General features: G+C 43.2%; 216 protein-coding genes, 3 tRNA genes and 1 riboswitch. Of the genes, 143 read left to right on the plus strand and 76 right to left on the minus strand.

What is annotated here, in order from left to right; all coding sequences use genetic code 11:
- Positions 1-24: 24 nt before the first annotated feature.
- The 11 genes from LKO26_RS00385 to LKO26_RS00435 form a co-directional block, all read right to left on the minus strand.
- On the minus strand, positions 25-300 hold the full coding sequence (locus LKO26_RS00385; RefSeq protein ID WP_227585816.1) for a hypothetical protein: 276 nt from the start codon (positions 298-300) through the stop codon (positions 25-27).
- Between the two features lie 126 nt (positions 301-426).
- A complete protein-coding gene (locus LKO26_RS00390; protein WP_227585817.1) occupies positions 427-1,107 on the minus strand; it encodes a carbonic anhydrase in 681 nt (226 codons plus the stop codon).
- A 9-nt stretch (positions 1,108-1,116) separates the two neighbouring features.
- Complete coding sequence (locus LKO26_RS00395) at positions 1,117-1,671, minus strand: serine acetyltransferase (RefSeq protein WP_227585818.1); 555 nt, start codon at positions 1,669-1,671, stop codon at positions 1,117-1,119.
- 53 nt (positions 1,672-1,724) lie between these two features.
- The gene (locus LKO26_RS00400; protein ID WP_227585819.1) at positions 1,725-2,879 is read right to left on the minus strand and encodes a glycosyltransferase; all 1,155 of its coding nucleotides are present in this window, start codon (positions 2,877-2,879) and stop codon (positions 1,725-1,727) included.
- Positions 2,879-3,442: an acyltransferase gene (locus tag LKO26_RS00405; RefSeq protein ID WP_227585820.1), complete on the minus strand. Its 564-nt coding sequence runs from the start codon at positions 3,440-3,442 to the stop codon at positions 2,879-2,881. Before LKO26_RS00405 ends, LKO26_RS00400 begins: the two co-directional genes overlap by 1 nt.
- Positions 3,439-4,617: a glycosyltransferase gene (locus LKO26_RS00410; RefSeq protein ID WP_227585821.1), complete on the minus strand. Its 1,179-nt coding sequence runs from the start codon at positions 4,615-4,617 to the stop codon at positions 3,439-3,441. The genes LKO26_RS00405 and LKO26_RS00410 overlap by 4 nt, the downstream gene beginning before the upstream one ends.
- Positions 4,618-5,649, minus strand: a complete 1,032-nt coding sequence (locus LKO26_RS00415; protein ID WP_227585822.1) for a glycosyltransferase family 2 protein — start codon at positions 5,647-5,649, stop codon at positions 4,618-4,620.
- Positions 5,646-6,455 carry a glycosyltransferase family 2 protein gene (locus LKO26_RS00420; RefSeq protein WP_227585823.1) on the minus strand — a complete coding sequence of 270 codons (810 nt, stop codon included), beginning with the start codon at positions 6,453-6,455 and terminating at the stop codon, positions 5,646-5,648. Before LKO26_RS00420 ends, LKO26_RS00415 begins: the two co-directional genes overlap by 4 nt.
- Positions 6,455-7,345, minus strand: coding sequence for a glycosyltransferase family A protein (locus tag LKO26_RS00425; protein WP_227585824.1), 891 nt, complete (start codon positions 7,343-7,345; stop codon positions 6,455-6,457). The genes LKO26_RS00420 and LKO26_RS00425 overlap by 1 nt, the downstream gene beginning before the upstream one ends.
- The gene (locus LKO26_RS00430) at positions 7,332-8,531 is read right to left on the minus strand and encodes a polysaccharide pyruvyl transferase family protein (RefSeq protein WP_227585825.1); all 1,200 of its coding nucleotides are present in this window, start codon (positions 8,529-8,531) and stop codon (positions 7,332-7,334) included. Before LKO26_RS00430 ends, LKO26_RS00425 begins: the two co-directional genes overlap by 14 nt.
- Before the next feature lie 20 nt (positions 8,532-8,551).
- Entirely contained in the window at positions 8,552-9,118 is a 567-nt protein-coding gene (locus LKO26_RS00435) for an acyltransferase (protein ID WP_227585826.1), read from the minus strand.
- Between the two features lie 63 nt (positions 9,119-9,181).
- Here LKO26_RS00435 and LKO26_RS00440 point away from each other — a divergent pair, with 63 nt between their 5' ends.
- Both LKO26_RS00440 and LKO26_RS00445 read left to right on the plus strand, forming a co-directional pair.
- A complete protein-coding gene (locus LKO26_RS00440; protein ID WP_227585827.1) occupies positions 9,182-9,955 on the plus strand; it encodes an O-methyltransferase in 774 nt (257 codons plus the stop codon).
- A gap of 1 nt (position 9,956) precedes the next feature.
- The gene (locus LKO26_RS00445; RefSeq protein ID WP_227585828.1) at positions 9,957-10,958 is read left to right on the plus strand and encodes a glycosyltransferase family 2 protein; all 1,002 of its coding nucleotides are present in this window, start codon (positions 9,957-9,959) and stop codon (positions 10,956-10,958) included.
- On the opposite strand, the gene LKO26_RS00450 is transcribed toward LKO26_RS00445, so the two are convergent.
- Genes LKO26_RS00450 through LKO26_RS00490 form a run of 9 tightly spaced genes read right to left on the minus strand, consistent with a single transcriptional unit; the run spans position 10,955 to position 20,106 of the window.
- On the minus strand, positions 10,955-11,644 hold the full coding sequence (locus LKO26_RS00450) for an NAD-dependent epimerase/dehydratase family protein (protein WP_227585829.1): 690 nt from the start codon (positions 11,642-11,644) through the stop codon (positions 10,955-10,957). The genes LKO26_RS00445 and LKO26_RS00450 overlap by 4 nt on opposite strands.
- Entirely contained in the window at positions 11,641-12,693 is a 1,053-nt protein-coding gene (wecB, locus tag LKO26_RS00455) for a non-hydrolyzing UDP-N-acetylglucosamine 2-epimerase (RefSeq protein WP_227585830.1), read from the minus strand. Before wecB ends, LKO26_RS00450 begins: the two co-directional genes overlap by 4 nt.
- Positions 12,690-13,481 (minus strand): glycosyltransferase family 32 protein, encoded by a 792-nt coding sequence (locus LKO26_RS00460; protein WP_227585831.1) that lies wholly within the window; start codon positions 13,479-13,481, stop codon positions 12,690-12,692. Before LKO26_RS00460 ends, wecB begins: the two co-directional genes overlap by 4 nt.
- Positions 13,478-14,371, minus strand: a complete 894-nt coding sequence (locus LKO26_RS00465; protein ID WP_227585832.1) for a polysaccharide pyruvyl transferase family protein — start codon at positions 14,369-14,371, stop codon at positions 13,478-13,480. Before LKO26_RS00465 ends, LKO26_RS00460 begins: the two co-directional genes overlap by 4 nt.
- A 5-nt stretch (positions 14,372-14,376) precedes the next feature.
- Positions 14,377-16,143: an ABC transporter ATP-binding protein gene (locus LKO26_RS00470; RefSeq protein WP_227585833.1), complete on the minus strand. Its 1,767-nt coding sequence runs from the start codon at positions 16,141-16,143 to the stop codon at positions 14,377-14,379.
- A gap of 22 nt (positions 16,144-16,165) precedes the next feature.
- Positions 16,166-17,026, minus strand: a complete 861-nt coding sequence (gene rfbA / locus LKO26_RS00475) for a glucose-1-phosphate thymidylyltransferase RfbA (protein ID WP_227585834.1) — start codon at positions 17,024-17,026, stop codon at positions 16,166-16,168.
- Between the two features lie 12 nt (positions 17,027-17,038).
- Positions 17,039-18,130, minus strand: coding sequence for a dTDP-glucose 4,6-dehydratase (rfbB, locus tag LKO26_RS00480; protein ID WP_227585835.1), 1,092 nt, complete (start codon positions 18,128-18,130; stop codon positions 17,039-17,041).
- Between the two features lie 56 nt (positions 18,131-18,186).
- Positions 18,187-18,762 (minus strand): hypothetical protein, encoded by a 576-nt coding sequence (locus LKO26_RS00485; RefSeq protein ID WP_227585836.1) that lies wholly within the window; start codon positions 18,760-18,762, stop codon positions 18,187-18,189.
- Positions 18,763-18,792: 30 nt separating this feature from the next.
- Positions 18,793-20,106: a UDP-glucose dehydrogenase family protein gene (locus tag LKO26_RS00490; RefSeq protein WP_227585837.1), complete on the minus strand. Its 1,314-nt coding sequence runs from the start codon at positions 20,104-20,106 to the stop codon at positions 18,793-18,795.
- 331 nt (positions 20,107-20,437) lie between these two features.
- Here LKO26_RS00490 and rimP point away from each other — a divergent pair, with 331 nt between their 5' ends.
- The 13 genes from rimP to pckA all read left to right on the plus strand — a co-directional run bounded on the left by rimP (position 20,438) and on the right by pckA (position 41,412).
- Positions 20,438-20,905: a ribosome assembly cofactor RimP gene (gene rimP / locus LKO26_RS00495; protein WP_227585838.1), complete on the plus strand. Its 468-nt coding sequence runs from the start codon at positions 20,438-20,440 to the stop codon at positions 20,903-20,905.
- Positions 20,906-20,970: 65 nt separating this feature from the next.
- Positions 20,971-22,206 (plus strand): transcription termination factor NusA, encoded by a 1,236-nt coding sequence (gene nusA / locus LKO26_RS00500; protein ID WP_227585839.1) that lies wholly within the window; start codon positions 20,971-20,973, stop codon positions 22,204-22,206.
- A gap of 60 nt (positions 22,207-22,266) precedes the next feature.
- The gene (infB, locus tag LKO26_RS00505) at positions 22,267-25,086 is read left to right on the plus strand and encodes a translation initiation factor IF-2 (RefSeq protein ID WP_227585840.1); all 2,820 of its coding nucleotides are present in this window, start codon (positions 22,267-22,269) and stop codon (positions 25,084-25,086) included.
- Positions 25,087-25,223: 137 nt separating this feature from the next.
- Positions 25,224-27,149, plus strand: coding sequence for a S8 family serine peptidase (locus tag LKO26_RS00510; RefSeq protein ID WP_227585841.1), 1,926 nt, complete (start codon positions 25,224-25,226; stop codon positions 27,147-27,149).
- Positions 27,150-27,265: 116 nt separating this feature from the next.
- On the plus strand, positions 27,266-30,157 hold the full coding sequence (locus LKO26_RS00515) for a SusC/RagA family TonB-linked outer membrane protein (protein ID WP_227585842.1): 2,892 nt from the start codon (positions 27,266-27,268) through the stop codon (positions 30,155-30,157).
- A 26-nt stretch (positions 30,158-30,183) separates the two neighbouring features.
- Positions 30,184-31,671 (plus strand): RagB/SusD family nutrient uptake outer membrane protein, encoded by a 1,488-nt coding sequence (locus tag LKO26_RS00520; protein ID WP_227585843.1) that lies wholly within the window; start codon positions 30,184-30,186, stop codon positions 31,669-31,671.
- Between the two features lie 21 nt (positions 31,672-31,692).
- A complete protein-coding gene (locus tag LKO26_RS00525) occupies positions 31,693-32,496 on the plus strand; it encodes a hypothetical protein (protein WP_227585844.1) in 804 nt (267 codons plus the stop codon).
- 78 nt (positions 32,497-32,574) lie between these two features.
- A complete protein-coding gene (locus LKO26_RS00530; protein WP_227585845.1) occupies positions 32,575-34,509 on the plus strand; it encodes a putative porin in 1,935 nt (644 codons plus the stop codon).
- 9 nt (positions 34,510-34,518) lie between these two features.
- The gene (gene bshC / locus LKO26_RS00535) at positions 34,519-36,099 is read left to right on the plus strand and encodes a bacillithiol biosynthesis cysteine-adding enzyme BshC (protein ID WP_227585846.1); all 1,581 of its coding nucleotides are present in this window, start codon (positions 34,519-34,521) and stop codon (positions 36,097-36,099) included.
- A gap of 38 nt (positions 36,100-36,137) precedes the next feature.
- Positions 36,138-37,811 carry a LysM peptidoglycan-binding domain-containing protein gene (locus LKO26_RS00540; RefSeq protein WP_227585847.1) on the plus strand — a complete coding sequence of 558 codons (1,674 nt, stop codon included), beginning with the start codon at positions 36,138-36,140 and terminating at the stop codon, positions 37,809-37,811.
- Positions 37,812-37,907: 96 nt separating this feature from the next.
- Positions 37,908-38,774, plus strand: a complete 867-nt coding sequence (gene fabD, locus LKO26_RS00545; protein ID WP_227585848.1) for an ACP S-malonyltransferase — start codon at positions 37,908-37,910, stop codon at positions 38,772-38,774.
- A 12-nt stretch (positions 38,775-38,786) separates the two neighbouring features.
- Positions 38,787-39,710, plus strand: coding sequence for a GYDIA family GHMP kinase (locus tag LKO26_RS00550; protein ID WP_227585849.1), 924 nt, complete (start codon positions 38,787-38,789; stop codon positions 39,708-39,710).
- A gap of 97 nt (positions 39,711-39,807) precedes the next feature.
- Positions 39,808-41,412, plus strand: a complete 1,605-nt coding sequence (gene pckA, locus LKO26_RS00555; RefSeq protein ID WP_227585850.1) for a phosphoenolpyruvate carboxykinase (ATP) — start codon at positions 39,808-39,810, stop codon at positions 41,410-41,412.
- A gap of 144 nt (positions 41,413-41,556) precedes the next feature.
- Here pckA and LKO26_RS00560 read toward each other — a convergent pair whose 3' ends face one another.
- The 3 genes from LKO26_RS00560 to LKO26_RS00570 form a co-directional block, all read right to left on the minus strand.
- Positions 41,557-44,238 (minus strand): cation-translocating P-type ATPase, encoded by a 2,682-nt coding sequence (locus tag LKO26_RS00560; RefSeq protein WP_227585851.1) that lies wholly within the window; start codon positions 44,236-44,238, stop codon positions 41,557-41,559.
- Positions 44,239-44,398: 160 nt separating this feature from the next.
- Entirely contained in the window at positions 44,399-44,875 is a 477-nt protein-coding gene (locus LKO26_RS00565; protein WP_227585852.1) for a hypothetical protein, read from the minus strand.
- Between the two features lie 66 nt (positions 44,876-44,941).
- Positions 44,942-45,346 (minus strand): type II 3-dehydroquinate dehydratase, encoded by a 405-nt coding sequence (locus tag LKO26_RS00570; RefSeq protein WP_227585853.1) that lies wholly within the window; start codon positions 45,344-45,346, stop codon positions 44,942-44,944.
- Between the two features lie 110 nt (positions 45,347-45,456).
- On the opposite strand from LKO26_RS00570, the gene LKO26_RS00575 reads away from it, so the two are divergent.
- The 3 genes from LKO26_RS00575 to LKO26_RS00585 are packed head-to-tail and all read left to right on the plus strand — an operon-like array spanning position 45,457 to position 53,701.
- Complete coding sequence (locus LKO26_RS00575) at positions 45,457-50,454, plus strand: translocation/assembly module TamB domain-containing protein (protein WP_227585854.1); 4,998 nt, start codon at positions 45,457-45,459, stop codon at positions 50,452-50,454.
- The gene (locus LKO26_RS00580; RefSeq protein WP_227585855.1) at positions 50,454-52,766 is read left to right on the plus strand and encodes a BamA/TamA family outer membrane protein; all 2,313 of its coding nucleotides are present in this window, start codon (positions 50,454-50,456) and stop codon (positions 52,764-52,766) included. The genes LKO26_RS00575 and LKO26_RS00580 overlap by 1 nt, the downstream gene beginning before the upstream one ends.
- Positions 52,767-52,777: 11 nt before the next feature.
- On the plus strand, positions 52,778-53,701 hold the full coding sequence (locus tag LKO26_RS00585; RefSeq protein WP_227586026.1) for a YihY/virulence factor BrkB family protein: 924 nt from the start codon (positions 52,778-52,780) through the stop codon (positions 53,699-53,701).
- 114 nt (positions 53,702-53,815) lie between these two features.
- Here the strand turns inward: LKO26_RS00585 and LKO26_RS00590 are convergent.
- The 5 genes from LKO26_RS00590 to LKO26_RS00610 form a co-directional block, all read right to left on the minus strand.
- Positions 53,816-53,887, minus strand: a tRNA-Glu gene (locus LKO26_RS00590).
- Between the two features lie 14 nt (positions 53,888-53,901).
- The gene (gene rpsT / locus LKO26_RS00595; RefSeq protein WP_227585856.1) at positions 53,902-54,156 is read right to left on the minus strand and encodes a 30S ribosomal protein S20; all 255 of its coding nucleotides are present in this window, start codon (positions 54,154-54,156) and stop codon (positions 53,902-53,904) included.
- Between the two features lie 89 nt (positions 54,157-54,245).
- Positions 54,246-54,317, minus strand: a tRNA-Glu gene (locus LKO26_RS00600).
- Complete coding sequence (locus LKO26_RS00605; RefSeq protein WP_227585857.1) at positions 54,303-54,548, minus strand: GIY-YIG nuclease family protein; 246 nt, start codon at positions 54,546-54,548, stop codon at positions 54,303-54,305. The genes LKO26_RS00600 and LKO26_RS00605 overlap by 15 nt, the downstream gene beginning before the upstream one ends.
- A 184-nt stretch (positions 54,549-54,732) precedes the next feature.
- On the minus strand, positions 54,733-55,965 hold the full coding sequence (locus LKO26_RS00610; protein WP_227586027.1) for an N-acetylmuramoyl-L-alanine amidase: 1,233 nt from the start codon (positions 55,963-55,965) through the stop codon (positions 54,733-54,735).
- A 90-nt stretch (positions 55,966-56,055) separates the two neighbouring features.
- On the opposite strand from LKO26_RS00610, the gene LKO26_RS00615 reads away from it, so the two are divergent.
- From LKO26_RS00615 to LKO26_RS00625, 3 genes are all read left to right on the plus strand, one after another.
- A complete protein-coding gene (locus LKO26_RS00615) occupies positions 56,056-58,656 on the plus strand; it encodes a putative LPS assembly protein LptD (RefSeq protein WP_227586028.1) in 2,601 nt (866 codons plus the stop codon).
- A gap of 113 nt (positions 58,657-58,769) precedes the next feature.
- The gene (locus tag LKO26_RS00620; protein ID WP_227585858.1) at positions 58,770-59,150 is read left to right on the plus strand and encodes a RidA family protein; all 381 of its coding nucleotides are present in this window, start codon (positions 58,770-58,772) and stop codon (positions 59,148-59,150) included.
- Positions 59,150-59,626, plus strand: a complete 477-nt coding sequence (locus LKO26_RS00625) for a hypothetical protein (RefSeq protein WP_227585859.1) — start codon at positions 59,150-59,152, stop codon at positions 59,624-59,626. The genes LKO26_RS00620 and LKO26_RS00625 overlap by 1 nt, the downstream gene beginning before the upstream one ends.
- Before the next feature lie 73 nt (positions 59,627-59,699).
- On the opposite strand, the gene LKO26_RS00630 is transcribed toward LKO26_RS00625, so the two are convergent.
- The gene (locus tag LKO26_RS00630; RefSeq protein ID WP_227585860.1) at positions 59,700-61,217 is read right to left on the minus strand and encodes a trypsin-like peptidase domain-containing protein; all 1,518 of its coding nucleotides are present in this window, start codon (positions 61,215-61,217) and stop codon (positions 59,700-59,702) included.
- Between the two features lie 240 nt (positions 61,218-61,457).
- Here LKO26_RS00630 and LKO26_RS00635 point away from each other — a divergent pair, with 240 nt between their 5' ends.
- The 3 genes from LKO26_RS00635 to LKO26_RS00645 all read left to right on the plus strand — a co-directional run bounded on the left by LKO26_RS00635 (position 61,458) and on the right by LKO26_RS00645 (position 63,571).
- A complete protein-coding gene (locus LKO26_RS00635) occupies positions 61,458-62,705 on the plus strand; it encodes a peptidase U32 family protein (protein WP_227585861.1) in 1,248 nt (415 codons plus the stop codon).
- On the plus strand, positions 62,705-62,935 hold the full coding sequence (locus LKO26_RS00640; RefSeq protein ID WP_227585862.1) for a ferredoxin: 231 nt from the start codon (positions 62,705-62,707) through the stop codon (positions 62,933-62,935). The genes LKO26_RS00635 and LKO26_RS00640 overlap by 1 nt, the downstream gene beginning before the upstream one ends.
- Before the next feature lie 63 nt (positions 62,936-62,998).
- Positions 62,999-63,571 (plus strand): 5-formyltetrahydrofolate cyclo-ligase, encoded by a 573-nt coding sequence (locus tag LKO26_RS00645; RefSeq protein ID WP_227585863.1) that lies wholly within the window; start codon positions 62,999-63,001, stop codon positions 63,569-63,571.
- Here the strand turns inward: LKO26_RS00645 and LKO26_RS00650 are convergent.
- Both LKO26_RS00650 and LKO26_RS00655 read right to left on the minus strand, forming a co-directional pair.
- On the minus strand, positions 63,523-64,101 hold the full coding sequence (locus LKO26_RS00650; RefSeq protein WP_227585864.1) for a hypothetical protein: 579 nt from the start codon (positions 64,099-64,101) through the stop codon (positions 63,523-63,525). The genes LKO26_RS00645 and LKO26_RS00650 overlap by 49 nt on opposite strands.
- On the minus strand, positions 64,085-65,266 hold the full coding sequence (locus LKO26_RS00655) for a hypothetical protein (protein ID WP_227585865.1): 1,182 nt from the start codon (positions 65,264-65,266) through the stop codon (positions 64,085-64,087). The genes LKO26_RS00650 and LKO26_RS00655 overlap by 17 nt, the downstream gene beginning before the upstream one ends.
- 180 nt (positions 65,267-65,446) lie before the next feature.
- Between LKO26_RS00655 and LKO26_RS00660 the strand changes: the two genes are divergently transcribed.
- Positions 65,447-65,773, plus strand: a complete 327-nt coding sequence (locus tag LKO26_RS00660) for a hypothetical protein (RefSeq protein ID WP_227585866.1) — start codon at positions 65,447-65,449, stop codon at positions 65,771-65,773.
- A gap of 121 nt (positions 65,774-65,894) precedes the next feature.
- Positions 65,895-66,116, plus strand: coding sequence for a hypothetical protein (locus tag LKO26_RS00665; RefSeq protein WP_227585867.1), 222 nt, complete (start codon positions 65,895-65,897; stop codon positions 66,114-66,116).
- A gap of 71 nt (positions 66,117-66,187) precedes the next feature.
- On the opposite strand, the gene LKO26_RS00670 is transcribed toward LKO26_RS00665, so the two are convergent.
- From LKO26_RS00670 to LKO26_RS00695, 6 genes are all read right to left on the minus strand, one after another.
- Positions 66,188-66,952: a TrmH family RNA methyltransferase gene (locus LKO26_RS00670; RefSeq protein ID WP_227585868.1), complete on the minus strand. Its 765-nt coding sequence runs from the start codon at positions 66,950-66,952 to the stop codon at positions 66,188-66,190.
- Positions 66,949-68,457, minus strand: a complete 1,509-nt coding sequence (rmuC, locus tag LKO26_RS00675; protein ID WP_227585869.1) for a DNA recombination protein RmuC — start codon at positions 68,455-68,457, stop codon at positions 66,949-66,951. Before rmuC ends, LKO26_RS00670 begins: the two co-directional genes overlap by 4 nt.
- 111 nt (positions 68,458-68,568) lie before the next feature.
- Positions 68,569-69,324 (minus strand): DUF5995 family protein, encoded by a 756-nt coding sequence (locus LKO26_RS00680; RefSeq protein WP_227585870.1) that lies wholly within the window; start codon positions 69,322-69,324, stop codon positions 68,569-68,571.
- Between the two features lie 96 nt (positions 69,325-69,420).
- Positions 69,421-69,945: a YciI family protein gene (locus LKO26_RS00685; RefSeq protein ID WP_227585871.1), complete on the minus strand. Its 525-nt coding sequence runs from the start codon at positions 69,943-69,945 to the stop codon at positions 69,421-69,423.
- Positions 69,946-69,956: 11 nt separating this feature from the next.
- Positions 69,957-71,135: a nicotinate phosphoribosyltransferase gene (pncB, locus tag LKO26_RS00690; protein ID WP_227585872.1), complete on the minus strand. Its 1,179-nt coding sequence runs from the start codon at positions 71,133-71,135 to the stop codon at positions 69,957-69,959.
- Positions 71,136-71,223: 88 nt separating this feature from the next.
- On the minus strand, positions 71,224-71,700 hold the full coding sequence (locus LKO26_RS00695) for a Dps family protein (RefSeq protein ID WP_227585873.1): 477 nt from the start codon (positions 71,698-71,700) through the stop codon (positions 71,224-71,226).
- Between the two features lie 275 nt (positions 71,701-71,975).
- On the opposite strand from LKO26_RS00695, the gene rpsL reads away from it, so the two are divergent.
- The 37 genes from rpsL to rplQ all read left to right on the plus strand — a co-directional run bounded on the left by rpsL (position 71,976) and on the right by rplQ (position 94,364).
- Positions 71,976-72,383, plus strand: coding sequence for a 30S ribosomal protein S12 (rpsL, locus tag LKO26_RS00700; protein ID WP_227585874.1), 408 nt, complete (start codon positions 71,976-71,978; stop codon positions 72,381-72,383).
- 25 nt (positions 72,384-72,408) lie between these two features.
- The gene (gene rpsG, locus LKO26_RS00705; protein WP_227585875.1) at positions 72,409-72,885 is read left to right on the plus strand and encodes a 30S ribosomal protein S7; all 477 of its coding nucleotides are present in this window, start codon (positions 72,409-72,411) and stop codon (positions 72,883-72,885) included.
- A 6-nt stretch (positions 72,886-72,891) separates the two neighbouring features.
- Positions 72,892-75,009 (plus strand): elongation factor G, encoded by a 2,118-nt coding sequence (gene fusA / locus LKO26_RS00710; protein WP_227585876.1) that lies wholly within the window; start codon positions 72,892-72,894, stop codon positions 75,007-75,009.
- Positions 75,010-75,028: 19 nt separating this feature from the next.
- The gene (gene rpsJ / locus LKO26_RS00715; RefSeq protein WP_002661363.1) at positions 75,029-75,334 is read left to right on the plus strand and encodes a 30S ribosomal protein S10; all 306 of its coding nucleotides are present in this window, start codon (positions 75,029-75,031) and stop codon (positions 75,332-75,334) included.
- 158 nt (positions 75,335-75,492) lie between these two features.
- Positions 75,493-75,786 (plus strand): hypothetical protein, encoded by a 294-nt coding sequence (locus LKO26_RS00720; protein WP_227585877.1) that lies wholly within the window; start codon positions 75,493-75,495, stop codon positions 75,784-75,786.
- Between the two features lie 38 nt (positions 75,787-75,824).
- Positions 75,825-76,595: a GLPGLI family protein gene (locus LKO26_RS00725; RefSeq protein WP_227585878.1), complete on the plus strand. Its 771-nt coding sequence runs from the start codon at positions 75,825-75,827 to the stop codon at positions 76,593-76,595.
- 82 nt (positions 76,596-76,677) lie between these two features.
- Positions 76,678-76,905: a hypothetical protein gene (locus LKO26_RS00730; protein ID WP_227585879.1), complete on the plus strand. Its 228-nt coding sequence runs from the start codon at positions 76,678-76,680 to the stop codon at positions 76,903-76,905.
- A 230-nt stretch (positions 76,906-77,135) separates the two neighbouring features.
- A complete protein-coding gene (locus tag LKO26_RS00735) occupies positions 77,136-79,334 on the plus strand; it encodes a TonB-dependent siderophore receptor (protein WP_227585880.1) in 2,199 nt (732 codons plus the stop codon).
- Positions 79,335-79,450: 116 nt separating this feature from the next.
- Positions 79,451-79,777, plus strand: coding sequence for a hypothetical protein (locus LKO26_RS00740; RefSeq protein WP_227585881.1), 327 nt, complete (start codon positions 79,451-79,453; stop codon positions 79,775-79,777).
- A 557-nt stretch (positions 79,778-80,334) separates the two neighbouring features.
- Positions 80,335-80,958 (plus strand): 50S ribosomal protein L3, encoded by a 624-nt coding sequence (rplC, locus tag LKO26_RS00745; RefSeq protein WP_227585882.1) that lies wholly within the window; start codon positions 80,335-80,337, stop codon positions 80,956-80,958.
- On the plus strand, positions 80,949-81,578 hold the full coding sequence (rplD, locus tag LKO26_RS00750; protein WP_227585883.1) for a 50S ribosomal protein L4: 630 nt from the start codon (positions 80,949-80,951) through the stop codon (positions 81,576-81,578). The genes rplC and rplD overlap by 10 nt, the downstream gene beginning before the upstream one ends.
- 3 nt (positions 81,579-81,581) lie before the next feature.
- On the plus strand, positions 81,582-81,869 hold the full coding sequence (gene rplW, locus LKO26_RS00755) for a 50S ribosomal protein L23 (protein ID WP_227585884.1): 288 nt from the start codon (positions 81,582-81,584) through the stop codon (positions 81,867-81,869).
- A gap of 33 nt (positions 81,870-81,902) precedes the next feature.
- Positions 81,903-82,724: a 50S ribosomal protein L2 gene (rplB, locus tag LKO26_RS00760; protein ID WP_227585885.1), complete on the plus strand. Its 822-nt coding sequence runs from the start codon at positions 81,903-81,905 to the stop codon at positions 82,722-82,724.
- 2 nt (positions 82,725-82,726) lie between these two features.
- Positions 82,727-83,005, plus strand: coding sequence for a 30S ribosomal protein S19 (gene rpsS / locus LKO26_RS00765; protein ID WP_227585886.1), 279 nt, complete (start codon positions 82,727-82,729; stop codon positions 83,003-83,005).
- Between the two features lie 2 nt (positions 83,006-83,007).
- Positions 83,008-83,409: a 50S ribosomal protein L22 gene (gene rplV / locus LKO26_RS00770; protein ID WP_227585887.1), complete on the plus strand. Its 402-nt coding sequence runs from the start codon at positions 83,008-83,010 to the stop codon at positions 83,407-83,409.
- Positions 83,410-83,417: 8 nt separating this feature from the next.
- Positions 83,418-84,155: a 30S ribosomal protein S3 gene (gene rpsC / locus LKO26_RS00775; RefSeq protein ID WP_227585888.1), complete on the plus strand. Its 738-nt coding sequence runs from the start codon at positions 83,418-83,420 to the stop codon at positions 84,153-84,155.
- A 94-nt stretch (positions 84,156-84,249) separates the two neighbouring features.
- Positions 84,250-84,675 carry a 50S ribosomal protein L16 gene (gene rplP, locus LKO26_RS00780; RefSeq protein ID WP_227585889.1) on the plus strand — a complete coding sequence of 142 codons (426 nt, stop codon included), beginning with the start codon at positions 84,250-84,252 and terminating at the stop codon, positions 84,673-84,675.
- A gap of 11 nt (positions 84,676-84,686) precedes the next feature.
- The gene (gene rpmC, locus LKO26_RS00785; RefSeq protein WP_227585890.1) at positions 84,687-84,875 is read left to right on the plus strand and encodes a 50S ribosomal protein L29; all 189 of its coding nucleotides are present in this window, start codon (positions 84,687-84,689) and stop codon (positions 84,873-84,875) included.
- Between the two features lie 11 nt (positions 84,876-84,886).
- Complete coding sequence (gene rpsQ / locus LKO26_RS00790) at positions 84,887-85,141, plus strand: 30S ribosomal protein S17 (RefSeq protein ID WP_227585891.1); 255 nt, start codon at positions 84,887-84,889, stop codon at positions 85,139-85,141.
- Positions 85,141-85,509 carry a 50S ribosomal protein L14 gene (gene rplN / locus LKO26_RS00795; protein ID WP_181886911.1) on the plus strand — a complete coding sequence of 123 codons (369 nt, stop codon included), beginning with the start codon at positions 85,141-85,143 and terminating at the stop codon, positions 85,507-85,509. The genes rpsQ and rplN overlap by 1 nt, the downstream gene beginning before the upstream one ends.
- A 72-nt stretch (positions 85,510-85,581) precedes the next feature.
- Positions 85,582-85,902, plus strand: coding sequence for a 50S ribosomal protein L24 (gene rplX / locus LKO26_RS00800; protein ID WP_227585892.1), 321 nt, complete (start codon positions 85,582-85,584; stop codon positions 85,900-85,902).
- A gap of 10 nt (positions 85,903-85,912) precedes the next feature.
- Positions 85,913-86,464 (plus strand): 50S ribosomal protein L5, encoded by a 552-nt coding sequence (gene rplE, locus LKO26_RS00805; RefSeq protein WP_227585893.1) that lies wholly within the window; start codon positions 85,913-85,915, stop codon positions 86,462-86,464.
- A gap of 3 nt (positions 86,465-86,467) precedes the next feature.
- Complete coding sequence (gene rpsN / locus LKO26_RS00810; RefSeq protein ID WP_227585894.1) at positions 86,468-86,737, plus strand: 30S ribosomal protein S14; 270 nt, start codon at positions 86,468-86,470, stop codon at positions 86,735-86,737.
- A gap of 153 nt (positions 86,738-86,890) precedes the next feature.
- Positions 86,891-87,289 (plus strand): 30S ribosomal protein S8, encoded by a 399-nt coding sequence (gene rpsH, locus LKO26_RS00815; RefSeq protein WP_227585895.1) that lies wholly within the window; start codon positions 86,891-86,893, stop codon positions 87,287-87,289.
- An 18-nt stretch (positions 87,290-87,307) separates the two neighbouring features.
- A complete protein-coding gene (gene rplF / locus LKO26_RS00820; protein ID WP_227585896.1) occupies positions 87,308-87,853 on the plus strand; it encodes a 50S ribosomal protein L6 in 546 nt (181 codons plus the stop codon).
- An 18-nt stretch (positions 87,854-87,871) separates the two neighbouring features.
- Positions 87,872-88,219 carry a 50S ribosomal protein L18 gene (gene rplR, locus LKO26_RS00825; protein WP_227585897.1) on the plus strand — a complete coding sequence of 116 codons (348 nt, stop codon included), beginning with the start codon at positions 87,872-87,874 and terminating at the stop codon, positions 88,217-88,219.
- Positions 88,220-88,238: 19 nt separating this feature from the next.
- On the plus strand, positions 88,239-88,763 hold the full coding sequence (rpsE, locus tag LKO26_RS00830; protein ID WP_227585898.1) for a 30S ribosomal protein S5: 525 nt from the start codon (positions 88,239-88,241) through the stop codon (positions 88,761-88,763).
- A 15-nt stretch (positions 88,764-88,778) separates the two neighbouring features.
- Entirely contained in the window at positions 88,779-88,955 is a 177-nt protein-coding gene (gene rpmD, locus LKO26_RS00835) for a 50S ribosomal protein L30 (protein WP_227585899.1), read from the plus strand.
- 84 nt (positions 88,956-89,039) lie between these two features.
- Positions 89,040-89,489, plus strand: coding sequence for a 50S ribosomal protein L15 (gene rplO / locus LKO26_RS00840; protein ID WP_227585900.1), 450 nt, complete (start codon positions 89,040-89,042; stop codon positions 89,487-89,489).
- A gap of 8 nt (positions 89,490-89,497) precedes the next feature.
- Positions 89,498-90,877, plus strand: coding sequence for a preprotein translocase subunit SecY (gene secY / locus LKO26_RS00845; RefSeq protein WP_227585901.1), 1,380 nt, complete (start codon positions 89,498-89,500; stop codon positions 90,875-90,877).
- A gap of 8 nt (positions 90,878-90,885) precedes the next feature.
- Complete coding sequence (infA, locus tag LKO26_RS00850) at positions 90,886-91,101, plus strand: translation initiation factor IF-1 (RefSeq protein WP_089793277.1); 216 nt, start codon at positions 90,886-90,888, stop codon at positions 91,099-91,101.
- Between the two features lie 163 nt (positions 91,102-91,264).
- Positions 91,265-91,381 (plus strand): 50S ribosomal protein L36, encoded by a 117-nt coding sequence (gene rpmJ / locus LKO26_RS00855; RefSeq protein WP_007839480.1) that lies wholly within the window; start codon positions 91,265-91,267, stop codon positions 91,379-91,381.
- Between the two features lie 9 nt (positions 91,382-91,390).
- Complete coding sequence (rpsM, locus tag LKO26_RS00860; protein ID WP_227585902.1) at positions 91,391-91,768, plus strand: 30S ribosomal protein S13; 378 nt, start codon at positions 91,391-91,393, stop codon at positions 91,766-91,768.
- An 11-nt stretch (positions 91,769-91,779) separates the two neighbouring features.
- On the plus strand, positions 91,780-92,169 hold the full coding sequence (gene rpsK / locus LKO26_RS00865; RefSeq protein ID WP_227585903.1) for a 30S ribosomal protein S11: 390 nt from the start codon (positions 91,780-91,782) through the stop codon (positions 92,167-92,169).
- A gap of 28 nt (positions 92,170-92,197) precedes the next feature.
- Complete coding sequence (gene rpsD, locus LKO26_RS00870; RefSeq protein ID WP_227585904.1) at positions 92,198-92,806, plus strand: 30S ribosomal protein S4; 609 nt, start codon at positions 92,198-92,200, stop codon at positions 92,804-92,806.
- 34 nt (positions 92,807-92,840) lie between these two features.
- Entirely contained in the window at positions 92,841-93,836 is a 996-nt protein-coding gene (locus tag LKO26_RS00875) for a DNA-directed RNA polymerase subunit alpha (RefSeq protein WP_227585905.1), read from the plus strand.
- A gap of 6 nt (positions 93,837-93,842) precedes the next feature.
- Positions 93,843-94,364: a 50S ribosomal protein L17 gene (gene rplQ / locus LKO26_RS00880; protein WP_227585906.1), complete on the plus strand. Its 522-nt coding sequence runs from the start codon at positions 93,843-93,845 to the stop codon at positions 94,362-94,364.
- 72 nt (positions 94,365-94,436) lie between these two features.
- Here the strand turns inward: rplQ and LKO26_RS00885 are convergent, their stop codons facing one another.
- Positions 94,437-94,805 carry a hypothetical protein gene (locus LKO26_RS00885; protein WP_227585907.1) on the minus strand — a complete coding sequence of 123 codons (369 nt, stop codon included), beginning with the start codon at positions 94,803-94,805 and terminating at the stop codon, positions 94,437-94,439.
- Between the two features lie 165 nt (positions 94,806-94,970).
- Between LKO26_RS00885 and eno the strand changes: the two genes are divergently transcribed.
- The 7 genes from eno (at position 94,971) to LKO26_RS00920 (ending at position 101,847) form a co-directional block, all read left to right on the plus strand.
- Complete coding sequence (gene eno, locus LKO26_RS00890) at positions 94,971-96,263, plus strand: phosphopyruvate hydratase (RefSeq protein WP_227585908.1); 1,293 nt, start codon at positions 94,971-94,973, stop codon at positions 96,261-96,263.
- Positions 96,264-96,358: 95 nt separating this feature from the next.
- On the plus strand, positions 96,359-97,645 hold the full coding sequence (locus LKO26_RS00895; RefSeq protein ID WP_227585909.1) for a citrate synthase: 1,287 nt from the start codon (positions 96,359-96,361) through the stop codon (positions 97,643-97,645).
- Positions 97,646-97,910: 265 nt separating this feature from the next.
- Complete coding sequence (locus tag LKO26_RS00900) at positions 97,911-98,903, plus strand: RHS repeat-associated core domain-containing protein (RefSeq protein ID WP_262907389.1); 993 nt, start codon at positions 97,911-97,913, stop codon at positions 98,901-98,903.
- Positions 98,903-99,493, plus strand: a complete 591-nt coding sequence (locus LKO26_RS00905; protein WP_227585911.1) for a hypothetical protein — start codon at positions 98,903-98,905, stop codon at positions 99,491-99,493. Before LKO26_RS00900 ends, LKO26_RS00905 begins: the two co-directional genes overlap by 1 nt.
- Before the next feature lie 287 nt (positions 99,494-99,780).
- A complete protein-coding gene (locus LKO26_RS00910; RefSeq protein WP_227585912.1) occupies positions 99,781-101,037 on the plus strand; it encodes an RHS repeat domain-containing protein in 1,257 nt (418 codons plus the stop codon).
- A gap of 5 nt (positions 101,038-101,042) precedes the next feature.
- The gene (locus LKO26_RS00915) at positions 101,043-101,564 is read left to right on the plus strand and encodes a hypothetical protein (protein ID WP_227585913.1); all 522 of its coding nucleotides are present in this window, start codon (positions 101,043-101,045) and stop codon (positions 101,562-101,564) included.
- Between the two features lie 43 nt (positions 101,565-101,607).
- Positions 101,608-101,847, plus strand: coding sequence for a hypothetical protein (locus LKO26_RS00920; protein ID WP_227585914.1), 240 nt, complete (start codon positions 101,608-101,610; stop codon positions 101,845-101,847).
- Between the two features lie 63 nt (positions 101,848-101,910).
- Here the strand turns inward: LKO26_RS00920 and LKO26_RS00925 are convergent, their stop codons facing one another.
- On the minus strand, positions 101,911-102,273 hold the full coding sequence (locus LKO26_RS00925) for a DUF2200 domain-containing protein (protein WP_227585915.1): 363 nt from the start codon (positions 102,271-102,273) through the stop codon (positions 101,911-101,913).
- A 6-nt stretch (positions 102,274-102,279) separates the two neighbouring features.
- On the minus strand, positions 102,280-102,672 hold the full coding sequence (locus LKO26_RS00930; protein WP_227585916.1) for a DUF1801 domain-containing protein: 393 nt from the start codon (positions 102,670-102,672) through the stop codon (positions 102,280-102,282).
- Between the two features lie 176 nt (positions 102,673-102,848).
- Here LKO26_RS00930 and LKO26_RS00935 point away from each other — a divergent pair, with 176 nt between their 5' ends.
- Entirely contained in the window at positions 102,849-103,763 is a 915-nt protein-coding gene (locus tag LKO26_RS00935; RefSeq protein ID WP_227585917.1) for a dimethylarginine dimethylaminohydrolase family protein, read from the plus strand.
- On the opposite strand, the gene LKO26_RS00940 is transcribed toward LKO26_RS00935, so the two are convergent.
- A complete protein-coding gene (locus LKO26_RS00940; RefSeq protein WP_227585918.1) occupies positions 103,764-104,495 on the minus strand; it encodes a copper homeostasis protein CutC in 732 nt (243 codons plus the stop codon).
- Positions 104,496-104,643: 148 nt separating this feature from the next.
- Between LKO26_RS00940 and ctlX the strand changes: the two genes are divergently transcribed.
- Complete coding sequence (gene ctlX / locus LKO26_RS00945; protein WP_227585919.1) at positions 104,644-105,573, plus strand: citrulline utilization hydrolase CtlX; 930 nt, start codon at positions 104,644-104,646, stop codon at positions 105,571-105,573.
- Positions 105,574-105,674: 101 nt separating this feature from the next.
- Here the strand turns inward: ctlX and LKO26_RS00950 are convergent, their stop codons facing one another.
- The 5 genes from LKO26_RS00950 to LKO26_RS00970 all read right to left on the minus strand — a co-directional run bounded on the left by LKO26_RS00950 (position 105,675) and on the right by LKO26_RS00970 (position 112,616).
- Positions 105,675-107,900 (minus strand): outer membrane beta-barrel family protein, encoded by a 2,226-nt coding sequence (locus tag LKO26_RS00950; protein WP_227585920.1) that lies wholly within the window; start codon positions 107,898-107,900, stop codon positions 105,675-105,677.
- A 302-nt stretch (positions 107,901-108,202) separates the two neighbouring features.
- Complete coding sequence (locus LKO26_RS00955; protein ID WP_227585921.1) at positions 108,203-108,541, minus strand: DUF3817 domain-containing protein; 339 nt, start codon at positions 108,539-108,541, stop codon at positions 108,203-108,205.
- Complete coding sequence (gene nadD / locus LKO26_RS00960; RefSeq protein WP_227585922.1) at positions 108,538-109,128, minus strand: nicotinate (nicotinamide) nucleotide adenylyltransferase; 591 nt, start codon at positions 109,126-109,128, stop codon at positions 108,538-108,540. The genes LKO26_RS00955 and nadD overlap by 4 nt, the downstream gene beginning before the upstream one ends.
- Entirely contained in the window at positions 109,125-110,855 is a 1,731-nt protein-coding gene (recJ, locus tag LKO26_RS00965; RefSeq protein WP_227585923.1) for a single-stranded-DNA-specific exonuclease RecJ, read from the minus strand. The genes nadD and recJ overlap by 4 nt, the downstream gene beginning before the upstream one ends.
- 138 nt (positions 110,856-110,993) lie before the next feature.
- A complete protein-coding gene (locus LKO26_RS00970; RefSeq protein ID WP_227585924.1) occupies positions 110,994-112,616 on the minus strand; it encodes an ABC-F family ATP-binding cassette domain-containing protein in 1,623 nt (540 codons plus the stop codon).
- Between the two features lie 184 nt (positions 112,617-112,800).
- Between LKO26_RS00970 and smpB the strand changes: the two genes are divergently transcribed.
- The 3 genes from smpB (at position 112,801) to LKO26_RS00985 (ending at position 115,581) form a co-directional block, all read left to right on the plus strand.
- The gene (gene smpB, locus LKO26_RS00975; RefSeq protein ID WP_227585925.1) at positions 112,801-113,259 is read left to right on the plus strand and encodes an SsrA-binding protein SmpB; all 459 of its coding nucleotides are present in this window, start codon (positions 112,801-112,803) and stop codon (positions 113,257-113,259) included.
- Positions 113,260-113,337: 78 nt separating this feature from the next.
- Entirely contained in the window at positions 113,338-114,747 is a 1,410-nt protein-coding gene (locus LKO26_RS00980; RefSeq protein ID WP_227585926.1) for an OmpA family protein, read from the plus strand.
- Between the two features lie 93 nt (positions 114,748-114,840).
- Complete coding sequence (locus tag LKO26_RS00985) at positions 114,841-115,581, plus strand: YebC/PmpR family DNA-binding transcriptional regulator (RefSeq protein WP_227585927.1); 741 nt, start codon at positions 114,841-114,843, stop codon at positions 115,579-115,581.
- A 51-nt stretch (positions 115,582-115,632) separates the two neighbouring features.
- Here LKO26_RS00985 and LKO26_RS00990 read toward each other — a convergent pair whose 3' ends face one another.
- Positions 115,633-115,923, minus strand: a complete 291-nt coding sequence (locus LKO26_RS00990; protein ID WP_227585928.1) for a GNAT family N-acetyltransferase — start codon at positions 115,921-115,923, stop codon at positions 115,633-115,635.
- Positions 115,924-115,965: 42 nt separating this feature from the next.
- On the minus strand, positions 115,966-116,718 hold the full coding sequence (locus LKO26_RS00995; RefSeq protein ID WP_227585929.1) for an RDD family protein: 753 nt from the start codon (positions 116,716-116,718) through the stop codon (positions 115,966-115,968).
- A 21-nt stretch (positions 116,719-116,739) separates the two neighbouring features.
- Between LKO26_RS00995 and LKO26_RS01000 the strand changes: the two genes are divergently transcribed.
- Genes LKO26_RS01000 through LKO26_RS01025 form a run of 6 tightly spaced genes read left to right on the plus strand, consistent with a single transcriptional unit; the run spans position 116,740 to position 123,006 of the window.
- The gene (locus LKO26_RS01000; protein WP_227585930.1) at positions 116,740-117,744 is read left to right on the plus strand and encodes a stage II sporulation protein M; all 1,005 of its coding nucleotides are present in this window, start codon (positions 116,740-116,742) and stop codon (positions 117,742-117,744) included.
- Positions 117,704-118,669, plus strand: a complete 966-nt coding sequence (locus tag LKO26_RS01005) for a DUF4013 domain-containing protein (protein ID WP_227585931.1) — start codon at positions 117,704-117,706, stop codon at positions 118,667-118,669. Before LKO26_RS01000 ends, LKO26_RS01005 begins: the two co-directional genes overlap by 41 nt.
- Positions 118,659-119,444: a DUF4129 domain-containing protein gene (locus tag LKO26_RS01010; RefSeq protein WP_227585932.1), complete on the plus strand. Its 786-nt coding sequence runs from the start codon at positions 118,659-118,661 to the stop codon at positions 119,442-119,444. Before LKO26_RS01005 ends, LKO26_RS01010 begins: the two co-directional genes overlap by 11 nt.
- Before the next feature lie 14 nt (positions 119,445-119,458).
- Positions 119,459-120,616, plus strand: a complete 1,158-nt coding sequence (locus LKO26_RS01015) for a DUF4350 domain-containing protein (protein ID WP_227585933.1) — start codon at positions 119,459-119,461, stop codon at positions 120,614-120,616.
- Positions 120,617-120,653: 37 nt separating this feature from the next.
- On the plus strand, positions 120,654-121,658 hold the full coding sequence (locus LKO26_RS01020) for an AAA family ATPase (RefSeq protein WP_227585934.1): 1,005 nt from the start codon (positions 120,654-120,656) through the stop codon (positions 121,656-121,658).
- 25 nt (positions 121,659-121,683) lie between these two features.
- Positions 121,684-123,006 carry a DUF58 domain-containing protein gene (locus LKO26_RS01025; RefSeq protein ID WP_227585935.1) on the plus strand — a complete coding sequence of 441 codons (1,323 nt, stop codon included), beginning with the start codon at positions 121,684-121,686 and terminating at the stop codon, positions 123,004-123,006.
- A gap of 8 nt (positions 123,007-123,014) precedes the next feature.
- Here LKO26_RS01025 and LKO26_RS01030 read toward each other — a convergent pair whose 3' ends face one another.
- Positions 123,015-123,260, minus strand: coding sequence for a hypothetical protein (locus tag LKO26_RS01030; protein ID WP_227585936.1), 246 nt, complete (start codon positions 123,258-123,260; stop codon positions 123,015-123,017).
- Between the two features lie 252 nt (positions 123,261-123,512).
- Between LKO26_RS01030 and LKO26_RS01035 the strand changes: the two genes are divergently transcribed.
- Together LKO26_RS01035 and LKO26_RS01040 are read left to right on the plus strand one after the other, a co-directional pair.
- Complete coding sequence (locus LKO26_RS01035; protein ID WP_227585937.1) at positions 123,513-123,680, plus strand: hypothetical protein; 168 nt, start codon at positions 123,513-123,515, stop codon at positions 123,678-123,680.
- 127 nt (positions 123,681-123,807) lie between these two features.
- Positions 123,808-124,233, plus strand: coding sequence for an OsmC family protein (locus LKO26_RS01040; protein ID WP_227585938.1), 426 nt, complete (start codon positions 123,808-123,810; stop codon positions 124,231-124,233).
- Positions 124,234-124,267: 34 nt separating this feature from the next.
- Here LKO26_RS01040 and LKO26_RS01045 read toward each other — a convergent pair whose 3' ends face one another.
- Complete coding sequence (locus tag LKO26_RS01045; RefSeq protein ID WP_227585939.1) at positions 124,268-126,883, minus strand: MGH1-like glycoside hydrolase domain-containing protein; 2,616 nt, start codon at positions 126,881-126,883, stop codon at positions 124,268-124,270.
- 124 nt (positions 126,884-127,007) lie between these two features.
- Positions 127,008-127,112, plus strand: a riboswitch (SAM riboswitch).
- A 264-nt stretch (positions 127,113-127,376) separates the two neighbouring features.
- Here LKO26_RS01045 and LKO26_RS01050 point away from each other — a divergent pair.
- From LKO26_RS01050 to metF, 4 genes are all read left to right on the plus strand, one after another.
- Positions 127,377-128,396 (plus strand): homocysteine S-methyltransferase family protein, encoded by a 1,020-nt coding sequence (locus LKO26_RS01050; protein ID WP_227585940.1) that lies wholly within the window; start codon positions 127,377-127,379, stop codon positions 128,394-128,396.
- A 47-nt stretch (positions 128,397-128,443) separates the two neighbouring features.
- On the plus strand, positions 128,444-129,547 hold the full coding sequence (locus LKO26_RS01055; RefSeq protein ID WP_227585941.1) for a fatty acid desaturase family protein: 1,104 nt from the start codon (positions 128,444-128,446) through the stop codon (positions 129,545-129,547).
- Between the two features lie 63 nt (positions 129,548-129,610).
- Positions 129,611-132,274, plus strand: a complete 2,664-nt coding sequence (gene metH / locus LKO26_RS01060; protein ID WP_227585942.1) for a methionine synthase — start codon at positions 129,611-129,613, stop codon at positions 132,272-132,274.
- 39 nt (positions 132,275-132,313) lie between these two features.
- Entirely contained in the window at positions 132,314-133,270 is a 957-nt protein-coding gene (metF, locus tag LKO26_RS01065; protein ID WP_227585943.1) for a methylenetetrahydrofolate reductase [NAD(P)H], read from the plus strand.
- 26 nt (positions 133,271-133,296) lie between these two features.
- Here the strand turns inward: metF and LKO26_RS01070 are convergent, their stop codons facing one another.
- Both LKO26_RS01070 and LKO26_RS01075 read right to left on the minus strand, forming a co-directional pair.
- On the minus strand, positions 133,297-133,944 hold the full coding sequence (locus tag LKO26_RS01070; RefSeq protein ID WP_227585944.1) for a hypothetical protein: 648 nt from the start codon (positions 133,942-133,944) through the stop codon (positions 133,297-133,299).
- Positions 133,945-134,007: 63 nt separating this feature from the next.
- Entirely contained in the window at positions 134,008-135,183 is a 1,176-nt protein-coding gene (locus LKO26_RS01075) for a hypothetical protein (RefSeq protein WP_227585945.1), read from the minus strand.
- Positions 135,184-135,381: 198 nt separating this feature from the next.
- On the opposite strand from LKO26_RS01075, the gene folE reads away from it, so the two are divergent.
- The 10 genes from folE to LKO26_RS01125 all read left to right on the plus strand — a co-directional run bounded on the left by folE (position 135,382) and on the right by LKO26_RS01125 (position 149,180).
- Entirely contained in the window at positions 135,382-136,047 is a 666-nt protein-coding gene (gene folE, locus LKO26_RS01080) for a GTP cyclohydrolase I FolE (protein WP_227585946.1), read from the plus strand.
- 55 nt (positions 136,048-136,102) lie between these two features.
- Positions 136,103-137,566, plus strand: a complete 1,464-nt coding sequence (cysS, locus tag LKO26_RS01085; RefSeq protein WP_227585947.1) for a cysteine--tRNA ligase — start codon at positions 136,103-136,105, stop codon at positions 137,564-137,566.
- Between the two features lie 155 nt (positions 137,567-137,721).
- Positions 137,722-138,876: a T9SS type A sorting domain-containing protein gene (locus LKO26_RS01090; protein WP_227585948.1), complete on the plus strand. Its 1,155-nt coding sequence runs from the start codon at positions 137,722-137,724 to the stop codon at positions 138,874-138,876.
- A 327-nt stretch (positions 138,877-139,203) separates the two neighbouring features.
- The gene (locus LKO26_RS01095) at positions 139,204-141,855 is read left to right on the plus strand and encodes a 4-alpha-glucanotransferase (protein ID WP_227585949.1); all 2,652 of its coding nucleotides are present in this window, start codon (positions 139,204-139,206) and stop codon (positions 141,853-141,855) included.
- Between the two features lie 200 nt (positions 141,856-142,055).
- Positions 142,056-143,042 carry a hypothetical protein gene (locus LKO26_RS01100; RefSeq protein WP_227585950.1) on the plus strand — a complete coding sequence of 329 codons (987 nt, stop codon included), beginning with the start codon at positions 142,056-142,058 and terminating at the stop codon, positions 143,040-143,042.
- Positions 143,043-143,173: 131 nt separating this feature from the next.
- Positions 143,174-144,163, plus strand: a complete 990-nt coding sequence (locus LKO26_RS01105; protein WP_227585951.1) for a glycosyltransferase family protein — start codon at positions 143,174-143,176, stop codon at positions 144,161-144,163.
- An 81-nt stretch (positions 144,164-144,244) separates the two neighbouring features.
- Positions 144,245-144,712: a hypothetical protein gene (locus LKO26_RS01110; RefSeq protein ID WP_227585952.1), complete on the plus strand. Its 468-nt coding sequence runs from the start codon at positions 144,245-144,247 to the stop codon at positions 144,710-144,712.
- Positions 144,713-144,827: 115 nt separating this feature from the next.
- Complete coding sequence (locus LKO26_RS01115; RefSeq protein ID WP_227585953.1) at positions 144,828-145,337, plus strand: ferritin; 510 nt, start codon at positions 144,828-144,830, stop codon at positions 145,335-145,337.
- Positions 145,338-145,359: 22 nt separating this feature from the next.
- Entirely contained in the window at positions 145,360-147,246 is a 1,887-nt protein-coding gene (locus LKO26_RS01120) for a DUF3857 domain-containing protein (protein WP_227585954.1), read from the plus strand.
- A 2-nt stretch (positions 147,247-147,248) separates the two neighbouring features.
- A complete protein-coding gene (locus tag LKO26_RS01125) occupies positions 147,249-149,180 on the plus strand; it encodes a DUF3857 domain-containing protein (protein ID WP_227585955.1) in 1,932 nt (643 codons plus the stop codon).
- 33 nt (positions 149,181-149,213) lie between these two features.
- Here LKO26_RS01125 and LKO26_RS01130 read toward each other — a convergent pair whose 3' ends face one another.
- The 6 genes from LKO26_RS01130 to LKO26_RS01155 all read right to left on the minus strand — a co-directional run bounded on the left by LKO26_RS01130 (position 149,214) and on the right by LKO26_RS01155 (position 157,442).
- Entirely contained in the window at positions 149,214-152,345 is a 3,132-nt protein-coding gene (locus tag LKO26_RS01130) for a UvrD-helicase domain-containing protein (RefSeq protein WP_227585956.1), read from the minus strand.
- Between the two features lie 97 nt (positions 152,346-152,442).
- Positions 152,443-152,964 (minus strand): GNAT family N-acetyltransferase, encoded by a 522-nt coding sequence (locus LKO26_RS01135; RefSeq protein ID WP_227585957.1) that lies wholly within the window; start codon positions 152,962-152,964, stop codon positions 152,443-152,445.
- Positions 152,965-153,008: 44 nt separating this feature from the next.
- On the minus strand, positions 153,009-153,245 hold the full coding sequence (locus LKO26_RS01140; protein WP_227585958.1) for a PspC domain-containing protein: 237 nt from the start codon (positions 153,243-153,245) through the stop codon (positions 153,009-153,011).
- A 7-nt stretch (positions 153,246-153,252) separates the two neighbouring features.
- Positions 153,253-154,518 carry a DUF2851 family protein gene (locus tag LKO26_RS01145; protein WP_227585959.1) on the minus strand — a complete coding sequence of 422 codons (1,266 nt, stop codon included), beginning with the start codon at positions 154,516-154,518 and terminating at the stop codon, positions 153,253-153,255.
- 72 nt (positions 154,519-154,590) lie between these two features.
- On the minus strand, positions 154,591-155,724 hold the full coding sequence (bshA, locus tag LKO26_RS01150; RefSeq protein WP_227585960.1) for an N-acetyl-alpha-D-glucosaminyl L-malate synthase BshA: 1,134 nt from the start codon (positions 155,722-155,724) through the stop codon (positions 154,591-154,593).
- 11 nt (positions 155,725-155,735) lie between these two features.
- Entirely contained in the window at positions 155,736-157,442 is a 1,707-nt protein-coding gene (locus LKO26_RS01155) for a glycoside hydrolase family 3 protein (protein ID WP_227585961.1), read from the minus strand.
- Between the two features lie 113 nt (positions 157,443-157,555).
- On the opposite strand from LKO26_RS01155, the gene LKO26_RS01160 reads away from it, so the two are divergent.
- Both LKO26_RS01160 and deoD read left to right on the plus strand, forming a co-directional pair.
- Positions 157,556-158,059 (plus strand): hypothetical protein, encoded by a 504-nt coding sequence (locus tag LKO26_RS01160; RefSeq protein ID WP_227585962.1) that lies wholly within the window; start codon positions 157,556-157,558, stop codon positions 158,057-158,059.
- A gap of 133 nt (positions 158,060-158,192) precedes the next feature.
- The gene (gene deoD / locus LKO26_RS01165; protein WP_227585963.1) at positions 158,193-158,900 is read left to right on the plus strand and encodes a purine-nucleoside phosphorylase; all 708 of its coding nucleotides are present in this window, start codon (positions 158,193-158,195) and stop codon (positions 158,898-158,900) included.
- Between the two features lie 5 nt (positions 158,901-158,905).
- Here the strand turns inward: deoD and ribA are convergent, their stop codons facing one another.
- The 9 genes from ribA to LKO26_RS01210 all read right to left on the minus strand — a co-directional run bounded on the left by ribA (position 158,906) and on the right by LKO26_RS01210 (position 166,208).
- The gene (ribA, locus tag LKO26_RS01170) at positions 158,906-159,493 is read right to left on the minus strand and encodes a GTP cyclohydrolase II (protein ID WP_227585964.1); all 588 of its coding nucleotides are present in this window, start codon (positions 159,491-159,493) and stop codon (positions 158,906-158,908) included.
- 25 nt (positions 159,494-159,518) lie between these two features.
- On the minus strand, positions 159,519-159,965 hold the full coding sequence (locus LKO26_RS01175) for a hypothetical protein (RefSeq protein WP_227585965.1): 447 nt from the start codon (positions 159,963-159,965) through the stop codon (positions 159,519-159,521).
- The gene (locus LKO26_RS01180; RefSeq protein ID WP_227585966.1) at positions 159,962-160,573 is read right to left on the minus strand and encodes a DUF4254 domain-containing protein; all 612 of its coding nucleotides are present in this window, start codon (positions 160,571-160,573) and stop codon (positions 159,962-159,964) included. Before LKO26_RS01180 ends, LKO26_RS01175 begins: the two co-directional genes overlap by 4 nt.
- 12 nt (positions 160,574-160,585) lie before the next feature.
- A complete protein-coding gene (locus LKO26_RS01185) occupies positions 160,586-160,771 on the minus strand; it encodes a twin-arginine translocase TatA/TatE family subunit (RefSeq protein WP_227585967.1) in 186 nt (61 codons plus the stop codon).
- A 28-nt stretch (positions 160,772-160,799) separates the two neighbouring features.
- On the minus strand, positions 160,800-162,383 hold the full coding sequence (locus LKO26_RS01190; protein ID WP_227585968.1) for a murein hydrolase activator EnvC family protein: 1,584 nt from the start codon (positions 162,381-162,383) through the stop codon (positions 160,800-160,802).
- Positions 162,383-163,210 carry a DUF4292 domain-containing protein gene (locus tag LKO26_RS01195; protein WP_227585969.1) on the minus strand — a complete coding sequence of 276 codons (828 nt, stop codon included), beginning with the start codon at positions 163,208-163,210 and terminating at the stop codon, positions 162,383-162,385. The genes LKO26_RS01190 and LKO26_RS01195 overlap by 1 nt, the downstream gene beginning before the upstream one ends.
- 101 nt (positions 163,211-163,311) lie before the next feature.
- The gene (locus LKO26_RS01200) at positions 163,312-164,331 is read right to left on the minus strand and encodes a sugar phosphate nucleotidyltransferase (RefSeq protein ID WP_227585970.1); all 1,020 of its coding nucleotides are present in this window, start codon (positions 164,329-164,331) and stop codon (positions 163,312-163,314) included.
- Between the two features lie 27 nt (positions 164,332-164,358).
- A complete protein-coding gene (gene dut / locus LKO26_RS01205; RefSeq protein ID WP_227585971.1) occupies positions 164,359-164,790 on the minus strand; it encodes a dUTP diphosphatase in 432 nt (143 codons plus the stop codon).
- Positions 164,787-166,208 (minus strand): lipopolysaccharide biosynthesis protein, encoded by a 1,422-nt coding sequence (locus tag LKO26_RS01210; protein WP_227585972.1) that lies wholly within the window; start codon positions 166,206-166,208, stop codon positions 164,787-164,789. The genes dut and LKO26_RS01210 overlap by 4 nt, the downstream gene beginning before the upstream one ends.
- Before the next feature lie 114 nt (positions 166,209-166,322).
- On the opposite strand from LKO26_RS01210, the gene LKO26_RS01215 reads away from it, so the two are divergent.
- The 8 genes from LKO26_RS01215 (at position 166,323) to LKO26_RS01250 (ending at position 175,576) form a co-directional block, all read left to right on the plus strand.
- The gene (locus LKO26_RS01215; RefSeq protein ID WP_227585973.1) at positions 166,323-167,657 is read left to right on the plus strand and encodes a dihydroorotase; all 1,335 of its coding nucleotides are present in this window, start codon (positions 166,323-166,325) and stop codon (positions 167,655-167,657) included.
- Between the two features lie 107 nt (positions 167,658-167,764).
- Entirely contained in the window at positions 167,765-170,689 is a 2,925-nt protein-coding gene (locus tag LKO26_RS01220) for a M16 family metallopeptidase (RefSeq protein ID WP_227585974.1), read from the plus strand.
- Positions 170,690-170,846: 157 nt separating this feature from the next.
- On the plus strand, positions 170,847-171,725 hold the full coding sequence (locus LKO26_RS01225; protein ID WP_227585975.1) for an SDR family oxidoreductase: 879 nt from the start codon (positions 170,847-170,849) through the stop codon (positions 171,723-171,725).
- A 191-nt stretch (positions 171,726-171,916) separates the two neighbouring features.
- Positions 171,917-172,819 (plus strand): DUF2589 domain-containing protein, encoded by a 903-nt coding sequence (locus tag LKO26_RS01230; RefSeq protein ID WP_227585976.1) that lies wholly within the window; start codon positions 171,917-171,919, stop codon positions 172,817-172,819.
- 11 nt (positions 172,820-172,830) lie between these two features.
- Positions 172,831-173,523 (plus strand): hypothetical protein, encoded by a 693-nt coding sequence (locus LKO26_RS01235; protein WP_227585977.1) that lies wholly within the window; start codon positions 172,831-172,833, stop codon positions 173,521-173,523.
- A complete protein-coding gene (locus tag LKO26_RS01240) occupies positions 173,523-174,101 on the plus strand; it encodes a hypothetical protein (RefSeq protein ID WP_227585978.1) in 579 nt (192 codons plus the stop codon). Before LKO26_RS01235 ends, LKO26_RS01240 begins: the two co-directional genes overlap by 1 nt.
- Before the next feature lie 12 nt (positions 174,102-174,113).
- Complete coding sequence (locus tag LKO26_RS01245; protein WP_227585979.1) at positions 174,114-175,370, plus strand: S8 family peptidase; 1,257 nt, start codon at positions 174,114-174,116, stop codon at positions 175,368-175,370.
- A gap of 2 nt (positions 175,371-175,372) precedes the next feature.
- Positions 175,373-175,576 carry a hypothetical protein gene (locus tag LKO26_RS01250; RefSeq protein WP_227585980.1) on the plus strand — a complete coding sequence of 68 codons (204 nt, stop codon included), beginning with the start codon at positions 175,373-175,375 and terminating at the stop codon, positions 175,574-175,576.
- 498 nt (positions 175,577-176,074) lie between these two features.
- Here LKO26_RS01250 and clpB read toward each other — a convergent pair whose 3' ends face one another.
- Positions 176,075-178,678 (minus strand): ATP-dependent chaperone ClpB, encoded by a 2,604-nt coding sequence (clpB, locus tag LKO26_RS01255; RefSeq protein WP_227585981.1) that lies wholly within the window; start codon positions 178,676-178,678, stop codon positions 176,075-176,077.
- Positions 178,679-178,956: 278 nt separating this feature from the next.
- Between clpB and LKO26_RS01260 the strand changes: the two genes are divergently transcribed.
- The 15 genes from LKO26_RS01260 to LKO26_RS01330 all read left to right on the plus strand — a co-directional run bounded on the left by LKO26_RS01260 (position 178,957) and on the right by LKO26_RS01330 (position 191,207).
- Positions 178,957-180,045 carry an FAD-binding oxidoreductase gene (locus LKO26_RS01260; RefSeq protein ID WP_227585982.1) on the plus strand — a complete coding sequence of 363 codons (1,089 nt, stop codon included), beginning with the start codon at positions 178,957-178,959 and terminating at the stop codon, positions 180,043-180,045.
- Positions 180,046-180,076: 31 nt separating this feature from the next.
- Positions 180,077-180,325 carry a hypothetical protein gene (locus LKO26_RS01265; protein ID WP_227585983.1) on the plus strand — a complete coding sequence of 83 codons (249 nt, stop codon included), beginning with the start codon at positions 180,077-180,079 and terminating at the stop codon, positions 180,323-180,325.
- 57 nt (positions 180,326-180,382) lie between these two features.
- On the plus strand, positions 180,383-181,318 hold the full coding sequence (gene paaA, locus LKO26_RS01270) for a 1,2-phenylacetyl-CoA epoxidase subunit PaaA (protein ID WP_227585984.1): 936 nt from the start codon (positions 180,383-180,385) through the stop codon (positions 181,316-181,318).
- Positions 181,315-181,683, plus strand: a complete 369-nt coding sequence (locus LKO26_RS01275; protein WP_227585985.1) for a 2-dehydro-3-deoxyphosphooctonate aldolase — start codon at positions 181,315-181,317, stop codon at positions 181,681-181,683. Before paaA ends, LKO26_RS01275 begins: the two co-directional genes overlap by 4 nt.
- 48 nt (positions 181,684-181,731) lie before the next feature.
- On the plus strand, positions 181,732-182,013 hold the full coding sequence (gene paaB / locus LKO26_RS01280; RefSeq protein ID WP_227585986.1) for a 1,2-phenylacetyl-CoA epoxidase subunit PaaB: 282 nt from the start codon (positions 181,732-181,734) through the stop codon (positions 182,011-182,013).
- A gap of 60 nt (positions 182,014-182,073) precedes the next feature.
- On the plus strand, positions 182,074-182,814 hold the full coding sequence (paaC, locus tag LKO26_RS01285) for a 1,2-phenylacetyl-CoA epoxidase subunit PaaC (RefSeq protein ID WP_227585987.1): 741 nt from the start codon (positions 182,074-182,076) through the stop codon (positions 182,812-182,814).
- A 22-nt stretch (positions 182,815-182,836) separates the two neighbouring features.
- A complete protein-coding gene (paaD, locus tag LKO26_RS01290) occupies positions 182,837-183,298 on the plus strand; it encodes a 1,2-phenylacetyl-CoA epoxidase subunit PaaD (RefSeq protein WP_227585988.1) in 462 nt (153 codons plus the stop codon).
- 31 nt (positions 183,299-183,329) lie between these two features.
- Positions 183,330-184,130, plus strand: a complete 801-nt coding sequence (locus tag LKO26_RS01295) for an enoyl-CoA hydratase/isomerase family protein (RefSeq protein ID WP_227586029.1) — start codon at positions 183,330-183,332, stop codon at positions 184,128-184,130.
- 129 nt (positions 184,131-184,259) lie between these two features.
- Positions 184,260-185,066: an enoyl-CoA hydratase/isomerase family protein gene (locus tag LKO26_RS01300; RefSeq protein WP_227585989.1), complete on the plus strand. Its 807-nt coding sequence runs from the start codon at positions 184,260-184,262 to the stop codon at positions 185,064-185,066.
- A gap of 70 nt (positions 185,067-185,136) precedes the next feature.
- Complete coding sequence (locus tag LKO26_RS01305; protein ID WP_227585990.1) at positions 185,137-186,270, plus strand: 3-hydroxyacyl-CoA dehydrogenase NAD-binding domain-containing protein; 1,134 nt, start codon at positions 185,137-185,139, stop codon at positions 186,268-186,270.
- Positions 186,271-186,306: 36 nt separating this feature from the next.
- Positions 186,307-186,720, plus strand: a complete 414-nt coding sequence (locus LKO26_RS01310; RefSeq protein WP_227585991.1) for a hotdog fold thioesterase — start codon at positions 186,307-186,309, stop codon at positions 186,718-186,720.
- 12 nt (positions 186,721-186,732) lie between these two features.
- Positions 186,733-187,170, plus strand: a complete 438-nt coding sequence (locus tag LKO26_RS01315; protein ID WP_227585992.1) for a hypothetical protein — start codon at positions 186,733-186,735, stop codon at positions 187,168-187,170.
- A 36-nt stretch (positions 187,171-187,206) separates the two neighbouring features.
- Positions 187,207-189,711: a phenylacetic acid degradation bifunctional protein PaaZ gene (paaZ, locus tag LKO26_RS01320; RefSeq protein ID WP_227585993.1), complete on the plus strand. Its 2,505-nt coding sequence runs from the start codon at positions 187,207-187,209 to the stop codon at positions 189,709-189,711.
- Between the two features lie 22 nt (positions 189,712-189,733).
- Positions 189,734-190,417: an SMUG2 DNA glycosylase family protein gene (locus LKO26_RS01325; RefSeq protein ID WP_227585994.1), complete on the plus strand. Its 684-nt coding sequence runs from the start codon at positions 189,734-189,736 to the stop codon at positions 190,415-190,417.
- A 25-nt stretch (positions 190,418-190,442) separates the two neighbouring features.
- Positions 190,443-191,207, plus strand: coding sequence for an enoyl-CoA hydratase/isomerase family protein (locus LKO26_RS01330; protein ID WP_227585995.1), 765 nt, complete (start codon positions 190,443-190,445; stop codon positions 191,205-191,207).
- A gap of 35 nt (positions 191,208-191,242) precedes the next feature.
- Here LKO26_RS01330 and LKO26_RS01335 read toward each other — a convergent pair whose 3' ends face one another.
- Entirely contained in the window at positions 191,243-191,812 is a 570-nt protein-coding gene (locus LKO26_RS01335) for a GNAT family N-acetyltransferase (RefSeq protein WP_227585996.1), read from the minus strand.
- Between the two features lies 1 nt (position 191,813).
- Entirely contained in the window at positions 191,814-193,415 is a 1,602-nt protein-coding gene (locus tag LKO26_RS01340; RefSeq protein ID WP_227585997.1) for a class I SAM-dependent methyltransferase, read from the minus strand.
- 97 nt (positions 193,416-193,512) lie between these two features.
- Between LKO26_RS01340 and LKO26_RS01345 the strand changes: the two genes are divergently transcribed.
- The 7 genes from LKO26_RS01345 to LKO26_RS01375 all read left to right on the plus strand — a co-directional run bounded on the left by LKO26_RS01345 (position 193,513) and on the right by LKO26_RS01375 (position 196,973).
- Entirely contained in the window at positions 193,513-194,130 is a 618-nt protein-coding gene (locus tag LKO26_RS01345; protein WP_227585998.1) for a hypothetical protein, read from the plus strand.
- A gap of 206 nt (positions 194,131-194,336) precedes the next feature.
- Positions 194,337-194,627, plus strand: coding sequence for a winged helix-turn-helix domain-containing protein (locus tag LKO26_RS01350; protein WP_227585999.1), 291 nt, complete (start codon positions 194,337-194,339; stop codon positions 194,625-194,627).
- A 66-nt stretch (positions 194,628-194,693) separates the two neighbouring features.
- On the plus strand, positions 194,694-194,981 hold the full coding sequence (locus LKO26_RS01355; protein ID WP_227586000.1) for a hypothetical protein: 288 nt from the start codon (positions 194,694-194,696) through the stop codon (positions 194,979-194,981).
- 73 nt (positions 194,982-195,054) lie between these two features.
- On the plus strand, positions 195,055-195,354 hold the full coding sequence (locus LKO26_RS01360; protein WP_227586001.1) for a hypothetical protein: 300 nt from the start codon (positions 195,055-195,057) through the stop codon (positions 195,352-195,354).
- Between the two features lies 1 nt (position 195,355).
- Positions 195,356-195,841 (plus strand): ubiquinone biosynthesis protein COQ4, encoded by a 486-nt coding sequence (locus tag LKO26_RS01365; protein WP_227586002.1) that lies wholly within the window; start codon positions 195,356-195,358, stop codon positions 195,839-195,841.
- Between the two features lie 55 nt (positions 195,842-195,896).
- On the plus strand, positions 195,897-196,394 hold the full coding sequence (locus tag LKO26_RS01370) for a hypothetical protein (protein ID WP_227586003.1): 498 nt from the start codon (positions 195,897-195,899) through the stop codon (positions 196,392-196,394).
- A 66-nt stretch (positions 196,395-196,460) separates the two neighbouring features.
- Positions 196,461-196,973: a hypothetical protein gene (locus LKO26_RS01375; protein ID WP_227586004.1), complete on the plus strand. Its 513-nt coding sequence runs from the start codon at positions 196,461-196,463 to the stop codon at positions 196,971-196,973.
- Between the two features lie 43 nt (positions 196,974-197,016).
- Here the strand turns inward: LKO26_RS01375 and dtd are convergent, their stop codons facing one another.
- Together dtd and LKO26_RS01385 are read right to left on the minus strand one after the other, a co-directional pair.
- Positions 197,017-197,466 carry a D-aminoacyl-tRNA deacylase gene (gene dtd / locus LKO26_RS01380; protein ID WP_227586005.1) on the minus strand — a complete coding sequence of 150 codons (450 nt, stop codon included), beginning with the start codon at positions 197,464-197,466 and terminating at the stop codon, positions 197,017-197,019.
- Positions 197,467-197,476: 10 nt separating this feature from the next.
- Positions 197,477-197,926 (minus strand): hypothetical protein, encoded by a 450-nt coding sequence (locus tag LKO26_RS01385; protein WP_227586006.1) that lies wholly within the window; start codon positions 197,924-197,926, stop codon positions 197,477-197,479.
- 110 nt (positions 197,927-198,036) lie between these two features.
- Between LKO26_RS01385 and greA the strand changes: the two genes are divergently transcribed.
- The 7 genes from greA (at position 198,037) to LKO26_RS01420 (ending at position 203,672) form a co-directional block, all read left to right on the plus strand.
- Complete coding sequence (gene greA, locus LKO26_RS01390; RefSeq protein WP_227586007.1) at positions 198,037-198,507, plus strand: transcription elongation factor GreA; 471 nt, start codon at positions 198,037-198,039, stop codon at positions 198,505-198,507.
- A gap of 54 nt (positions 198,508-198,561) precedes the next feature.
- On the plus strand, positions 198,562-198,951 hold the full coding sequence (locus LKO26_RS01395) for an HIT family protein (RefSeq protein ID WP_227586008.1): 390 nt from the start codon (positions 198,562-198,564) through the stop codon (positions 198,949-198,951).
- An 86-nt stretch (positions 198,952-199,037) separates the two neighbouring features.
- A complete protein-coding gene (gene clpX, locus LKO26_RS01400; RefSeq protein ID WP_227586009.1) occupies positions 199,038-200,198 on the plus strand; it encodes an ATP-dependent Clp protease ATP-binding subunit ClpX in 1,161 nt (386 codons plus the stop codon).
- Positions 200,199-200,288: 90 nt separating this feature from the next.
- Positions 200,289-201,938 (plus strand): T9SS type A sorting domain-containing protein, encoded by a 1,650-nt coding sequence (locus LKO26_RS12745; protein WP_227586010.1) that lies wholly within the window; start codon positions 200,289-200,291, stop codon positions 201,936-201,938.
- A 10-nt stretch (positions 201,939-201,948) separates the two neighbouring features.
- Positions 201,949-202,203 (plus strand): hypothetical protein, encoded by a 255-nt coding sequence (locus tag LKO26_RS01410; RefSeq protein WP_227586011.1) that lies wholly within the window; start codon positions 201,949-201,951, stop codon positions 202,201-202,203.
- A gap of 64 nt (positions 202,204-202,267) precedes the next feature.
- Positions 202,268-203,554 (plus strand): peroxiredoxin family protein, encoded by a 1,287-nt coding sequence (locus tag LKO26_RS01415; protein WP_227586012.1) that lies wholly within the window; start codon positions 202,268-202,270, stop codon positions 203,552-203,554.
- Positions 203,555-203,598: 44 nt separating this feature from the next.
- Positions 203,599-203,672, plus strand: a tRNA-Met gene (locus LKO26_RS01420).
- Between the two features lie 483 nt (positions 203,673-204,155).
- Here LKO26_RS01420 and LKO26_RS01425 read toward each other — a convergent pair.
- Genes LKO26_RS01425 through LKO26_RS01440 form a run of 4 tightly spaced genes read right to left on the minus strand, consistent with a single transcriptional unit; the run spans position 204,156 to position 208,069 of the window.
- The gene (locus LKO26_RS01425; RefSeq protein WP_227586013.1) at positions 204,156-205,151 is read right to left on the minus strand and encodes a DUF3810 domain-containing protein; all 996 of its coding nucleotides are present in this window, start codon (positions 205,149-205,151) and stop codon (positions 204,156-204,158) included.
- Positions 205,152-205,209: 58 nt separating this feature from the next.
- A complete protein-coding gene (locus LKO26_RS01430; RefSeq protein ID WP_227586014.1) occupies positions 205,210-206,814 on the minus strand; it encodes an MFS transporter in 1,605 nt (534 codons plus the stop codon).
- 34 nt (positions 206,815-206,848) lie between these two features.
- Positions 206,849-207,580, minus strand: coding sequence for a lysophospholipid acyltransferase family protein (locus tag LKO26_RS01435; protein WP_227586015.1), 732 nt, complete (start codon positions 207,578-207,580; stop codon positions 206,849-206,851).
- Between the two features lie 30 nt (positions 207,581-207,610).
- Positions 207,611-208,069, minus strand: coding sequence for a GtrA family protein (locus tag LKO26_RS01440; protein ID WP_227586016.1), 459 nt, complete (start codon positions 208,067-208,069; stop codon positions 207,611-207,613).
- Between the two features lie 210 nt (positions 208,070-208,279).
- Between LKO26_RS01440 and LKO26_RS01445 the strand changes: the two genes are divergently transcribed.
- The 7 genes from LKO26_RS01445 (at position 208,280) to LKO26_RS01475 (ending at position 220,653) form a co-directional block, all read left to right on the plus strand.
- Entirely contained in the window at positions 208,280-208,534 is a 255-nt protein-coding gene (locus LKO26_RS01445) for a hypothetical protein (protein ID WP_227586017.1), read from the plus strand.
- 230 nt (positions 208,535-208,764) lie between these two features.
- Complete coding sequence (locus LKO26_RS01450; protein WP_227586018.1) at positions 208,765-209,628, plus strand: BadF/BadG/BcrA/BcrD ATPase family protein; 864 nt, start codon at positions 208,765-208,767, stop codon at positions 209,626-209,628.
- 22 nt (positions 209,629-209,650) lie between these two features.
- Positions 209,651-211,939, plus strand: a complete 2,289-nt coding sequence (locus LKO26_RS01455) for an NADP-dependent malic enzyme (protein WP_227586019.1) — start codon at positions 209,651-209,653, stop codon at positions 211,937-211,939.
- 216 nt (positions 211,940-212,155) lie between these two features.
- Complete coding sequence (ruvA, locus tag LKO26_RS01460; RefSeq protein WP_227586020.1) at positions 212,156-212,740, plus strand: Holliday junction branch migration protein RuvA; 585 nt, start codon at positions 212,156-212,158, stop codon at positions 212,738-212,740.
- A gap of 4 nt (positions 212,741-212,744) precedes the next feature.
- Positions 212,745-219,782, plus strand: a complete 7,038-nt coding sequence (gene sprA / locus LKO26_RS01465) for a cell surface protein SprA (protein WP_410681399.1) — start codon at positions 212,745-212,747, stop codon at positions 219,780-219,782.
- Between the two features lie 141 nt (positions 219,783-219,923).
- The gene (gene gcvH / locus LKO26_RS01470) at positions 219,924-220,301 is read left to right on the plus strand and encodes a glycine cleavage system protein GcvH (protein WP_227586021.1); all 378 of its coding nucleotides are present in this window, start codon (positions 219,924-219,926) and stop codon (positions 220,299-220,301) included.
- Between the two features lie 55 nt (positions 220,302-220,356).
- Positions 220,357-220,653, plus strand: coding sequence for a VanZ family protein (locus LKO26_RS01475; protein WP_227586022.1), 297 nt, complete (start codon positions 220,357-220,359; stop codon positions 220,651-220,653).
- Positions 220,654-221,608 lie beyond the last annotated feature (955 nt).

Below are 221,608 nucleotides of genomic sequence, written 5' to 3' on the forward strand. Positions count from 1 at the left end.
GCATCTTTGATGTCAGTCAAAAAATTAAGCTTCGGGTGGTGGCGATATAATCGCGAAATGAGGCGATTTTAAAGTTAAATCGTCCTGAGAATAAAATGCTTTGTTCCGGGAATCCGGTAAGAAAAATTTTAGAAAATCGTGGATGTTTATCGTATCGGGTAGCGTTTTCTCCGAAAATGTAATCCCGGAGTGATGGTTTTCTTCTTCAGAAAGGACGATATTGGTCTGTGGCAAATCCACATCAAATGCCAGCGCAATCGTAGGTGCAGCCAGAAAATTGACGAATATACTAAGAACCATTATGTTCCAAAAAACCTTCACAAATTTTGATTTTGAGATGCAAATATAATTACATCAGATAAATTTGACAAGTAGATTATAGATTTCGTCTAAACATTAACATTATTTAATATTCACAATCTATAATTATAGCAGATTCTTATTTTTCTTGCGGCTCATCACCCAGGAAGAGTTGGTCAGGTCATACAGCTTTTGAATATCTGAAAGTGTTTCTTCAAAATCAATATCCAGATCTTTAAGACCACCGGTCTTCATATCAAATACCCAGCCGTGCACGATGGGGTAGTCATCTACAATATAGCGTTCCTGTACACAGGCCATTTTGATGATGTTAATGCATTGTTCCTGTACATTCAGTTCCACCAGGCGGTTATACCGTGCTTGCTCGTCTTCTATGGCGTCCAGCTCTTTCTGATGAATGCGGTACACATCACGGATCAGCCTGAGCCACGGATTCAGTAATCCCAGATCTTCAGGAGTCATCGCCGCCTTTACACCGCCACAACCGTAGTGGCCGCAAACAATGATGTGTTTCACTTTCAGATGCTCTACGGCATACTGAATTACTGCGGTAGAGTTCATATCCAGCGTGTTCACCATATTGGCAATGTTTCTGTGCACAAAGAGTTCTCCGGGTTTCAGACCCAGGAGTTCTTCTGCAGTAACCCGACTGTCTGAGCATCCGATATACAAAAATTCCGGATGCTGGCCTGCCGCAAGTTTATTAAAAAATTCCTTGTCCTGTGCCAGTTTTTCCTGAATCCACTTTTTATTGTTTTCAAAAATTGTTTCGTAGGATTTGCTCATATAGCGAAGTTAAACTTTATTATTGATGTAGCCTTCGGTAGCGTTTTCGTAAGGCGTTATTTTTGCCGGATTGCCTATGACCAGTGAGTTGGGTGGCACGTCGAAATTCACATAGGCATTGGGCGCAATCAGGACATTATCGCCAATGGTAATGTTACCCACTACCACAGCATTGGGGCCAATCCATACCTCATCTCCTATACGCGGAACGCCTTCTTTTTTGCCACGGTTGGCCTGGGCTATGGTCACGCCCTGCGCAATATTGCAGTTTTTCCCGATGACCGCTTTCGGATTGATGACCAGGGTTCCCCAGTGTCCCAGGTAGAGTCCCGGACCGATTTGTGTTTCCGGGTAAATCTGAAATCCATATTTAATCTGATGGTGCCGCAAGACCCAGCGCCAGAACACGCCCCGCACGGATTTTTTGGGGAATTGCTGTGCTTTGCGCAGAATATAAATGAAATGCAGGTTCGGATTCACACATTTAGCCCAGATTTCCTGCACAGAAAGCCATTTTCCGCTTTCTCTGTAAAAATCTTTCTGGATGATTGTTTTCCCGGACATACAGCAAAGATAAGTTACAAAGCCAGAAAACAAAATAATTGCAGTAAGAACTTTTACAATTTGTCAATAATTTCTGAAATGCCCGCAACAGAATTTTCAAGGTTAAACGGCATCTGGTAGGTGCTGAGCGCATGCAGATACAGCTCAAAATCTTCGGGTGCAGTCAGTGCTTTTTTCATTCCGCGGTATATTCCGGGATCAGAATTTTCTGTGATCAGTCCCAGTGCCCCGTCCTGAAGCATCTCGCGCACGCCCGATACATCGGTTGCAATGATTTTTTTATGTAAAGTGAGTGCCTCAAATAAAACAGTGGGAAATCCTTCATATCGGGAACTCAGCACGAAGTAATCTGCGGCTTTCAGATACGGGTACGGATTTTCTGTATAACCGGTCATCGTGGCTGTTTCTTCTACTCCCAGATCAGAGATGAGGTTTTGGATGGTTTTGAAGTCGTAGCCGTCCCCTACAATCAGCAGGCGGTGTTTGTGCCCCTCATGCAGGAGTCTTTGGTGCGCCTTCAGCAGACGGTCATAGCCTTTCTGCGGGAAAACAGTTCCTATCGCCACAAACAACGGGACGTCTTTTTCTAGCGGTGCAGGTAAGGGAAGTTCAGACTTTTGTAGAATTTCGGCGGTGTCTATAGGGTTATAAATCCGGACGATTTTGCTACCCTCGTCGGTATTTCGGGCCAGGTTCTCAAAATCCTGCTGAATATGGTCAGAGATGACCATAATCTTATCAAAACCGAAAAATTTCCGTATTTCTTCATCAGTGTAATGGTGAAAATGGGTTTTTCTGAGGTCGTTATGAATCCAGACCAGCTTCCTGGAGGATCGCAGGGGCGAATTCAGTATTTCATCCCGCATGCCATGAATAGCCGCTATTTCCACATCGTATTTTTTACCTTTCAGAATCCCCGAATACAGCAGTTCCGGAAATACGCGCAGCAATTTCTGATAGAGGACACGGAAGGCTTTGCGGGGCAAATCCTGCAGCCTGTTGGTGGTAATCATCTCACCTTTATGAAGATAGATGACACGAATCCATTCCGGAACTTCGGAGAGGTATTTCCCGGAGTACAAATTTAGCAGAAGATCTACTTCATACCGGTCCGCAGGCAGATTTTTGAGGAAAGTAATCAGTACTTTTTCAGCACCGCCATGACGCAGTGAACCGATTCTGATCAGTATTTTTTTCTTTCCGGCCATTATTTTTTTACAGGTTTATAGATGTGCGGCAGATTTTTGCTGATGTACGCATCCAGCAGAGTGCGGTCTTTTTCCAGCTCACGGGGGTACAGCACATTGTTTTGAAGGGCTTTGTCCCCATATTCCTCTATGGTGCAAATGAATTTGGCTGGAATTCCGGCATAGACGGTATTGTCCGGCATGGTAGTCGTCAGTACGGAGCCGGTGCCCAGAATACAGTTATTGCCCATTTGTGAGCCGGGCAAAAAGGTGCAGTTGTTTCCCACAAAGCAGTTGCTGCCCAGTTTAATGCGCCCGAAGTTGCGAGCATCAGCATATTTCTCCATGTTACGTATGGTGTACATGGCTCCGTCATGGGTAATGAATGTGCATCCGGCAGTGATTTTAGTGCGGTCACCAATTTCAATAAGGTATGGCTCGGAGCCGAACGCAGGCGCTTCTATAAAGACGACATCTTTGCCCACCTTCATGCCTCTGTGTCTGCATACTTCAATATAGGCTTTGTCATAGCAGGTTTTCCACAGGGTCTGTAGTTTTACGATAATCCGGTACAGCAATATCATTTTGTTTTTTGTGCTAAGTTAATGATGATATTTTCAATGGTATCAAAAATAATCTGATTGTCAAACTGTTTTTCAGAGTCCAATAATTCATGACGGAGATCGGCGATGAGTGCCTTATTCACCAGGAATTCTTTCATTGCGTCGTAGATGGCCTCTGTTTCAAAAGGGATGAGCCAGCCATTCTTTTTGTGGGTAATCAACTCCGGAATGCCGCCCACTTCGGTGGCAATCATCGGCACCTGAAGAATCAGGGCTTCTGCTACAATGAGCGGCCAGCCTTCAGATTCAGACGGTAGTATGAAAAAGTCTGCATTTTTCACGTAAGGGTATGGATTATTCATAGAACCTGCCAAAATGAAACTGCTCTGCACTCCAAGATTCCGGGTCTGATTTTCCAGATTTTGTTTTTCCTCGCCGTCACCGATGACGTATACGGTATGCGGATATCCGTCTTTCAGCAGGCGTGCATGAGCTTCCATCAGCAGATGATGTCCTTTGCGGGTGTGCAGGCGGCCTACAGTGACAAAAACGGGCCTTTTGCCGTTGAAATCAGGAATGAATTCCTGCGATTTTTGTCTGAGTTCATCAACCGGTATCGCATTTCTGATGACTTTGTTGGGAGGTAACTGAACATCCGGATAGGTTTGTACAAAAATATCCCGGGCCTGCTGCGAGCCCCACAGAAAGTAATCAAACTGAACAATCTGCTTCAGTAAAAGCGGAACTGCTGGTTGCAGTTTAGGATAGGTGATGTCCGAGTGAAACCAGCCTATTTTTGCTGATTTCTTGTTGGCCGAGTTCAGTACATCGCCGAAAGCAGAGTAGGTGCACGCAATTTCCACATCCGCATCATTATGAATCACAAAACGATCTGCCAGAACAGGAAACATGCGAAACAGTTTGAGTCTGACGGCTCTTGCGGCCAACTGTATTGTGCGGATGACCGTGTTTTCCGAGAAATCTTCTTTTCCTTTGGCTAAAACATGCAGCGGTATGTGTGCCGGAATCTCATGTCGCAGTTCTCCCTGAAACAGATTCAGCGCCACGCGGAGGTCAAACTTATTGCGGTTCAGGTGGTTCAGCATACTCAGCATCACCTTTTCCACTCCGCCCATTTCCATGGAGCGATGCCGGAACAGTACTTGTATTTTTCTGTGGGTATTTTTCATCATCATTTAATCTGTCTTTGCACCGATATTTCTGTATTGTTCTCTGAATTTTCCGGCCCACTTTTTCCATTCACCGGCCTGTGCATCGGGATGTCCGGTCTCATCCAGAAAAGATTGAATATAGCTTTCGGAGAAATCCTGCGGATAATTTTCCATAGCAGCCAGTTTGTCTTGCAGCCAGGCTTCATTCAGAATGAAGTTCATCCGGTTCACATCCAGCCGGTTGCCGTATTCGTGGTAGGAGCCCGTGGCAGAAGACTGAAAAGTGGTTTTCATGGCTTCGGTGGAAAGCCGGGTAGCAAAATTCGGATTTTGGCGGTGATTCCGGTAATACACCGCAGCGTTTATGAGCTGTTTCTTTTCATCCACCTGCCCGTTCATATCGTTCCAGATGCTCAGCCAGTAATCTTTGCGGTACATACCCATCAGAATGGAGTTGAGAGCCCAGTATTTCCGGCGGCTCTCATGATCTGCCAGTCCCAGTTTATACAGAATGCTGAACAATTTGAACCGGTTATGAAAATAGGCGTTCATCAGAAAGGGCGGCGCCAGAAAAATTTGCCTTGGCCGGGCAGCGTTAATCCGGGGATTGATGCTGGTGATTTCTAAGTGTTTGTCATCTTTTTCATTGCCCAGCCAGCCCAGTTTCAGCAGGGCGATCTGGTGGGTTTTACAGTCTTCAAGCAATTCATCCAGCATCAGAGGGCGGGTAAACCATACGTCGTCTTCGGTCATGATGAAATACTCTGAGGCGTTTCTGGCCGCTTCAATCCACAGATTTGTGGGGATGCTGTACCCGTTAATCTGTGTTCCAGACCGAAGGTTTTCGGTAATAGCAACCTGCTTGTTCGTATGGTGTGCCGACTTCAGAATGGTGATGTTCGGGTGTTTTTTACTGATTTTATCCAGATAGTGCTGCGGAGTACCATCGTCCAGAACTGTGATGCGGTAATTACCGGAGATGTTCCGGGAGATGCTCTGTAGGCATCTGTCCAGGTAATAGGGACGGTTAAAGGATTTAATCAGGATATCAGTCATGACAGTTTTCGGAGGATTTTACTGAAAAATGTATTTTGTTTCTGGATGATGTAATGCTGAAGACTGGATATCTCCGCAATTTTCTTTCCATAAATGGTGTCTAAATTTCTGCGTAGCAGGGTGTCCCGAAGTACACGATCCCAGTTCTGATTCAACTTTTCTTTTTTATTACTTTGTTGTGAGACTCCTTTTTCGTGAAGGCGATACAGGTAGAGCGGTTGCTCTATGAACAGAAAATTTCCGGTTTCGTACATTTTCAGGTATAAATCCTGATCCACGGCAGAGCTGAGTTCCGGATTGATGCCTTCAGTGCGTTTATAGTCTTTGATGCGAAAAACGAATAAATGCGCCACTTCAAAATTAAGGTTGAAAAACAAGGGTTTGCCATTCTTAATTCTGCGGGTTTTGTCAAAAACCTTTCCGGGTTGTAGTTTTTCACGGCAAAGGTATAGTTGGCTGTACGCTGCCACTGCATTTTTGTCAGCATTTAGTGCATTCACCATTGTTTGTACAGCGTCTGGCGTCAGTGCATCATCGGGATCTACAAAAGCGGCCATCTCCCCCTGGGCCGCGGCGGCACATCGATGTTTGGTATAGCCTACTCCTTTGTTTTCCTCATTGTAAAACAGTCTGATTCTGGAATCCTGATCTGCCAGTGCCTGCAGTTTTTCCTGCGAACCATCGGTAGAACAGTCGTCTACCAGCACGATTTCTATGTGTGCATAGGTCTGTTCCCGGATGCTTTTGTAGCATTCCAGGAAGTAATCAAAATTGTTATAATGAGCGATGAGAATGGAGAACAGCATTATTTTAATTTTTTGAGCAGGTATTTAATTGTTTCGTAGAATCCTCCATACTTAAAATAAAGTAATATCACAGAATTTTTCAGTTCATTCTTTTTTAACGAGTAAAACGAGTAAACCTTCAAGAACTTGAGATTTTGGCTGCTGGAGAAGATGTTGCTGTATTCATTAAGAATATCCCGGTAACATAATTCCATAGCCATTCTTTTGAAGATGTTTACATCTGGCCGCCATGAAAGTTGACTGTCATTTCGCCGGATCGCAACAAATGCTGAATTAATGCCCATGACCGAACCTGCATCTGTAAAATCCAGGTACATCATGAATGGCACACGCCAAGCCAGAGGATAAGGTCTGAATCCCTTTCTCTCGTATACTTCTCGAGTAAAAACATTTTCTGAAATCGATAAAAAACGTTTGTGAATCTCATCTTCCCAAACGTAATCTTTTCCGAGGTAGAGATTTGGTTGTTCCAGTTCTGTTAATGTTTTACCATCTTCAGAAACACGTCTCATTTTGAATCGTAGTAAACTAATATTATTGTTTTCTGCGATTTCCATATTTTTATAGAACTCCTCCACAAAATTGTTACTCAAGTAGTCGTCATCTGCCAGTATCATGAGCCATTTCTCATTTTCAGAAAGTTCTATGCAGCGGTTCCACTGTTCTACCAGTTTCCCTTTTCCGCCCAGATTTTCCGGAAATTTTTTATAAACCAAATTTTTATTTTGGTTGTAATTTTTTATAAGTTCCTCGGGATTTGCCTCACTTCCGTCATTTCCGATATAGACTTTAAAATTCTGATTCGTCTGAACGGACAAACTCCTGAGGGTATCTTCAAAAAATTCGCTTTTGAAAAATGGAATGATGATGGCAAGTTTATCCTCTTTCATTTTTTAGGATGGTATTAGATATTCGCTGGAGAGATTGATAGTACAAATCCTTCTGGACTTCTGTCTTTTGACGAATCTTGTTTCCCAAAAAAGAATTTGATAAGTGAGCCTCTGCCTGATTTTTAAAATCATCTACATCCTGAATTTCCATTAATTCCGGAGGAGCCCAGCATTCCAGGTAATATTTCAGTTTTATTTGTTTTTTGTTTAATGCTATATAGGGCAGTCCGTAACTCATTGCAGTAATTACCCCATGTAGACTGTTCCCGATATAGAGTTGCGCATAAGCAATCAAAGCCATTATGCTTTCAAGGGAAATGTGATCAATAAAAATGGCATATTCCTTTATTTTTTGATAAATCATTTTTAGCGGAATATGGTCTTCGTGACCTTTTGCAGTGCCTATCGGACATAAAATTACTTTCATTCCGGTAGTTTCAGCAATGTTTTTAAGTTGAAGTGCTATTTCGTCAAGTTTATTGTCACTTTTATATTTGGATATTTGGAAAAATATATATTTTGTCTGTAAAATATTTCTAATTGTTACCGGAATTTTGGATGATGTCAGAAAATCATCCTTTGGGTAGATGTCTTCCATAATGATTGCGGAATCTGGAACCAGGAACACCTCGTGATTCTGCAGTTTTTCTGATGTAAACTGAGCCGATGCCTTCTCTCTGAAAGAAATGTAATCTGCTTTTTTGAGTCGGTTTAATTTTTCTGAAGGCAAATTATATCCACCGCCCACCAAATTATAAATAACTTGAAAATCGTTTTGAAAATCAGATTTATTAATGAGAAAAGGATTATCTGAAACGCCACCAAGAAATGATCTCACCCATAGACTTTTCTTGAAGAAAAACGGGATTCTGGGGTGGCGGAATAGTTTAAAATAAAGCGGATTGATAAATGAATAAAGGCCATTCCAGTCTGCGCGGAGACATTCGCCGCCTGCAACAATTATTGCATCTGTTTTTCCCTGGTTCAAATCTTTTTTTAGTCTTTTGTAAGAAAAAACATTAAAACCGCCTTCATCAGAAAAATCAGCCTTAACCAATCCGTATTTTTGGAAACGGAAAGTGCCCGGTGATGTTTTATTCAGGCCGTATTCAAGCATGATTGCAAAGAGCAAATCACCATAATTGAAGCGGTCCTGGGGAGCAAATATAGCTATACTTTTGTGCATAATTTACATCTATAATATTACTAGATATTGAAGATTTTCTGTTGCTGATCATTTAAAACAATAGAATTGGCCGGTACGTCTTTATGAATCACACAGCCGGCACCCAAAATGACATTATCGCCGATGGTGACGCCTTTCAGGATGATACAGTTGGCACCGGTCCATACATTATTGCCTAGTTTCACAGGTGAAGTATTGAATGCGGTTTTGGAAACCGAAAATGGTTCTTTGGTGTACTGATGATTATGGTCAAAAATTTTCAGTCCCTCTCCCAGAATACAGTTTTCGCCAATTTCCACTTTTTCCAGACAGGCGATGGTGGCTCTGGTGATGTACGTGTCATTACCAATCACCAGCCGGCCCGATTTTTTGACCGCAATATTATTAGATTCATTGATGGTGACTCCTTCTGCAATATGAATTTCGGCTTCTGAGGAAATATCCAGAAAGTTATTATTGCCTAGTTTAAAACTCGGGTGCACGTTGCTGGCAGGGTTGCTGCGGAACAACTGTAAATTCCGGTTCCGCAAATATCTGTTTTGCAGTGCTTGCAGGTGGATGAAGAATGCGGTCAATAAAGAATTCATCAAATGGTAGTTTTAGCAAAAGTATTAAAATTTTCTTTATTTTTGCCCTTAAAACGAGCACGAATGAGCGAATTATCCTCCATTGCGAGAACCTTTGCGGCCTACCTTATCCGCCCGCATCTGTACCCTGAACTGGGCAGAAAAATTTACAAGAATATATTTGACCGGAAGTCGGCCTTTAAAGGTAAAGAGGATGCCGAAGGTTGGTGCAGAAATCTGGCAGTTTCACAGCAGGATGCCGTGAAATCACTGGGCTTTGAAAATTTCGCACCGCTCACGTCCCTTTATCCGGAAGCCTTTGCTTTTGCCAATGAGGCAGAACAGAATTGTCCGGTAAAAATGGGTGGAGCAGGTGCTCTGGATCTGATTTATTACCTGGCAGAATTTACCCGCGCGCAAAATGTTCTGGAAACTGGAGTGGCCTACGGGTGGAGTTCGCTGGCAGCATTGCTCTCACTGAAGAACCGTGGCGGCACCCTGTACAGCAGTGATATGCCTTACCTGGGCAAGGATAATGACCGCTATGTGGGTTGCGTAGTGCCACAGGAGCTGAAACCATACTGGAAATTATACCATTATGCGGACCGTGAATCTTTACCGAAGATTTTCGGTGAGTGTGACTCCTTTGATTTTATTCATTATGACAGTGACAAGTCTTACAAAGGGAGAATGTGGGCATACCCCGTTTTGTGGGAACGGTTGCGCAAAGGCGGCGTGCTGATGAGTGATGATGTAGGAGATAATGCCGCATTCATGGACTATTGTGTACAGCAAGGTCATCAACCGGTCATTGTTGAGTTCGATGGTAAATATGCAGGTTATATCATAAAGCAGTAAAATGGACAATCCTCTGGTCAGCATCAATATTCCCGTTTACAAATGTGAAAACTACATCATCCGGTGTCTGGAATCGGTGAAAGCGCAGACCTATCCCCACCTTGAAACCATTCTGGTGAATGATGCCACGCCGGATGACAGCGTAGCATTAATAGAGCGCTTTATGGAAGAAAATCCGCAGCTGAACATGCGTATCTTTCATCTGGATAAAAACAGGGGTTTGTCTGTAGTGCGCAACCGCGGAATAGAGGAGTCCGACGGCAAATACATCTATATGCTGGACAGCGATGACTACATTACCCCCGACTGTATTGAAAAACTTGTGGCCAATTCTGAGCTGCACCAATGTGAAATTTCGGTGGCAGAAACCATTTGCGAACAGTCTGAAACCGGCGAGCGAATGTTTTTGTTTAAAGTTAAATCTGCCGAAAAAGTGTTGAAAGGCAATGCCCTGATTTTTGAACGGTTTGTAAAAGGCGACTGGCCGGTGATTGGTCCCAATAAACTCTACCTCCGGGAGTTCATTAACCGCAACAAACTGCGTTTTGTTCCGGGGTTGTATTCACAGGACGAACTGTGGGCTTTTCATTGTGCCGAAAAACTCAGTTCCATCAGTTTTATTGATAATGTCTCCTACATTTATTATCTGCACGGGAAATCTACCATTTTCAATAAAAAGAAGATCAATTTCGAGAATCACCAGACCATTGTGGAGTGGTTTAGCCGGTCCTTCCATACCGCGACAGACCCGGAGCGCAGAAAGTGGATCCGCAAAAAAATTGTGAATTTCAAAGATCTTACGCTCACCATGCAGTGGCGCAGCATGCGGGAAGATGGGGCGTACTGGAAACAAAATTACCGGCGGCTGAAAAAAGCACCCTCGCTCATCCTGGCAGATTATCTTTCTTCAGATTTCAGTGCCAGAGAAAAGAAGGCCAATATTTACTATAATTTACCTGTGGAATTAGGCTATCGCCTGTTTAAAAAGCGGTATGACGGTTAGCCGTTTTCCTTTACCAGATAATACTTTGCAATCAGCATAGACAGGTATTCCATTTTTTCGGTTTCTTTGAAATAAGATTCAATTCCGCGGATGTCTATGGAATAGGATTCCCCTTCGCTCACATAATTTTTTTGTGCCGGCATGCCGAAATGCCGTTCCAGCACCGTCACGATTTCGTGAATGCCAAAATTGGTCTTGTAGGCAAGATTATAAATTTTATTCAGCTCACTTTGATTTTCAAGCAGATTCATGGTCAGCGTGCTCACGTCTTCCACATCTATAAGATTGCGGGATGCTTTCTGATGAATGGTCAGCGGCAGATTATTGCGGATGGCCGAGGCCAGATAATTCATCAGCAGATTGGGGTTTCCGCCAAAACCAACGGCATTGCTTACCCGTACAATCAGAAATTTACGGGCGGTCTGGCGGATGATTTCCTCCATGTGGAGCTTGTGCAACACATAAGGGCTGTCATGCTTGGAAGAATCATAAATACTGCAAGTGCTGAAATATACAAAAGTTTTACCCGGATGTGCATGCAGGGTATGCTGCACCAGATTTTTCTCGCGGAGAAACTGTGCCGGATCGGTTTCCGAAGAGTTGGATACTCCCGAAGCAAAAAATATGACCTCTGCAAGGTCTTTCTCTGCAAAAGCAGATGCGATGAGTCCGTTCCCAACAATCATAATCTTTCCAGTATTTTTTTCGCCGCCATGCCGTCGCCGAATGGGTTAATGAATGAATGAGTGCCGGTGTGCAGTTCCTTATAGAATTCCGTCTTTATTTTTTCTTTGTCTGCACCTGCCAGCACACCGCAGCCACAGTCCAGCACTTCCGGTCTTTCGGTTTCGCTGCGCAGAATAATTACTCTTTTCTGCAGCGTAGGCGCTTCTTCCTGTATGCCGCCGGAATCCGAGATGATGACCAGCGAGCGGGCCATCAGTTTCACCGCTTCTATATAATTGAGCGGTTCAATGAAGTGAATGTTTGCCGGAATGTCTTCGCGGAATGTTTTAAAGATAAATTCCCGGGTTTGTGGATTCGGGTGGAGACTCCAGTGGAAGGTGATGTCGGGATTTTCTGCAGCCAGTTCGCGAATGGCCTCACAGATGGCGGTCATGTTTTCATTGAGGTTTTCCCGGCGGTGGGCCGTAATGAATACCTCGGAACCTTTTTCCGGCTGAATTTTTTCTTTTTCCAGGACGTATTTCAGAAGGTCAATGATGGTATTGCCCGTAACCGGAATGAGTTCTTCGGAAACGCCTTCTTTCAGCAGGTTTTCTTTTGCCAAAAGGGTAGGTGCGAAGTTCAGATTTGCAGTGAGTGAAACCACGCGGCGGTTGTATTCCTCCGGAAAGGGAAAGCGGATATCGTCTGTACGCAAGCCGGCCTCTATGTGGTAAAACTTTCTTTTTTCCAGAAACGCCACCATGGCAGAAGCCATCACGGTGAACGTATCTCCCTGTGCAATTATTTTTTCAATTTTTTCTGCTTTTACCACCTCTGCTACGGCATCAATCAATCTGGCGAGCAGGTTGGCGTTCGAGTATTGCGGCGACTGGCATTTCAGTTTGTAATCCGGGGAAAAGCCGAATAACGCTTCCATTTCCGTCAGCATACCGGTATGCTGACCGGTATTGATGGTAATGAAGGGACGGTTTCTTTTTTTGGCTTCCAGAATTACAGGATAAACCTTCAGAAACTCCGGACGCGTTCCGTAAATTATGGCAATCATTGTGTTTTTTTAAATATTTTTTTCCATACATATTGCAAAATCATTCTGAGCGGAATTTGCTTCAGAATGGCCTCTGCTTCTATCATTTTCATGTTTTGAATGACGTTGTGAACCTCTGTTTTTCCGTTTTGTATTTCAGCAAACTCTTTCATTTTATAGTAGGCATGTACATAATCCTTGAAGGGATTCGGAGTGTTCCTTTCGTGCCAGGTTCCTACAAAATGGTGGGTGGCGTAATTTTTTGGTAAATCTAAACAAAAATAGGTAGACGGGTAAATGACGATGCCGTCTTTTCCTTCCTGATATTCATCGCGCTGCGGATTGATGCCATATTCTGAAACCAGTAAGTCTGAGACAAAAACGGTATTGGTAGTTAAATCAAAACTCTGTTTTTCGTTATAAAATTCCAGTACCCGTTTTGGCCATGGATGTCCTTTTTCTGTGGCCCATAGGGCGGTGAAGGGCGAGCCTTTGATTTCAAATCCTGAGAAGGCACGGTGCTGCAAAAATTCGTCCAGTGGAAATTTCACTTCCACGTCTATGTCCATATAAATCCCACCCTGTTCAAATAGCGCAAGGGCGCGGGCATAATCAGAAACGAAAGCCCATTTTTTCTTTTCGGCAGCTAATTTTACGTAGGTACAGCAATTGATATCAAAATTAGATTCATTCCATTCGATAATCTCATAGTCCGGGAGGTTTTTCTTCCAGCTGTCCAGGCAAATATAAAATGACTCGGGCTTGGCATTGCCTCCAAACCAGCAGTAATGTATTTTTTTTGGGATCATGGTTGTTTAGCTTCAGTAAAAGGACAGACACTTAATAATTTATCCAAATCGATTTTGGGTGATTTCCATGTTGTTTTTAACTCTTCTGCTTTTTCAAGCAATTCTAAATCGGTGAATGAATAAGGTTCGATTATTTCTTTTCCTACAGATAAATAATAATCATGAAAAGTAAATCTCTTTAAATCTTTACGATCAAATTCAACCCAAGAGTTTGGAATTCCATAGGCATCAGATATAATTATTCCATGTAAGGAACTAGAAAAGATAAATTCACATGAATTGATACTATCAATAAAATAATTCCAGGTTTTAAAATTTTGAATATCAATAATCAAAATATCATCCCTTTTTTCTAAATCTTTTAGAATAGCACTCGATTTGTCTTTAAAATGAGGAATTATTCCAATTTTATATTTTTTCTCAATCTGAGGTTTGTAATATCTTGGAAACAGCAAAGCAGGATCACCATAAATTTCAGGACAATCAATATTTCTATCCAAAAAATATTGCCTTGTTAAAGGACCTCTTACCGCATGAATTTTCCTAGGAAGGATTATTTCACCATTATAAAGTATTTCATCTTCTGGCCGTTGAACTCCAGCTCCCCAAATAATTGAATCAGGTTTTGTGAGCCATGTAATTATACTTCCAACACATAAATAATTGGGTCTTTTGAATATATTAAACGTATAATTTTCTTGAAGAAATTTAGCTTTAGGATTGATTAACTCCGCAATTACAATGCTTGCATCATCTCCCCAATTATGAAATACAGGCGATACAGATGATGATAATATTTTCACATTTGAACTGAAAATTTCCTTTGGTAGATTTTTAAGTTTTTTAATCAAAATCCTTCCATTGATTTTTTTTTGTACATTTTTGTCCATGAAAATCATAGTTCTTGCAGTTCAACCATCTTCTTAAATTTTAAAGAATTTTGACATAATTCTTCATAACTTCCAGAATCTTCAATTTCACCTTCATTTAAAAGATAAATTTTATCTACATTTTTTATCGTTGAAATACGATGTGCAATGATAAGTATAGTGAATTTACCTTGAAGAATATCAATACTATCTTTAATGTTCTTCTCTGTTTCAGAATCCAAAGCAGATGTAGCTTCATCCATAATCAGAAGTTGACATTCTTTATACAATTCTCTTGCAATAGAAACGCGTTGCTTTTGACCACCAGAAATCAAAACTCCATTATTACCCAATTGCGTATCTTCTCCAAATTCTAAAATTTGATAAAATTTCATCAAATCTACTTGCTTCATTGCTTTTTTAAATTTCTCCAGGTTTTCTGGTGTTTTCTGGTCCCATAAAGTAATATTGTTGAATAATGTATCATCAAAAATTACGGGCTCTTGGGTGATGTAACCCACATTTTTACGATAAGAATTAAGATTGGAATGGTAAACAGATGTATTTTCATTAATTAAATTTCCAGAATGAGGAATTTGTAAACCACAAATAACATTGGCCAAAGTAGTCTTACCTGCTCCACTTTGACCTACAAATGCAATAGAAATTTTTTCAGGTATTGTGAGATTGATATTTTTTAAAATAGGTCGATTCCCAAATGTAATACAAAGATTTTCTACTTTTAAATTCCCAATTTTTTCATGAAAAATATCCGATTTATTTTCTCGATTTGCTCTAAATTCAATCAATAAACTTTCAATAGACTCAATTCCTGCAGAAGATTTTAAAAACGAATTCCATGTGGCTTGTAGTGTGATTAAAAACCCCAATGATTTATAAAATAATAATAAACTCACTAAAATAGATCCAAAATCACTTTTAACAAATTCCAGCTGGATATATAAAACTAAGGCAATAATACCTATTACTAAAGGCTCACGTAAACTTTCACCAATGGAACTAATCCTTGTAATTCGATAGTTCATCTTTTCAGATGTTAGAATATCGCTCTTAAGTTTTTCTTTAAAAATTTCTAATTTATTCGTCGCTTTTAAATACTTGAAATTGGCAACAGTTTGGATTATTTTCCCATTATAATCATGTCCGATATTGGATATATTACGTGCAATTTCTTTCGTCTTTTTATTGATGAATTTATATAAAAAATTGGTTAACAATGCACCAATTGCCACCATGATAGAAAACTTCCAATTGGAAATGGTTGCCATTATCAAATAGGTAAGCAACATTACCGTATTTTGGATTGATGTAAAATACGAATTCATGGCACCCATGAATTTTCCAGTCTCAGCAACTAAATTATTTTGAGTTTTACCCGCATTCATTTTAGTAAAACCTTCATACGAAATTTCAGATAACCCATTCACCAATTGATACCTGATTTTAGTTTGAGCAATCAGCAATGTTTCATTTAAATAATTTGCTTTGATATAATAGAATAATGCTTTTACGCAAAACAAACCAATCATGAAAAATAAAACAACTTTTAAATTTAACTCCCATCCCATATCTGAAATAGAGTCCACTAAAAATTGTAGTTTTCCCATCGATTCGTTTTCTATTGGTGAATCTACTACCAATGCAATCAATGGAATAAACATGGCCAAACCAAGGCTATCAAATAAACCAACTAAGAAATTAAGAAATATGTACACATAACTTCTATATCCAGTAAATGATTGAAAGTATTTGAAATACCCTATAATTGACATATTTTGATAATTGAATTTCATTTTATTCAATCAATCTTTTCAAATACTCCCCATAGCCACTCTTGCCGTATTTCCGGGCAGACTCCAGCAGTTGTTCTTTGTTGATGAATCCCTTTTTGTAAGCAATTTCCTCAATGCAGGAAATTTTGAAACCCTGTCTTTTTTCCAGGACCTTCACAAATTCTGAGGCTTCATGCAGGGAGTCGAAAGTTCCGGTATCCAGCCAGGCCGTTCCGCGGGACATCACGCCTACTTCCAGCGCTCCTTTTTCCAGATAAATCTTATTGATGTCGGTAATTTCCAGTTCACCGCGTGGCGAAGGTTTCAGGTTTTTGGCATATTCCACTACAGAATTGTCATAGAAATATAAACCCGGTACTGCAAAGTTGGATTTCGGGTTTTCAGGTTTTTCCTCAATGGAGATTGCTTTAAGGTGGTCATCAAATTCCACTACGCCGTAGCGCTCCGGATCGGAAACCTGATAGGCAAATACGCAGCCGCCCTTTACATTGGTTTTGCTTTCCAGTAACCCCGGGAGGCCTGCACCATAGAAAATGTTATCGCCCAATACCAAAGCCACGGAATCATCTCCAATGAATTCTTCGCCCAGAATAAAGGCCTGTGCCAGTCCGTCCGGGCTGGGCTGTATCTTGTACTGAATGTGGCAGCCAATGGACGAGCCGTCGCCCAGAAGTTTAATGAATCCTTCCTGATCGTGCGGCGTGGTGATAATCAGAATATCTTTAATCCCTGCCAGCAGCAAAGTAGAAAGCGGATAGTAAATCATGGGTTTGTCATACACGGGCATCAGTTGCTTGCTTACAGCAATGGTGAGCGGGTAAAGTCTGGTGCCGGAGCCCCCGGCGAGGATAATTCCTTTCATTGGTCTTCAGATTTAATTCGGGTCATTTTTGTATTGTGAAGCGTAATACTCCTGGTAGCTGCCGCTGGTTACATGTTCCAGCCATTCCTGGTTGTTCAGGAACCAGTCTATGGTTTCAGACAAGCCTTCTTCGAAGGTTACGCTTGGTTTCCATCCCAGATCATCCGCCAGTTTGGTGGCGTCTATAGCGTAGCGCTTGTCGTGTCCGGGGCGGTCTTTTACAAAGGTGATGAGTTTTTCTGAATGGCCTGCGGGCTTGCCGGTTTTCTCATCTACCTGCCGAATGAGTTCCTTAACCAGGTTGATGTTCTGCCATTCGTTCCAGCCACCGATGTTGTAGGTTTCACCGGTACGGGCCTGGTGGAAAATCTGGTAAATAGCTTTCGCATGATCTATCACGTACAGCCAGTCCCGGGTATATTTTCCGTCGCCATAAATGGGCAGTGGCTTTTCATTCAGAATATTGTGGATGCATAGCGGAATCAATTTTTCCGGGAAGTGGTTAGGACCGTAATTATTAGAGCAATTAGAGATAATAAAAGGCATGCCATATGTATTTCCGTAGGCTCTTACCAGATGGTCTGATGCCGCTTTACTTGCAGAATACGGTGATTTGGGGTCATATGGCGTTTCTTCTGTGAAAAATCCGGTTTCTCCCAGCGCTCCGTAAACTTCATCCGTAGACACATGATAGAACAAGTTTGTACGCTTTCCATCCGGAAAATTACCGTGCGTGTGTTCCGTATTCAGAGTCCAGAAATCCCTACAAAGGTTCAAAAGATTGGCCGTTCCGTTTACATTCGTGTTGATGAAAGCGTTCGGGTCTGTAATGCTGCGGTCCACATGGCTTTCTGCAGCCAGGTGAATCACCGCATCGGGATGATACTTCTCAAAAACCGCCTTCAGTTCTTCGGGTTTTGTGATGTCGGCCTTCTCGAAGATATAATTGGGTTCCTGCTCTATGTCTTTCAGGTTTTCCAGATTTCCGGCGTAGGTGAGGGCATCCAGATTGATGATATGGGTATCCGGCATGTTTTTCACAAATTCCCGCACCACGTGCGATCCTATGAAACCGGCGCCTCCTGTAATGATGATGTTTTTCATTTTGCTATTTTATTTTTGCGAGCATTAATTTTTGTATTGCTCAAGTTTTGGTGTTTTTATGGTTTCAGATGTAAGACGATGGATTGTGCCAGGGACAGCGGAATTGCTTCTGCACCTCCTTCATGAACAAGGAAAACGACATCTTTGGTTTTGCCTTTCATCTTGCCTGTTTTCTTTTCATCGCCTGCAAACTCTACCGTCACATTCTCGTTAATCAAAATATCCTGCTTCGTAAGCTCACCATATTTCTTGGCTGCCATAAAGAGGTAGAGCAGAAACAAAATTGCCAGGGATATGTTGCGCAGCGGCTGGTACCATTTCTGAGAACCGAGTCCGAAGTTCATTTTGTTGTAAGACTTCGGGAAATAGCGCTGGTAGGCACGGTCTGATTTGAATATAATATAGGTAAGAAGCAGTGAAATCAGTGTGAAAAGCAGAATTTTGTAATCGGCGAAAGGTGCAATCAGAAAATCAAAAACATCAGCATAATCAAAAATGTTGATGCCGAAAACATCATATTTCCGATAGGTGAAAAGCATGCCTATGCCAATGGCAGCAACGTATGAAAGTGCCAGAATCGTTTGTGATTCCTGCAGGAGTTTGATGTAGGGAGACTTTGCTTTGTTTTCCATTTCTGAACTAATGTTGCTTCTCTTGCGCCTCTATCGGGCCAGTACGGTACGTCTGCCGATGGACTTATAATGAAATCCGTGTTGTTCGGCTCTTTCCAGCGGGAACATATTCCGTCCGTCAAAAATTACTTTATGTTTCAATTTTTCTGCCATAAGGCTGAAGTTGGGGTTTTTAAACTCCGGCCACTCGGTGGCAATCAGCAGGCAGTCCGCATCCTCCAGTGCCGTGTACATATCCGGCGCATAGCTGATCTGATCTCCCAGCACTTTACGAACGTTTTCTTCGGCTATGCTGTCGTAGGCGGTAATTTCAGCACCTTTTTCCAGCAGTATTTTAATGTTGTCCAGGGATGATGCTTCGCGTATATCGTCTGTGTTGGCTTTGAAGGCAAGGCCCCAGAGCGCAATTTTTCTTCCCTGTAAAGAGCCAAAGTGCTTTTCTATATCATGGGTCAGAATGACTTTTTGTTCAGTATTTACATGCTCGGTAGCCTGCAGAATCCGGAAATCAAAATCTTCCTGTTTGCCACTGTTAATTAGTGCTTTTACATCCTTGGGAAAGCAGCTGCCTCCATAACCAATGCCCGGGAAGAGAAAGCGGTGTCCTATGCGGTCATCACTGCCCATGCCCAGGCGTACCATATCTACATCTGCGCCCACTTTTTCACAATAGTTGGCAATTTCATTCATGAAGGTAATCTTTACCGCCAGAAATGAGTTTGCTGCATATTTGGTGAGTTCAGAAGATTTTTCGTCCATGAAAATAATCGGTACGCCGGTATTGGTAAACGGCTGGTAGATTTTAGCCATAATTGTTCTGGCTTTTTCAGAATTGGTGCCCACCACCACACGCGCCGGATTCATAGAGTCTTCCACCGCAAAACCTTCGCGCAGAAACTCGGGGTTGGAAACCACGTCAAAAGGGATGTCTGTTTTAGCAGAAATTACTTCCCGCACGCGGTCTGCTGTCCCTACCGGTACTGTAGATTTATTGACAATGACTTTATAGTGGGTGAGTAATGAACCTATTTCGTTGGCCACGCCCAGTACATAGGACAGATCTGCGCTGCCGTCTTCACCCGGTGGCGTAGGCAGGGCCAGATAGATCACATCACTTTTGCTCAGCGCTTCTTCCAGGCTGGTGGTGAAGAAAAGTCTGCCGGCCTGTATATTCCGCAGGAACATTTCTTCCAGTCCGGGTTCATAAATGGGAACAATTCCGTTTTTCATTCCCTCTACTTTGTTTTCGTCAATGTCTACACAATATACAGAATTGCCCAGTTCTGCCAGCGTGGTGCCGGTAACCAGTCCTACATATCCGGTTCCTACAATTGTTATATTCAAAATTCGCGTTTTAAAAATTACCGCACAAAAATAATCAAATTTAAGTGAAGTCATCAGGTATTTGATATGAAACACGGTCTTTTAAGATTTTATAATAGTGATGTAGTGCTGGTAAGAATGTGCAGAAGAAGCATTTCGTTTGAAAATGAACTACGGTAACAGAATGAAGAGGAGGAATTTTCTGTAAATGCTTGATGCTGTGCTGTAACTTGCCGACGTCTGATTTTGCTCAATAAAAAAAAATCCATATATTTGCAGTCGAATAACGGAAAAATGGGAAGGCTTCGCAAGAAAGCCTTTTTTTGTACCAATATCCGTTCACAGATAAAAAATGAGTTTTAGAGAAGATATCGAACGTTTAATAAACGGTTTTTTAGAAGAGCGTCAGGATCTGTTTCTGATCGATCTGAAAATATCTGCCGCAGATGATGTGACCGTAATTCTGGACGGAGATCAGGGGGTAACCCTGCAGGATTGTCTGGATGCCAGCCGTGCCATAGAATTCAATATGGACCGGGATGAGCATGATTTCTCGTTGCAGGTAATGAGTGCCGGATTGAGTGAGCCGCTGAACTCTGAAAGACAATTCAGAAAAAATCTGAACAGAGATCTGGAAATCACGCTTCAGGACGGGACAAGTGTAGAAGGAGAATTGTCTGCCGTGCACGGAAACGGTATTGTGCTCATGATGCGCTACCGGAAACCAAAAGAAATCGGCAAAGGTAAGGTAGATGTGGAAGAGGAAAGAGAAATCCTCTATGCGGATATAAAGAAAGCATTGGTAGCAATAAAATTTTAACAATATGATGGAAGCAGGGACAAACTGGTCCGCAGTGCTTCATCTTTTATTACATAGATATAATTATGAACAGTTTAGCGTTAATAGAAGCGTTTGGCGATTTTAAAGACGAAAAAAGCATCAGTAAAATCGATTTAATGGCCATTATCGAGGATTCACTGAAAACACTTCTTAGAAAAAGATATGATTCTGATGATCACTTTGATGTGATTGTGAATCCGGATAAAGGTGACTTCCAGATTTTTCTGAATAAAATCATCGTAGAAGATGATATGTCCGAAGATGATGATCTGGAAATTGAAATTACAGAAGCTAAGAAAATAGATCCTACCTTTGAAGTGGGAGAAGATTATACGGTAGAAATTCCGATTGCAGAGCTGGGCCGCAGAAATATTCTGACCCTGAAGCAAATCCTGGCCACCAAATTGCAGGAGCATAACAACGCACTGCTGTATGAGCAGTTCCGCGACAGAATCGGGGAAATTGTAGTAGGAGAGGTGCATCACATCCGCAAGCAGCATGCTATTTTACTGGATGATGAGGATAATGAATTTATTTTGCCGAAAGAAAATCAGATCCCGTCAGATTTCTTTAAAAAAGGCGAAAGCATACGGGCCATTATAGATAGTGTGGATTTTAAAGGATCCAAGCCTCAGATTATTGTATCCAGAACATCACCCAGATTTCTGGAGAAATTGCTGGAGCTGGAAATTCCGGAAATTCAGGACGGAACCATCATGCTGAAAAAAGTAGTGAGAATACCCGGCGAGAAGGCTAAAATTGCCGTAGATGCATATGATGACAGAATAGATCCTGTAGGTGCTTGTGTGGGCGTGAAGGGATCCAGAATTCACGGCGTGGTGCGTGAGCTGAAAAATGAAAATATAGATGTAATTCAGTGGTCCAAGAATCCTGAAATTCTGGTGAAAAGAGCGCTGGGGAATATTACCGTAAATAAAATAGATATCAACCCCGAGGAAGGGTACGCCATGGTTTATACACCGGTTGAGGAAATTTCAAAAGTAATTGGTAAACAGGGACAGAACATCCGTCTGGCTTCATGGCTTACCGGTTATGAAATAGACGTGTACCGGGAAACCAGCGAAGATGATGATGTAGAACTGGATGAATTTAATGATGAAATCAGTGAGTGGATTATTCAGGAATTCAAAAAAGTTGGACTTAATACAGCGCGCAGTGTATTGGATAAAGATACCGAAGCGCTGGTACACCTTGTAGATTTGGAAGAAGAACAAATTGACGAAGTAAAGCAAATTCTGAGAGAAGAACTGGAATCATAAACACCCGGAATCCAATTCATCAGTAACAGAACAATAAAATTTATAATAGTAAATATTTGCATGCCAAAAATTAGATTAAATAAAGCGTTAAAGGAATTCAATATATCCATGTCCAGACTTGTAGAGTTTCTGCAGGGAGAGGGCTTCACGGTTGATGAAAATCCGAACGCTCCTCTGGAAGCAGCAGCGTATGATGCACTGAAAGCTGAATTTGCCAAAGACAGCGAGCAGCGTAAGGCATCCCATGAAGTCGTAATGTCTAAAATCCCGGAGGAAAAACTGGTGATAGAAGAAAAAGCTCCGGAAGTGATTAAAGCCAGAGCCTCTCTGCGCCCGGAAACAAAAATTTTAGGTAAAATAGATCTGGAACCTAAAACGCCGGAAACTCCAAAACCAGAACCGGTGGCCGATGAGCCCAAAAAAGAACCCGAAGTGAAATCTGTGCCGGAACCCGAAGCAGATAAACACGGAATTAAAATTCTGGATAAAATAGACCTTTCGCAAATAGAAAGCAATAAACCCAGATCCAAAAAAACACAGGAGAAAAAAGTGGAAAAAACTCCACCAGTACCGGAGCCGGTAAAGGAAACACCGCCCGCTCCTGCAACAGTGCAGAAAACGGCAGAAGCAGAAAAACCTGCAGCTCCACAGAAACCTGCAGAAGAAGCACCTGCCGTACCAGAAAAACATGAAACTGTATATCAAAAACTGGATGGTCCCAAAATTCTGAAAGAGAAAATAGACCTTTCGCAGTTTAATAAACCCAAATCTGCCGGAGGCAACGCTGCCAAGAAAAAGAGAAAGCGTATAGAAAAACCAAATCCTCAGGGCGGAAATGCTCAGGGACAAGGGGGAAATCAGGGCAACAGACCGCAGGGCGGACAAGGGAACCGCAACCAGGGCAACAGACCCGGACAGCAGGGTGGCCGTGGCGGATCCCGCCGGGGTGCAGACCGCGTGATGCCGGTAGAACTTACCGATGAGCAGGTTAAAAATCAAATTAAAGAAACCCTGGAAAAACTGACCAACAAAGGAGGCAGAAACAAAGGGGCTAAATACAGAAAAGAGAAAAGAGTCTTCCGCCGTGAGCAGGATGAACTGCAGCAGGAACTGGATGCAGCCGACAGAACACTGAAGGTGACAGAATTTATTACCGTAGGCGAACTGGCTTCATTAATGAACGCAAGTCCTACCGAAGTTATCTCTGCATGTTTCTCCCTGGGCGTAATGGTAACCATGAACCAGCGTCTGGAAGCAGATACCCTGCTTCTGGTAGCAGACGAGTTCGGGTACAAAATTGAATTCTCAGATGCGGACCTGGAAGAATCCATTACCGAAGAAGAAGTGGACAGCCCGGAAGATCTAGAGCCAAGAGCACCTATTGTTACGGTGATGGGACACGTAGATCACGGTAAAACTTCCTTGCTGGATTATGTAAGAAAAACCAATGTAATTGCCGGTGAATCCGGGGGGATTACCCAGCATATTGGTGCCTATAACGTGAAACTGGAAAACGGCCAGAGAATTACCTTCCTGGATACGCCGGGTCACGAAGCCTTTACGGCTATGCGTGCCAGAGGTGCACAGATTACAGACATCGTCATCATTGTAATTGCAGCAGATGATGATGTGATGCCGCAGACTAAAGAAGCCATCTCTCACGCACAGGCAGCAGGAGTACCTATGATCATTGCCATCAATAAAGTAGATAAGCCCAATTCCAATCCGGACAAAATCCGTGAGCAGCTTTCTGCCATGAATATTCTGGTAGAAGAATGGGGCGGAAACGTTCAGTCGCAGGAAATATCCGCAAAATTTGGTAATAATATGGATCTGTTGCTGGAGAAAGTATTGCTTCAGGCAGAAATTCTGGAACTGACCGCAAATCCGGATAAAAATGCACAGGGTGTGGTCATTGAAGCATCCCTGGATAAAGGCCGCGGATACGTAACCACCATGCTGGTACAGACCGGAACCCTGAAAGTGGGAGATTACGTGCTGGCCGGTAAAAACCATGGTAAAGTAAAAGCCATGCTGGATGAAAGAGGGAAAAATATGCAGCAGGCAGGACCTTCTATTCCGGTTACCATTCTGGGTCTGGACGGTGCGCCTACCGCTGGTGATAAATTCAGAGTTTTCGAAGACGAAAGAGAAGCGAAAACCATAGCAACTAAAAGAGAACAACTGCAGCGCGAGCAGTCTATCCGTACCAAGAAGCACCTTACTCTGGACGAACTGGGCCGCCGTATTGCACTGGGCGATTTCAAGGAACTGAACATCATCCTGAAAGGAGATGTAGATGGCTCTGTTGAAGCCTTGTCAGATCAGCTTCAGGGACTTTCTACCGAGGAAATCAGCGTGAACATCATCCACAAAGGTGTCGGTCAGATTACCGAGTCAGACGTGTTGCTGGCAGCAGCCTCAGATGCCATTATGATTGGTTTCAACGTGAGAGCGGGTGCCAATGCCAAGGATCTTGCAGATAAAGAGGAAATAGAAATCAGAACCTATTCCGTAATCTATGCCGCGATCGATGAGGTGAAGGAAGCCATGGAAGGCATGCTTTCTCCGGAAATCAAGGAGCAGGTTATCGGAAATGTGGAAATACGCGAGGTATTCAAAATTTCTAAGGTGGGATCTATTGCCGGATGTATGGTATTGTCCGGAAAGGTGACCAGAAATTCCAAAATCAGATTGCTGAGAGACGGCATTGTGAAGTTTGACGGTGAACTGGAAAGTCTGAAACGTTTCAAGGACGATGTGAAAGAAGTCACCAAAGGCTACGAGTGCGGACTGAACATCAAGGGATATAACGATATAGAAGTCGGAGATATACTGGAAGTTTACGAAGAAGTTGCCGTGAAGAAAAAACTGAAGTAGAAACAACCTTAAATTATACCTTTAGAAGCCTGCAGGAATGCAGGCTTTTATTAAATATAAATAAATGATGCTTATGTTGTAATTTTTATTAAATTTGCGCACAGCTATTATTAATATCATAAACTTAAAATTTGCTAATGAAAAATAAACATTTGCTCATTGCATTACTGGCTTTACCGGGACTTGCAATGGCTCAGACAGATGAAGAAAAGATTAAAATTGCTTCCCATTCCAATAAGGAAGCAAATGCAAAGTTAGCTATAGAACTGCGTCAGGAAGAAGATCAGCGTATTGCACGTCTCAATGCTTTTTTGGCTGCAAATCCTAATGTCAATCCGGTTATCAAAGATGATGAATCCGGAAAGGTGGAATTAATGGACGTACTCCCGAACGGAGAATTTGTATATGCCAAGACATATAATGATGGTTCAGCAACTACTGCCCGTGCCAAGGCACTCTATAACGGAGGTAGTTTAGGAATCAATATCCAGGGTCAGGGAATGACCGTTGGGGTATGGGATGGAGGCAGTGTGAGAGATACTCACCAGGAATTCATGGTAAATGGTGTGAGTAAGATTCAGAACATGGACAGCAGCAGCCCATTTCATTATCATGCAACCCACGTAACCGGCACCATTGCTGCACAGGGGCTTAATACACCAGCACGAGGTTTGGCTTTTAATTCTTCTATTAAAGCATATGACTGGAGTGGTGACATTAATGAAATGAATACCGAAGCCGGAAATGGTTTGCTTTTGTCCAATCATTCTTACGGGATAGGATCTTTGGGGTCTATTTGGTTCTATGGTGCCTATGACAGCCGGGCCAGAAATATGGATGTGATTACCTATAATAATCCTTATTATCTTCCTGTGGTTTCTGCCGGAAATGACAGAAATGAGACCTCTCCTCCAGGATCCACGCAGCTAAGCAATAAGTTTGGGTATGATATGATTTTCGGACATGGCAATGCAAAGAATGTGGTGACTGTGGGAGCGGTTAATCAGGTCAATAATTATACCGGACCCACTAGTGTGACCATGTCTTCCTTCAGCAGCTGGGGACCGTCAGATGATGGCCGGATCAAACCAGACATCACGACGAAAGGGGTTGCTGTTTATTCTACTCTGGAAACCGCTGATAATGTGTATGCCTCTATGCCGGGGACCTCTATGGCCTCGCCCGGTATTACCGGTGTGCTGACCTTGTTGCAGCAATATCATAATCAATTATATGGTAGTTTTATGAGAGCCGCCACTACCAAAGGTTTGCTGCTGCATACCGCAGATGAAGCTGGGTACAACCCGGGTCCGGATTATGAATATGGATGGGGCCTTGTAAATGCTACCAGAGCAGCTGAAGTAATCCGTGATAAAAACCTTTCAGCAAACGGAAGTATTATTGAAGAAACTACTCTTGCAGCAGGAGCGACTTATACCAAAAATATCATAGCTTCCGGTACTACTCCGCTTCAGGTTTCTATTTCATGGACAGATCCAGCGCCTGCCGCAAGCCTTGTGAATAGCGGAACAGTGGACCCTACTACCAATTATCTTGTGAATGATCTTGATGTAAAGGTGACCGCAGCTAACGGTACCATTTATTATCCATGGAAACTGGACGGGATGGCGAATTTTGGATTTTTTAATCCTGCTACCAGAAATTCTGCGAACAATGTGGATAATTTTGAACGTGTAGATATTGAAAATCCTTCTGGACAGTATACCATTACCGTTACGCACAAAGGTACGCTTACCAACGGGCCTCAGCATTTTACATTAATTGCCAGTTCAGACGGCCTCAGCCAGCTGAGTGTTCGTGATGTTTCACCTAAGCAGAATCTGCTGGATATTTATCCGAATCCGGCTACGGATTTTGTAAATGTTAAAAATGGTGTGGATGGTTCCAGAGTCTCTGTTCTGGATATGGCAGGAAGAATCATTAAGCAGCATACACTGAAAGAAGGAAGAATAGATGTAAGTGGTCTGGAAACTGGAAATTATTTACTGATATATAAGGGGAAAGATGATGTGGATGCGAGTTTTAAATTTACTAAGAAGTAAAGCTTTAACCTCCAAAATGATAATTATTTAAGTAAAGTCTAATAATAAAATAAATGTTTGCGTATGTTAAATATTATTAACATATTTGCAAAAATTAAATATTAAAATTTGTTAATATGAATGTTAAATTACGAGTATTAAGCACAGGAGCACTGTTCTTTATGGGTGCATCTGTATTCGCTCAAAACACCACTGTTGATACTGCTAAAGTTGCAGAAATTGAAGAGGTGGTGGTTTTGGGGTATAGTAGAACAGCTACTAAACCGAAGGATGTAACTGCTTCTACTACAGTTACTGCAGAAAAATTTGAAAACCGTCCGACGACCTCTTTCCTTAATTCACTGCAGGGAGAGGCTCCGGGTTTAACGGTGAACTCTACTTCCGGATCTCCAGGGTCCGGTAAAATCGACATGATTTTACGGGGGGTAGGTTCATTCAGTGCAGGTACTGAGCCATTGTATGTTATTGATGGTGTGGTTTCCAACTCCACTCAATTCAGAAACCTGAATGATGCGGACATTGAATCTGCATCTGTACTTCGTGATGCTGCTGCAACCGCTATCTACGGAAACAGATCTGCAAACGGGGTAATTGTAATTACAACAAAAAGAGGTAGATATAATTCCCCACTGAGACTTAGCTATAATGCGACTACAGGTGTGAATTTCCTTCCCATTACAAAATATGACATGATGAATGCTCAGGAAGCGTTGAAACTTGAGCAAATGTATGGTAGTGGGATGGGTGCAGGCATGACCGACGATCAGATTGCCAACTACCAGACCAATACAGACTGGAGAAAAGTGTTCTTTAACCCGGGAATTACTCAGAGACATGACCTTTCTGCCAGAGTAGGGGGTGAGAACATTAACCTTTATTCCTCTCTTGGCTATATGGATGTGGAGGGTATCGTACCTACCTCAGATTTCAAGAGATTTACATTCAGAAATAATGTGAACGGTAAATCTGCAAATAACAGATTTAATTACGGTATGCAAACAGCATTGTCTTATTCAAAAAGACATCAGCTGGATGAAGAAACCAATACAAATATCAGCAACAACTCAATCCAGAACCCGCTGCATGGTGCTACCGGGGGGATGCCTTACCTTGCTTCAGGGCAATTCATAAACGGTCAGCATCTTTATAATACCATCGGTCAGGATTTCACTGGTGGAAAAAATATTTATGTTCTGGAAGATATTCTTAAGGGAACTCTTCCAAATGAAAGAACAGAAACTGGGATTCTGGCAAACCTGAACTTGTCTTATAAAATTACGGACAACTTTACCATCGGTAATAAAACCGGTCTTGATTACAAGCATTACGAAACCAATTTTGCGCGGGCACCATGGAGTTACCTGGCAATAGTGGTGGCTGCAGGGCAAGCAACTTCTTTTGTTCCAAATCCATATGGCGGTATCGAGGATTTTGCAAAAACCAACGAGTTTAACTTCCAGAATACTTTCAATGTACTCTATAATAAATCTGTAGGAAATCATACTTTTGATGCCGGAGTATATTTTGATTATGTAAAAGCTCACCAAAACTCAACATCTCAGAGAAGAACAGGTCTTAATCCTCTGAACTGGGTGTTTGGTGCAGGTACCGGTTATGTATCGCCTGCATATTTCAACTCAACAGGTGCATCTCCTGTAACATATTATGTGCCTACTGCCGGTGCAAGTGAGGTAAATGTAGGTACTCTGGCATATTTTGGAACTTTGGATTATGACTATGCAGACAAGTATGGTTTCAGTGGGGTAATCAGAAGGGATGCTACGTATAGATTTATTGATGAAAACAGATGGGGAACTTTCTGGTCTGTAGCAGGTCGTTGGAATATTGACAAAGAAAATTTCATGGCAGATTCCGGATTTGATATGCTGAAACTGAGAGCCTCTTACGGTATCACTGGTAACCAAAATATCATTGCTGGATCTCTGGGTTCCAATCCACTCTTTATTTCTCCAAACTTGGTTAGAGAAGTTTATGTAACCGGAACGGGGTATGACAACATCGCCGGTGCACTTGGATTTGGAGGCTTAACAAACCCATTGGTACAGTGGGAGGAATTTGCTTCTACCAACATCGGTCTTGATGTGAAAATGCTGAACAATAAACTGGATATGCGTTTTGATGTGTATGACAAGACTACAGATAAAGTTTATAACTCTGTAAATCTCTCTGCCGCTACAGGTTCTTATGCGATTGCCGGTAATAACGGTAAGATTCAGAACCGTGGTGTTGAAGCCATGATCAGATACGATGTTTGGAGAGGTAACGAAGGTAAATTCTCCTTGTACGCCAATACTTCTTATAACAAGAGTAAAATTATTTCACTTCTGGAAGATCAGACTTCAGGATCCATCAGAAACGTACAGGGTGGTCAGATGTATGAATGGTATTTCGCTCCGTATCTGGGTGTGAACCCGGATAATGGTAACCTTCTATTTGAAGATATCAACGGTAACGTGACTGAAAACCTTACCGATGCAGATATGAGAGCTACGGGTAAAAATATGTTCCCGAAATGGTCCGGTGGTTTCGGATTCAATGCTGAATTCAAAAGATTCTTCCTGGATACACACTTCTCCTACCAACAAGGAGCGTGGAAGTTTGACAATGCTATGGCCTGGGTATATGCACCTGCGTCAATCGGTGAGTGGAACCAGTCTGTAGACATGCTTGATGCATGGACACCAACCAATACCGGAGGTTCTATGCCGTCTCTGTTCGCAAACAACTACTCTTCCGAAGATTATTCTGACAGATGGCTGAAGGATGCTTCTTTCCTGAAATTAAAGAATGTTTCCCTGGGGTATAACGTACCTACGGAAATGCTGAGAAATACAGTAATCAAAGGACTGAAAATATTTGTTGCCGGTGAAAATCTTGTGACTTGGTCCAAGTGGCAAGGATATGACCCGGAACCAAACTTCTCTTACTCACTGTCAGTGTATCCAAACATGAGAACGTTCAGTTTTGGTGCAAATATTGATTTTTAATAATAAGTTACTTTAAATTAAATAGAATGAAAAAAATAAAGTTATTTTTATATGTCGCCGTTGCGTCTCTTTCAATTTTATCTTGTAGAGATGCGATTGAGATTGTGCAGCCTGGTGAAATCACAGAAGAGGTGGCAATCCAGACAGTTGCTGATTTAGAGTCATTTCTGGTCGGTAACGTATACGGTGCGGTAGATACTTCAAGTGAAATTCAGTTGGGGTCTATTTTTACTGACGAAACTGCTCTTACTTCCGTAAACCCGGGTCATTATTTTAATGATTACAGATACGGATTGATGACCAATAACGGAAATGTAGCTTCTACATGGTTGAATCATTACAGAGCCATCAACAGAGTAAACAGATTGCTGAAATCTGCCGAAAGAATTACTCCGGCTAACGCTACTGAGCAAGCTGAGTATAATTCAATCCTGGCAGAAGCAAGAACCATTCGTGCGTTCTCTTATCTGCAACTTCAGTCATACTTTACCACAAATTTAAGAGATGATAATGCTCTTGGGGTAATGTTACTTGATGGTGTTCCGGAAATTGATGAGAACCTGCCAAGAGTAAGCAACGCTCAGATTTGGGCTCATATTGAAGATGATTTGAACTATGCGGAAGCAAACCTTCTTCCGTTGACAGATTACAAATTTGTAACGCCTCAGTTGGTTGATGCCATCAGAGCAAGAATGTATACGTACAGAGGAAATTATACGCTGGCTAAGCAATATGCGCAGCAAGTAATCAATAACAGCCCTGCGCTCACGATTGCTACTCCTTATCAGCAGGCTACATTCCAGAACAACCCTTCATCTAACCCGTACAAAAGAATGTGGCAGGATGTAGGACAAGGGGAAATCATTTTCGCACTGAGCCGTCCTTCAGTAGGACCTGGTGGAAATATTGCCTCTAACTGGACTACCAATACCACGAATCTTACTGGTACACCACTTTTAGGAATGAGCTATAATCTGTTTACCCTGTTAAGTGAGCCAAATGATGTGAGACTTCCAAGTTTTGTTGATCCTACTACTTATGATGCTTCAAACACTACAGATATTATCGTGATTGATAAGTATCCGGGTAAAGGAAATACACCGCTTAAAAACGACATCAAAGTATTCAGAGTTTCTGAAATGTATCTGATTCTTGCTGAAGCTGCAGTATATGAAAATCAGTTAGCAATTGCTGCCGATTATATTCAGCAGGTAAGAAACGCCAGAAGATATAGTGGTACCGCTCCGCTTCCTTCATATGCAAATCAGCAGGCGGGTTATCAGGACGTACTTAAAGAAAGAAGAGTTGAACTTTGCTTTGAAGGCCACAGATATGTGGATCTGAGAAGATTGGGGGCTATTGCCGGTGTTTCCAATGACAGAAATGCTGATGATGACTACTTCAACCCGAATACACCGCTGACTTTGAGTATTACTGATCACAGATGGACTTTCCCGATTCCGAATGCGGAAAAATTAGGTAATCCTAACATCCAACAGAATCCAGGTTATTAATTATTAGTAAAATTTAATATAATGAAAAAATTATCATATTTATTTAGCATGTTGATGGTTGCTCTCGCTCTTGTAGCTTGTAGAGAAAACCATACTGAGCCCGGTTACAGTGATGCACCACTGCTTCACTTCCAAAAGGCAGGAGCAGATGTAGCTGCTACAGATGTGGGCTATACTGACCATATTGTAGATTTCGGAACAATTGCGCCAGTAAATGGTACAGCTTCTGTAAACCTTGTGAAAATTGAAGGTGATGCGGTAGAAGGTGTAGATTATGAAATCCTTAATGGAGGTGTAGCACAAGTAGCTGCTGGTGCTATGAATGGAGAATTCGTAGTAAGAGTTTACGGTGCAGGTTTATCACCGGACATTGCCAAAACTTTAGTTTTCGGTCTTCAGTCATCTGCAGTTGGAAACGCAGTGTATAACCAGCAGTATAGCATCAGTATGAAGATGAAGTGTCCGCTTCCGGCTAACTTCCCGCTGGATTACAACGTATCCGTATATGCATTTAATGAGTTTGCACCTGCTCACGTTCAGACGTTGACGCCTGTTGCAGGAACAGACAATCAGTTCACAGTTGTTTCCTCTTGGGGACCCGACTTCGTAGCATGGGCTACCGGAGACGCTGGTTATGCTGGCCAGTATCTGTATCCGGGAACCATTACCATTAACTGTGGAGATGTACTGTTTACGACTTCTGCAGGTTATGGTTCTAATACCGTTGGAACTTACGATGCGGCTACCGGTGTAATCCAATTTGATTTGGAGCAGTCACTGTTTACTACTGCATTTACTACTACTGTAACAATGACTCCGCAATAATGAGTTCATTATCATAGTTAAAGGCCGCATTTTTATGCGGTCTTTTTTTTTCTTACTTTTGCTCTCATAACCATCACTATGAGGTATTTACTTCTGATTTTTTTAGGTCTCGGAAATCTGGTCACTGCACAGGTTGTCAACAAGACCGATTCTAACCGGGTGAAGCCCGCAGATTCTGTTGTTATTGACAAAGGAACCAGAGACTCACTCACTATTTTTAAACCTACCATCTACGATTATCAATCTTTCACTCAGTTTTCTGAACCGCAGATTATCGATACCGTGCTCAGCGCAGAAAAGACCCACGTTTTCACCCAGTGGAATAACAGGGATAATTTTGGACGTATTTCGTTTGCCAACATAGGTGCCGGCTTTAATCCTCTGGTATATGAGGTAAATACGGAACAAAATCTTGCCCTGCTGCCTGAGAACAAGTCCTTTGGCTTTCTGGGAATAAAAGACATCCGCTATTATGATGTGAAAACGCCTACTACGACCTTCATTTATCACAACGCTTTCCGGAATGGGGCGGCTCTCAATACCACCTATACGCAGAACATCGGAAAGACCTTTAACTTCGCCATCGATTATATGGGGTTACGCTCACAGGGTTTCTACAGTGATATGCTTGCCGCGAATAATAACACACTATTCTCAGCCCATTTCAAATCCCGGAATGAAAAATACCAGGCTTTTGCGCATTTCATCCATCAGAATGTCAACAATCAGGAGAATGGGGGACTGGCCAACGACGAACTCTATATTACCGGCGCTCCGGCTTATGATAACCGGGTGAATGCAGAGATGAATCTCAGAGGGTCCAGTTCGGTTTTTTCTGCACGCAGATATTATTTCAGTCATCAGTTTTCACCATTTGATCCGGAAAAGTTTCCGTTCAGATTGCAGCATACGATTTTTCATCAGGGAAACAAATACAGGTACGGAGACTCTTCGCTGCAGGATTTTTATATGATCAATCAGGATGATGCAATTCCCGGATTTCCTACATCCACCGGTAAATATTCCAAGAATCTCAGCAACACCATCAGCGCCGTTTTTGATCATGAACACTTCAAACTGGATGCCGGATTACGGTATCAGTTGCTGAAAATCGGAGTCGTGGAACCGGTAACTCTTGAATCTCTCCATGTGCCTGCAGAAGTGAAGGAAGGCCGGCTGGGAGCAGTGGCGAATTTATCTGTTAAACTTTTGGATAAAATTGCCCTGGATTCCCATCTGGAATTTTCGCGGGGCGAAAAATTCGGAAATTATTTGCGGACTCAGAATCTCTTGCATTTTGAGCCGGTTCCGGGTTATTTTGTTGATGCAAAAGTAAATTTTCAGTCTGCCACACCGTCATTCAACTATCATCTGAACAGCTCGGTGTATAAGCGTTTTAATTATTTTGTAGACGATTTTAAGAATCAGAACATCCTGGAAATTGGCGGTAAAATGAATCTGAAGTGGTTCGACAGTCAGGTCTTTGTGAATTATTTCCGTATTGATAACTATACGGGATTCAGCGCGGATTATACGCCGGTTCAAAGTTCAGAGTCGGTTAATATTTCACAGATCGGTGGAGAGGCTACTTTTACCTATAAAAAGTTCCATCTGAACAGCCGGTTGCATTTTCAGAATACCCTATCCGGGAAAGAATATTTCCCTGCACCTGCATTTGTGGGTCGTGCCAATCTGTATTACCAGACGAAAGCTTTCAAGAATGCCGCAGAAATTCAGGGTGGAGTTAAAACGTATTTCTTCTCAGAGTTTGACAGCCGCCATTATTCACCGGTGCTGAATGAGTTTGTTTTGCCGGGATCTGATGTCTTTCGCATTGGTGGCCAGCCCGTTTTTGATGCCTATGTCAATTTAAAAGTAAAGCGGATGTTCTTTTTTATAGAAGGACAACACCTGAACACCACCATTAAAAATAATACCATGTACACGGCACCGCATTATCCGTTTTACGATTTTCGCCTCAATATCGGGATCGTGTGGTACATCATCAGTTAATTTTTTGCTTTGAAACTACATCAAAAAATACCATTTATAGAAATAGACAGCATTCCGGATCTCATCAAAGATTTTCTGAGTGGTAATCTGAAAGGTGCTGAGGCTACGGCCCCCCTGCTGCATAATTATGAAGCGAAAATCAGGCAGAAACAAACTTCTTATGCTGATGAAAGCCGTAAGGTTCTAGCCACTGTTCTGGAAAAACAGATGAAGAACTTGTCCGGAAGCCAAAGCGCGAATATGGTGCTGATGAAGGAAAACACCACGTTTACCGTCACCACCGGCCATCAGCTGAATCTGTTTACCGGACCGGTGTTTTTTGTCTATAAGATCTTGCAGACCATCAAAACGGCGTCGTATCTGAAAGACCATTTTCCGGAGTTAAATTTCGTTCCGGTTTTCTGGATGGCCACAGAAGATCATGATTTTGAGGAAATCAATTTTTTCCGGACCATGGATCAGCATTATTTTTTCAATGCAGCGTCCGGTGGAGCGGTGGGAAGAATCAAGGTGCAGGATACCGCTTTCATTTCGCAGTTTGAAAGTGAATTTAAAGACTCCGTTTTCGGTACTGAGCTTATTTTAATGCTCAAGGAATCTTATCAACCGGGCAAAACCCTTGCGGAGGCTACCAGAATATTGGTCAATAGACTTTTCGCAGATTATGGACTTTTGATTTTGGATGGAGACGATCCGGCATTGAAGAAACTGATGATTCCCCGATTTGAAGAAGAGCTTTTTCAGCAGAAACTTTTTCAGGAAAGCAAATGTCAGGTGGATTTCCTGACCGAAAAATATGGAAAAGTGCAGGTGAATCCCCGCGAAATAAACCTTTTCTACCTTACCGCAACCCGGAACAGGATAGAAGCAACAGTTGGCGGATTCCGGATTGTGGACACTGATATACAATTCTCTGTGCAGGAAATGCGTGAAGAACTGTACAGATTCCCTGAAAAGTTCAGTCCCAATGCCTTGCTGCGTCCGGTTTATCAGGAGACAGTACTTCCCAATCTTGCCTATATAGGTGGAAATGCCGAAATCATGTACTGGCTGGAGCTTAAAGATTATTTTACTGCGGTTGAACTGCCTTGTCCTGTATTGGTTCCTCGCAATTCCATGCTGTTTCTTTCTCAAAAAACATTGACAAAAATTTCTAAACGAAATCTTTCGGTAAAGGATTTTTTTATGGATTTTAACCAGGTGACCGCAGCATTGCTGATGGAAAACAATGCAATTCTGGAATTACTGAACCGGAAAGAGCGTGCTTTGACCGAATCCTTTGATGATATTAAGAATATAGCGGGCAAAACCGACCAAAGCTTCGGAAACCTGGTGCAGGCAGAAGAAGCACGTCAACTGAAATCCTACCGGCGGATGAAAAAAAGGTTGCTGAGGGCGGAGCGCATTAAACATTACGAAATGTTGGAGCAGCTCCACCAGTTATACCTGCAGGTGCATCCGGGGCAGACCTGGCAGGAACGGAAGTGGAATTTCAGTGTATTTTATGCAGATGAAGGTCATGCATGGCTTGATACTTGTTTAAGGGAAATGGATGTTTCCCGTTCTGAACTGATTGTGATGAAGTTTTAACCGGAAAGCGTTAATTTTGTAAAGAATTTATTGATAAAATGATAAAGAAAATTTTTTTAACTTCCATGTTATTGCTTTGCGCGGGATCTGGCTTTGCGCAGAATCAGACGCATACCGTAGCCAAAGGTGAAACCGTATACAGTCTGGCCAGAAAGTATGGCATGTCTGTAAATGATTTCTACCGCTTGAATCCTTCCGTGAAAGATCAGCTGGCTATCGGGCAGAAGGTTAAGGTTATGAAAGGGGGTGCTGCTGTGCCAAAGAATGATGCGGTAGGGTATATAGAGGTTCAGCCGAAACAAACCATCTATGGAATTACCCGGCAATACCATATTACGGAGGCGCAGTTGCGTGCTCTGAATCCGGATCTGGGACATTCATTGCAAACCGGTGAGCGTCTGGCGCTTCCGGCAGCAAACCTGCAGAAGTATGCCGATAAAAGTACGGTACCGTATTCCGCTCCTTCCGAACCGGCCAAAGTTGCTGTCCCTGCAGTTTCCTCTAATACCTATAACACTTCGGGAATTTCATCCGATAATTTTGTGACCTATACGGTACAAAAAGGAGATACCACCTTTGGGATCATCAATAAATTCGGCATTTCTTTGGAAGAACTGATCCAGCTGAACCCGGATTTGTCCCGGGGATTGCAACCCGGCATGGTGCTTAAGGTGAAGAAAGCAGACAAGGCCTACGTGAAGAAAGCGGGAGATGTATTGAATGTGGTGCTGATGTTGCCGTTCGGTTATGACAGTAACGACAGTAAATACCGCGCAATGTCCCTGGATTTTCTTGCCGGAGCCAAACTGGCCATTGAACGCAATGCAAAAAAAGGTCAGAAGCTCGATATTAAAGTAGTGGATGCCGGCAATGAAGCCAGTTTCAAAAATTCGCTTACACAGATCAATAAAGACAATACTGATTTGATTATAGGCCCTTTCTTTAAGTCCAGCGTGCTGGAAGTTCTGGACTATGTGAAAGACAGCAAAATTCCGGTGGTAGCACCTTTTGCCAATTCTGATGATCTGTATGGTTTCAGCAACCTGATAATTGTGGAAACCAATGAGCAAACCTACGCAGACCGCATCATTCAGGAAGTAAAAAGTGTGTACAGCGATCAGAAAATATATATAGTGGGTGAGAAGGGGAAAAACCTGCCCGGTTATTTGGCCGGTGGCCTGCAGAAAGCCCTCAGAAATCCCAACGTGGTGGTGGTAAATTCTGCCGCAGAAATTCAGGCGGATACCAATATGATGACCGGTCAGAAGATTCCGGTGATTGCGATTCTGGCCAGCGATCAGGATGCCACAGGACAGAAGTTCGGAGAGAAAATGATTGATTTGTCCCAGGGAACTGCCGGCATGAAAGCCTTCAGCATGTATTATGTGCCTATGTTCGAAAAGTATGTAGACGAACTCAGCCAGGCAAGTCTGGTGTACATTATGGACCGGAAAATCAATACCGACGGAACTTTTGAAAAAGAAATTCTTGCAGAATTTAATCAGAAATATTGCAAGAGCCCCGGTAAATACCAAGTAGTAGGATTTGATGTGATGAATGACATGCTGATGCGTGAAAATAACCGCGGCGAAATCTTCAGCCAGATGGGCCGGTCACAGACCCAGTTGGCTACAAAATTCGAATTTGAAAGAATACAGCGAAACGGCGCTTACGTCAATACCGGATACCGCGTGGTAAGGCTGGTTCCGTAATTTTTGATAAATATCATGTATAACGGCATTTAAATTTAACGTTTCTATGCAGTTAATTTTATGTAAATTTGTCGGATTAAATTGTAAAATTAATTAATGAAAGCACTTGTATTTCCTGGGCAGGGTTCACAGTTTGTGGGGATGGGAAAGGAATTGTATGATTCCCGAAAAGATATAAAAGACCTGATGGAATCTGCTAATGATGTTCTTGGTTTCGATATTCTGTCGATCATGTTTAATGGTACAGATGAGGATCTTAAGAAAACTGAAATCACGCAGCCTGCCATTTTTATTCATTCGCTGGCTTCCTTAAAAGTAGCCGATACCTTCGGTGCCGATATGGTGGCCGGGCATTCACTGGGAGAATTTTCTGCACTGGTGGCCAATGGCGTACTGTCTTTTCAGGATGGTCTGAAACTGGTCTCCGAAAGAGCAAAAGCCATGCAGGATGCGTGTGATGCTAATCCGAGTTCCATGGCAGCAATTCTGGGACTGGAAGATGAAATCGTAGAAGAAATCTGCGCAGGAATATCCGGAATTGTGGTGCCTGCCAATTATAACTGTCCCGGCCAACTGGTCATCTCCGGTGAAACTTCCGCAGTAGAGGAGGCCTGCGAAAAACTCAAAACCGCCGGAGCAAAAAGAGCATTGATGCTGCCGGTAAACGGTGCGTTCCACTCACCGCTCATGCAGCCCGCACAGGACAGACTGGCCGCTGCTATAGAAAATACCAAATTCAGAAACTCTACCATGCCGGTATATCAGAATATCACCACCACAGCAGTGTCTGACCCGGAGGAAATCAAGAAAAATCTGATTCTGCAACTTACAGGTCCGGTGAAATGGACGCAGAGTGTACAGAATATGATAAAAGACGGAGCCTTGAAATTCGTGGAAGTTGGCCCCGGCAAAACCCTTCAGGGACTGATTAAGAAAATTAATTCAGAAGCTGTTTTTTCTTAAAATACAATCATAATGGGTAGCATTTTTTCTCCGGGAAAATTATTGCTTACTTCAGAATACTTCGTCCTGGACGGTGCTCTTGCCCTGGCGGTTCCTACGATACCGGGGCAGGAGTTTTTTTTTGAAGAATCAGCAGACGGCTGCTCCCGTGTGAACTGGGAAGCATACCACATGGGGAAACTATGGCTGAAAGCAGTGCTCCGGTATGATGACTGGCAGATTCTGGAAACCAATCTCCCAGCTGCCGCTGACTTTGTTTTAAAAGTATTGCAGAGCATTCAGGAAATGGCTCCTGATAAATTTACCGGCAAGATTTCCTATGATTTCAGCACCAATCTTCAGTTTCCGGCAGATTTTGGACTGGGCAGCAGCTCTACGCTGATGAATAATCTGGCACAGTGGGCAGCAATTGATCCGTATGTGCTGAATGAAAAATGCCTGGGTGGAAGTGGCTATGATATTGCGGTAGCTGCAGAACAGTCGGCAATACTATATAAAACACAGCCGGAAAGGTCCATAGAAAAAGTGCAGTTTGAACCGCCTTTTGCCGATGATTTGCTGTTGGTTCATCTGAATCAGAAACAGAACAGCCGTGAGGGCATCAGCCTCTACCGCTCCCGTGAAAAATTAGCTGTACTGATTGACGAATTCTCGGAATTAACCACAAAAATTTACCATTCCCGAAATATTGAGCATTTCTCAGATAATATGATTCAGCATGAACGGATGGTCTCGGATTTTATAGGGATTCCCACCGTGAAAGAGCGTTTGTTTACGGATTATGACGGATTCATAAAAAGTTTGGGTGCCTGGGGTGGTGATTTTGTACTGGCTGCAAAAAATGAAATGAGCCATGATTACTTTAAGGATCGGGGTTTCAATCGCGTCTACAGGTGGAAGGATCTGGTTTCCAGCTCGGAGAAAAATCCGGACTGAAAGGTCTGCTGATCTATATCATTTCAATAAATTTGAATAAGATGATTATATTTACTTAAATTTGGAAAAATTCAATTCGAAATAATCTTTTAAACACATGAAAAACAACAAAATTATCGAGCAACTGAATGATCTTGGGATTACAGGATATGAAGAAGTGGTGTACAATCCATCTTATGAGCAGTTGTTTCAAGACGAAAACGCAGGCACAAACGAAGGATTTGAAAAAGCCGTTCTTACAGAATCCGGTGCCATGGCCGTAGAAACAGGTGTTTTTACCGGAAGATCTCCAAAAGACCGATATATTGTTAAGGATGAAGTCTCCGCAGATACCATTCACTGGGATGGAAAAGTAAACCTGCCTACTTCTCCCGAAATTTTTGCAAGTTGCAAAGATCTTGTAGTCAAAGGATTATCAAAAGCCAAAAAAATCTATGTAGTAGATACATTTTGCGGAACCAACCCGGATACCCGCCTGAAGGTTCGCTTCATTATGGAAGTGGCATGGCAGGCCCATTTCGTGACCAATATGTTCATCCGTCCTTCCAATTATGAACTGGAAAACTACGGTGCACCGGATTTTCTGGTCATCAACGGATCCAAAACAACAAATCCGAACTGGCAGGAACAAGGCCTGAACTCCGAAAACTTCATTATGTTCAACCTGACCGAGAAAATTCAGATCATCGGCGGTACCTGGTATGGTGGTGAAATGAAAAAAGGAATGTTCTCTATTATGAATTATTACCTGCCCCTCAGAGGAATTGCTTCCATGCACTGCTCTGCCAATGTAGGTGAAGAAGGAGATGTTGCGTTGTTCTTCGGATTGTCCGGAACCGGAAAAACAACCCTTTCTGCTGATCCGAAGCGTTACCTGATCGGTGATGACGAGCATGGATGGGATCATAACGGGGTATTCAATTTCGAAGGAGGTTGCTATGCAAAAGTGATTGACCTTTCTGAAGAGAAAGAACCGGACATCTTTGCAGCCATTCGCCGCGATGCCTTGCTGGAAAATGTTGTGGTAGATGAAAACGGAAAAATTGATTATACAGATGGTTCCATTACCGAGAATACCCGTGTATCTTACCCTATTTATCACATCAATAAAATTGTACTGCCTTCTAAAGCCGGACATGCTAAAAAAGTAGTGTACCTTTCTGCAGATGCATTCGGGGTATTGCCTCCGGTGTCTGTTTTAACAGATGAGCAGGCTCAGTATCACTTCCTTTGCGGTTATACATCTAAACTGGCCGGTACAGAAAGAGGAATTACAGAACCACAACCTTCTTTCTCACCAGCCTTTGGTGAAGCATTCCTTTCGCTGCATCCTACCATGTATTCCAAAACACTGATTGGAAAAATGCAGGAGCACGGTGCCAAAGCATATCTGGTAAATACCGGATGGAACGGAACCGGAAAGAGAATCTCTCTGAAAGATACCCGTGCCATTATTGATGCTATTATAGACGGATCCATTGAGAACGCTTCGAAGACTGTAATCCCGGTGATGAACCTGGAAATTCCTACTGCACTTCCTCATGTATCTGAAGGCATCCTGGATCCCAGAGATACGTACGAAAATGCAGCGCAATGGGAAGAAAAAGCAAGAGACCTTGCAGCCCGTTATATCAAAAACTTCGAGCAGTATACCGATACTGAAGAAGGGGCTAAACTGGTACCTGCCGGACCTCAATTGTAAGAATTATTTCATATACATCAACTCCCCGGAAATTTTTCCGGGGAGTTTTTTTGTGCGCTGATTGTAGCTTCCAGAAAGTTCTTATTTTCCTCTGAAAATTATATGACCCTTTCCGAATCAGTAGGATAAAAACCGCTCATTAATCTATGCGTTACCGATTCTGTGTTTCTGGCCCGTAAAGATTTTCAGAATTTCATTGGCTGCCAGTGGAATCAGACCCAGTCCCAATACCATCAGCCAGTCATTAAGGTTCAGATACTGCAACTTGAAGGCTTCTTTCATGAACGGAATATACAGTACCATCAATTGAATAACTAATCCGAAGATCACTGCGCCTACCAGATATTTATTGCTGAAAACACCAACTTTGAAAATGGACTTATACTCGCTTCTCAGCGCAAATGAATAAAACAACTGACAGGTTATAATGGTGAGAAACGCCAGCGTTCGGGCATATTCATGGACTTCCTCAGGTATGTCAGCAGCGAAAGCGGAAAAACCCCGGAGATGATAGCCCAAAAGGAAAGCAACCATTGTAAGTGCAGAAATTAAAAATCCGGCCAGGATGATGCGGCGTCCGGCACCGTGCGAGAAAAAATTCTCATTGAGTGTTCGGGGTTTTTCTTTCATAATGTCTTTATCCCCGGGATCCATACCCAGTGCCACCGCCGGCAGCGTATCGGTTACCAGATTGATCCAGAGCAGCTGGGTAGCACTCAGCGGTACCGGTAAGCCCCCCAGAATCGCCGCGAGCATGACCAGTACTTCGCCCACGTTGCAGGCAAGCAGAAAAACCACTGCTTTTTTAATGTTATTATAGATATTGCGTCCCTGTTCTACCGCTGTAATGATGGTGGAAAAATTATCATCGGCCAGAATCATATCCGATGCATTTTTTGCGGCATCGGTTCCCGTAATTCCCATGGCAACACCTATATCGGCGGCATTGAGTGATGGTGCATCGTTCACGCCGTCACCCGTCATGGAGACTATATTGCCCCGTGATTTCAGGGCTTTGATGATTTTTACTTTATGCTCCGGTGAAACCCTGGCAAAAACCCTGTATCCGGATATGGATTTCTCCAGTTCGGTACGGGACATCCGGGAGAGGTTGCCGCCCGTGGTGGCCTGGGATATATCCGTGGCAATGCCCAGATCACGGGCTATGGCAAAGGCGGTATTTTTGTGATCTCCTGTAATCATCACGGTGGTGATGCCGGCTTGCTGCGCCAGCGCAATGGATTCCTTTACCTCATCCCTCGGCGGATCCATCATTCCCGTAATGCCGATAATCACCAGATCTTTTTCAAAATCTGCATGTGCAATGCTGCTGTCCACTTCTTTGTAAGCCACCGCAAGGGTACGCAGAGCTTTATCCGACATGGATTCGGCAGCTTTTCGGAGTTGTGAAATATGGTCATCCGTCACCGGTTGTTTTTGTCCATTGAGTATAATTCCGGAAGCGTGCTTCATGATGCTGCCCAGTGCTCCTTTCACGTAAATCAGATGCTTGCCCTCCTTTTCATGTAGGGTAGACATCATTTTTCGGTCAGAATCGAATGCTAATTCGTCTTTTCGGGGCTGAGCGGCATGCAATTCGTTCCGGTCTATTCCCAAATCATCTGCCAGTTGCAGCAATGCGATTTCTGTGGGATCGCCGGTACTCTCGCCATCCTCCAGCGTAGCATCACTAGCCAGAACCATGGCTTCTGCCAATAATATTCCCTCATCAGAAATTGCCTGGTCCAAACTTTTAACACCGTCTGTAAAAGTGAATATTTCGTTGACCGTCATTTTATTTTGTGTCAGGGTACCTGTTTTGTCGGAACAAACAATATTGACCGAGCCCAGGGTTTCCACCGCCGGCAGTTTTTTGATGATGGCTTTCTTTTTGGCCATCCGGGTAACTCCTATAGACAGTACCACGGCTACGATGGCTGCCAGACCTTCCGGAATGGCTGCTACGGCTAGCGATACGGAAGTCAGGAACATTTCAGCGAGATTGCGTCCCTGAAAGTAAGAGAGCACAAATATCACCACGCAGATGACTATTGCCCCTATACCCAGCATCTTACCAAGCCTGTCCAAGCGCAGTTCCAACGGTGTACGGGTTTCCTGATCCTGCGAAAGCAGATGGGCAATATGACCCACTTCGGTGTTTTTTCCCGTACCGGTTACCACGCCTGTGCCGCGTCCATACGTGATGAGTGTGCCCATAAATGCCAGATTTTTGCGGTCGCCCAGTGCAATATATTCTTCGGAAAAAATATATTCGGCATCTTTCTCTACGGCTACAGATTCACCGGTAAGTGCAGATTCATCTATTTTCAGATTGGCACTTTCTATCAGTCTTAAGTCAGCAGGGATATAGCGGCCGGCATCCAGCAGTACAATATCTCCGGGAACCAGGTCTTCGGAGTTTAACTCCCGGGTGTGTCCGTCCCGCCGCACAACGGCCTTTGGAGCTGCCATGTCCCGGAGGGCATCTATGGCATTACCGGCCTTTACTTCCTGAATGACGCCTAATGCGGCATTAATGAAAATTACGGTACTGATGATAATTCCGTCTGTGTATTCGCCCATGAGCATCGTGATGATGACGGCGCCCATCAGCACATAGATAAGGGCATTGTTCAGTTGGGCAAGAAAAATCCTGAAAATGGATTTCCGTTTCTGCTCCTGCAGTTTGTTGGGGCCATATTCCGAAATCCTGGCTGCAACTTCATTTTCTTTTAAGCCTGTTTCGGGGTTTACTTCCTTTTCTTTAAGGATCTGATCTGCCGTTTGCGCGTAGTACAATGGTCCTTGAGTCTTCGGTTCATTCATAGACTGAGCTTGTCGGGTTCAATCTATAAAGTTAGGAATTAAAGAATTGCCAATGGAAATTTTGATATTAAATTTTTGTGATACCATGTTGGATACCGGCCATCAGGTCATCAATTTATTATTTGATGCCGGATGGATGAAAAGGGAAAATCAGGGATTTTTAATATACCGGGCAATCCTGAACGTTCAGGCCGGGCAGGGTGATGACTTCATGATCTGCATGTATCGTAAACTCTGCAAATTTTCCATAGATGCAGTCGCCGGATGATTCGCTGAATTCGCCGTTGCGGGCTTTGATTTCCACTCCGCTGCCTGAGAGCGTATAATGATTGTCTGTGAAATCCATGCGCGTGAGCAGATACTCTTTGTCGCCTACGGTAATTTTTCCCTGCTGGGTATGGTAATCAAAATAAAACAATGCCTGGTCGCGGATCTTAAAAACTGCACGGCCCTGCTCCGGAGCAATGTCCTGTACTGTGATGCCGGAAATTGCCGCGGAATCAGAAGCAGCAGCTTGCATGCTGTCTTCCGTCACCATCAGACTGTCTGTGGTGGCGGTGTCAGAAATTTCAGTTTTTTCTTTGGTACAGGAAAATAAAATTGCAAAAAGTGCCAAAAGCACCACATAATTTTTCATAATATAATGTTTAGACCGATGGGTTCAAGGTACCTCATCAGCAATAATTATTCCGCAGTGATTCTGCTAGAAACTCATGAGAGCCAGCGCATAACCTTTCAGTCCGAAACCGCTCAGCACTCCGTCAGTAAACGGTGCGGTAACAGACTTCTGCCGGAACAGTTCTCTCTGGTAAATATGGGAAATGTGTACTTCTATTTTGGGTGTCCTGATGTTTTTCAGACAATCTGCAATGGCATATGAATAATGGGTGTACGCACCGGGATTGATGACCAGTGCCTCATAATCATTCTGCTGAAGCCGGTCAATGATGTCCCCTTCACTGTTGTACTGCGCATACAGGATTTCATGCTGCGGAAAAGTTTGTTGCAAGTCTTTCAGACAGTCCTCCATAGAGATGTGTCCGTATATCTCGGGTTCACGGGTTCCCAGCAGGTTCAGATTGGGACCGTTCAGAATCAGAATTTTCATTGAATCACTGTTTAATAGCTGTAAAAGTAACGATTCTGTAAGTTATAAAACAAATCATATAATGGCGTCGGAGGTTGATTTGATAATTTTGTAAGGTAATCAGATTACCTGTGAAATTCCCTGCAAAAAAAATATTTAAATGGACCGGCATTGTCATCGGCAGCCTTTTGCTGCTGATTGTTTTACTGATTTTAAGTCTCAGGCTTCCTGCAGTGCAAAATTACGTGAAAGGACACCTGGTAACGTATCTGGAAAGTAAAATCAAAACTGAAGTCGCTCTCGAAAAAGTGTATGTGGGTTTTCCGAATAGTCTGATTATGGAAAACCTTTACCTGAAAGGTCAGCACACAGATACGCTACTGTATGTACGCAATTTTGATGTTGGCCTGAATATTCCTCAACTCCTGCGCAATAAAGCAGATCTCACTTCCATAGACCTGAACGGCGTCCGGGCAAAGGTAGTCCGAAACCGGGACGGCGGGTTTAATTTTGATTATATCATTGATGCATTTGCCACCGATGAGCAGGAAGAGAGCCCTTCCAAACCATTCATCATTTCCCTGGATAAAATAAAACTGCAGGATATCGGTGTTTCTTTCACCGACCTGCAGGCGCACAATGATCTCCGTTTTTATTTTAAATCATTTGATACCCGGGTCAAAACTTTTGACCTCGAACAGAATCAATATGCACTGAACCAAATCAATATGGATGGTCTGAATCTTCGTCTGAAGCAGAATTTACTGGAGGAAGTGGCAGCGGAAGTAGAGGAGACGGTGGATTCCCTGAATCAGAAAAAACCCATGCAACTGACGCTGCAAGGTATTAAATTTACCAATTTCAATGTGGACTACGGAGATGAAAATACCATGACTTTTGCAGCTATACAATTCCGGGAACTCAGCAGCAAAATCAAGGCGCTGGATTTGGAAAAAAATCGTTTTGAAATAGACCGGATTTTGCTGAAAGGTGCTGATATTAATGCCCGGTTGCATCTGGCTCCGGACAATGAACAACCGGAATCTCCAGGAGCTGCATCTGCCGAAAATCCCCTTGCATTAATCCTGAATCGTGCACAACTGCAGGATGTACAGGTGAAATACAGCAATACTGCGACAGCCCGTGCCGGAAACGGCGTGGATTTTAATCATCTTGATTTCCGGAAACTTGATGTAGATCTGTCAGACTTCAGAATGGAAAACGGAACGTTTGCAGGCAAGGTAAAAAGTGCAGTCATCAACGAGCGCAGCGGACTGGACATCCGGAAATTCAGTACGGACTTTCAGTATGGAGAAAAACAGGCATTTCTGAAAGATCTTTATCTGGAAACTTCACGTACGGTGCTTCGGGATGAGGTGGTCCTGAATTATAACTCGCCTGAGCAACTCACGGCTAATCCCGGTTCGGTGCAAGTCAGTGCCAACATCCGCCGGTCAAAAATTGGTTTTGCAGATATCCTCACCTTTGTTCCTTCTCTCCGGAATACTGCACCCTTTAACCAATACCCAAATGCTGTTCTGAATGCAGATTTACGGGCCAGAGGAACTTTAAACAACATGCTGATTCAGAATCTGGAATTGTCTGGTCTGGATAAAGCTAGAATCAACCTCGCCGGTACACTGAAAAATGCCATGCAGCCGGAACGTTTGTATTATGACGTCAACATCCGTGAATTTTCTTCTGAAGCGCGCACGGTGAACAACCTGCTGCCACCGGGAACCATTCCTCCTGATATTCAGCTGCCTTCCTTTTTTACGCTGAAAGGAACCGCAAAAGGCACCACGCAAGATGTGAATACACGGCTGACTCTTACCTCCACGTTTGGGAATGCGGCGATTAATGCCCTGGTCAATATGCAGCAGAAGAATGCAGAAACATTCGACGTGAAAGCGAACCTGCAACACCTGCAACTTGGAAAAATAATCAGAAATAATGAATTAGGTGCCATCACGGGACAGATTGTTGCAAAAGGCCGTAGTTTTGACCCCGAAATAATGACGGCTGCCGTGGCAGGAAATATTCAGTCACTCACATTCCGAAATTATACCTACCGGAATATGGATTTGCAGGGAAAAATCAACCGGGGTGCCTACGAAATTTTGCTGAATTCCAAAGATCCGAATGTACAACTTACCCTGGCGGCCTCCGGGGTGTATGATGAGCATAATCCTGCGGTGAAGGTCAATGGTGATATTACAAAACTGGATGTACATACGCTCGGTTTTTATGAGGACCCGATGATTCTGGCCGGAAAAATAGACGGCGACTTCCGCAGTCTGGATCCTGATGCTTTGAACGGATATTTACTGCTTCAGAACTTTGCCATTTCAGATACCAAAGAAGTCTTTCCCATTCAGGAAATAAGGCTGGATGCAGTATCATCAGACAGCATCAATCAGATCAGACTGGCATCTCAGGTGGCAGACCTGGATGTAACCGGAAAATATAAACTCACCCAGATTGCCGGCGCTCTTCAGCAAACCATTAACCGGTATTATACGATCCAGGATTCCAAAACACAGGTAAAGACCGATCCGGGACAATATCTTTCGTTTAATGCCAAAGTGAAAAACGATGACCTGATCCGGAAATTTCTGCCCGATCTGAAATCTTTTGAGCCCATTACCGTTACCGGTAATTTCAATGCCGATACCGGCGCTCTGAATGTGGAGGGTCAGATTCCGCAGGTGACTTATGGCGCAAACAGTATTGCAGATGGAGTTTTGATGGTGAATAATGTCAATGAAACGCTGCAGTATGACCTGAGCGTGGCGGCGGTACAAAGTGAAAGTTTTGCACTGAACAAAGTAAGCGTGAGCGGAGATGTGGCAGATGATGTGGTGAATTACCGCATTACCACACAAGATGAAAAAGAGGAAATCCGGTTTCTGATCGCAGGAAATCTGCAGTCCATGGGAGATGTTACCCGGCTGTCACTGAATCCCGATGGTCTGAAACTTAATTATACCGACTGGGCAGTAGATCCGGAAAATCAGATACAGTTCGGGAGTCGTGGCATTCTGGCCCGTGATTTTATGGTTTCTAATGGTCCCAGCCGTATTGCGGTACAGTCTGAAACTGCAACTCCGGGAAGCCCTTTGAATATTACTCTGCAGGATTTTAAAATAGAAACCCTTACGGAAATTATCAAAAAAGATACGTTGCTTGCCCGCGGGAATATTAATGGTACCGCACAATTGCGGAATCTGCAGCAGGATATGACCTTTACTTCTGATCTCGATATTTCTGATTTGTATTTCTACGAAAATCCGGTAGGTAATCTGGATGTACAGGTAAGTCAGAATACTGCCCAACTGCTTAATGCAGATATAACCCTCAGTGGTTATGATAATGATATGACTGTTCAGGGCACTTACCACACCGGAGCGGGCCGCTTCAACCTGAATCTGGATATGAACCGGCTACAGATGGCAAGCGTACAGGGTTTTACCATGGGTCAGCTGGTCAATTCCGAAGGCTATCTTTCCGGCAACCTTAGCATTACCGGGACTGCAGACGAACCACAAATCCGGGGCGGAGTCAGATTCAACCAGGCGGGTCTGGAAATAACCCAGACGGGAAGTGTCTTTAGGGATTTAAATGATGAAATCCGTTTTACAAACCGTGGTTTAAACTTTAACCGGTTTACACTTCATGATACCGAAGGTAATTCTCTGATTATTGATGGCGATGTGATGACGCAGAATTACCGGGACTTTACTTTTGGATTTTCTGTAAATGCAGACGACTTTAAAGTGGTAAACTCCGAAAAAGCCGGAGATAAAATTATGTACGGCGTTTTGGCTGTAGATGCAGGTCTTCAGGTGAGCGGAAATCTGGATCTGCCGGTGGTAGACGGAAGACTTTCTGTGACCGACCAGACCAATTTTACGTTCGTGCTGCCACAATCTTCGCCGACCATGCAGGACCGGCAGGGAATCGTAGAATTCATTGACCAGGATCAGGTGGTACTGCAGCAGACTGTGAAGACGGATTCCATAGATGCGCAGTCCAGCATACGGGGCATGAATGTGAGCGTCAATATAGAAGTGGATCCGGACGCGAAACTTTCATTAATCATTGATAAAGCCAACGGCGATTTTGTGGAGCTTCAGGGAGAGGCAGACCTTACCGGCGGCATAGACCCGTCGGGTAAAACAACCCTCGTAGGCGTGTATGAGGTTCATGAAGGAGCCTATGAAATGTCCGTAAGTTTACTGAAAAGAAGATTTGACATAGAGAAAGGAAGTACCATTACCTGGACCGGTGAACCTACCACCGCAAATCTGGATATTACCGCCGTTTACAAGACCGAAGCACCGCCCATAGATCTGGTAGAGCAGCAAATTGCAGGCATGTCTAATGCGGAGGTTAATGCGTACAAGCAAAGAATTCCTTTCAATACGTTACTGCAGATGAAAGGCGAACTTCTGAAGCCGGAAATTACTTTTGATATCACTACCGATGAAGAACTGACCTCGGTTTCCACTACCGTTCAGGATAATGTGAAAGCCAAACTGGAGATGCTGAGAAGAGAACCCTCCGAAATGAACAAGCAGGTATTTGCTCTGTTGTTGCTGAACCGTTTCATTGGCGAAAATCCGTTTCAGAGTGAAGCGGGCATCTCAGCGGGAACCCTGGCCAGGCAGAGTGTGAGCAAAATTCTCTCACAACAGCTCAATAATCTGGCTTCTGACCTCATAGAAGGAGTAGATTTGAACTTCGATCTGGAATCTACAGAAGATTACAGTATGGGCGAAAGAAATGAGCGTACAGATCTGAATGTGGGAGTAAGCAAACGCTTGCTGAATGACCGCCTGAAAGTAAGTGTGGGCAGTAACTTCGGGTTAGAAGGCAGTGCCCGGCAGAATGAGGAGATGACCAATATCGCCGGAGATGTGGCCATTGATTACAGTCTCTCCAGAGACGGCAGATACATGCTGAGGGCATATCGCAAGAATGAATATCAGGTAGCCCTGCAAGGTCAGATTGTAGAAACCGGAGTCGGATTCATCATCACGCTGGATTATAACAAGTTCCGTGAGATATTTGAGCGGTCCGGGCGGAACAAGAACAGAAAAAACAATAATCAAGCAGAAAGTAGATAATGAATATATATGGTAAATATGGAACGTATATCCTGGCAGTTGCTGTTTTCTTTGCAGTGGCTTCGTGCAGCAACACCCGTTTTCTGAAGGATAACGAAAAACTCTATACAGGTGCAGAAGTCAAGATTGAAAACGATACCTTGCCGAAAAAAAGTAAATCTGAACTGAAATCTGGTCTGGAAGATCATCTTACCCCAAAGCCCAATTCATCGTTTCTGGGTCTGAGGCCAAGACTCTATATGTATAACATAACCAAAGAGCCCAAAAAAGAAACCGGTTTCCGCCACTGGCTGAAATACAGAATAGGAGAGGAGCCGGTACTGATGGAAGATGTGGACATGGAATTCAACCGGGAAATTCTGGAAAATTATTCGGAAAACAAAGGTTATTTCAATGCGCGTGCCCGGTATGATTCTATAGAGAAAAATAAGAAAGTCCGGGTAGATTATACCGTTCGTCCCGGTGCCCGGTACTATATCAGCAAAGTAACATTTCCCGGGGATACCGGCATTGCCAATCAGCGGATTCAGGAAATTAAGGATGAAACTCTACTGAAAACAGGAAAACCTTTTGACCTGGATGTCATCAAAGCAGAGCGGGAACGCATAGACAATTATATGAAAGACCATGGATTCTATTATTTCCATCCGGATAATATCATTGTTCAGGCAGACAGTACCGTCACCCGCAATCACGAGGTTGAAATGTTCGTGAAACTGAAGGACAATACTCCCGAACTGGCCACCAAACCTTTTACCATAGATAAGGTAGTAGTTTTCCCCGATTATAATATTCAGGATGTACGCCGGGGTTTGTATGGTATTCCCATGAGCACAGACACCGTTACAGCCTATAATGATATGTATATTATAGATCCCCAAAATAAGTTCAAGCCGCGGGTGTTTGACCGGGCCATGTATTTTAAAACCGGAGATTTATACAACCGTAAAGATCATAATCTTACGCTGAACCGCCTTATCAGTCTGGGAGTTTTCAAGTTTGTGAAGAACGATTTTGTAATTTCAGATTCTGCTAACCACAAATTTGATGTGTATTACCAGCTCACGCCCCGGGCGTTTCAGAGTCTGAGGCTGGAAACCATGGCAAGGAGCAACTCTGCCAATTATGTGGGCAGCGAGGTGAATCTGAACTGGACCCACCGTAATGTTTTCCGCGGTGCCGAACAGCTGAAAGCTTCTGTGTATGGTGCGTTTGATGTACAGGTGGGTGGCCCGAAAGAGGCCAATAATATTTTCCGTGCCGGGAGCCGCATAGAGCTGAGCGTGCCCAGAATCATTGCGCCGTTCCGGTTCCATTCTTCCAGCGCTTTCGTCCCCAGAACCAATATGAGCATCGGTTATGAATTTCAGAACCGTACAGAATATTATATGCTGAATAACTTCAATGCGTCTTTCGGCTATCTCTGGAAGGAAAATGCAAGAAAAGAGCATGACCTGAAGATTTTTGATGCTACCCTGGTTTCACCGGCACACGTTACCCCACGGTTCGACTCTCTGGCTGCCGGCAATCCCTATCTGAAACGGGTGGTAGAAAAGCAGCTGATCTTCGGGCCAACTTACAGTTATACCTATACCAACACCATGCTTCCGAAGACCAACACTATTTACTATAAAGGATCGTTGGATTTATCTGGAAACCTCACCGGACTGCTTACCGGAGCCAATGTGAAAAAAGGCAATCAGAAATATATCTTTGATATTCCCTTCAGTCAGTATGCGAAAATGGAGCACGATTTCCGTTTTTATCATAAAGTGGGTGAAGAAAGTGTACTGGCGGCCCGTGCCATTGCAGGAGTCGCTTATCCTTATGGCAATTCGGAGCATATCCCTTTCTCCAGGCAGTTTTTTGTGGGAGGCAGCAACAGTATCCGGGCATTCCGTGCGAGGGCTTTGGGTCCGGGAAGCTATAATCCGGAGACCACTTCCATATTTTTTGACCAGTCCGGAGACATAAAACTGGAGGTTAATGCGGAGTACCGGGCAAATCTGTATAAGTTTCTGAATGTGGGTATTTTTGCGGATGCCGGAAATGTGTGGCTGGTCAATGAAGACCCTGCGCGCCCCGGCGGAAAATTTTCCGGTGATTTTCTGAATGAAATTGCTGTGGGAGCCGGCCTCGGACTGCGGCTGGATTTTTCAATCCTGGTGCTGAGATTAGATCTGGCCATGCCGCTTCGTGTGCCCTATATGAATGAGGGCGAACGCTGGGTATTTGATAAAATTGATTTTGGAAATCCCACATGGCGCAAAGATAATCTGATATTGAACATTGCCATCGGATATCCTTTTTAAATACTGTGATGATGAAGAGAGACTGGAAATTTTACCGGGATGTTTTAAAAGAGACCTTCAAGGAATGGAATGCTTCTCCGGCAGCCAAATATTCCGCCAGTCTGGCGTATTACGCTATTTTTTCCATTCCCGGCCTGCTGATCATCATCATCTGGATTGCCGGAAACTTCTTCGGCGAGGAGGCTATCCGTGGCGAAATCAGCCGTCAGATCAGCGAAATGATGGGTCGTGAGGTTTCAAAAAGTATAGAAGACATGATTGCCGGAGCGCTGATTGATAAGAAAAATGTCTTCATGAAAACCGTGGGGGTCTTCTCACTTGTATTTGGGGCTACCACCTTGTTCTTTCAGCTTCAGCAGTCCCTCAATGAACTTTGGGATGTACAGGCGGCGCCCAAAAAGGCCGTTCTGAAATTTCTGGTAGACCGGGCCAATTCCCTCAGCATGATTTTAATTGTGGGTTTTCTGCTCATGATTACCATGGTGCTTTCCTCACTCATTAGTTTTCTGAATAATTTCATAACCCAACATTTCGGTTTTGAAACTTACCTGTTAATGGAATCGGTTAATTTTGGCGTTGGTTTCGGCGTGATTATGCTGCTGTTTGCCATGATTTTTAAAATCCTTCCGGATGTGGAAATCAGGTGGCGGTCGGTATGGACTGGTGCATTTCTGACCACACTGTTGTTTACCATCGGGAAATTCCTGCTAAGCCTGTATTTTCAAAACTTCAAACCTGCGTCAGTTTTTGGAAGTGCCGGCACGGTTATTCTGATTATGATGTGGATCAATTATTCCTGTATGCTGCTGTTTTTCGGGGCAGAATTTACCAAAGTATATTCCTACAAACGCGGATTTGTAATCAGGCCTTCCCGACATGCCAAATGGTCTGCCGATAAATTATACCGGGATTTGCAAAAAGAAGAGCAGGTTTAGATGACAGGCGGATAACACGGAGCTGGTTTGTCCCGTACGTTCAACTGCACACATGCGTCGGTCTTTTTCCAGGTAATAAAAACAAAAAAACCAAAACTTGCGTTTTGGTTTTCGTAGCCCGTAGGGGAATCGAACCCCTCTTACCAGAATGAAAATCTGAGGTCCTAACCGATAGACGAACGGGCCGGACTCTTTATGAATTAAGCCAGTTTGTTAACGTGCTTAGTTAATTTGCTTTTAATGTTGGCTGCTTTGTTTTTGTGGATGATGTTTTTCTTAGCCAGTTTATCCACCAAAGAGATTACTTTCGGAAGTTGCTCTGCAGCTGCAGTCTTGTCTTCCTCGCTTCTTAACACTTTAATTGCCGTTCTGGCAGTCTTATGATAATATCTGTTACGAAGTCTCTTCGCAGCATTTTGTCTGATTCTCTTTAAAGCTGATTTATGATTTGCCATAATTGTTTCTCAATTGTGGGTGCAAAGATATACTTTATTTTTAAACCCGCAAAATATTTTATTAAAATTTTTATTTTTTTCTAAACTTGTAGCCTATAGGGGAATCGAACCCCTGTTGCAAGAATGAAAATCTTGAGTCCTAACCACTAGACGAATAGGCCGTTATTTTTCAAAAACTTTAAACCGTCGCTGCTTTTTAGAAACTTTTCTCTCTTTCTAGCAGAACTCCAGTCTTTATGAGTTTCTGTGTAGACAATTTCCCATGGAATATGTCCTTTTGTATATCTGTTTTTTCCTCCGTTATGCTCCTTCAGTCTTCTTTCTGCATCCTTCGCCATTCCCGTATACCTTGCTCCGTCTTTCGTACTCTTCAAAACATAAACAGTAATCATTTTGCATTCATTTTTTGCTTTTAAATGCGAATCTCTGTTGCAAGAATCCTGCCTGGCGGTAGACAGGCCTGCCTGGCGGTAGACAGGGAAAATCTTGAGTCCTAACCACTAGACGAATAGGCCGTCTTTTTTTTCGGACTGCAAAATTAAACATTTAAAATGATTTTCAAAATCTTTTGCTGAACTATTTATTCAGCTTTTGAATAACCGAATTTTTGATGCCTTTTTCTTCAAGCGATTTCTGTAATTTCACGATGGCTTCTAGCGTTTTCTCGCTTCCGTAGGTGTAATAGAATACGCCATTAGCCTTTTCCCGCTTCACATCTTTCAGGTTCTTTAGAATGTACGAATCTGACGGCAAACGGTCTTTCCCTACATACACTTCCAGGGTATAGGAACCGGATCTCAGGGTCTGGAACGGAACAAATCCTACAGAAGTGGCATTTCTGAAGCCGGCATCTCTTGCCGTTTTCAGGTTGGCATCCCGCACGCTGGCCAGATTGGTCACTGCATAGTAATATTTATAAAGCCCGTTTTCTTTGATGGGTAAAATGTAGTTCAGGCCTTTAAAGGCAGGATCACCGTAATTATATTTAATGGGCGTGCTCATCAGCAGGATACGGAAGTCATTCTTAAGCGGCATCTCTTTCTTTTCCTGTTTTTTCCTGGGCTCTTCGGCAGCAGCCACCAGATTTTTGGAAGCATATTTCAATACCGCATTGTAGATCTGAGTGGCGGTCTTCCGCTGGCCTTCATCACTGCTCAGGAAAACAGCATCTTCATAATTGTTTACAAAGCCTGTTTCTATCAGTACAGACGGCATGGCACTCATCCGCAGGATATGAAGGTTGGCCTGCTTTACCCCGCGGGAGAAGCGGCCTCCTTTTTCAAAATTTTCTTCGATAAAACTTCCGATATGCAGGCTTCTCTCAAGATATTTTCCCTGTTGAATTTTCAGTGCGATCAGGGATTCGGGAGAAGAGGGGTCATAGGATGCAAAAACTTCACGGTCTTTGGCGTCCAGATAGATAACATCATTTTCTTTTTTGGCCACCTCCAGATTTTCACGGTTCTGATTGGGCCCCTGTACGAAGGTTTCCGTGCCTCTGGCGGTAGCACTCTTGCTGGCCGAGGAGTTCACGTGAATGGACATAAACAGGTCTGCCTTGCTCCTGTTGGCAAGATTGGTCCGCTCGGTCAGAGAAGGGTACATATCTGTTTTCCGGGTATAAATGACGCGGAAGTTTTTGTTTTCTTCCAGCATTTTGCCCAGTTTCAGCACAATGTTCAGCGTGATGTCTTTTTCTTGCGGTGTTCCGAAATCATAATTGCGGGTAGCACCCACGTCATGCCCGCCATGTCCCGCATCCAGTACAATGGTGAATTTTTTCTGAGCAGAACTCACAAAAAATATCATTAAAAAACAGATCACAAAATATTTTTTGAAACAAAATTTCGTTATCATCATCAATTCTTAAAAATTATTTTAATTTTGGCTTCTGAAATCATTAAATTTAGCAGCATCAAAAGCGCCTCCAAAAATATATTACATATTTTAATTATCCTAATTTTTAACAGTTTTTTAGCAAAGTTGAGCGCTCAAAATTCGTCTGAAAATAAGATAGTTAATGATACGGTACGCAAAACAGATACCATTAAACTTCCGGCAGAGCAACTGGCTGATATTGTGCGGACTAAAGCGGATAGTGAACGCAACGATTTTCAGCATAAAATGACCTACCTGAATAAGCAGGCACAGGTGAAATATCAGGATATGCAGATTGATGCAGATTATATCCGGATAGACTGGAAGAAAAATGAAATCTATGCCCGCGGTGAAATAGATTCTACAGGAAAAGTCATTGCTCCGGCCATCGCGACCCAGGGTGGCAAGCAATATGAATACAATGATTTTGTGTACAACTACAAAACCCGCCAGGCCATTGCCTATAACGCCCGAACCGAAGAGAATGAGGGGGTGATTGTAGCTCAGAAAACCAAGAAGTATAACGATTCTGTGTTTTTTATGCGCAGAGGACTCTTTACTACAGATGAATATTTTCTGCAGAAGAAAGATACACTGGCAGATTACCACTTGCTGGCATCCCATATTAAGCTCGTTAAAGGTAAAGAAAAGTCATCCATTGTTACGGGCCCCGTGCAGATGTACATTGAGCAGGTGCCTACACCGCTCATTATGCCATTTGCTATTTTGCCGTTTTCGGACAAGCGTTCTGCGGGAATTCTGATTCCGAGTTTTGGCGAACGACAGGATGTAGGCTTTTTTCTGAACAGCCTGGGGTATTACCAACCCATCGGCGAGCATTTTGATGTAAAACTTCTCATTGATTTTTATACCAAAGGTAGCTGGAACCTTCGGCCGGAAACCAATTATATCAAACGATACCGCTATACCGGGAACTTTTCTGCAGATATAGGCTCCACCGTACGCGGAATTAAAGGTCTGGATGATTACAGTAAAATCAATACCTACCGTATTGCATGGCGCCATTCTCAGGATTCCAAAGCGAACCCGTTGCTCAATTTCAGCGCTTCTGTAGATCTGGTGAGTTCCAAATTCTATAACAATACTATTAACAATAATTACATCTTTAACCAGAATGTACTCAATACACAACAGAATTCTACCATCAGCATTACCAAGCGATTCCTGAATCTGCCCGTCACCCTTACCGGAACCACATCTTATTCTCAGAACTTTTCTACCGGCCTGGGAGACCTGCGCTTACCGCAACTAAATGTGGCGGTGAACCAGTTTTACCTTTTTAAACCAAAAACAGGAGTGCGGGAAGGGCTTCTGGAAAATATAACCGTGAACACCGGACTGAACTTTACCAATTTCGTGAATACCGGAGAGGGCGAAATGTTTACCAGTGCCATGTGGGAAAAAATGCAGACCGGACTCCGCAATAATATCGGACTGGGAACCAATACCACCATCGCCAAATATTTTACCTTCTCACTGGGAGCCAATATTGACAATGCCCTTACCACCAAAACACTGAACAAACAGTACAATCCCGTGACCAATATGGTGGATAATGAACTTGAAAAGCGCATCAGCGGTTATTCCATGTTCAGCACTACCGCCAGCCTGCAGACCACCCTGTACGGAACCAAAATATTTAAGGCCGGCTCTGCCATTCAGGGAATTCGTCATATGCTGATGCCCAGTATCGGATTCAGCTACCGGCCGGATTTCGGCAATCCTGATTTCGGATATTTCAGAAACTATTACGATGCCTCCGGAACATTGATCCCTTATTCTATATTTGAAGGAGGAATTATCGGTTCGCCCACATCGGGAATGGAAGGTTCGCTAAATTTCAGTATTGGCAATAATATTGAAATGAAAGTACGGTCTAAAAAAGATTCTACTGGCGTGAAGAAAATTAAAATTTTTGAAGCCCTGAATATTACCGGTGGTTATAATTTTGCAGCCAAAGACCACCCCTGGTCCACGTTTTCCGTAAATGGTCAGTCTTCATTGTTTGAAGGAAAACTGAGCCTGAACAGCAGTCTGCTGATCGATCCCTATGAAAACATCTTTCTGGAAGAAGAAAACCGGATGTTCAGAACAGAAAATTTCGGGAAGTTCAACATACAGTCCTTCAATCTTCAGCTTTCTTACCCGCTGAGTGAGGAGCTTTTCGGTGAGAAAGAAGAACTGGCAGAAAAGTATAAGATGAAAGGTGAGATCAGAAACGAGAATTATTTCTTTGATGATGATCACTACGCGCGCTTCCATCAGCCATGGTCGCTGAATGTCAATGCCAATTACGGCTATACCCGCGGTGGGTCCATGTTTGGCAGATCGGTAGCTTCTGTGGGTCTGGACGGCAGCATACAGCTTACTCCATACTGGAATATCAACGGATCCACGCACTATGATTTCATTACCAAAGATCTGGCCTATACACGTCTCGGGTTTTCACGGGATCAGCGGAGTTTTACCATTAATTTCAACTGGGTGCCCTTCGGGCAGTACAAGGTTTATGATTTCTTTATCGGCATCAAAGCTAATATCCTGAGTGACGCACTGAAATACAAAGACCGCAGTTTTACACAGCCTAATGCGCCGTTTTAAGGGATAGCGGTTGACCCCGGACCGTACTGCTCACAAAGATCACCAACTATCCGCACATAGGGTCGGCTTGATGATTCTGAATTTAGTTTTATATTTGCACAAACATTTTTTTTATGAAGAAAGTAATATCTACCGCACATGCACCTGCAGCCATCGGACCTTACGCACAAGCCAATATGGCGGGCGGTATTCTGTATATCTCCGGTCAAATTCCTGTAGATCCGGCCACCGGAAATCTGGCGGAGGGTATAGAAAAAGAAACCCACCAGGTAATGAAAAACCTGCAGGCCATCCTTACAGAAGCCGGCCTGACTTTCAACCATGTGGTGAAAGCGACCATTTTCCTTAAAAATATGGATGATTTTGCGGTGGTTAATGAAATTTACGCGTCTTATCTGGATGCAGCACACTACCCGGCAAGAGAAACGGTTCAGGTGTCGTGCCTGCCCAAGAATGTGGATGTTGAAATTTCAATGATTGCGCATCAGGATTAATGAATTTTTTGCGAAATACTTTTGCGGTTCTGGTAGGACTCGCAGTTGCACTGCTTTTAATCACTCTGGGAATCAGATCTAATCCTAGATGGATTACCTTTGAGGATTTTGCTCCTTTCGAACGCTGGCAGAGTTTTCTGAAATCGGTACAGCATGATGATGGTTTTTTTGCTTTTCTCCTGCTTTTTACCGGCATCGGTTCCATAGTAGGGGGCGTGGTGACCGCCATTATTGTGAAGTACGGAAAAGTAGCCTATGCGATTCTCATCGGTTTTGTACTGCTGTTTTGTGCGGTTATGGATGTGGTCATCTTTCCGTACCATCCCACGTTCTACAAGATCTGCATCTTTCTTACTTTTTTCCCGTTCTCATGGATTGGAGGGAAAATTGTGGAAGTTATTTATGAAAGAAAAAAAAGAAGACAGCGGAAAGCAGCAAAACTGGCGGCCGGAAACGGGGATCGCCTTTCTTCCTAGAGTTCGCTTCGTCATAAAAATGCGCCTCAGATTCTGAGACGCATTTTTTTATGGTTATAGAAAAATCCCGGGTTTAGTTCGGCATGGTAAAGCCGCGGGTGTAGATCCGTCCGGATTCATCCACGAATTTTACCTGTACATTTCCCTTGTGGTTTTTCAGGATGTTTTCTACTTCTTTCTCAGAATTCACGGGTTTGCCGTTTATTTCTATTACGATGTAATTGTCTACAATGCCTATTTTGGCCATTTCGCCACCTACTGCCACGTTCTTGGTCACCACGCCGCTGTTCAGTCCATAGTCTCTTTTGAAACGGTCATTCAGGGGTTCGAATTCGGCTCCTATTTTTTCCGAAACGCTCAGGTCAGCTTTGCTGCGCACGGTGGTATTTCCTTTCTGGTCTTTCAGAGTTACTCTGGCTGTATTTTCTTTGCCGTTTCTCAGGTAAGTCACCATCACCTGATCGCCAGGTCTTTTGCTTCCTACAGAGAGGGATAAATCTGCAAAATCTTTAATAGTGGTCTGGTCTATTTTGGTAATGATGTCTCCGGTACGCAGCCCTGCATCCTCAGCGCCACTTTTTTCGGTCACGTCTGTCACATATACGCCGGCTCCGGATTTTAGTTTGGTGTTGTTGCGGGAGTTGTACTGAGCAATTTGCTGATCATTGGATAAGTCCAGTGAGTTTACGCCCAGGAATCCGCGCTGTACCAGTCCGAATTTCTTGATGTCTTCCACAATTTTCTTGGCAAGGTTAGCAGGTACCGCAAATCCGTATCCCTGATAGTACCCGTTCGTAGAGGAAATAGCAGAGTTAATGCCGATGAGGTCGCCATTGGTATTTACCAGTGCACCTCCGGAGTTTCCGGGGTTAATGGCCGCATCGGTCTGGATGAAACTTTCAATTGGATTGGTTGCATTTCCCTGACTGCCCAGAATACCGATTCCACGGCCTTTAGCAGAAATAATCCCTGCGGTCACGGTAGAGTTCAGTCCTAATGGGTTTCCTACCGCCAGCACCCATTGTCCGACTTCCACATTATCCGAGTTGGCGAAGTTCAGGTATGGCAATCCTTTCTCTTCAATTTTCAATAACGAAATATCAGTGTTGGGGTCGGTTCCCACCAGTGTGGCAATATAGCTTTTCTTATTGCTGAGCACTACTTCCAGTTTATTGGCACCGGCCACCACGTGGTTGTTGGAAATGATATAGCCGTCCGGAGAGATGATTACACCGGAACCCATTCCGGATGGAATGTTATCGGGTCTCTGCTGGTTTCGCTGGCTGCGGTTTGGCTGTCCGAAAAACCATTCGAATATATCCTGTTCCGTACTTCTCCCGGACGTTCTGTTTGAATAGTTTTTAATGGTTACTACTGCCGGTACGGTCATTTTGGAGGCTTGTACGAAATCATCGCCCAGTGCGGCCTGGTTAAAGCCGGCAAATGAAACATTGCTCTTGGCATTTGTAAAATATGAGGTTTGGTCTGTGGTTTCTCTGTTTTCAAAATAATGAATAGCCCCGAAGGTGGTTGCCCCAGACATTACACCAACTACTGCAAATGGCAGTATTTTTTTAAAAATATCTTTCATAGTCTAATATTATTTGCTTTCTGTTACACAAATTCTATGCTATATCAGTCAGAGAAATTTCCTGCTTGTTTCAGTTTTAACGTAAATTTAACAGCTTTTCGCTTATTTTAAAGGTTACGACAGACATTTTGGTACTGCGCATACGGGTCATTGTTTTTATCAATCATGAAATTTATGTCATTTTGGCATAAGTATCAAATTTTAAATACCTTATCTTTGCAAAAATTTTCAGAATAAGCAATGACGAAAAGCGGAAAAATAGAATTAATGGCACCTGCAGGGGACTTTAGCGCACTGCAGGCCGCATTGGATAATGGCGCAGACTCGGTATATTTCGGGGTCGAACAACTGAATATGCGTGCACGTGCCACCATGAATTTTACTATAGATGATCTTCCGGAGATTTCCAGAAGATGCAAAGAGAAGGGGGTGCGCACCTACCTTACGCTCAATACCATTATTTATGATCATGATTTATCGATTATAAAAACCCTGCTGGATCAGGCAAAAGCGGCAGACCTTACCGCCGTAATCGCGATGGATCAGGCGGTGATTGCCTATGCACGTCAGATCGGGATGGAAGTTCATATTTCTACCCAGATTAATATTACCAATATAGAAACTGTGAAGTTTTACGCACTGTTTGCAGATACCATGGTCATGTCCAGAGAATTGTCCATTACGCAGATTAAAAAAATCTGTGATCAGATTGAAAAAGAGCAGGTAAAAGGTCCGGCCGGTAATCTGGTAGAAGTGGAAATCTTTGGTCATGGGGCTTTGTGCATGGCGGTTTCCGGTAAATGTTATCTGAGTCTGCATTCGCATAATTCATCTGCCAACAGAGGAGCGTGTAAGCAAAACTGCCGCAAAAAATATACGGTGATAGATCAGGAAACCGGGTTTGAAATAGAGCTGGACAATGAATACATGATGTCTCCGAAAGACCTATGCACCATCGGATTCCTGGATCAGATTGTGGATGCAGGGGTGAAGGTGCTGAAGATTGAGGGCCGCGGACGTGCACCGGAGTATGTGGCTACCGTAACAAAATGTTACCGTGAAGCCATTGATGCAATAGATGAAGGTACTTTCTCTCAGGAAAAAGTGGATGCGTGGATGAAACAGCTGGAAACGGTGTACAACAGAGGTTTCTGGGATGGTTATTACCTGGGTCAGGAACTGGGCGAATGGTCAGATAATTCAGGATCCAGTGCAACACAAAAGAAAGTATACATCGGTAAGGGACGCCATTTCTATCCGAAATCCAATGTGGCAGAATTCCTGATTGAAGCCTATGATCTGGCTGTCGGAGATAAAGTTCTGATTCAGGGACCTACTACCGGCTCTCAGGAAATGATTCTGGAATCCATGCAGGTAGATACCAAACCTGAAGCGGAAAAAGCTACAAAGTCTGACGTCATTACCTTCAAAACGGATTTCCGGGTTCGTCCGTCAGATAAATTATATAAAATTGTTGCGAATAACTAATGGTCATTGTCACGCTTCAACGGGATAAATGCATCGGGTGTAACTACTGTGCTGAATTTGCACCGGAGTTTTTCCGGATGTCTAAAAAAGACGGAAAGTCGGTACTGCTGAAAACCACAGACAAGAAAGGGTTTTATACCCTGAAGACGCCCAATCATGAGGCTTTTGAGCCTTGTGAGAAAGCGGCCAAGGCCTGTCCGGTGAAGATTATTTCGGTGAAGGAAACCTGATTGTAAAATATTTTTCAATATGCATAGCGCTCTGATCGAGCGCTATTTTTTGTACATTTGAGTATGAAAAAATCGGAACTGCGGAAATTATACCTCCAAAAACGCAAGCAGCTGACCAGAGACGAGGTACGGCAAGAGTCAGTAAAAATATACCACCGCTTCATGGCGCAGTTTCAGCCCAAAGCAGGACAGAAAGTTCACATATTTCTTTCGATTGCGAAATTTAATGAGGTGGACACAGGGTTTTTCATCCGTTATTTTCTGGAGAATGACATCCGGATATTCCTGCCTAAGATGATTGGCGACAAAATCATTGCAGCAGAGTATACCCGGGACACGAAAATGGAAGTGAACAGCTGGGGAATTGCAGAACCGGCTTCTGATGAAGACAGCGGAATTACCAATTATGATTTTATCATCACGCCATTATTGTACTGTGACCCGAATGGCAACCGGGTAGGGTACGGCAAAGGCTATTACGACGGATTTTTTGCATCTGTAAATCAGGAATGTCCCAAAATAGGCGTGGGATTTTTTGCGCCTGATGTGCAGATTGAAGATGTTTCAGAATCAGATGTCGCGCTGGATTATCTTGTGACTCCTGATGAAATCGTGTCGTTCAAAGGTTTTTCGTAAAAATTCAGAAAGAAAAATTTAAACTCTTTTTTAAACTGAATTTCTGCCGGAACCAGGATATACTGTGCCTCACGGTCAAATTTGCCCAGGCTTTGGTTTGCCTGGTTGAAGTATTCTACCTGAAATTTGGCATAATTTAAAGTATCCTCCTTATAATAGCGATCCAGTACTTCAAAGGAATTAATCCGGGAATTTTTTACCTTAAGGCTGTCCAGTTCTGTAAACAATGATTTCACCGTAGTGGAATCCGGTTTATAAAAATAGCCCAGGATCTGGTTATACATGGCCGCATCTATTTCAGTGTCCTTGTTTCCGGAGTTGTAAAGAATAGATAATTCCAGCACTTCACGCACTTTCTGGCGCGTAATTTTGTTAATGGACTGCAGGGTATCCATCTTTGCAGACGGGTAACTGGTGGTGTTACTGTTGTATTTTACCTGCTCCAGAGAGAGGTTTTCCTGCTCTTTTTTGCACCCCGTAAACAGTGCAAGCATAAGCCCGAAAAGCAGTAATTTATTGATTCTCTTCATCTTCGTTGATTTTGAATTTAATGGACACAATTTTTCCTTTCTCGCGCTTCATTTCAATCACCGAAAGATTACGCAGGGAAGTTGTGGGAGTTGTGACCAGGGTTATATATTTTTGTTTATCCAGCGTTTCTATGCCGTACAGGTCACTGTCATAAACCTGATAAATCACTGCATCATCACTGATGCGGTTTTCCAGCTCCCGTCTTTTTTGTTTAATAAGGCTGGTGGCCTCCGACGGGTCGCCGGAGATGTCTTTTTTGGAGAAGTAATACACCGCCATTTTATAATCATCCGGTTTCAGTTCTATGTTTTCTTCCCGTGGAGCGGTTTCCAGATTACGGTTGATTTCCAGATTTTCGTAGAATGGCGAACTGATCTCCATATGCAAGGCCTGATCTTTGGTGGTATATTGAAAGCATTCGCCCGGTTTCAGCCGGTACAGAATAGGGGATTCATTTTCCTTGATGACCTTAATCTCGATCGTGTTCTGGATAGGCGTATTACGGTCTGCATCTGCAAAACAATAGGTGAAAGTGGTGCTGAACAGCTGATCTCCGAAACCCAGGAGTGTGGCCAGCAATCCCAGGACGATGGTGGCTCCTCCGAGTATATATCTTTTTACAGATTTGCGTATTGGTTTTTGCTCCGTGGTGTCATAGGTGTCAAAAACTTCGTCACTTTTAATAACTTGTTGATTTTCAGATGTTGATTTTTGTAAAATCGTTTTTTCAGGACTTTTTGATGCTGTTTTTTCACGATTTTCCGGTTTTATGGTATCTGCTTCGGCCACAAGTTCTGCCGGCTCATCTTCGGGGTTGGCAACCTCGCTTTTCGGCGGTTCATTTTCCAGTTCTTCCAGAATTTCATTCTCAAAAAGATGCTTCTTTTTAAAGTCATACCATGACACGTAACCCGCATAAACACTAAGAATATTCAGCATGTCAATTCTGGGAGTCTTACTTACGGGTGATGTTTTGAAATAGGTATAAAAGGATTTTTCACTGATGTTTCCTTTGCTGATTTTCCGGAGGTCCTCCTGGAAGTAGGTAATATCAATCCCTTTCCATTTCGAAATATCTTCGCTGGAAGGGGTGTTGTTTTTTAAAAACTGAGCCTGAACTTCGTTTTTAAGCTGCTCAAAGTGCAATATGTCTAAATTTGACAAATCTTCTGTTTTTAGTTTAATTACCTGATAATCAGTAGTGGTTTTTTGTAAAAACGGTTTACAAATATATTACAATTAATTTTCTGAAACAAATTTATTTCCTGCAATACCTTTGTACTGTTCAAATAGATGAACCGAAGCAAATTTAAGAAAACCAAAACAACAAAATTATTATTTATTATGAAAAAATCAATGATCGTAGCAGGTATGGCTGCACTGGCTCTGGTAGCATGTAAAAAAACTGAAACCGTAGAAACTGAAAACGCATTCGAAGACGTAGTAGATTCTGCTGCTATCGTGGCCGATTCTGCTGCCAATGTTATCGATTCTGCTGCTACAGTAACTGTAGACGCTGCTGCCGATGCGGCTGCTGCCACTACTGCTGCTGGTGCAAACGCCGCTCAGAATGCTGCTGAAGGTGCTGCCGATGCTGCTACAGAAGCTGCAAACGCTGCTGCTGGTGCTGCGAAAGATGCAAAAGAAGCGGTGAAAGACGCAGTGAAGTAATTCATGTGAAAATATTGTGCGGGAATGCGAATTTTATTTGCACATGTGAATTAAAAACGTATTTTTGCACGCGAAAAATTAAAACGTAAAGATTTAACAATTTAAATAAATTAGAAACATTATGAAAAAGTCATTATTTGTAGCTGGTATCGCAGCTCTTGCTCTTGTAGCTTGTAAAAAAACTGAAACTGTAGAAACTGATGCTACTTTAGACTCTGCTGCTATCGAAACTGTAGATTCTGCTGTTATCGTTGCTGATTCTGCTGCTATCGTTGCTGATTCTGCTGCTGCTGTAGCTGAAGATGCTGCTGCTACTGTTGATTCTGCTGCTTCTGCTCAGTAATCAATTTACACAGATAAAAAAGACCGCTTCTCCCAGAGAGGCGGTTTTTTTATGCCTGATCCGCTGATTCGTCAGGGATTTTTCTGCCGTAAAATTTCGTAGCAGGTAATGGCCACTGCATTGCTCAGGTTCAGAGAGTCTATGGTGCCCGACATGGGAATCAGGGTGTTGATGCCTTTTCCTGACCAAAAAGCGGATAACCCCGAATGTTCTGTACCGAATAAAACAGCAGAGCGCCTGGTGAGATTCCGGTCCTGCAGTCTTCCTGACTCATCACTCATCATCGTGGTGAAGATTTGAAAATCATTTTCCTGTAAGAAATCATACACCTCTTCATTGGTGCTTTGATAAATATTCATCCCAAAAAGGCACCCCACACTGGAACGGATCACGTTTGGATTGTAGAAATCTACTTTTCCTTCGGTCACAATCAGGCTGTCAATGCCAAAAGCTTCGCAACTCCGAAGTATGGCTCCCAGATTTCCCGGTTTTTCCATTCCTTCCACAATGATTACAGCTGAATCTTTCTGAGGCCGTAAATCTGTCAGGGTTGCTGTCTTTTCGTCATAAATTCCGATAATCCCTTCTGTTTTGCCCCGGTAAGCGAGTTTTTCGTAAATTTTATCGCTTACGTAATTGATTTTTCCCGGAGGAATAGCCTGGTCGTAGATTTGTTCACAGATAAAAAAGGCTGCCGGTTCGTACCCGAATCGTTGGGCACGCTCATTTTCCTGGCGACCTTCTACGGCAAATACGCCGGCTTTTTTTCTGAACCGGTTGTCGGTAAGCAGGCGTTGAAGGTATTTGATGTTGTCATTTTGTATGCTTTCTATCATGCCTCTTCGTTTTCGTCATTTGGTTCCAGCAGGTTTTCGTCAGAGTCTTCATTGGCCCGTTCCAGCATCGCTTCCGGAAGTTGCTTGGCGGTTTTGGCTCCCAGTTGTTTTAGCTTTTGAACGCTGCCTACCAGATTTCCCCGGCCGGTGGTCAGCTTCTTCATGGCGTTTTCGTAATCGCTCTTGGCATCATCCATTTTCTTGCCTATTTTAAGTAAATCAGCTATAAATCCCTCGAATTTATCGTACAGCGCACCGGCTTGTCTGGCAATTTCCGCCGCGTTTTTATTATGGGTATCGCGCTTCCATACGTCGGAAATCAGTTTGAGGTAGGCAATCAGATTGGTAGGACTCAGCAGGATGATGTGTTTTTTGTATGCGTAATTCCACAACTGGGGGTCGGCTTGCACCGCCGTAAGGAATGCCGGCTCTACCGGCACAAACATAATAGTAAAATCCAGAGATTCCTTCAGGTGGTCATAGCGTTTCTCGGCCAGCGTGTCAATATGCCGTTTCATAGCGCCGATGTGCAGGGACAGATTTTGTTTGCGCTGTTCTTCATCTTCAGCTGAAATCATCCGTTCATAGGCATTCAGTGAAACTTTGGAATCAATGATGACCAGTTGGTTTCCAGGCAGTTTCAGCACGAAATCCGGTCTTTGGTTTTCGCCGTCTTCTGTTTTGATATTAAATTGAGAAAAATATTCCCGGTCTTTGGTAAGACCGGAGTCTTCCAGAATTCTTTCCAGAATCATTTCGCCCCAGTCGCCCTGGGTTTTGGTTTGTCCCTTCAGAGCAGTCGCCAGGTTATTGGCTTCCTGGCTGATTTTAGAAGTCTGATCCATCATGATTTTGATGGTGTTGTTTAATGAAAACCTTTCCCGGGTTTCATTTTCATACACTTCATTGACCCGTTTTTTGAAAGATTCCAGGTTCTCGCCCAAGGGTTTCAGTATTGAATCCAGATTTTCACGGTTGGTCTCTGTAAATTTTTTGGTTTTTTCTTCCAGAATTTCATTAGCCAGATTTTTAAATTCATTTTTGGCCGCCTCCTGTATTTTAGTGATTTCTTCTTTCTGGCGTTCCAGCAGTTGCTGCAGATTGTCATTTTGTGCGGCCAGTTGGGATTTGACTGCAATGAGTTGATTTTTTTCCTCCTGCAAGGCGTTGATTTCGGCCGTTTGTCTTTTGTTCAGTTCAGTCTGTTCAGAGATTTTCTGATTCTGTGCATTATTTTCCGCGTGAATCACTGCCATCTGTCTTTCCAGGTCGGCCCTCAGATCAGAAAGTTCGCGGTTGTTCATTTTTTCTGAATCGTAGAGTCCGTTCAGTTCGTTCGTTTTTTGGGTGGCATTTTCCAGATCCGCGTTCAGTTTGATGAAATTATTGTTCAGCTCATCAAAATCTTTTCTGGCTACATGGCCGGATTTCAGTATAAAATAGATCAGTACGGCGCCCAAAGCGGCACCGGCTACCAGCCCGATAAACAGAGATGTTATTTCCATGCTTCAAAAATAGGAAGAAAAACGCATTCCCGGCGTGTGGTGCCGGGAAATTGTGTGATGCTTTCCGCAAACCAGGAATTTATCCTTTATTCATAATGCAATCTTTAGGAATCAGATATTCTGAATCTTCCTCAGCAGTGCAATGTTTTCGGCGACGTTTTTGTTTTCATAATTTTTGAGTTCCCGAAGGAGTGCCGGGGACAGGAGTTTTGGATTCAGAATCCGGGTAGCCACCTGCGCGGTTGCATAGTCTGCGATGCCAATGACCGTATCGCGCAGAAAGGCGGGCGTGTTGCTGCACATGACGGCAGTTGCCCAGGAAGCATCCCGGGCTTTGGTCATGGCAAAATCCAGCACGATGTTGTCCCGGTCCGCCGCCACCTTGTCTATTAAATCTAACGGGTAAAACAGGGAATTCAGCGCAGTCTGCACATTCTGGCTGATGGATGCGAGCACGGTATTGATATGGTCAAAATCTTTTTTCAGCGGATTGATCTTGCGGGGCGGCATCACACGTGCAGCGGCAATTCCCAAATCCAGATTGATATGAGCGTTCATGCCGAGAAAAATATGCTGCAAAATGAGCAGGTTTTTATTTTTGGCAGCATCAAAAGCCAATTGCCAGGACCGGGAGCACTTTTTTCCATGCAGATACTGATCCCAGGCATCCGTGTATCGGCGGGCAAATTGCACATCCAGTACCGTCATGCGCTCGTTGTCTTCAAATTTCTTCTTTTGGATTTCCCGCAGAATCTGCGCAGTGGTGATGCGGTACGTACAGGCAAAATAACCTGCAGGATTTTCTTTCTTTGCACAATGGTCAATGATCTCATCCAGTTTGGTGAGCACTTCCTGTATGGTTTTCATGGCATAAGTTTTCCGGTAAAGATAAATAAAAGAAACTTTTTCTACTCTGAATATGGAGTGGCTGCGGCGGTATTCTTCGCTGCGGATTTTAACGGATTAGGGTTGTTGTCTGGTGATGGCTTCGGTATGTTTCAGGTACAGGGGCAGGGCGGCAGAGCCGTACCAGGGTAAAATTTCATACCCAAAAATTCCAGCCTGTACTGCCGGGTCGGTATTGATTAAGCGTTCTGCTTCTTCCGCCGTTTTGACGTCCAGGATGAAGATGCCGCGGTAGCCCAGGTCATTTTTTGTGGCAAAGGGACCGGCGACAATCAGTTTGCCCTCCTTGGCCAGGCGCTGGATGTTTTCCATGTGGCCGCGGAAGTGACGGTTCAGTTCTTCCTTGTCTGTAATGACGGACGGTCCGGTTTTCAGAATGACCATCACATAGGTTTTCATGCCGTATTCATCTGCACCCAGAGAATCGGCAAGCGCCTGATTATACCCTGATGTTTTTGTTTCTGGCAAAGTCCTGACGCCTTCTGCACCGGGAGCGCCGGGAGCGCCATTTTTCCCTGACTGATGGATGGCGCAGGAATTGAGGACGAAGAAAAGGGCTGTAAGGAAGATGGGAGTTTTCATGGTAATGGTTTTTATTCATTGATTCTCAGGAAGGTTTTTGCCAGTGAAATCATATTGGGGTCACCGGTATATTTTCCACGCTCATCTGAGAGTTTTACTGTGGGAATCCAGTCCCCGTTCGGAGACTGAGCTGCGACCAGTTTCATGACAATATTCATAGGTTTCAGGCCGGCATCATTGGTCAGGTTCGTGCCGATTCCGAAAGAAATTCCGATTTTTCCCTGGCATGCCCGGGTGATTTCGGCTACTTTATCCATATTCAGTCCGTCTGAAAAAATAATGTATTTAAACAAAGGATTGATGCCGTTTTTTTCATAATGTGCTATGGTTTTTCGAGCAAATTCTATGGGGTCACCGCTGTCATGCCGCACACCGTCGAAGAGTTTGGCAAATTTTTTATCGAACTGGCGGAAGAACACATCTGTGGTATAGGTATCCGAAAGGGCCACACCCAGGTCGCCGCGGTACACATCTACCCAGTGTTCCAGTGAAAGGGCATTGGCCATTTTAAAACCATATTCGGCGGCATGAAACATAAACCATTCGTGGGCATGGGTACCGATGGGTTTTACGCCGTATTTCATGGCAAAGTGGATATTGGAGGAGCCGGTAAATCCGGAGGGGCGGTTTTGGGTCAGTGCTTTTACCACCAGATCGTGTACGGCATAGGAGTGCCGGCGGCGGGTGCCAAATTCTGCATAGGTCACGTTCATGCGATCCATTTGGCGGGCTTTCTTCAGGGTCTTGTCAATGATGAGATCGTCTGGCTCGCGCTCCATACCATTCATCACGTAATGCAGTTCAGAAATCAGGGACAGCAGTGGAACTTCCCAGAGAATGGTGCGGTACCATTCGCCTTCTACGGTGACTTGCAAGTCGTTTCCGGTTTGTTTAATGCATACTTCGGAAGGATTATAATGATAGCCGGCCAGGAAATCCAGATAGGGCAGATCCAGGTAAGGGCAGGTAATGCGCAAAAATTCTTTTTCGGCGCGGGTAAGCTTCAGTTCTGCCATAGCATTCACGGCTTTTTGAAGTTCACGGTCAAAACCTTCGGGGAAAAAATGTTTTCCACGGTTGATGAATTCGTATTGCACGCGTTCATTCGGGAAGAGTTTTACCACGGCGTTTTGCATGGTAATTTTATAGAAATCATTATCCAGAATGGAATGGAGACGGACCTCGCTCATTGAAAAAGTTTTACACAAATTTAGGCAAACAGAAACAAAAAATCGCCTTCAGACGAGGCGATTTTTAAATTCACGGGATGATCGGTGGTTATTTCCCCAGATAGGCATTGTACATCCAGACATCTTTTTCCTGCTCGGTAATGTAGTCACTCATTTGCGAGTTGGTTCCTTCGTCGCCGGCTTTTTCTGTAACCTCCAGTAAATCACGCTGCAGATCGATGACAATTTTAAAAGACGACAGAATATTCTGCACGCATTTGGTGCCGTCTGTTACCTCCTTGCTTTCTTTGATGGTAGAAAGTTCTAGATAATCCGAGTAATTGTGGTTCGGAGTGCCGTCCAGGGTCAGAATTCTTTCTGCAATTTCATCAATTTTCAGCACCAGGCTGTTATAGAGTTCTTCGAATTTCGGATGGAGGGTAAAGAAGTCATTTCCTTTAATGTTCCAGTGTGCACCTCTTGTGTTCTGATAAAAAATGGAGTAATTGGCCAGCAAAACGTTCAGTTTTTCGGCAATCAGTTTACAGTCTTCGGGTTTGAGCCCGATAATCGTTGGGTTTCTCATAATATTCTATTTACAACAAAGATACGGAAGTTCCTGTGTTATTCCTTGTGATTTTGATTGATGATACCAATCAGCAGGATTCATTTTGATTTATGAAAAATATTGTTTTATGGCTTATTTACGTTGTATATCGGCGATTTCCGTAGGGCATAGAATGTAACCACAGTTTTAAGCGGGTATTAAATCATCAAATAAAAATGTAAAGATTTATAAATCAGTGTTTGTAGGTTGAAAAAATATTCATACTTTTGCACCCTAAAATAAAAAGCAATTAAATGCCTACTATTCAACAATTAGTAAGAAAAGGAAGAGCCACGCTTGCCAAGAAGAGCAAATCGGCTGCCCTTGATTCTTGTCCACAAAGACGCGGTGTATGTACCAGAGTATATACTACCACTCCGAAGAAACCAAACTCTGCACTGAGAAAAGTAGCAAGGGTAAGACTTTCTAACGGAAAAGAGATCAACGCCTACATCCCGGGCGAAGGACATAATCTTCAGGAGCACTCGATAGTATTGGTAAGAGGCGGAAGGGTGAAAGACCTACCGGGAGTACGTTACCACATCGTAAGAGGTGCATTAGACACCGCTGGTGTAAATGGTAGAACACAAAGAAGATCCAAGTACGGAGCCAAGAGACCTAAGCCGGGTCAGGCGCCAGCTGCTGCAGGTAAGAAAAAGTAATCATTAAGTATTAAGAAACGAAACAATGAGAAAAACTAAAGCGAAAAAAAGACCGTTGTTACCGGATCCGAAATTTAATGATCAGCTGGTAACAAGATTCGTAAATAATTTGATGCTGGACGGTAAAAAGTCTATCGCATTCAAAATTTTCTATGATGCACTGGATATCGTAGAAGCTAAAAAAGGAGAGACCGAAAAAACTTCACTGGAAATCTGGAAAGATGCACTGACGAACGTGATGCCTCACGTAGAAGTACGTTCCAGAAGAATCGGGGGCGCCAACTTCCAGATTCCAATGCCGATTCGTGCCGACAGAAAAATTTCTATGGCCATGAAGTGGCTTATCAAGTATTCCAAAGCCAGAAATGACAAGTCTATGGCTCAGAAACTTGCAGCTGAAGTAATTGCTGCGGCTAAAGAAGAAGGAGCGGCTTACAAAAAGAAATCAGATACCCACAAAATGGCAGAAGCCAATAAAGCTTTCTCACACTTTAAATTCTAATCTGAAATGGCAAGAGATCTTAAATTTACAAGAAATATTGGTATTGCTGCGCATATTGATGCCGGAAAAACCACCACTACAGAAAGAATTTTATTTTACACCGGAAAGACCCACAAACTGGGAGAAACTCACGAAGGTTCTTCACAGATGGACTGGATGGAGCAGGAAGCAGAAAGAGGAATTACCATTCAGTCTGCAGCAACAACCTGTAACTGGGTATTCCCAAGATTCGACGGCGAGCCTACGCCGGATTCCAAAGAGTATCACTTCAACATTATTGATACCCCCGGACACGTGGATTTTACCGTAGAGGTAAACAGATCATTAAGAGTACTTGACGGTCTTGTATTCCTTTTCTCTGCGGTAGATGGAGTAGAACCTCAGTCTGAAACCAACTGGAGACTTGCAGATAACTATCACGTAGCCAGAATGGGATTCGTAAACAAAATGGACAGACAAGGTGCTGACTTCCTGATGGTGGTAAACCAGGTGAAGGAAATGTTGGGATCCAACGCAGTTCCAATTGTATTGCCTATAGGTGCCGAAGAAGATTTCAAAGGTGTAGTAGACCTGATTAAAAACAGAGCCATTATCTGGCACGAAAATACCCAGGGTGCAACCTTTGACGTAGTTCCGATTCCTGAAGATATGAAGGATGAAGTAATGGAATACAGAGAAAAACTGGTAGAAGCGGTTGCAGATTATGATGATACCCTGATGGAGAAATTCTTTGAAGATCCGGATTCTATCTCAGAAGACGAGATTAACGAAGCATTGAGAAAAGCAACCATCGACATGTCCATCATCCCGATGACTTGTGGTTCTTCTTTCAAAAACAAGGGAGTTCAGTTCATGCTGGATGCGGTATGTAAATACCTTCCTTCTCCTATGGACAAAGAAGCCATAGACGGTACAGATCCTAAAACTGATGAAGCCATCTCCAGAAAACCAGACGTAAAAGAACCGTTCTCTGCACTGGCTTTCAAAATTGCTACCGATCCTTTCGTAGGTCGTCTGGCATTCTTCAGAGCATACTCCGGCAGACTGGATGCAGGTTCTTATGTACTGAACGCAAGATCAGGAAACAAAGAAAGAATTTCCAGAATCTATCAGATGCACGCCAATAAGCAAAACCCTGTAGAATACATTGAAGCAGGAGATATTGGTGCAGCTGTAGGGTTTAAAGATATTAAAACGGGAGATACCCTGTGTGACGAGAAGAACCCAATCGTTCTGGAGTCCATGATCTTCCCGGATCCGGTAATCGGTATCGCTGTAGAGCCTAAAACCAAGGCTGACCAGGATAAAATGGGGAACGCTCTTGCAAAACTTGCAGAAGAAGACCCTACATTCCAGGTAAAAACAGACGAAGCGTCTGGACAAACCATCATCTCCGGTATGGGTGAACTTCACCTGGACATCATTGTAGACCGTATGAGAAGAGAGTTCAAAGTAGAAGTAAACCAGGGCCAGCCTCAGGTAGAATACAAAGAAGCGCTTACTCAGACTGCTAATCACAGAGAGGTGTACAAGAAACAGTCTGGTGGTCGTGGTAAATTTGCAGATATCGTATTTGAAATCGGTCCTGCAGATGAAGGCAAAACCGGTCTGGAGTTCGTAAACGAAATCAAAGGTGGTAACATTCCTAAAGAATTTATCCCATCTGTAGAAAAAGGATTCAAAGAATCTATGAAAAATGGTCCTCTGGCCGGATTTGAAGTAGATGCAATGAAAATTACCCTGAAAGACGGATCTTTCCACGCGGTTGACTCGGATCAGCTGTCCTTCGAACTTGCTGCCAAAATGGGCTTCAAGGAAGCAGGAAAAGCAGCCAAGGCTGTAATCATGGAACCGATCATGAAGTTGGAAGTGGTGACGCCTGAAGAATACATGGGTGATATCGTAGGTGACCTGAACAGAAGAAGAGGAACCGTAAACGGTATGGACGACAGAAACAATGCGAAAGTAATCAAAGCGTTCGTTCCACTTTCCGAAATGTTCGGATATGTAACCTCACTCAGAACATTGTCTTCCGGTAGAGCTACCTCTTCCATGGAGTTTGAAAAATATGATCCGGCTCCACAAAACGTTGCTGAAGACGTAATCGCTAAGGCAAAAGGTTAATTTTAAAATTTAGATTAAAATGTCACAAAGAATCAGAATAAAATTAAAATCTTACGATTACAATTTGGTAGACAAATCTGCTGAGAAAATCGTAAAAACGGTAAAAGCGACAGGCGCTGTAGTAAACGGACCTATCCCATTGCCTACGAACAAGAGAATCTTCACCGTACTGAGATCTCCGCACGTAAACAAGAAAGCAAGAGAGCAGTTCCAGCTTTCAGCTCACAAGAGACTGATGGATATCTACTCTTCTTCTTCTAAAACTGTAGATGCTTTAATGAAATTAGAGCTGCCTTCAGGAGTTGACGTAGAAATTAAAGTGTGATCACTGCACTTTGCTATGATACAAAATCCGTTTCCTTTTTTAGGAAGCGGATTTTTGTTTGGAATGATTATAAAATATCATGTGAAATGCTTTTTTGTCATGAGAAATTTGCATAGTTTTAGTTTTAGTTTCGTGATGTTAATTTAAAAAAAAACATTATGAGGAAATTATTTTTTGTTGGAGCTCTTGCCATTAGCGGGATTACAACTGCAAATGTGAATGTTTATCATAGTAATTTACAATCCGCAGTAAACTTATTCTCGGGAGGAGGTTATTATACGCTACCGGTTACAACTTCTTGTGGGACATCATATACTCAAAACATATGGTGTGATACACCTCCAACGCAAACAGACGCAGATATAATGGGGCAAGCAATAAATTATGCGCAATGTGGAGTGTTTTCCGGTGCAAGATCTAGTCTTAAGAGAAGTTATGCAGTAGTAGACTAAAATAGCAGCACTTATTTTATTTTTTTTCAATAGTACAAATGAAATATCTTTTTGCATTTATTTTAATTTATATGCCATTGATAGTATCTTCACAAAAGGACTACACCTACAAGGCAGTTTATGAGTTAACCTACAAGGCAGACTCCACTGCCGGATACCAAAATACCCGTTTAGTCTTATTAATGAATGACAATCAGGACAGTTATTTTCAGGATTATGAAACCTACAAAAGGGATTCTGTAAACAGTTCGCAGCTAACCGGAACAGGAGCTTTTATAAAGGATGTTGTGATAACGGACTATTCGGATCGTAAAATACATATTTCACAAACTTTTGAAAACACAAAGGTGTATTATACGGAAACGATCCCTCAGAAATGGCAGATTAAACCTACTGAGAAACTAATCGGAACGATACAATGTAAAGAGGCGACCTTAGATGCTTATGGCAGAAAGTGGAATGCTTGTTTCGCAGAAGACTATCCGTTTCAGTTCGGACCTTATTTCTTTGCCGGTTTACCCGGACTGATTGTAAGTGTAGAAGATGAACAGAAATTTTATCAGTTTAAGTTGGTCTCTTTCAGAAAAGAAAATCACACGGTTGCCGTAAGTGGAAAAGGTATAGAAGTACCAAAAGAAAAGTATTATCAGATGATTTATGATGCCGATTTCAGCGGTAATTTTTTCAATAAATTCAAAATGCAGGATGCCGATGAGCAAGAGCGGTTAAAGAGAAAATTTATTGAAGGCAAGAAGAAACTTAATACCTTTCCTGTGGATCAGTCCATGCGTTATGTCTTTGAGAAGTAAAATGTGATTGCTGCACTTTGCTATGATACAGATTCCTTTTTGGGAAGCGGATTTTTTATATTTTTAAGATTAAAATTTTATAATGATGAAGAGCCGGTTCAAAGCACCCTTTTTAATTTTACTGATGACTTTTGCCGTGGCTTATTGTCACTTTGCTACAGAAGTTATTTTTAGTGCCAATCAAACTTTTGATGTTGCTGACTTGAAACGGGAATATTTGCAATCTCTGTTCGTAGGTTTTATGGCAGCAGTTTTTGGGGTGTTAGGTCAGTATTTTTTGTTTGATCGAAAGAAAAGAGATTTAGGATAGAATGCATCCTGCATGCAATTTTTTTGGAAAAATAAGAATAGTGAGGCTTGGATATTATCTGAGCCTTTTCTAATTTATTTTTCACTCTTGTGTGTTTCGTTACCTGCCAAACTACGCCTCAGAAGGCTTTTACACCTTGTTTTTTTCCAAAAACTGATATTTATCAGATTTTATCATTATTTAGAATAATTAAAAATAGTACATTTGCGGCAAATAAAAAAGTAAGCTATATGAGAAAACTGACCGCTGCTATAGTACTGCTTGCCGGTGTGGCAGGAGCCCAGGCGCAAATGCGTTATGACCACTATGAACCATTAGAAGAAGATACCCTTAAAAGAACCCGCACCATACAGGAGGTAGAACTCTTCGGGAGCAAAGGCCAGCAGCCGGAAGGTCTGGAAATCATTACCAGAATGCCGCTGAAGACCAGAGATCAGATTCAGAATATTTCGGTTATTTCGTCTAAGGTAATAGAGGATCTGGGAGGTCTTACCGTAACAGATGTAGTGAAAAACGTTTCGGGTGTCACGCTTTTTGGTTCCTATGGGGGCAACAAAGAAAGTATGTCCATCCGCGGATACCGGGGGGTGCCGGTTCTCAAAAATGGGGTGCGCATGGATTCAGATTTCAGAACCAGTGCCATGCTTACCGATATGCAGGGCGTAGAAACCATTCAGGTGATCAAAGGTTCTGCTGCCATCACACAGGGGGTAGCTGCCGGGCTGGGAGATGCCGGTGGGGTCATCAATATCGTAACCAAAAAGCCACATTTCATTAACTCGGCCAAAGTAGGAATGCGTGTGGGAAGCTGGGATATGTATCGTCCGTTCTTTGATGTACAGCAGGTGCTGGATACCCAGAATAAAGTTGCTGTAAGGCTTAATGGTGCCTATCAGCAAAATAACAGCTTCAGAAACGGCGTTTCGGCAGACAGAATCTATGTGAACCCGTCTATCGCCTACCGCCCGGATGATAAAACCCAGATCAATGTGGAAATGGATTACTTCAACAGTAACAATACCCCGGACAGAGGTACCGTGAACCTGAGTGACGACTCCGCAAATAACCTGTATGTCATGCCAAAAGGTAAATTCCTGGGATTCCGTACAGACAATAACCATACAGAAAGTTATAACTTCGCTTCAAATGTGGTCAGAAAACTGAATGACCAGTTCAAACTGAGAGCAGCTTATTACAACTCCAACTATAATAATGAAAGTATTGCATCCAGCATCGGGAAAGGTAATGCAGCGACCAATTACGCTGTAAGAAGCCGTGGACTGTCCAAATCTGAGCGCGAGGACAATAATCAGACCTTCCAGTTTGATTTCATCGGGCAGGATGTGTACACCGGGAAAATCAAACACACCTTTCAGACCGGGTTCGACTGGTCACAGTCCAATGTACTGACGACTTCTTATGGTGCCAAAAACAATGTGGACCAGATCAATGTACTGGAGGATATTACCAATGTTCTCCCTGCCGGGGTTACCCTGGAATTCGGAGGTCCTACCGGAACTTCCAGATCGCTGGCAAGCCACATGGGACTGATGGCGCAGGACGTCATCACCTTCAACAAATATCTGAAAGCCGTACTCGGCGTGCGCTACAGTAAATTGCACGGGGTGCCGGAAGGTGAGGAATTTGACGCATGGAACCCTTCCTTCGGACTGATGGTTTCGCCTAAAGAAAACATGAACATCTTCGGGTCTTATACCAGCACCACATCGCTACGCGGAGCCAATAACCCGGTTTTGGGCGGCGGCACCGTAGGACCGGAGCGTACCGATCAGTTTGAGGCAGGTCTGAAATCCGACTGGCTGGATGAAAAACTGAGATTTAATGTGACTTTGTTCCATGCACTGACCGATAACCTTTCTTATTCCATTCTGAATGAAGCAGGACAGGCTACCGGCGACTACGGACTTGCCGGTCAGCTAAAAAGACAAGGGGCAGAGGTAGAACTCATCGGTAGAGTAATGCCCAACCTTCAGGTGATGGCGGGTTATGCATATCTGGATGCGCAATACCAGGAATCACCGGCGTATATGGACGGCAGTGCCCCTATGAACACGCCACAACATACGGCAAACGGCTGGGTAAACTATAAATTCAACCAAGGATTCGTGCGCGGACTGGATCTGGGTGTGGGCGTGTACCACGTAGGGGCAAGACCGGTAGATAACTTTACCAAGAAAACCATCCAGAGCGGTCACGTAAATTCAGTGGAGCCGGGAGTGAAACCATTTGATCTTACCGCTTATACTACGGTGGAGGCGCAGATTGGATATACCTACAACGGATTCGGAGTGCGGGTGTTTTTCAATAACCTGACAGATGTAGTGAACTACAGCTCATACTACCGTGGTGGTTACCTGGATCAGATTCAGCCCCGTAACTTCTCGGCACAGCTGACGTATCAGTTTTAATCAGTTTTACATTCATAACAAAGGTACGTGTGCTTTTACCGTAGTTTGAGAAAAAATTTCAGATAAGCCCGGAATTCCCTTTCAGCAGATGGAAGTCATTTCAAGGACTACGGCTTTTGCCATGCTACAAAAATCCCTTTTCGCAAGAAGAGGGATTTTTTGTGATGGGCGGTGCAGACGGCGTGCTCTTTTTTGCCACCTTCTATTTTTTAGGAGTACACGTCAAGAGGTTCCGTTCACTTCAATCGCCGGCTGTACGCTCATACTCCTCCCGCCTGCGCATAGGCCTGCGCCTGGTGCGGGGTAACCGCTGCCATCCGGACTATGATCCGGCAGGGGCATTCTTCAGATCCGGGGTGAGGCTGGCACATCAATGGTCGTCAACTGATCTGATGATGATTTTCCATAGAAAACCGTTCATCATCCCACGCATTGCTGACTGAACGTTAACATCCATATATTATAATGTGTTATCTTCTGCATCAGTAACCTTCTTTTTGCTTTAAGGTCTGTGAGCATCAGCAGTGAAAGTCTTGATTTGCTGTTCCCGCACCGTAGGTGCCTGCTGTTCATAGCAGCAAATGTCACAGTAAGATCTGAGCTCTGTAGGAGCGCACTGTTAATCACACATTTCAATTCCTGTGGATTCTTGGGCAAATCCACCCTCCCGGACGGTATGCTCTTCACTTTCTTTTCTAAAATAAATTTGTTTGTTTCCTTCATCATGAGCATGCTGCTTTTCCTCTCTTGCTCTTCATGGTAAAATACGGCACCACCTGTTACAGAAAGCCTGAAAATCCGGGTGCCTGTTTCAGGAATCAAAATCATATTCCTGCGCTGCTGAATTAAATTCAAAATATTTTAACTCACTGTTTGTCAATTGAAATATTCTTCATAAATTTGCACTCTCATTTTGGGGGAGAAGTATGCCTAATCAAGAAATAGAAATTGCTTCGGAGCCGGAAATGAAATAAGTGAAACAACAGATATATATTAAATAATGTCAGGTATTATTGGAAAAAAAGTCGGGATGACTTCCCTGTTTAACGAAGAAGGAAAGAATATTCCTTGTACCGTTATCCAGGCGGGGCCATGCTCGGTTTTACAGGTCAGAACCGTAGAGACTGATGGCTACAAAGGCGTACAGTTAGGTTTCGATGACAAGAGTGAGAAGAACGTTGGAAAAGCGTTGGCCGGCCATTTTAAGAAGGCAGGTTCTGCTCCTAAGGCTAAATTGGTAGAATTCAACCATGGATTCGATGATTTAAAGGTAGGAGATGAAGTGAAGGTTAACTTGTTTGCAGAAGGAGAATATGTGGATGTAACAGGTACTTCAAAAGGTAAAGGATTCCAGGGTGTTGTAAAAAGACACAACTTTGGAGGGGTAATGCAGGCTACACACGGTCAGCACAACAGATTGAGAGCGCCGGGTTCTATTGGTGCGGGATCTGATCCGTCCAGAGTATTTAAAGGGATGAGAATGGCCGGAAGAATGGGAGGTAAGCAGGTAACTGTACAAAACCTTGAGGTTCTGAAAGTAGATGAAGAACAAAATCTTCTGATCGTAAAAGGGGCAATTCCGGGGGCTATTAATTCATATGTAATTGTAAGAAGATGGAACTAGTAGTATTAAACAATACCGGTAAAGATACCGGAAGAAAAGTGACCCTGGATGATTCTGTATTCGGAATTGAGCCAAACAGCCACGCGGTATATCTGGAAGTGAAGCAATTCCTTGCTGCACAAAGACAGGGAACTCATAAATCTAAGGAAAGAAGCGAAATTACCGCTTCTACCAGAAAACTTAAGAAGCAAAAAGGTTCAGGATCTGCGAGATACGGTGATATTAAGTCGCCTACTTTCAAAGGTGGGGGTAGAGTTTTTGGTCCGAAACCAAGAGACTACCGTTTCAAACTGAACAAAGCGCTTAAGAGATTGGCCAAGAAATCTGTTCTGTCTCAGAAAATGAGAGAAAACAGCATTAAAGTAATGGAAGACCTGAGCATGAACGCTCCTAAAACCAAAGATTTCATCACGTTACTGAACGCGCTGGAGCTCAATGGTAAGAAGTCATTGTTCATTATTCCTGAAGCAAATAAGAATGTGTATTTATCTTCAAGAAACCTACCGAAAACCAAAGTTCTGAACTATAACGAAATCAGTTCTTATGACTTGGTCAATGCAGGTGAGATTGTTTTCTTTGAAGGTGCGGTAGAAAAATTCCAGGATAACCTAAAGAAATAAATCATGTCAGTTATTATAAAACCAGTTATTTCAGAAAAAGCAAACTACCTTACTGAACTTAGAGGAGACTATTCTTTTTTGGTAAACCCGAAAGCGAATAAAATCCAGATTAAGAAAGCGGTAGAAGATGCTTACGGTGTGAAAGTAGCAGACGTCAGAACCATGATTTATGCTCCTAAAGTGTCTGCAAAATACACCAAGAAAGGACTTCAGGTTGGGAAAACCAACAAACTGAAAAAAGCGGTTATTACCCTTGCAGAAGGAGAAGTGTTAGACGTATTTTCAGTATAAATTAAGCGTAGTAAATAATTATAAACAATAGTAATGTCTGTTAGAAAATTAAAACCTATCACCCCGGGACAGAGATTCAGAGTTGTAAACAACTTTGAGGAAATTACTACCAACAAGCCAGAGAAATCTCTTACGGTTGGTATTAAAAAGTCAGGTGGACGTAACCAAACAGGTAAAATGACCATGCGTTACACCGGAGGTGGACACAAAAAGAAATACAGAATTATAGACTTCAAGAGAAATAAATTCAATGTTGAAGCTACTGTAAAAACTGTAGAGTACGATCCGAACAGAACTGCTTTCATAGCACTGCTGGAGTACGCGGACGGAGAGAAGAGATACATCATCGCTCCAAACGGTATCAAGGTAGATCAGAAAGTAATCTCTTCAGAATCTGCAGAACCGAATGTAGGGAACGCCATGAAATTGAAACACATTCCACTGGGTACCGTAATTTCATGTATCGAAATGAGACCAGGACAAGGGGCAATTTTGGCCAGAAGTGCAGGATCCTCTGCACAGCTTACCTCCAGAGACGGTAAGTATGCCATCATTAAACTGCCTTCCGGAGAATCCAGAATGATCCTTACAGAATGTATGGCCATGATTGGATCCGTATCCAACTCGGACCACCAGCTTACCGTATCCGGTAAAGCGGGTAGAAGCAGATGGCTGGGAAGAAGACCTAGAACAAGAGCGGTAGTAATGAACCCTGTAGATCACCCGATGGGTGGTGGTGAGGGACGTTCATCCGGAGGTCACCCAAGATCCAGAAACGGTATGCCTGCTAAAGGTTACAAAACCAGAAAGAAAAACAAAGCGTCTAACCGATTCATCGTCTCTAAAAGAAAATAATTATGGCAAGATCACTTAAGAAAGGACCTTTCATTCATCATACTTTAGAGAAGAAGGTTCAGGCAAATATAGAGTCTAATAAAAAGACTGTAATCAAAACTTGGTCCAGAGCATCTATGATCTCTCCGGACTTCGTAGGGCAAACCATCGCAGTACATAACGGGAAATCTTTTATCCCGGTATATGTTACAGAAAACATGGTAGGCCACAAGTTAGGCGAATTTTCTCCGACAAGATCTTTCAGAGGTCACGGTGGTAACAAAAATAAAGGAAGCAGATAATCATGGGATCAAGAAAACACGATAGCGCATTAGCTAGAAAAGTAGTAAAGAAAGATGTGATCAGTGCACGTCTGAACGACTGTCCTTCTTCTCCTAGAAAAATGAGATTGGTTGCTGATATCATCAGAGGAGAACAAGTAGACAAAGCTCTTTATATCCTGAAGTATTCTAAAAAAGATGCTTCCGGTAAACTGGAAAAACTTCTTCTTTCTGCCATTGCAAACTGGCAGACCAAGAACGAAGGAGCAGATATAGAAGAAGCAAACCTGATCGTTAAAGAAATATTTGTAGACAGTGCAAGACAATTGAAGAGACTGAGACCGGCTCCACAAGGAAGAGGTCACAGAATCAGAAAAAGATCTAACCACGTTACAATCATTTTAGACTCACAAGACAATAAATAATTCAAGGTATGGGACAGAAGACAAATCCAATTGGTAACAGATTAGGTATCATCAGAGGATGGGATTCTAACTGGTATGGCGGAAACGATTATGGAGACAAAATCGCGGAAGACTATAAAATCAGAAGATACCTTGAAGCAAGATTATCTAAAGGCGGTGTTTCTAGAATCTATATAGAAAGAACACTGAAATTAGTAACCGTAACCATCACTACTGCAAGACCGGGATTAATCATCGGTAAAGGCGGTCAGGAAGTTGATAAACTGAAAGAAGAACTGAAAAAACTTACCGGTAAGGATGTTCAGATCAATATCTTCGAAATCAAAAGACCTGAACTGGATGCAGTATTGGTAGCAGACAGCATTGCAAAACAAATCGAAAACCGTATCTCTTACAGAAGAGCTGTGAAAATGGCTATTGCTTCTACCATGAGAATGGGTGCAGAAGGAATCAAAGTAATGGTTTCCGGACGTTTGAACGGTGCTGAAATGGCAAGAAGCGAATCCTTCAAGGAAGGCAGAATTCCATTGTCCACTTTCCGTGCAGATATCGATTATCACATTGGTGAAGCGCTTACACAGTACGGTAAACTTGGGGTGAAAGTTTGGATCATGAAAGGAGAAGTGTATGGTAAAAGAGAACTTACACCACTGGTAGGACAACAGCAGAAGAGATCCGGCGGCAGAGAAAGAAATGATCGCGGCGGAGACAGAGATAGAAGACCAAGAAGAAATAATAACAACTAAAATTTTAGATGATATTTTTTAAATTTTAAATCACCGTTACTTTTTTAAAATCTGAAAACTAAAATCTAGAATCTAAAATCTAAAATTTAAGATAATGTTACAACCAAGAAGAACCAAATTCCGTCGTGTTCACAAAATGAAGATGAAAGGAAATGCGCAAAGAGGAGCACAACTTGCGTATGGAACTTTCGGAATCAAAGCTACAGACGGAGCGTGGATTACAGCAAGACAAATCGAAGCAGCCCGTATTGCTGCTACGAGATATATGAAGAGAGAAGGTCAGCTATGGATCAAAATATTCCCGGATAAGCCAATTACCAAAAAACCTGCAGAAGTACGTATGGGTAAAGGTAAAGGTGCCGTAGAATATTGGGTAGCCGTAGTGAAACCCGGTAAAGTGATGTTCGAAATCGGTGGGGTACCTTACGATGTAGCGAAGGAAGCACTGAGACTGGCAGCACAGAAATTACCTGTAGTGACTAAATTTATCGTTGCGAACGATTTTGTTAAACCTGAATAAATCTTTGTATTATGAAAAATGCTGATATCAAAAATTTAAGCGTTGGAGATCTACAAAACAAACTGGCAGAACTGAAGGCCGAGTACAGCAAAACGAAACTGGCTCATAAGATCAGCCCTGTAGAAAACCCGATTCAAATCAGAGATTTGAGAAGAACAATCGCAAGATTAAATACTGAATTAACCGCTAAACAACAATAATTCATTTTACAATGGACAGAAATTTAAGAAAAGAAAGAATTGGGGTGGTTTCCAGCAACAAAATGGAAAAAACTATTGTTGTAAGCGAGACAATGAGAATGAAACACCCATTATACGGTAAGTTCGTTTTGAAAACGAAAAAATATACCGCTCATGATGAGAATAATGAGTGCAGCGAAGGCGATACTGTATTAATTCAGGAAACAAGACCTTTGAGCAAAAGTAAGAGATGGAGATTAGTAAGAATCATTGAAAAAGCTAAGTAATGTTACAAACAGAATCAAGATTAAAAGTAGCTGATAATACCGGAGCAAAAGAAGTTTTGGTAATCAGAGTTCTGGGGGGTACCAGAAGAAGATATGCTTCAGTGGGTGATAAAATCGTAGTGACTATCAAAGATTCTACACCATCAGGAAACGCAAAGAAAGGACAAGTGTCCAAAGCTGTAGTCGTAAGAACCAAAAAAGCAGTTCGCAGAAAAGATGGATCATACATCAAATTTGACGATAATGCCTGCGTGCTTCTTAACGCTACAGGAGAAATGAGAGGAACACGTGTTTTCGGACCCGTTGCCCGTGAGTTGAGAGATAAAGAATACATGAAAGTAATTTCATTGGCTCCAGAAGTTTTATAATAATTTTAAAGGAGAGATTCTCCTGATCCTTCAGAAGAATCTCAAATTTTTAATCTAAAATCTGACAAAGAAATGACAAAAATTAAAATAAAAAGAGGAGACAACGTAATCGTAACCACCGGTAAGAATAAAGGCGGAAAAGGCGAAGTTCTTCAGATCATTAAGAAAGAAGGAAAAGACCCAAGAGTTATTGTGGCAGGCATTAACGTGATCAAAAAACACGTGAAGCCTTCTGCATCTAACCCGCAGGGTAACATCGTAGAAAGAGAAGCTCCTATTCATATTTCCAATGTTGCCTTAATGGACAAAAACGGAAAAGCAACCAAAACAGGAAGCAAAATGGAGGGTGATAAGAAAGTAAGAGTTGCTAAAACAACCGGTGAAACTTTATAATAGTACAGACATGGAATTTATAGCAAGACCAAAAAAAATATACAGAGAGAAAATTGTTCCTGCAATGATGGAAGAATTTGGGTATAAATCTGTAATGCAGGTTCCCAGATTAGAGAAAATCATTCTTTCACAAGGTTTGGGCGCAGCTACTGCAGACAAAAAAATCATTGATTACGCAGTAGAAGAACTTACCGCCATCACAGGCCAGAAAGCTGTGGGAACCATCTCTAAGAAAGATGAAGCAGCCTTCAAACTGAGAAAAGGAATGCCGGTAGGAGCCAGAGTAACCCTGAGAGCCGACAAAATGTACGAGTTCCTGGACAGACTTACTTCTTCTGCATTGCCACGAATCAGAGATTTCTCCGGAATCAAAGCAGATGGTTTTGACGGACGCGGAAATTATAACCTGGGTATTACCGAGCAGATTATCTTCCCGGAAATCGTGATCGATAAAGTGAAGAAAATTCAAGGGATGGACATCACTTTTGTGACCACTGCCAAAACAGATAAGGAAGCAAAATCATTATTAACTCACTTCGGTTTACCATTTAAAAAGAACTAAGAAATGGCTAAAGAATCAATGAAAGCGCGTGAGCGCAAAAGAGAAGCTACAGTTGCAAAATATGCTGAGAAAAGAAAGGCTCTGAAAGAAGCCGGAGATTACGAAGCTTTGCAAAAATTACCAAAAGATGCTTCTCCCGTAAGACTGCATAACAGATGCAAACTTACAGGAAGACCAAGAGGTTACATGAGAGCATTTGGTATTTCCAGAGTAACTTTCCGCGAGATGGCAAACCAAGGTTTGATCCCGGGAGTGAAAAAAGCAAGTTGGTAACAATTTTGTAAAAATCGAGGCAGTCAAGTTGAACTTCAGACCCGAGACCTATAGCTGAGAGATAGGAGACGTAAAGTCTCTTGTCTCCAGTCTTTAAAACTCCAGTCCCTTTCAATACTGGCTGTCATTAACCAATAACAACAAAAAAGAAAAATGGTAACAGATCCAATTTCAGATTTCCTGACCAGAGTAAGGAACGCACAAAGCGCAGGCCACAAAGTGGTGGATATTCCTGCATCGAAAATCAAAAAGGAGATTACTAAAATCCTCTATGACCAGGGTTATATTACAAACTATAAGTTTGAAGATAATGCGGTACAGGGGAACATCAAAATCGCTTTGAAGTATGACAAACTAACCAGCAAACCTGCCATCAAGTCCATCCAGAGAGCATCCAGACCAGGACTTAGATACTACGCAGGATCTACAGAACTGCCAAGAGTTCTGAACGGGTTAGGGATCGCTATCATCTCTACTTCCAGAGGAGTGATGACAGGGAAACAAGCTAAAAAAGAGAATGTAGGTGGAGAGGTAATCTGCTATGTTTATTAATTTTTTAAAATAAGGAAAATGTCAAGAATTGGTAAATCAATTATAACGGTTCCTGCCGGTGTTACCATCTCCCAAGAAAACGGGGTTGTAACCGTAAAAGGTCCAAAGGGAGAATTGTCCCAGGAACTTTTGGAAGGAATCAGCATCGAGCAGAAAGACGGAGAAATCACGGTAACCCGCCCGTCTGATTCTAAACAACATAAAGCATTGCACGGATTGTACAGATCACTGATCAATAATATGGTAGTGGGTACAGCCGAAGGTTTCGAAAAGAAACTGGAACTGGTAGGGGTAGGTTACAGAGCCGCTCACCAGGGACAAAAACTGGATCTGGCATTGGGATTCTCTCACAGTATCGTTATGGAACTTCCTGCTGAAGTAAAAGTAGATACCCTGACAGAGAAAGGTAAAAACCCAATCATCACACTGGCGTCACATGACAAGCAATTGCTGGGCATGGTGGCTGCAAAAATCAGATCTTTCAGAAAACCTGAACCATACAAAGGTAAAGGGGTGAGATTTGTAGGTGAAATTGTAAGACGTAAAGCTGGTAAATCTGCTTAATTTTAAAACTTAAGAAAAATGGCACTAAGCAAAGTAGAAAAAAGAAATAGAATTAAAAGAAGAGTGAGAGGAAAAATCTCCGGTTCTTCTGAATTGCCAAGATTATCCGTTTACAAAAGTAACAAAGAAATTTACGCTCAGATCATAGACGATAAAGAAGGTAAAACACTTGCATCTGCTTCTTCCAGAGGTCTGAATGCAAAAGGAAATAAAGTGGAAATCTCTGCAGAAGTTGGGAAGGCAATTGCCGAAAAAGCAAAAGCTGCAGGTATTGAAACCATCGTGTTCGATAGAAACGGTTTCGTATACCACGGGCGTGTAAAAGCCCTGGCAGACGGAGCTAGAGAAGGCGGACTAAAATTCTAATCATTAAATTTCGGAACATATGTTAGGACTAGATAATATAGAAAAAGTAAAACCGGGAGGATTAGAACTTAAAGATCGTCTCGTAGCTGTAAACAGAGTAACCAAAGTAACCAAAGGTGGACGTGCATTCGGATTTTCTGCAATTGTTGTAGTAGGAGACGAAGCAGGCGTTATCGGTTACGGTCTGGGGAAATCCAAAGAAGTGGCAACCGCGATCTCTAAAGCAGTAGAGGATGCCAAGAAAAACCTGGTAAAAGTACCCCTTACCAAAGACGGTACCATTTATCACGAAACCGAATCAAGATTTGGAGGTGCTCATGTTTTCATGAGACCGGCTTCTCACGGTACAGGGGTTATCGCTGGTAACACCGTGCGTATCGTAGTAGAATCTGCAGGTATCAAAGATATTCTTACAAAATCAAAAGGATCTTCTAACCCGCATAACGTGGTAAAGGCAACTTTCAAAGCGTTACTGGATATCAGAACTCCGGAAGAGATTGCAAGAATGAGAGGGGTAAGTCTGGATAAAGTTTTTAAACACTAATAAGCGACATAAAAAATGGCAACAATTAAAGTAAAACAAGTAAGAAGTGCTATTGGCAGAACCAAGTCTCAGAAGAGAACGCTTGAAGCATTAGGGTTGAAAAAACTGCACCAGGTAGTAACACATGAAGATACTCCTGCTATCCTGGGGATGGTGGCTGCAGTAAGACACTTAGTAGAAGTTGAAAAATAATTATCAGATAAAAGAAGAGAGCTTCCGGAAGCATGGTTTCCGGAAACTCAAATCTTAAATCTCAAATCTCAAATCTAAAAAGCAATGAACTTAAATAACTTAAAACCGGCTACAGGTTCTACCTTCAATTCCAAAAGAATTGGTAGAGGACAAGGTAGCGGAAAAGGCGGTACTTCCACAAAAGGACACAAAGGTCAGAAATCCAGAGCCGGATATTCTCAGAAGATCGGTTTCGAAGGGGGACAAATGCCTTTGCAAAGAAGATTGCCTAAATTCGGTTTCAATAATATCAACAGAAAAGAATTTAGAGGAATTAACCTGGATACCATTCAGAACCTGATTGATACCAAAGACATCAAAGGAGACATTACCAAAGATGTACTGGTGCAAAACGGACTGGCAGGTAAAAATGACCTGGTAAAAATTATGGGCAGAGGAGAGCTGAAAGCCGGCGTATCCATCTCTGCTGATAAATTTACAAAGTCTGCCGAAGAACTTATCGCTAAAGCGGGAGGTAAAGCAATTACTCTATAATTATTGAAATGAAAGGATTTATACAAACACTAAAAAATATTTGGAGTCTTAAGGAGCTCAGAGAAAAAATACTCTTTACTCTGGGAATGATCCTGGTGTATAGATTCGCAACTTTTATTTCCCTGCCGGCCATTAACCTTTCGGAGGTTGGTGATTTGCTGGAACATTATCAAAATCAAGGTGGTAGCAACCAAGGAGCAGGGCTCCTTGGTTTACTTTCGTCTTTTACCGGAGGTGCATTTGCCAATGCGTCTGTCATGGCGCTCGGGATCATGCCCTATATCTCCGCTTCCATTATTGTACAGCTTATGGGTATGGCCATTCCATATCTCCAGAAGCTGCAGAAGGACGGGGAGTCCGGTAGAAATACCCTGAATCAGATTACCAGATGGCTTACCATCGCCGTATGTCTGGTGCAGGCACCCAGTTACCTTACCTCTATTACCACAATGTTCCTGCCGTATTCACAGTTTTCGCAGGCCTATTATGTGGAGCCCAACTCCATCATGTTCTGGCTGCCAAGTATCGTTATTCTGGTAGCAGGATCGGTATTTGCCATGTGGTTAGGTGAAAAGATTACAGACAAAGGAATCGGAAACGGGATCTCTATCCTGATTATGATTGGTATCCTGGCAGGTTTACCGCAGGCATTCGTACAGGAATTTGTAACCCAGACCGGGAAAGGCGGAGCCGGAACCATTATGATTCTGGTAGAAGTACTCTTCTGGATGCTCGTGGTTTTACTGGCCATCATCCTCTCTGTTGCGGTACGCAAGATTCCGATCCAGTACGTAAGCCGTGCACAGGCCAGAGGTGGTGTAAACCGTAACCTGATGCAGGGAGCCAGACAATGGATTCCGCTGAAAGTAAATGCAGCCGGGGTAATGCCCATCATCTTCGCGCAGGCGCTGATGTTTGTACCGGGATTACTCACCAAGCTGGATGACAGTAATACCTTCTTTGCCGGATTCCAGAATGTATTCAGCTGGCAGTATAATGTATTGTTCGCATTACTCATCATCATCTTCACCTTCTTCTATACCGCAATTACGATTCCGGTGAACCAGATGGCAGATGATCTGAAGAGAAACGGAGGGTTAATTCCGAAAATCAGACCCGGTAAGGAAACTTCTGATTATCTGGATGATATTTTATCAAAATTAACCTTGCCAGGTTCAATATTTTTGGCTATTTTTGCAGTCCTTCCGGCACTAGTGTACGGATGGTTGGTGGAAACGCAGAATTTTGCCCTGTTCTTCGGGGGTACATCGCTTTTAATTATGGTGGGTGTAATCCTGGATACCGTGCAACAAATCAATACGTATCTGTTAAATCACCATTATGATGGTTTGATGCAGTCAAAATTGTCACGATCATCAAACAGCTAAAACAGTAAATGGCTAAACAAAAACATATAGAACAGGATGGCGTCATAGTGGAAGCACTTTCCAACGCCATGTTTCGTGTAGAATTGGAAAATGGGCATGTTCTTATTGCCCATATTTCCGGTAAAATGAGAATGCATTATATCAAGTTATTGCCCGGTGATAAGGTGAAGCTTGAAATGTCTCCTTATGACTTAACCAAGGGTAGAATTACGTTCAGGTATTAATCTGGTACACGTAATTTTGTGCTGCCTGCCCGGGGCCCGTGTTCCACCAGCAGCAAAAGCAGGGAAAAGGTAATTGCAGAATTGCCGCATATATTTTAGTAAACAATCATCAAATGCATTCGCAGAATTCATTTGACCGTTAAGAGAAATAAACAATCATCAAATGAAAGTTAGAGCATCTATTAAAAAAAGAAGTGCTGATTGCAAAATCGTTCGCCGCAAAGGTGTTCTTTTTGTAATCAACAAGAAAAACCCAAAATTTAAACAAAGACAAGGCTAAAATTAAATTATGGCGAGAATTTCAGGTATTGATTTACCAAAAAACAAAAGAGGCGTTATCGGTTTGACTTACATCTACGGAATCGGAAGAAGCACAGCTTCTCTTATTCTTAAGAATGCCGGTATCAGCGAAGACAAGAAAGTCAACGAATGGAATGACGATGAATTGGCTGCCATCAGAAACTTTATCACAGACAACATTAAAGTTGAAGGTGAACTGCGTTCTGAAGTGCAATTGAACATTAAGCGATTAATGGACATAGGATGCCAACGAGGAATACGTCACAGACTGGGATTACCTTTAAGAGGCCAAAGAACGAAAAACAATTCTAGAACCCGTAAAGGAAGAAGAAAAACTGTTGCTAACAAGAAAAAGGCAAGTAAATAATCGTTAGAATTATGGCAAAACAAACTAAAGTAGTAAAGAAAAGAAAAGTAAAAGTAGAAGCGATTGGTGAAGCACACATCCAGGCGTCTTTTAATAATATTATTATTTCTTTAACAAATAAAGCCGGAGAGGTAATCTCTTGGGCATCTGCCGGTAAAATGGGATTCAGAGGTTCTAAAAAGAATACTCCGTTTGCAGCTCAGATGGCTGCAGAAAACTGCGCTGCCGTAGCCCACGAAGCTGGGTTGAGAAGAGTGAAGGTGTTTGTGAAAGGTCCTGGTCAGGGTAGAGAGTCTGCCATCAGAACCATTCATAACGCAGGTATTGAAGTAAGCGAAATCGTAGATGTGACTCCTATGCCACACAACGGTTGCAGACCTCCAAAAAGAAGAAGAGTATAATCTTAGAATCTAAAATCCTAATAAAAATATGGCAAGATATATTGGACCAAAAACCAAGATTGCAAGAAAATTTGGAGCAGCAATCTTTGGAGACGATAAAAACTTCGAGAGAAGAAAAAACCAGCCGCCGGGACAGCACGGACCCAACAAAAGGAGAAATGCAAAAAAATCCGAATATGCGGTACAGCTGAATGAAAAGCAAAAAGCTAAATATACTTACGGAATCCTGGAAAGACAGTTTGCGAATCTTTATGAAAAAGCAACCCGTGCAAAAGGAGTTACCGGTGAAGTATTGCTGCAACTTTGTGAGTCCAGACTGGATAATGTAGTATACAGAATCGGTTTTGCTAAAACCAGATCTGCTGCAAGACAACTTGTTTCTCACCGTCACATTACCGTGAACGGAGAACTGGTAAACATCCCTTCTTACCAGCTGAAAGCCGGTGACGTAGTAGCCGTAAGAGAAAAATCAAAATCTCTGGAAGTAGTTGCAGATGCACTGGCTTCCAAATCAAACTACGAATGGTTGCAGTTCAACGATGAGAAAAAGGAAAGTACTTTCCTTTCGGCTCCGGAGAGAATTCAGATTCCTGAAGATATCAAAGAGCAGCTTATCGTCGAATTATACAACAAATAATAAATATTAATCCAATCTTTGCTCAACCAACAATATGGCAATTTTACAATTCATAAAACCCGATAAAGTAATTCTTTTAAGTTCTGATGATTTTAAAGGTCAGTTTGAATTTAGACCTTTAGAATCCGGCTTCGGACTTACCATCGGTAATGCTTTGAGAAGAGTTTTGCTTTCTTCTCTGGAAGGATATGCTATTTCTTCTATCAAAATAGAAGGGGTAGAGCACGAATTTTCAACGATTCCGGGCGTTATAGAAGATGTTACAGAAATCATCCTGAACCTGAAACAGCTTCGCCTTAAAGCCCTTGCAGAAAACCAGGCTCCTGAGCAAGTTTTTGCCAAAGTTTCCGGTCAAACACAAGTGACCGCCGGTGACCTCGGTAAAGCCGTAAAAGGATTTGAAGTTTTGAATCCCGATCTGGTCATCTGCAATATGAATAAAGATGTAAACTTCGAAATTACTTTTAATATTGAAAAGGGAAGAGGTTATGTTCCTTCAGAACAAAACAAATCCGGCAACGCTCCTCTGGGGACCATTGCCATAGATTCTATCTTCACCCCAATTAAAAAAGTGAAGTATGCAATTGAAAACTATCGTGTTGAGCAAAAAACAGACTACGAAAAACTTATATTGGATATTGAAACCGATGGGTCTATTACTCCGCAGAACGCTTTAACCGAAGCTTCAAAGATTCTGATCTATCACTTCATGCTGTTCTCTGATGAAAGAATTACTCTGGAAACTGAAGCAGTAAAAGCATCCATCCAGTATGACGAAGAAACCCTGCATACCAGACAACTGCTCAAGTCCAAACTGGCAGATATGGACCTCTCTGTGAGAGCCCTGAACTGCCTGAAGGCTGCAGAAGTGGAAACACTGGGAGAACTGGTTTCTTACAGTAAGTCTGATCTGATGAAGTTTAGAAATTTTGGTAAAAAATCTCTGACTGAACTGGAAGAATTAGTACATGCAAAAGGTCTGAACTTCGGTTTCGACGTTGCCAAATATAAGTTAGACGCTGATAAATAATAAACAATGAGACACGGTAAAAAATTCAATCACTTAGGAAGAACTGCGCCACACAGAAAGGCAATGCTTTCTAATATGGCTTGTTCTCTTATTGAGCATAAAAGAATCAACACTACAGTTGCCAAAGCGAAAGCTTTGAGAGTTTTTGTAGAGCCTCTTTTAACTAAAGCTAAAGAAGATACTACACAAAACAGAAGAACTGTTTTCGCTTACCTGCAAAGTAAAGAAGCGGTTACGGAACTGTTCCGAACAGTTGCCCCGAAAATTGCAGAAAGAAACGGAGGTTATACCAGAATCATCAAAACTGGTTTCAGACTGGGTGATGCTGCAGATATGGCCATGATAGAGCTTGTAGATTTTAATGAGCTTTACAACCCGAACGAAGAAGAGAAAAAAGCTACTAGAAGAAGCAGAAGAGGTACAGCAAAAAAAGAAGCTGTAGCCACCATCCCTGCCAAAGAAGAAACGAAAACTGAAGAACCTGCTGCTGATGCTGCAGACGCTACAGAAGAAAAAACCGAGGAATAATTTTCCAAGGGGTATGCATAAAAAGCTGTCCGGATATTCCAGACGGCTTTTTTGTTTTTGCAACGGCGTGTACTATTCGCCCTTTGCCCTTTTCAGCGTAATGATGTTGCCTTCTTGCTCTATGGTTACCGTATCGCCTTTAGAGGTTGCCACAATGTCATGGTCACGGTATATTTCTGCATCGGCAGTCTGCTCACTGTGCTTGATGCGGATGGTTTTGTTATTGCTGAAAATCGTAATATACTGCCCGTTTGCATCTTCGCCAAATGTTACATGGGCGCTGCTGCCATCCTCTGCTACGTAACGATAAGTGGTTTCTGCTACTGCATGCTCATTTACAGTGGTTTGCGTTTTTTCCTGAGGCAGTACTGCCGTGTTGCCGCCTTCCTTTTTACATGCCATAAGTGCCAGCACAGCACCGGTCATCATCAATTTTTTCATAGATTCGTTAGATTTTGTTCTTTCTCTATCCTCAAATGTAGTCATTTTTCAGATAAACCGTAAAACCTGCGCTTTTTCATTGCAGATGATCATGAAATCATCTGAAAAATCTGTAAATTTGTACGAACATAAGCATGTGAATTTTAAACTTAAATGATATAGGCAATGAGTTACATTTCGTACATCGAGGCAAGGCAGATTCTTGACTCCAGAGGAAATCCCACAATTGAAGTTGATGTTTTTACAGAAAGCGGCGCCATGGGTCGCGCAGCTGTGCCTTCGGGTGCTTCTACCGGCGAACATGAGGCGGTAGAGCTTAGAGATGGTGGTACAGATTATATGGGAAAAGGAGTCTTGAAGGCTGTAGAAAACGTGCGTGAAGTGCTGGCTCCCGAGCTGGTGGGCATGCCGGTTTTTGATCAAAACCTGATAGACCGCATTATGCTGGATGTAGATGGTACCCACAATAAAGGAAATATTGGTGCCAATGCCATCCTGGGGGTATCCCTGGCCGCAGCCAGAGCAGCCGCTACAGAACTCAGATTGCCATTGTACAGATACGTGGGTGGTGTAAATGCCAATACGCTTCCGGTGCCTATGATGAATGTCATCAATGGGGGGTCACACTCTGATGCGCCCATCGCCTTTCAGGAATTCATGGTGATGCCGGTAAAAGCAGATAGTTTCTCGCACTCCCTTCGCAAAGGAACCGAAATTTTTCACAACCTGAAATCCATTTTGCATGACCGTGGACTTTCTACCGCCGTAGGAGACGAAGGTGGTTTTGCGCCAACCTTTAAAGGAACCGAAGATGCACTGGATACCTTGCTGCAGGCCATAGAAAAAGCAGGTTACAAACCGGGTGATGATGTGATGATCGCCCTGGATTGTGCTTCGTCTGAATTCTACAAAGACGGAACCTACGACTACCGTAAATTTGAAACACCGGATTCTTCCGTATTCAGCAGAAGTGAGCAGGTAGCCTATCTGGCAGAACTCACCGAGAAGTATCCGATTATTTCCATAGAAGATGGTATGCACGAAGACGATTGGGAAGGCTGGAAAATGCTGACCGATAAAATAGGCGAGAAAGTTCAACTGGTGGGAGATGACCTTTTCGTGACCAATGTGGAAAGACTGTCCCGCGGCATCAATGAAGGTATTGCCAATTCTATTCTGGTCAAAGTAAACCAGATTGGCTCACTTTCAGAAACCATGGCGGCCGTTCAGATGGCACAGCACAACCGCTATACGTCCGTAATGTCTCACCGCTCCGGCGAAACCGAAGATTCCACCATCGCAGATCTGGCAGTGGCCATGAACTGCGGACAGATAAAAACCGGTTCTGCATCCCGCTCAGACAGAATGGCCAAATACAACCAGTTGCTGCGCATAGAAGAGGCACTGGGAGAAACAGCCGTATATCCCGGTTTTGACGCTTTTAAAATTAAAAGATAAAGCGTTACGATAATAGATAAAATGTATCAGAAATTGCCATATTCATTTGGTATTTTCTATCAGTATTCATAAATTAGTCAAAAATTTTAAATATAATGTCAGATAATAAAGTTGTACTGAACTATGACGGAAAATCTTTCGAATATCCCATCATAGATAGCACCATAGGTGACAGAGGAATTGATATTTCTAAACTAAGAGACCAGACCGGACTCATCACACTAGACCTGGGTTACAAAAATACAGGCGCTACGGTCAGTGAAATCACTTATCTTGATGGAGATCAGGGTGAACTGTATTACAGAGGGTATCCGATTGAGCAAATTGCAGAAAAATCAAATTTTACAGAAGTAATGTACCTGTTGCTTCATGGAGAACTGCCCAATAAGGATCAGTTCCAGAATTTCGAAGCAGGAATTAAAAAATACAATTTTGTAGCCGATGAAATGAAGCGCCTTATTGATGTTTTCCCTCGCTCGGCGCATCCTATGGGAGTTTTATCTTCCCTGACTTCAGCGTTGACGGCGTTTAATCCAAAAGCAGTCAATGTAAATTCTAAAGAAGATTTAGACCATGCTGCCGAAATGCTGATTGCCAAATTCTCTCACCTTTGTGCGTGGACGTACAGAAAAAGAATGGGCTTCCCGATCAACCACGGAGATAATAGCCTGAATTATGTGGAGAATTTCTACAGAATGTGTTTCCGCCGCCCGAATGAGGAATTTGTAATGAATCCTGTGGTAGTCGAAGCGCTGGATAAATTATTAATGCTTCACGCTGATCATGAACAGAATTGTTCTACTTCTACCGTGAGAATGGTAGGTTCTGCACACACAGGATTATTCGCTTCCGTGTCTGCCGGAATTTCTGCACTTTGGGGCCCACTTCACGGCGGTGCCAATCAGGCTGTGATCGAGATGCTGGAAATGATTGAACAAGACGGCGGTGATGTTGCAAAATATGTAGAAAAAGCGAAAAACAAAGACGATAATTTCCGTTTGATGGGCTTCGGACACAGAGTGTACAAGAACTTTGACCCGAGAGCGACGATCATTAAAAAAGCAGCAGATGACTTGCTGAGTGCAATGGGAATCAATGATAAAGCTTTGGATATCGCAATGCAGTTGGAAAGAGTTGCGTTGGAAGACGATTATTTCGTAAGCAGAAAACTGTATCCGAATGTAGACTTCTACTCCGGAATCATCTACAGAGCACTGGGCATTCCTACAGAAATGTTCACCGTAATGTTTGCGTTGGGAAGATTGCCAGGATGGATTTCTCAGTGGAAGGAAATGCGCTTGAAAGGCGATCCGATCGGAAGGCCAAGACAGGTGTATCAGGGCGCACAAAAGCGCGACTACGTGCCCATGAACGCAAGATAATATACCCAAAGTATAAAAGAACCAGAAACCGTCTCCGCAGTGAGGCGGTTTTTTGGCTTTAAAAAGAGTGTCATTGAAGAAATAATGAATATATTTACAGAAGATCTTTGGCAATAATGGCGTGCGGTTGGGTTTTGGGTGACTTGATTTTGATTGTGCAGATTTACACCGTTTTCTGAAGCAGGCAGGACTTTCGGAAAAGGTAGAAAAAGAATTTGCGAAAAACCAAAATATAGCCGGTTTATACTACCTGCATACAGACCATCTGGGCACGGCAACCTACGTTACCAATAAAAGTGCTGAAACCACACAATTTTTCTTAAATTTACCCTTTGGGGAGAATATGGCAGAGCAAAACCTGCCGGGTGAATACCAGAACCAGTATAAATTTAATGCAAAGGAGCAGGATGTGGAGACGGGATTATATTACTATGGCGCACGGTATTACAATCCACGGATTTCCACTTGGTATGGTGTTGATCCACTGGCGGAGAAAATGCCAAGCTGGTCGCCGTATGCTTACGCGTTTGATAATCCGATAAATTGGACAGATCCAACTGGGATGGAACCTGAAGACTGGATAAAAAATAACAAGACTGGTAAATTTGAATGGAGAAATGAAGTTACCAAACCTTCAGAAACACCAACTGGTTATTCTTATATTGGAAAAGAGGATTCAGACATCGTAAAAAATCTTTTTGGAGGCACACAATTTTCTGCTACCACAAATGACACGGGTGCGATAAGTATGGATGATTATGATAACCCGTACTCTTCTAAAGGTGCTGCGGTTACTAATGCCAATTTTACTTCTACAATGACTGCTTCCTTTAGTGCAGACGTTAATACTGCGTATGACAGTGAAGGTAATATATCAGGAAAAACATTTAAAGGCGTTAATATAAATGTATCCATTTCGGGAACGAATACAGCACAATCGTCAGCAAGTATCAGTTTATCAGGAGAAAAAATGACGTTGCAAGGAAATAATGTTGCTGCTGCATTACGCAGTCCGAATGGTGATATAAGAATCGGAGGAGATATTAGTCCATTATCATATAGGAGCTATTGGAATGCCAATTCAATCCAAAAAAACTATGGTCGTTCGTATAATTTAGATTTTAAATTCAAAGGGCAGTATTTTAATGGAAAAACACCTTTAGGTTATATGGGTCCTGCTTTCTTTGTTCCTAATAAAACCAATTTGAATCTATCTGTAAAGTTTAGAAATAATATTATAAGAAATATTTTACAATAATGAAAAATGTTTTAATGTATGCTGCGCTATTTTGCTTTTTTGCAAGTTGCAATAGTAACGTGACTAATAAAGAGTTGAATGAAATATTAAGTAACAGTTTGATAAAGTATGATGATACTGGTAACAAACAAGTTTTAAATGATTCATATTCTTTTTTAAACAAAAATAAAGACTTTAGAAATGATGGGCTTAAAACGGAATTTTTTCTTTCAGCATCGGGAGTGTTGATGAGTTTAGAAAAATATGATGAACTTGAAAGTGTTTTAAAAAGGAGTAATGATATAGATTCTTTTACAAAAGAAAAAACAATTAACAATTTAAATTTTTATCGTTTTAAAAATAAAGATAGATTGAAAGCGAAGATGTATTTGAGTAATAATGTTAATATGATTGCTGAACAAGCGAAAAATAATCCCAAAGATACTATGCTTTACTCAGAATACTTCGTTTATCGAACTATGTTAGTTGGCAAAGAGAAATCATTAAAAGAAGTTGATAGTATGTTTTCAGATTATAGTCAATATGGAGAAATGTTTAAAGAATTGATTGAAGACTATTCAAGTGATCCAAAATCAGGGGTTAATTGGTAAGACAGTTTAAGTAAGATAAAAAACCACCTAAAGAAGGGTGGTTTTTTTGTGCTACATATGTATCATAAAAGTAACAAATGTGCATTATAGTTTACATTGTAAAATTTTGTAATTTGTAATGATTCTAAATAATAAAATTATAAAGCGGCAACATTTTTATTAAAGAAGTCTTTAAATTTTTGTTTGGTAATCATAGTTTCGAGCATAGAGAAAATGATGTGAACACTAAATTTATACTTTCTAATTTAGTGAAATGAGAAATTAATGTATTAATATTGTACACCAAGATGCTCCAACATTACTATGCCGGTACGCAGCGTATAGCCAGCAGGGTGAGTGAGGAAGGAAATTCTTTCTTTAACCAGCAGGCTTCCAAGAGTGGCGTGCGCCAGGAAGGCAAGGCAGATGTAGATGCAGATTTCCGGCATTATCTGGAAAAGGCAGGCTACCGCACGGCAGAAGTACAGAAGGAGCTGGCCAAAGCCGCCTCTATGGATTACGGGTTGTACTACCTGCATGGCGACCATCTGGGTACAGCCAGTATGGTAACCAACTGGGAAGGTAAGGTAACACAATTTTTCTTAAATTTGCCTTTTGGAGAGGTTATGGCAGAGCAGCAGCAACAGTCTGCTTATCCCAATCCATATAAGTTTAATGCGAAAGAATTAGACAGCGAAACCGGTCTTTATTATTATGGAGCAAGATACTATAACCCAAGGTTAAGTATTTGGTACGGTGTAGATCCTCTAGCGGAAGCTTATCCAAGTGTTTCTCCATACGTCTACACACTGAACAATCCGATAAAATATACCGATCCAGACGGACGCTGGGTTAGAGGTGCAGGATTTTGGAATAATATTACAAAATCAGATGCAAGAATTAGGGCAGAACAATTTGCAGCTTCTAACAGCAATTACAATTCTACAGTTTACAAGAATGGGGATTTATGGAGCGTAAGAGGAGAAAGAACTTCTTACGATGGATATACAAGGTTTATGAAAGCCGCTTCCTTTAATAAAAAAGGAATGGTATATTCGAAAGATTGGTCTTTTTCTACAGGAAAAGTAGAAAGTTTGGGAAGTGATTCTCCAGGCAATCCAAATGCCCCAACAATAAGTTCTCCTTCTGATTCTTATTTTAGCCACCCAAATACACATTTAGCAATGGGAGTTCTTCAAGCCGCTGAAATAATGATTACAGATGTGGCTGTTGCCAAGGTAGCTAATATTGCATTTAAAAGTCTTGGTGGATTCAGTAAGAACGGACTAAGTGGTAAACTTGGAGATTATAACTTTGGAGCGATGTATGCTAATCCAAGAGCAGGAGAAGGGGCAGGAACTTTTATTTCGGGAAAACAAGCAGTGAAAGGAGGAAATTTATTTAGAGTTGATTATGGTGGAATTCATAAAACAGACCTAATTGATTTACACGGAACATACAGATTTAACATTATGGGACAAACTATTGGAAGTTCCAATACTCAACTAATTTTAAGACCTGGAATGCTGGTAGGAACGCAAGTAATCCCTGAAACTCAAAGATAATCACCATGAAAGAGATTTTTTATTATGAAAAATACGATAATTTATTGCTTTCTATGGATTCGATAGAAGATAATCCTCAAGATAATAAATTTTTGTCTAATTTATTTTATAATTTTTTCTGTGAAGTTAACCACATACTGTGCATCAACAGAAGATTAAATATTGAATACGAAATTAATGATATTATGCACAATATTCTTGAGAAAGATAGTAATGTAAAAAATCTGCATACTGATAGAAAATATAATTTCATGTCTTTTTATATAGATTTTTCAGAGAATATTGCAAATTATTTTTTCAATACATTTTCTACATTATGGTTTTCTTATGAACAGCCTTCTTTCATTTTTATAAAAGAAAAACTAAATAAAGAAACTTTACTTTCTTTACAGTCAAAAGAATTATTTTCATGGAAAGATTTTACCCAAACTGTTGACTGTTACGTTCTTTATAAAGGATCAAGAGAAGACGTTGTTTGGATTGGAAGAAGTGAAAAACTGATTATTTCTAATTTACTCAATGAATGATTAAACAAGAAGCCTTCACAATACTGAGGCGGTTTTTTGATTTATGAGTTGCAAATATTGGGTCGCTTTCCGGCATTATCTGGAAAAGGCAGGCTACCGTACGGCAGAAGTACAGAAGGAGCTGGCCAAAGCCGCCTCTATGGATTACGGGTTGTACTACCTGCACGGCGACCATCTGGGTACGGCAACCTATGTCACCAATAAAAGTGCGGAAACCACACAATTTTTCTTAAATTTACCCTTTGGGGAAACCCACCGCAGGCGGGTTCGCCCAGACCATTAAAAAAAATAAACCATAACGAGGCAAATATCCATCAGGTAATCAAAACTCACGTGTGCCGCTGCTTTACTTCCGCAAAATCTTCTCCATTTTCCGGCCCTTCGCCAGTTCATCTACCAGCTTGTCCAGATACCGCGCCTGCTGCGTCACCGGGTTTTCTATTTCCTCTACACGGTACCCACAGATCACGCCGGTAATGAGTTGCGCATTGGGATTCAGATCTGCTGCCGCAAAAAACTCCTGAAAAGTAACTTTTTCACTGATCTTCTGCTGTAGGGTTGCTTCGTCATAACCCGTGAGCCAGAAAATGACTTCATGCAGTTCTGCAACCGTGCGGCCTTTTTTTTCTACTTTCGTTACATAATGCGGATATACAGAGGCAAACGTCATCTGCGCGATGCGCTCGTCATGATGTGCGGTGGTCTTCATTGCTGCTTATTTTAATCGTTCCAGTTTTCCTTTTCTCTTTACAATATTTTTATAATCCCACTGGATCTCCCGGGATTTTTCCAGACAGCGGCTGATGGCTGCTTCATCTTCCTGGCCGGGTGCCGTGAAATAGACAGAAGCATCCCGGAATTTCGCCCCGCGCTGGTTCAGCAGTGGTTCATCAAAATCAGCACCGCTCCAGAACATCAGCCGGATGCCTTTCTTCTCACGGCTGTAGCCCACAATCGGGTTCTCAGCCAGAAACCATACCGGATGGCCATGCCAGATTTTATGGTCTGCTTCTGTAAGCACACTGCAAATCTGCGCGTACAGTGCAGAACAGATCTGCTGTTCTTCTTCGGTGAAATGTTGCTGATAGGTTTGTGTTGCGGGGTCCATAGCCGGGGTTTATCTTACAAAATTAGACAAAAATTGCGGATCACCGCTTCGTATACGGCAAGAATGAATGTACGGAAACCGGGATCCCGGATTTCACTCTTACCGGAAGCATTTTTAATCTTTTAAAAATTCATTCTTTCATTCCGATTGAGTATATTTGTCCATATGCACTTTTTATGAAGCTGAATATTACAAACGAAACCGCAAGACTGAAAACGGTAGTGCTGGGACAACCCAGTTCCATGGGACCCGTTCCCACACTGGAGGAATCCTATGACGCCAAATCCTATCATACCATAGAAAATGGGGTGTATCCTACAGAAGAAGACATTTGCCATGAAATGTCAGAATTTGAAAAAGTTCTGAAGAAATATGACGTAGAGGTCCTGCGCCCGGACGTGATTCAGGATTACAACCAGGTTTTTGCCCGGGATGTGGCCTTTGTAATTGATGATAAAATGATTATTTCCAATGTCATTTCAGACCGCGCAGATGAGCAGGATGCCTACCGCAGCATCTTTGAAAAAGTAAAATGGCGGGACATCATTAACCTGCCGGAATCTGCGCATATAGAAGGCGGAGATGTCATTGTGTGGAATGATTTCCTGTTTGTGGGAACTTGTTTTTCTGAGGATTACCGCAATTACAAAACGGCCCGAACCAATGAATACGCCATCGATATCCTGAAGGAATATTTCCCGAAAAAAAGAATCATCGATCTGGAACTGAAGAAAAATGACACCGTGCCCTATGAGGGGATTCTCCACCTGGACTGTACCTTCAATCCGGTGGGTACGGATAAGTGCATCATCTATAAAGACGGATTTGTAGATGAGAGTGATTACCGGTTATTACTGGATATTTTTGGCGAAGAAAACTGCTTCCATGTAGATGCTCAGGAAATGTTCGAGATGAACCCGAATGTTTTCTCCATTGCGCCGGATATTCTGGTGTCCGACAGCAGTTTTACGCGGATGAACAGGCACATGCGCGAACAATGGGGCATGACGGTAGAAGAAGTTCCGTACCGTGAGATTTCCAAAATGGGCGGATTGCTGCGCTGTTCCACGCTGCCGCTGGTGCGGGAATAATCAGGAAGAAATTCCGATTTTCAGCTTCTGAATTTCCGTTTCGCTGGCAAAACTTTCATACGGAAGGATTGCCGATGAATGAAAATGCAGGCCTTCGGTGTACTCTTTCAGCATGCCGACGTTTTCTGAACGCACGCCGCCACCAATCAGGATATTGATTTTATGCGAATAAGAAGCTACCCAGTCTTTCAGCTGCTCTCTGCCGGCGACCGCTGTGGCCGCCCCACCGGAGGTAAGCACATTGCTGAATCCCAGGGCAATGAGTGTTTGGATGGCTGCTGCGGTATCTGCAGTGCGGTCTATGGCACGGTGAAAGGTGCACGGTCGGCCTTCCGCCAGTTCCACAAGTTTTTTGTTGCGGATGACATCTACCGTATGGTCCGCAGCCAGCATGCCGAAAACAAAACCATCGGCTCCGGCCTCGCGGAAAGCCGTGAGACTTTGCTTCATTACCTCAAATTCGGCATCAGAATAGAGAAAATCGCCCTCTTTCGGACGAATCATCACGTACACCGGTTTGTCATATACCGATTTCAGATAGCGGAATTCTTCAAAGTTCGGGGTGATGCCGCCCAGGCGTTGCTCCGCACAGAACTCAATGCGGTCGGCTACAGATTTCAGCGCAATTTCGGCGGAGGTAATTTCAAAACAGGCAATTTCAAGCATATAAAAAAAATCAGATTTTAAATAAAAGTGCTCCGTCAGGTATTTCTCATCGTCTGTTTTAACCATTCATCATCTGTTTTAACCATTCATCATCACTCCGGAACCTTACCCGGCGGGTTTGCACAGGCGGTGATGAACCATGATAAAAATCGCTGACACACTCTATAAAATTACGAAAAATATTGACTATTTTTGAGGAAATTTTAATAAAATTATGCAAACGACAGATACTGTGCTGATGATTGAACCGGTAGCGTTCGGGTTTAATGCGCAGACAGCAGAAAACAACTATTTTCAGGTAGAGCAGCAGGGCGGAAATACTCAGGAGAAAGCACTGCAGGAATTCCGTGACTTTGTGGCAAAACTTCGCAGCAAAGGCATCAACGTGATCACGGTAAAGGATACGCAGGATCCGCACACGCCGGATTCTATTTTCCCGAACAACTGGGTAAGTTTTCATAAGGACGGCCGTGTGGTTTTGTATCCCATGTTTGCGCCCAACAGAAGGGAAGAACGCCGCGAAGATATTCTGGAACTGCTGAAAGCGGAAGGTTTTCAAATCAGCGGTGTGGATGACTGGGCTGTTCACGAAGAAAATAAACTGTTTCTGGAGGGAACCGGGAGTATGATTTTTGACCATGAAAATAAAATCGCTTACGGATCGGTATCGTTGCGACTGGATGAACAGTTGTTCCGGGATTTTTGTGAAAAGTATGGTTATAAACCTGTGGTATTCCACTCCTTCCAAAGTGTGGGCACAGACAGGCTTCCCATTTACCATACCAATGTGATGATGTGTGTGGCAGACCGTTTTGTAGTCATCTGCCTGGATTGTATAGATGACGAAATGGAACGGGAAAAAGTACAGGAAGTCATCAAATCTTCGGGCAAGGAAGTGATAGAGATTTCCGAAGAGCAGTTGCAGCAGTTTGCCGGCAATATGCTTCAGGTACAGAACACTGCCGGGGAAAAATTTCTGGTGATGAGCCGCACCGCGCATGATTCTTTATCCACAGAGCAGATTGCAAGCATTGAGCAGTACTGCGAAATTATTTCTGCAGACCTTCATACCATAGAAACCAATGGCGGTGGCAGTGCCCGCTGCATGCTGGCGGAAGTTTTTCTGCCAAAAGAGGAACAGTAGTGCCAATCAATCATTGTTTAAATCAGAATATCCTTTGCCATAAAAATCCCGCAGCCAGGGCTGCGGGATTCGCGTGAAAAATATAATAAATTGAGGGTGTCTTATCGGGTACGGCTTTTAATATCCTCGGCTGCGTTTTCAATTTTCCGGACTTTCTGTACTTTCTGATTTCCGAAATTATAGGTGAGACTGAAATGTACACCCCGCCGGAACTGATCGTTTTTTACATAATTATAGTTGCCGTTTTCCTGGTAATCTTCTATTTCTACAATATTGGTGCGCAGTAAATCCTTTACTTCCAGCGCAAAGGTCCAGTTCTCATAAATTTTCTTCAGATTAACATCCAGACTTTGCAAAGACTTCAGCATGCCGAGTTCTATTTGCTGTTTGTCTACGAAGAAATAGTTCACGCCCAGAAACCAGGTTTTAGCTTTATCCAGCCTCAGGGTATTGCTGGTCTGGATCAGCAAACTGGTAGAAGTTGTATTGTTGCGGTATTCCGGGAACAAATCTCCGGTGGTAGGGTCTACGCTCAGTGAGCCGTTATTGCGGTTCTGCTGTACTCCTGCGTTCAGATTGGTGGTCAAATACTGATTAAAGAAGGAGCGGTTCATGCCCAGCAATGCTGACATTTCCTGTTTGTCGCCAAAATTGGTCCGGATGTACCGGAGTTCTTTGTAAATGACGCCATTTCGTTCGATATCCCGCTGCAGCGGTACCTGATTGATGATGTCCTTGGCGTAGGTATGGTTCAGGACCAGATAGTAGGCGTTTTTAAACATATACGTCAGCTCCTGATTGTAATAGGTGGAAGCGCGCACAAAAGGATCATTCTGGGTATAGTTATCCTCGGTCAGAATATGGCGCACCGGATTGATTTCCCAGAAACTGGGTCTGCGCATGCGGCTGGAAAAGGCATAGGACAAATTGTGGTTTTGGTGAATGCCATAGTTCAGGCTCATATACGGCAGCAGTTTGTCATAATTTCGTTCTATCCTGCGGTATTCCGGGTTCTGGGCATTGTCTGATGTTCCCAGACTGGAGGTGATTTCATATCGGGTGCCAATCTTTCCGGAGAATTTTTCAGAGAATTTCTTTTCGGCGGTTGCGTAGATGCCGTAGATGTTTTCATTATACACAAAATGATTGGGTTCGCTTTCGGTGGGAAAAGGCGGAATCAGATAATAGGTCTCCGTGCGGGTATCGTTATCGGTTTTGGTTTTGTTGTAATTGCCGCCCACAGACAGGGTGAAATCGTTTTCAAATTTTTTAATATAATCTGCGGTTCCGGAGAAGTTGTTGATGATCTGTGGCAGGTGCTGAAAAACCTGCTTGCTCATTCCCAGATCGTTGCGGAACTCATCAGACAGAATGCTGCGGTTATCGGTATATTGAAACCGTTTATAATTCAGATAAGCTGCATTCAGGTTCAGTTTGCTGCCCAGGGAATCGGTTTTCAGTTCGTAGTTCAGATTTACAGAATTGTTGTAGGAGCGCGCATTGTCTGTACTCCGGGAAATGCTGTAGGACTTTCCGGAAAGTGAAGTGATTTCGTTAAAGAGATCCACGGCTGAACCATAACTGCGGTTCGCCCACGAGTTCCAGGCCAGAGCCAGATTACTGCGGTCGGTCAGTTGGTAATCCACATTCAGATAACCGCCCAGATTCTGGTTGGGATCGGTAATGGTTCCCCGGCTTTCGTTGAATGCCGTTTCATTTCCGTTTCTCAATATATAATCTTGCAGCTGCGTATTTTGGCTGGTGCTCACGTTGCCGGAGATGCCCAGTTTATCCTTGCGGTAGTTCAGGGAAAAGCTGGCAGACGGAGCAACGTATTGTTCTACAGCGGTAGCCATTCTCATATTCCCGTTCAGCCCGTCAGTGGTTTTCTTTTTCAGTACAATATTGATGATGCCCTCTGAAGATTCTACCTGAAATTCACTGCCCGGTGTGGTGATGATTTCAATTTTCTGGATGTTTTCTGCGGGCGTATTTTTCAGAAACTGAACCAGAGATTCCGGATTCATATTGGATTTTCGTCCGTTCAGGTAAATGAGTGCATTGTTTTTTCCGGCAATTTTCAGATTGGTGTCGTCGGTAGAAGAGAGCATCGGGGTCTGTTTCAGGACTTCAAAGGCGGTATTGCCCTTCGCTATGGGCGTGTTTCCCAGGTTATACACAAAGCGGTCACTTTCTTTTTTAAAAACTTTTTTGCTGATGAGTATTTCTTCTATGGTGTGCACTCTGGTGGTATCTGCAGCCGTTTTTTCCTGTGCGTAGGTAAGCATGCCGGCAAGGAGCGAAAGGGTGATGGTGAACTTTCTCATGATGAATGATTTTAAGGTGAGTTTGTTTCGTTATAATGCTGAGTTGTAATCTTTCTGAATCCTGCCACTGATTTTTAAGAATGCATTGCAAAGATATAATAATTTTTTAGTAGCATGCAATGCAAAGTACTTTGATCAAATGTATTCTGTTGTGATAAGGTTGATATTCATGGTGCTAAAAAAATAAGTGGAGGTTGGATTTACTTAATTAGACAAACATGTGACGGTTTTTGTTACACAACGCACAAAAAAAAGTGAAAAAATTTTCACTTTCAGTTGTTTCCTTTCAGATGTTGCAGGGATTATTCCCGGACAGAACGTGCCAGCTTTTTATCAATCCAGATGGTGGCAAAGGGAAAAAATGCCGAGAGCAGTGCAAAAATGGTGTCTTCATCGTCCCACCGGAAAATTTTCCGTACCGGCAGCAGAAATAAAAGATACAGGGTGAAAAACAAACCATGGATATTCCCTACAATGATGATGTAGAGCGTAGGCAAAAATTCATCCCGTTCATAGCGGATCCAGATCATGGCACTGAAGAGGAACAGCCAGGAAATAGCTTCGGCCAGGCAGATTTGTTTAAACCATCTGATGATTTTCTCTTCAGGATATTTTGCGAAAAATTTTTCTATAATGTTCATGTTGATCGATAAAAATTGCTCCCGTCCAGATATTCAAATACTTCTGGCGGCAGCATGGGTCTTACATTTTTTCCTTCTTTCAGCATATTCCGGATTTCTGTAGCCGAAAGTTCTATAACGGGTGCTTCAATCCGGCTCACATTTTCGTGATGCAATAAATCATGCTCTTTTTGGTTTTCCTCATAAATCCGGGGATACACAATAATCTGATGATTGCTGATGAGTTGCTCTGCATTTTTCCACTTGTGAAGTCCTTCCAGATTGTCTTCGCCCATAATCAGCGCGAAAGCATAGTCGGGGTATTTTTCGTGCAGGTAGGTGAGGGTGTCTATGGTATAACTGGGTTTCGGCATAGAAAATTCCACATTGGAAGCCCTCATTTTCGGGTAATTTTTCAAAGCTGATTGTACCATATCCAGACGGTGATGGTCACTGAGCAATGATTTTTTGTCCTTGAAGGGATTCTGCGGACTCACCACAAACCACAACTCGTCCATATCAGAATGTTCCAGAATATAATTGGCCAGAATTAAATGCCCGATGTGGATGGGATTGAAGCTCCCGAAAAACAAACCGACCTTCTTCATAGACTTCCCTGATTTTCATCCAGAAATTTCACATCGCGGATGTTCAGGAAATAGGTCACATTTCCCTTCCAGTGATTTTCTTCTGCGGTGAAGGCAATGTCAAATCTTTTCTCCCGGAAATCATCGGCATGTTTGCCCAGTTTAAATCCTACGCATTCTATATTCCGGCCGGTAGATTCCTGTTTGATGTAGAATTTCAGGTGGCTGGAATCTTTGCCCATGGTTTTTACGTAGCCGGAAACTTTCTGATTTTTCAGTACCAGAACGGGTTTCATATTATGCGGGCCAAAAGGGGCGAGTTTTCGGTGAAAGTTGAAGAAATCCTTGTTCAGCTCATCAATGTGAACTTCAGAATCTATGGTGATGCTCGGTTCCTTCTGGTGTTCCTTAATCTTTTGGGAAACCACCTGCTCAAATTTTTGCTTAAACAATTCAAATTTATCCTTCTCCATGGAGAGTCCTGCCGCTGCAGGGTGCCCGCCAAATTTTAAAAACAAATCAGAACAGTCTTCCAGCGCATCATGAACATCAAAATCTGCCACAGACCGTGCAGAGGCGACCATTTCGTCATTATTGCCGTCGGTAAATACCAGTGTGGGTTTGTAATAGGTTTCGGTAAGGCGTGACGCTACAATCCCAATGACACCTTTGTTCCATCCGGCACCATATACGATGGTGGTGAAGTTATTTACCTGGCCGGTTTCCACCACCTGCAGCAGTGCTTCAGTGGTGCTGCTCATATCCAGTTCGCGGCGGTTGTCATTCAGGGTCACGATATCGTTTACAATTTGCTGTGCCTGCTTCAGGTTATCAGAAACCATCAGTTGCACGGCGGCTTTCCCGTGGGATATTCTTCCGGCAGCATTAATTTTCGGGGCCACATCAAATACAATATTCGAGATTTCAAATGTGGCCAGTTTCTCCTCCGGAATCAGCAGTCTGAGCCCCAGATTACGGGATTTTCTCAGGACTTTAAGCCCCTGCTTCGCCAGTACACGGTTTTCACCAGTCATGGACACAATATCTGCCGCTATGGAAATGGCCAGCAAATCGGTCAGTTCAAAGAGTTCGGCTTCCGGAATTTTATAAATGGTATTCAGTCCCTGGCACAGTTTAAAACCTACGCCACAGCCGGAGAGTTCCTTGTAAGGGTAGCGGCAGTCTTTGCGTTTGGGATCCAGCACGGCCACTGCGTCCGGAATTTCATCTCCGGGCAGGTGATGGTCACAGATGATGAAGTCTATGCCCAGTGATTTGGCATACGCTATTTTGTCCAGCGCTTTGATGCCGCAGTCCAGGGCAATGATGAGGGAGAAGCCGTTTTCTTTGGCAAAATCAATTCCTTCTGTAGAGATTCCGTACCCTTCTGCATTGCGGTCCGGGATATAGAAATCCAGGTATTTTTTATCTACAATTTTGCTGAGGTACAAATACATCACTGCTACCGCAGTAGTCCCGTCCACATCATAATCGCCGTACACCAGGATTTTCTCTCCGTTTTCTATGGCGGTGGCTATGCGGTCTACTGCCAGCTGCATATCCTTCATCAGGAAGGGATTGTGAATGTCATTGAGGTTGGGTTTAAAGAATTCCCTTGCTTTCTGATAATTGTCGATCCCGCGCAGAACCAGAATTTTTGATTCAAAGGTTCCGAATCCCAGGGATGAACTGATGCCATCTACGATGTCCTCGTCCGGTTCGGGTTTATAAATCCATTTGTAGCTCATAATGTCACAAAATTACGGAAAATAGTTTTAAATACCGCCTAAAAAAGCTTTACCTGTGACCCGTCAGGCATCAAAAAACCGCTCAGTATGTACGGAGCGGTCTTGGTATAAGATTTCAAAAAATAAATGGTTCCTGAATCAGGAATACATTTGTTGTTGCAATTCTTTCACTTTTTTATCTGCCAGATATTCATCATAGGTCATTTCGCGGTCTATGATTCCTTTGGGCGTAAGTTCTATGATTCTGTTACACACAGTTTGCAGCATTTCGTGGTCATGAGACGCCAGCAACACGGTTCCTTTGAAATTGCTCAGGGAATTGTTCAGTGTGGTGATGCTTTCCAGGTCCAGGTGGTTGGTTGGTTCATCCATCAGCAAAATATTGGCACGCTGCAGCATCATGCGGGAGAACATGCATCTCATTTTTTCGCCCCCGGAAAGTACTTTACAGGATTTCAGCGCTTCATCTCCGGAGAAAAGCATTTTCCCCAAAAATCCACGGATGTATTCTTCATGTCTTTCTTCCTCACTTTTTGTAAATTGTCTCAGCCAGTCTACCAGATTGATGTCTTCCTGGAAGAATTCGGTATTGTCCAGTGGCATATAAGACTGTGTGGTGGTGATTCCCCAGTTATAGGTGCCTTTGTCTGCTTCGGTATTTCCTGCCAGAATCTGGAAAAACTCGGTAATGGCCAGACTGTTTTTGGACAGAACGGCTACTTTATCTCCTTTTTTAAGGTTCAGATCAATGTTCGAGAAAAGAAGTTCACCGTCTTTGGTTTTTTCCAGATCTTTAATGTCCAGGATCTGATCTCCTGCCTCACGTTCTGTTTCAAAAATAATGGCTGGATATCTTCTGGAGGTAGGTTTAATGTCTTCAATATTCAGTTTGTCAATCATCTTTTTGCGGGCAGTGGCCTGTTTGGCTTTGGCTACGTTTGATGAAAAACGGGCGATGAAGTCCTGAAGTTCTTTTTTCTTTTCTTCGGCTTTCTTATTGGCCTGCTGTCTTTGTCTGGTGGCCAGCTGTGATGCCTGATACCAGAAAGTATAGTTACCGGTATAGAGGTTCAGTTTGGAGTAATCCAGGTCGGCAATATGGGTACACACGGCATCCAGAAAGTGACGGTCGTGAGATACCACAATTACGGTGTTTTCATAATCTGCCAGGAAGTCTTCCAGCCAGGAAATGGTTTCTATATCCAGGTCGTTGGTAGGTTCATCCAGAATCAGCACATCCGGATTCCCGAAAAGTGCCTGTGCCAGGAGTACTTTTACCTTGTCCTTGTTTTCCAGTTCACCCATCAGCTGATAATGCATGTCTTCCTTAATGCCCACATTAGACAGCATGGTCATGGCATCAGACTCGGAGTTCCAGCCGCCCATTTCGTCATAGATGACCCCCAGTTCACCGGCTTTTATTCCGTCTTCATCAGAAAAATCTTCTTTGGCGTACAGGGCATCCATTTCTTCCTTGATCTCATAGAGCTTTTTGTTTCCGCGCAATACGGTTTCCAGCACGGTATAATTGTCATACGCAAAGTGATCCTGCTCCAGCACGGACATTCTTTTGCCGGGCTCCAGTGAAACATTACCGGTGGTGGGATCCTGTTTTCCGGTTAGTATTTTGAGGAAAGTGGATTTCCCGGCACCATTGGCACCAATCACGCCGTAGCAATTTCCTTTGGTAAACATAATGTTTACTTCATCAAAAAGTACTCTTTTTCCGAACTGTAAAGATAAGTTAGATACTGTTAACATATTGTTTTGTAAATTTGCGGCAAAAGTACGAAAAAAAATGCGTTCAGCACGAGTAATTGCCGGAGATAGAGTGGTGGTTTACAGTACTAAAAACGGGAAATGTTAAATAAACATAAATTTTAGAATTTTTCTTAGAAATTATATAAGGGAAATTTATTTGTTTTCTTGAAATTTGCAATAGATAATGAAGATTGAGAAGTCTGTAACGATATGGAATAAAAGGGCTCGTTTTGAGTACGAGATCCTGGAGGAGCTGGAAGCAGGGATGGTGCTGAGCGGTACGGAAATCAAATCACTGCGGTCTTCCAAAGCCAGTATTACAGAAGCCTTCTGTCAGTTTATAGAGGGAGAGTTATACATCATCAATATGATGATTGATGAATACAAACTGGGTACATTCTATAATCATAAGACCAGACGTGAACGCAAATTGTTATTGCATAAAAGAGAACTTCAGAAGTGGGAGCGTAAACTGAAAGACGCCGGAAACACAATAGTACCGCTAAAACTCTATATTAATGACAAGGGGAAAGCAAAAGTCCTGATTGCACTGGCACGCGGCAAGAAATTATACGATAAAAGAGAAACAATAAAGGACAGAGAAAACAAAAGAACATTACAAAGAATTCTTAAGAAAAGTTAAAAAATCTCTGAGAAACATTTGTTTATAAGGAAAATTAATATTTATTTTGCACTATCAATTATTTAATCATTTAATTCTATGAAAAATCTAAAATTAGGAATTTCAGCATTGGCACTTACAGTTGCCTCTACTGTTTTCGCTCAGACAAGCAACAACCCGTGGTTGATCGGTGTTGGTGCTCACGGAGTGAATCACATGGCTGTGGCAAACGGCGGAATTGGTGAAAAATTTAATCACTTTGACAAATTGTTCAACATTGGTGATTATCATATTACACCACCACTATCTAAACTGACTGTAGCAAGACACCTGGCAGGGCCATTGGTTCTTGACTGGCAAACTTCTGTAGGAAACGTTCCTAACCCAAGATTTGACATGGGTAAAGAATTTATGTTGATGACTGGTCTTGGTCTTCAGATCAAAGCAAACAAGCTTTGGAATGAAGAATCATGGTTTGACCCTTACCTGAGAGTAGGTGCCAGCTACCTGAGACATGACTATACAGGAGTAATCTTCCCTCATACAGATGCGGCTAACGAAGATATTCTTCTTAATTATGATGAAAATGCGGGTGCGCCAAAAGCAAACCATTTCGCAGTACCGGTGGGATTAGGTTCTAACTTCTGGATTACTAAAAACTTCGGTCTTGGTATTCAGGGAGATTATGTTTCTACTCCATTCAACGACGGTTCAAACGTAGCAAACTTCTGGCAGGCTTCTGCTTCCTTGTTGTTCAGATTCGGACAAAGAGACAGAGATAAAGACGGAATCCTGGATAAAGACGATCTGTGCCCGGATACTCCAGGTTTACCAGAATTCCAGGGATGTCCTGATACTGATGGAGACGGAATCCCGGATAAAGATGACGATTGTCCGGATGTAGCAGGACCAGTTGAAAACAACGGTTGCCCTTGGCCTGATACAGACGGAGACGGAATCATTGACAAAGATGATAACTGTCCTAGCGTTCCTGGACCAGCTGAAAACAACGGTTGTCCTTGGCCTGATACAGACGGAGACGGTATCCTTGATAAAGACGATGCATGTCCTACAGTTCCTGGACTTGCTCAGTACAACGGATGTCCGAAACCACAGGAAGAGTGGGGTCGTGAAGCGACTGTAGCTCTGGAAAATATCCTGTTCGATTTCGATAAAGCTACCATCAAAGCTGAATCTAATGCTAAATTAGACAACGCTGCGAAAATCATTAAAGATTCTCAGGGTAAATTCGTAATCGTAGGTCATACAGACAAAAAAGGTTCTGAAGCTTATAACCTGAAACTTTCAAGACAAAGAGCTGCAGCTGTAGTAAACGCTCTTGAGAAGAGAGGTGTAGATGATAATTCTCTGAAATCAATCGGTGTAGGTGAGCAGGATGCAGTAGTTCCTGAATCTGCTTCTAACGCTGAAAGAGAAAAAGACAGAAAAGTAATCGTAAGACCAGCTGATGCAGCTACTTGGGATTCTATGCAAAAGAGAGATTACTAATCAGTAATTCAATCTATAAAATGCACCTCCGCTATGCGGAGGTGTTTTTTTATGCACTTTTTTCTTATTTTTGCATTCTAATTATATAAAACTATGGGACGCGCATTCGAGTACAGAAAAGCTTCTAAAATGGCCCGATGGGATAAGATGGCCAAGACATTCTCCAAAATCGGTAAAGATATTGCCCTTGCCGTGAAAGCAGGCGGTCCTGATCCCGATTCAAATCCGGCACTCCGCAGATGCATCCAGAATGCCAAAGGGGCCAATATGCCCAAGGACAACGTAGAAAGAGCCATTAAGAAAGCCAGTGGCGCAGATGCAGAAAATTATGAAGAAGTAACCTACGAAGGTTACGGACAAGGAGGCGTGGCTTTCTTTATAGAATGTACCACCAATAATCCTACCCGTACGGTGGCTAATGTAAGAGCGGTGTTTAATAAATTTGACGGGAACCTTGGAAAAAATGGGGAACTGGCTTTTATCTTTGACAGGAAAGGGATTTTTACTATTGACAAAGCCCTCATTACACAGGACTGGGACGAATTTGAAATGGAAATGATAGACGGTGGAGCCGAGGAAATAGACAGCGATGATGATGAGGTGATGATTACCACTGCGTTCGAGGATTTTGGCGCCTTATCCCATAAACTGGATGAACTGGGAATTGAAGCCAAAAGCGCCGAATTGCAGAGGATTGCCAATAATACCAAAGAGGTGTCCGAGGATCAGTTTAAAGCCAATATGAAAATGCTGGAGCGCTTCGAAGAAGACGATGATGTGCAAAACGTTTACCACAATATGGAAATCACGGATGACCTGCTGGCTGGCATCTGACAGTAATTGATAAATTCAAACAAAAACTCAGAGCCGCAACTCTGAGTTTTTTTATTGTGACAGCAGAATGTCCCGGGCATCATCCATTCTTAGCATCACAGATCTGGCATAGGAACAGTGGGGATAAATCTTCCAGCCATTGGTTCTGGCAAATCTGATGCATTCTTCTACCAGAAACTTGCCCATGCCCCGGCCTTCATATTTGGGATGTACCAGCACAAAGGAGATAATGAGTTTCTGCTCATCCGGAAAAATAGTGTAAGTGGCGCGTCCTATTTCTTCCTGGTCATTTTGTAAGGTGATGACTCCTCCGTTTCCCGATTGGTGATTTTCATACGTCATGGCGATAGAATTTATGGGTTTATTAAAGATAACCAATATAAATCAAATATCCTGCCCCGTATAGAAATTATAATCTTTGATGATGGTGGCAATGAATTTTCGTTCGGTAAGTCCGTCCGGTAAAGCCTCTAATTTCAGGGTTTCTTTAATTTTCGCAGTAAGCCGGCTGATGATTTGCCGGTCTCCGGTTTTCATCGCCCGCTCATAGTTCTCTTTGATGATCCGTACATCATTGTCGGTAAGGGCAATCACCTGTGGGAATAATGCTGCATAATCTGTAGTGATATGTTCCAGAATGGTGTGCGATATGTTGACGTTACTTTTCAGGGAAATAACCGCGGTCCCGGCTACAATATCGCCCAGCCGCTGGTTGTTTCTGGAAACAATCATGCTCACCAGACCTACCACTCCGGAATTACTGTACACATCTACCAGCCGGAATACCCAACGCATCAGATAATCTGCAAAACTGGCCTGAAAACCATCGATCTTTACAACTTTGATTCTGACCAGCCTTTTTCCCACGGTTTGTCCTTCCATCAGACTTTCGGTCACCAGCGTGTAGATGTGAACGGGAAAAGTAAGGAAGATCATAATGGCGGCCACAGACCAGTTGTCCAGTGTATTAAGGTACGGGTCCAGATTAAAAATCCGGAAGAAAATAAAATACATCACCAGTAAATATGCAGCTTTGATGACCAGATCAATCACAAACGCCAGAATTCTGTCTCCTATACTGGCGGAGCTGAAATTGATATTGACATTTTGTGAAGTATTTATAGCAATCTGCGACATATTTTATTATTTTAGCATCTTATGAGAGAGGTTGCATTCATCAAACAAAATAAAGAAAAATGGTTGGGAATAGAGCAGGTTGTCAGCGGAAAAGTGAAAAAAAATCCGGATGATCTCTCGTCCCTGTACATTAATCTGGTGAATGACCTGTCTTTTGCCCAAACCTACTACCCCAAAAGCAAAACAACCGTATATCTGAATCACCTTTCAGGACTGGTTTTTCAGAAGATTTATAAAACCAGAAGAATTGAACGGAACCGTTTATTGTTCTTCTACAAAACCGAGGTGCCGCTCCTGATACACCGGTACTGGCGGTATTTGCTGTATGCTTTTGCTTTTTTTATTCTCTTTACCCTTATCGGTGCGCTTTCTGCGTACTATGATAAGGAGTTTGTCAAGATTATTCTGGGCGAGGACTATGTAAACAGAACCATAGAAAACATTAAAAATGGCAATGCGGTGGGTGTGTACCAGCAGGGATCTGACTGGGGCAGTGCAGTAGCCATTATTTTCAATAATCTGCGGGTAGGTGCTGTGCTGTTTCTTTATGGAGTTTTCGGGGGTGTGGGCACCTTATTTGTGCTGCTGCAGAACTGCATTATGCTGGGTTCCTTTCAGTATTTTTTTCATGAGCACGGCGCGTTACAGGAAAGTGCAAAAGGCATATGGATGCATGGGGTGTTCGAGATTTTCAGTATGGTGGTGGAAGCCATGGCCGGACTGATTCTGGGGGCTGCCATTTTGTTCCCGAAGACATTTTCCCGCCTGGATTCTTTTAAACTGGGCTTCCGGGATGCTTTTAAGATTTTCCTCAGCACAGTGCCTTTTACCATCATTGCCGGGATTATAGAGGGATTTCTCACGCGTTATGCCCTGCAGATGTCCGGAGTGCTGAATAGCGTCATCATTTTCGGGACACTGGGCATCATCGGTTTTTATTATTTTGTTTATCCGTTTATTGTATCCAAAAGATCAGAAAGATATCATGCAGTACTATCAGAAGAGAGATTTCGGGGCGCTCATTAGCGATACCCTCACGTTCTTTAAGCAGAACGGTAAAAACTATTTTAAAAATTATCTGTTAATCAACGGAATTTTGCTCATTCTGCTGGTTGTAATATTTATTCTGGGTTTCCGGGAATTGTTTTCGCAGCTGCTGGGATCTAATCTGGATGGGGAAATTTTTTATTTTGAAAGTTATTTTCAGGAAAATCAGGGCGTGCTTATTTTTACATTTGTCCTCATTTTTATTTTGTTCATGGCCATTTCTGTAGTTGCATATTCGTATCCGGTGCTGTATATGAAGAGAGTCAGCGAAACGGGAAACCGCAATATTACATCAGATGAAATCATCCGGGATATCCGCAGTAATTTCGGACGACTGATCGGGCTTTTTCTGGGCTTGCTTTTTATTGTGACTCCGCTGGCTATGGTGGTTTTGGGTATTTCTTATGCACTGATGCTGGTGCTCATCGGATTTTTCCTAATGCTGTTGTTGATGCCGGCCATGATGAATGTGGTGAATTTTCTTTTATATGACTATTTTCATTCGGGCAAAGGATTCTTTCAGGCGCTGCATTATGCCGTAAAAGCACAGTTTTCCTATCCTGATGGTTATCATAAAACTCCGTTTTGGAAATACTGGGGCTCTTCTGTAGTGGTGTATCTGATCATCCAGACCATCACTTCCATACTCAGTATGATCCCCATGGTTATTCTGATAGCGATGATGTACACCACCGATACCATGATTGCTGAAGGAAGAAATCCTTTTCAGGGAACTGCCGGCATTTTGTTTTTTGGAATTTATGGCGTGTCCATTCTGGTTTCTTTCCTCCTGATGAATGTGATGATGGTGAATGCAGGCCTGATGTATTATGACAGCCGAACAGATTTGCACCGCCGTACAGACCTTACTGAAATTGACACCATAGGCCATCATGAAGCTTAGATTATTTCTCCTTATATCATTGTTATCCATCCGCAGTTTTGGTCAGGCCGTGCCGCCTCCCGCCGGGGTGGTGGATCTCGATACGCTGATGCTGGTCGAATATGTGGAATACACTGCAGATTCTCTGCTGAAGCAGAATCCTGTTACAGACCATGTGCTGGAAAAACGCACCTTTGAAAAGCCGCTTTCTGCCAGATATTCGGGTCCTGATTATGACTATGCCACGGTGAAACCTCACAAATCGTTTTGGCAGAAGCTGATGGAACGGGTAGACCGGCTGCTCAGAAGAATTTTTGGTGAGGTAAATCCGCAGCAAAATTCAGAATTTACAGCGAACTTGCTGCGGGTAGTGGCAGTGGTCATTATTGCTTCTGTCTTGTATTTTCTGATCCGTTTTCTGATGGGGAAAGAAGGGAATTTCTTTTTCAGCAGGAAAAACAAAAAGATTAACCTGCCGAATGCGGATCTTCGGGAGAATATTCATGAAATCGACTTTCCGAAATCAATATCCGGTTTTGAAAGGAGCCACGACTTCCGGTCTGCCATCCGCTACCACTTCCTTTTTGTCCTGAAAAAACTCAGTGATAAAAAACAGATTGCATGGCATCCGGAAAAGACCAATCAGGATTATTTTTCGGAATTGAAGAACGAAGCTGCAAAGGATCAATTTGCAGAACTGGTCTATGTTTTTGATTATGTATGGTATGGTGAGTTCGAAATCAGTGAAGAACAATACCTCGGTTTTGCCCGGAAATTCACTGGGTTTAATTTTTAACATTCAGCGTCATTATGAATAAAACCTTGAAACTGTATGGGATTATTTTCATCGTTGTAATGTTGATTCTGGCTTTGCTGGAAGTCAACAAAACTGCTGTGACCGACTGGCGCAAGGACTTTGACCCGGATAAAAAATCACCTTTCGGGCTGTTTGTGTTTTCCGGCGAAGCACAGCAATTGCTGAAGGGCAAACTGGAGCAGTCCGGTGCCAATCCTTATGAATATTACGAGAACTATAGCGGTGATGTCCATAATATTCTGCTGATTCAGCAACGTGTGGATTATGAATCCTGGCAGCAGATTCTCACCCGGGTAGAGGAGGGTTCAGATGCCATGATCATCAGTAATTTCATACATCCGGATATTGAAGATGAGCTGGAGCTGTACATCGAAGATGTTCCCGTAGCTGATTCTGTGACACTGAAGCTCACAGACATTAAACTGAACCGGGATTCATTGATTATTGATAAACTACCGTCTCACCAGGTGTTTACCACTGTAGAAAAATCTACAGGGATCTTAGGATATAATACGTCGCCAGAAGGACGGGTGAATTTTATCCGGATTAAAAAAGGAAAAGGAAATCTGTACCTGCACACCGAACCGCTCTTTGTGACCAATTATTACCTGCTGAAGCCCGGAAATGAAAAGTATGCAGCAGATGTTTTTTCTTATCTTCCGGACCGCAAGACCGTTTGGTTTATGGGCGAGGGCAAGGCTGCAGCAAAATCTGCATCGCCCTTGCGCTTTATCCTCTCCCAACCGGCACTCAAATACGCGTGGTGGTTGTTTCTGGGTGGTCTGCTCTTGTTTGTGGTGTTTACTGCCAGAAGAAGACAGCGGGTGGTGCCTATAGTGGAACCCCTGAAGAATAACTCTGTGGAATTTGTAAAGAGCATCGGAAATCTCTACTTGCAGGAAGGGGAAATTCTGGACATGATGGCCAAAAAAGGTCAGTATTTTCTGTACCGGGTCCGCACAGAATTACTCATTGATACGCAAGAGCTGGATGACGTTTTTGCGGGCAAACTTCAGCAGAAAACCGGTAAGGATTTGCGGGAAATTCAGCAGGCAATCAAGTTCATCAAACGCAGTCAGAATCCTTATACACACGTGACCCGGGAGGATCTGATCCGCATGAATAAAGTTTTAGATCATATTTTAAGATAAATCATTAGTTTTAATTTTTAGTAAACAGAAACAAATCATGGAGCATACGGAATCTCATACTACAGAAGCATCATCACATTTTCATTCCAGAATAGACATGTCCGGATTGCAGCAGAGTCTGAACCGGATTAAATCTGAGATCGGGAAGGTCATCATAGGGCAGGAATCTATGATTGAACATTTACTGGCTGCATTACTGTCTAATGGCCATGTACTTATAGAAGGCGTGCCGGGTGTGGCCAAAACAATTACCGCTAAATTACTCGCCAAAACCATCGATGCGGGATTCAGCCGGATTCAGTTTACTCCGGATCTGATGCCTTCAGATATTCTGGGAACTTCAGTTTTCAATGTCAAAACTTCTGAATTTGACTTTAAACAGGGGCCGGTTTTTTCAAATTTTATTCTGATTGATGAAATTAACCGTTCGCCGGCAAAAACACAGTCGGCATTGTTTGAGGTCATGGAAGAACGGCAGATTACCATGGATGGTGCCACTTATGAAATGGAAACTCCGTTTCTTGTGATTGCGACCCAGAATCCGATTGAACATGAAGGCACTTACCGGCTGCCGGAAGCGCAACTGGATCGTTTTCTGTTCAAAATCAACGTGGGATATCCGGATCTGGCACAGGAAGTGGAAATCATTAAAAACCAGCACGAAACCGGCATGCAGGATAAAACTGATGCCGTACAGATGGTCATCACCGGCCAGGAACTCAGAAATTATCAGGAAATTGTAACCCGGATTGTGGTAGAGCAGCATCTGCTGGAGTATATTGCAAAGATCATTGTCAGTACCCGCGAAAACCAGTTTCTCTATTTGGGTGCTTCACCCCGCGCAAGTATTGCCCTTCTTGGCGCATCAAAGGCGTTTGCAGCCATCCGGGGCCGGGATTTTGTGACCCCGGAAGATATTAAGGATGCCAGCTTTGCGGTATTGCGTCACCGCGTCATGGTCGCCCCGGAACGTGAAATGGAAGGGCTGACGGCAGATGAGATCATTCGTCAGATTTTGGAAAGTATTGAAATTCCAAGGTAATTACTGGGGTACACAAACAAAGTTCATGAAGAATTTATTTCTGAATAACCGTCTTTTCTATGGCCTTTTTGCAGCGGGCACCGGGTATGTCATGGCTTTTTTCTTTCCGGTGCTTTTGCCCTGGGCGCATGGCGTTCTGGTAGTGCTCAGCATCCTGATTTTGTTGGATGTTTTATTCTTGTTTAACCATAAGAAGGGAATTTCTGCACAGAGAATTTTGCCGGAGAAACTTTCGAACGGAGATCAGAATGCGGTGAAGGTGGATGTTAAAAATCATTATTTCTTTACGGTGACAACTACCGTTACAGATGAAGTTCCGTTTCAGTTTCAGATGCGGGATTTTGAAATTCGAAGGAAAATTACCTCCGGTAAAAACGTATTTCTGGAGTATGTGCTGGAGCCAAAGGAACGGGGCGAGTACAGTTTCGGAAATCTGAATGTCTTTGTCACTTCACCGCTGGGGCTAGTTTCCAGAAGGTATACCTTTCAGAAAGATGCGATGCTGCCGTGCTATCCTTCATTCATCCATCTGGGTGCCTATGAACTTATGGCACTGCAAAATGAATTTCTTCTGGGCGGCATTAAGAAAATCCGGAAGCTGGGACACACCATGGAGTTTGAACAGATTAAGGAATATATTCCGGGCGATGATGTGCGGACGATTAACTGGAAGGCTACTTCCAAGAGAAACCAATTGATGGTCAATCAATATCAGGACGAAAAAGCACAGCGTGTTTTTATGGTGATTGATACCGGAAGAACCATGCAGATGCCTTTTGGGGGACTCAGTTTGCTGGATTATTCCATCAATGCGGCCATGGCACTCAGCCATATTATTCTGAAGAAAGGTGACAAGTCTGGCATGATGACTTTTTCCCGGAAAACCGAAAACAAAATTGCAGCAGAGAACAAATCGGGTCAACTCAGAAAAATATCTGAGGCGTTGTATAATGTACAGACCAGTTTTGCTGAAAGTGACTTCAGCCGCCTGTATCAGGATGTAAAATTCAGCATGGGACAGCGGAGTCTGATTCTGCTGTTTACCAATTTCGAAACGCTGGATGCGGTAAACCGCCAGATGAAATACCTGCGGGGAATTGCTAAAAACCATTTACTCGTGGTGGTGTTTTTTAAAAATTCCGAACTGCAGCAACTGATTCATACCCCGCCGCAACACATACAGCAGGTCTATGATCAGATCATTGCCGAAAAATTTGAATACGAAAAGAAACTCATCATTCAGGAACTCAGAAAATATGGAATCTATACCATCTATACCCTGCCGGAGCACCTGAATGTGGAAGTCATCAATAAATACCTGGAAATTAAAGCCAGAGGGGTTTTGTAAATTGATGTTTATTTCTTATGTAATAGATTTGAAATGAGTATGTTCTGAGCTTCAATAAGTTTTGTGATTTGTTCTTGATTTTTTAAAATGGTCTGTAGGAATTCTGGAGATTGCTGAAAATTAAATACCGGATTATATTGATTAACTGCAGCAATCGCGCTATCACGAAATTCATTATTGGTCATAATATTGGGTTGCCCATCAGTGAAAAAATCGTTAAGATCCACGTCCAGCTCGTTAGCAATTTTACTCAATAAGATGGAATTTGGTATGCTTTTGTCAGATTCAATGCTCGAAATAGTGCAACATCTAACCGTAAAGCAAGTTCATCTTGTGATATGCCTTTAAACTCTCTATGTCTTTTCACTTTGCTTCCTATACTCATATTAGTAAAAGAAGATAAAATCCCCATGATGATAGCACCGGGGATCTACGTACCCGTAAGTGTTTTCGGTAAAACCGATGATTGTAATCTAAAATAACTAACTTTACTAAAAATTCAACAAATGAAAAAGTATTTTTTTATCATAAGTTTCTTCGTATCTATATGTGCTTATGCACAACTGGATACGCTGAATTATCTGAAGCAGTTCGAGATTAATAAAGCGAATTATATCGGGCAACCACTTTCTGTTTTGCTTAATGATATGACGCAATTTAAAATACGGAATTAAGGTGAATCTCCCTGGCCAACCTCCATTTGATAGAACCATTACTTTGCCTTAAAAAATTATACTCACCAAGCAGTAAATAATAAAGCCAGACGATTGTTTGGCTTTATTTATTTTGTATTATTGAATCATGAAAATTACACTGGAAAGAATCAATAACGAATATTTGTTTGAATGCCGTAATGACGCAGGAAATACCGTCCTGCTGGATAATACCTCTGAAGCGGGTGCCCGCGGCGTATCTCCCATGGAAAATCTGCTCATGTCCGTAGTCGCCTGCAGTGGCATTGATGTGGTCTCCATTCTGAAAAAACAAAGGCAGGAAGTGACAGGTTTCCGTGCAGAAACAGAGGGCGAACGTACGGCGGTAGATGAGGCAAAACCATTCAGTAAAATCACCGTCCGGTTTTTTCTGGAAGGCCCTGTAGATCCGGAAAAAGCCCGGAAAGCAGCCGCTTTATCATTTGAAAAATACTGTTCGGTATCCAAATCTCTGAATCCGGAGATGGAACTGCTCTACGAGGTTTTTGTCAATGAAAAACCTGCCCGGGACTAAAGGCAGGTTGCTTTTACCTGTAAAGATTGATTTTTTATGAATTCCACGCCCGGTGAATGAGCTTGGCCACAGTGGCTGTCCAGCCCGTCTGGTGAGACGCGCCCAGTCCCTTGCCGGTGTCTCCGTCAAAATACTCTGAAAACAGGATGTAATCCCGGAAATGTTCATCTTCATTCATAATGGTGCAGGTTCCGTTGGCCGGACGCCGTCCGTGTTCATCACGGCGGAAAAGTGAAATAAGTCGCTCGCTGAGGTGATGTGCCACATCAGCCAGATTTCTCATCTCACCGCTGTGTGCGGGAAATTCGATCTGCAAACTGTCTCCGTAATAGTAATGAAAACGCTGCAGGCTTTCTACAATCAGGAAATTAATAGGAAACCAGATGGGTCCCCGCCAGTTGCTGTTGCCACCAAACATACTGCTGTCGCTTTCGGCGGGCGTATAACGTACGGTGAAATCCTTTTCGTCTACCGAAAAGGTGTAGGGGTTTTCTTCGTAGATTTTGGACAGGGAACGAATGCCGTAATCGGATAAGAATTCCTTTTCATCTACCATCCGGTGCAGCACCTGGCTGAGTCTGGTTCTTCGCAGAATGCTCATCAGATGTTTGCGTCCCTGACCTTCTACTTCCCAGTGCGATACCAGATTGGCAAGATCGGGTTTGTTTTTCAGAATCCATTCCATTCTGGCATTAAAAGCAGGAAGCTGAGCCAGCGTGTCATGCTCAATCACTTCTACGGCAAACATCGGAATCAGGCCTACAATGCTGCGCAGTTTCAGAGAGACTGCTTCACCGTCCCTAAGCTGAAGGACATCGTAGAAAAAGCCGTCTTCCTCATTCCAGAGTCCGTGCCGGGAGTTTCCGATGTTTTCCATAGCCTCGGCAATGTAGAGGTAATGCTCGAAAAATTTAATGGCCATATCTTCGTAGACAGGATTGTACAGAGCCAGTTCCATGGAAATACGCATCATATTGAGTGCAAACATGGCCATCCAGCTGGTGCCGTCTGCCTGCTCCAGGTGCTGCCCGTTTTTAAATTCCATGTTCCGGTCAAATGCGCCAATGTTGTCCAGACCCAGAAATCCGCCCCCGAAGATGTTTTTGCCATTTTTATCTTTGCGGTTTACCCACCATGTGAAATTCAGCAGGAGTTTTTGAAAGACACTTTCCAGGAAAGCAATGTCACCTTTACCATGGATGCGTTCATCAATTTTAAAGACCCGGAAGGTAGACCAGGCGTGCACTGGCGGATTTACATCACTGAAATCCCATTCATAGGCCGGCAACTGTCCGTTCGGGTGCAAATACCATTCTTTGGTCAGCAGTTTCAGCTGATGTTTCGCAAAATCTGAATCAATGAGCGCAAACGGCACGCAGTGAAAGGCCAGATCCCACGTCGCAAACCACGGATATTCCCATTTGTCGGGCATGGAAATGATGTCCTTATTCTGCATGTGCTGCCAGTCCCGGTTGCGTACATGACCGTCAAAATTCCGGGGAGCCTCCAGTTTTGGATCGCCTTTCAGCCATTTGGAGACATTATAATGATAAAATTGTTTGTTCCAGAGAAGTCCCGCCAGCGCCTGCCGCTGAATGTTTTTGTCTTCGTCACTTTCTATGGAACTTTGCAGATCAGCATAGAATTCATTTGCCTCTTCTATCCTTAAGCGAAATATTTCGTCAAAGTTAAAAAAAGCATTTTCCATATCGTGCGGACTGAGGCGGAAGTCAAACACGCGGCTTTCTCTGGCTTTAATTTCGGTGTCAATCAGGAAGCAGGCTTTGGTTCCGGTATTCTCGGGGTTCACGGTATATGACTGGCCATAGACCAGAAAATCATTAAAGCCGTCCTTGAAATATCTGGCTTCAGAGGGGATGCCATTAATCTTTTCAGAATTCGTTTCGTTATTGCAAAACAGGGTGCGCACATCGGGGTTGCGGGAATAGAGTTTCTTCTGAGGCAGTGAGTCGTGTTCGATATCGATGACGCCACTGACCGAAGAACTTAGTTTTGGTTCATAGTCGCCGTATCCCCAGTTCCAGTTATTGCGGTACCATAGCGTGGGTAAGATCACGAGTGGTGCTTGTATGGCACTGCGGTTTACGGCGGTGATACGAATCAGGATATCATCATGATTTATTTTGGCATATTCTATAAAGATGTCGAAATATTCATTGTTTTTGAAAATGCCGGTATCTGCGAGTTCAAATTCCGGTTCCAGTTTGGATTTTCGACCATTTTCGGCTACCAGTTCTTCGTACGGAAACGCATTGATGGGATACTTGTACAGCATCTTCATATAAGAGTGAGATGGGGTATTATCCAGTTCGTAATACAGTTCCTTTACATCTTCCCCATGATTGCCCTGTGGATTGCTGAGGCCAAAAAATCGTTCTTTAATCAGCTTATCCTTTTTGTTCCAGAAAGCGGGCGCAAAACACAGCTTTTGTTTGTCATCGCAGATGCCGCCAATGCCATCTTCGCTCCAGCGGTATGCTTTGCTGATGGCCTCTTCGTACAGGGTGTGACCCCATGCGTTTCCATGCGCACTGTAGTCCTCGCGTACGGTTCCCCACTGTCTGTGGCTTACGTACGGACCCCAGGTTTTCCACTCTTCTTTTTGTACTCTTTCCTTTTCTGCACTCATTAAATCAACATTTATGAGTGCTAAAATAAAAATTATTTATAAAAAAGAATTTGATGAAAATAGTTGCAGATGATTAAATTATTTCTTTCCTTTGCTGCAGATTTTGTTCATTTACATATTGAAAATGTTATCAAGAAAGGTGGAGAGACTAGACTCTGTGAAGCCTTGGCAACCCTTCGGAAACGAAGAAGGTGCTACATTCTATTCGCTGCTGCGAAACAGATAACGAACCTCTATCCATGTCTTTCTTGGTGGCATTTTCATTTTATTAAAACAATAGAATGGAAAACCCGCTGCATACACCTGCTTACAAATCTTTACCTGACTGGTTACGGCTTTATCGTAATCCATTTTCGCATGCGCTGTTCCGCTATGCTGTTCATTTCTGTGAATCTTACAGATTTAAGTATAGATTCTTACCTGTAGTCATGTATGGGAGAATCACCGGGAAAGGGAATATTCTGCCAGTTCGTGTCTCCAAAATAAGAGCTTTATGAAAAATTCTGAAATTTTATATCAGGCACTCAGAGAACGTATTCTGGTCCTGGATGGTGCCATGGGAACCATGCTGCAGCAATACGGATTTCAGGAGGCAGACTACCGGGGCACAAGGTTTCGGGACTGGCCGGTCCCCCTGAAGGGAAATAATGATGTGCTTTCGCTCAGCAGACCCGAGGCGATTGCTGAAGTACATCGCAAATACCTGCAGGCGGGTGCAGACATTATTGAAACCAATACTTTTTCCGGAACTGCGATTGCCATGGCCGATTACGGGATGGAGGAGCTGGTGTATGAACTCAATTATGAATCCGCCCGTATTGCGAGGATGGTATGTGATGAGTTTACCTCAGAAACTCCCGCAAAACCACGTTTTGTGGCCGGTGCCATAGGTCCTACCAATAAAACGGCAAGTCTGAGTCCGGATGTAAACGATTCGGGATACCGGGCCATTACCTTTGAAGATCTTCGCCGGGCATACCGGTTGCAGGCGCAGGCTTTGCTGGACGGAGGTGCAGATATACTCCTGGTGGAAACTGTGTTTGATACGTTAAATGCCAAAGCAGCGCTTTTTGCTATTGATGAGCTCCGGGAGGAACGAAATATTGCGATTCCTGTGATGGTTTCCGGCACCATTACGGATGCTTCGGGAAGAACCCTCAGTGGTCAGACGGCAGAGGCTTTCTTAATCTCGGTGTCGCATATGGACTTGCTCTGTGTGGGATTCAATTGCGCACTGGGTGCCAGACAACTGGTTCCTTATCTGGAAACGCTGGCAGCTCAGTCCTCTTTCTATGTTTCTGCTTATCCCAATGCTGGACTTCCCAATGCATTCGGGGCGTATGACGAGTCTGCAGAGCAGATGACCGCACAGGTGAAGGAATACCTGGACAAAGGACTGATCAATATTGTGGGCGGGTGCTGTGGTACAACGCCGGAGCATATCAAATCAATTGCTGATCTGGTACAGGGAGTGGCGCCGCGCATTCCGTCTGAACTTGAAATGAAGAACTAATGGAATATTGTATAATTTTTGCATCATTTTTATTTTTGTTAAAATTTATGATTGTGAAAAAACCTTCTTATCAGAAAATTCAGGAAGAAACAACGCTCTTTAATGAGCTGAGGAAAAGGGTGAATTCCCGTGTAGAAGCTATTAATGACAACAGAGATTGGTCTGTACGGATCAAAGCCATTCTATTACCGCTGCTGTATTTCGGCTTCTACGCACTGGCAGTGTATTACCGGTCAAATGCCTATTTGTACGTGGCCGGTTTCGTACTGATGGGTATTACACTGGTGCTGATTTATTTGAATCTCATTCATGAAGCCGCTCATAATAATATTTTTAAAAATAAAAAATGGAATGAAGCAGTACTGAGCATCTTTGATTTTGTGGGAGCCAATTCCTATATCTGGAAAAAGAGGCATATTGTAAGCCATCATGCATATCCAAATGTTGACGGGTGGGACACGGATATAGAACAGAGCGGGGTGCTGAAGATTTATCCCCACGTAGAGGCAAAGGGTATTCAGAAAATACAGCATCGGATTTTCTTTCTCATTTATCCGTTGTATCTTTTTAACTGGATGTTCATCCGGGATTTCCGGGATTTTTTTGACCGGAACCGGATTATCCAGAAAACACAGGGGCAGATTCCCGTCACCGAGAAGGTGAAGATGGTTCTCTTCAAAGCGTTTTACTTTTTTTACCAGATCGTGGTTCCGGTCTTATTCTTCGGAGTATCATGGCAACTGGCGCTAGGGGCATGGTTTCTCCAGGTTGTAGTGGCCAGTGTTTTTGCGCTTTTTGTCCTTCTGCCGCTGCATCCGCTGCCGGAAAATGATTTTCCGCTGCTGGACGAGGAAAACGGCCTTCCCTACAGTTGGATTCGGCACCAGTTTGAGGTAACCAATGATTTGTCTAATAATAATTGGTTCATCCGCCATATTCTGGGTGCATTCAATTTTCATGTCGCCCATCATCTGTTTCCTAATTACAGTTATGTTTACTATGATGAAATCACTGATGAGGTAAAAAAATTTGCAGCAGAGCATCATTTTAACTACAAACAGTTTCCCATTACGGTCGCACTGGGTAAGCATTATCAACTTTTGAAAACCAATGCCACTTCCATTCATGAAGTGATGGAAGAAACAATGTAAATCTATTGAATATCAAGTATTTAATTTAATCCGGCAGTTTGCCGGGCAGGGAATCTTATTCTTATGAAATATCTAAAACTTTCCGGTCTGGAGCCATTGGTCATCACTCCGGAATCTAATTTTATCAACGTGGGCGAAAGAACCAATGTTGCCGGATCCAGAAAATTTCTTCGGCTCATTAAAGAAGAAAGCTTTACAGAGGCACTGGAGATTGCCCGGCACCAGGTGGAAGGTGGTGCCCAGATTCTGGATGTGAATTTTGATGATGGCCTGCTGGACGGGAAATCCTGTATGGTGAAATTCCTGAATCTGATTGCTGCAGAACCCGACATTGCCAGAATTCCGGTCATGATTGACTCGTCCAAATGGGAAATCCTGGAAGCAGGATTGCAGGTGGTACAGGGAAAGTGTGTGGTGAATTCCATCAGCCTGAAAGAAGGTGAAGAGGAGTTTATCCGCCAGGCCAAATTAATCCGGCGCTACGGAGCTGCTGTAGTGGTCATGGCATTTGATGAACACGGGCAGGCAGATAATGTGGAAAGAAGAATTGAGATTTCCCGCAGGTCTTATGATCTATTGGTTCATCATGTGAATTTTCCGGCACAGGATATTATTTTTGATCTGAATATTTTCCCCGTGGCTACAGGAATGGAAGAGCACCGCCGAAATGCGGTAGATTTTATAGAAGCCACCCGCTGGGTCAGGGAAAATCTGCCCGGTGTATCTGTTTCGGGTGGTGTTTCCAATGTTTCTTTTTCCTTCCGTGGGAATGATCTGGTACGGGAGGCCATGCACTCGGTATTTTTGTATCATGCCATCCGTGCGGGCATGAACATGGGAATAGTAAATCCTGCATTGCTGGGAATCTATGATGATATACCAACTGAGCTGCTGGAGCTGGTGGAAGATGTAATGCTGAACCGCCGTAGTGATTCCACAGAAAGATTATTAGCCTATTCTGAATCTCATCAAAAATCCAGAAAGCAGGTTGCAGAAGACCAGGTGTGGAGAAAGGAAGCTCTGCAAGCCAGAATCACCCAAGCCCTAGTGAAAGGTATAGACCGGTACATTCTAGAAGATGTGGAAGAAGCCAGGCTTCAAAGCTCAAGACCTTTAGATGTCATTGAAGTTTATCTGATGAATGGAATGGCGGTAGTAGGAGATCTTTTCGGAAGTGGTAAGATGTTTTTGCCTCAGGTGGTAAAATCTGCCCGTGTCATGAAGAAAGCGGTCGCTTATCTGCAGCCGTTCATCGAAGCAGAGAAAGATACTGCGCGGCCAGCTAGTGGCAAGATTGTGATGGCTACCGTAAAAGGAGATGTGCACGACATTGGAAAGAATATTGTTTCTGTGGTACTGGGCTGTAATAATTATGAAATTGTGGATTTGGGAGTGATGGTTCCTGCCGAAAAAATAATTCAGACGGCTATAGATGAAAATGCGGACGCCATTGGGCTCAGCGGTCTCATTACGCCCAGTCTGGACGAAATGGTTCACGTGGCGGGCGAACTGCAGCGGCAGCAATTGCATATTCCGTTGCTCATTGGCGGTGCCACTACTTCCAGAGCGCATACGGCAGTGAAAATTGATCCGGCATATCCCGGTCCTGTAGTTCATGTAAATGATGCTTCGCGTGCGGTAGGGGTAGTGGGTGCACTGCTGGGCAGCCGGCGTGAAAGTTACATCAGAGAAAACAAGGAAGGAAATGAGGATTTCCGGAAAAAATTTCTTCAAAGACAAACTGAAAAGGAATATATACCTCTGGCAGAGGCCCGCAGAAAAAAATTCAGGATTGACTGGACTAAGGAAGTGATTACACCGCCTTTGTACACCGGAGTACAGATTATCAGGGACCAGGACCTGGCAGCACTTACAGATTTTCTGGACTGGAGTCCTTTTTTCAGGAGCTGGGAACTCTATGGAAAATTCCCGGATATCCTGACTGATGAAATTGTAGGTGAGCAGGCCAGCGAGCTTTATGCTGAAGCACAAACCATGCTCCGGGAGATTATTGACAAAAAATTACTGAGTGCGAAAGCGGTATTCGGAATTTTCCCGGCCAATTCTGTAAACGATGACGACATAGAGGTTTATCATGAAGGAGGGGAGACCCTTGCCGTATTCCGCACATTGCGCCAGCAATTGAAGCGTTCTTCCGGTAAAGATTACCGTGCACTGGCCGATTTTGTGGCACCTGCTGCAAATGGTGTCCGGGATTATATCGGTTGCTTTGCGGTGACCACCGGATTCGGGACAGATGAATTGGTTCGCAAATACAAAGAGGCTGATGATGATTATAATTCTATATTGGCAAAAGCACTGTCTGACAGGTTAGCTGAAGCCTTTGCTGAGTATCTGCACCATAAGGTCCGCACGGAATTCTGGGGGTACTCGGCGGATGAAAATCTGGATAATGAAGCCCTGATTGCCGAAGAATATTCCGGAATACGCCCGGCACCGGGCTACCCGGCATGCCCTGATCATCTGGAAAAACAGACCATCTGGAGTTTGCTGAATGTAAAGGAACATATAGGACTGGAACTCACAGAAAGTCTGGCTATGTTTCCCACTGCTGCAGTTTCGGGATATTATTTTGCCAGTCCGCATTCGAAATATTTTGGTGTCGGAAAAATAAGTGAAGATCAGCTGGCAGATTATGCCGCTAGAAAAAATATGGATCTGGCTGAAGCCCGGAAGTGGCTGAGGCCTGTTTTAGCAGAAGTTTAATTGTTTTATATCACTACCAATATTTGTCACCGTTTCAAAATGAAAATCACAGAACATATCGCCAGTTCCGCCGGGAAAACTCTCTTTTCCTTTGAAATCCTGCCTCCGCTGAAAGGACAGAATATTCAGTCAATTTTTGATGCCATCGATCCGCTCATGGACTTTAATCCGGCTTTTATAGATGTGACCTATCACCGGGAAGAATATGAATATATGGAGCGTGAAAATGGTCTGCTGGAAAAGCGTATCGTGCGGAAAAGACCCGGGACAGTGGGTATTTGTGCCGCAATACAGAATAAGTATAAAGCAGATGCAGTGCCACACATTCTGTGCGGCGGATTCAACAGCGAGGATACTGAGAATTTCCTCATTGATCTGGATTTTCTGGGAATTGATAATGTAGTGGCGCTGCGCGGTGATGCAGTGAAGTCTGAACTTTACTTTCGTGCAGAAAAAAACGGCCATGCGTATGCACGTGATCTCGTTCGGCAGATTGCCGCCATGAACCGGGGCGTTTATCTGGACGAAGATTCAGAATATTGCAGTGCTACGAATTTTTGCGTTGGCGTGGCAGGTTATCCTGAAAAACATATGGAGGCCGCCAGTTTTAGTCAGGATATTCATCATCTGAAAAAGAAAGTGGAAGCGGGTGCAGATTACATCATTACCCAGATGTTTTTTGACAATCAAAAATTTTTTGACTTTGTCAAAGTTTGCAGAGCAGAAGGAATTACCATCCCCATTATTCCCGGCATCAAGCCTCTGGTAGCCCAGAGCCAGCTCAGTACCATTCCGCACCGTTTTAAAGTAGATATTCCCAATGACCTGGTTCTGGAAGTGGCCAGGGCTAGAAATAATTCCGCTGTCCGTGAGATCGGCGTAGAATGGGCCATCAGTCAGTGTCGTGAACTGGTAGAATTCGGTGTGCCGATTCTGCATTTTTATTCCATGGGAAAAAGTACACACGTAAAAAAAGTGGCCGCAGAAATTTTCTGATGGCCACCGTGGTTTTTAAGTATAATTTATAGATTCAGAAATCGTAAAATTTTGTTCAGATCGTTTTTGTCATTCAGTTTTATTCTGTTTTCTTTCATGTACTTCTGTAATTGCTCTTTGCGTTGCGGAAACATACTGATGAATTCTTTTTGATTTTTGGGTACGGGAGTCAGTTGTCCGTTTATCTCCACGAAGAAATCTGGGGGAGTACTGATGAATTTTGCAGGTTTGTCTTCTTGATAACCGCTTGTTGCCCGTTGAAATTTCTGAAATTTTACGGTAGGTTTCAGGTATCCGCTGACGTTCCGCCCTTCGTGAAACTTTATATAATAAGTGTTGTTGATTAGGTCTATTTGCTCACCATTGTGGCTGAATTTAAAACTTTTGTAGAGTTCTTCCCTCGGTACTACCATTATCTTTTCATCCCGTATGAACTCCAGATTATCGTGCAGGATATTATACCGAACGGGTAAAAATTCTTCGGTTCCAACCAGTTTCGCCGGGTTGAATTTTGAGTCGTAGTATGGTGAACCTTCTATGTCTGCAATGTTTTCCTGAAAAACAGACTTGAACCAGTTGTCTTCCATTACTTTATGTGTGGAAAGATTGATGTCATATTGCGCAGATGCCATCATTACAAATATGGCAAATATTGCTGTAAATATTTTTTTCATGATATCTTGGTGTTAAAATATATGGCGAAGTTAATTATTTTTTTAATATGTTATTATATTGCTCTATAACAAAGGATGTCTTTCAAAAGGTTTGTTCCGGTCAAAAAGATACCGGAATGTTGCAAGTTTGCGGGTCACTGTAGTATCCAGATTTTCGGCTATTTTCATCATTTTGGGATTGAAATCGCCAATCCACTGCAGTTCCGTCGTTCTGAAATCGGTATGCTTACGCAAATGCTGGGTTCCCTCCCAGATCATATAACCCTCAATGCCCGTTTTCTGCCATTCCGGAACTACCCCGAAAACAATGCCCACCATTTTGGAGTTCTTCTTAAATCTTTTTACCCACAGAAATTGAAGTTTCTGCAGAAGTCCCATTTTTCCGCCTAGGTACTTGAACCACTGATTCAGATCCGGAATATTCATCCACATGGCAATGGGTTTCTCGTTTTCGTACACGAACCATGAAATATGTTCATTGATAATTGGTTTCATACTGCGGAACATTTTCAGTGTTTTGGCGTACTCCATTTCCTTTCCGCCACCATGGGAGGCCCAGGCTTTATTGTAAACCTCTGTGAAATCTGCGGCAAATTTTTCCAGCTGATTTTTCTTTAAAGGCTTTGCAGAAATAGCGGAATTACGTTTATGACGGGAATGCATCAGCGTGAATACACGGGAAACTTCAGCATGAACCGGCCGGCTGTAGCACAACTGGTTGAAATAAATTCTGAATCCATAATTCTCAAAAAGCTCACGGTAATACGGTGGGTTATAGTTCATTCCGTATAATGGTTCTTCAAATCCTTCAATAAGAAGCCCCCAGAATTTATCCCGCTCACCAAAATTAATGGAACCGTCCATGGCTTCCATGCCTTTTTCCTGAAGCCATTTTTTACAATGGTCAAAAATAAAATTGGCGGTCTGTTGGTCATTGATGCAATCAAAAAAACCAATTCCCCCCGTAGGCTGTTCCATTTTGTATTTTCCATTTACGAAAACGGCTACCTTGCCTACCGTGGTTCCGTGTTCGTTCCTGAAAATAAACCGCTCACAACTGCCGGTTCTAAAGAGTTTGTTTTTTTCTTTGTCAAAAACGGCCTCCACATCCTGATCCAGCGGGCGTATATAGTTTTGGTCATTACGGTACAACAGGGAGGGGAAATCCAGAAACTCTTTTCTCAGAGCATCACTTTCCACGGGTATCACTTGCAGCATGGGTTTCTTTTTGGCATTCATCTTTTCCGGCGAAAGTGTTGCATGCCGGAAAATATGTTGCAAAATAAACAAAAAATATGGTTCTGCACTTTTGCAGCGATATTTTTTTATGCAGATGATTCTGTGAGGGTTAATCACTCTTGTTTTCGGGTGCAGAACGGCTTTTTATCTGCCGGAATTCCATATTAAATCCTTAATTTTGCAAGAGTAATTAAGATTATGAACGATTTTTTTGATAACGATGACGACGTTTTTACGGGGAAGGAGCATACCCCAATCCGCGCGGATGCTTTTGACAAGTCTCCGGCAGAGAAAATAGAAATCATCCGAAGGCATTTTCATCAAATCATGGAAACCCTCGGTCTGGATATGACTGATGACTCCCTGAAGGATTCTCCGAACCGTGTGGCTAAAATGTATGTAAACGAAATTTTCGGAGGCTTACTCCCGGAAAATAAGCCGGGAATATCCACTTTTTCCAATAAATACAAATACCGGCAGATGCTGGTAGAAAAGGACATTACGGTGTATTCGTTCTGTGAACATCACTTTTTACCGATCATTGGGAAAGCTCATGTGGCGTACATCTCAAACGGTGAGGTAATCGGGCTGTCCAAGATTAACCGTATTGTAGATTACTATTCCAAAAGGCCTCAGGTACAGGAACGCCTTACCATGCAGATTGTGGATGCGCTGAAGGAAGCGCTGGGTACCAAAGATGTGGCCTGTATCATTGATGCCAAACATCTTTGCGTAAATTGTCGCGGAATTAAGGATACGGCAAGCTCTACCATTACCGCAGAACTCAGCGGAATCTTCCGTACCAATCCCATTACCCGCCAGGAGTTTCTGCATTACGTAGGCAGTCATCCGCGGTTAGATTAAACTCCGGAGGAAAGAAAATAGAGCGGAAAATCAGCAATAATTAAACAGAATACGGATGCAACTCAAAATATACAATTCACTTAGCGGCGAAAAAGAAATCTTTAAACCTATACTGGAGGGCACTGCAGGGATGTATGTCTGCGGACCCACCGTGTACAGTAATGTGCACCTGGGAAATGTGCGCACCTTCATGTCATTTGATTTTATCTACCGGTCGCTGGTTCATCTGGATTATAAAGTGCGGTATGTGAGAAATATTACAGATGCCGGGCACCTTACCGATGACGGAGATGTAGACAATGACCGCTTTGTAAAACAGTCAAGGCTGGAGAAACTGGAGCCTATGGAAATTGTACAGAAATATACGGTGGATTTTCATAAGGTACTGGATGCATTTAACCTCCTGCCACCTACCATAGAGCCTACCGCAACCGGGCATATTTTGGAGCAGATTGAACTCACGCAGAAATTAATTGAAAAAGGTTTTGCCTATGAAAGCAATGGCTCCGTATATTTTGATGTACTGGAATACAATAAACAAGGCCTGAACTACGGTGAATTATCCAGAAGAAATATAGAAGAACTTTTTGCCAATACCCGTGATCTGGACGGACAGCATGAAAAGAAAAATCCTCAGGATTTTGCCTTGTGGAAAGCAGCTTCACCGGCACATATTATGCGCTGGAATTCGCCGTGGGGTGAGGGTTTCCCGGGATGGCACCTGGAATGTACTGCGATGTCTACTAAATATCTGGGAGATAATTTTGATATCCACGGTGGTGGCATGGACCTTAAGTTCCCGCATCATGAATGTGAAGTAGCACAGGGTAAAGCGTGTAATGACGTAGCGCCGGTAAATTACTGGATGCATGCCAATATGCTCACCATGAACGGACAGCGTATGAGTAAATCTACAGGAAATTATATACTCCCCATGCAATTGGTATCCGGCCAGAATGATTTCTTCGAAAAACCCTTCCACCCGGCCATTGTGAGGTTTAATTTCATGCAGGCGCACTACCGCAGTGTGCTGGATATCTCTAATGAAGCCATGATGGCCAGTGAAAAAGGATATCACCGGCTCATGGATGCCATGAAAATTCTGGCAGAATATACTACAGAAAGCACGGAGTCAGACTGGGATGTGGCGCTGTGGAAAGAAAAATGCTATGAAGCACTTACAGATGATTTCAATTCACCGGTGCTTATTGCTCACTTATTTGAGGCGGTAAACTTTATCTTTAAATTGAAAGATGGCAAAGCCTCCGTTTCGGTTTCTGATCTGGATGAATTGCAGAAGCTGATGGATGCTTTTGTTTTTGAGGTGCTGGGACTTCAGAACATTGAGGAAAATAATAATGAAAAACTGGACGAGACGCTGCAGGTACTCATCGAACTGAGAGCGCAGGCCAAAAAAGCCAAAAACTTTGAATTATCTGACCAGATCCGGGACCGTTTGCTGGAAAAAGGCATACAACTGAAAGACGGTCGGGAGGGTACTACCTATTCTCTTATTTAATACGCTGCATTTTCATCAGCATACCCCTTTCCGCAGCCGGAAAGGGGTTTTGTTTTATATAGAAAGGTTTAGTTGTAGAATTACAGGTGCGAATTTCGTTGAGTTATGCTGAAAATCACTAACTTAGTGTCACCAAATCTATAAATTATACACCCATGAAAAAATTTCTACTACCTCTGGTATGTTTGTGTGCCCTAAATTATGGCTATGCACAGCACGATGTTTATGCCCTCACCGGTAAATCATCCACCCATGTCATGTTCAATGATTTCCGTGCGGTAGATCTGCGCACCGGCAGTTCAGGAACGGTTTTTCTGAATGCAGATCAGGTACAGAAAGTACATTCCCAGATTTTAAACACGGATATTTCAGAAAGCCGCCAGTCGGTTCATCATGCCCAGTCACCAGCGATGGCTAGCCTGGCGTATGCCGGTAATCATCTGTTCTTTTCTCCTATGTTTTCGCCAAATATTTATGTGCTGAACACGCAGAATAAAAAAATCACGCTGGTAGAAAATAATGCCATACAAACCAGTGCCTGCCAGGTGGCAACTCATATAACCAGAATGGCGGCCGGGGCAGACGGTCATGTGTATGCCATAGACAATGGTGCTTCGCAGCTGATCAGAATATCTGAAGAAAACGGAAAATATACTGTAACCAATATGGGGAAAATTCAGGACCGTTCTCCGGATCCGGGTCAGTCGCTGCAGACTCCTGCCGCAGGCTATGGCGGAGATATGGTGGCCGATGCTGCGGGGAATCTGTATATTCTTGCCGCCTCCGGAAATGTTTTCAGTGTATCCCCAAAAACAATGTCAGCCTCATTTGTAGGCAGTATTACAGGCTTGTCTGAAGGTTATTCACTGAATGGTGCCGCCGTAACTGCCGATGGTCATATTGTGGTGGGCAGTGCCAAAGGTCAGGGTTTTTATGAAGTGGATTTTGCCACGCTCCGTGCCAAACCGCTGAACAATGGAATCAATTTGAACATCTATGATCTGGCCAGTAAATATTTTCTGAATGATCTGAATAAAAATGTTACTGCAGATTTTGCCGGAGTCAGGGTGTATCCTACCAAAGTAAAAGATGGTGAAGTTTTCATCCGTACTTCTGATGACAAGATGAAGCTGTTCTTCGTGGAACTGTATGATGCGTCCGGTGTAAAGGTGCTGTCACAATCGGCGAACATACAGCGTTCCGGAACAGCATCCGTATCGGTTCACAATCTGAAAACAGGATTGTACATCCTGAATGTAAGCAATGAAAAGGGCGACCGTCTTAGTTCTGCCAAAATCATCATTGAGTAATTTCGTGATACTACATATCATCCTTCCTGTGCGTTACGGGAAGGATTTTTTGTTTCCGGTCATGGGAATACAACGGCTACCGGGTCGCGGTGATTGACTGTATAAATTTCCGCTTAGCAGTACCTTTAGATTTTTATCAAGAAAACTTATTGTGTCATATTGATAATTTCAGTTTTTGTCGATGTTTGCAAGGATGTACGAATTGTGTCATTGTAATGCTATGATAATTAACAAACTAACTCTTTTGTCAGTGAGGTATAAATCTCTTTTTTGTGCGGTAAATGGCAAAGATTTTCCTTAACTTGCTGTCGGAAAAACACGTTATCTATGAAATTATACTTTAGTATTCATTATCATACGGGATATGGCCGCGAAATGCAAATTCTGCTTACCGGGGAAGGCCACGAAGATCAGATTCATAATATGTTTTATGCAGGAAACGGCCTCTGGACTGCCGAAATCGATTTCTTCTCCCGGGACATCTGTTACCGGTATCAGATTGTGGAAAACGGAGTGCTTCATGCCTCCGAACCGGTAGCGCACCGGCTTCATTTTCCCCACAATATCAAGGAATACAGGATTTTTGATACCTGGAATCTGAAAAACTTTCCGGAGAATTACCTGAACAATAAAATTTTTCATCATAAATTAAGTTCTTTTAAACCCGAAAAGAACAATATTCTCCGGCGTCACACCCATTGGTTCCGCATAGAAGCACCGCTGTATCATCCGCATTGGCGAATGGCGCTGCTGGGCAATACAGACACTCTGGGCAACTGGAATTATGTCCATGCAGTACCCATGATTCAAACTGCGCCCGGTATCTGGGATGTGTCTGTGGAAATTTCTGAAAATCAATATATCGAATACAAGTACGGAATTCTGGATGAGCAAACAGGGAAACTTCTGAACCTGGAATATGGCGAAAATCGCTTTGCATTGATGAATCCCGATGCTGAACTTTTATTTGTAAAAGCAGATCATTATTTCCGTTTTCATGCTGAGCAAATGTACCATGACGCCGGTGTGGCGGTTCCGGTTTTTTCACTGCGTACCGAAAACGGATTCGGGACCGGTGAGTTTGCAGATCTGAAACCTCTTGCTGATTGGGCAGCAAAGGCAGGATTGGGAATTGTTCAGATACTTCCTATTAACGATACTACCGCTACGCATACCTGGACAGACACCTATCCCTATGCTGCCATTTCAGTTTACGCATTGCATCCGCTGTATCTTTCTGTAGAGCAATTGGAATACCCTCTATCAGCTGAAGTGCAGGACAAGTTCGCTGCGCAGCGGGAAGCACTCAATAAAGGTCCATTTGTAGATTATGAAAAGGTGATGCATGGCAAATGGGAAATGATTACAGACATCTTTAATCACCATAAAGACAAGATTCTGAAAGACCGCAACTTCGTCCGATTTCTGAAAGAAAATGAAGAATGGTTACGTCCGTACGCAGCATTCTGCGTATTGCGGGATAAGTATAAAACGCCTGATTTCAGCCGGTGGAAAACGCACAGAAAATACATTGCCGGGAAAGTGGCACCCATGTTTTCGGCTCAGAATAAAGATTACGAAGCCGTAATGCTCCATCAGTGGGTGCAGTATCAGCTCCATCTGCAACTGAAAGATGCTGTGGATTATATGCATGAACTCGGAATATCTGTCAAAGGGGATCTGCCCATAGGCATTTACCGCTATTCGGTGGAGGCATGGAAAGAACCTGAACTTTTCGGTATGGATTTTCAGGCCGGTGCACCGCCGGATCAGTTCACCGTACTGGGTCAGAACTGGGAATTTCCTACCTATGACTGGGAAGCCATGAAGGCAGACGGATACCGCTGGTGGAAAAACAGATTTCACGCTCTTGAAAAGTATTTTGATGCCATGCGCATCGATCATATTCTGGGCTTCTTCAGGATTTGGCGGATGCCGGTTACTGCAGTGCAGGGAATTTTGGGGTATTTCTATCCTGCGATTCCGGTAACACTGGAGGAGTTTAAAAACCGGAGAATTTCTTTTGATTTTGAGCGGTTTTGTAAGCCTTTTGTTAATGAACAGATTCTCCGGGAGATATTTGGTGAAGCGAAAGATGCTGTAGCGAATCAGTTCCTGCAGCGAGCAAATGATGGTGGCTACGTTTTCAAGGAGGAATTTGATACCCAGCGTAAATTGAAAGATTTTTTCGAAAAAAATACGGATCGTGTTCATGAGGATCAACTGATGTCTCTTGCAGCCAATGTATTATTTCTGACTGAAGAAAGAGAAGGAGCCACGGTATTTCATCCACGATTTAACCTGCAGGATACCCTAAGTTTCAGATACCTGTCTGCACATGAACAAAAGGCTGTGTACGAATTATCTCTGGATTATTTCTATAAACGACAGGATGAATTATGGTATCGCAGTGCCATGGAGAAACTTCCGGTGATTCTGAATGCTACAGAAATGCTGATTTGCGGGGAGGATCTGGGTCTGGTTCCGGACTGTGTGCCGCAGGTGATGGATGAGCTGGCCATAGCCGCCCTCAAGGTTCAGCGTATGCCGGCCGGTAATATTCCTTTCTATAATCCTGCAGATGCCGGTTATCTGAATGTGGTCACCCCAAGCACGCACGACAGTTCCACACTGAGACAGTGGTGGCAGGAAGACCGGGCAATGTCTTTGAGATATTTTAAAGAACAGCTTCTGCAGCGGGGTACTGCTCCCGGCGAACTGGTTCCCGAGCTTGCAGAAATCATCATGAAACAGCATCTGTATAATGAAGCCATGTTGGCCATTTTCCCGCTGCAGGAATTTCTGGCTACAGATCATGATCTCCGAAATCCGGACCAGGAGGCAGAGCGAATCAATATTCCGGCTGTATTTCCGCATTACTGGCGCTACAGAATGCACCTGAATCTGGACGAACTTAAAAATTCTGATAAATTTAATCAGAAAATTTACAAGTGGGTACAGGAATCGGGGAGAAAATAATATAGCTGATTATCAGTATTTTATATGTGCATGGAGGGAAGTTAGGTCTGCGGATTTAACTTCCTTCTGTATTTGACATCAAAGATATAGGTTGAAACATGCAAAGTCCCTTACATAAAGGGTTTACAGAGATTTGAAACTGATTTTTGGCATGCTTTTTAATCTGTTTAGGGTATAACACTTTAAAACCTTTGATCGAAATGAAAAAACTACTTTTTGGATTGGCAATCACCATCGGAACATTGTCTTTCGCACAATATCAGAACAGCGGCTGGGGGAACTCCTCTTACAATAATCAATACGGCTATTATGATGATGATTATTATTTTCCGGATGATTATTATTATGACTATCCTTCAGATTATTACGCCGACAGTTATTATCAAAGCTACTATAACGACTACAGAAACAGTATCGTGATGGTAAACTGGAACGATTTCTTCCGGATGCACCGCCTGAACAGATGGCAGGTACAGGAAATCATTAAACTGAACAGGATGTTTGCCAGCTACGCAAGCTGGAATTCATACTACAGATATAACCCGGACAGATGGTATTTTGATCGTTTTTATGCCTTAAGACAAATTATGGGGCCGCAGATTTTCATTGTATTTCAGAATAATTACTATAACGGATATCATCCGGTGGTGTATTTCCAAAATTACAGAAGAGAGTATTATGTGCCCAGATATAAAGTAGCAAACCGGTATAGAAATGTCAACATCAATATCTACAAAATAGACCGTAACCGCTTTGTGGAGAAGCATGGAAACCAATATGGATGGAACAGCAACCGCAATCCTCACAATCCAGGTGGATTCAAGGAAGATAGCGGCAGAAGAAGCGGAACAGGAAGTTATTCTAATCCTGCGTCTACTTCGGTGAGAAGCAATAATACGGCATCGCAAAGTACAGGTGTAAGGAGTGAGAGCGCCACCGGAACCAGAAGTTCCTCGTCTTCTACCAGAGCAGTAACTACACCATCACGTACTCAAACGCAGTCTGGAAATACGCGGGCAAACACTGGAACCAGAAGTACCTCTTCGGTTTCCTCGCAGCCAAGATCAACGGCAAGTTCTACCCGAAGTACCACAGTACGCAGCAATGAGAACAGCAGCAGAAGTAACTCACAAAGCACTCGAAGCAGTTCCGGATCCGGATCCAGAGGTGGCGGCGGAATGAGATAAAACACAAAATCTATATAAATCCACTGAAAGAAGAGTATGTTTTCGTACTCTTCTTTTTTGCGTCCTGCGTGCAGCATTTTAATTTTTGTTCACAAACATTTTTTGCCGTTCATTATTGCTAAATTTGGTTGATGAGAATTTTGTATGCCATACAGGGAACGGGAAACGGACATGTGAGCCGGGCCCGTGAAATTATTCCGCATCTTAAGCAATATGGCTCCGTAGATTTGCTGCTGAGCGGTTCTCAGGCAGAAGTTACCCTGGATGATCCGCTGAAGTTCCGGCTGTCGGGCTTGGGATTCGTGTTCGGAAAGAAAGGAGGTGTGAATTTTCTTAAAACCATGAAGACTGCGGATTTATGGAGTTTTCTTAAAGATATCCGGAGTTTACCCGTACAGGATTATGACCTCATCATCCACGATTTCGAACCGGTGACCGCCTGGGCGTGTAAACTGCGAGGCAAAAAGTCCGTGGGCCTGAGCCATCAGTCTGCATTTCTTTCAGAAAAGACCCCACAGCTGAAAGGTTTTCATTGGGGCAAATTCATACTGAAGCATTATGCACCGGCCTCACGCTATATTGCATTTCATTTCAAACGGTATGACGACTTTATTCATACGCCGGTCATCCGCAGTGAAATCCGCAGCCTTACACCGGCAGATGATGGTCATTATACCGTGTATCTGCCTGCCTATTCTGACGAATTTATTTTAAAGCAAATCAAAAATATCCCTGTTCACTGGCAAATTTTCTCCAAACATTCCAAAGATTCCTACCAGAAAGATAACGCTGAGGTCTTTCCGGTGAATAATAAACTGTTTCAGCAATCTCTTCAGAATTGCACGGGTCTGCTTACCGGCGGCGGTTTTGAAGGCCCGGCAGAAGCCTTATTTCTGGGTAAAAAAGTCCTGGTTGTTCCCATGCACCATCAGTACGAACAGCAATGTAATGCACTTGCCATGGAAAAAATGGGCATTCCGGTCATCTGGAGCGAGGAAGAGTTTCCTGACAAACTGCGGCGCTGGGCAGAGCATGGATCCGTACCCGTTGTTGATTTTCCGGATGAGACCCGGGATATTATTGCTGAACTGATCCGGGCTGAAGGAGGCTGTTCATTTTAACAAACTTTAGCATTTCTGGCTTTAACCTGTACGTTATTTCTGTATCCAAAAAACAGAAACCAACCCAACAAATTACAAAATATGAAAAAAGTAGTATTCGCTGCAGTATTGTTCGCAGCAGGAACATTTGCAATGGCTCAGCAGTCACCGGCTACCGATAGTCAGCAGGCTGAGATGGCTAAAATGAAAGCAGAGAAAATGCAGATGAAAAAGCAGCAGCATCTGGCTCAGATGAAGGAAGAATTAGGTTTATCGCAGGATCAGATGCTTAAAATTGAGGCCATGCACAACAAACACCGTGCAGAGCGAAAAGTACAAATGGATAAAAGCCGGGAAGCCATGAAGCAGAATATGGAACAGATGAAAGCGAAAAAGGAAGCAAGAAATGCTGAAATGAAAGCGATTCTGACCCCTGAGCAATATGCGAAATGGCAGGAAGGCAGAGCAGCGAAGATGGCAAAATATAAGGCGGATTTCCGGAATAAGAAGCAAGGCATGACGCCGCAGAAAAAGGTTCGGAGAACTGTGGAACCTCTGCAAGTACAATAACAGTTCATAGTTTTGATTTTTTAATGTGAGGAGGGCAGGAGTTTTTGAAACTTCTGCCCTTTTTAGTGGTTTGCGGATTTTATTTCCTAATTTTGTGGTATATAAAATCTTGAAAATGGTAAGCGAAAAAATAGCCCGTTTAATCAACGAACAAATTACCCATGAGCAGTACGCTGCGCAATATTATCTTTCTATGTCCGCCTGGTTTTTTGAGCGTGATTTAGACGGAATCGGAAATTACTTCCGGGTGCAGAGCAAAGAAGAACTTTTCCATGCAGAAAAAATGTTTGACTATCTGAAGGATGTGGGTGAAACCATTGAAATAGGAGCCATTCCTAAGCCGCCGCATGAATTTTCCAGTCAGATTGAAATTTTTGAAAAAGCGCTGGAGCATGAGAAGGTGGTGACCAAAAGTATTTTTAATATCGTGAAAAACGCTACAGAGGAAGGTGATTTTGCCACGGTGTCTTTCCTTCAGTGGTTCATCAATGAACAGGTAGAGGAAGAAGCAAATGCCTCTCAGCTGGTTACCAAAATCCGGATGGTCAATGATAATCCTTCTGCCTTATACCTTTTTGATCAGGAACTGGCACAGCGTGTTTTTAGTCCGGCAGGAGAAGCATAATAAACACATTTGAAAGAAAACCATGATGAAACTAAAGTTTCTGCTGGGTCTGTTCCTTTGCGGATGGAGCCTGGCACAGCAATATTCCGTCCAGAATATTCCGGACGCCCTCAAGAAGAATGCAAGTATTGTGATCCGGAACGCTGCTTCGGATTATACCATTAAAAAAGTAGATGAAATTCAGATTGTAGAAAATAATGCCTATACCATTCTGAATAAGTCGGGAGCAGAATATTCGGCCATATACATCCCTTACGATAAACAAACGAGTGTACATGATATAAAAGTCACTTTGCTGGATGAAAACGGGAAAACCGTCAAAACCTATTCCCGCAAAGATTTCGCAGACTACAGCCATACACCGTCCTTCGGTCTGTATGTGGATAACAGGGTGCTGGTGCTGAACCCAACGCTTACCACCTATCCGTACACGGTGCAGTACAGCTATCGCATCGTTTCCCGCAATACGGTTTTTATCAGTGACTTTTCACCATTGCGCACCTTTAATGTGGCAGCACAAAGTGTAAAGCGAACCATCCGCAATGAATCCGGCATCAGTCTCCGTACGAAAGTCACCAATACAGATCTTGGCAATGTCGCTGTTTCCATATCCGGCAATGTAACGGAGTATGCTTTCCAGAATATTCCGGCCGTTGAAAGGCAGCCATTTTGCCCGAGTATGGACTACCTGGCTCCGAAGGTGGAATTTGCACTGGATCGTTTCAATCTGGAGGGTATTCATGGTGAACTGAAAAACTGGAATGATTTCGGGAAATGGTATTACCAGAATCTGCTGTCTCCTTCAACCATTATCTCTCCGGAGATTAAAGCCGAAGTACAGGCGCTGAACCTGCAGGGTTCTGTGGAAGATAAAGTGCGAACCATTTTCCAATATATGCAGAACAAAACCCGGTATGTCTTTGTGGCAATGGGAATCGGCGGCTGGCAGCCCATGACCACTGAAGAGGTGCGGACAAAAGGGTATGGTGACTGCAAGGGACTCACCAATTATATGCGTGCCTTACTGATGGCAGCCGGCATTCCGTCTCATTATGCTGTAATTAACAGTGACGTTTCGGTAGAAAAATTTGACCCGGATTTTCCAAAAATGGGAGGCAACCATGCAATTTTAGTTGTGCCTACAGAAAAAGGAAATATATGGCTGGAAAATACATCACAGAACATTGCCTTCAATCACCTTTCTTATACTACCACCAGTCGTAATGTACTGGCTGTCAAAGATAATGGTATTGAGTTGATGAACACTCCGGTATATCCGGCAGAACGGAATACAGAAAAGATCCGTGCTTATGTGAAGATTAATCCTGATCAAACCATTCATGCCACAGCAGATTTTCAATACGGTGGCGGGCAGTATGATTTCCGCATGCCTATGGTGACCCTCAGTGGCAAAGAACGCGCGGAGGCTATGAAAGAAGACTTTAATTACCTGAATATTCAGAATCTGACATTGGATCATTTCACGAATGACCGGAATAAAGCAGAAATCAACTATAAGTTGAATATACATGCCAGAGATTATTCACGTAAACTGGGAGAAGATTTATTCTTTCCCGTGATACCATTTTACAAGACAGCTCCTCTGGTGATGAATGACGAGCGTAAGCTTCCATTTGAAACAGTGTTTGGCTATCAGGATTCATATGAAATTACCTACGAATCACCACAGGGCTATGCTTTCACGGATCTGCCTGAACCGCAGAAAGTGACCTCAGAATTCGGAACTTATTCCATCAATTACAAAATGAATGGAGATAAGCTTCATGTTACAAGAAACCTGACCATACAGAAAGGGATATATCCAAAAGAAAAATATGCCGCCTATGTGGAGTTCCGTAAGAAGACGGCAAATCTCGACAACTCAAAAATATTGATTACAAAGATTTAAGAATGAAAAGAACATTATTATTACTGACTCTGTGTTGTGCGGTGTTTGCTTTTGCTCAACATTCGTTTTTGAAAGATCCTAAACTAAGCCCCGAAGACGTACAAAGTTTGAAACCTGCAAATGGTGCAGATATACCAGCCGAAGTGCTGTACCGGTCGGTTCATTATTTTGTGGATATGGAGGGTGTCATAACGCAGAAATACATTGAGCGGGTTAAAATCTATGCTAAAGAGAAGGCTGAGTCTTTATTCAGTAAAGAGATCCCTGTGGTTTCAGGCACGGTGAGACAGTCCTTACTTGGGCTGAAAGCCACCACCTATAATTATGAAAACGGAAAGGTAGTCCCTGTGAAAATGGAAAAGGATTCCAGGTTTCGCTCATCAGAAAATAAGGAGGTAAATATCACCAAATTTACATTTCCCAATATTCAGAATGGTTCTGTACTGGAATATGAGTATACCATCAGTTCGCCACCGGATTTTTTAATGTCTGTACCTAAGTTCACGGTTGATGACGAAGTGCCCGTCCGCTACGTTGAATATGTTTTTGATGTTCCCGAGGTTCTGTCCTATAATATTCAGTACCAGGGAGATTTGGTACCTACCTACCGTGATACTGGATTGAAGCATATTTACGGAGAAAATTATAATGTGTACCGTTATGGTTTTGAAAATGTACCTGCATTCAAAACAGAGAAATTTGTGATCAATTCCAATAATCTCCGTACCCAAATCCGAAGTGAATTGCACTCCACTAATTTTAATAATGTCCTGAAATCTTATGCTTCCAACTGGCAGTCCATACGCGAGCGGTTGATGAATCATGAAAATTTTGGAACAGAGTATAAAAGAAGAAATCTGGTAAAAAACATATTGTCAGACGATCTCAAAAACAAAGTGCCCGTTCAGGACCGTGCTGCAGAAATTTTGAAATTCGTTCAGCAAAATTATACCTGGAATAAAGAGTATGGGATTCTTACAGACAAGGGTATCCGTAATCTTATCAATACAAAGACCGGGAACGTGGCAGAAATCAACCTGCTGCTTACCATGCTGATGCGCGAAGCTAATATAGATGCTTCTCCCGTTATATTGCCTACCATTGATCGTGGTAAACTTATGTCTTACTCGCCCAGTATCATGGTTCCGAATTATGTAATTACCAGTGCAAATGTGGGAAACCAATTGTATTTGTATGATGGTACCTCCAAGTATTCTTCTGCCAATATCATTCCGCCACGTGCGCTGAATTATAATGGAATCGTACTGGAAGATAAAGACGCAAAGGTTCTGAATATTGTAGTGCCGGAGCGGAGTCAGACTTTTCTTAGCGTAGAGGCAAAAATGAATCCGGACGGCACTTTTGCAGGTACTTTTTCTGACCGGGATACCAATTTGTACTCCCTCATTGTCCACGAAGCCTATGACCGGAATAACGACGAATTTGTAAAGTCATACCGGGACAAATACAAATTTAACCTGAGCAATATTCAATCCGGATCTCAGGAAAATGGGGACTTCGAAACCACGCTGAACTTTACTTCAGATATATTTGTAGACCAGGTAGGAAGCAAGCGGGTGTTTAATCCATTGCTGTTTTTATTTACCAGAGAGCATGACTTTAACCAGAAGGAACCAAGGCGTTCTCCCCTGGAATTTTTAGCGGCTAATGAGAAGATTAAGAAAGTGACCATTACCCTGCCGGAGGGATATGTTTTCGAAAATATACCGACCTCTAAAAAGTTTCGTACAGACGACAACAGTATTGTCTATAACTATATTGTGAAAAAACTGGCAGATAACAAACTGGAAGTGGAAACGTCAGTTCTTATTGACGATGCAGAGTTCCCAAAGGAATTTTATCCTGCATTTACCCAGATTTTTGATAACATCACCAAACTGGAAGGGCAGGTGGTAACTGCCGTGAAAAAATAATCAACAATAATCCGGAGCCGCGCTCCGGATTTTTTATACATACACAACTTCTGCAGACAATACCGTATAGCCCAGTTTCTCCAGAACAGTCCGGTATTCTTCTATCTGCGTGCGGTGTTTGTCTCGTTCTGCACCGGTTTTAAAATCTGCCAGCAAAAAACCTTCATGGGTCTTGATAAGCCGGTCCGGACGGTAAATGGCAGCGGTGTCATTTTCTGAAAGCATGATATCTCGCTCGCTGATCACTTGAAGGTGTTTCCCGAAATACCGCGGATGATTCTCCACAATCCGGTGAATAGCAATGGCTATTTCAGCTTTTTCACTAACGGTGAGAATGCCTTCCAGTACGTAACTTTCCAGTACAAAATCCACATCTTCATCCGAGTTGATTTTGGATAGTATTTCGTGAATGAATATGCCTTGGCGTACCTGCTCATTTCGGTTCTGATAACTTCTGGATGGTGTGGCAATCTGAAGACCGGCCTGTCCGGCAGAGCGGGTGCCTTCTGTAATCCGCACTATGGCCTCTGTCTTCGCCGGCTCATCATGGTGAGCTGACTGTTTATGCACATCAAAATCTTCATAATAATCAAATTCGTCAGCATTACGGGGGTTTCTGAGGTTCACAAATTCCAGAACTTCCAGATAATTGGTTTTGGCGGGCTTCTGCAGGTACAGATACAACTGCTCTACCGGCCGGGTAGTGGCCACATATTGCACACAAATACGGTCTATATAATTTCGGTATTCATTTTCAGAATTGAACGCGCGAATCTGTTCATCATATACCGCCAGTTCCTTGCTGAAATAGGACGTGTTCACAGATTGTAGTCCAAATCCGGAATCGGTACTGAACCAGTCACTGAATTCATAGTCTTTGTGCTTGTTCTGCATGGGATAAAGCACTGCCGGAAATTCCAGCCCTTTCGCTTTATGCACAGTCATCATCCGTATGGCATCAATATTCTCTGATGCCTGAATGCTCTTTTTCCTCGCTTCGTCTTCCCAGAATATTATAAAATCTTTCAGGTGGGCGCCCGGGTTCTGTGTGAAACCATAGACAACCTCCAGGAAGTTCAGCAGGAAGTCTGTTTCCTTGCCATCGATAGAGAATTCCTGCAGGAAATATTCTATATAATGATACAGATTTAATCTGGGCAGGGCCGTATGACTTAATTCCAAAGCATATTTGTTGTGGATGAAGTCACGGATTTTTGTACGGTCTTTGCAGGCCAATACTTCCTGAATTTCTGCCGTGAAATCGGACATGTTAATCCTTCCGGTCTGGTTCAGGTGATACATCATCAGCACCAGATGCTGTAAGTTATTGGGATTGACCTCCCAGCGCAGAAATTCCATGAGCGCCAGCAAGGTGCCGGAAAGTTCCAGTGTGAGTCCGCTTTCGGAGATGGTTTTGATGGCCACCCATTCTCCCAGATATTCCACCTGCATATTGCCCAGAATCTGCGAAAAATTAAAAATATCCTGATTGCCGCGGCACAGAATGGTAATGTCTGAAAAGCGAAAACCACTGTGAATCAGTTGCTGAATGTCCTGACTCATTTTTTCGGCAGTATCTTCAAAAAACTCGGCGGCAGTAGCATTTTCAATTAAATTCACCCGCACGCGCCCGTTAAATTTCTGCCGGTGTTTTTGCCGGGCATTATCACCGAAAATACTTTTATGGGAATCGCGCATGGATCCGGATATGTGCCGGTAGAGGTCATTATTAAAATCGACAATGTGGCGTGCACTGCGCCAGTTGTATTCCAGATTCACAACCGCAGAGTCTTTCGGACTTTTTTCCTGATGGTTGATGATGTCCAGCATCAGCTGGCTGTCACCACCGCGAAAACGGTAAATACTTTGTTTGGGATCTCCTACCACGGTAAAGGATGTTCCTTCTGATGCCACACTGTGATCACGCAGCGGAATGAAGTTTTGCCACTGTAATGCCGAGGTGTCCTGAAATTCATCAAAAAAATAATGCGAGAATTTTGCCCCGATTTTTTCGTAAATGAATGGCGATGGCTCATCTTTCAGATTTTCATGAATCAGAATGTTAAATTTGGATAGCAGCACCACATCGTTATCCTCTTCTATTTTTTCCAGTTCATGCTGAATGTCGTTATTGACTTTCAGCGGAAGCAGTGCAGCCAGAATCTTTTCTTTTTTCTGAATGATGACGTGATTTCTGATGATTTTCAGTCTCTGCTCCAGTAAATCATCCAGAATCCCAAAAATAATTCCTTCTTTGCTCTTGGATTTGGCAGAAGCGCCTTTGGCATAAGTGGTGAGTTTTTTTTCTTCTTTCTCTTCAGACTCACAAAGAGCTGTGGCGTCCTTGTACAGGAGATTCTCAAAAAAAACTGCGATACTCTGGGTCTTGCCCCCGGAGAAATCTTCCGTTTCCAGACCATTTTCCTGTATCATGGCCAGTGCTTCTTTTGCGGCTTTTTTATTTTCGGCTTTCAGATCCCGAAGATCAGCACGCAGTTGTGAGGTAGCCAATTTATAATTCTCATGATTGAAATCTTTATTGTTTTTCAGATTTTCATAATGAATGTCCTTCACAAATTCTTTGGCAGAATTATACAGCGTAGAATTCAGGTTAATGCGCCTGTCATTTTCCAGTCCGTAATTCACAAAGTCCAGCAGCGAGTCAGAAATCTCTGCATCATCACCAATTTTATCCAGCAGCTGATCCACGGCTTCCATCAGGAATGGTTCGTTGTTGATTTCAAGATTGAAGTTTTTGGCAAGTCCCAGTTCATAGGAAAAGCTTCGGACCAGCCTGGAATTAAATTTATCTATGGTTCCGATATTTACGGTGGAGTAGTTGTGCAGTACATAATCCAGCATCCTTTTTGCACGATGGTGCAGGTCTTCCAGGGTAGGATGTTCACCTTGTTTCTGAAGTTCAGTCTGAAGCGCAATCAGGTCGTTATTGGTTGCAAAGTCTTCCTGCGTAAAGGCTTGCAGCCAGTCCAGAATCCGTTTTTTCATTTCATTGGCAGCCTTATTGGTAAAGGTTAAAGCCAGAATGTTGGAAATCAGTTGATGCTGATGGGGTTTTCCCAGGCAAATCAGCAGCAGGCGCTGCACCAGCGCATAGGTCTTGCCGGAACCGGCAGAGGCATTGATTACCGTGTATGAATTGTGCATGTTCGTGTCTTTCAGGGGCAATTTAGTGAAAATCCGGTGCAGAATCAATGTCCGTGGATAAGTTTATGTGAGCGGGCAGCGCAAAAGATTATAATTGCTAAAAGCCGAAACCATAAACTTTGCGGTGAATTTCCTGTGTACAAAAAGCGGAATCTGCAAGCGTATTATTACTCATTAACCAAAGATTCAGCGTATTTTTTCCTTCGTCGTAAGGTGGTTGCATATAATTTTTATCCAGAATACTGAATCCGTTCTCCAGATAAAACCGTACACGGCGGTTGGCTGTTTCGCCCAGATCTGCAGGTTCTGTTTCCAGCAGAATGGTGGGGTATTGTGCCGAAAGCGCTTCCAGAACCATAGAACCAATTTTTTTTCCCCGGTATTTTTCAAATATCTCAAAATGTTCCAGAAAGCAAAATCCGGACAATTCCCAGACAATTACATAACCAGTAGTGCAGCCTGCAATTTCGGTGGAAAACACTTTAGCTTCCGGAGTCCGGAACAGGTTCTGAAACTGCTGAAGGTTGCGCCGTTCGTCTGGTGGAAAAGTGGCACTGTAGCTTTGGTAAACCAGTTGTGCTGCGGCATTGTTTTCCTGGTGAATCTGGTTGAACTTCATATTGAAAATGCTTTTCAGGCTGATTGTTTCACCTGAAATACAGTTTATAAGTCAAAAACATTGGGCCTGCGGGTAATGAAAATATCTTTTACCCAAAGAAAAAATGCCAGAATAAGATAAATCAGGAAGAAAATTCCTACGGTCGCAAAGGTGGAGTAAATAAAAAATACCCGCAGTTTAGACACCGGTATACCCAGTTTAGAGCCCATTCTGGTGAGTACGCCAAACCATTCGCGTTCTGCTTTGTGGCGGATGTTGGTAATGAAAGTAGGTTCCTGCATGGTGTTTTTAAATTCTTTTCAGAAGTTGATATCCGATGCTGCAATTTAAGCAATTTTTTACCTCACAGAAATTTTTGTAGTGATAAATGTAAGCTTGGCTGTCCAGTGCATTGGTTATGGGCGTGCCCAGCTGTTTCCAGCCGGCTGTTACGGTGTTTTTTTCAGCAGGAATTTCCCGGTACAGGGCGGCAATGTCATCTGCCACATGCTCATCGGTTTTTTTATGGTAGGTATATTTCAACGGTAAAACCGCATTCAGAATGACCAGATTGATGAATTCCGGAGTTAATGATTTTTCACTGTGAACAGGGGATGTTTTTCCAAAATTAAACCGGTGATTCCAGTACTCGCCTGCTGTGATTCCTTCAAACAGTTTTTCAATGTCTGAAATTCTTCTGGCGGCAATTATTTTTGAGAAGAGATTCTGATGCCGGTGATAGAGTGCCGCCAGCTGCGCAAGCCGAATTGTGGGAAAATTGGGCGGACGGAGTTTTGAAAATTTTGGATGCACCCGCACCTCACTGTACCGGTATTTTGTTTTTAAGAAATCATATTCGCGTTTCCAGATTTTCATTTGTTCGTCTGCAGGATTGTCAAGCCAGCCGCAGGTTCCATAGAACAAAGCTTCCAGTTGCAGCCGGTTTTGCCGTATTTTCTGAATCATCCCAAAATCCAGCTGTTCGGCCATTTGCCGGAATACCGGTGCGTTTACTTTCAGACCAAAAGCATATGCCAGCTGGTGAAAAAGAACCGCTTCATAATCGTTCCGGGTGTGATGGAGTGCTTTTTCGGTCTCCACAGATTTCTCATCCAGTTTCTTAAACAAAGTTTCCTCGGTAAAACCAAATGGAATTTTATCAGCATCAAAAAGGGTTTCGCAGGCTATAAAACGGTCGTTATAGATCATGGTTTCGTATTTCCAGAGTATGGATTCGTCAATAAAGGAACGGAGTTCCAGTGTGGGAATATGTCTCGAACTCAGTTCCGGGACTTCCATATTATGGTCGTACACCACATGCAGGATGAGATTTTCGAATTCCGGATTGCCGCTGTGACGGTGAAAAATATAATCGGATGATTTTACATGAAGTTCTATATGACCGGCCATTATCAAGCCGTTGTACTTAATTTTTCCGTTCAGAAAATCAGGGCCGGAATCAAAATTCCATTTTCCGAAGTCCAGAATTTCCACGTCGTGGCCGTCCACATCTTTAAATTCAAAACTTTTAAAAATTTTGAAATTCCAGAGATATTGAAGCAACTTTTCATTCATAACCGGGAATCAGAAAAAGTAAAGTTCGCAAATTTCCGGTAAAAAAATGAATTCTGATGAAAAAAATCAGCGTCAGGCTTTAAAGTGTGTCAGGGTGTCTTTATACATTTCCTCATAGACCGGCAGTACGTTTTTCAGGTCAAATCTGATGGCCTGCTCTTTTGCATTGCGTTTCATACGTGCAAGCAGATTTTCATCACTCAGGAGTTTAATGGTGTAATTGCTCATGGCTTCCACATTGCCGATTTCTGCCAGGTATCCGGTTTCTCCCTGTATATTCACCTCCGGAATCCCGCCTGCATTAGACGAAATAACCGGGGTGTGCGCTGCCATAGCTTCCAGTGCGGCGAGACCAAAGCTTTCCTGCTCAGACGGCAGCAGAAATACATCAGACAACTGCAAAATTCGGTATAGATCATTCACCTTGCCCAGTAACCGGATTTTAGAAATGAGTTCGGGGTGCTCTTCCAGAAATTCATTGATTTTTTCCATATCGGGACCTTCGCCGATGATGATGAGCCTGGATTTTACCTTTGCATGTACGTTTTTAAAGATCTGAAGCACATCTTCCACCCGTTTTACCGGCCGCAGATTGGACACGTGTATCAGGATTTTTTCGTCTTCTTCGGCAAACTGATTTCTGTTACATTCTTCGCATTCATCAAATTCTGAATTGTCTATGAAGTTGGTGATGACCTGAATTTCTTTGGTAATTTTGAAAAATTGCAGCGTGTCTTTTTTTAAACTTTCGGATACAGAAGTAATGGCATCAGATTGGTTAATGGAAAATTCCACGGCATGCTTGTAACTGGGGTGCTGGCCTACCAGCGTGATGTCTGTGCCGTGCAGGGTGGTCACCAGCGGAACGTCTTTTCCTTCTTCTTTCAGCATTTGTTTGGCGGTGAAGGCTGCATAAGCGTATGGGATGGCATAGTGGGCGTGCAGCAAATCCAGTTTATACAGATTTACCACGCGGTAAATCATGGAACTTAAAGCAATATCATACGGCTGATACTGAAACAGCGGGTAGGTATGCATATTCACTCTGTGGAAAAATATATTCGGATTGGCAATGTCCAGTCTTGCCGGCAATGCAGAACTGATGAAATGTACTTCATAACCTTTATGGGCCAGTGACATGCCCAGTTCTGTAGCCACTATTCCGCTTCCGCCATACGTGGGATAACAGAGTATTCCTATTTTCATAATGATAATGCTTAATTATTGTTAGGGAGTTTTTTTAGTTCCAGTCCCATGCCGGGTTTTAGTTGTTCATTAACCAGGACCGGGAGCTTTCCGTGTATGGTCGTTTTTCCGGCCAGGGCGTCGGCGGTAGCTTTCATGGAATCGTCATTGTTTTCATAAGCCACCAGCACCGTAGAGATTTTAGACAGGTTAATATCTCTTAACGCATATGCCGACCCAAACACATTGAGAATGACCTGATGGTTTCCGGAGAGTTCAGACAGTATTTTTTTGCTTTGTGATGAAATTTTGTAAGGTTTGTATGCCGTGGAATTGTCTTTGTGAAGCCCCACAATAACGACCGATTTTGGCGGAATGGTGCTGATTTCCGAAGGCTTTTTTACAATAATTTTTGAATGTGAATTCAGCCGGTGGGCGAAGGTTTGATGCGGCGCTTCTTCCAAAGGGACATAATAAATGGTTTCTCCGTTTTTCAATGGCAGTAGATTTTGGTCATTTTTGAGAAGGGTCAGGGCATTGCTGTAAAGTTTCTGCACCAGTTGCTGATGCGATGTTGTATGCAGATCAGTATTGATGTTTTTCGGATCCCGTGGTGTATACTGATGAAGCCCCAGGTAATATTTGGTGAGCAGAATTTTCTTCACACTTTCTTCTACCCGGCTCTGTGGGATTTCTTTGCGGTCTATTGCCTGCTGAATTAGTCTTTTACCTTCTTTTACTCCCTCAGAAAAGAGCATGATGTCATTTCCGGCACTGAAAGCCAGTGCATCCAGTTCTCCCGGTTTGTAGCGTTTGGCCACGGCGCCCATATTCAGCGCATCGGTAATAATCAGTCCTTTGTATCCGTATTTTTCCTTCAGAATACCAGTAATGATATTTTTAGAAATAGAGGCAGGCACTCCTTTTTTGCTTTCCAGTGCAGGAACATACAGGTGTGCCACCATCACCCCGCCAATGCCTTTGTCCATGAGCGCTTTAAAGGGAGCCAGTTCCGTGCTGTTCAGTCGGTTCAGGTCATGTGAAACCACCGGAAGATCCAGATGCGAATCTACATCGGTATCACCATGCCCCGGAAAATGTTTGATGGCTGCCAGGATGTCTTGATTCTGAAGTCCGTTGGCATAGGCTCTTGCAGATTCCACTACATTCTTGACTTCGGAGCCGAAACTCCGGTTTCCGATGATGGGATTGGCCGGGTTGGTATTGACATCCACTACCGGGGCAAAATCCCAATTTACTCCCATTCTTCGGGCATCTTCGGCAATTTTTGCAGCCATCTGCGTAATGAGGTTTTTATCCTGAATGGCGCCCAGAGTCATGGCCCACGGGAATTTATAGGCGGTATTGATTCGCTGATAAAGTCCCCATTCTGCGTCCATACCAATCATCAGTGGTATACGCGAGGTTTTCTGAAATTCATTGACCAGATTGATGTGGCGCACGGCATCATCCTGCATCAGAATCAGCCCGCCAATTTTCTCTTGATTTACAATTTCACGCACTGCTTGTATATGTGGTTCACCTTTATTGGTATAGAGTGCTACGATAAAGAGCTGTCCCAGTTTTTCGTCCTGAGAAAGGGACCGGTAGGTTTTTTGAACCCAATCGTCCGCTTGTTTCTTTTCAGAGGCTGAGAGATTTTTCGGAACGTACTGCGCCGGAAGGGCAGAGGTCAGCATACTGAAGATGGTGAGCAGCGTAAAGAATAATTTTTTCATTGGTAAGGATCTCTGTTCACAAAAATACAATATTTATGCAATTATTGACGGTTTTGCAAAATTGGTATGTGATTTGAATGAATGAAAACAACGAACTGAAAAAATTTAATACAATGAAAAAATATCTTTCCTTCTTGCTTATTGCTGTACTGGGCTTTATTACCCTAAGTTGTGTGGAGCGCATTGATAATGATCAGGATAATGATACCTATGCAGTAACCTACGATTTGAAAAATCTTAATTTCACCTATAATGCCGCAAACGGGTACCATATTTCCCGTACCTTCAATAATCCGTTATTCGGTACAGATGTGGTGCTGATTTACAGACAGAATGGCACAACCAATAATGGCGGGCCTGTATGGCAGCTGATTCCCCGAACCCTTTATTTGCCACAAGGTGAACTGGATTATGATTTTGACTTTACGGTGAATGACATCATGATTTATGCCGGCGGTGATTATGACATCTCTACTACGCCTGAGTATCTGAACAATCAGACGTTCCGTGTGGTCATCATTCCGGCAAGCGGTAAAAATGCCAATGTAGATTTTGAGGACTATGATTCCGTCATCAAATTCTATAATATTGATGACAGCAAAGTCATTAATCTCTAACAGAACAACATTCATATTAATTTTAGCGGCCTTCAGATTTATCCGGAGGCCGCTTTTGTATGGTTTTTTCAGATGGTCGTGAAAATAATCTGTGCAAAATCCCGTATATTTGTATTTATTAACTTAGAAAATTATGAGTGTTCATATCAGTGCTAAAAAAGGTGAAATTGCAGATGTAGTGCTGCAACCCGGCGATCCGCTTCGTGCAAAATTTATGGCAGACAATTACTTGTCTGATGTCAAAATGGTGAGTCAGACCCGCAATGTATTCTACTATACGGGATTGTACAAAGGGAGAGAAATTACGGTGGGAGCCAGCGGCATGGGGGCTCCGAGTATCGGGATTTACTCTTACGAACTATTTACAGAATATGATGTAGAGACTATAGTCCGGATCGGAACCTGTGGCGCGTATTCCACAGAATCAAAATTGTTTGATCTGATTAATGTAGAGCATGCAGCCAGTGAATCTACCTATGCCAAATATGCATGGGGGATGGAGGAGGAACTGCTTTCACATGAAGGAAATATTTATAATCTGATCAATGAAACTGCTGCAGAAACGGGAAGAGCAATTAAGGCAGGAAATATTCATACCAGTGATGTGTTTTACAGAAAGACTCCCGGTACTCCGGCCATTGCCGAGAAATACAACTGTCTGGCAGTAGAAATGGAGGCTTTTGCGTTGTTTGCCAATGCCAAGTATCTGGGCAAAAATGCAGCCACTTTGCTCACCGTTTCAGATATTATTCCTACGCGCGAGGAAATCTCTGCGGATCAGCGGGAAAAAATGTTGCGGGATATGATAGAATTAGCGCTTGAAGCGGTAATTAAACTATAAAACGATTACTCATCCAGCCAGTGCCCGAAGTAATCTCTCTTGGTGCGCAGGTACGATTTACTGGATTCCGTTGCAGCAATCTGCAGCGGAATTCTTTTATGAAGAATAATGTCGCTGTTCTCCACAAAACGGATTTTATCCGGATTATTAGTGAGCAGGTTCACCGCAGTAACCCTGAGTTGTTTCAGAATGTCAATAGCTACATTGAAATCTCGGTCATCTGCAGGTAAGCCCAAATGGAGATTGGCCTGAACGGTGTCCATGCCTTTTTCCTGAAGTTTGTATGCTCTGAGTTTATTGATAATGCCAATATTGCGGCCTTCCTGACGCAGATATATGATGATTCCGCCGTGCTCGTGTATATAGTTCATGGCCGCATCCAGTTGTTGTCCACATTCACATTTACGGGAATGAAATACTTCACCGGTGATACATTCCGAGTGAAATCTTACGTTAACAGGAAGGGAAAAATCAGTATTTTCTGCTATGATGGCCATATGAGGCATCCAGTCATTTTCGTTTTCCGAGAAAGCAAGCATTCTGTAGTTCCCGAAGTCAGTGGGAACATTGGCTTCTGCTTGGATTTTTAACATGTTTGTTGGTGATTGTTTTTTTGACTTACGGCTCAAAAGCTGCAGCTTCCAGTGCCGCAATATTGGTTTTCATGCGTACAAGGTACCGGTTTACGATGGCATCTTCATCAGTATTGAGGAATTTGCGAAGTTTCTGAATTTTCCGGTTGCTTTTTTCAATTTGTCTGATGGTTTTGTTTTTCTCCTCGGTATCCATTCGCTCGTAAGCGTACAGATAATTGGTGAGACTTTGCTTCATCAGAATCACTTCATTATTGACCGCCTCATTCCTCAATCTGGGGAAAGTGGCAATAATATTGGTGATTTCGGACGCATAGGTGTTTTTACTTATTGCTGTACCCAGTCTTGTATCCATGTCCGATCCTTTGCCTGTTGCTGAAAGCGCACCAATAGGTGATGTGCCCACATTTTCTGCGACACATGAGGTAACTATGGTAAGTGTAAGGATGGAAAAGAATAAAGGTGTTTTCATTTTTTTGCCTTTGCATAAAGGACGGGATTCAGTGAATCATCATTGTACATTTTCATTTGTTTGTACACTTTCATTTTCACATTTCCGCTCTCAATATCAGACAATAACTGATTGATAGAGGTCATTAAGTCAACTTTCTGCTCCTCCAGAACATTCAGTTTTTGTTTACATGTGATACGATGGTCTTCTGTAGCCGAAATTCTGTTCGCCTCCAGAGCCATATGATATATTTTCAGTGCCAGAATAGACAACCGGTCTATGGCCCAGGCCACGGTTTCGGTGTTTATTTTTGCATCTGTTTTCGGAACAATCTCTTTGTATTTGTTCAGAAACCAACTGTCTATGAATTCTACCAAATCTGTCCGTTGCTGGTTAGATTTGTCAATCCTTCTTTTGATTGCCAACGCATCTGCAGGCTCAATATTTTCATCACGAATAATATCTTCTAAATGCCATTGAACAGTGTCAATCCAGTTTTTAGAATACAAAAGGTGTTCCAAACTATCATTTTCAAAATGATTTTCCGGAACTGTATCTACATGATCTGTAATATGATAGTCTTCAACCGACTTGTTGAAGATGGTCCACGCCTGTGTTGCAAAATCCATATTGAAGGTTTTTTATTCGCTGCGGTCGCTTTCATTTTTCTTTTGTTCAGACGGATTTTTATCCTCGTCCTTCACCGCATCTTTGAATTCCTTGATTCCGGAACCTACACCCCGCATCAGTTCCGGTATTTTTTTGGCACCGAATAAAATGATGATGATGATTGCTAAAATCAGAATTTCTCTGAACCCTATTCCCATGATATTTAATTATAAATGTTAATCTATTTTATTTGACCCAGCCCAGCGGATCTACCGGTGTGGTCCCGTTCCAGATTTGAAAATCCAGTGTATAGGAGCCGTCAAAATCTTCTCCAATTGTTCCGATATTAGTTCCGGCCGAAATCTGCTGGTTTTGTGAAACAGCCACAGAGCTGAGATTGGAATAGATGGAGAAATAATTTCCATGTTTCACAATCACGGTTCTGGTTCCGTCTCCCGCGGCCATTACCTTGGATACCACTCCGGGGTAAATGGCTTTGGCCGTACTTCCTTTGGCTACGGCAATTTTAATTCCGTTATTTTCCTCTACGATATTTTTAAACACCGGGTGCTGCTGTCTCCCGAACCGGTGTGTAATGGTGCCATATGCAGGCATGGACATTCTGCCTCGGTTTTCTGCGAAACTTCCTGAAGCACTGGTAGAAACCCCATAATTAGTCATCGCTTTCGATTCTGCGGCTTTTTTGGCGTCTTCATTCTTTTTGGCAAGTGCCGCTTCTGCGGCTTTGGCGTCCGCAGCTTTATCGGCTGCAGCTTTTGCAGCGGCAGCGGCTTTGGCTGCATCATTGGCTGCGGCTATTCTGCGGGCTTCTGCCTTTTCTGCCTCGGCAGCCTTGTTGGCATCTTCCCGTTTTTTGGCATCTGCGGCTGCGGCAATCCGGGCTTTATCTGCCTCTTCAGCGGCTTTTTTGTCTGCAATTTCTTTCAGCCTTCTGGCCTCGTCATCTGCTTTCTTTTTTTCTAAAGCCAAAGCTTCCAGTTTAGCCTTATTCTCTGCCTCAATTTTTGCTTTTTCTTTCTCGGCAGCTATTTTGGCCAGGCGGATTTTCTCGGCTTCTGCTTTCTTTTCTGCTTCTTCCTTCGCTTTAGCAATCTTGATTTCTTCGGCAATAATCGCACGGATCTGCCCTTCCAGATTCTTGCTCTGGGTTTGTTTTTGCTTCAGTTCTGCAGTAAGGTTGGACTCATTTTTTTTGAATTCCTGAACCAGTTTTTCTTTTTGCTGTTTCTCTGCAGAAATCGTGGTAATTTCTTTTTGCTGGTTAGAAAGCAAAATGTTCTTTTGTTCTACGGATTTTTCCCGCTCCGCAATCGATCTCTTCAGTACATCTGCAGCGGTAGCAATTTTCTGCGATTGTTTTTCCTGATAATCAGAATAGAAACGCAGGTATTGCACCCTTCTGATGGCTTCTCCCACGTTTTTGGAAGAAAGGATGAAGGTCACTTTGTTTTTAAGGTCACGGTTTTTGTAGGCATTCACCAGAACCTTTGCATAATTCTGTCTGAGTACTGCCAGTTCACGGTTCTGACGGTTAATTTCCAACTGGCGCAGATAGATATCGTCTTCTATAAAACGCTTTTCCTTTTGGGTATTTTGATAAACCTTTTCTCTGAGTTGTATTTTTTTATTCACACCTTCCAGATACGCCAGTGATAATTTGGACTCGCTTCTGGTTTTGGCCAATTGTGAATTGATATCGGCAATTTGTTTCTTGAGCGCTTCGTTCTGCTTCTGAAGCTGCTCCTTTTTCTGACCGAATGAAATGCCGAAGATGAGTACTGCGACGATTAAAAAAATATTTTTATTCATTAGATCTCTATTTTCTTATAGTTTCCGGGTACCGAAAACGGGGTTTGCATTTTAGAATCGTCAAATTTCGTGTTTTCAAGCAATATCTGACTGGATTTCGCCCCTTTTATAATTAATTTAACATTTTTTGGCAATCGGTAATTGCGGAATTCTTCCCAATCGTTATAAATAACCTGCAATTCGTCTCCGGAATCCACATCGGTAAGGTGCACACTGTTCAAATCAAAATTGGACGCATAGCGGATTTCAACCTGATATTCACGCACTTCACCTTCCTCAGTTTCTACAGACTGATTCACCGTGGAAGCCATCGTGTATCCCTTTGAATTTTTGGTGAGCATGAACTCTCTGCTGTTGATTTTGACAAAGGTTCGGCCGATTAACAGCCGCTGTAAAGTATGGTAATTCAGAAAATTCGTGTTCAGCAGATTGTTCAGATATTCAAAATCTGAATCAATATAGGTCTTGTCATTCCGGTTATAGGCTTTCACGCCATCCGGTGTCGCAATTCCCCGGGCTACATTAATGAAAAAAGCACTCAGGTTCATCCAGACCTTTTCATTATTCTGGATATAAATGGTAGCATCCAGCGTGGGCAGGTAAGTGGTGGCAGATTCCATACTGATTTTGCTGCTGATTTTCAACTGGTCAAACTCCGGGTTCTGAAGCACATGCTGATAAAACGTGAGATCTGCCGGGACGCGTTTGCTCATATCTCGGGGATTCTCCTCTGTGGTTGCCGCCTCATTGCCGCCATCAACTGTTTTCCTGGCTTTGCAGGAGTACAGCAACAAAGCGGTCAGCATTAATATGATCAGTTTTTTCATCTGGGTAAAATTAGCTAAATTTTATCATGAAAGTTTGCAATATTAACGCCAAACCACACAAAAGATTTTGTGTGGTCTGAGTACTGCGTTGTAAAGGTGTTTTAATCTTTAGACAAAAAATCCAGGACGGAGAAGTCTCCCAGCGAAATTTCTCTGGAAACGCCGTGGTATTCAGCAGAATTTCCGATCATAGAATTGCTGAGGTTGCCATGATTAATGGTCGTGTTCTCCTGAATCAGTGAGTTGTCTATATTAGAGTTCTGGATTTTGGTTCCATTGCCGATGCTTACATAAGGACCAACTTTAGAGTTGATCACGCGTACATTCTCGCCGATGAAGCATGGCGGGATGATGAGGCTGTTTTCTATCACAGCTGTGGAGGGAAAATGTGCAAATTCCTCACTTTCGTATTGAAGAATTTTGCCGTTGGTTTCCACGGTGGCATTTTTATTTCCGCAATCCATCCAGTCATCTACTTTGCCCAGTGTGAATTTTGCATCTTTCTTTCTCAGGTTTTCCAGTGCAGTGGTCAGCTGATATTCGCCTCCGAATTTGATGTCGTTTGAAATAATGTGGTTAATTTCGTCCATCAGTTTTTCGGCAGATTTAAAGTAATAAATACCGATGATGGCCAGATCTGATACAAATTCTTTAGGTTTTTCCACGAAATCAGTGATAAAGCCGTAGTCGTCCAGTTTTACCACCCCGAAGGCAGAGGGATCTTCCACTTTTTTCACCCAGATGACCCCGTCTGAATTCTTGTCCAGATTGAAATCTGCGCGGAATAAGGTGTCGGCAAATGCCACCACCACATCGCCCTGCATAGAAGCCTCTGCACACTTGATGGCATGAGCGGTTCCCAGCGGCTGATCCTGGGTATAAATACTGCCTTTAGCACCCAGTTTGGATGCTATTTCAAGCAGTGATTCCTCTACTTCTGCTCCGAAATCGCCGATGATGAAGGCGATTTCATCTATTTTTTCCCCGGCTACTTTGGCAATGTCTTCTACGAGGCGCTGCACAATAGGTTTTCCGCCTATCGGAATCAGGGGTTTAGGTACTGTTAAAGTATGCGGTCTGAGACGGGATCCTCTGCCCGCCATAGGCACAATGATTTTCATAAGTTCTTGTTTATTTTTTTGTGTTTTTTATTTTGAAGTACTGCCGAAGCCACCCGCTCCACGGTCAGATGAGCTTAGTGTTTCCACTACGGTCCATTCTGCGCATTCATGCCTGGCGATGACCATCTGCGCAATGCGGTCTCCGTCTTCAATCTGAAAGTCAGAATCTGACAAATTTACTAAAATAACTCCAACTTCACCCCGGTAATCTGCATCAATGGTTCCGGGAGTGTTCAGTACGGTGATGCCGTTTTTCAGAGCCAGGCCACTCCGCGGCCGAATCTGGGCTTCATAACCTTCGGGGATTTCCATAAAAAGACCTGTGGGGATGAGTTTTCTCTGCAGGGGCTTCAGCAGAACGGGCACTTGCAGATGGGCACAGATGTCCATTCCCGCCGCACAGGGGGTCTGGTATTTGGGAAGCTCGTGGGAAGAGGTATTGATGATTTTTACGTTCATTTTTTAATCTTGATTAATAGGTTTTTTTGGTCACTGCTAAAAAAGACAATGACTGCAAAAATGATAAATAATAAATTTCCAATCCAAATATCTGCATTAAATAATTGATAAGAAATTACTGAAAATATGGCCAGAACAAGTAAGATTCCTGCCAGTTTTCCCACTTTATACGGTATGGGAAAATACTTCTGACCCAAAATATAGGAGAGAATCATCATGCTGGCATAAGCCGCAAGGGTGGCCCATGCTGAAACCATAAATCCATATAAAGGCAGTAATACGATGTTCAGTATAATTGTAATGATGGCGCCGGCCCAGGAAATGATAGTGCCCATCCCGGTGCGGTCTGTGACTTTATACCAGGTGGAAAGGTTGTAATAAATGCCGAAAAACAAGTTGGCCATAACGATGACCGGAATAATGTCTATGGCGGTCCAGTAGTCCTGATCGGGAATAAAAATCAATTTTAGCCATGAGATATTGGCAATAATGCCCATGGCAACTACCGAAGCAAAAAGCGTGAAATATTCGGTGACTTGAGCATAGGTAAATCTGGCGTTATCCTGATTCATTTGCTTAAAGAAATACGGTTCTATCCCCATTCTGTACGCGGTTACAAACAACGTCATAAGCACGGCCAGCTTATAGCAGCCGCCGTATGCACCAGCATCGCCATCCGGAATGAGATGCACCTGCACGGCTTTGTCGAAATTTTCATTGATCATAAATGCAAAACCTGCAATCATGACCGGCCACGAATAGTGGATCATTCGGCGGAATAAGGATTTTACAAACTGAAATCTGACTTTCAGGATTACCGGAAGCAACATGAGTACACCTGCCAGACTACCCATCAGATTGCTCCAGAATGTATAGGAAACTTTTTGATTCATGCCCAGACTTTCTGAAATGTGTCCGGGAATGTATAGGAATAATGAAACCACAAGAACTGTTTGCAGGAGGGATTGCACGACTCTGATTGCGGAGTATTTAATGGGTTTGTTGTGAAACCTGAGCCAGGCCAGCGGAATGACGCAGAGTGTATCCAGAAAGGCAATCCAGGCAAACCAGCGGATGAATTCAGGGGTTTTTTCATAACCCAGAAAACTGGATACGGATCCCGTAAAAGCAAGAACAGATATCAAAAATAGGGAAGCCAGACCAAACAGGAACCAGAAAGAAGTGTTGAATGTTTTCCTTTCGTTGTTCTTTTCTGAAGAAAACCGGAAATAAGCCGTTTCAAACCCGAACGTAAGCAGAATATTGATGAAGGAAACAATGGCATAAAGGTTCGTGAATTGTGCAAATTCATCCTTGTCAATGAATTTGATATATAGTGGATTCAGCAAGAAAATTATAATTCTGGGCAGAATGGCACCAATACCGTAAATAATGGTTTCACTGATTAACTTCTTCAACGCGTGAAAATTTTTGGTAAAGGTAATAATTTTTTGATGTGGGGTTCAGATATCTGCTTTCAGATTTCTCCGGGTGCTCTTGAAAAGCTAAATTTGTAAAAATCTGTTCTCAAAATGAAAATTCTTATCAAAAACGCCACCATCATCAATGAAAATAAGTTGGTTGAAAGTGATTTACTTATAGAAAATGATTTGATTGCCCGGATTGACACCCATATCAGCGATTCCGGTGCAGATCGTGTAATTGATGCCTCCGGGAAGTTTCTGATGCCGGGTGTGATTGATGACCAGGTGCATTTTCGCGAACCCGGACTGACGCATAAAGGGGATATAGAAAGTGAATCCCGTGCTGCGGTAGCCGGCGGAGTCACCAGTTATATAGAGCAGCCCAATACGGTGCCTAATGCGGTGACGCAGGGACTGCTGGAGCAGAAGTATACGCTGGCAGAAGGCCGTTCATTTGCCAATTATTCATTTTCGATGGGCGGAACCAATGACAATCTGGAAGAAGTGCTGAAAACAAATCCGCGAAACGTGGCCGCCATCAAACTTTTCCTGGGCTCGTCTACCGGAAATATGCTGGTAGATGACCCGGAGACGCTGGAGGAAATTTTTTCAAAGGTAAAGATGCCCATCTGTGTGCATTGCGAAGATGAAGCCACCATCCGCAGAAATACAGAAAAGTATCTGTCTGAATTTGGAGAGGATATCCCGGTTCGGTACCATCATCTGATCCGGAGTGCTGAAGCATGTTATATTTCATCGTCCAAAGCAGTGGAACTGGCAAAGAAAACAGGTGCCCGGCTGCATATTTACCATCTTTCCACCGCCCGGGAAACCGAACTTTTCCGCAATGATATCCCTCTGGAAGAAAAGAAAATTACCGCGGAGGTCTGTGTGCATCATCTCTGGTTTACAGATGAAGATTATGAAACCAAAGGAACGCTCATTAAATGGAACCCGGCCGTGAAAACCTTTGAAGATAAAGAAGCGCTGTGGAAAGCCTTGCAAGACGGGAGAATTGATGTGATAGCTACCGATCATGCCCCACACACATTGGAGGAAAAAAATCAGGTCTATACCAAATGTCCTTCCGGAGCACCGCTGGTACAGCATTCCTTGCCTGCCATGCTGGAGATGCATGCAAAGCGGCGGATTTCTCTGGAGAAAATTGTAACAAAAATGTGTCATAATCCGGCCATAATTTTCAATATCGAAAAAAGAGGATTTATTCGCCAGGGGTACAAAGCAGATTTGGTGCTGGTAGATCTGGACAGTCCGTGGACCGTTAAAAAGGACAATATTTTATATAAATGCGGCTGGTCTCCTCTGGAGGGAACCACATTCAGCGCACGTGTTACCCACACTTTTGTGAACGGGTATCCTGCTTATGAAAATGGGGTAGTTTCGGACCAGCGCGCGGGCGAAAGATTGTTGTTTGACCGTTAGAACTGATGCCCTTTCTGAATTCAAATACTAAAAATAACGAAGAGAGTGAAACTTTTTCATAACTTTCACGTCCTATATGCAATAAATTAATTTCAAGAATAAATACTATGTTAAAAAAGAAATTTCTGATGCTGATGGCTGCGGGTATGTTATTTACGGCGCAGGCACAGGATTACCAGTGGAAGGAAGCGCAGAGTGGGGGCTATACCTACCGCTATGTGACCAATGATCCTACACAGGCCCGCTTTTATACCCTCAAGAATGGCTTAACCGTAATTCTGAGTCCCACAAAGAAAGACCCACGGGTTCAGGCATATATTGCGACCAAAGCGGGAAGTAAGACCGACCCGGCTACCAACACCGGACTGGCTCACTATCTGGAGCATATGCTCTTCAAGGGTACAGATAAATACGGCTCGCTGGACTGGGCCAGAGAAAAAGCCGAGCTGGACAAGATTGATGCATTGTATGAGCAGTATAACAAAGAAAAAGACGAAACCAAAAGAAAAGATATCTACACGAAGATTGATTCTGTTTCCGGAGTAGCTGCCAAATATGCGATTGCCAATGAATATGACAAGATGATGACAGCCATGGGTGCTCAGGGTACAAATGCGTGGACCAGTTTTGAAGAAACCGTGTATACAGATGATGTGCCATCCAGCTCACTGGATAAATATCTGACCGTACAGGCAGAGCGGTTCCGGAATCCCGTTCTGCGGATCTTTCATACTGAACTGGAAGCGGTTTACGAAGAAAAGAACAGATCGCTGGACAGTGACGGCCGTAAAGTTTTTGAAACACTTTTCGGAACGCTTTTCGAAAATCACAACTACGGAAGACAAACCACAATTGGTACCGTAGAACACCTGAAGAATCCGTCGCTGGTAGAAATCCGGAAGTATTTCGAGACCTATTATGTGCCTAATAATATGGGCGTCATTCTTTCTGGAGATTTCAATCCCGATGAGGTCATTGCAAAAGTAGACAGTGCGTTCTCTTATATGCAAAATAAACCAGTGCCAAAATATACATTTCAGCCGGAGAAACCCATTACAGCCCCTGTTGTAAAAGAAATTGTGGGTCCTGATGCAGAAAGTCTTACCATCGGTTTCAGATTGCCGGGCAACAAAGATAAAGATGTGTTGCTGGCAGATCTGGTAGGTTCTATCTTAACCAACGGAAAAGCAGGTTTGCTGGACCTGAATCTGGTGAAAAAGCAGAAATTACTCCGGGCCAGCGCTTTTACCTATACTTTGCAGGATCATGGTATTTTGTACCTTTCTGCAGCGCCTACTTCCGGGCAAACGCTGGATGAGGTGCGGACATTGGTTCTGGCAGAACTGGATAACCTTAAGAAAGGAAATTTTGATGAGGATTTAATTCCCTCTATTGTAAACAATATCAAAAAAGAAAGAATTCAAAGCACAGAAAAGTACGGCGACAGGGCATCGCTTCTGCAGGGTGCTTTCAATGCTGAGCTGGACTGGAAAGATCAGGTAGCTTATGTAGATGATATATCAAAAATCAGCAAGGCAGATGTGGTGGCTTTTGCCAATAAATATTTTGGTAATAATTATGTGGCCGTCTTCAAAAGAAAGGGAGAAAATAAGGATGTTCAGAAGATTGAGAAACCGTCCATCACACCAGTGGAAACGAATCCTGACAAACAGTCTGCATTTGTGAAAATGGTGAATGAAATGCCTAATATTCCTTCGGAACCTGTATTTTTAAATTTTGACAAGGATATTCAGAAATCAAAAATCGGCAATGCAGAAGTGCTTTATGTTCCCAATACAGAGAATCAGTTGTACAGATTGCGTTACCGGTATAAAATCGGATCGCTGAATGACCTGAAGCAAAGTCTGGCATCCCAGTATCTGCAGTTTCTGGGGACCGACAAGAAATCTTCAGAAGATATTTCCAAGGAATTTTATAAAATTGCCTCCAGTTTCAGAGTTTCCACCGGAGAAGAATATACTACGGTAACTATAGAAGGGCTTCAGGAGAATTTTGATCAGGCGGTTCGTCTGTATGAAGAGCTGGTGGTTAATGCGCAACCCGATGAAAACGCACTGGCAGCACTGAAAGCCAGAATTGCAAAATCCAGAACGGATGCCAAGTCTAATAAAGGTGCCATCCTGCAAGGACTTACCAGTTACGCTATGTACGGCCCGAAGAATAAATTCAATCATACCTTCTCAGATGCAGAGTTGCGGTCGGTTTCCGCAAAGGAGCTCACGGATTTGATCAAAAATCTTAACAATTACGAACAAACCATTATTTATTATGGTCCTCAGCCGCTGAAAACTTTTACGTCGAATCTTTCAAAACTACATAAAGTTCCTGCCAGATTCGCTGTGGCTACGCCTGCCAAACAGTTCAAGCAGATTGCTCAGACCAGGAATCAGGTGCTGTTCACAGATTATGATATGGTACAGGCAGAGACCCGGTGGATCAGAAATAATGATGCGTATAATGCTGCAAACACTCCGGTGGTCACGGTATTTAATAATTATTTTGGAGGCGGAATGGGCTCTGTGGTATTCCAGACCATACGCGAGAGTAAAGCACTGGCATACAGTACTTATGGGTATTATGTGCAGCCGTCCAAAAAAGATGACCGCTATTATATGATGAGTTATGTGGGCAGTCAGGCAGACAAATTTAACGATGCTGTGGGTGCCATGAATGAACTGCTTACCACCATGCCACAGTTGCCGGTAAATCTGGAGCTTGCCAAAACATCTGTGAAGAAAGATATACAGACGGAGAGAATTACTCAGGATGATATTATTTTCAGGTATCTTGCTCTGCAGCAGCTTGGACTGAAAGACGATATCAGAAAACAGCTTTATACCAATGTGGATAAGATTACGATGACGGATCTCCATAAATTTCACACCACTAATATTTCCGGGAAACCCTACACGTATGCACTTGTAGCATCAGAAAAGAATGTTAAAATGGACGATGTGAAGAAAATAGGAGAAGTTAACAAAATTTCTCTGGAAGAACTTTTCGGTTACTAAATCAATTTTTGATGATGATAAAAACTGTCCGTTTCGGGCAGTTTTTTTGTTTAATGAGCAGCGGGTTCAGGCAGCGGGTTTCGTTTGTTATTTAATGAATATTAAAACCAAAACGTTTCACCATAAATTTCCCTAAATTTACCTTAAAATCAATCATATGAAATATACAGAACCGATGCTTCGCGATGGAGCGCTAAAGGATAAAGTAGCTGTGGTAACAGGCGGTGGTAGTGGATTGGGCAAGGCCATGACGAAATATTTCCTGGAACTGGGTGCCAAAGTGGTCATCACCTCCCGCAATCTGGAAAAACTGAAAACTACAGCAAGAGAACTGGAAGAGGAAACCGGGGGAGAAGTGTTTCTGGTAAGTTGTGATGTCCGGAACTGGGACGAGGTAGAGGCTATGAAACAGGCGACTTTAGAACGGTTCGGGAAAATCGATATCCTTGTGAATAATGCTGCCGGCAATTTTATAGCGCCCACAGAGCGGCTTACCCACACGGCTTTTGATGCGGTTCTGGATATCGTACTGAAAGGAACCAAGAACTGCACGCTTTCCATAGGCAAGCACTGGATTGAGCAAAAATCTGCGGGAACCGTACTCAATATTGTAACTACCTATTCGTGGACGGGTTCTGCTTATGTGGTGCCCTCTGCCTGTGCCAAAGCAGGCGTTCTGGCCATGACCCGTTCTTTGGCGGTAGAATGGGCTAAATACGGAATCCGTTTTAATGCCATTGCACCGGGCCCGTTTCCTACCAAAGGTGCATGGGACCGGCTGCTGCCCGGAGACCTTCAGGAGAAATTTGATATGCGCAAGAGGGTCCCGCTGCGCCGGGTGGGAGAGCATCAGGAACTTGCCAACCTCGCGGCTTACCTGGTTTCAGATTATTCTGCTTATATGAATGGTGAAGTCGTGACTATAGACGGTGGCGAATGGCTGCAGGGTGCGGGCGAATTTAATATGCTGGAGCAGATTCCGGCCGAGATGTGGGATATGCTGGAAGCAATGATTAAAGCTAAAAAGTCTGGCTAACAAAAAGTGATAAAAGATAAAAAACCCGAATTTTAATTCGGGTTTTTCTGTAAAATTGTTAAAGAATAAATGTTATGACTGGCCATTTAAGAAAATAATATGATTTAAAAAAGGTGTTTTTCCTGAAAGTTTGAAATAATTTTTGTGATAAGTTTGCAATGAAAAACTTTAACCATTAAAACTTATCAATCATGGAAACTTTAAAAGCAGTCCTGGAAAAGGATCAGTCTAAAAAGACAAAAGCTGAATTAGTAGAACTGTTAAACGGTATAGAAGGTCTTCTTACTCCTTCTGTGTACGAGAAAGTAAGCGGCCTTACTCCCGCTGAAGCCGCAGAATTACCGAAAAAAGAAATTCTTGAAATTCTGAATTCTTTCAAAGAAAATTACGATTCAAAATGGGAAAAATCTCTGGCAGGCGTGTCCTCATCAGTGCTGAATATGGTGTTCGGACAAATAAAAGCCAGTGAGATGGCGTTTAAAGCTGCAGATGCAGATGATGCCAATTTTGCTGCTGAGCTGGGAAGTATCGATTTTGCCAAAATCATCGGTGGTCCGCTGGATGCCTGTGTGAGGGCGCAGACCAATGCTTCTGTAGCTACCGTAGCGTTCATTAATAATGTAGGCTTTGAGATTACAGATCAGGCAACGGGAGCCAAAAAACTCAGAATGGCAGAATTCAAATACAAGAAGAATATTCCCAATCCGGATTTTAATCCTGACGAAGACGCAGGAGATGATAATCCCAAAACCATTGAAACAGATGCTGAAATTTCTGTTCCGTTCATCGCATTACTCAATGTGCCTTCTTTCCGGATCGAAAGTTGTGATATTGACTTTAATGTCAAATTGAAATCCACGTTTACACAGAATGTGACCACTCAGTTGGGTATTGATACTTCTTTCAGTACCGGATCCAGTGGGATTTCCAACTTGTTTGCAAAGGTAAATTTCAAAGTAGATGTATCTACCAAAAGAACAAGCTCTACCGGAACCAAAATCGAGAAAGAATACTCTCTCGGTGTAAAAGTGCGGGCAACCAATGATGAGATGCCGGCAGGCCTGGAAAAAGTATTGGGACTATTGGCTAACTAATTTTTTTCATAATGATTAAATTGTCAGACTACCTGGATTATCTCAATAAAGAGATAATCCAGGCACGGAAAATGGCAGATGAAAATGCGGTTTTAGTAGCGAGGCAATATGCAGAGCATCCTTATCTGAAATATTTTAAGGTGCCCAGATATGCAATGCCCGTAGTGAAAATGGATATACCGGTGAAGGTAGCAGACATAGATGCGAAATCCAAGTTTGATTTTAAATTGAACCCATTAATTTTCCTTTCTGAGGTTAATGAAAAAATCCGGGCAGTCAATAAGGAGAAAAATCTCAGCATGGCCTTAATTTCTGAGGAACAGGTCGCTGGCAAAGAGTTTCAGACCCTTTTCAAGAAACTGGAAAATAATGACCAGCGGTATGTGAAAAATCTGGGCTCTGTAGTAAAGAAAATTGACCTGGCTCCGCAGATCAAGGCTTTGAATCTTAATATTTTCCGTCCCCAAGCAGACGACGATGAAAAGTATGAACTGACCAGAATTCTTTCGGAAACTATTGCCGGGAAATATTCGCTGGTATCCTCGCGTCTCAATAATATTTTTATTGATCCTGATACTACTTCGTCAGAAGATAAAGATAAGTTGTTCATCAATCTTCATGTAGAAATGGAAGAAGAGGGCATACGTATTGTAAAATTGCAGGATAAAAACGGAAATGAGGTCGAAGAAATAACTTTTGAGTAATGCAGGAGTTAATCCATAGAAAAGTTCAGCTTTCAGAGGAGTTTCTTAAGGAATTCAATGAAGTTCAACGGCTCTTCAGAGACCGCTCTTATGATTTTGATTCTGCCCTGAACCGGCTCACAGATGCACTGCTGCATCATTATCATGAAACCGGAAACACCACTGCTGAATCCGAAGTTCTGAAGGTGCAGAATACACTTTCCCTGCTCAGAAAAGGATTTAACCCGGTAAAAATGGAGAAGATTCAGTCCGGAAAGCGGGAACTGTTCTGGGGATTTGCGTTCTCCGGTCTGGAATCCCTCTACAGTTTGTTGCTGGAGGCCTACCGGGCAGAGCAGCAAAAGCTGGATGAGGGTACCGAATTGATTTCCGGTCTTTTTCTCAGCATGTATCAGAATGGAGTGCTTACAGACCAGAAAATTGCCGCTCTGAATACCGTGGAAGAAATCGGACTGTACTGGCGCACGCTGGCAGAGCAGAATACCACGATTGCCGGAATCTATAAAAAATTGCGCCTTACTTTAATAGATGAGGATATTTTTCTGCTCACGGAAAGAATCATCCACAGATTACACTAAATAACCAAAGCCATGAAAAATGAAAAATATTTGGTTCTTCTCGAAAATCAAAACACTTCTGCTTTACGAAAAATTGAACGGGAGTTCAAAGTAAGTCTTACCTCTTCCCAAGACCTCTCCTCCACCCATAAATCTTTTGATATCATCGATGATCAAAATGGTGTATTGTACAAAAATCTGGATGTTGTAGTTGCGGATGATCTGGATGCAGACCAGCTGAAGGCTGCGGTGAAGAGCAAAGATAGTCCCGTCATTTATTACGAAAAGGAAAGGACGTTTCTTCCTGCAAATCAACAAAACTTGCTGGATGAACTGAAGAAAACCTCACAGGAACTCAGCGAAAAGATTGCCGAACTGGAAGCATTTCTTCAGAAAAAACCATTGCCTCAGGAACCGCTTACCAATTATGAATGGGGATTAAAAGCGGTGGGAATAGATCAGGTGCAGCTTACCGGTAAGGGCGTGGATGTTTGCATTCTGGACACCGGATTTGATGTTTCGCATCCGGATTTTGTAGCAAGGGAAATTGAGGGAAAGTCTTTTGTAGCCAATGAAAACTGGGACAAAGATGTGTATGGACATGGAACGCACTGTGCGGGAACTGCCGCGGGAAACGTGCGTTCGGATAATGGCCACCGCTATGGCGTGGCGTCAGAATGCAATCTGAAAATAGCAAAAGTATTGTCTGATACAGGCAAAGGAACCACCTCTGCCATTATAGATGCTATAGATTGGGCGCTGGAGAAAAAATTCCGCATTATCTCCATGTCGCTAGCCTCTCCTGTACAGATTAATGAAAAACCTTCTCCGTTGTTTCAAGCGGTAGGGAAAAAAGCGCTTGAAAATAATTGCCTCCTCATTGCTGCTGCGGGAAATGACAGCAGCCGGCCTGGTACACCGCGTCCGGTTTCTGCTCCGGCCAATTGCAGTTCTGTGATGGCGGTGGCAGCAATAGACAGCCAGATGCGGGTGGCTTCATTTTCCAATGGCGGGATCAATGCGGCAAATGGCGGCAATGTCAATGTATGTGCACCCGGCGTGGATGTACTCAGTGCATTCCCCCGGAAATCCGGACGTCTGCCTTATAAACTCATGAATGGCACCAGTATGGCTGCTCCTCATGTTTCGGGAATAGCGGCATTGCTGATGCAGAAATTTCCGGCCCTGAACGCAGAGGAAATCTGGCAATTGCTAGAGCAGTATGCCAGACCTGTTCAGAATTTGAAGTACCGGGACATCGGGGCTGGTCTTGTTCAGGTAAAGATTTAAGAATGAAAATTTATTTTGGGATTTTAAAAAAGGAAGTCAGGTTTTCTGAAGCGAAAAAGTATATGAGGTCTGCCGGAATCCGGGTAATCAGGTATTACCCGAAACTGAGGCTGGTCAGATTTGAAACCGAAAAAAAACCTGATGAGTGGTTTCTTCATTTCTTTGATTCCATGGAAGAAGAGCGGGATGACTTTGTGCCATTATGAACTTTGATGGCATTTACACTTGTTGAATGCCGGATTTTTTCGGGCATGGGTTGGATTGTATCCAATAACAAAAGAACCTGCCAACGAATCGACAGGTTCAAAAAAACACAAATGATGAAAAAAAATTTCAATTGATTTAATGCGAATATCGTACCGATATATTCTTAAAAAGTGTTAAGATATATTAATTAGATGTTAAATTTTTATAAAACTATGTTTAAGGGTGCTTTTTGGGCACACCAAAGGGAATCACCAGATTCATTTTCATTGAAAACGGCAGCATGTTTTCTTTTTGGAAGTTCCAGAAAAACAGCACTTTCCCTGAACAGTCGCAAAATGACTACCAGAATGAAGCCGTCTCATAACTTAATGAAACGGCTTTTTTAATGATTTTCTCACGGACTCCTATCAGAGAACGGTGCCCAAATATTAAAATCTCAAGCAATTAATTGAGTATTGAGACAGTTTCTGGTTTTTTATATTGCTGAATGGTATTGTTTACTCAGTGGGTCTGAAAATCAGTCCGCTCTCTGAGAAATAATCCAGTGTAATCCGGTCGCCGTCATTCACGGTTCCTGCCAGAATTTCTTTGGAGAGTCTGTTCAGAACTTCCTGCTGAATCACCCGTTTCAGCGGCCGCGCGCCAAATGCAGGATCATAACCTTTGTTCATCAGGTAATCTACGGCGTCTTGTGTGGCAGTCATCATGATGTTTCGTTTGGTCAGCATTTCATTAAAGCCTCGTAACTGGTAGGATACTATTTTGCCGATTTGTTTTTTGGTAAGCGGCTGGAACAGGACTACCTCATCTATTCTGTTCAAAAATTCCGGTCTCAGGGTTTGTTTCAGTAAATCGAAAACGTCCGTTTTAGTTTGTTCCAGAACTTCATATGCAATAGAGTCATTTTCATCTCTCGGTGCTTCGTCAAACCGTTCCTGAATGAGGTGTGAACCCAGATTGGAGGTCATAATAATAATGGTGTTTTTAAAATTGACTACACGGCCCTTGTTATCGGTAAGTCTTCCATCATCCAGCACCTGCAGCAGCGTGTTGAAGACATCCGGATGCGCTTTTTCAATTTCGTCCAGCAATACCACAGAGTAGGGTCTTCTGCGTACCGCTTCTGTAAGTTGACCGCCTTCGTCATAACCAATGTATCCCGGAGGCGCACCCACGAGGCGTGATACGCTGTGACGCTCCTGATACTCGCTCATGTCAATTCGGGTCATATTGTTTTCATCATCAAACAAAAATTCGGCAAGTGCTTTCGCCAGCTCGGTTTTCCCTACGCCCGTAGTTCCCAGGAAGAGAAAACTTCCGATCGGTTTTTTTTCGTCATTCAGTCCGGCTCTGTTCCGGCGAATGGCATCTGCCACAGCTTCTATGGCTTCTTCCTGGCCTACTACACGGTGGTGGAGTTCCTGTTCCAGGTGCAGCAGTTTTTCTTTTTCACTCTGCAGCAGTTTGGTCACCGGAATGCCTGTCCATTTGGCAATAACTTCGGATATATTTTCGGAAGTGACTTCCTCCTTGATGAGTTCGTTTTGGTGGTTTTGCATTTCCAGCTCCAGTTTGGAAAGTTCTTCCTCTTTTTCGCGAAGTTTTCCGTACTGAATTTCAGCTACTTTTGCATAATCACCTGCGCGTGAGGCTCTCTCTGCTTCAAGCTTTAGGGACTCCATATCTTTTTTGATCTGGGTCAGGTCTTCAGATTTTTGCTTTTCCTTCAGCCATTTTGCGTTAATTTCATTTCGTTCTTCAGAAATTTTGGCAATATCTTCTTTTAAATGATCTATTTTGGTCTGATTGCCTTCCCGCGAGATGGCGGCCAGTTCAATCTCCAGCTGCATCAGTTTTCGGTCCAGTACATCCAGTTCTTCCGGTTTGGAATTGATTTCCATCCTCAGTTTGGCAGATGCTTCATCAATGAGGTCAATGGCTTTATCCGGCAGGAAACGGTCAGAAATATAGCGCTGAGACATTTCAACTGCAGCGATAATGGCCTCGTCCTTAATTCTTACTTTATGGTGCGCTTCATATTTATCTTTAATTCCCCGGAGGATAGAGATGGCCGATTCGGTATCCGGTTCTTCCACCATCACTTTCTGGAATCTTCTTTCCAGTGCTTTATCTTTTTCAAAATATTTCTGATATTCGTTCAGTGTGGTGGCTCCTATTGCACGCAGTTCGCCTCTGGCCAGTGCGGGTTTCAGGATGTTGGCGGCGTCCATGGCTCCCTCGCCACCTCCGGCGCCTACCAGCGTATGAATCTCATCGATGAAGAGGATGATCTGGCCATCTGATTTCGTTACTTCATTGATGACTGATTTCAGACGTTCTTCAAATTCACCTTTGTATTTGGCTCCGGCAATCAGTGCGCCCATGTCCAGCGAGAAAAGCGTTTTGTCCATCAGATTCTCGGGTACATCTCCCGAAATAATTCTGTGAGCTATGCCTTCTGCAATGGCGGTTTTACCTACTCCGGGCTCACCTATAAGAATGGGGTTGTTTTTGGTTCTTCGCGAGAGGATCTGTAATACTCTTCGGATTTCCTCATCACGGCCTATCACCGGATCCAGTTTGCCTTCGGCGGCAAGTTCGTTAAAATTCTTTGCATACTTATTGAGGCTCTGGTAGGTTTCTTCCGAACTTGCGGAGGTGGCTCTGGAGCCTTTCCGGAGTTCTTTAATGGCTGTTTCCAGAGCATTTCTGGTGACGCCCAGATCCTTCAGCATCTTGGAAACTTCAGAATTTACCTCAAACAAAGACAGCCAGAGGTGTTCAATGGTGACATATTCGTCGCCCATTTTTTTGGCAATATTAGGCGCATCAAGCAGGATTTTATTGGCTGCCTGCGAGAGATAAATATTCCCGCCCTCTACTTTCGGGAGGTTAGCAATGCTTTCTCTGTTGCGTTCCCGCACCAGGGATAATTCGGCTTCTGCTTTTTTCATCAGAAAATCCGAGATGTTTTCATCTACCTGAAGGATGCCTTCCAAGAGATGTTGTGGCTCAATGCTCTGATTGCCAAATTCCAGCGCCACTTGTTGTGCGGCCTGAATGGCTTCCTGCGATTTTACGGTATATTGGTTCAGATTCATCGTATAATATTTTTATGTTGTGGTTTATTTTTTATGCAGCTTCAGAACAACTTTTCAAAAGTGAGATTCTTAATGCCGGTTTTCATCTTTTAATCATTCGCTAAGTGAATTTCAAAAACTGTTCTATTTGTTTTCAAGGGGTTGAAAGTGGTCATATTTACCGGATTTTGAAAGGTTTGTGTATTTTTTACGGTCAGAATTTCCGAAAAATTAGTTTTTGTTCCCTTTTATAAAATGCTTATCTTTGTTAACATTTATTATAAGATTTTCAATTAAATATGCATCATTTTCATCAGTTAAGAGTAAGTAAAGTTATAAAGGAGACCAATGATTCTGTGAACATTGCTTTTGATATTCCGGAAAGTTTAAAGCATGAATTTTCGTTCAGACAAGGGCAGTATCTCAACGTAAGACTGATGATGAACGGTGAGGATTTGCGCCGGTCTTATTCCATTGTGAATGCGCCTTCTGAAGGGGGTTCTGAGCTGGAAGTTCTGGTAAAGCATCTGCAAGACGGAAAGGTTTCTACCTTTATGAATGAGCAGGTAAAAGAGGGTGACCTGATGGATGTGATGGCTCCGATGGGGCATTTTTACACCCATTACCACGCCAGCAATGAGAAAGTTTATATAGGACTGGCAGCGGGAAGTGGTATTTCGCCGGTATTGTCTAATCTGAAGGAGGCTTTGCATCAGGAGCCAAAAAGTAAAGCCTATTTGTTCTTCAGCAATAAAAGTCTGCATGATATTATTTTTAAAAAGCAGATAGATGAGCTTGCACAGCAGTTTCAGGGAAGACTGCGGGTGGTGTACCTTCTTTCCAGAGAAAAACATTTTGAGGATGAATTGTTTGAAGGCCGGATTTGTGCCCCCAAACTGAATGATATCTTTGAAAAAATGTCGGAAATTCCGGTGCAGGACTCTACATACTTTATTTGTGGACCTGCAGAAATGATTAAAAGCGTGGCAGAATATCTGAGGAACGATAAAAAAGTTCCGTCATTGCAGATTATGTATGAATATTACGCTGCTCCGGACGATGAAAATAATGCGGAGAAGAGCGACGAATTTAAAGCGATACCTAATATTGAAAGTATGGTAACGCTCATTATAGATGATGATGAATATTCCTTTCACCTGAATTCCAAAAAGAAAAATATTCTGGACCAGGCGATTGACGAGAAACTTCCGGTACCTTTTGCCTGTAAAGGCGGGGTGTGCTGTACCTGTAAAGCCCAGGTAATGGAAGGGGAGGTTTTCATGGAAAAGAACTTTGCATTAACCGAGGACGAGGTGGCCAAAGGATTTGTACTGACATGCCAATGCCATCCTACTACCAATGTGGTGATGCTGAATTATGATGTTTAATAATCCGTTTTCAGGAGTAAAAAATCGAAATATGGCTAAGTGGAAATTCGCGAAAGCAATAGAAGAAAACGAAGAATTTAAAATTAATGGAGTAAATGTCTGGAACCATTACTGGCATTGCGTGGATCAGAAAGTAGAAGTGGTGGAGCCGCAGAAAGGCAATACCTACTATTTCCGGGAGTATGAAATCCAGGCAGATGACAAAAAAATAAACTTTGTGGCCGGAGAATTTATCAATTCCAAAATCGGAATTTATCTGAAAGACGAAGAACTGTTTTAGGATGAAAAATCAGCACCGACTGCTGAATATTTTTGTACAAAATTACAATACAGAACTATGAATCACGACAAATTTTTAGAATACGTACAGGCTGAAAATAAAGTTGAGCCAAAAGATATGATGCCGGATGATTACCGGAAACTGCTGGTACGCCAGATTTCCCAGCACGCACATTCTGAGGTGGTGGGAATGCTGCCGGAAGCCAACTGGATTACCCGTGCGCCGTCGCTCAGAAGAAAAATGGCACTTTTAGCCAAAATTCAGGATGAAGCGGGACACGGTCTTTACCTGTACGCAGCCACCGAAACCTTAGGAAACGGTGAAATTGCTGCAGACCGGGATACAACCTATAATGATATGCTGGCCGGCAAAGCCAAATATTCCAGCATCTTTAATTATCCGGCGCTTTCCTGGGCAGATATTGGTGCCATAGGCTGGCTGGTAGACGGTGCTGCCATTATGAATCAGGTGATGCTCATGGGGAATTCCTACGGACCATATTCACGTGCTATGGTGCGAATTTGCAAGGAAGAATCGTTTCACCAAAGACAGGGTTATGAAATTCTGATGACCCTGTGCCGCGGAACCAAAGAGCAGAAAGAACTGGCACAGGACGCACTGAACCGCTTCTGGTGGCCGGCACTCATGATGTTCGGACCCAATGACGAGGCTTCCCCCAATTCACAGAAATCCATGAACTACCGGGTGAAAAGGGAGAGTAACGATTCCCTGCGCCAGCGTTTTATAGATGTTACCGTGCCACAGGCAGAATTTCTTGGACTTAAAATACCGGATGAGCAACTGAAGTGGAATGAAGAAAGGCAGCATTACGATTTCGGTGAACTGCCCTGGGATGAATTTATGGAGGTGCTGAAGGGTAACGGACCGGCAAACAAAAAGCGTCTGGAAACAAAACGGAAAGCACAGACAGATCATGCATGGGTGAAAGAAGCTGCGATAGCTTTTGCAGCCAAACAAAAAGCTGAAGTATGAAAACCGGGATTCTGACGGTTCTGTTACTGATGTTCATGGCCTGCGGAAGTGTCACTGCTGTACAAAGTGTTTTTGATGAAACCTATGGTTATTCTGAAAAGAATCCCATCAATGTGGGAGAACACAGTCCCCGGAACTCAGTCATGTATCTCAGTTCACTACGAGGGCCGCAGGGTGAATCCGTTTCCTTTGACCGCATCGGAAGTTGCTGTCATTTCAAAACGAAAAATGCCCTCATTGGAAACCAAGGTTTACTGGACAAATATTGGGTCACCTATGAAGGCAAAAAAGATACGGTAGTGCTGTATCTCAATATATATGATAAGTCTGAACTCGGTACACCGCGCGGATTTACCAGAAATTAACAATTATCATTGAAATAAATTAAAACAATAAACAGCAAATAATTAATTATGAGCAATTTAGATATGTGGGAGGTGTTCATTCAGACCAAACCGGGACTTTCTCACAAACACGCCGGAACCGTGCAGGCAGCGACCGCAGAGATGGCGCTGCAAAATGCCAGAGATGTCTATACCAGACGTATGGAAGGTACATCAATATGGGTGGTTCCGAGCAAATATCTGGTAACCTCTGAAGGAATGGACAAAGAAGCATTCTTTGATCCGGCAGATGACAAACTGTATCGCCATCCTACGTTCTATCAGATTCCAAACGATGTAAAAAATATGTAGTAAAGATTTTGAGGGTGCAGCATGGTCAGAGCCTGCCGGTACACTCATGATATTTAAATTATGAAAAATTATCTTTTAAAAATAGCAGACGATACACTGATTTTCGGGCAGCGACTGGGCGAGCTTTGCGGCCGGGGACCCTATCTGGAAGAAGATATTGCATTGACCAATATCGCACTGGATTACCTGGGGCAGAGTACCAATTTCTTTAAATATGCAGCTCAGGTGCAGGGTGAAAACAAAACCGAAGATGATCTGGCTTTTCTGAGATATGAAAAGGAATATCTGAACTGCCAGTTGTCTGAGCTTCCGAACGGAGATTACGCGCAGACCATTCTGAAAGTGTACTTCTTTTCCCTGTACCAGAAATTGCTTTATGAAAACCTGCTGAACAGCGCAGATTCACAATTGGCGGCACTGGCAGAAAAGTCACTGAAGGAAGTCAAGTACCACTGTCTGCACGCCTCTACCTGGGTGAAAATGTTTGCCGATGGAACCGAAGAAAGCCGCAGCCGTATAGAAGAAGCCGTGGAAATGCTGTGGGAATATACCCGTGGAATTTTTTCTGAAACACCGGGTGAGCAGGAACTGGTTGCTTTACAAATCGTTCCGGATGCAGTACAGCTCTATGAAGAATGGAAAGTAAGGGTCTCCGAAGATTTCCGGAGATTCGGGTTGTCGCTTCCGGAAAGTGAATTTATGCAGAAAGGCTGCCGTACCGGTTACCATACCGAATATTTTGGCTATATTCTTTGTGAATTACAATATATGCAGCGTGCTTACCCGAATTGTGCGTGGTAAATGATGCCGTAGTTATTTTGATATGAACCTGTTAGAAATCCTTGCTCAGATACCGGATCCCGAAATCCCAGTCATCAATATTGTGGAGCTGGGGATTGTGCGCGAAGCACGCATGACGGGGGAAGATGAAGCGGAAATTATCATAACGCCCACTTATTCGGCTTGTCCTGCTATGTATAATATAGAAGAGGATATCATTAAATTATTTTCCGGAATGGGAATTACTGCTCATGTAGTAACCCGTATTTCACCCGTATGGACTACAGACTGGATTACAGATGAAGCCCGGGAGAAACTGCGTGAGTATGGAATAGCTCCGCCGCAGAAAGGTGCAGGCCAGGACCATCTGGATGTTCCCAAAGAATGCCCCAGATGCCGCTCAGAGAATACCAGAATGATCAGTCGCTTTGGTTCTACGCTGTGCAAGGCCAGCTACCAGTGCAATGATTGCCTGGAACCTTTTGATTATTTTAAATGCCATTAAACAAACAACAAAATAAAAGAGTATGAATTACATGTTTACCCAATTTGATGTGGAAGCCCATTTTGACGGAAAGCTGCTTATTGCTTATCTGAATAATGATGCGACCATGAATGCACTGAACCGTCCCACGATGACAGAACTCAAAGAATTTTTTGAGCGTTGCGACAAAGATGAAAATGTACGCGTGGTAGCCATCGGTGGAAAAGGAGGAGCATTCTCTTCCGGTCAGGATCTGGCCAGAGCTTTCGCCATTGAAACAGAAAAAACAGACCCCAGTTTTGTGAAGAAACTCATCACAGATTTTTATAATCCGGTGGTTATGGAACTTACAAGGTGCAAAAAGCCTGTAGTGGCTCTGGTAGAAGGTCCTGCCAAAAGCGCAGGTGCCATGCTGGCCCTTATTTGTGATGTGGTGCTTACTTCAGAGAAGGCGTCTTTCTCACCGGCGTTTGCCAATATCGGTCTGGTGCCGTATGCCGGCGGATCCTATTTTCTGCCGAAACTGGTAGGAAGACAAATGGCCAATTACCTCACCTTCTCCGGAAAAGAACTTTCTGCAGAGGAAGCCAAGTCTCTGGGACTGGTGGCCGAGGTGTTTACTGAAGCTGAATTCCGCGCAAAATCAATGGATATTTTGGAAAAAATGTCGGAAATGCCTACCGCAGCCCTGAAACTTACCAAAAAAGCAATTGCGGAGTCCTATGACAATACGCTGAAGCAGCAGCTGGATCTGGAAGCAAATCTGACCCAAAAAGCAGCTAAATCCGAGGATTTCCTGGAAGGAATTAACTCATTCCTGGAGAAAAGAAAACCGGTTTACAAAGGGAAATAAAAGATTAAAATACAAAAAACTAAAGGCAGTTGCAATTTATTGTGGCTGCCTTTTTTCATGCCCGATCATGCTGCCAATTTGATAATAAAATCGTATCTTTAGTACAATAAAATTCTTAAAACTTTTACTATGTACGTTTATAAGCAGTTTGACGTAGAATCGCATTTCGGCGGCCGTCTCAAAATCGCATTTTTCAATCATCCGGAAACTATGAATGCTTTTACCAAGCCTTTGCTGGCTGAGCTCAAGGACTTTATAGACTTTTATAATAAGGATGAAGATACCCGGTGTATTGCCATCGCAGCCAGAGGAAGTTCCTTCAGCTCCGGGCAGAATCTGGGAGCTATTGATTTTGAAGACCGCAATCTGAATGTAAAACGGGAAGTACAGCGCATCGTCATAGATTATTATAACCCGCTGGTCATGTCGGTATACTATTCCAAAAAACCGGTGATTTCTTTGGTAAATGGTCCTGCAGTAGGTGCCGGAGCTATGCTGGCACTCATTTGTGACTTTACGATTGCTTCAGACAATGCTTACTTTTCGCAGGCATTTTCAAATATCGGACTGATTCCGGATACCGGCGGAACCTATTTTCTGCAGAAGCTGGTAGGCCGGCAAATGGCGCATTATCTGGCGTATACCGGCAAGAAGGTAAGCGCCGAGGAAGCGCTGAAACTGGGAATGATTGCAGAAGTGTGGCCGGAAGCAGAATTCCGCGAAAAATCTATGGAAATGCTGGAGCGCATTACCAATATGCCTACAGTAGCTTTATCGCTTACCAAAAAAGCACTCCGTAAATCTTACGATTACAGTTTGAGAGAGCAACTGGACATAGAGAGCATTTACCAGTCTGAAGCTGCCGGTACCAGAGATTTCATGGAAGGGGTAAACGCTTTTATGGAAAAAAGAAAGCCGGAGTACAAAGGCAAATAGAATCTGTACAGAAATACATAGGATAGTTTTGATCTCTTCAAAACTATCTTTTTTTGTATCTTTAGCGTCTATGAAAAATATTGGGATTATAGGTTCCGGAACCATGGGGACCGGCATTGCACAAGTGGCTTCTGCTGCCGGTTGCAACGTATTTTTGTTTGATGTAAACGAACAGCAGACCACAAAGTCTCTTGATGGTCTTGGCCAAACATTGAACAGACTTGCACAGAAGCAAAAAATTACCCCGGAAAAGGCACAGGAAATTCTTGGAAATATAAAAAACTGTACCCGGTTGTCTGAACTGAAAGATTGTGAGCTGGTTATTGAGGCTATTGTTGAGAATAAAGAAATCAAGCAGAAGGTTTTTGCCGAACTGGAGCAATACGTTTCTCCGGAATGTATTATTGGTTCCAATACTTCTTCTATTTCCATTACCTCGCTTTCTGCAGAATTGCAGAACCCAGAACGTTTTATCGGGATCCACTTTTTCAACCCGGCACCACTAATGCCTCTTGTGGAAATTATTCCCGGACTGCTTACGAAATCACCACTTGCTCAGGAAATGTATGGTTTGATGAAAAGCTGGGGTAAGTCGCCGGTCATTGCAAAAGATATTCCGGGTTTTATTGTCAACAGAATTGCCAGACCTTATTACGGTGAAGCCCTCCGGATTGTGGAGGAGCAAATGGCCACACCAGAGCAGGTAGATGATGCCATGCGCACGCTGGGAAACTTCAGAATGGGCCCGTTTGAACTGATGGATCTTATAGGGATTGATGTCAACTATTCGGTAACCACTACCGTGTACAAAGATTATTTTTACGATCCAAAGTATAAGCCGAGCCTGCTGCAGCAGCGAATGAGCGAAGCAAAACTGCATGGCAGAAAGACCGGAAAAGGTTTTTATGACTACAGTGAAGGCAGTACTGCACCGGTTGCGGAGAAAGATGATGAACTGTATCAGTACATTTTTAACCGGATTCTCGCTATGCTTATCAACGAAGCAGTAGAAGCAAAACGACTGAAAATTGCCAGTGATGAAGATCTGGAAATGGCCATGCAGAAAGGAGTCAATTATCCGAAAGGCCTGCTGGCATGGGGTGCAGAAATAGGATATGGAAAAATTTCCGGGATTCTGAACGCTTTATATCTGGATTACCAGGAAGAACGGTACCGCCAGAGTCCGCTTCTGAAAAAGCTGTAAATAAATTGTTTGATGTTTAAAAATTTCAGATAGAAAATGACGCCATTCGAAATTGCAGACTATATGCTGAAGCAGGATTATTTTTCCCAATGGATGGGGATAAAACTGCTGGAAGTAAGTGAGAAATATTGTAAACTGGAAATGCCGGTGAAGAAGGAAATGATTAATGGTCTGCGCACTGTGCACGGAGGCATTACCTTCGCATTTGCAGATTCTGCTCTTGCGTTTTCATCCAATAATACCAATGACGCTTCGGTGGCGCTGAATTGTGTGATTAATTTTACCAGAGCAGTTCGTGAGGGCGACACGCTTTTTGCTGAAAGCATCATGGTTTCGGATACCCGGAAAACCGGTGTTTATGATATTAAAATTACCAATAAAGCCGGTGAATTGATGGCCACGTTCCGGGGTACCGTATATAAAATTGACCGAAAAGTAACCGATTTATAAAAGCTTATTAGTATGGAAGAACTCAGACTTAGCAGAACGACTCTTATATCAGACGGCGAGCAACTGAAAATCCGGGACCGGAAGAAGTTTTTTAAATGGTTTTTCATAGCAGCCCTCCCGGTCTTTCTGATTTTCGCATTTTACGGGATGGATTTCCCCAGCCATCAGGATTCCCGTTTTTATTTTCTTATTCTGTTCTATCTGCTTTTGTTTGTGATTCAGTTTGCCAGAGCAATGACGATCAATACGCAATCCCTTTTTTCTTGGAATGAAATACAGTATGTTGAGTTCAAACGGGATGTGCTTGGTTTTCAGTATGCGTGGTTATGCGATAACTCAGGGCGGAAACGTCAGATTCATTTTTTTCTCAATGAAAGACAAAAATTGGAAAACTTTTTCGCACGACATTCTGTAAAGGTGCAGCAGTCGAAATCTATTATACTTAAATAAAATTATCTGTGAAGTAAATGCTTCCAAAATCAAAATATGAAACTTAAAAATTATATCTACAATCAATGGATCGAAGGTTCCGGAAACGGAACCCAACTGTATAATTCGGTGACGGGCGAGCAAGTAGCCCTGGCAGATACCGAAGGTATAGATTTCAAACAGGCACTGGATTTCGGCCGCACAGTCGGTTACAAAAATCTTTCTGCTATGACGTTCTATGACCGCGGGGAAATGCTCAAAAAAATCGCATTGTATCTTCTGGAAAGAAAGAAAAAGTACTACGAAATATCCTATAAAACCGGTGCTACCCATGCAGATTCCTGGGTAGATATTGAAGGTGGTTTCGGGACATTCTTTACCTATTCCGGACTTGCCAAAAGAATGTTGCCCAATACGCCGTTCTGGGTAGACGGGGATACCCAGAAGCTCTCTAAGAACGGAACATTTATAGGTACGCATATTCTCACTCCCAGTGAAGGGGTGTCGGTACAGATTAATGCCTATAATTTCCCTGTTTGGGGGATGATGGAAAAGCTTTCCACTTCACTTCTGGCCGGGGTGCCTTCCATTGTGAAACCCGCTACGCCAACGAGTTTTCTTACTCATGCGGTTTTTGAAGATATGATAGAAAGCGGCTTGTTGCCGGAAGGGGCTCTGCAACTGATCTGCGGCAGCGCCGGTAATATGCTGGAGTATATGCAGGACGGGGATTCGGTGCTGTTTACAGGTTCGGCTTCTACCGGAAAACGGTTGAAATCCATGCCGTCCATTGCGCAGAATTCAGTACGTTTCAACATGGAGGCAGATTCACTGAATTGCTCTGTTCTGGGTCCCGATGCGCGCCCCGGAACACCGGAGTTTGATTTGTTCATCAAAGAAGTCCGCAATGAAATTACCACCAAATCCGGGCAAAAATGTACCGCTATCCGCCGTATTATGGTTCCCGAACATTTGACGGGTGATGTGCAGCAGGCATTGTCCAAAGCTTTGGATCAGGTGAAGATCGGTAATCCGCTGAACAGGGAAACCCGCATGGGTGCACTGGCAGGACGAGATCAGTTTCATGAAGTGTCAGAGAAAATTGCGGTCCTGAAAGCCGAAACCGAACTGATTTATGACGGAAAACATGAGTTGGTAGATGCGGATTATGAAAGCGGAGCCTTTATGAGCCCTAAAATCTTCTATAATGATAAGCCTTTTGAAAAAATGATTTCGCATGATGTGGAAGCATTCGGGCCGGTTTCCACCATTATGCCGTATCGGGATGCCGAAGAAGCTGCCGCCCTGGCCAGACTCGGAAAGGGTAGTCTGGTGGGATCTATTGTCTCTCATGATGACCGGTTTGTAGCAGAAACATCATGGAAAATGGCGAGTTCGCACGGCAGGATATTCGTACTGAACAGAGACAATGCCGCAGAAAGTACCGGGCACGGATCCCCATTGCCTACACTGATGCACGGAGGGCCGGGCAGAGCCGGTGGAGGAGAAGAAATGGGCGGGCTGAGCGGTCTTCATTTTTTCCTTCAGAAAACCGCTATTCAGGGGTCTCCGGATATCCTGACGGCCATTACCAAAATCTATCAGCAGGGTGCTACCCAGCATTTTTCGGATAAACATCCGTTCCGTAAATTCTTTGAAGAGGTAGAAATCGGTGATTCGCTGGAAACAGCGGGCAGAACGGTGACCGAAGCAGATATTGTGAATTTTTCCAATGTGTCGTGGGATCATTTTTATGCCCATACAGATGCCACTTCACTGAACGGGACTATTTTTGATAAGCCCGTGGCGCACGGTTATTTCATCCTGTCTGCAGCGGCGGGACTGTTTGTATCCGGCAAGAAAGGACCGGTAATCGCTAACTACGGACTGGAAAATGCCAGCTTCTTCAAACCGGTTTATGCCGGTGATACCATTACGGTCTATCTCACTGCCAAAGAGAAAGTCAACAAAGGGGTGAAAGGCAGAAATATCCCGAGCGGAGTCGTGAAATGGCTGGTAGAAGTCGTGAATCAGCGGGATGAAGTGGTTTGTGTAGCCACTATTCTGACTCTCGTGGCCAAAAAATCGCCGTTCACAGATCTGAACGTAAGGCATATTGATCAATTACTGACCGGATTAACCGAGAAGACCCAACCTTTATGGGGTAAAATGACGGCACAGCAAATGCTGGAGCACCTGGAAACGACGCTGAGATACAGCATGGGTCAGCCCGAGGCACAGCTTTGTCATACACCGGAAGACCAATGGGAAAAATACCAGGATTCCCTTTATAATTTCAGGAAGATGCCGAAAGATTTTCCGGCACCTTTCCTCCCGGAAGACGGAAGTCTGCCACCGCCTAATCATAAAAATCTGAATGCCGCAAAAGCCGCATTTACCGAAGCCCTGAAAGAATATACGGTGTATTACAGAGAAAATCCGGATGCAGAACATCTGCATTATGTGTATGGTAAACTGAATAAGGAGATGATGGAACTGATGCACCGGAAACATTTCACCCACCATTTTGAGCAGTTCGGACTAATCCCGGAAGCACGATGAATCTGCTTAACAGGAACCCTATATGAAAACCTTCGGAGAGAAAGTAGTGGAATTTAACCTGCACCTCAAATACACCGGTCCGTTACCGGAAGGTTTTGAGGTGATGAACCCTTTTCTGGATAATCCGGAAACGCTTACCGTGATGAAGCAGTTTTATGATAAATTTTACGGGGATACAGGTTCCCGTAAATTTCTCATAGGGATTAATCCAAGCAGGCATGGCGCCGGTGTTACGGGTGTGCCCTTTACCGATACCAAACGGCTCGATTCAGCATGCGCTATCAGCATGAGATCAGCACGTACCCATGAGGTTTCTTCTGTTTTTCTGTATGATATGATTGAGGAATATGGGGGTGCCGAAAAGTTTTACAGCAAATTTTATATCAACTCACCTTTTCCGCTGGCCATTGTACGAAATACCCGAAACGGACAACTGAACGCTAATTATTACGATGACCGCCGGCTTTTTGAAATGGTGAAACCATTTATGACAGAGTCTCTGAAGAAGCACATCAGCCTCGGACTGGATACATCCAATGTCTTTGTTCTGGGCAAAAAAAATGCTGAATTTCTGAAGAAAATTAATCAGGAGGAAAAATTGTTCGGCAGCATGACGGTGCTGGAGCATCCGCGCTATATTCAGCAGTATAAATCGAAGGAAAAGCAGCATTTTATTGATAAATATATCCTGGCTTTTGAAAATTAATCAATGTTAAAATATACAATAATACATGGAACCATTTGTTCAAACTGAATTAAAAAACAATATCGCCGAAATAACCTTCGGTACTCCAAAAAGTAATTCGCTCCCGGGTGAAATTCTGGAAAAGCTCGCCCGGAACATTCTGGATGAGGGAGCAAAGAAAGAAGTTAAAGCCATTCTGATAAAATCTGCTGGAGAGAAAGCATTCTGTGCGGGTGCCAGTTTTGATGAACTGCTGGAAATTTCTGAGCTGGAAACTTCAAAAAAGTTTTTCGGAGGATTTGCCAAAGTGCTGAACGCGATGCGTAACTGCGGCAAAATAGTGGTGGTTCGTGTACAGGGCAAAACTACCGGCGGCGGTGTGGGCATTGCATGCGGTGCAGATTACTGCTTTGCCACCCGGGATGCCTCCCTGGCGCTTACCGAGTTGAATCTGGGCATCGGTCCTTTTGTCATCGGTCCTTATGTAGAAAGAAAAATTGGCAAGTCACAATTTGCGGCAATGGCTATTGATGCGGATTTCAGATCTGCAGCATGGGCAGAAGCACACAGTATTTACCATTCCGTATCAGAGAATATCACGGAGATGAATGAAAAACTCAGTCAGTTTCTGAATGCGCTTGCAGGGCGCAGTGATGAGGCATTGGCACTCATTAAGAAAGTTTCCTGGGAGGGTACAGATCATTTTAATGACCTGATGCCTGCGCGCATTCATATGAGCGCCAGCCTTATTCTGGAAGATTCTGCCAAACAGAATATCGCAAAAATTAAAGAGCGTTTACGAGCCAAATAATCAATGGCTTTACTGGAAATGCCTGAATAATCGAATCAAAACCTGATGCCCGTCATCAGGTTTTTTGTTGAAAAATCTTTTTTCAGCAAAGAATATAAATCAGAATCCTCAAAGGTTTCGCCGATGAGGTAGTGCCCGCGTAGTGTTCCTTCGCGCACAAAACCATTATTTTCCAATAGTCTCAGGGACGGCGTATTGGCCGGGTCTATAATGGCTTCAATCCGGTTCAGATTCATTTCTTTGAAACCAAATTCCAGAATTGGTTTCAGGGCTTCAGACATATAGCCTTGCTTTTTAAACTGCTCGTCAAATATTTCATATCCTATTTCTGCCCGGCAGTGCTGGGGATTCCATGTATGATATCCGCAGTTCCCGATGATGCGTTGGGTTTCTTTTTCTACCAGCTGAAAATTCAGCATTGTGCGGTTATACGATTCATACCCCTTTTCGTATATTTTTATTTGACGTTCAAAGTGTTCAGGGTGGTGTAATCCCAAGATTTCTCTGATTTTCTCTTCAGAATTTTCCTTAAAAATCCGGGTCATGATTTCGGGACTTAATTTTTGAAGCCAGAGCCGCCTGGTTTCTAATATTTCAAATTCCATATCAGTTTTTCAGGAGATTTATGGTAACGGTGGCCAATTCTGAATCCGGGAATTTTTTAAATAGATTTTCATCGGGTATCAGTCCTGCTTCCTTGCATATTTTATGAAAAACATCTGCTTCTACAATATACTGATCAGAAAAACCATGGGTGGCATCGTACGCTGTGGCAGCAGTTTCGCCCAGATGTTTACTGGTGAGTGCAGGGTTCAGGGTGTGAAGTTCAATCACCAACAATCCGTTTTTGCGTATGTACGGCAGCCAGAGGCTCAGGTGTTCTTTCAGGTTCTCTTCTACCAGATGATTCGGAATCCTTTCTCCGCGGAAGGCAAAAGCACCCGTGGATGTGGAAATACGGTCCGGATTGGCATTTGCGGGATTTTTCCAGATCCGGTTATGGTCCAGAAATGTGCGGATGTTCACCAGATCAGATAGATTGATTTCATAGTTTTCCTGTAAATCTTTGGCCAGTTGATCCGGATTTCCGATGTCGCCCCAGATTACTTTTGCCCAGATATCATTGTTGATGAGGTTGGCCCGCGTGACATTGAGTGCCGCCTGATTAAAATCTGCACCTACCAGGAAGAGTGGATGGTCTTCCAGCATTTTGCCGCGCAGGGTATGTCTTTCGATGGTTTCAAAAATATGCTGGATAAAAGCTCCGTTTCCACAACCCATATCCAGAATTCCCTTAGGCTGCAGGTGAATAGGCTGATTGAATATGGAGATGATGAAATCTGTCACCACCCTGAAATAGGTAGAGTGGGCACCGCCGCTGCCCCAGACATTCATCTTTCGGTCTACATGGATTTCATCTTCGCTTTCACTGATTTCACGGAGCTTTCCGGCATTGCCAAAAAGCAAATCTTCCATCCTGTTGAACATGGGCAGATACGATACCGTGACGCCGTAGGAGGCAGCACGCCGCGCAAAGTAAAGACCACTTTCGGTGAATTTATAGGTAGTGTTGTTTTTGGTAAACCACCCCAGCGAAGTCAGAAAGTCCAGTATCTTCTCGAAATTATCCGGGTTTTTGTGGAATTCTGCAGCCTGGAAGGAGGTTTCCATAAAGTATTTATGAAACATGCCGTTCATGCCCAGTTGTACAATGAGCGGTGCCACCAGACAGCCTTCCAGATGCTTCAGAATTTGTGCGAACACTTTCTTTTCGGTTTCATGTTCCGGAACAGGCAGTCCAAAATTTTGGTTAAATTCCTCAAAGAGATAGAAAAAGTTCTCAAAAGATCCCGGTTCCAGTTCCTGAAATACCGGCTGGGTAGATTCTTTCAGGTACGGAATGACTTTATGGTAGAGGGGAGCATACTTCAGCAGGAAAGGGGTGTTTGCATTCGGCTGCAATCGTACGGTGTCTGTTTCGTGATTCAGATCATAATCAATGAATCCCTGAGAAGCCAGTGTGCGTACCGCCACATTCATATAGCCTTCATTATGAGGTGTGTTTTTCGCCAGATCTCCCAAAGTAGTAGTTGGGTGTGCAGCGATATGGCTGATGATTTCTTTTTCATGAAGTGCGGCAACCACAGGTGCGGTAACCACACCATCCAGATGCCGGAAAATGGAACTGCGAAGTTCTTTCTTATCCATACTTTAGTTTTAAGAGCGAATAAAAGTAAGACTTTTTTCTTAATAAGATTTTGCTGGTTCATTTTTATTATTAACTTTGTACTTCAAAGTTCTTTATATGAAGTCTAAAGATTACAATGATGATTTGTCACACATCCGGAGCATGATGGAACGCAGTTCGCGGTTCATTTCGCTCAGTGGCCTCTCCGGTATCTTTGCGGGTCTGGCGGCACTGGCCGGAGCGGTACATGTGTATTTTGTGTTTCAGCGCGCCGGAATCTCCTATTTTCAGGGTGACCGCAATGTGTATTCAGAGAGTCTGGTAAGGGAGCTGATGTTTTCCGGTGCGGTGATTCTGGCAGCCGCACTTTTTTCAGGGTATTTTTTTACGGCCAGGAAAAGCCGGGCACACAATCTGAAAATTTGGGACCGTACAACCAAAAGATTGTTGCTTCATTTCAGTATTCCACTGATTACGGGCGGCCTGTTTTGTCTGGGACTGCTTTATCATCAGTTTCATGCCTTCGTGGCACCCTGTACCTTGATTTTTTACGGTCTGGCACTCATACAGGCAGAGCGGTATACGGTAACAGATGTGCGCTACCTGGGATATTGCGAGGTTGTTCTTGGATTGATTGCCTTTTTTATTCCAGGCTGGGGTCTGGTGTTCTGGGCATTCGGATTTGGTGTCTTGCATATAGTTTACGGCATCGTGATGTATAAGAAATACCGCTGATATAGCTATTATGAGAAGTTTTTCCCGAAACAGAACTATAGGAATGATCATGTGGTTATCGGTTTTCACTTTCATAGTAGGCCTTATTTTGATGGTCTTCATGATCGTTGAAGAGCAGGAACCGGGAGCTTTGCCATTATTTTTAGTATTTTGCGGCCTCTCCGGAATGGTTGCTGATCAAATGCGACTTAGAAAGAAAGATAAGAATGTTAAAAATTAATCAACTGAATAAGGAATTTGAAAGCCGGGTGCGTCTGGGCATCATGTCCGTGCTCATGGTAAATGACTGGGTTGATTTTACCGGGATGAAAAATCTGCTGGAGGTATCAGACGGCAATCTGGCCAGTCACAGCACAGCACTGGAAAAAGCGGGTTATATTGAAGTTAAAAAAGAGTTTGTGGGCAAAAAACCCAAAACTTCGTACCGTGTGACCCAAGCCGGCCGTGAAGCCTTCACCGAACATCTGAATGCGCTGGAAAAATTGCTCGGCCGATAGATCGTAACCACTATATTTTTTTAAAAATTAACTTTGTAATTCAAAGAACTTTATAAATTATATCTTATGAAAAGTATTACGCCTGCTTATTGGATTTTCGGAACAGCTGCTGCGGTGCTTGCGGTTCCTTTTGTTGCCATGCAGTTTACTGATGAAGTTCAGTGGACCGGCGTTGATTTTCTGGTGATGGGGACGCTTCTCTTCATCACGGCCCTAACAATTACCGGGGTCTGGAAACAAGTACAGGTGCCGGGGAAAAGATTTTTTTTCATCGCACTGGTGCTGATGGTTTTCCTGCTCATCTGGGCAGAACTGGCCGTGGGAATTTTCGGAACACCGTTCGCGGGAAACTAAGTAGTATGACGGGAGTGTCTAATGCTGCTGTCACCTTCATTGTTAAGGTAAAACAATTATTCAACTATTTTTTATGAAAAATTTTAAAATTTCGTACATCGGGAAAACGCTGTTCTGGCTGAGTTTTCTCCTGGGCAATATCTGCCTCTTCGGATTTATTTTTACCCGCGATGAGGCCTTTGCTGTTGCCGGATATCTGCTGCTTATTTATGCCGGCGGTATCAATGCGATTGCGTTTTTGGGGCTTATGCTGTATGCACGTGTGGCGCGTGAGTTTTCCCGGGAGGCGGTGAATGCTGCATTGCTTTTACTGGTCAATATTCCGGTGGCTGTTTTATATACCCTCATTGGAATTAACATTTCAATTTATTAATATGAAAAATATTCGTGTCCAATTTTTACTGGTGGTCTATAAAATGACGCAGGTAGTGTATCGCAGATCTTTTAAAAGAAAGAAAAGGCACTGGCAGTTTACTGCAGAACAATTGCTGAATTTTCAGGAAGATTCTCTGGGCAGAAAGCTTGGCGAGTTTTACCGGAAGCACGGTTTCTCCATGATTCCCACCATGGAAAATCACGATGTGCACCATCTCATCACCGGCTGCGGAACCCGATTTGAACAGGAAATTGCCATGCAGTACCTGCTCCTGGGAAATGGTAAACTCAATGCCCATCTGCTCGGGGCCGTTATTCTGGGAACTTTGGTGCTCCCGGAATATATGAAACTTTACAGACAATCTTATCTGAAGGGCCGCAGCATGCGTACTTTTTATCATCTGGACTTTGAAGAACTGCTTTGGCATAATTATGAACATCTGAAGGATTTTCTGTTGCGGAAGAACGATCCGGTCTTGTATTGAATGGGCAGGTTGTGGAATAATTTTAGCTGAATTTCCTTCAGAAATGCTTATCTTTATGAAAACAATAGCCCTCATTATAATTCCTGCATTCATGATGTTTTCCTGTAATAAAAATGAACAAGCCGGTTATCCTGCGGATCCGAAGGAGGAAGTCCGTGAAGTTCAGGGGTTGACGGATGCTGTTCGGGATTCTGCTCAAAGTACGCAGGACAATACATTCCGGTATGTGGAAGGCGATCGCATCATCAAAATCATCAACGGGGATATGTTGCCCCTGAGTCTGGAAGAGGAATTTACAAACAGTAACCAGCACTATATCATTAAAATTAAAAATTTTCGGGGTGGTGAAATCTCGGGTAGAGTGATTCCTACAGACGATTTGATGAATATCCGTTTTAACCAGATTAAACGTGCTGATGGTGGGTATGATGGGCCTTTTGGCCGGGAAATCAGTTATGCTGCAGGTGAGCCGGGTGAAATGTGGCTCGTGATCGGGAAAAGCAATATGGCCTCGGGGAATGTGACCGGCCCGTTTGTGGTGGAATTGCGCTGATGAGCCTTGCAAATATCCCGGTTGGTATAATTTCTGAATAAGGTGAACTATTAAAGTTTTGAAGCTATGAAAAATTTATTCTTATCTGCTCTTGCAGCAGGAGCCGTTCTCACTGCGTGCTCCACCGTTTCTACCATTATGCAAAATACTTTTCCCTACACAACTACGGTTGTCGTAACCCAAGGGTCACCAGCCAATACCGAATTGTCTGCCGTGGGTACCGGGACCAGCATTAATCAGCTGGTGGGATCTTCAGCCAATGTACGGGATATCCGTATTTCAAATGCAAACGTGACCGTTACGTCCGGCGGACAGAGCATGGGCGTTTTTAAAAGCGTAAAAGTATATCTTTCTGCAGGAGGAAATGATGTGATGGTGGCCTCCCGGGATAATATTGCAGATAATATCGGGAATACATTGTCACTGGATGTAAATTCCAATCAGGTGCTGGATCAGATTCTGAAATCCGGTAATACCGTACAGCAAAGAATTGTATACGTGCTGAAAAGCGCGCCCACCTCTGATCTTTCTGTGAGAACTTCACTGAATTTCAGCAGTGTGCCGGTTAATAATAATTAAGTTACTGATGAACGCTAATAAAGTCCGTATTTCGCGGGCTTTTTTAGTTTTTGGTAATGCTGTCCATGGTGATGGTTACCGGGCCGTCATTGACCAGAGAAACTTTCATATCGGCCCCGAAAATACCGCTTTCCACCTGCAGTCCGGCAGCAGCAAGTTGATTTTTAAAATGTTCAAATAGCGGTACTGCTTTTTCCGGCCTGGCCGCTTTAATGAAAGAAGGCCGATTCCCTTTTTTATAGTCTGCAATAAGGGTAAACTGACTGATGCAGAGTACCGCACCCCCAACATCCATGACTGAACGGTTCATTTTGCCTTCGTCATCTTCGAAAACCCGAAGATTTACAATTTTCTGAGCCAGCCAGTCGGCATCTTTTTCGGTGTCATTTTCTTCCACACCCGCCAGAATCATGTAACCCAGACCTATTTTTCCTGTCACTTTACCGGCTACGGTTACGTGTGCTTCAGAAACCCTTTGTATAACTACCCGCATATCTTACCAATCAGTTATAAATACTTAGAATATTAGTGGCACTGTTAAAGCTGGACATATAGGTCTTCGGGGGAAGTTGGGCTACCTGCGTAGGTTCACCGGTATAGAGAATCCACTCCGAACCATCTTTGTCACATACTATTTTGATATTGTCCTGAACCTTGAGGGTGGTCTGGGCATCCGGGCAGAGGTGCGGTGCGTTGCGGTCGTAAATCTTGAATCCTGTAGAGGTTTTCACCGCAATCAGTCCGCGCGTGCCTGCGCTTTGCTCATTGACATAAATCCACCCACCCACATTTTGCAGATTCTGATAAGCCGGAAGGTTCAGATTCAGAATCACATTAATCTGAGCATCCGGAAAGCAGTGCACGGTATCTTCTGTACGCACACAGGAATTGAATGTTAAGATGCTGAAGTACAGCAACAGTAGTGAAGTAAAGGTGAACTTTCTGATGTTCATTTGAAATAATTTTATATATTTGTACAACGAAATACAAAGATAAACATTGTCCGGGCTGTTATGGCCGGATAATTTTTTTATTATATACCATTAACAAAAAAAGAAATATCATGAGTACGTATGTAACACAGGAAGGTTTGGACAAAATGAAATCAGAACTGGAAAAACTGGAGTCTCAGGAAAGACCGAAAATCACCCAGCAGATTGCTGAAGCCCGAGATAAAGGAGACCTGTCTGAAAATGCTGAATATGATGCTGCCAAGGAAGCCCAGGGCATGCTGGAGATGAAGATTTCCAAATTAAAAGAGATGATTTCCACGGCAAAAGTCATTAATGAAAATCAGTTGGATACTTCTAAAGTTTCAATTCTGACCACAGTACGTCTGAAAAATATGGGAACAAAGCAGGAACAGAAATTCACCCTGGTTCCCGATAATGAAAGTGACCTGAAAAGCGGAAAAATATCTGTGAATACTCCTATAGCCAAAGGTTTGCTGGGGAAATCTGTAGGGGAGCAGGCCGAGATTCTCTTGCCCAATGGAAATAAACTTTCCTTTGAGGTGCTGGAGATTTCACTGTAAATTGTAAATTTTGCAGAGATTGTCGTATTTTTGCAATCACTTACTGAAATCATTATGAGTTCTATTTTCACGAAAATCATCAACAGGGAGATTCCTGCCTATTTTATAGCTGAAGATGAAAATCACATAGCCTTTCTGGATGCAATGCCTCTGGTAGAAGGTCATACGCTGGTGATTCCGAAGCGGGAGGTAGATCTGATTTTTGATCTGGAGCAGGATGCGTTCAGAGATTTGTGGGCATTTGCGCAGCAAGTGGCCAAAAAAGTAGGCAAAGCCATTCCTTGCGTGCGGGTAGGAGTAGCGGTAGTGGGGCTGGAAGTGCCTCATGCACATATCCATCTCGTGCCGCTGAACAGTATGGGAGATCTTAATTTTGGAAACCCCAGACTGAAACTTTCAGATGAAGAATATCTGGGCATACAGGATGCCATTATTAACGCTTAATATTAAAAGTCGTAAAGATTCGTCCTTACGACTTTTTCATCATAGCTTCCGCGGAGGCAGTAAATAAATGATCACAGATAAATTTTATGAATAAGAATCAATGTTCTTTTTGTGGCCGCAAAAGAAATGAAGTACAGATGCTGATTTCCGGCCAGGAAGGATTCATTTGCGAGAACTGTATAGAGCAGGCACATGGTATTGTTTTGGAAAACGCTTCCAAAGAGGGTTTTTCACCGGCAGAAAACATGGATGATCTGAAAAAACCTAAGGAAATTAAAAGGTTTCTGGACGAATATGTCATCGGGCAGGATCAGGCCAAAAAGCAATTGTCCATTGCTGTGTATAACCATTATAAAAGGCTTCTTCATTCGCAGGATGAGAACCGTGAGGTGGAAATCGAGAAGTCCAATATCATCATGATTGGCGAGACCGGAACCGGAAAAACGCTGTTAGCCAAAACCATTGCCAGAGAACTCAATGTGCCTTTTTGCATTGTGGATGCTACCATTCTTACCGAGGCGGGCTACGTGGGTGAAGATGTAGAAAGTATTCTCTCGCGGTTGCTGATGGTGGCAGATTATGACGTGGAAAAAGCCGAAAAGGGAATTGTTTTTATTGATGAAATAGACAAGATTGCCCGGAAATCTGATAATCCCAGCATTACCAGAGATGTATCCGGAGAAGGTGTTCAGCAGGGATTGCTGAAACTGCTGGAAGGAAGCATTGTGAATGTGCCGCCACAAGGGGGAAGAAAACATCCGGACCAGAAATACATTCAGGTCAACACCCAGAATATTCTGTTCATTGCCGGTGGAGCTTTTGACGGCATCCGGGAAATCATTGAGCGGAGACTCAATAAACAGGCCATCGGATTCAGTGCCGAAAAGCTTACCCATACCGATGATGATGAGATTTTAAGCCAGATTAACGCCATAGACCTTCGGAAATTTGGTCTGATACCCGAGTTATTAGGTCGTTTTCCCATTGTTACCTACCTGGAATCACTTACCAAAGATACCATGATGCGCATCATGACCGAGCCAAAAAATTCCATAGTCAATCAATTTGTGGAATTATTTAAGATGGATGGGATCACGCTGGAATTTACACCTGCCGCCATAGAAAAAATTGTAGATGAAACTACAGAAAAAGGTCTGGGAGCCAGAGGTTTGCGTGGAACTACAGAAAAGATTCTCGAAGATCATATGTTCAATATTGGTGAGGAAGAACATATTATTCTCTCATAATGTTCATGTTTTATTAAACTAAAAAAGATTAAGTTTAAAAAAAATAAATTATATATTTCCGGCCTTAATCAATCAGACATCACCGGTTTTGTGACCAAGGAATACCGTGATATTTCACACGGCGGTTTCCAGCAAATGGCCATACCTTTTGCGGCAAAGACCATTAACAGTGTGGCATTGGATTTAGGCAGAAGCAGTAACTTCAGTGGTGGGCGAAATGCCAATGCATTCGGGTATATGGATAATACCACAACCGTAATGCGGGTGGTGACTCCTTCCAGTTCTACAGATGCTGGCGACGGTTCTGTACTGTATGGTCCTACCACGTATTTTGCAGCAGGTGTCAGCGGATGGAATCCTTCTACTTCTACAAAGAACCTTCAGGGAAGACCTTATGCAGATACTGCTAATACAATGGAGGTACAACTGGTAAATGGGGGTAAACCAAATGGTACGCCAATCAATTACGGAAGTACCGGCCAGAATCAGAACTCTTTTGGCGAGAAATACGCATCTTATATTAATGATCCGTTTGACACACCGGCTTGGTCCGCAACTTATGGTAAAGAATTATATCAATATGGAAACCCTTTCCTGACGAATATCGACCTTAGCTGGATCGGTACAGAAGCAGGAGAGACCGGTCTTATAAAAGATGGCAACCGCTTGCCGGTGCAGGGGATCAGATACAGCCTTGGGGGCGTTACCTATTCTCCTGCTACAGGAACAACTACCTCTACGAACTCTACGGTTACCTTTAACCACTCTGTTACCGGAAGTATTCCGGCAGGAGATGTGGATAATTTGGTAATTAAGCCAATGGGAGCCGTGTATATTAAACTGAATCCTCAATTGGAAACAACGTATCCTGGAGTGTTCAGCAGAAACCTTAACTTCAATACCTTAAGAAGATTTAATAAAACGGCAAGAGCTGCCAGCACCGATTATTCTGTATCAGCCGCCAAGAGTGGTGCCAGCAGTGGAACGCTGAAGCAGATTGGTGTGATTGCACTGGACAGTCAGGACAGAGAACTGGGCAGAACCTATTACGTAGTAGCTTCCAATGCAGTAACCGGATTTAATAATTCAGGCATTTCCATGCAGGCCAGCACAGGATTCAGTAATAACGTTCCGTCACAGCCGGTCATTTATACCAACGAGGAATTTACAACCGGAGGCATCGATCCTACTTACGCCAGCGTGTACAATCTGTATATTAACGAAGCCAATGAGGCGAATTTCCTAAGCAAGAGAATTCCTTTGAAACTGAATTCTACAGCAATCAGTAAACTCAAGTTTGAAATCCGTGAGAATGCTGCTTTGCTTCCTGATGCACAGGATCAGCTTTCTACCGGAGAGAGTTTCTGGATTCAGCGGGCTGACGGAACCAATGTGAAGCTGGCACAGAATCAAACCTTAAATGCATCTCTGGGAGATCTTGGTTTGTATTATGGTCAACCTCAGCCTACAGGTGCACTGGGCGTAAACGAAATCAACAACTCGACTACAGTAGTGGCATATGATCAGAAATCAGATCATTACACCGTTTTGTTTGATAAAAACTGGAAAAAAGCAGACATTACCATTTATGATATGAGTGGTAAACTGATTAATGTCAGAAAAGATATCAGAACCACGTCCAACCATATTCTAGATATACCTAAAGGCGTGAAGAATGCTTATATAGTGGTGATTCAGTCTGATAACGGACAAGAGTACAAAACGAAATTAATGAGATAAAACACAGATTATGAGAAATAAACTACAGATATTTGGCTTCATATTTTTATGGATTGCCGCAGCAAATAACATGTTGTACAGTCAGACCACTTCCGCACAGGAAATTACAAATATGCCGGAAGAACCTCCTATGTACCAGACCAATTCAGATGCCATAGGGAGCCCCGCTACCGTAAGCACAGATATGTATCTGGCAGTGCTGGGAGTTGCAGCGTTATTACTGGTAATCTATTTTGCCAAAAATCTTAAAAGAGCGCATGTCTGATTCAATTCAGACCCAATCCTATAAAACTCACAGAATATTCCGTGAGTTTTTTTATTTTAGCAAGATGAAGATATTTTTTATGATAGCGGCCTGTCTGGCAGGGGCAGCCGTGAACGCCCAGTTTAACGTCAGTGTGCAGTCCGCACCGTCTTTTGCATCGGCAGAGGCTATTCTTTATACCCTGAGCGGTTCCAAGGATGTGATCTCTTCCAGAGCAGTAAAAAAGAACAACAGCTGGACATTTAAAGTTCCGCAGGCATACAGTGGAATGATGAAACTTTATTTTCCGGAGACCAACGCTACGGTAAATCTGGTGTCGGAGAATAAGAATATCAGTATGAAACTGGAGACCACCGCAGACCAGATTACCCGGGTCATCTATGAAGATGACACGAACCGGCTGATGGACGCGGTACAGGATAAGCAACGAAAAAATGAAGTGGTTTTTCAGGCATTGGTACAGATTGCAGAGTATTACCGCCCGGATTCGGAATTTGGTAAAGCACTGGTGACTGAAATCAAATATTTATCCAAGGATGATGTGATTGATGCCACCAAAAATCCCTTCGTCCATTATTATCATACCTCTTATAACCGTTTTTTGGTAGAACAGTCTGCAAAAACTCCACCGGGGCAGAAGGAGATTGCAGATTTCATCTCGAATTCCGGTGGTATGTTGGAAACCTCTTCGCTGCTTCGGCCGTTACTGGTTAATTTTCTGAATGCGGGAGGTTCCGCTCAGGTGGATAGCAGTGTAGATGGTTTGCTGGCCCGACTGGATGTAGAAAGTCCGAGGGGTCAGACGGTATTGTCTGAACTGATTGATCTTTTTGACGTATATGCCATGAAGGCTCAGAAAGCAAAATACCTGTCCCTTGCGACGAATTTGAAATGTACCATTACCGATCGGCTGGCCGCTACGATTAAATCCAATAAGGACGTAGAGGTCGGAGCTGTTTTTCCGGATTATCAGTTCAAAGCACCGGTTAATACCAAAGCGCGGAATCTGCACGGCGTACAGGCAGATCAGAAAATTGTTGTTTTCTGGTCATCCGGTTGTGCCCATTGTGATACGGAATTGCCTAAAATTCTGGAAAAATATGCAGCGCTGAAAGCACGTAATATTGAGGTAATCGGCTTTGCACTCGATTCAGACCGGGAGGCATACGCGCGCAAAAGTAGTAATTATCCGTGGATTAATGATACGGAACTCCGCGGCTGGAACAGTTCTTACGCAGATACCTATAATGTACATGCCACGCCTACCTACTTCATTCTGGATGCGGCAAACAAAATTATTGCAAAGCCAGAACATGTAAGTGATGTTCTTCAGTTTTTAAACCTAAAATAATTTTGCAGGGTTTTAAATTATTTTTATATTTGCACCACTCTAACGGCGAGGTAGCTCAGATGGTTAGAGCGCAGGATTCATAACCCTGAGGTCACGGGTTCAATTCCCGTCTTCGCTACAAAATCCCGTCTTGTTTGAGTCGGGATTTTTTTGTGATTAAAACGACTGTTATTATGATTCTCTTACTTTCGCGATTTTGAATTCCTGCTGTTTCTCTGTGAATTTACTCAATCCCTCGAAAATCTCTTCCGGATCGCACCGCAACTACAAGATTTTTTAGAATGTTAAACATTGTATTATATTGATAAATAAGTGACTAGGATTTCGGATGGTTTTTTTTCTTAAAAAGCCTTGCAAGTTGAAAAAATAGTAGTACATTTACATCGCTTTTAAGGCAGTTCACTGCTGAAGAGGCAATAAATTTTTTTTCATCATTTGTGTTTTTGGGACCGTATTGTATAATACGGTTCTTTTTGTTTGAATATCTTCCGCTATCTGTGCCCGGAATCCCGTACACAAGCGTTTTGCACCAATAAAGAAATTTTATCATCTACCGATATTTGTCACGAATGAGACAGGGACAAAAGATCAGAACGAGTGATTATTCTGGCGGCGCAGACAATTCGTACTGCAGCAATAACTCCACAAAATAAGAATAGGTGACAGCGCCTTCCTGCTGATTGCTTTTCAAAAACAAATCGTTGGTGAAAGAGAAAAAAACATCCAGCCAGCCGGAGTACTTCTGTCTGAATTCAAGTTCTGCCCTGCGGTCCCGTTTCATTCCTTCGGAATAGAGTTCTAAAACCTGTTCTACAAACCGGGGATGTGTAGAAATTTGTGAATTAAGTAAAGACTTCAGTACAAAATAGCTGCTGCTGTATTGCAATGCGGGATTTGCCGATGCTTTGCCGTTCAGAAAACCGATGAAACTAGCCTCCTGTTCGCGGGCGTAGCCCAGTTGGTGAGCAGCCTCGTGCGCCATGGTAAAAGGCAGTGAGGTGTGCGGCAGATCCGGATTGTACTGCGCCTCTGCGGTAAACGGATTGTAATATCCCAGGATTCCGCTATAACTCATGACTCCATGAAAGAGCGAGGGTTTCAACGCATTGATTCCCGTGGTACTTTTCCCATCCAGACGAGCAATTGTATGCTGAGAGCGCAGCAATTCCTCTTTGAGCCGGTGTGGGTCTTTAATTTTGAACACTCCATTCTCATCTTCTTCGGCTTGTGACCGCAGGATCCGGCATTCTTCCAGATACCGCAGGGTGAGTTCCTGTACAAATTCGGGTGAGATTTCTGATTGCGGCATTTTTTCGGATAAAGGTTTCTGAAAATACAGCATTCCCCAGAAAATCTGGTACATCAGATAAAATCCATTGGCCAAAATGAGCAGCATTATGCTGTGCCGATGTCTTTTCTTGTTGCGGATTATCTGTATGAACAGATACAGCAGTGCCAGGAGCAGGATGATATAAATGACATCACCTGCCGCAAAAGGGAAGGAGGCAAACAGTGACTGGTGGGAGTGTTTCCGCCATTCAAAGAAGGAGTCTGCTGCCCGGACAGCCCATTCGCTTCCGGATAGAAAATAGAACAAAACAACCTGGGCAAGTAAAATACCTGCCCATGTTTTTTTTCTGCTGAATATGTTGTGCTTAGTGCGCATGCTGACTTTCGCTGTGATCCAGATCTATGCCTTGTTTTTTGATATTCTGATTCATCAGGTAGGTGAGCAGCAGTAAAACGGCGAAACAAACGGCTGCAATGATGTAAGAGAAGTGCATGCCGAGACTGGTATCACCTATTGCTCCCTGAAACGGCGGAATGACGGCTCCGCCCAGAATCATCATGATTAAAAACGCAGAACCCTGAGACGTGAATTTACCAAGGCCGGTAGTAGCCAGAGCAAAAATACAGGGCCACATAACCGAGCAGAACAGTCCGCCGGCCATAAACGCATAAACGGAGATGATGCCACTGGTGAAAACGCCTGTGAGCATGGAGATGACCGCAAGAATACATACCGTTACCATCAGCTGAACCGGCCGGTCATTGGCAATGATAAAAGCAATAACCGTAATCAGAATGCAGATGGCATAGGCATAGAGGTCGCTCATATCGGTTCCCTTCAGTTTATTAGACGCAATGATGATTCCGAAAGCTATAAACGGCACAATGAAAGTGGCAATGAGCTTGGTTGTTTTTTTAAGGTTGAATACAGTAATGGCCCCCATCCAGCGGCCTATCATCAAGCTTCCCCAGTAGAGGGAAATGTATTTGGAGATTTCAGATTCTTCCAGGCCGTTTTCGGTAAGGTAGCCCGGCGTTTTCAGCAAGGACCCGAAGTTATTGTCAATCGTAACTTCTACCCCCACATACACGAAGATGGCAATCATGCCATACACCAGTTGCGGGAATTTCATGGCGCCCCAGCCTTCCGCATTGGATTTGCTCTGTTTATTACTGAGCAGCAAAATCCCCATGATGACCAAAATGGTAATGATGAGCAGCAGCACATTAGAAATATTGATAAAATTACCGATGGTAATGATGGCCAGTATCGCAAACGTCATCATCAGCAGGGCACCGGTAGCTTTCGGGGAAGATTCCAGCATTTCTTCGGTCTTGCCTGAGGGCAGTTTAGAGAAATAGAAAAATATGGCCACTATGGCAAAAACGGTAGCCAGAATAATATAAAGAGTATTAATATTGGACGGAGAGGGTTCTACCGACGAAGTCAGGCTTCCGAACAGGAAATAACTGACAATCAGCGGCCCGATAGTGGTTCCGAAGGAATTGATGCCACCGGCCAGATTCAGTCTGTGTGCTCCTGTTTCGGGCGGTCCCAGCGCCAGGGCAAAGGGCTGTGCAGCCGTCTGTTGCAATGAGAAACCCAGCGCTACAATGAACAGGGAGAGCAGCATCATCCAGAAAGAATCTGCATTGGTGCTGGGAATCATAACCAGCGCACCGAGTATGGAGATGGAAAGTCCGGTAATGATGGCGTTTTTGTATCCTATTTTATTAATAATGTCAAACTTCAGCACCGTAGAGGTGAGGTACAGCAGCAGGGAACCAATGAAGTAGGCGCCATAAAAGGCAGATCCCAGCAGTTGTGACTCAAAATTGGTGAGTGAAAAATGACTTTTGCAAAAGGGAATCAGAATCCCGTTTGAAGCGGCTACAAATCCCCAAAAGAAAAACACTGTAATGAGGGTGTACAGTGCAGGGTAGTTCGTTTTTTGTTGCGTTATTTGCATAGATGATATTTATATAGAAACAAATATAGATATTTTATTGGCCGGCGGCATGTTCTTCCAGCGTTTTTTTAATCTCGGAATAGCTGAAACTTTTCATTTCTGATACGGTGCTCGGTTCGGTAATTTCATTCAGATAAACCGTGACTTTTCCGGGGTGTCCCTTGTGATTTTCAAAAGGAAACATTTCTTTCAGTCCCGCAAATGTATAGATGACCACCGGGAAGTGATGCTTGGTAGACAGGATAAAGGCACCATCTTTAAATTCATCCAGAATGACTGTGGGATCGGGGTGTACACCGCCTTCGGGAAAAATGACAATGTTTTGCCCGTGCCGCATTTTCTCTGCCGCCAGTTGATATACCCTGCCGCGGCTTTTCGGACTGCTGCGGTCTACCAGAATCGCAATCCGTTTATACAGAATCCCGAAAATGGGAATTTTGGCCAGCTCTGCTTTTCCTATGAAACAAATAGGGTGGTGTTTGTGCAAAACCACCATCAGCATAATGTCTATGGTAGAAGTATGATTGGCAATAAAAATATAATTCCGGTCTTTCTCAATTTTTTTTGCGGTTTTGCGGATGAGTTCGTACCGGAATCCCATTCCGTAGAAAATAATGATGCAGAACAGCCGCATAAAAACATAAGCGTACTTGAAATGCTTATCCTTAATGGAAAGCAGCAGCACGGGAATGGCAAAAAGGATGATGAAGATAAAGGCCAGCAGGATGAACCAACCGCGCCAGATATAGTTCAGGATTCGCGTCATCTGATTGTTCTAAGCCCCAAAAATAGTAATTTATCCGTTGAATATCACACGCTTTTTCAGCGAATAATTAATAACAGACACCAGGGCAATGGCGGCAATTTTACTGATCATGAGGGCGCTGAGTGTGTAGAATCCAAGGTTAAAATTGCTTCTGAACACATACGCGTAAAAAACCTGAAAGAGCAGCAGACTCAGAACCGTAGAGAATACAGAAACCCCCATAAAATAGGCAAATTCTCGCCTGGCAGAATGTTTCCCTCTTTCAAAAACAAACCAGATGCTCAGGAAATAATTGCAAATAATGCCACAACCGGTAGAACAAATATTGCTCAGCGGATAGCGGATCCCAAAAAAGTTCCGCTCACCGGGCAGCCATTCGGGAAGGTAAGTGCTGAAAATCTTAAAACTTCCGATCTCTGCCACAGCGCTCAGGGCACCGGCAATGATGAAAAACATAACTTGTCTTTGCCTGAGAAGCAACTGCATCATGATCGTAGGAATTCCTGCAAATTTAAAACTATATGTTAAATATGAGAAATTAGTGTTAAAATATTTTTTTCTTAGCAAAATCTTTATAACTTTATTCTCCTGTTCCATCAAAATCGGTAAAATAATGAATTGATTATGAGGAGGTTTGTGATAGTGCATGATACGCCGTATTCCGGCAACCGGGCTGAATGAGTCTAAAAATTATTGAACATGAAAAATAGAAATCCTTACAGAAAATTCCAGGGTCAGCAGGATAAAATCGCAGATCTGGAGAAAAACAATTCCCGGTTCCGGAGAGTGTACACAGAATATGAACTGATGGCCGATGAACTGTGGAATCTGGAATCTGCAGAAGGGCCAGCTGTTACAGATGATTTTCTGAATTCCGTGAAACTCCAGACCTCCTACCTGGAAGACGAAATAGAAGACTGGCTGCACGCTGCAGAACCCGAATCAGAAGATTGATGTCGCGCACGGTCGGTTTGCTCATTCAGACGCCGGTACACTGCGGACTCTGTGGATATAACCGGGAACCGGCAGAAAAATCCGGAGCGGAAAGTTTCCGGATATCCCCGTAAAATACAGTACAACACCTCACAGGAAATGTTCATTCCGCGTGTTTTTTTTCGGTTAAATGTCACCGGGCTCGTAAATTAATTGCTATTTTAGCATTTCGTTTTTTTAAATGTTGAAATATGATCGCTATTGTAGATGGGGGCTCTACCAAATGTGACTGGGTAGTGCTGGATCAGACCGGAAAAGTTTTCCTGAAGACCGAAACAAAAGGCTTTAATCCCAATATCATCAATCCGGAACTCATTGTTCCCGAAATTGAGAATAATCCAAACCTTCTCTCTGTGAAAAACAGTATGCAGAAGGTTTTCTTCTATGGTTCAGGTTGTGGCACCGCAGAAAATGCTGCGGTGGTAGAGAAAGAACTTAAGAAAGCACTTCCCGGTGCAGAAATCATCATCAAAGAAGATATGACTGCAGCTGCCTATGCCGCCTATAACGGCAAGCCGGCCATTGTCTGTATTCTGGGTACCGGATCCAATTCTTGCTATTTTGACGGGACTACCGTACACCGCGAACTGCCGTCTCTGGGTTTTCTGATAGGTGATGAAGGCAGCGGAAGTGCCATTGGCAAGCAATTGTTGCGCCGGTTCTTTATGAAGAAACTGCCGGCAGATCTCCATGAACTTTTTGTGGAAAAATACCAGTTGACCATAGAAGAGGCGCTCAAAAACATGTATCATAATCCCAGAGCCAATGCTTATCTGGCGAATTTTAATAAATTTGTAGTCGAAAACAAGTCACATCCGTACTTTCAGAATATGGTTTTTGACGAAATGAAAAACTATCTGGATTACCAGGTTTTGCCCTATCCGGAAGCGCTTCATGCCGAGATTAATTTCATAGGTTCCATCGCATTTTATTACGAAGATATTCTGAGAGCCGCCGCCGCAGAGCTCAACCTTACTGTGGGTACTGTAGTGCAGAAACCCATAGAAAGTCTGGTAGATTATCATTTGAAATATCTGATTCACCAGCACCATTAATTAAAAATATACCCATTTATATATGTCAAAGAAAACAAACAGAGACGAGAAACATTTTAACCAGGCAGCCCTGGATTATCATAAAGCAGAACCCAAAGGTAAAATAGAAGTCATTCCCTCTAAGCCGCACTCATCGGCAAGGGATCTTTCGCTGGCCTACTCGCCGGGGGTTGCCATTCCGTGTCTGGAAATAGAAAAAAATCCCAAAGCAGCTTATGACTATACCGGAAAAGGCAATCTGGTCGCCGTAATTTCCAATGGTACTGCTGTGCTGGGTCTGGGAGATATCGGTGCAGAAGCATCCAAACCGGTGATGGAAGGTAAAGGTCTTTTGTTTAAAATCTTTGCCGATATCAATGTATTTGATATTGAAATAAACGAGAAAGATCCGGATAAATTTATTGATATTGTGAAAGGTATTGCGCCTACATTCGGCGGGATTAACCTGGAAGACATCAAAGCGCCCGAAGCTTTTTATATAGAACAGCGCCTGAAAGAAGAACTGGACATTCCACTGATGCATGATGACCAGCATGGTACTGCCATCATCTCCGGAGCAGCGCTGCTTAATGCACTGGAAATAGCCGGAAAAGACATCAGTAAAGTGAAAATGGTGGTCAATGGTGCAGGGGCCGCAGCCATAGCCTGTACCAAACTGTACGTGCAGCTGGGTCTGAGCCGGGACAATATTCTGATGTGCGACAGTAAAGGCGTCATCAATAAAAACCGGGAGAACCTGACCCCGGAGAAACTTGAATTTGCAGCAGATACCGATCTGGTGACGCTGGAAGATGCGCTGAGAGGTGCAGATGTTTTCGTGGGACTGTCTAAAGGAGATGTGATGACCCCCGAAATGTTGAACAGCATGGCCGAAAATCCTGTGGTCTTCGGACTGGCAAATCCGTCGCCTGAAATAGATTATGATCTGGCCTTGACAACCAGAAAGGATGTCATTATGGCTACCGGTCGCAGTGATTTTCCTAATCAGGTGAATAACGTGCTCGGGTTTCCGTACATCTTCCGTGGCGCACTGGATGTGCAGGCATCTGTAATTAACGAAGAAATGAAATTGGCAGCCGTTTATGCTATCGCCAATCTGGCCAAAGAACCCGTGCCGGAAGCGGTAATGCTGGCGTATAACCTGCGTTCCCTGAGTTTTGGCAGGGAGTATTTCATTCCGAAACCTTTTGATAACCGTCTCATCACCACGGTTTCTGAAGCCGTAGCCCGTGCCGCAATGGAAAGTGGAGTGGCCGGCAAACCCATTGAAAGCTTCGAAGAGTATGAAACGTCGCTGCTGGACCGTATGGGCAGAGATGAAAAACTGATCCGCATGATGCAGACCCGGGCAAGATCTAACCCGAAACGGGTTACACTGGGCAATGCCGAAGAGTACAATGTACTGAAGGCAGCACAGATTCTTTATGAAGAGGGTATTGCCCATCCTATATTGCTGGGAGAGAAAAAATTCATCAAAGAACAGATGCAGAAATACGGCATTGAACTGGACGTGCCTATTGTGGATCCTATGGACGATGATCAGGAAGAAAACCGCGTGAGGTACCGCGAAACCCTGTGGAAACTTCGTCAGCGCAAGGGTATGAACGAATACAAATCCAAGAGATTTGTGCGGCAGAGAGATTATTTCGGACCGCTGATGCTGCAGCACGGGGATACAGATGCACTGATTGTAGGGTTTTCCAAAAGTTACGCGTCAAATATAAGACCGGTGCTCGAGGTGATTGAAAGAGATCCCGGTGTGAACAAAATAGCGTCCATGATGATGATTCTGAGCGACAAAAAGCCGATTTTCTTTGCAGATACCTCGGTGAATCCCAATCCTACCACAGAAGATCTGGTGAATATTGCCCGAATGGCTGAACTGACAGTGAAAACATTTGCCATAGAACCCAGAATTGCCATGCTGGCCTACGAAAATTTTGCCGGAATTTCAGATACATCCAAAAAGGTGGCGAAAGCGGTTTCCATCCTGCATGAGAAGTATCCGAAGATGATTGTGGATGGCGAAATCCAGCCGGATTTTGCACTGAATGGAGATCATCTCGCAGATTATCCGTTTTCCAAACTGGGTGCGGCACCGGCCAATGTGTTGGTGTTCCCGAACCTGGAAAGTGCGAACATATCATATAAAATTATCCGCGGCATGAAGGTGGCGCAGGTGGTGGGTCCTATTTTAATGGGGCTGAGCAAGCCGGTGCACGTGGTACAGATGCGCGCCAGTGTAGATGAAATTGTGAACCTGGCTACCATAGCCGTGCTGGATGCCCAGCGCCGCGAAAAAAAAGCATAGCGGATTTTCACAGAAGTTACATACAGCACGGACAAACAGCGAAATCTTATTGAGCAGTTTGTTCGTGTTTTTTAATAAACGATGCCGGCTTTTCCCGAATCGTCATCAAAAACAATTTTTTATACATTTTTCTTCAGTAAAAGCGGTCTGTAAGCCATATTGTGTCTTAGATTTCACTTATTTTCCTATCTTTGAACCTTTCGTAGAAACAGACTCATGATTTATTCTTTACAGGGAACGGTTCAGGAACTTTCGCCTACGCATACCGTGATAAATGTAGGCGGGGTGGGCTACTATGCAGGCATCAGTTTGCAAACCTCCAGAAATCTGATTCCGGACGCACCCGTTTTTCTCCATATTCAGCAGATTATCCGTGAAGATGCACACCTGCTTTTCGGCTTTTTTACACGTGAGGAAAAGGAACTTTTTAACCTTCTTATTTCTGTAAACGGCGTGGGGCCGGCATCTGCGCTCATCATGCTCTCATCTCTCACCCTTTCTGAGATCGCGGCCGGTATTGCCAGTGGCAACAGTGCGCTGCTGCAAAAAGTGAAAGGGATCGGAGCAAAAACTGCGGAAAGAATAATCGTAGATCTGCGGGATAAGGTGTTAAAATTCAACACTTCTGATGAAAATATTTCTACATTTGTAAATAATAAAGTAAAGGATGAGGCGTTATCTGCATTAGAAGTTTTGGGCATTCCCCGAAAAACAGCAGAGAAAATTGCAGACCGGATTCTCAAGCAGACCCCGGACCTTTCTACAGAAGATTTGGTAAAACAAATTTTAAAAAACATTTAATATTTTGGCAAAAAATAACATCTTTTCCTATAAACTGCTCACCGCCTTGTTTCTGTGTTTCGCTTTTTTCAGTCTGCAGGCGCAGCAGAACCCCGAAGACGAGGCCACGGTAAGACAGAATTATGACCTTCCGGATCCTACAGTCTATGAAGGATATTACGACATCAAAACCGGCATGTATTACGTATATCCCAAAATAGGAGAGGTCATCACCGGTCCGCCATATGTGATGACGCCCCGGGAATACCAGGATTTTATGATGACTCAGGCCGCCAGAAATTACTATAAAGATAAATCTGACCGCTACAGCCTCATGTTCCGGAAAGATGTAGACGAAGCCCGCAGGCAGGGCATTATTCCCAGCCTCAGCGTGCGCAACAAAATTTTTGAATCTATTTTTGGCGGAAACAAAATTGAAATCATCCCTTCCGGTTTTGCATCTTTTGACTTTGGCGGACTATACCAAAAGATAGACAACCCGCTTATTTTGCCCCAGAACAGAACCAGTTTTGCTTTTGATATAGAACAGCGCATCCAGCTGGGACTCCTGGGTAAGGTAGGAGAAAACCTGCAGCTCAGAGCCAATTATGATACCCAAAGTGGTTTCGCATTTGAAAACCGGATGAATCTGATCTGGCAGGCCAAAGGTTCCTGGAAGGATTTGCAGACCAAAGGCCTGAATGATCCTACCACCGGCGGCGAAGACAAATTTATAAAACGGGTGGAATTCGGTAATGTGAACATGCCCCTTTCTACAAGCCTGATCCGCGGTTCTGAGTCTCTCTTCGGGATTAAAACAGAATTTCAGGCGGGAAAAACCTTCGGTACTGTTGTGTTTTCCCAGCAGCAGGGTGAAGCCCGGAATATCGTAGTACAGGGTGGTGGTGTGATGAGCACTTTTAAAATCAATGCCATAGATTATGAAGACAATCAGCATTATTTTCTGAACCATTACTTTCTCAATGACTATGACAATGCCCTTCTGAACTATCCGCAGATTAATTCCCGGGTCAGCATCAACCGTATTGAAGCCTGGGTGCTGGATCAGGGCAATGGTAACCTCTCGGAACAGAAGAGTATTGTGGGAGTCCGCGATTTAGGAGACGGCATTTCCGGCCTGCCGGATAATTCTCAGAATAATATTTACCAGGCAGTAAACGGTCTGGGACCGGGACTGCGGGATGTGAATACTGCATACAATACCATCAACGGGCAGTCGCTGCCCAATGCTGCCGGCGGTACGGAGGTTTTTCAAGACGGTGAACATTTCATCTTTAACCGGAAGGCCAGAAGATTGTCTGTAAATGAATTTAAATTTCACCCGCAGTTGGGGTATATTTCCCTCAATCAGCGCCTCAATGATAACCAGTTACTTGCGGTATCTTACTCGTATACGGTGAGCGGCTCCAACCAGGTGTACAAAGTGGGAGAGTTCTCAGAGGAAAGCCCGGTAATTGTCACCAAAGTGCTGAAGCCTAATACCAACGTGAAGACCACATCTCCCATGTGGGATCTCATGATGAAGAACTTCTATTCCATGGAAAGTATGCAGGTGGATGCAGATAACTTTATGCTCAATATCTACTACCGGGATACGCAGACCGGAGGCAAGGTCAACTACCTGCCGAACACGCCTGTTCAGGAAATCAACCTCCTGAAACTCCTGAACTGGGACCGGCTGAACCTGAATAATGACCTGCAGAGCAGTAACGGACAGCTGGGAGACGGAATCTTTGACTTCGTGCCGGAAATTACCATTCGCCCCGATGATGGAAGGCTGATGTTTACCAAAGTTCAGCCTTTCGGAAGCCACCTGGCATCCGTGCTGGGCAGTAATGATCCCCAATACGTATTTACAGATTTGTATGAGCAGCAGAAGCAGGTTGCCTCTCAGAGTAATCTGGCATTGCGCTACACCATGGAAGGCCGCTATAAAGGGTCACAGGGTCAGGGTATTTCGCTGGGCGCCATTAACGTTCCGCAGGGATCGGTAAAGGTTACAGCCAATGGGGTTCAACTTACAGAAGGGGTAGATTATACCGTAGATTATATGCTGGGACAAGTGACCATCATTAATGAGCAGGTGAAACAGAGCGGACAGGCCATCAACATCAGCCTGGAAAATCAACTCACCTTCAATACACAGCGTAAACGGTTCCTAGGTCTGAATCTGGAAAGACGTTTCAGTGAGAATTTTCTATTGGGTGGTACGGTAGTAAACTATGCTGAATCTCCGCTCACCCAAAAGGTCAATTATGGCGAAGAAGCAGTGAATAATACCATGGTGGGCATCAATATGATGTACAATAATCAGTTGCCCTTCCTGACCCGCCTTGCAGATAAAATTCCGCTTGTCAATACAGAAGCACCGTCTAATCTGAACTTCAAAATGGAAGGCGCGTATCTGATTCCTGGACTGAATAATTCCATCAACAATCAATCTTATATTGACGATTTTGAACAAACTACATCCAGAATATCCCTGAAGGAACCCAGTGCCTGGAGCCTGGCCTCTAAGCCGGAGAAAAACCAGAGTGATCCGGTATTTGCAGGTGCCGGGCAGAATGATGATATTACCAATGGCTACGGCCGTGGTCTGATTTCCTGGTATAACATTGACCCCCGATTCTATGGTGTGGGCGGTAATGAGCCCGAGGGAATTGATGCACAGGCAGTGTCTAATCATGCCTCCAGAAGGGTGCGGTTGCAGGAATTGTACAACAGCAAAGACTTTGTAGCAGGTGAGCAGGTCTTTACCAATACCTTTGATATCACCTACTATCCGCAGGAAAGAGGACCGTATAACGCCAATCCCAACCCCGAAAGTACGCAGCAGCGGTGGGGTGGAATGATGCGCGCCATTAATGTGTCCAATTTCATTAACTCTAATATAGAATATGTGGAATTCTGGATGATGGATCCCTATGCTGACGGCAATGTGCTGGGTGCCAATCCGAAAATGTTACTGCAGTTAGGAAACGTGTCCGAGGATATTCTGAAAGACGGACTGCTTCAATATGAAAATGGTTTGCCTACCCCGTCTGCACCTTCTTCCGTTTCATCTTCCAACTGGGGTGTACAGCCGAACCAACCACCTGTTCTGTACGCTTTTTCCAGTGAGGGAGCAGACAGAACTAGTCAGGATTTAGGTCTGGACGGACTGGATGCCGCAGGTGAATCCCTGAGATTTGGGACGAGTTTTGTAAATCCCGTGACCAATCTTCCTGATCCCGCAGCCGATGATTTTGTGTTCTACCTCAGTAATCAGTTTACCGGATCCTTGGCTTCTTCTGTAGCCCAACGGTATAAATATTTCAGAAACCCGGAAGGCAACTCCAAGAGCAACTCGCTGGAGGTTGCCTCTCAGACTCCGGATGCTGAAGATGTAAACCGGGATTTCAACCTGGATCAGAGCGAATATTACAACCAGTACGAAATCAATCTGGATCCGGCCAGTCTTGCCGTAGGTCAGAGCAATCACATTGTAGATTCCAAGACCGTACCGGTCACTTTTGAAAACGGAACCCAAAGTGATGTGAAATGGTACCTGGTAAGAATTCCGGTGGCAGATTTTGTGAGTACCGCAGGAGATAATGACCCGTCTGTACTGAATAATGTCCGGTTTGCAAGATTACTGCTCACAGGATTTGACCAGACTTCAACCATCCGTCTGGGAACCTTTGACCTGGTGCGTTCAGACTGGAGAAAATATACCAAGAATATTTATCCTACTCTTACCACCGGTGGCAGTGATGAAGGAACCAGCCTGGTCAATAATTCCAACTTTGAGGTAGGAAGTGTGAATCTGGAAGAAAACGGACTTAACCAGCCGCCTTATGTTTTGCCTCCGGGGATAGACCGCCAGGTGCTCAGTGGCAACGCAGGTGCGCAGAGACAGAATGAAGGTTCATTATATATGAAGGTGAAAGGCCTGAACAATGAATCCCGCGGGGTGTTCAAAAATACCAGTCTGGATATGAGAAGATTCAGAAAACTCAAACTCTTCGTACACGCCCAGAACCTGGATGATGCAGATCCTTTCCAGAATACACTGGATCCCAATACCAAATTCTTCATCCGTCTGGGAAGTGACGCTACAGATAACTATTATGAATATGAGGCATCACTGAAGTACACGGCAAAAACTGCAGTGGCTCCTTTGGACATCTGGCCTACGGAAAACGAGGTGGATCTGGAAGTACAGCAGTTTGTGGATGCAAAATTGCGCCGGGATCAGTCTGGTGCACCTATTATGGAACGCTATCACTATTTGCAGTATGGTGATGAGTATAAAAAAGTGTTCGTAAAAGGCCGGCCGTCACTGGGCGGGATTACCACCATCATGGTCGGAGTCAGAAATGAAATGCGCGGTGATGCAAAAGATCTGGTTCTTTGGGTTAATGAAATCCGTCTGGCAGATGTGGAAAATGAAGGCGGTTATGCCGGTAATGCCAGCCTGAGTTTTAACCTGGGAGATTTTGCACTTGTGAATACCAATGCGGCGTACTCTACCGTAGGATTTGGAAATATAGACTCCAGACCGGCAGAGCGTACCCAGTCTACACAATCTGCATTTAACATCAACACCACTGTGAATGTAGATAAGTTTTTGCCGGAAAAAACCGGTATTAAAATCCCGGTGAATTATTCCTACTCGCAAACCATTGAAGATCCCAAATATAACCCGCTGGACAATGATGTGGAATTCAGCAAAGCTGCAAACCGCGAAGAACTGAAAACCGTAGCACGCACCTACACTCAGCAAAGAAGCCTCGGGGTGGTCAATATGAGAAAAGAAAGGGTGAATCCCGAAAAGAAACCGCGGCCTTACGATGTAGAGAACATCTCCCTTACCATGGTTTATAATGATGACTATTTCCGGGACATTTATACCAAGAAAAACTACAGACAGTATCTGCGCGGTAATCTGGACTACAACTATAATTTTAAACCATGGGTGCTCAGACCGTTCCAGAAAGTCATCAGTGATACGGCAAAATCTGCCAAGTACCTGCGTTGGGTGAAGGAGTTTAACTTTAATCCTGTGCCTACCAGATTCTCATTCAGAACAGATATAGACCGCAATTACAATGAACTGGAGTTCCGGAACATCGAAGCCCTGCTCAGCGGCAATCTCGGAAATGATTTTGATGTTATTAAAAACCGGAATTTCTATTTTGGCTGGCAGTACGGACTCGGATTTAATTTTACCAAATCGCTGAAACTGGAAGTCAATTCGGTGATGCGAACACTGAATGATGAACTGGATGTAAACGCAATGGATAATAAGTCCATCTTCCAGGATATGTTCCGTGCGGGGCGTCCAGTGTTGTACAACCACCGAATTCAGGCAAATTACCGCCTTCCGTTTGAATATTTACCGATGGTGGATTTCATAGAGGCAGAGGTGGGCTACGGAATGACCTATAACTGGAACTCCCGCTCTACGGCACTTCTTACAAGTCCGGAGGGAAGTCTGGGTACCATTGGCCAGAATACCAATACCATTGTGGCGACTGCCAGTGCAGATTTCCCGAAACTCTTCAACAAAATGAAGTATTTCCGGGACATGAATACCAAACTGCAGAAGCGCAAACGGGAAATTGACTCGCTGAATACAGTGTATACTGCGCAGTGGGAAAAGAAAAGATTCCGCTACAAGGATTATAAATTCAAAAATAAACTGAGCATCGGCCAGAGCCTCATCTACGGATTACTGTCCCTGCGTCAGTTAGATGTCAGCTATAACGAAAATAATGGTACGGTGCTTCCGGGACTGCTTTCTGCTCCCAACTGGTATGGCTATGGCCAGACGCTGGGAGGTCCTACGGCAGGATTCCTCTTCGGGTCACAGGCAGATATCCGCCGCATTGCACTGGAAAACGGATGGGTGAGTACCTCCAGTTTCATGACAGATCCTTATGTGCAGATGAAAAACCGGAGTCTTACCGCAAATTTACAGGTGATTCCCGTGAATGATTTCCGCGTGGATTTCAACTGGATGCATAACTATACCCGGAATTTCTCGCAGGCCGGCTTTAATGATCCGCAGAATTTGTCCAGAATCAACCATGATTTTGCTTATGCAAATGATTATATTACATACTCCAATTCTGCATGGATGTTCAGAACAGCATTTAAGGACGGCTCAGAAATATACCGGAATATGATTGAAAACGCCCGGGCCATTTCACAGCAAATGCCTACCGCTCCAATTCTGGGTGGTTTCCATGATGGTTATGGTGTCGGGAATGCCTATGTGCTCATACCGGCATTTCGCGCAGCAGTAGAAGGCCGTAGTCCCGATGGACTTTTAGGCGATGCTAAAAAATCAGGATTCCCGTTGCCAAACTGGAGGCTGGTTTACTCAGGACTCAGAAATTACACGTTTATCAATTCTTATTTCTCCAAGTTCGATATTCTGCATGCGTATACCGCTACAGAAACTGCCACCGGAATACAGTCCAGCATTGATTATTTCAATGATGCTGCGCAGCGGGATGTGAATGGGAATTTTGTGAATCCGTTCACGTTTTCCCAGATCGGCTATATAGAGACCTTCGCACCGCTCATTGGTGTAGATCTTACCATGCGGAATAATGTACAGCTCCGGGCACATTACAACAAGGACCGGATGCTGATGCTGGGACTCGTAAACCATACGCTCACAGAAGATCAGGGTACGGATTATGTGTTAGGGTTCGGTTATATTATCAAGGATTTCAGACTGGGAGGTCCGCCACCGCGCCGCCGTGGTGCTGCCAAGTATAATACGGATCTGAATATCCGTGCAGATTTCCAGCTGAGAGACAATCAGACCAGAATATCCAATATCCTGCTGAACGATTCTCAGATTACAGGAGGGCAGCGGTTATTCAGTATAAAGTTTACCGCAGATTACAATGCATCACAGAACCTGAACCTCATGCTGTTTTATGACCAGATGATGACCAAGTATAAAATCTCTACAGCCTTCCCGCTTTCTACGGTCCGCGCAGGAATCCGGGCTACATTTACCTTTGATGGCAGTGGTGGATTTTAATGAAAAATAACCTGCCGCATATCCAACATTTAAAGCACAGGGCATAACCGGAAAGCGGACGGGACACAGAGCCCGCGTATTATGGATAAAGTCTTGTCACTTTCAAATTCTTTGAGTAATTTTGAACAAATATTAAATAAAATGAACACACCAGCAGAATTAAAGTACACCACCGATCATGAGTGGGTGAGAATTGAAGGAAATGTAGCAACTATTGGCATTACAGACTTTGCACAAAGTGAACTTGGCGATATCGTTTTCGTAGATGTAGATACGGTAGATGAGGGTTTGAATGCCGGTGATGTTTTCGGAAGTGTGGAAGCTGTAAAAACAGTATCTGATCTTTTCCTGCCTGTAACCGGAAAAATCACTGAGTTTAATGCTGACCTTGAAGACCAGCCGGAACTCCTGAACGCGGATCCTTACGGAAAAGGATGGATCATCAAAGTAGAAATGGCAGATGCTTCTGCACAGGACGGCCTTATTTCGGCAGAAGAATACCAGGCCAGCCTTGGATAAGATTTCACGAATATTTAAGAAGATTTTGCCCATTTATTGGGCATTTCTTTCTTATATGCTCCTCAAACCCGGCATAGAAACTGGTGATTACTGGTTTGTATTTCAGGGCATAGACAAAGTGGTGCACATCAGCACCTTTGTGATGCTGGGATTTTGCTTTATGTCGGCATTCCCCAAAACCCGTTTCATCGTCTTCCTGCAAATCATGATGTGCTATACTTTTCTAACTGAAATTTTACAGGACGAAATGGGGCTGGGACGCTCCCTGGAAGTCTGGGATGCGGTGGCAGATACTATTGGGGTGCTCATCGGCTATTTTCTGTTCAGAAAGACCCGGAATTTTGTGGTCTGAGTGTTTCATCCTGCAGATATTCCTTTTTCTTTTGAGGCGTGATGCTAGTCCTGGCTGCCCGTTGGGTTCCTTTCTATTTCTTTTCGTTTTCTTTTTCTTTCCATTTCCATTTCCATTTTTTTTTCTTTCTTTCTTTCTTTCTTCTTACACTATATATAAGGTATGGATATGTAATATATATATGAGTTCAAAGAACTGCCGCACATGAACAGAGACTGATGATCTTCTTGCAGTCAGGAATCGTGGTAATTATTTATTCTCTGGCGAGGACTGGGAGTGAAATTCAAACCTGCATATTATATATATACCAGGAGAAAATTAAACTTTCCGAATGAGTTTTGGCAGATTAAACAAAGGGGAATATCTGCAGAACGGATTTGAATGTTCAAAAAAGGCAACTTATTTACAGATTTCCAGGATCTTCTCAGTGCGATGATGTGGATTTTGAGAGTTATTCTCCCGATTCTACGACAGGTGGGCTGGCGAAACAGAAAAAAATGATGCGGCAAACGATAATTTTTGGACATTAAGTAGAATTTAGTGGATGGTTTCAGACGGTTTTTACCGCTTTTATCGCGGTTAATGTGGCGAAACAGCCAATACAATCCGGCCCGGTCATCATTATTATGATGATGTGGAAAACTCTGATAATCGTGTAACCTATTGGTTGTAATATACTTGCCAATGGATTTGTCCACAATTAAAAAATTATTCACTATTTTATTTGTTTTATGTTTAGAGATTGTCTTACATTTGCAGTCACTTAACAGTGGAGCAGTAGTATTATTAAAATAAAGGGGTCGCGAAAAAAAAATAATTTTTTCTTGCACATTAAAAATTTCCCCTTATCTTTGCAGTCCCAAATCGAGGTAACGAGATGATGGGGAGCGCAGGAGATAGATTGGAAGCCAGGTGGGTCTTTAGGGAATAAGATGAAGAAGAGAAGGTCTTGAAA

This window comes from Chryseobacterium sp. MFBS3-17 (assembly GCF_020687745.1).
In the GTDB taxonomy this organism is placed as follows: domain Bacteria; phylum Bacteroidota; class Bacteroidia; order Flavobacteriales; family Weeksellaceae; genus Marnyiella.

What these genes read in the sequence shown, in the direction of transcription:
- LKO26_RS01475 (WP_227586022.1), top strand. Translation starts at nt 220,357, where the DNA reads ATGCTCCTCAAACCCGGCATAGAAACTGGTGATTACTGGTTTGTATTT.
- LKO26_RS01310 (WP_227585991.1), top strand. Translation starts at nt 186,307, where the DNA reads ATGACGCCATTCGAAATTGCAGACTATATGCTGAAGCAGGATTATTTT.
- metF (WP_227585943.1), top strand. Translation starts at nt 132,314, where the DNA reads ATGAAAATCACAGAACATATCGCCAGTTCCGCCGGGAAAACTCTCTTT.
- LKO26_RS01430 (WP_227586014.1), bottom strand. Translation starts at nt 206,814, where the DNA reads ATGCAAATAACGCAACAAAAAACGAACTACCCTGCACTGTACACCCTC.
- LKO26_RS00570 (WP_227585853.1), bottom strand. Translation starts at nt 45,346, where the DNA reads ATGAAAATTCTGATTCTGAACGGTCCCAATCTGAACCTGCTGGGAACC.
- LKO26_RS00695 (WP_227585873.1), bottom strand. Translation starts at nt 71,700, where the DNA reads ATGAGAAACCCAACGATTATCGGGCTCAAACCCGAAGACTGTAAACTG.
- rplO (WP_227585900.1), top strand. Translation starts at nt 89,040, where the DNA reads ATGAACTTAAATAACTTAAAACCGGCTACAGGTTCTACCTTCAATTCC.
- LKO26_RS01005 (WP_227585931.1), top strand. Translation starts at nt 117,704, where the DNA reads ATGCAGTACTATCAGAAGAGAGATTTCGGGGCGCTCATTAGCGATACC.
- LKO26_RS01010 (WP_227585932.1), top strand. Translation starts at nt 118,659, where the DNA reads ATGAAGCTTAGATTATTTCTCCTTATATCATTGTTATCCATCCGCAGT.
- LKO26_RS00385 (WP_227585816.1), bottom strand. Translation starts at nt 300, where the DNA reads ATGGTTCTTAGTATATTCGTCAATTTTCTGGCTGCACCTACGATTGCG.
- rpsJ (WP_002661363.1), top strand. Translation starts at nt 75,029, where the DNA reads ATGTCACAAAGAATCAGAATAAAATTAAAATCTTACGATTACAATTTG.
- rplX (WP_227585892.1), top strand. Translation starts at nt 85,582, where the DNA reads ATGACAAAAATTAAAATAAAAAGAGGAGACAACGTAATCGTAACCACC.
- LKO26_RS01365 (WP_227586002.1), top strand. Translation starts at nt 195,356, where the DNA reads ATGAAAAATATTCGTGTCCAATTTTTACTGGTGGTCTATAAAATGACG.
- LKO26_RS01325 (WP_227585994.1), top strand. Translation starts at nt 189,734, where the DNA reads ATGAAAACCTTCGGAGAGAAAGTAGTGGAATTTAACCTGCACCTCAAA.
- rpsC (WP_227585888.1), top strand. Translation starts at nt 83,418, where the DNA reads ATGGGACAGAAGACAAATCCAATTGGTAACAGATTAGGTATCATCAGA.
- rpsT (WP_227585856.1), bottom strand. Translation starts at nt 54,156, where the DNA reads ATGGCAAATCATAAATCAGCTTTAAAGAGAATCAGACAAAATGCTGCG.
- LKO26_RS00735 (WP_227585880.1), top strand. Translation starts at nt 77,136, where the DNA reads ATGAGAAAACTGACCGCTGCTATAGTACTGCTTGCCGGTGTGGCAGGA.
- eno (WP_227585908.1), top strand. Translation starts at nt 94,971, where the DNA reads ATGAGTTACATTTCGTACATCGAGGCAAGGCAGATTCTTGACTCCAGA.
- LKO26_RS01440 (WP_227586016.1), bottom strand. Translation starts at nt 208,069, where the DNA reads ATGATGCAGTTGCTTCTCAGGCAAAGACAAGTTATGTTTTTCATCATT.
- dut (WP_227585971.1), bottom strand. Translation starts at nt 164,790, where the DNA reads ATGAACGTAAAAATCATCAATACCTCTTCCCACGAGCTTCCCAAATAC.
- LKO26_RS01015 (WP_227585933.1), top strand. Translation starts at nt 119,459, where the DNA reads ATGAATAAAACCTTGAAACTGTATGGGATTATTTTCATCGTTGTAATG.
- nusA (WP_227585839.1), top strand. Translation starts at nt 20,971, where the DNA reads ATGAACAGTTTAGCGTTAATAGAAGCGTTTGGCGATTTTAAAGACGAA.
- LKO26_RS01120 (WP_227585954.1), top strand. Translation starts at nt 145,360, where the DNA reads ATGATGAAACTAAAGTTTCTGCTGGGTCTGTTCCTTTGCGGATGGAGC.
- rplF (WP_227585896.1), top strand. Translation starts at nt 87,308, where the DNA reads ATGTCAAGAATTGGTAAATCAATTATAACGGTTCCTGCCGGTGTTACC.
- LKO26_RS00605 (WP_227585857.1), bottom strand. Translation starts at nt 54,548, where the DNA reads ATGATTACTGTTTATGTTTTGAAGAGTACGAAAGACGGAGCAAGGTAT.
- LKO26_RS01040 (WP_227585938.1), top strand. Translation starts at nt 123,808, where the DNA reads ATGAAAATTACACTGGAAAGAATCAATAACGAATATTTGTTTGAATGC.
- LKO26_RS01160 (WP_227585962.1), top strand. Translation starts at nt 157,556, where the DNA reads ATGAAAAAATATCTTTCCTTCTTGCTTATTGCTGTACTGGGCTTTATT.
- recJ (WP_227585923.1), bottom strand. Translation starts at nt 110,855, where the DNA reads ATGAGCTACAAATGGATTTATAAACCCGAACCGGACGAGGACATCGTA.
- rplD (WP_227585883.1), top strand. Translation starts at nt 80,949, where the DNA reads ATGGAACTAGTAGTATTAAACAATACCGGTAAAGATACCGGAAGAAAA.
- LKO26_RS01090 (WP_227585948.1), top strand. Translation starts at nt 137,722, where the DNA reads ATGAAAAAATTTCTACTACCTCTGGTATGTTTGTGTGCCCTAAATTAT.
- LKO26_RS01230 (WP_227585976.1), top strand. Translation starts at nt 171,917, where the DNA reads ATGGAAACTTTAAAAGCAGTCCTGGAAAAGGATCAGTCTAAAAAGACA.
- LKO26_RS01395 (WP_227586008.1), top strand. Translation starts at nt 198,562, where the DNA reads ATGAGTTCTATTTTCACGAAAATCATCAACAGGGAGATTCCTGCCTAT.
- LKO26_RS00425 (WP_227585824.1), bottom strand. Translation starts at nt 7,345, where the DNA reads ATGAAAGAGGATAAACTTGCCATCATCATTCCATTTTTCAAAAGCGAA.
- LKO26_RS00510 (WP_227585841.1), top strand. Translation starts at nt 25,224, where the DNA reads ATGAAAAATAAACATTTGCTCATTGCATTACTGGCTTTACCGGGACTT.
- LKO26_RS01145 (WP_227585959.1), bottom strand. Translation starts at nt 154,518, where the DNA reads ATGAATGAAAAGTTGCTTCAATATCTCTGGAATTTCAAAATTTTTAAA.
- rpsS (WP_227585886.1), top strand. Translation starts at nt 82,727, where the DNA reads ATGGCAAGATCACTTAAGAAAGGACCTTTCATTCATCATACTTTAGAG.
- LKO26_RS01020 (WP_227585934.1), top strand. Translation starts at nt 120,654, where the DNA reads ATGGAGCATACGGAATCTCATACTACAGAAGCATCATCACATTTTCAT.
- LKO26_RS00730 (WP_227585879.1), top strand. Translation starts at nt 76,678, where the DNA reads ATGATGAAGAGCCGGTTCAAAGCACCCTTTTTAATTTTACTGATGACT.
- LKO26_RS00985 (WP_227585927.1), top strand. Translation starts at nt 114,841, where the DNA reads ATGGGACGCGCATTCGAGTACAGAAAAGCTTCTAAAATGGCCCGATGG.
- LKO26_RS00995 (WP_227585929.1), bottom strand. Translation starts at nt 116,718, where the DNA reads ATGTCGCAGATTGCTATAAATACTTCACAAAATGTCAATATCAATTTC.
- metH (WP_227585942.1), top strand. Translation starts at nt 129,611, where the DNA reads ATGAAATATCTAAAACTTTCCGGTCTGGAGCCATTGGTCATCACTCCG.
- LKO26_RS01250 (WP_227585980.1), top strand. Translation starts at nt 175,373, where the DNA reads ATGAAAATTTATTTTGGGATTTTAAAAAAGGAAGTCAGGTTTTCTGAA.
- LKO26_RS01375 (WP_227586004.1), top strand. Translation starts at nt 196,461, where the DNA reads ATGAAAAATTTATTCTTATCTGCTCTTGCAGCAGGAGCCGTTCTCACT.
- LKO26_RS00580 (WP_227585855.1), top strand. Translation starts at nt 50,454, where the DNA reads ATGAATATATATGGTAAATATGGAACGTATATCCTGGCAGTTGCTGTT.
- rplN (WP_181886911.1), top strand. Translation starts at nt 85,141, where the DNA reads ATGTTACAAACAGAATCAAGATTAAAAGTAGCTGATAATACCGGAGCA.
- LKO26_RS00540 (WP_227585847.1), top strand. Translation starts at nt 36,138, where the DNA reads ATGATAAAGAAAATTTTTTTAACTTCCATGTTATTGCTTTGCGCGGGA.
- LKO26_RS00450 (WP_227585829.1), bottom strand. Translation starts at nt 11,644, where the DNA reads ATGATTGTTGGGAACGGACTCATCGCATCTGCTTTTGCAGAGAAAGAC.
- LKO26_RS01410 (WP_227586011.1), top strand. Translation starts at nt 201,949, where the DNA reads ATGAGAAATAAACTACAGATATTTGGCTTCATATTTTTATGGATTGCC.
- infB (WP_227585840.1), top strand. Translation starts at nt 22,267, where the DNA reads ATGCCAAAAATTAGATTAAATAAAGCGTTAAAGGAATTCAATATATCC.
- LKO26_RS01245 (WP_227585979.1), top strand. Translation starts at nt 174,114, where the DNA reads ATGAAAAATGAAAAATATTTGGTTCTTCTCGAAAATCAAAACACTTCT.
- LKO26_RS00665 (WP_227585867.1), top strand. Translation starts at nt 65,895, where the DNA reads ATGAAAAAGTCATTATTTGTAGCTGGTATCGCAGCTCTTGCTCTTGTA.
- LKO26_RS00720 (WP_227585877.1), top strand. Translation starts at nt 75,493, where the DNA reads ATGAGGAAATTATTTTTTGTTGGAGCTCTTGCCATTAGCGGGATTACA.
- rplV (WP_227585887.1), top strand. Translation starts at nt 83,008, where the DNA reads ATGGGATCAAGAAAACACGATAGCGCATTAGCTAGAAAAGTAGTAAAG.
- LKO26_RS01330 (WP_227585995.1), top strand. Translation starts at nt 190,443, where the DNA reads ATGGAACCATTTGTTCAAACTGAATTAAAAAACAATATCGCCGAAATA.
- LKO26_RS00445 (WP_227585828.1), top strand. Translation starts at nt 9,957, where the DNA reads ATGGACAATCCTCTGGTCAGCATCAATATTCCCGTTTACAAATGTGAA.
- LKO26_RS01335 (WP_227585996.1), bottom strand. Translation starts at nt 191,812, where the DNA reads ATGGAATTTGAAATATTAGAAACCAGGCGGCTCTGGCTTCAAAAATTA.
- LKO26_RS01415 (WP_227586012.1), top strand. Translation starts at nt 202,268, where the DNA reads ATGAAGATATTTTTTATGATAGCGGCCTGTCTGGCAGGGGCAGCCGTG.
- LKO26_RS00885 (WP_227585907.1), bottom strand. Translation starts at nt 94,805, where the DNA reads ATGAAAAAATTGATGATGACCGGTGCTGTGCTGGCACTTATGGCATGT.
- LKO26_RS00660 (WP_227585866.1), top strand. Translation starts at nt 65,447, where the DNA reads ATGAAAAAATCAATGATCGTAGCAGGTATGGCTGCACTGGCTCTGGTA.
- LKO26_RS00415 (WP_227585822.1), bottom strand. Translation starts at nt 5,649, where the DNA reads ATGACTGATATCCTGATTAAATCCTTTAACCGTCCCTATTACCTGGAC.
- LKO26_RS01225 (WP_227585975.1), top strand. Translation starts at nt 170,847, where the DNA reads ATGAAATATACAGAACCGATGCTTCGCGATGGAGCGCTAAAGGATAAA.
- LKO26_RS01235 (WP_227585977.1), top strand. Translation starts at nt 172,831, where the DNA reads ATGATTAAATTGTCAGACTACCTGGATTATCTCAATAAAGAGATAATC.
- LKO26_RS00560 (WP_227585851.1), bottom strand. Translation starts at nt 44,238, where the DNA reads ATGAATGAACCGAAGACTCAAGGACCATTGTACTACGCGCAAACGGCA.
- pckA (WP_227585850.1), top strand. Translation starts at nt 39,808, where the DNA reads ATGAAAAACAACAAAATTATCGAGCAACTGAATGATCTTGGGATTACA.
- pncB (WP_227585872.1), bottom strand. Translation starts at nt 71,135, where the DNA reads ATGAGCGAGGTCCGTCTCCATTCCATTCTGGATAATGATTTCTATAAA.
- LKO26_RS01100 (WP_227585950.1), top strand. Translation starts at nt 142,056, where the DNA reads ATGAAAAAACTACTTTTTGGATTGGCAATCACCATCGGAACATTGTCT.
- LKO26_RS01135 (WP_227585957.1), bottom strand. Translation starts at nt 152,964, where the DNA reads ATGAAGTTCAACCAGATTCACCAGGAAAACAATGCCGCAGCACAACTG.
- LKO26_RS00940 (WP_227585918.1), bottom strand. Translation starts at nt 104,495, where the DNA reads ATGGTTAAAACAGACGATGAGAAATACCTGACGGAGCACTTTTATTTA.
- paaC (WP_227585987.1), top strand. Translation starts at nt 182,074, where the DNA reads ATGAAAAATTATCTTTTAAAAATAGCAGACGATACACTGATTTTCGGG.
- LKO26_RS00685 (WP_227585871.1), bottom strand. Translation starts at nt 69,945, where the DNA reads ATGAAAACTCCCATCTTCCTTACAGCCCTTTTCTTCGTCCTCAATTCC.
- rplP (WP_227585889.1), top strand. Translation starts at nt 84,250, where the DNA reads ATGTTACAACCAAGAAGAACCAAATTCCGTCGTGTTCACAAAATGAAG.
- ribA (WP_227585964.1), bottom strand. Translation starts at nt 159,493, where the DNA reads ATGTTAAAAATCCAAGCAGAAGCCAATGTTCCCACTGACTTCGGGAAC.
- LKO26_RS01295 (WP_227586029.1), top strand. Translation starts at nt 183,330, where the DNA reads ATGTTTACCCAATTTGATGTGGAAGCCCATTTTGACGGAAAGCTGCTT.
- LKO26_RS00915 (WP_227585913.1), top strand. Translation starts at nt 101,043, where the DNA reads ATGAAAGAGATTTTTTATTATGAAAAATACGATAATTTATTGCTTTCT.
- LKO26_RS01220 (WP_227585974.1), top strand. Translation starts at nt 167,765, where the DNA reads ATGTTAAAAAAGAAATTTCTGATGCTGATGGCTGCGGGTATGTTATTT.
- LKO26_RS00950 (WP_227585920.1), bottom strand. Translation starts at nt 107,900, where the DNA reads ATGAGAAAGTTCACCATCACCCTTTCGCTCCTTGCCGGCATGCTTACC.
- LKO26_RS00400 (WP_227585819.1), bottom strand. Translation starts at nt 2,879, where the DNA reads ATGGCCGGAAAGAAAAAAATACTGATCAGAATCGGTTCACTGCGTCAT.
- LKO26_RS01450 (WP_227586018.1), top strand. Translation starts at nt 208,765, where the DNA reads ATGATCGCTATTGTAGATGGGGGCTCTACCAAATGTGACTGGGTAGTG.
- LKO26_RS00650 (WP_227585864.1), bottom strand. Translation starts at nt 64,101, where the DNA reads ATGAAGAGAATCAATAAATTACTGCTTTTCGGGCTTATGCTTGCACTG.
- rplR (WP_227585897.1), top strand. Translation starts at nt 87,872, where the DNA reads ATGGCACTAAGCAAAGTAGAAAAAAGAAATAGAATTAAAAGAAGAGTG.
- rpsH (WP_227585895.1), top strand. Translation starts at nt 86,891, where the DNA reads ATGGTAACAGATCCAATTTCAGATTTCCTGACCAGAGTAAGGAACGCA.
- LKO26_RS00440 (WP_227585827.1), top strand. Translation starts at nt 9,182, where the DNA reads ATGAGCGAATTATCCTCCATTGCGAGAACCTTTGCGGCCTACCTTATC.
- rfbA (WP_227585834.1), bottom strand. Translation starts at nt 17,026, where the DNA reads ATGAAAGGAATTATCCTCGCCGGGGGCTCCGGCACCAGACTTTACCCG.
- LKO26_RS01340 (WP_227585997.1), bottom strand. Translation starts at nt 193,415, where the DNA reads ATGGATAAGAAAGAACTTCGCAGTTCCATTTTCCGGCATCTGGATGGT.
- rfbB (WP_227585835.1), bottom strand. Translation starts at nt 18,130, where the DNA reads ATGAAAAACATCATCATTACAGGAGGCGCCGGTTTCATAGGATCGCAC.
- LKO26_RS00630 (WP_227585860.1), bottom strand. Translation starts at nt 61,217, where the DNA reads ATGAAAGATATTTTTAAAAAAATACTGCCATTTGCAGTAGTTGGTGTA.
- LKO26_RS00485 (WP_227585836.1), bottom strand. Translation starts at nt 18,762, where the DNA reads ATGGAAAACAAAGCAAAGTCTCCCTACATCAAACTCCTGCAGGAATCA.
- LKO26_RS01355 (WP_227586000.1), top strand. Translation starts at nt 194,694, where the DNA reads ATGAAAAGTATTACGCCTGCTTATTGGATTTTCGGAACAGCTGCTGCG.
- LKO26_RS01095 (WP_227585949.1), top strand. Translation starts at nt 139,204, where the DNA reads ATGAAATTATACTTTAGTATTCATTATCATACGGGATATGGCCGCGAA.
- dtd (WP_227586005.1), bottom strand. Translation starts at nt 197,466, where the DNA reads ATGCGGGTAGTTATACAAAGGGTTTCTGAAGCACACGTAACCGTAGCC.
- rplW (WP_227585884.1), top strand. Translation starts at nt 81,582, where the DNA reads ATGTCAGTTATTATAAAACCAGTTATTTCAGAAAAAGCAAACTACCTT.
- rpmD (WP_227585899.1), top strand. Translation starts at nt 88,779, where the DNA reads ATGGCAACAATTAAAGTAAAACAAGTAAGAAGTGCTATTGGCAGAACC.
- LKO26_RS01140 (WP_227585958.1), bottom strand. Translation starts at nt 153,245, where the DNA reads ATGCAGGAACCTACTTTCATTACCAACATCCGCCACAAAGCAGAACGC.
- LKO26_RS01125 (WP_227585955.1), top strand. Translation starts at nt 147,249, where the DNA reads ATGAAAAGAACATTATTATTACTGACTCTGTGTTGTGCGGTGTTTGCT.
- LKO26_RS01050 (WP_227585940.1), top strand. Translation starts at nt 127,377, where the DNA reads ATGAAAAATTCTGAAATTTTATATCAGGCACTCAGAGAACGTATTCTG.
- LKO26_RS00565 (WP_227585852.1), bottom strand. Translation starts at nt 44,875, where the DNA reads ATGAAAAATTATGTGGTGCTTTTGGCACTTTTTGCAATTTTATTTTCC.
- LKO26_RS00680 (WP_227585870.1), bottom strand. Translation starts at nt 69,324, where the DNA reads ATGAAAACCATACAGGAAGTGCTCACCAAACTGGATGAGATCATTGAC.
- LKO26_RS01240 (WP_227585978.1), top strand. Translation starts at nt 173,523, where the DNA reads ATGCAGGAGTTAATCCATAGAAAAGTTCAGCTTTCAGAGGAGTTTCTT.
- LKO26_RS00645 (WP_227585863.1), top strand. Translation starts at nt 62,999, where the DNA reads ATGAAAAAATCGGAACTGCGGAAATTATACCTCCAAAAACGCAAGCAG.
- LKO26_RS00585 (WP_227586026.1), top strand. Translation starts at nt 52,778, where the DNA reads ATGAAGAGAGACTGGAAATTTTACCGGGATGTTTTAAAAGAGACCTTC.
- ruvA (WP_227586020.1), top strand. Translation starts at nt 212,156, where the DNA reads ATGATTTATTCTTTACAGGGAACGGTTCAGGAACTTTCGCCTACGCAT.
- LKO26_RS01045 (WP_227585939.1), bottom strand. Translation starts at nt 126,883, where the DNA reads ATGAGTGCAGAAAAGGAAAGAGTACAAAAAGAAGAGTGGAAAACCTGG.
- LKO26_RS01035 (WP_227585937.1), top strand. Translation starts at nt 123,513, where the DNA reads ATGAAAAAGTATTTTTTTATCATAAGTTTCTTCGTATCTATATGTGCT.
- fusA (WP_227585876.1), top strand. Translation starts at nt 72,892, where the DNA reads ATGGCAAGAGATCTTAAATTTACAAGAAATATTGGTATTGCTGCGCAT.
- LKO26_RS01025 (WP_227585935.1), top strand. Translation starts at nt 121,684, where the DNA reads ATGAAGAATTTATTTCTGAATAACCGTCTTTTCTATGGCCTTTTTGCA.
- LKO26_RS01315 (WP_227585992.1), top strand. Translation starts at nt 186,733, where the DNA reads ATGGAAGAACTCAGACTTAGCAGAACGACTCTTATATCAGACGGCGAG.
- LKO26_RS00465 (WP_227585832.1), bottom strand. Translation starts at nt 14,371, where the DNA reads ATGGACAAAAATGTACAAAAAAAAATCAATGGAAGGATTTTGATTAAA.
- rplE (WP_227585893.1), top strand. Translation starts at nt 85,913, where the DNA reads ATGGAATTTATAGCAAGACCAAAAAAAATATACAGAGAGAAAATTGTT.
- rpsD (WP_227585904.1), top strand. Translation starts at nt 92,198, where the DNA reads ATGGCAAGATATATTGGACCAAAAACCAAGATTGCAAGAAAATTTGGA.
- folE (WP_227585946.1), top strand. Translation starts at nt 135,382, where the DNA reads ATGAACGATTTTTTTGATAACGATGACGACGTTTTTACGGGGAAGGAG.
- LKO26_RS01130 (WP_227585956.1), bottom strand. Translation starts at nt 152,345, where the DNA reads ATGCACAATTCATACACGGTAATCAATGCCTCTGCCGGTTCCGGCAAG.
- LKO26_RS01370 (WP_227586003.1), top strand. Translation starts at nt 195,897, where the DNA reads ATGAAAACAATAGCCCTCATTATAATTCCTGCATTCATGATGTTTTCC.
- LKO26_RS00905 (WP_227585911.1), top strand. Translation starts at nt 98,903, where the DNA reads ATGAAAAATGTTTTAATGTATGCTGCGCTATTTTGCTTTTTTGCAAGT.
- LKO26_RS00430 (WP_227585825.1), bottom strand. Translation starts at nt 8,531, where the DNA reads ATGCACAAAAGTATAGCTATATTTGCTCCCCAGGACCGCTTCAATTAT.
- LKO26_RS00515 (WP_227585842.1), top strand. Translation starts at nt 27,266, where the DNA reads ATGAATGTTAAATTACGAGTATTAAGCACAGGAGCACTGTTCTTTATG.
- LKO26_RS00875 (WP_227585905.1), top strand. Translation starts at nt 92,841, where the DNA reads ATGGCAATTTTACAATTCATAAAACCCGATAAAGTAATTCTTTTAAGT.
- LKO26_RS01070 (WP_227585944.1), bottom strand. Translation starts at nt 133,944, where the DNA reads ATGAAAAAAATATTTACAGCAATATTTGCCATATTTGTAATGATGGCA.
- LKO26_RS01445 (WP_227586017.1), top strand. Translation starts at nt 208,280, where the DNA reads ATGAAAAATAGAAATCCTTACAGAAAATTCCAGGGTCAGCAGGATAAA.
- LKO26_RS01345 (WP_227585998.1), top strand. Translation starts at nt 193,513, where the DNA reads ATGAAGTCTAAAGATTACAATGATGATTTGTCACACATCCGGAGCATG.
- LKO26_RS00990 (WP_227585928.1), bottom strand. Translation starts at nt 115,923, where the DNA reads ATGACGTATGAAAATCACCAATCGGGAAACGGAGGAGTCATCACCTTA.
- LKO26_RS01110 (WP_227585952.1), top strand. Translation starts at nt 144,245, where the DNA reads ATGAAAAAAGTAGTATTCGCTGCAGTATTGTTCGCAGCAGGAACATTT.
- LKO26_RS01175 (WP_227585965.1), bottom strand. Translation starts at nt 159,965, where the DNA reads ATGAAAACACCTTTATTCTTTTCCATCCTTACACTTACCATAGTTACC.
- LKO26_RS01180 (WP_227585966.1), bottom strand. Translation starts at nt 160,573, where the DNA reads ATGGATTTTGCAACACAGGCGTGGACCATCTTCAACAAGTCGGTTGAA.
- rpsN (WP_227585894.1), top strand. Translation starts at nt 86,468, where the DNA reads ATGGCTAAAGAATCAATGAAAGCGCGTGAGCGCAAAAGAGAAGCTACA.
- LKO26_RS01305 (WP_227585990.1), top strand. Translation starts at nt 185,137, where the DNA reads ATGAAAAATATTGGGATTATAGGTTCCGGAACCATGGGGACCGGCATT.
- ctlX (WP_227585919.1), top strand. Translation starts at nt 104,644, where the DNA reads ATGCAAACGACAGATACTGTGCTGATGATTGAACCGGTAGCGTTCGGG.
- LKO26_RS00420 (WP_227585823.1), bottom strand. Translation starts at nt 6,455, where the DNA reads ATGCTGTTCTCCATTCTCATCGCTCATTATAACAATTTTGATTACTTC.
- smpB (WP_227585925.1), top strand. Translation starts at nt 112,801, where the DNA reads ATGAAGATTGAGAAGTCTGTAACGATATGGAATAAAAGGGCTCGTTTT.
- rplQ (WP_227585906.1), top strand. Translation starts at nt 93,843, where the DNA reads ATGAGACACGGTAAAAAATTCAATCACTTAGGAAGAACTGCGCCACAC.
- wecB (WP_227585830.1), bottom strand. Translation starts at nt 12,693, where the DNA reads ATGATTGCCATAATTTACGGAACGCGTCCGGAGTTTCTGAAGGTTTAT.
- LKO26_RS01195 (WP_227585969.1), bottom strand. Translation starts at nt 163,210, where the DNA reads ATGAAAAAACTGATCATATTAATGCTGACCGCTTTGTTGCTGTACTCC.
- rplC (WP_227585882.1), top strand. Translation starts at nt 80,335, where the DNA reads ATGTCAGGTATTATTGGAAAAAAAGTCGGGATGACTTCCCTGTTTAAC.
- LKO26_RS01350 (WP_227585999.1), top strand. Translation starts at nt 194,337, where the DNA reads ATGTTAAAAATTAATCAACTGAATAAGGAATTTGAAAGCCGGGTGCGT.
- paaD (WP_227585988.1), top strand. Translation starts at nt 182,837, where the DNA reads ATGAACCTGTTAGAAATCCTTGCTCAGATACCGGATCCCGAAATCCCA.
- rplB (WP_227585885.1), top strand. Translation starts at nt 81,903, where the DNA reads ATGTCTGTTAGAAAATTAAAACCTATCACCCCGGGACAGAGATTCAGA.
- clpX (WP_227586009.1), top strand. Translation starts at nt 199,038, where the DNA reads ATGAATAAGAATCAATGTTCTTTTTGTGGCCGCAAAAGAAATGAAGTA.
- rpmJ (WP_007839480.1), top strand. Translation starts at nt 91,265, where the DNA reads ATGAAAGTTAGAGCATCTATTAAAAAAAGAAGTGCTGATTGCAAAATC.
- LKO26_RS01455 (WP_227586019.1), top strand. Translation starts at nt 209,651, where the DNA reads ATGTCAAAGAAAACAAACAGAGACGAGAAACATTTTAACCAGGCAGCC.
- paaB (WP_227585986.1), top strand. Translation starts at nt 181,732, where the DNA reads ATGAGCAATTTAGATATGTGGGAGGTGTTCATTCAGACCAAACCGGGA.
- LKO26_RS00625 (WP_227585859.1), top strand. Translation starts at nt 59,150, where the DNA reads ATGAATTTTTTGCGAAATACTTTTGCGGTTCTGGTAGGACTCGCAGTT.
- bshA (WP_227585960.1), bottom strand. Translation starts at nt 155,724, where the DNA reads ATGAAAATAGGAATACTCTGTTATCCCACGTATGGCGGAAGCGGAATA.
- LKO26_RS00725 (WP_227585878.1), top strand. Translation starts at nt 75,825, where the DNA reads ATGAAATATCTTTTTGCATTTATTTTAATTTATATGCCATTGATAGTA.
- LKO26_RS00435 (WP_227585826.1), bottom strand. Translation starts at nt 9,118, where the DNA reads ATGAATTCTTTATTGACCGCATTCTTCATCCACCTGCAAGCACTGCAA.
- rimP (WP_227585838.1), top strand. Translation starts at nt 20,438, where the DNA reads ATGAGTTTTAGAGAAGATATCGAACGTTTAATAAACGGTTTTTTAGAA.
- LKO26_RS01155 (WP_227585961.1), bottom strand. Translation starts at nt 157,442, where the DNA reads ATGAAAAAATTATTCTTTACGCTGCTCACCATCTTCAGTATGCTGACC.
- LKO26_RS00405 (WP_227585820.1), bottom strand. Translation starts at nt 3,442, where the DNA reads ATGATATTGCTGTACCGGATTATCGTAAAACTACAGACCCTGTGGAAA.
- LKO26_RS01075 (WP_227585945.1), bottom strand. Translation starts at nt 135,183, where the DNA reads ATGAATGCCAAAAAGAAACCCATGCTGCAAGTGATACCCGTGGAAAGT.
- rpsM (WP_227585902.1), top strand. Translation starts at nt 91,391, where the DNA reads ATGGCGAGAATTTCAGGTATTGATTTACCAAAAAACAAAAGAGGCGTT.
- LKO26_RS00910 (WP_227585912.1), top strand. Translation starts at nt 99,781, where the DNA reads ATGCTCCAACATTACTATGCCGGTACGCAGCGTATAGCCAGCAGGGTG.
- LKO26_RS00930 (WP_227585916.1), bottom strand. Translation starts at nt 102,672, where the DNA reads ATGGACCCCGCAACACAAACCTATCAGCAACATTTCACCGAAGAAGAA.
- LKO26_RS01265 (WP_227585983.1), top strand. Translation starts at nt 180,077, where the DNA reads ATGGCTAAGTGGAAATTCGCGAAAGCAATAGAAGAAAACGAAGAATTT.
- LKO26_RS00530 (WP_227585845.1), top strand. Translation starts at nt 32,575, where the DNA reads ATGAGGTATTTACTTCTGATTTTTTTAGGTCTCGGAAATCTGGTCACT.
- LKO26_RS00935 (WP_227585917.1), top strand. Translation starts at nt 102,849, where the DNA reads ATGAAGCTGAATATTACAAACGAAACCGCAAGACTGAAAACGGTAGTG.
- cysS (WP_227585947.1), top strand. Translation starts at nt 136,103, where the DNA reads ATGCAACTCAAAATATACAATTCACTTAGCGGCGAAAAAGAAATCTTT.
- LKO26_RS00620 (WP_227585858.1), top strand. Translation starts at nt 58,770, where the DNA reads ATGAAGAAAGTAATATCTACCGCACATGCACCTGCAGCCATCGGACCT.
- LKO26_RS00920 (WP_227585914.1), top strand. Translation starts at nt 101,608, where the DNA reads ATGAGTTGCAAATATTGGGTCGCTTTCCGGCATTATCTGGAAAAGGCA.
- LKO26_RS00460 (WP_227585831.1), bottom strand. Translation starts at nt 13,481, where the DNA reads ATGATCCCAAAAAAAATACATTACTGCTGGTTTGGAGGCAATGCCAAG.
- rmuC (WP_227585869.1), bottom strand. Translation starts at nt 68,457, where the DNA reads ATGGAAATAACATCTCTGTTTATCGGGCTGGTAGCCGGTGCCGCTTTG.
- fabD (WP_227585848.1), top strand. Translation starts at nt 37,908, where the DNA reads ATGAAAGCACTTGTATTTCCTGGGCAGGGTTCACAGTTTGTGGGGATG.
- LKO26_RS00980 (WP_227585926.1), top strand. Translation starts at nt 113,338, where the DNA reads ATGAAAAATCTAAAATTAGGAATTTCAGCATTGGCACTTACAGTTGCC.
- rpsL (WP_227585874.1), top strand. Translation starts at nt 71,976, where the DNA reads ATGCCTACTATTCAACAATTAGTAAGAAAAGGAAGAGCCACGCTTGCC.
- gcvH (WP_227586021.1), top strand. Translation starts at nt 219,924, where the DNA reads ATGAACACACCAGCAGAATTAAAGTACACCACCGATCATGAGTGGGTG.
- LKO26_RS00635 (WP_227585861.1), top strand. Translation starts at nt 61,458, where the DNA reads ATGACGAAAAGCGGAAAAATAGAATTAATGGCACCTGCAGGGGACTTT.
- LKO26_RS00925 (WP_227585915.1), bottom strand. Translation starts at nt 102,273, where the DNA reads ATGAAGACCACCGCACATCATGACGAGCGCATCGCGCAGATGACGTTT.
- rpsG (WP_227585875.1), top strand. Translation starts at nt 72,409, where the DNA reads ATGAGAAAAACTAAAGCGAAAAAAAGACCGTTGTTACCGGATCCGAAA.
- LKO26_RS00525 (WP_227585844.1), top strand. Translation starts at nt 31,693, where the DNA reads ATGAAAAAATTATCATATTTATTTAGCATGTTGATGGTTGCTCTCGCT.
- LKO26_RS01190 (WP_227585968.1), bottom strand. Translation starts at nt 162,383, where the DNA reads ATGAATAAAAATATTTTTTTAATCGTCGCAGTACTCATCTTCGGCATT.
- secY (WP_227585901.1), top strand. Translation starts at nt 89,498, where the DNA reads ATGAAAGGATTTATACAAACACTAAAAAATATTTGGAGTCTTAAGGAG.
- nadD (WP_227585922.1), bottom strand. Translation starts at nt 109,128, where the DNA reads ATGAAGAAGGTCGGTTTGTTTTTCGGGAGCTTCAATCCCATCCACATC.
- LKO26_RS01000 (WP_227585930.1), top strand. Translation starts at nt 116,740, where the DNA reads ATGAGAGAGGTTGCATTCATCAAACAAAATAAAGAAAAATGGTTGGGA.
- LKO26_RS01185 (WP_227585967.1), bottom strand. Translation starts at nt 160,771, where the DNA reads ATGGGAATAGGGTTCAGAGAAATTCTGATTTTAGCAATCATCATCATC.
- LKO26_RS00610 (WP_227586027.1), bottom strand. Translation starts at nt 55,965, where the DNA reads ATGATATTTTTTGTGAGTTCTGCTCAGAAAAAATTCACCATTGTACTG.
- rpsQ (WP_227585891.1), top strand. Translation starts at nt 84,887, where the DNA reads ATGGACAGAAATTTAAGAAAAGAAAGAATTGGGGTGGTTTCCAGCAAC.
- LKO26_RS00410 (WP_227585821.1), bottom strand. Translation starts at nt 4,617, where the DNA reads ATGATGATGAAAAATACCCACAGAAAAATACAAGTACTGTTCCGGCAT.
- LKO26_RS01200 (WP_227585970.1), bottom strand. Translation starts at nt 164,331, where the DNA reads ATGAAAATCATTGTGCCTATGGCGGGCAGAGGATCCCGTCTCAGACCG.
- LKO26_RS01215 (WP_227585973.1), top strand. Translation starts at nt 166,323, where the DNA reads ATGAAAATTCTTATCAAAAACGCCACCATCATCAATGAAAATAAGTTG.
- paaZ (WP_227585993.1), top strand. Translation starts at nt 187,207, where the DNA reads ATGAAACTTAAAAATTATATCTACAATCAATGGATCGAAGGTTCCGGA.
- LKO26_RS01260 (WP_227585982.1), top strand. Translation starts at nt 178,957, where the DNA reads ATGCATCATTTTCATCAGTTAAGAGTAAGTAAAGTTATAAAGGAGACC.
- LKO26_RS01435 (WP_227586015.1), bottom strand. Translation starts at nt 207,580, where the DNA reads ATGACGCGAATCCTGAACTATATCTGGCGCGGTTGGTTCATCCTGCTG.
- greA (WP_227586007.1), top strand. Translation starts at nt 198,037, where the DNA reads ATGAGTACGTATGTAACACAGGAAGGTTTGGACAAAATGAAATCAGAA.
- rpmC (WP_227585890.1), top strand. Translation starts at nt 84,687, where the DNA reads ATGAAAAATGCTGATATCAAAAATTTAAGCGTTGGAGATCTACAAAAC.
- infA (WP_089793277.1), top strand. Translation starts at nt 90,886, where the DNA reads ATGGCTAAACAAAAACATATAGAACAGGATGGCGTCATAGTGGAAGCA.
- LKO26_RS01360 (WP_227586001.1), top strand. Translation starts at nt 195,055, where the DNA reads ATGAAAAATTTTAAAATTTCGTACATCGGGAAAACGCTGTTCTGGCTG.
- LKO26_RS01385 (WP_227586006.1), bottom strand. Translation starts at nt 197,926, where the DNA reads ATGAACATCAGAAAGTTCACCTTTACTTCACTACTGTTGCTGTACTTC.
- LKO26_RS00470 (WP_227585833.1), bottom strand. Translation starts at nt 16,143, where the DNA reads ATGTCAATTATAGGGTATTTCAAATACTTTCAATCATTTACTGGATAT.
- LKO26_RS00640 (WP_227585862.1), top strand. Translation starts at nt 62,705, where the DNA reads ATGGTCATTGTCACGCTTCAACGGGATAAATGCATCGGGTGTAACTAC.
- LKO26_RS00895 (WP_227585909.1), top strand. Translation starts at nt 96,359, where the DNA reads ATGTCAGATAATAAAGTTGTACTGAACTATGACGGAAAATCTTTCGAA.
- LKO26_RS00395 (WP_227585818.1), bottom strand. Translation starts at nt 1,671, where the DNA reads ATGTCCGGGAAAACAATCATCCAGAAAGATTTTTACAGAGAAAGCGGA.
- clpB (WP_227585981.1), bottom strand. Translation starts at nt 178,678, where the DNA reads ATGAATCTGAACCAATATACCGTAAAATCGCAGGAAGCCATTCAGGCC.
- LKO26_RS01275 (WP_227585985.1), top strand. Translation starts at nt 181,315, where the DNA reads ATGAAAACCGGGATTCTGACGGTTCTGTTACTGATGTTCATGGCCTGC.
- LKO26_RS00970 (WP_227585924.1), bottom strand. Translation starts at nt 112,616, where the DNA reads ATGTTAACAGTATCTAACTTATCTTTACAGTTCGGAAAAAGAGTACTT.
- rpsK (WP_227585903.1), top strand. Translation starts at nt 91,780, where the DNA reads ATGGCAAAACAAACTAAAGTAGTAAAGAAAAGAAAAGTAAAAGTAGAA.
- LKO26_RS00670 (WP_227585868.1), bottom strand. Translation starts at nt 66,952, where the DNA reads ATGATAGAAAGCATACAAAATGACAACATCAAATACCTTCAACGCCTG.
- LKO26_RS01055 (WP_227585941.1), top strand. Translation starts at nt 128,444, where the DNA reads ATGATTGTGAAAAAACCTTCTTATCAGAAAATTCAGGAAGAAACAACG.
- LKO26_RS01115 (WP_227585953.1), top strand. Translation starts at nt 144,828, where the DNA reads ATGGTAAGCGAAAAAATAGCCCGTTTAATCAACGAACAAATTACCCAT.
- paaA (WP_227585984.1), top strand. Translation starts at nt 180,383, where the DNA reads ATGAATCACGACAAATTTTTAGAATACGTACAGGCTGAAAATAAAGTT.
- rpsE (WP_227585898.1), top strand. Translation starts at nt 88,239, where the DNA reads ATGTTAGGACTAGATAATATAGAAAAAGTAAAACCGGGAGGATTAGAA.
- LKO26_RS00520 (WP_227585843.1), top strand. Translation starts at nt 30,184, where the DNA reads ATGAAAAAAATAAAGTTATTTTTATATGTCGCCGTTGCGTCTCTTTCA.
- deoD (WP_227585963.1), top strand. Translation starts at nt 158,193, where the DNA reads ATGAGTGTTCATATCAGTGCTAAAAAAGGTGAAATTGCAGATGTAGTG.
- LKO26_RS01105 (WP_227585951.1), top strand. Translation starts at nt 143,174, where the DNA reads ATGAGAATTTTGTATGCCATACAGGGAACGGGAAACGGACATGTGAGC.
- LKO26_RS00955 (WP_227585921.1), bottom strand. Translation starts at nt 108,541, where the DNA reads ATGAACATTATAGAAAAATTTTTCGCAAAATATCCTGAAGAGAAAATC.
- LKO26_RS00550 (WP_227585849.1), top strand. Translation starts at nt 38,787, where the DNA reads ATGGGTAGCATTTTTTCTCCGGGAAAATTATTGCTTACTTCAGAATAC.
- LKO26_RS01300 (WP_227585989.1), top strand. Translation starts at nt 184,260, where the DNA reads ATGTACGTTTATAAGCAGTTTGACGTAGAATCGCATTTCGGCGGCCGT.
- LKO26_RS00390 (WP_227585817.1), bottom strand. Translation starts at nt 1,107, where the DNA reads ATGAGCAAATCCTACGAAACAATTTTTGAAAACAATAAAAAGTGGATT.